Origin of the sequence: Geobacter benzoatilyticus (assembly GCF_017338855.1) — a bacterium.
Lineage (GTDB): Bacteria > Desulfobacterota > Desulfuromonadia > Geobacterales > Geobacteraceae > Geobacter > Geobacter benzoatilyticus.
Genome location: NZ_CP071382.1, coordinates 1,456,530 through 1,687,215, shown reverse-complemented (window position 1 = coordinate 1,687,215; position 230,686 = coordinate 1,456,530). Strand labels below are relative to the sequence as shown.

General features: G+C 59.3%; 213 protein-coding genes, 1 tRNA gene, 1 other RNA gene and 1 riboswitch (2 of these 216 only partly in view). Of the genes, 49 read left to right on the top strand and 166 right to left on the bottom strand.

The genetic code is table 11. From position 1 onward, the window contains the following. The 5 genes in view from uxaC to JZM60_RS07900 are tightly spaced (at most 46 nt apart) and all read left to right on the top strand, a layout consistent with a single transcriptional unit that may run on beyond the window. Positions 1 to 1,257 carry the 3' portion of a glucuronate isomerase gene (gene uxaC / locus JZM60_RS07920; RefSeq protein ID WP_207165174.1) on the top strand. Its footprint begins 165 nt before the window's first position, so the window shows 1,257 of its 1,422 coding nt (coding positions 166-1,422); its start codon lies off the left edge, out of view; the stop codon is at positions 1,255 to 1,257. Beyond that, a complete protein-coding gene (locus JZM60_RS07915; RefSeq protein WP_207165172.1) occupies positions 1,244 to 2,086 on the top strand; it encodes an SDR family NAD(P)-dependent oxidoreductase in 843 nt (280 codons plus the stop codon). The genes uxaC and JZM60_RS07915 overlap by 14 nt, the downstream gene beginning before the upstream one ends. A 46-nt stretch (positions 2,087 to 2,132) precedes the next feature. After that, the gene (locus JZM60_RS07910; protein ID WP_207165171.1) at positions 2,133 to 3,347 is read left to right on the top strand and encodes an ATP-grasp domain-containing protein; all 1,215 of its coding nucleotides are present in this window, start codon (positions 2,133 to 2,135) and stop codon (positions 3,345 to 3,347) included. Next, on the top strand, positions 3,347 to 5,335 hold the full coding sequence (locus tag JZM60_RS07905) for a glycoside hydrolase family 57 (RefSeq protein ID WP_207165169.1): 1,989 nt from the start codon (positions 3,347 to 3,349) through the stop codon (positions 5,333 to 5,335). Before JZM60_RS07910 ends, JZM60_RS07905 begins: the two co-directional genes overlap by 1 nt. 11 nt (positions 5,336 to 5,346) lie before the next feature. Next, positions 5,347 to 7,863: a 6-hydroxymethylpterin diphosphokinase MptE-like protein gene (locus JZM60_RS07900; RefSeq protein WP_207165167.1), complete on the top strand. Its 2,517-nt coding sequence runs from the start codon at positions 5,347 to 5,349 to the stop codon at positions 7,861 to 7,863. 80 nt (positions 7,864 to 7,943) lie between these two features. Here JZM60_RS07900 and JZM60_RS07895 read toward each other — a convergent pair whose 3' ends face one another. The 22 genes from JZM60_RS07895 to JZM60_RS07790 form a co-directional block, all read right to left on the bottom strand. Next, entirely contained in the window at positions 7,944 to 8,363 is a 420-nt protein-coding gene (locus tag JZM60_RS07895; protein ID WP_207165165.1) for a hypothetical protein, read from the bottom strand. 3 nt (positions 8,364 to 8,366) lie between these two features. After that, the gene (gene fliS / locus JZM60_RS07890; protein ID WP_207165163.1) at positions 8,367 to 8,795 is read right to left on the bottom strand and encodes a flagellar export chaperone FliS; all 429 of its coding nucleotides are present in this window, start codon (positions 8,793 to 8,795) and stop codon (positions 8,367 to 8,369) included. A gap of 45 nt (positions 8,796 to 8,840) precedes the next feature. Next, positions 8,841 to 10,262: a flagellar filament capping protein FliD gene (gene fliD / locus JZM60_RS07885; protein WP_207165161.1), complete on the bottom strand. Its 1,422-nt coding sequence runs from the start codon at positions 10,260 to 10,262 to the stop codon at positions 8,841 to 8,843. Between the two features lie 213 nt (positions 10,263 to 10,475). Further along, positions 10,476 to 11,297, bottom strand: a complete 822-nt coding sequence (locus JZM60_RS07880) for a flagellin N-terminal helical domain-containing protein (protein ID WP_207165160.1) — start codon at positions 11,295 to 11,297, stop codon at positions 10,476 to 10,478. A 288-nt stretch (positions 11,298 to 11,585) separates the two neighbouring features. Beyond that, positions 11,586 to 12,407: a flagellin N-terminal helical domain-containing protein gene (locus tag JZM60_RS07875; RefSeq protein ID WP_207165158.1), complete on the bottom strand. Its 822-nt coding sequence runs from the start codon at positions 12,405 to 12,407 to the stop codon at positions 11,586 to 11,588. 253 nt (positions 12,408 to 12,660) lie between these two features. Next, positions 12,661 to 13,122, bottom strand: coding sequence for a flagellar assembly protein FliW (locus tag JZM60_RS07870; protein WP_207165156.1), 462 nt, complete (start codon positions 13,120 to 13,122; stop codon positions 12,661 to 12,663). A 5-nt stretch (positions 13,123 to 13,127) separates the two neighbouring features. Further along, positions 13,128 to 13,364, bottom strand: coding sequence for a carbon storage regulator CsrA (csrA, locus tag JZM60_RS07865; protein ID WP_207165154.1), 237 nt, complete (start codon positions 13,362 to 13,364; stop codon positions 13,128 to 13,130). Positions 13,365 to 13,392: 28 nt separating this feature from the next. Further along, on the bottom strand, positions 13,393 to 14,289 hold the full coding sequence (flgL, locus tag JZM60_RS07860; protein WP_207165152.1) for a flagellar hook-associated protein FlgL: 897 nt from the start codon (positions 14,287 to 14,289) through the stop codon (positions 13,393 to 13,395). A 23-nt stretch (positions 14,290 to 14,312) separates the two neighbouring features. Then, entirely contained in the window at positions 14,313 to 15,746 is a 1,434-nt protein-coding gene (gene flgK, locus JZM60_RS07855) for a flagellar hook-associated protein FlgK (protein WP_207165150.1), read from the bottom strand. Between the two features lie 3 nt (positions 15,747 to 15,749). Then, positions 15,750 to 16,247: a flagellar protein FlgN gene (locus JZM60_RS07850; protein ID WP_207165148.1), complete on the bottom strand. Its 498-nt coding sequence runs from the start codon at positions 16,245 to 16,247 to the stop codon at positions 15,750 to 15,752. A gap of 17 nt (positions 16,248 to 16,264) precedes the next feature. Beyond that, positions 16,265 to 16,558 (bottom strand): flagellar biosynthesis anti-sigma factor FlgM, encoded by a 294-nt coding sequence (gene flgM, locus JZM60_RS07845; RefSeq protein WP_207165146.1) that lies wholly within the window; start codon positions 16,556 to 16,558, stop codon positions 16,265 to 16,267. After that, positions 16,555 to 16,920 carry a rod-binding protein gene (locus JZM60_RS07840; protein ID WP_207165144.1) on the bottom strand — a complete coding sequence of 122 codons (366 nt, stop codon included), beginning with the start codon at positions 16,918 to 16,920 and terminating at the stop codon, positions 16,555 to 16,557. Before JZM60_RS07840 ends, flgM begins: the two co-directional genes overlap by 4 nt. Before the next feature lie 91 nt (positions 16,921 to 17,011). After that, complete coding sequence (locus tag JZM60_RS07835) at positions 17,012 to 18,109, bottom strand: flagellar basal body P-ring protein FlgI (protein ID WP_207165142.1); 1,098 nt, start codon at positions 18,107 to 18,109, stop codon at positions 17,012 to 17,014. 154 nt (positions 18,110 to 18,263) lie between these two features. Then, positions 18,264 to 18,944 (bottom strand): flagellar basal body L-ring protein FlgH, encoded by a 681-nt coding sequence (locus JZM60_RS07830; RefSeq protein WP_207165140.1) that lies wholly within the window; start codon positions 18,942 to 18,944, stop codon positions 18,264 to 18,266. Between the two features lie 54 nt (positions 18,945 to 18,998). Continuing rightward, positions 18,999 to 19,709, bottom strand: coding sequence for a flagellar basal body P-ring formation chaperone FlgA (gene flgA, locus JZM60_RS07825; protein ID WP_207165138.1), 711 nt, complete (start codon positions 19,707 to 19,709; stop codon positions 18,999 to 19,001). A gap of 46 nt (positions 19,710 to 19,755) precedes the next feature. Beyond that, on the bottom strand, positions 19,756 to 20,544 hold the full coding sequence (flgG, locus tag JZM60_RS07820; RefSeq protein WP_207165136.1) for a flagellar basal-body rod protein FlgG: 789 nt from the start codon (positions 20,542 to 20,544) through the stop codon (positions 19,756 to 19,758). 87 nt (positions 20,545 to 20,631) lie between these two features. Then, positions 20,632 to 21,360 (bottom strand): flagellar basal-body rod protein FlgF, encoded by a 729-nt coding sequence (flgF, locus tag JZM60_RS07815; RefSeq protein ID WP_207165134.1) that lies wholly within the window; start codon positions 21,358 to 21,360, stop codon positions 20,632 to 20,634. An 89-nt stretch (positions 21,361 to 21,449) separates the two neighbouring features. After that, on the bottom strand, positions 21,450 to 22,202 hold the full coding sequence (locus JZM60_RS07810) for a FliA/WhiG family RNA polymerase sigma factor (RefSeq protein ID WP_207165132.1): 753 nt from the start codon (positions 22,200 to 22,202) through the stop codon (positions 21,450 to 21,452). Beyond that, on the bottom strand, positions 22,199 to 23,134 hold the full coding sequence (locus JZM60_RS07805; protein ID WP_207165130.1) for a MinD/ParA family protein: 936 nt from the start codon (positions 23,132 to 23,134) through the stop codon (positions 22,199 to 22,201). Before JZM60_RS07805 ends, JZM60_RS07810 begins: the two co-directional genes overlap by 4 nt. After that, complete coding sequence (flhF, locus tag JZM60_RS07800) at positions 23,131 to 24,483, bottom strand: flagellar biosynthesis GTPase FlhF (protein WP_207165128.1); 1,353 nt, start codon at positions 24,481 to 24,483, stop codon at positions 23,131 to 23,133. Before flhF ends, JZM60_RS07805 begins: the two co-directional genes overlap by 4 nt. After that, positions 24,473 to 26,560, bottom strand: coding sequence for a flagellar biosynthesis protein FlhA (gene flhA, locus JZM60_RS07795; RefSeq protein WP_207165126.1), 2,088 nt, complete (start codon positions 26,558 to 26,560; stop codon positions 24,473 to 24,475). The genes flhF and flhA overlap by 11 nt, the downstream gene beginning before the upstream one ends. 258 nt (positions 26,561 to 26,818) lie before the next feature. Beyond that, on the bottom strand, positions 26,819 to 26,962 hold the full coding sequence (locus tag JZM60_RS07790) for a hypothetical protein (protein WP_207165124.1): 144 nt from the start codon (positions 26,960 to 26,962) through the stop codon (positions 26,819 to 26,821). A gap of 51 nt (positions 26,963 to 27,013) precedes the next feature. Here JZM60_RS07790 and JZM60_RS07785 point away from each other — a divergent pair, with 51 nt between their 5' ends. Beyond that, positions 27,014 to 27,625 carry a TetR/AcrR family transcriptional regulator gene (locus JZM60_RS07785; RefSeq protein ID WP_207165122.1) on the top strand — a complete coding sequence of 204 codons (612 nt, stop codon included), beginning with the start codon at positions 27,014 to 27,016 and terminating at the stop codon, positions 27,623 to 27,625. 66 nt (positions 27,626 to 27,691) lie between these two features. Then, a complete protein-coding gene (gene shc, locus JZM60_RS07780; protein WP_207165120.1) occupies positions 27,692 to 29,911 on the top strand; it encodes a squalene--hopene cyclase in 2,220 nt (739 codons plus the stop codon). Here shc and JZM60_RS07775 read toward each other — a convergent pair. The 47 genes from JZM60_RS07775 to rho all read right to left on the bottom strand — a co-directional run bounded on the left by JZM60_RS07775 (position 29,889) and on the right by rho (position 74,455). Then, on the bottom strand, positions 29,889 to 31,562 hold the full coding sequence (locus JZM60_RS07775) for a radical SAM protein (protein ID WP_207165118.1): 1,674 nt from the start codon (positions 31,560 to 31,562) through the stop codon (positions 29,889 to 29,891). The two genes, shc and JZM60_RS07775, sit on opposite strands and share 23 nt — an antisense overlap. A 165-nt stretch (positions 31,563 to 31,727) precedes the next feature. Further along, positions 31,728 to 32,882 carry a cell division protein FtsZ gene (gene ftsZ / locus JZM60_RS07770; RefSeq protein ID WP_207165116.1) on the bottom strand — a complete coding sequence of 385 codons (1,155 nt, stop codon included), beginning with the start codon at positions 32,880 to 32,882 and terminating at the stop codon, positions 31,728 to 31,730. Positions 32,883 to 32,987: 105 nt separating this feature from the next. Then, positions 32,988 to 34,223, bottom strand: a complete 1,236-nt coding sequence (ftsA, locus tag JZM60_RS07765; RefSeq protein ID WP_207165114.1) for a cell division protein FtsA — start codon at positions 34,221 to 34,223, stop codon at positions 32,988 to 32,990. 21 nt (positions 34,224 to 34,244) lie between these two features. Beyond that, the gene (locus tag JZM60_RS07760; RefSeq protein ID WP_207165113.1) at positions 34,245 to 35,078 is read right to left on the bottom strand and encodes a cell division protein FtsQ/DivIB; all 834 of its coding nucleotides are present in this window, start codon (positions 35,076 to 35,078) and stop codon (positions 34,245 to 34,247) included. 75 nt (positions 35,079 to 35,153) lie between these two features. Further along, positions 35,154 to 36,128 (bottom strand): D-alanine--D-alanine ligase, encoded by a 975-nt coding sequence (locus JZM60_RS07755; RefSeq protein ID WP_207165112.1) that lies wholly within the window; start codon positions 36,126 to 36,128, stop codon positions 35,154 to 35,156. A 40-nt stretch (positions 36,129 to 36,168) separates the two neighbouring features. Then, positions 36,169 to 37,071, bottom strand: a complete 903-nt coding sequence (gene murB, locus JZM60_RS07750) for a UDP-N-acetylmuramate dehydrogenase (protein ID WP_207165110.1) — start codon at positions 37,069 to 37,071, stop codon at positions 36,169 to 36,171. 4 nt (positions 37,072 to 37,075) lie between these two features. Then, positions 37,076 to 38,461, bottom strand: a complete 1,386-nt coding sequence (gene murC / locus JZM60_RS07745; RefSeq protein WP_207165107.1) for a UDP-N-acetylmuramate--L-alanine ligase — start codon at positions 38,459 to 38,461, stop codon at positions 37,076 to 37,078. A gap of 1 nt (position 38,462) precedes the next feature. Continuing rightward, positions 38,463 to 39,557, bottom strand: coding sequence for an undecaprenyldiphospho-muramoylpentapeptide beta-N-acetylglucosaminyltransferase (murG, locus tag JZM60_RS07740; protein WP_207165105.1), 1,095 nt, complete (start codon positions 39,555 to 39,557; stop codon positions 38,463 to 38,465). Next, positions 39,554 to 40,675, bottom strand: coding sequence for a putative lipid II flippase FtsW (gene ftsW / locus JZM60_RS07735; RefSeq protein WP_207165103.1), 1,122 nt, complete (start codon positions 40,673 to 40,675; stop codon positions 39,554 to 39,556). The genes murG and ftsW overlap by 4 nt, the downstream gene beginning before the upstream one ends. Further along, positions 40,672 to 42,030: a UDP-N-acetylmuramoyl-L-alanine--D-glutamate ligase gene (gene murD, locus JZM60_RS07730; RefSeq protein WP_207165102.1), complete on the bottom strand. Its 1,359-nt coding sequence runs from the start codon at positions 42,028 to 42,030 to the stop codon at positions 40,672 to 40,674. The genes ftsW and murD overlap by 4 nt, the downstream gene beginning before the upstream one ends. A gap of 1 nt (position 42,031) precedes the next feature. After that, a complete protein-coding gene (gene mraY / locus JZM60_RS07725) occupies positions 42,032 to 43,108 on the bottom strand; it encodes a phospho-N-acetylmuramoyl-pentapeptide-transferase (RefSeq protein ID WP_207165100.1) in 1,077 nt (358 codons plus the stop codon). Next, on the bottom strand, positions 43,108 to 44,520 hold the full coding sequence (locus JZM60_RS07720; RefSeq protein WP_207165098.1) for a UDP-N-acetylmuramoyl-tripeptide--D-alanyl-D-alanine ligase: 1,413 nt from the start codon (positions 44,518 to 44,520) through the stop codon (positions 43,108 to 43,110). The genes mraY and JZM60_RS07720 overlap by 1 nt, the downstream gene beginning before the upstream one ends. Positions 44,521 to 44,523: 3 nt before the next feature. Next, positions 44,524 to 46,059, bottom strand: coding sequence for a UDP-N-acetylmuramoyl-L-alanyl-D-glutamate--2,6-diaminopimelate ligase (locus JZM60_RS07715; RefSeq protein ID WP_207165096.1), 1,536 nt, complete (start codon positions 46,057 to 46,059; stop codon positions 44,524 to 44,526). Positions 46,060 to 46,118: 59 nt separating this feature from the next. Continuing rightward, positions 46,119 to 48,092, bottom strand: a complete 1,974-nt coding sequence (locus JZM60_RS07710; protein ID WP_207165094.1) for a penicillin-binding protein — start codon at positions 48,090 to 48,092, stop codon at positions 46,119 to 46,121. Next, a complete protein-coding gene (gene ftsL, locus JZM60_RS07705) occupies positions 48,089 to 48,424 on the bottom strand; it encodes a cell division protein FtsL (protein WP_207165092.1) in 336 nt (111 codons plus the stop codon). The genes JZM60_RS07710 and ftsL overlap by 4 nt, the downstream gene beginning before the upstream one ends. A gap of 16 nt (positions 48,425 to 48,440) precedes the next feature. After that, the gene (gene rsmH / locus JZM60_RS07700) at positions 48,441 to 49,382 is read right to left on the bottom strand and encodes a 16S rRNA (cytosine(1402)-N(4))-methyltransferase RsmH (RefSeq protein WP_207165090.1); all 942 of its coding nucleotides are present in this window, start codon (positions 49,380 to 49,382) and stop codon (positions 48,441 to 48,443) included. Then, positions 49,382 to 49,858: a division/cell wall cluster transcriptional repressor MraZ gene (gene mraZ / locus JZM60_RS07695; protein ID WP_207165535.1), complete on the bottom strand. Its 477-nt coding sequence runs from the start codon at positions 49,856 to 49,858 to the stop codon at positions 49,382 to 49,384. Before mraZ ends, rsmH begins: the two co-directional genes overlap by 1 nt. A 317-nt stretch (positions 49,859 to 50,175) precedes the next feature. Beyond that, on the bottom strand, positions 50,176 to 50,538 hold the full coding sequence (locus JZM60_RS07690; RefSeq protein WP_207165088.1) for a hypothetical protein: 363 nt from the start codon (positions 50,536 to 50,538) through the stop codon (positions 50,176 to 50,178). A gap of 4 nt (positions 50,539 to 50,542) precedes the next feature. After that, positions 50,543 to 51,070, bottom strand: coding sequence for a hypothetical protein (locus JZM60_RS07685; protein ID WP_241426406.1), 528 nt, complete (start codon positions 51,068 to 51,070; stop codon positions 50,543 to 50,545). A gap of 14 nt (positions 51,071 to 51,084) precedes the next feature. Next, an RNA gene (gene rnpB / locus JZM60_RS07680) (RNase P RNA component class A) lies at positions 51,085 to 51,450 on the bottom strand. Between the two features lie 25 nt (positions 51,451 to 51,475). After that, a complete protein-coding gene (locus JZM60_RS07675) occupies positions 51,476 to 52,189 on the bottom strand; it encodes a zinc ribbon domain-containing protein (RefSeq protein WP_207165086.1) in 714 nt (237 codons plus the stop codon). Between the two features lie 51 nt (positions 52,190 to 52,240). Continuing rightward, complete coding sequence (locus JZM60_RS07670) at positions 52,241 to 53,359, bottom strand: Nif3-like dinuclear metal center hexameric protein (protein WP_207165084.1); 1,119 nt, start codon at positions 53,357 to 53,359, stop codon at positions 52,241 to 52,243. 120 nt (positions 53,360 to 53,479) lie between these two features. Beyond that, positions 53,480 to 53,556 (bottom strand) — tRNA-Ile (locus JZM60_RS07665). A gap of 119 nt (positions 53,557 to 53,675) precedes the next feature. Beyond that, positions 53,676 to 54,842, bottom strand: a complete 1,167-nt coding sequence (locus JZM60_RS07660; RefSeq protein ID WP_207165082.1) for a THUMP domain-containing class I SAM-dependent RNA methyltransferase — start codon at positions 54,840 to 54,842, stop codon at positions 53,676 to 53,678. Next, a complete protein-coding gene (locus tag JZM60_RS07655) occupies positions 54,839 to 55,681 on the bottom strand; it encodes an SIR2 family NAD-dependent protein deacylase (RefSeq protein ID WP_207165080.1) in 843 nt (280 codons plus the stop codon). The genes JZM60_RS07660 and JZM60_RS07655 overlap by 4 nt, the downstream gene beginning before the upstream one ends. A gap of 9 nt (positions 55,682 to 55,690) precedes the next feature. After that, positions 55,691 to 56,176, bottom strand: coding sequence for a Cys-tRNA(Pro) deacylase (gene ybaK / locus JZM60_RS07650; protein WP_207165078.1), 486 nt, complete (start codon positions 56,174 to 56,176; stop codon positions 55,691 to 55,693). Between the two features lie 72 nt (positions 56,177 to 56,248). Further along, a complete protein-coding gene (rpoD, locus tag JZM60_RS07645) occupies positions 56,249 to 57,988 on the bottom strand; it encodes an RNA polymerase sigma factor RpoD (RefSeq protein WP_207165076.1) in 1,740 nt (579 codons plus the stop codon). 28 nt (positions 57,989 to 58,016) lie between these two features. Further along, positions 58,017 to 59,783: a DNA primase gene (gene dnaG / locus JZM60_RS07640; RefSeq protein WP_207165073.1), complete on the bottom strand. Its 1,767-nt coding sequence runs from the start codon at positions 59,781 to 59,783 to the stop codon at positions 58,017 to 58,019. Next, complete coding sequence (locus tag JZM60_RS07635; RefSeq protein WP_207165071.1) at positions 59,761 to 60,297, bottom strand: CvpA family protein; 537 nt, start codon at positions 60,295 to 60,297, stop codon at positions 59,761 to 59,763. The genes dnaG and JZM60_RS07635 overlap by 23 nt, the downstream gene beginning before the upstream one ends. 102 nt (positions 60,298 to 60,399) lie before the next feature. Next, positions 60,400 to 60,840 (bottom strand): GatB/YqeY domain-containing protein, encoded by a 441-nt coding sequence (locus tag JZM60_RS07630; RefSeq protein WP_207165069.1) that lies wholly within the window; start codon positions 60,838 to 60,840, stop codon positions 60,400 to 60,402. Positions 60,841 to 60,852: 12 nt separating this feature from the next. Continuing rightward, positions 60,853 to 61,050: a 30S ribosomal protein S21 gene (gene rpsU / locus JZM60_RS07625; protein ID WP_004512363.1), complete on the bottom strand. Its 198-nt coding sequence runs from the start codon at positions 61,048 to 61,050 to the stop codon at positions 60,853 to 60,855. A 144-nt stretch (positions 61,051 to 61,194) separates the two neighbouring features. Continuing rightward, positions 61,195 to 61,524, bottom strand: a complete 330-nt coding sequence (locus JZM60_RS07620) for a phosphoribosyl-ATP diphosphatase (protein WP_207165067.1) — start codon at positions 61,522 to 61,524, stop codon at positions 61,195 to 61,197. Continuing rightward, positions 61,521 to 62,282 (bottom strand): imidazole glycerol phosphate synthase subunit HisF, encoded by a 762-nt coding sequence (gene hisF / locus JZM60_RS07615; RefSeq protein ID WP_207165065.1) that lies wholly within the window; start codon positions 62,280 to 62,282, stop codon positions 61,521 to 61,523. The genes JZM60_RS07620 and hisF overlap by 4 nt, the downstream gene beginning before the upstream one ends. 1 nt (position 62,283) lies before the next feature. Continuing rightward, positions 62,284 to 63,018, bottom strand: a complete 735-nt coding sequence (gene hisA, locus JZM60_RS07610; protein WP_207165063.1) for a 1-(5-phosphoribosyl)-5-[(5-phosphoribosylamino)methylideneamino]imidazole-4-carboxamide isomerase — start codon at positions 63,016 to 63,018, stop codon at positions 62,284 to 62,286. Between the two features lie 89 nt (positions 63,019 to 63,107). Then, a complete protein-coding gene (gene hisH / locus JZM60_RS07605; protein ID WP_207165061.1) occupies positions 63,108 to 63,740 on the bottom strand; it encodes an imidazole glycerol phosphate synthase subunit HisH in 633 nt (210 codons plus the stop codon). 1 nt (position 63,741) lies between these two features. Continuing rightward, entirely contained in the window at positions 63,742 to 64,329 is a 588-nt protein-coding gene (gene hisB / locus JZM60_RS07600) for an imidazoleglycerol-phosphate dehydratase HisB (RefSeq protein WP_207165059.1), read from the bottom strand. Between the two features lie 25 nt (positions 64,330 to 64,354). Continuing rightward, complete coding sequence (gene hisC / locus JZM60_RS07595; protein WP_207165057.1) at positions 64,355 to 65,407, bottom strand: histidinol-phosphate transaminase; 1,053 nt, start codon at positions 65,405 to 65,407, stop codon at positions 64,355 to 64,357. Positions 65,408 to 65,418: 11 nt separating this feature from the next. Next, positions 65,419 to 66,723 carry a histidinol dehydrogenase gene (gene hisD / locus JZM60_RS07590; protein WP_207165055.1) on the bottom strand — a complete coding sequence of 435 codons (1,305 nt, stop codon included), beginning with the start codon at positions 66,721 to 66,723 and terminating at the stop codon, positions 65,419 to 65,421. Positions 66,724 to 66,735: 12 nt separating this feature from the next. Further along, complete coding sequence (locus JZM60_RS07585; protein ID WP_207165053.1) at positions 66,736 to 67,062, bottom strand: hypothetical protein; 327 nt, start codon at positions 67,060 to 67,062, stop codon at positions 66,736 to 66,738. Positions 67,063 to 67,091: 29 nt separating this feature from the next. Next, the gene (gene hisG, locus JZM60_RS07580) at positions 67,092 to 67,730 is read right to left on the bottom strand and encodes an ATP phosphoribosyltransferase (RefSeq protein ID WP_207165051.1); all 639 of its coding nucleotides are present in this window, start codon (positions 67,728 to 67,730) and stop codon (positions 67,092 to 67,094) included. A 63-nt stretch (positions 67,731 to 67,793) separates the two neighbouring features. Further along, positions 67,794 to 69,047 (bottom strand): UDP-N-acetylglucosamine 1-carboxyvinyltransferase, encoded by a 1,254-nt coding sequence (gene murA / locus JZM60_RS07575; protein WP_207165049.1) that lies wholly within the window; start codon positions 69,045 to 69,047, stop codon positions 67,794 to 67,796. Between the two features lie 83 nt (positions 69,048 to 69,130). After that, positions 69,131 to 69,985, bottom strand: coding sequence for a peptide chain release factor N(5)-glutamine methyltransferase (gene prmC, locus JZM60_RS07570; protein WP_207165047.1), 855 nt, complete (start codon positions 69,983 to 69,985; stop codon positions 69,131 to 69,133). 25 nt (positions 69,986 to 70,010) lie between these two features. Beyond that, positions 70,011 to 71,078, bottom strand: coding sequence for a peptide chain release factor 1 (prfA, locus tag JZM60_RS07565; protein WP_207165045.1), 1,068 nt, complete (start codon positions 71,076 to 71,078; stop codon positions 70,011 to 70,013). A 41-nt stretch (positions 71,079 to 71,119) separates the two neighbouring features. Beyond that, a complete protein-coding gene (locus JZM60_RS07560; RefSeq protein WP_207165044.1) occupies positions 71,120 to 72,070 on the bottom strand; it encodes a DUF1385 domain-containing protein in 951 nt (316 codons plus the stop codon). Continuing rightward, the gene (thyX, locus tag JZM60_RS07555) at positions 72,067 to 72,762 is read right to left on the bottom strand and encodes an FAD-dependent thymidylate synthase (protein ID WP_207165042.1); all 696 of its coding nucleotides are present in this window, start codon (positions 72,760 to 72,762) and stop codon (positions 72,067 to 72,069) included. The genes JZM60_RS07560 and thyX overlap by 4 nt, the downstream gene beginning before the upstream one ends. Before the next feature lie 106 nt (positions 72,763 to 72,868). Continuing rightward, positions 72,869 to 73,069 (bottom strand): 50S ribosomal protein L31, encoded by a 201-nt coding sequence (gene rpmE / locus JZM60_RS07550; protein WP_207165040.1) that lies wholly within the window; start codon positions 73,067 to 73,069, stop codon positions 72,869 to 72,871. A gap of 138 nt (positions 73,070 to 73,207) precedes the next feature. Further along, on the bottom strand, positions 73,208 to 74,455 hold the full coding sequence (gene rho, locus JZM60_RS07545; protein ID WP_207165038.1) for a transcription termination factor Rho: 1,248 nt from the start codon (positions 74,453 to 74,455) through the stop codon (positions 73,208 to 73,210). A gap of 522 nt (positions 74,456 to 74,977) precedes the next feature. On the opposite strand from rho, the gene JZM60_RS07540 reads away from it, so the two are divergent. Genes JZM60_RS07540 through JZM60_RS07510 form a run of 7 tightly spaced genes read left to right on the top strand, consistent with a single transcriptional unit; the run spans position 74,978 to position 83,150 of the window. Beyond that, positions 74,978 to 76,987 (top strand): proton-conducting transporter transmembrane domain-containing protein, encoded by a 2,010-nt coding sequence (locus JZM60_RS07540; protein WP_207165036.1) that lies wholly within the window; start codon positions 74,978 to 74,980, stop codon positions 76,985 to 76,987. 13 nt (positions 76,988 to 77,000) lie between these two features. After that, positions 77,001 to 77,909: a respiratory chain complex I subunit 1 family protein gene (locus tag JZM60_RS07535; RefSeq protein ID WP_207165034.1), complete on the top strand. Its 909-nt coding sequence runs from the start codon at positions 77,001 to 77,003 to the stop codon at positions 77,907 to 77,909. Positions 77,910 to 77,912: 3 nt separating this feature from the next. Further along, positions 77,913 to 78,551 (top strand): hydrogenase, encoded by a 639-nt coding sequence (locus JZM60_RS07530; protein WP_207165032.1) that lies wholly within the window; start codon positions 77,913 to 77,915, stop codon positions 78,549 to 78,551. A 3-nt stretch (positions 78,552 to 78,554) separates the two neighbouring features. Continuing rightward, positions 78,555 to 79,988: a proton-conducting transporter transmembrane domain-containing protein gene (locus JZM60_RS07525; protein ID WP_207165030.1), complete on the top strand. Its 1,434-nt coding sequence runs from the start codon at positions 78,555 to 78,557 to the stop codon at positions 79,986 to 79,988. Beyond that, positions 79,985 to 81,493 carry a hydrogenase large subunit gene (locus JZM60_RS07520; protein WP_207165028.1) on the top strand — a complete coding sequence of 503 codons (1,509 nt, stop codon included), beginning with the start codon at positions 79,985 to 79,987 and terminating at the stop codon, positions 81,491 to 81,493. The genes JZM60_RS07525 and JZM60_RS07520 overlap by 4 nt, the downstream gene beginning before the upstream one ends. Before the next feature lie 47 nt (positions 81,494 to 81,540). After that, complete coding sequence (locus JZM60_RS07515) at positions 81,541 to 82,338, top strand: IclR family transcriptional regulator (protein WP_207165026.1); 798 nt, start codon at positions 81,541 to 81,543, stop codon at positions 82,336 to 82,338. 23 nt (positions 82,339 to 82,361) lie between these two features. Beyond that, on the top strand, positions 82,362 to 83,150 hold the full coding sequence (locus JZM60_RS07510; RefSeq protein ID WP_207165024.1) for an NADH-quinone oxidoreductase subunit B family protein: 789 nt from the start codon (positions 82,362 to 82,364) through the stop codon (positions 83,148 to 83,150). A gap of 86 nt (positions 83,151 to 83,236) precedes the next feature. Here the strand turns inward: JZM60_RS07510 and JZM60_RS07505 are convergent, their stop codons facing one another. The 6 genes from JZM60_RS07505 to JZM60_RS07480 form a co-directional block, all read right to left on the bottom strand. Further along, positions 83,237 to 83,545 (bottom strand): MATE family efflux transporter, encoded by a 309-nt coding sequence (locus JZM60_RS07505; protein WP_207165022.1) that lies wholly within the window; start codon positions 83,543 to 83,545, stop codon positions 83,237 to 83,239. A gap of 5 nt (positions 83,546 to 83,550) precedes the next feature. After that, positions 83,551 to 85,842, bottom strand: a complete 2,292-nt coding sequence (locus JZM60_RS07500) for a DNA translocase FtsK (RefSeq protein WP_207165020.1) — start codon at positions 85,840 to 85,842, stop codon at positions 83,551 to 83,553. Between the two features lie 65 nt (positions 85,843 to 85,907). After that, entirely contained in the window at positions 85,908 to 87,584 is a 1,677-nt protein-coding gene (locus JZM60_RS07495) for a ribonuclease J (RefSeq protein WP_207165018.1), read from the bottom strand. A gap of 6 nt (positions 87,585 to 87,590) precedes the next feature. Continuing rightward, complete coding sequence (locus JZM60_RS07490; RefSeq protein WP_207165016.1) at positions 87,591 to 88,007, bottom strand: tetratricopeptide repeat protein; 417 nt, start codon at positions 88,005 to 88,007, stop codon at positions 87,591 to 87,593. Positions 88,008 to 88,013: 6 nt separating this feature from the next. Next, a complete protein-coding gene (locus tag JZM60_RS07485) occupies positions 88,014 to 88,193 on the bottom strand; it encodes a hypothetical protein (RefSeq protein ID WP_207165014.1) in 180 nt (59 codons plus the stop codon). A gap of 1 nt (position 88,194) precedes the next feature. Continuing rightward, on the bottom strand, positions 88,195 to 88,899 hold the full coding sequence (locus tag JZM60_RS07480) for a lysophospholipid acyltransferase family protein (RefSeq protein ID WP_207165012.1): 705 nt from the start codon (positions 88,897 to 88,899) through the stop codon (positions 88,195 to 88,197). A gap of 142 nt (positions 88,900 to 89,041) precedes the next feature. On the opposite strand from JZM60_RS07480, the gene JZM60_RS07475 reads away from it, so the two are divergent. Beyond that, positions 89,042 to 89,485 (top strand): single-stranded DNA-binding protein, encoded by a 444-nt coding sequence (locus JZM60_RS07475; protein WP_207165010.1) that lies wholly within the window; start codon positions 89,042 to 89,044, stop codon positions 89,483 to 89,485. A 92-nt stretch (positions 89,486 to 89,577) separates the two neighbouring features. Here JZM60_RS07475 and JZM60_RS07470 read toward each other — a convergent pair whose 3' ends face one another. The 3 genes from JZM60_RS07470 to JZM60_RS07460 form a co-directional block, all read right to left on the bottom strand. Further along, the gene (locus JZM60_RS07470) at positions 89,578 to 90,309 is read right to left on the bottom strand and encodes an SDR family oxidoreductase (RefSeq protein WP_207165007.1); all 732 of its coding nucleotides are present in this window, start codon (positions 90,307 to 90,309) and stop codon (positions 89,578 to 89,580) included. Positions 90,310 to 90,441: 132 nt separating this feature from the next. Further along, positions 90,442 to 92,388 carry an FUSC family protein gene (locus JZM60_RS07465; RefSeq protein ID WP_207165005.1) on the bottom strand — a complete coding sequence of 649 codons (1,947 nt, stop codon included), beginning with the start codon at positions 92,386 to 92,388 and terminating at the stop codon, positions 90,442 to 90,444. Then, positions 92,388 to 92,852, bottom strand: a complete 465-nt coding sequence (locus JZM60_RS07460) for a MarR family winged helix-turn-helix transcriptional regulator (RefSeq protein ID WP_207165003.1) — start codon at positions 92,850 to 92,852, stop codon at positions 92,388 to 92,390. The genes JZM60_RS07465 and JZM60_RS07460 overlap by 1 nt, the downstream gene beginning before the upstream one ends. A gap of 186 nt (positions 92,853 to 93,038) precedes the next feature. On the opposite strand from JZM60_RS07460, the gene JZM60_RS16850 reads away from it, so the two are divergent. Next, positions 93,039 to 93,296 carry a GSU3128 family (seleno)protein gene (locus JZM60_RS16850; RefSeq protein WP_277603805.1) on the top strand — a complete coding sequence of 86 codons (258 nt, stop codon included), beginning with the start codon at positions 93,039 to 93,041 and terminating at the stop codon, positions 93,294 to 93,296. Positions 93,297 to 93,318: 22 nt separating this feature from the next. Then, positions 93,319 to 94,677, top strand: a complete 1,359-nt coding sequence (locus JZM60_RS07455; RefSeq protein ID WP_207165001.1) for an MATE family efflux transporter — start codon at positions 93,319 to 93,321, stop codon at positions 94,675 to 94,677. A gap of 185 nt (positions 94,678 to 94,862) precedes the next feature. On the opposite strand, the gene JZM60_RS07450 is transcribed toward JZM60_RS07455, so the two are convergent. From JZM60_RS07450 to JZM60_RS07435, 4 genes are all read right to left on the bottom strand, one after another. Beyond that, positions 94,863 to 95,507: a DUF1318 domain-containing protein gene (locus tag JZM60_RS07450; RefSeq protein ID WP_207164999.1), complete on the bottom strand. Its 645-nt coding sequence runs from the start codon at positions 95,505 to 95,507 to the stop codon at positions 94,863 to 94,865. Between the two features lie 72 nt (positions 95,508 to 95,579). Beyond that, entirely contained in the window at positions 95,580 to 99,029 is a 3,450-nt protein-coding gene (locus tag JZM60_RS07445) for a DUF748 domain-containing protein (protein WP_241426405.1), read from the bottom strand. A 294-nt stretch (positions 99,030 to 99,323) separates the two neighbouring features. Further along, entirely contained in the window at positions 99,324 to 99,608 is a 285-nt protein-coding gene (locus JZM60_RS07440) for an HU family DNA-binding protein (RefSeq protein ID WP_207164995.1), read from the bottom strand. Positions 99,609 to 99,730: 122 nt separating this feature from the next. After that, the gene (locus JZM60_RS07435; protein ID WP_207164992.1) at positions 99,731 to 102,259 is read right to left on the bottom strand and encodes a penicillin-binding protein 1A; all 2,529 of its coding nucleotides are present in this window, start codon (positions 102,257 to 102,259) and stop codon (positions 99,731 to 99,733) included. Between the two features lie 141 nt (positions 102,260 to 102,400). Here JZM60_RS07435 and JZM60_RS07430 point away from each other — a divergent pair, with 141 nt between their 5' ends. After that, positions 102,401 to 103,450: a DUF3187 family protein gene (locus JZM60_RS07430; protein WP_241426404.1), complete on the top strand. Its 1,050-nt coding sequence runs from the start codon at positions 102,401 to 102,403 to the stop codon at positions 103,448 to 103,450. 6 nt (positions 103,451 to 103,456) lie between these two features. Here JZM60_RS07430 and lspA read toward each other — a convergent pair whose 3' ends face one another. After that, the gene (gene lspA, locus JZM60_RS07425) at positions 103,457 to 103,945 is read right to left on the bottom strand and encodes a signal peptidase II (protein ID WP_207164990.1); all 489 of its coding nucleotides are present in this window, start codon (positions 103,943 to 103,945) and stop codon (positions 103,457 to 103,459) included. Between the two features lie 4 nt (positions 103,946 to 103,949). Next, the gene (ileS, locus tag JZM60_RS07420) at positions 103,950 to 106,721 is read right to left on the bottom strand and encodes an isoleucine--tRNA ligase (protein ID WP_207164988.1); all 2,772 of its coding nucleotides are present in this window, start codon (positions 106,719 to 106,721) and stop codon (positions 103,950 to 103,952) included. A 261-nt stretch (positions 106,722 to 106,982) separates the two neighbouring features. Here ileS and JZM60_RS07415 point away from each other — a divergent pair, with 261 nt between their 5' ends. After that, positions 106,983 to 108,431 (top strand): PAS domain-containing sensor histidine kinase, encoded by a 1,449-nt coding sequence (locus tag JZM60_RS07415; protein WP_207164986.1) that lies wholly within the window; start codon positions 106,983 to 106,985, stop codon positions 108,429 to 108,431. A 2-nt stretch (positions 108,432 to 108,433) separates the two neighbouring features. On the opposite strand, the gene JZM60_RS07410 is transcribed toward JZM60_RS07415, so the two are convergent. Both JZM60_RS07410 and aroF read right to left on the bottom strand, forming a co-directional pair. Beyond that, on the bottom strand, positions 108,434 to 108,592 hold the full coding sequence (locus tag JZM60_RS07410) for a hypothetical protein (RefSeq protein WP_207164984.1): 159 nt from the start codon (positions 108,590 to 108,592) through the stop codon (positions 108,434 to 108,436). 71 nt (positions 108,593 to 108,663) lie between these two features. Beyond that, positions 108,664 to 109,683, bottom strand: a complete 1,020-nt coding sequence (aroF, locus tag JZM60_RS07405; protein WP_207164981.1) for a 3-deoxy-7-phosphoheptulonate synthase — start codon at positions 109,681 to 109,683, stop codon at positions 108,664 to 108,666. A 341-nt stretch (positions 109,684 to 110,024) separates the two neighbouring features. Here aroF and JZM60_RS07400 point away from each other — a divergent pair, with 341 nt between their 5' ends. The 3 genes from JZM60_RS07400 to JZM60_RS07390 are packed head-to-tail and all read left to right on the top strand — an operon-like array spanning position 110,025 to position 112,047. Then, complete coding sequence (locus JZM60_RS07400) at positions 110,025 to 110,468, top strand: YqaA family protein (protein WP_207164979.1); 444 nt, start codon at positions 110,025 to 110,027, stop codon at positions 110,466 to 110,468. Further along, the gene (locus JZM60_RS07395; RefSeq protein WP_207164977.1) at positions 110,468 to 111,640 is read left to right on the top strand and encodes a vWA domain-containing protein; all 1,173 of its coding nucleotides are present in this window, start codon (positions 110,468 to 110,470) and stop codon (positions 111,638 to 111,640) included. Before JZM60_RS07400 ends, JZM60_RS07395 begins: the two co-directional genes overlap by 1 nt. 2 nt (positions 111,641 to 111,642) lie before the next feature. After that, positions 111,643 to 112,047 carry a hypothetical protein gene (locus tag JZM60_RS07390; RefSeq protein WP_207164975.1) on the top strand — a complete coding sequence of 135 codons (405 nt, stop codon included), beginning with the start codon at positions 111,643 to 111,645 and terminating at the stop codon, positions 112,045 to 112,047. A 98-nt stretch (positions 112,048 to 112,145) separates the two neighbouring features. Here the strand turns inward: JZM60_RS07390 and ltrA (JZM60_RS07385) are convergent, their stop codons facing one another. The 3 genes from ltrA (JZM60_RS07385) to JZM60_RS07375 form a co-directional block, all read right to left on the bottom strand. Then, the gene (ltrA, locus tag JZM60_RS07385; protein WP_241426403.1) at positions 112,146 to 113,402 is read right to left on the bottom strand and encodes a group II intron reverse transcriptase/maturase; all 1,257 of its coding nucleotides are present in this window, start codon (positions 113,400 to 113,402) and stop codon (positions 112,146 to 112,148) included. A 676-nt stretch (positions 113,403 to 114,078) separates the two neighbouring features. After that, positions 114,079 to 115,335 carry a group II intron reverse transcriptase/maturase gene (ltrA, locus tag JZM60_RS07380; protein ID WP_241426402.1) on the bottom strand — a complete coding sequence of 419 codons (1,257 nt, stop codon included), beginning with the start codon at positions 115,333 to 115,335 and terminating at the stop codon, positions 114,079 to 114,081. Between the two features lie 662 nt (positions 115,336 to 115,997). Beyond that, entirely contained in the window at positions 115,998 to 117,422 is a 1,425-nt protein-coding gene (locus JZM60_RS07375) for an OmpA family protein (protein WP_207164969.1), read from the bottom strand. A 508-nt stretch (positions 117,423 to 117,930) separates the two neighbouring features. Between JZM60_RS07375 and JZM60_RS07370 the strand changes: the two genes are divergently transcribed. Continuing rightward, positions 117,931 to 118,131: a hypothetical protein gene (locus tag JZM60_RS07370; protein WP_207164967.1), complete on the top strand. Its 201-nt coding sequence runs from the start codon at positions 117,931 to 117,933 to the stop codon at positions 118,129 to 118,131. A 97-nt stretch (positions 118,132 to 118,228) separates the two neighbouring features. On the opposite strand, the gene JZM60_RS07365 is transcribed toward JZM60_RS07370, so the two are convergent. Then, positions 118,229 to 118,429, bottom strand: coding sequence for a cold-shock protein (locus tag JZM60_RS07365; protein ID WP_207164965.1), 201 nt, complete (start codon positions 118,427 to 118,429; stop codon positions 118,229 to 118,231). Positions 118,430 to 118,670: 241 nt separating this feature from the next. Between JZM60_RS07365 and JZM60_RS07360 the strand changes: the two genes are divergently transcribed. Beyond that, positions 118,671 to 121,640, top strand: coding sequence for an NAD-glutamate dehydrogenase domain-containing protein (locus JZM60_RS07360; RefSeq protein WP_207165531.1), 2,970 nt, complete (start codon positions 118,671 to 118,673; stop codon positions 121,638 to 121,640). 52 nt (positions 121,641 to 121,692) lie between these two features. On the opposite strand, the gene JZM60_RS07355 is transcribed toward JZM60_RS07360, so the two are convergent. The 8 genes from JZM60_RS07355 to JZM60_RS07320 form a co-directional block, all read right to left on the bottom strand. Next, positions 121,693 to 123,312: an ArnT family glycosyltransferase gene (locus JZM60_RS07355; protein WP_241426401.1), complete on the bottom strand. Its 1,620-nt coding sequence runs from the start codon at positions 123,310 to 123,312 to the stop codon at positions 121,693 to 121,695. Positions 123,313 to 123,410: 98 nt separating this feature from the next. Further along, complete coding sequence (locus JZM60_RS07350; protein ID WP_207164963.1) at positions 123,411 to 123,842, bottom strand: MOSC domain-containing protein; 432 nt, start codon at positions 123,840 to 123,842, stop codon at positions 123,411 to 123,413. Between the two features lie 24 nt (positions 123,843 to 123,866). Then, a complete protein-coding gene (gene moaA / locus JZM60_RS07345) occupies positions 123,867 to 124,847 on the bottom strand; it encodes a GTP 3',8-cyclase MoaA (protein ID WP_207164961.1) in 981 nt (326 codons plus the stop codon). 19 nt (positions 124,848 to 124,866) lie between these two features. Beyond that, positions 124,867 to 125,907 carry a bifunctional molybdenum cofactor guanylyltransferase MobA/molybdopterin-guanine dinucleotide biosynthesis adaptor protein MobB gene (mobAB, locus tag JZM60_RS07340; protein ID WP_241426426.1) on the bottom strand — a complete coding sequence of 347 codons (1,041 nt, stop codon included), beginning with the start codon at positions 125,905 to 125,907 and terminating at the stop codon, positions 124,867 to 124,869. Between the two features lie 132 nt (positions 125,908 to 126,039). Then, entirely contained in the window at positions 126,040 to 126,534 is a 495-nt protein-coding gene (locus JZM60_RS07335) for an HPP family protein (protein WP_420907836.1), read from the bottom strand. Positions 126,535 to 126,721: 187 nt separating this feature from the next. Beyond that, the gene (locus JZM60_RS07330) at positions 126,722 to 127,171 is read right to left on the bottom strand and encodes a PAS domain-containing protein (RefSeq protein WP_207164956.1); all 450 of its coding nucleotides are present in this window, start codon (positions 127,169 to 127,171) and stop codon (positions 126,722 to 126,724) included. A gap of 85 nt (positions 127,172 to 127,256) precedes the next feature. Then, positions 127,257 to 128,264: a 4Fe-4S binding protein gene (locus tag JZM60_RS07325; RefSeq protein WP_207164954.1), complete on the bottom strand. Its 1,008-nt coding sequence runs from the start codon at positions 128,262 to 128,264 to the stop codon at positions 127,257 to 127,259. 66 nt (positions 128,265 to 128,330) lie between these two features. Beyond that, a complete protein-coding gene (locus JZM60_RS07320) occupies positions 128,331 to 129,797 on the bottom strand; it encodes an ammonia-forming cytochrome c nitrite reductase subunit c552 (protein WP_207164952.1) in 1,467 nt (488 codons plus the stop codon). 198 nt (positions 129,798 to 129,995) lie between these two features. Between JZM60_RS07320 and nrfH the strand changes: the two genes are divergently transcribed. From nrfH to JZM60_RS07290, 6 genes are all read left to right on the top strand, one after another. After that, on the top strand, positions 129,996 to 130,460 hold the full coding sequence (nrfH, locus tag JZM60_RS07315) for a cytochrome c nitrite reductase small subunit (protein ID WP_207164950.1): 465 nt from the start codon (positions 129,996 to 129,998) through the stop codon (positions 130,458 to 130,460). Positions 130,461 to 130,471: 11 nt separating this feature from the next. Beyond that, positions 130,472 to 131,938, top strand: coding sequence for an ammonia-forming cytochrome c nitrite reductase subunit c552 (locus JZM60_RS07310; protein ID WP_207164948.1), 1,467 nt, complete (start codon positions 130,472 to 130,474; stop codon positions 131,936 to 131,938). A 611-nt stretch (positions 131,939 to 132,549) separates the two neighbouring features. Further along, positions 132,550 to 136,203, top strand: coding sequence for a carboxypeptidase regulatory-like domain-containing protein (locus JZM60_RS07305; protein ID WP_207164946.1), 3,654 nt, complete (start codon positions 132,550 to 132,552; stop codon positions 136,201 to 136,203). 69 nt (positions 136,204 to 136,272) lie between these two features. Next, complete coding sequence (locus JZM60_RS07300; protein ID WP_207164944.1) at positions 136,273 to 137,232, top strand: hypothetical protein; 960 nt, start codon at positions 136,273 to 136,275, stop codon at positions 137,230 to 137,232. Positions 137,233 to 137,600: 368 nt separating this feature from the next. Further along, positions 137,601 to 139,220, top strand: a complete 1,620-nt coding sequence (locus tag JZM60_RS07295; protein WP_207164942.1) for a methyl-accepting chemotaxis protein — start codon at positions 137,601 to 137,603, stop codon at positions 139,218 to 139,220. A gap of 428 nt (positions 139,221 to 139,648) precedes the next feature. Next, entirely contained in the window at positions 139,649 to 140,575 is a 927-nt protein-coding gene (locus JZM60_RS07290; RefSeq protein WP_207164940.1) for a hypothetical protein, read from the top strand. Between the two features lie 129 nt (positions 140,576 to 140,704). Here JZM60_RS07290 and JZM60_RS07285 read toward each other — a convergent pair whose 3' ends face one another. From JZM60_RS07285 to JZM60_RS07245, 9 genes are all read right to left on the bottom strand, one after another. Then, on the bottom strand, positions 140,705 to 141,475 hold the full coding sequence (locus JZM60_RS07285; protein WP_207164938.1) for a hypothetical protein: 771 nt from the start codon (positions 141,473 to 141,475) through the stop codon (positions 140,705 to 140,707). Between the two features lie 249 nt (positions 141,476 to 141,724). Next, entirely contained in the window at positions 141,725 to 142,303 is a 579-nt protein-coding gene (locus JZM60_RS07280) for a hypothetical protein (RefSeq protein WP_207164936.1), read from the bottom strand. A 135-nt stretch (positions 142,304 to 142,438) separates the two neighbouring features. Next, the gene (locus tag JZM60_RS07275) at positions 142,439 to 142,792 is read right to left on the bottom strand and encodes a hypothetical protein (RefSeq protein ID WP_207164934.1); all 354 of its coding nucleotides are present in this window, start codon (positions 142,790 to 142,792) and stop codon (positions 142,439 to 142,441) included. A 44-nt stretch (positions 142,793 to 142,836) separates the two neighbouring features. Next, complete coding sequence (locus tag JZM60_RS07270; RefSeq protein WP_207164932.1) at positions 142,837 to 143,577, bottom strand: DUF1266 domain-containing protein; 741 nt, start codon at positions 143,575 to 143,577, stop codon at positions 142,837 to 142,839. Positions 143,578 to 143,878: 301 nt separating this feature from the next. Continuing rightward, entirely contained in the window at positions 143,879 to 145,207 is a 1,329-nt protein-coding gene (locus tag JZM60_RS07265) for an RHS repeat domain-containing protein (protein WP_207164930.1), read from the bottom strand. Between the two features lie 93 nt (positions 145,208 to 145,300). Beyond that, positions 145,301 to 145,675 carry a hypothetical protein gene (locus tag JZM60_RS07260; RefSeq protein ID WP_207164929.1) on the bottom strand — a complete coding sequence of 125 codons (375 nt, stop codon included), beginning with the start codon at positions 145,673 to 145,675 and terminating at the stop codon, positions 145,301 to 145,303. Position 145,676: 1 nt separating this feature from the next. Beyond that, complete coding sequence (locus JZM60_RS07255) at positions 145,677 to 150,056, bottom strand: RHS repeat-associated core domain-containing protein (RefSeq protein WP_207164928.1); 4,380 nt, start codon at positions 150,054 to 150,056, stop codon at positions 145,677 to 145,679. Beyond that, a complete protein-coding gene (locus tag JZM60_RS07250) occupies positions 150,053 to 150,487 on the bottom strand; it encodes a DUF1795 domain-containing protein (protein ID WP_207164926.1) in 435 nt (144 codons plus the stop codon). Before JZM60_RS07250 ends, JZM60_RS07255 begins: the two co-directional genes overlap by 4 nt. Before the next feature lie 30 nt (positions 150,488 to 150,517). Then, entirely contained in the window at positions 150,518 to 152,227 is a 1,710-nt protein-coding gene (locus JZM60_RS07245; RefSeq protein ID WP_241426425.1) for a type VI secretion system Vgr family protein, read from the bottom strand. Here JZM60_RS07245 and JZM60_RS16750 point away from each other — a divergent pair. Continuing rightward, entirely contained in the window at positions 152,196 to 152,360 is a 165-nt protein-coding gene (locus JZM60_RS16750; RefSeq protein ID WP_241426442.1) for a hypothetical protein, read from the top strand. The genes JZM60_RS07245 and JZM60_RS16750 overlap by 32 nt on opposite strands. 61 nt (positions 152,361 to 152,421) lie before the next feature. Here JZM60_RS16750 and JZM60_RS07240 read toward each other — a convergent pair whose 3' ends face one another. The 17 genes from JZM60_RS07240 to JZM60_RS07160 form a co-directional block, all read right to left on the bottom strand. Next, positions 152,422 to 153,297: a peptidoglycan-binding protein gene (locus JZM60_RS07240; RefSeq protein WP_207164924.1), complete on the bottom strand. Its 876-nt coding sequence runs from the start codon at positions 153,295 to 153,297 to the stop codon at positions 152,422 to 152,424. A gap of 25 nt (positions 153,298 to 153,322) precedes the next feature. Beyond that, positions 153,323 to 154,369: a hypothetical protein gene (locus JZM60_RS16745; protein WP_241426400.1), complete on the bottom strand. Its 1,047-nt coding sequence runs from the start codon at positions 154,367 to 154,369 to the stop codon at positions 153,323 to 153,325. Positions 154,370 to 154,444: 75 nt separating this feature from the next. Beyond that, positions 154,445 to 155,182, bottom strand: a complete 738-nt coding sequence (locus JZM60_RS07230) for a M48 family metalloprotease (RefSeq protein ID WP_207164922.1) — start codon at positions 155,180 to 155,182, stop codon at positions 154,445 to 154,447. 73 nt (positions 155,183 to 155,255) lie between these two features. Continuing rightward, a complete protein-coding gene (locus JZM60_RS07225; RefSeq protein ID WP_207164920.1) occupies positions 155,256 to 155,741 on the bottom strand; it encodes an Hcp family type VI secretion system effector in 486 nt (161 codons plus the stop codon). Positions 155,742 to 155,826: 85 nt separating this feature from the next. Then, complete coding sequence (gene tssC / locus JZM60_RS07220; RefSeq protein ID WP_207164918.1) at positions 155,827 to 157,311, bottom strand: type VI secretion system contractile sheath large subunit; 1,485 nt, start codon at positions 157,309 to 157,311, stop codon at positions 155,827 to 155,829. 12 nt (positions 157,312 to 157,323) lie between these two features. Further along, positions 157,324 to 157,812, bottom strand: coding sequence for a type VI secretion system contractile sheath small subunit (gene tssB, locus JZM60_RS07215; RefSeq protein ID WP_207164915.1), 489 nt, complete (start codon positions 157,810 to 157,812; stop codon positions 157,324 to 157,326). A gap of 84 nt (positions 157,813 to 157,896) precedes the next feature. After that, entirely contained in the window at positions 157,897 to 158,217 is a 321-nt protein-coding gene (locus JZM60_RS07210; RefSeq protein WP_241426399.1) for a hypothetical protein, read from the bottom strand. A 5-nt stretch (positions 158,218 to 158,222) separates the two neighbouring features. Beyond that, positions 158,223 to 158,867, bottom strand: a complete 645-nt coding sequence (locus tag JZM60_RS07205) for a hypothetical protein (RefSeq protein WP_207164911.1) — start codon at positions 158,865 to 158,867, stop codon at positions 158,223 to 158,225. A gap of 21 nt (positions 158,868 to 158,888) precedes the next feature. Further along, complete coding sequence (gene tssA, locus JZM60_RS07200) at positions 158,889 to 161,252, bottom strand: type VI secretion system protein TssA (RefSeq protein ID WP_207164909.1); 2,364 nt, start codon at positions 161,250 to 161,252, stop codon at positions 158,889 to 158,891. 82 nt (positions 161,253 to 161,334) lie between these two features. Then, positions 161,335 to 161,892: a hypothetical protein gene (locus JZM60_RS07195; protein WP_207164907.1), complete on the bottom strand. Its 558-nt coding sequence runs from the start codon at positions 161,890 to 161,892 to the stop codon at positions 161,335 to 161,337. A gap of 2 nt (positions 161,893 to 161,894) precedes the next feature. After that, a complete protein-coding gene (locus JZM60_RS07190; protein WP_207164905.1) occupies positions 161,895 to 162,239 on the bottom strand; it encodes a YcbK family protein in 345 nt (114 codons plus the stop codon). 39 nt (positions 162,240 to 162,278) lie between these two features. Further along, positions 162,279 to 165,740, bottom strand: a complete 3,462-nt coding sequence (locus JZM60_RS07185; RefSeq protein ID WP_207164903.1) for a type VI secretion protein IcmF/TssM N-terminal domain-containing protein — start codon at positions 165,738 to 165,740, stop codon at positions 162,279 to 162,281. Position 165,741: 1 nt separating this feature from the next. Then, positions 165,742 to 166,422 carry a DotU family type IV/VI secretion system protein gene (locus JZM60_RS07180; protein WP_207164901.1) on the bottom strand — a complete coding sequence of 227 codons (681 nt, stop codon included), beginning with the start codon at positions 166,420 to 166,422 and terminating at the stop codon, positions 165,742 to 165,744. A 335-nt stretch (positions 166,423 to 166,757) separates the two neighbouring features. Then, a complete protein-coding gene (locus tag JZM60_RS07175) occupies positions 166,758 to 167,057 on the bottom strand; it encodes a hypothetical protein (protein WP_241426398.1) in 300 nt (99 codons plus the stop codon). 85 nt (positions 167,058 to 167,142) lie between these two features. Next, positions 167,143 to 167,346: a hypothetical protein gene (locus JZM60_RS07170; protein ID WP_241426397.1), complete on the bottom strand. Its 204-nt coding sequence runs from the start codon at positions 167,344 to 167,346 to the stop codon at positions 167,143 to 167,145. Positions 167,347 to 167,437: 91 nt separating this feature from the next. After that, positions 167,438 to 168,457, bottom strand: a complete 1,020-nt coding sequence (gene ltaE, locus JZM60_RS07165; protein ID WP_207164897.1) for a low-specificity L-threonine aldolase — start codon at positions 168,455 to 168,457, stop codon at positions 167,438 to 167,440. Positions 168,458 to 168,473: 16 nt separating this feature from the next. After that, positions 168,474 to 168,959: a DUF3124 domain-containing protein gene (locus JZM60_RS07160; RefSeq protein WP_207164895.1), complete on the bottom strand. Its 486-nt coding sequence runs from the start codon at positions 168,957 to 168,959 to the stop codon at positions 168,474 to 168,476. A 212-nt stretch (positions 168,960 to 169,171) separates the two neighbouring features. Between JZM60_RS07160 and JZM60_RS07155 the strand changes: the two genes are divergently transcribed. Next, entirely contained in the window at positions 169,172 to 169,564 is a 393-nt protein-coding gene (locus JZM60_RS07155) for a PilZ domain-containing protein (protein WP_207164893.1), read from the top strand. Positions 169,565 to 169,567: 3 nt separating this feature from the next. On the opposite strand, the gene JZM60_RS07150 is transcribed toward JZM60_RS07155, so the two are convergent. After that, a complete protein-coding gene (locus JZM60_RS07150) occupies positions 169,568 to 170,266 on the bottom strand; it encodes an NUDIX hydrolase (protein WP_241426396.1) in 699 nt (232 codons plus the stop codon). Positions 170,267 to 170,314: 48 nt separating this feature from the next. Between JZM60_RS07150 and JZM60_RS07145 the strand changes: the two genes are divergently transcribed. Then, positions 170,315 to 171,241, top strand: a complete 927-nt coding sequence (locus JZM60_RS07145) for a PLP-dependent cysteine synthase family protein (RefSeq protein ID WP_207164891.1) — start codon at positions 170,315 to 170,317, stop codon at positions 171,239 to 171,241. A 6-nt stretch (positions 171,242 to 171,247) separates the two neighbouring features. On the opposite strand, the gene JZM60_RS07140 is transcribed toward JZM60_RS07145, so the two are convergent. Both JZM60_RS07140 and JZM60_RS07135 read right to left on the bottom strand, forming a co-directional pair. Continuing rightward, positions 171,248 to 172,048 carry an alpha/beta fold hydrolase gene (locus JZM60_RS07140; RefSeq protein WP_207164888.1) on the bottom strand — a complete coding sequence of 267 codons (801 nt, stop codon included), beginning with the start codon at positions 172,046 to 172,048 and terminating at the stop codon, positions 171,248 to 171,250. 36 nt (positions 172,049 to 172,084) lie between these two features. Next, positions 172,085 to 172,744 carry a YceH family protein gene (locus JZM60_RS07135; RefSeq protein ID WP_207164886.1) on the bottom strand — a complete coding sequence of 220 codons (660 nt, stop codon included), beginning with the start codon at positions 172,742 to 172,744 and terminating at the stop codon, positions 172,085 to 172,087. A 235-nt stretch (positions 172,745 to 172,979) separates the two neighbouring features. On the opposite strand from JZM60_RS07135, the gene JZM60_RS07130 reads away from it, so the two are divergent. The 4 genes from JZM60_RS07130 to JZM60_RS07115 all read left to right on the top strand — a co-directional run bounded on the left by JZM60_RS07130 (position 172,980) and on the right by JZM60_RS07115 (position 177,516). Then, positions 172,980 to 174,737, top strand: a complete 1,758-nt coding sequence (locus tag JZM60_RS07130) for a DUF4388 domain-containing protein (protein WP_207164884.1) — start codon at positions 172,980 to 172,982, stop codon at positions 174,735 to 174,737. A gap of 36 nt (positions 174,738 to 174,773) precedes the next feature. Continuing rightward, positions 174,774 to 175,844 (top strand): type IV pilus twitching motility protein PilT, encoded by a 1,071-nt coding sequence (locus JZM60_RS07125; RefSeq protein WP_207164882.1) that lies wholly within the window; start codon positions 174,774 to 174,776, stop codon positions 175,842 to 175,844. Between the two features lie 97 nt (positions 175,845 to 175,941). Then, entirely contained in the window at positions 175,942 to 176,439 is a 498-nt protein-coding gene (locus JZM60_RS07120) for an FKBP-type peptidyl-prolyl cis-trans isomerase (protein ID WP_207164880.1), read from the top strand. 81 nt (positions 176,440 to 176,520) lie between these two features. Further along, positions 176,521 to 177,516, top strand: a complete 996-nt coding sequence (locus tag JZM60_RS07115) for a tRNA dihydrouridine synthase (RefSeq protein ID WP_207164878.1) — start codon at positions 176,521 to 176,523, stop codon at positions 177,514 to 177,516. A gap of 351 nt (positions 177,517 to 177,867) precedes the next feature. Here the strand turns inward: JZM60_RS07115 and JZM60_RS07110 are convergent, their stop codons facing one another. Both JZM60_RS07110 and JZM60_RS07105 read right to left on the bottom strand, forming a co-directional pair. Next, the gene (locus tag JZM60_RS07110; RefSeq protein ID WP_207164876.1) at positions 177,868 to 179,106 is read right to left on the bottom strand and encodes an MFS transporter; all 1,239 of its coding nucleotides are present in this window, start codon (positions 179,104 to 179,106) and stop codon (positions 177,868 to 177,870) included. A gap of 27 nt (positions 179,107 to 179,133) precedes the next feature. Then, the gene (locus JZM60_RS07105; protein WP_207164874.1) at positions 179,134 to 180,783 is read right to left on the bottom strand and encodes a fatty acid--CoA ligase; all 1,650 of its coding nucleotides are present in this window, start codon (positions 180,781 to 180,783) and stop codon (positions 179,134 to 179,136) included. Between the two features lie 426 nt (positions 180,784 to 181,209). On the opposite strand from JZM60_RS07105, the gene JZM60_RS07100 reads away from it, so the two are divergent. The 3 genes from JZM60_RS07100 to JZM60_RS07090 all read left to right on the top strand — a co-directional run bounded on the left by JZM60_RS07100 (position 181,210) and on the right by JZM60_RS07090 (position 184,151). Then, positions 181,210 to 182,607, top strand: a complete 1,398-nt coding sequence (locus tag JZM60_RS07100; RefSeq protein ID WP_207164872.1) for a cytochrome c3 family protein — start codon at positions 181,210 to 181,212, stop codon at positions 182,605 to 182,607. Between the two features lie 12 nt (positions 182,608 to 182,619). Further along, positions 182,620 to 183,354: a cytochrome c3 family protein gene (locus JZM60_RS07095; protein ID WP_207164869.1), complete on the top strand. Its 735-nt coding sequence runs from the start codon at positions 182,620 to 182,622 to the stop codon at positions 183,352 to 183,354. Between the two features lie 185 nt (positions 183,355 to 183,539). Continuing rightward, positions 183,540 to 184,151, top strand: coding sequence for a trimeric intracellular cation channel family protein (locus JZM60_RS07090; protein ID WP_207164867.1), 612 nt, complete (start codon positions 183,540 to 183,542; stop codon positions 184,149 to 184,151). Between the two features lie 7 nt (positions 184,152 to 184,158). Here JZM60_RS07090 and JZM60_RS07085 read toward each other — a convergent pair whose 3' ends face one another. The 10 genes from JZM60_RS07085 to JZM60_RS07040 all read right to left on the bottom strand — a co-directional run bounded on the left by JZM60_RS07085 (position 184,159) and on the right by JZM60_RS07040 (position 193,972). Next, the gene (locus JZM60_RS07085) at positions 184,159 to 184,980 is read right to left on the bottom strand and encodes a protoheme IX farnesyltransferase (protein ID WP_207164865.1); all 822 of its coding nucleotides are present in this window, start codon (positions 184,978 to 184,980) and stop codon (positions 184,159 to 184,161) included. After that, positions 184,977 to 185,894 carry a cytochrome c oxidase subunit II gene (gene coxB / locus JZM60_RS07080; RefSeq protein ID WP_207164863.1) on the bottom strand — a complete coding sequence of 306 codons (918 nt, stop codon included), beginning with the start codon at positions 185,892 to 185,894 and terminating at the stop codon, positions 184,977 to 184,979. Before coxB ends, JZM60_RS07085 begins: the two co-directional genes overlap by 4 nt. Positions 185,895 to 185,903: 9 nt before the next feature. After that, on the bottom strand, positions 185,904 to 186,200 hold the full coding sequence (locus tag JZM60_RS07075; RefSeq protein WP_207164861.1) for a cytochrome C oxidase subunit IV family protein: 297 nt from the start codon (positions 186,198 to 186,200) through the stop codon (positions 185,904 to 185,906). A gap of 156 nt (positions 186,201 to 186,356) precedes the next feature. After that, positions 186,357 to 186,959, bottom strand: coding sequence for a cytochrome c oxidase subunit 3 (locus JZM60_RS07070; RefSeq protein ID WP_207164859.1), 603 nt, complete (start codon positions 186,957 to 186,959; stop codon positions 186,357 to 186,359). Next, complete coding sequence (gene ctaD, locus JZM60_RS07065; RefSeq protein ID WP_207164857.1) at positions 186,956 to 188,578, bottom strand: cytochrome c oxidase subunit I; 1,623 nt, start codon at positions 188,576 to 188,578, stop codon at positions 186,956 to 186,958. Before ctaD ends, JZM60_RS07070 begins: the two co-directional genes overlap by 4 nt. Next, positions 188,565 to 189,443 (bottom strand): SCO family protein, encoded by an 879-nt coding sequence (locus JZM60_RS07060; RefSeq protein ID WP_207164855.1) that lies wholly within the window; start codon positions 189,441 to 189,443, stop codon positions 188,565 to 188,567. Before JZM60_RS07060 ends, ctaD begins: the two co-directional genes overlap by 14 nt. Before the next feature lie 155 nt (positions 189,444 to 189,598). Continuing rightward, positions 189,599 to 190,471, bottom strand: a complete 873-nt coding sequence (locus JZM60_RS07055; protein WP_207165526.1) for a bifunctional 5,10-methylenetetrahydrofolate dehydrogenase/5,10-methenyltetrahydrofolate cyclohydrolase — start codon at positions 190,469 to 190,471, stop codon at positions 189,599 to 189,601. A gap of 144 nt (positions 190,472 to 190,615) precedes the next feature. Next, a complete protein-coding gene (locus JZM60_RS07050) occupies positions 190,616 to 191,602 on the bottom strand; it encodes a serine/threonine protein kinase (protein WP_207164853.1) in 987 nt (328 codons plus the stop codon). A gap of 48 nt (positions 191,603 to 191,650) precedes the next feature. Further along, positions 191,651 to 193,153: a B12-binding domain-containing radical SAM protein gene (locus tag JZM60_RS07045; RefSeq protein WP_207164850.1), complete on the bottom strand. Its 1,503-nt coding sequence runs from the start codon at positions 193,151 to 193,153 to the stop codon at positions 191,651 to 191,653. A 54-nt stretch (positions 193,154 to 193,207) separates the two neighbouring features. Beyond that, the gene (locus JZM60_RS07040; protein ID WP_207164848.1) at positions 193,208 to 193,972 is read right to left on the bottom strand and encodes a DUF4350 domain-containing protein; all 765 of its coding nucleotides are present in this window, start codon (positions 193,970 to 193,972) and stop codon (positions 193,208 to 193,210) included. Between the two features lie 175 nt (positions 193,973 to 194,147). Between JZM60_RS07040 and JZM60_RS07035 the strand changes: the two genes are divergently transcribed. From JZM60_RS07035 to JZM60_RS07025, 3 genes are all read left to right on the top strand, one after another. After that, a complete protein-coding gene (locus JZM60_RS07035) occupies positions 194,148 to 195,809 on the top strand; it encodes an ArnT family glycosyltransferase (RefSeq protein ID WP_207164846.1) in 1,662 nt (553 codons plus the stop codon). A gap of 19 nt (positions 195,810 to 195,828) precedes the next feature. Further along, positions 195,829 to 196,575, top strand: a complete 747-nt coding sequence (locus tag JZM60_RS07030; protein ID WP_207164844.1) for a dolichyl-phosphate beta-glucosyltransferase — start codon at positions 195,829 to 195,831, stop codon at positions 196,573 to 196,575. A 99-nt stretch (positions 196,576 to 196,674) separates the two neighbouring features. Next, positions 196,675 to 196,751: riboswitch (cyclic di-GMP riboswitch) on the top strand. Positions 196,752 to 196,821: 70 nt separating this feature from the next. Next, a complete protein-coding gene (locus JZM60_RS07025; protein WP_207164842.1) occupies positions 196,822 to 197,775 on the top strand; it encodes a DUF4382 domain-containing protein in 954 nt (317 codons plus the stop codon). A 74-nt stretch (positions 197,776 to 197,849) separates the two neighbouring features. Here the strand turns inward: JZM60_RS07025 and JZM60_RS07020 are convergent, their stop codons facing one another. The 5 genes from JZM60_RS07020 to JZM60_RS07000 all read right to left on the bottom strand — a co-directional run bounded on the left by JZM60_RS07020 (position 197,850) and on the right by JZM60_RS07000 (position 201,342). Next, complete coding sequence (locus JZM60_RS07020; RefSeq protein WP_207164840.1) at positions 197,850 to 198,554, bottom strand: hypothetical protein; 705 nt, start codon at positions 198,552 to 198,554, stop codon at positions 197,850 to 197,852. A 93-nt stretch (positions 198,555 to 198,647) separates the two neighbouring features. Then, positions 198,648 to 199,208, bottom strand: a complete 561-nt coding sequence (locus tag JZM60_RS07015; protein WP_207164838.1) for a nucleoside deaminase — start codon at positions 199,206 to 199,208, stop codon at positions 198,648 to 198,650. 129 nt (positions 199,209 to 199,337) lie between these two features. Next, positions 199,338 to 199,889: a glycine zipper family protein gene (locus tag JZM60_RS07010; protein WP_207164836.1), complete on the bottom strand. Its 552-nt coding sequence runs from the start codon at positions 199,887 to 199,889 to the stop codon at positions 199,338 to 199,340. Positions 199,890 to 199,893: 4 nt separating this feature from the next. After that, positions 199,894 to 200,268: a hypothetical protein gene (locus JZM60_RS07005; protein WP_207164834.1), complete on the bottom strand. Its 375-nt coding sequence runs from the start codon at positions 200,266 to 200,268 to the stop codon at positions 199,894 to 199,896. Positions 200,269 to 200,412: 144 nt separating this feature from the next. Then, positions 200,413 to 201,342, bottom strand: a complete 930-nt coding sequence (locus JZM60_RS07000; RefSeq protein WP_207164833.1) for a YeiH family protein — start codon at positions 201,340 to 201,342, stop codon at positions 200,413 to 200,415. Between the two features lie 105 nt (positions 201,343 to 201,447). Between JZM60_RS07000 and JZM60_RS06995 the strand changes: the two genes are divergently transcribed. Next, the gene (locus JZM60_RS06995; protein ID WP_207164831.1) at positions 201,448 to 202,338 is read left to right on the top strand and encodes a LysR substrate-binding domain-containing protein; all 891 of its coding nucleotides are present in this window, start codon (positions 201,448 to 201,450) and stop codon (positions 202,336 to 202,338) included. 108 nt (positions 202,339 to 202,446) lie between these two features. Continuing rightward, complete coding sequence (locus JZM60_RS06990; RefSeq protein WP_241426394.1) at positions 202,447 to 202,632, top strand: DUF6726 family protein; 186 nt, start codon at positions 202,447 to 202,449, stop codon at positions 202,630 to 202,632. Between the two features lie 53 nt (positions 202,633 to 202,685). Here the strand turns inward: JZM60_RS06990 and JZM60_RS06985 are convergent, their stop codons facing one another. From JZM60_RS06985 to JZM60_RS06945, 9 genes are all read right to left on the bottom strand, one after another. Then, complete coding sequence (locus JZM60_RS06985; protein WP_207164828.1) at positions 202,686 to 202,901, bottom strand: hypothetical protein; 216 nt, start codon at positions 202,899 to 202,901, stop codon at positions 202,686 to 202,688. A gap of 58 nt (positions 202,902 to 202,959) precedes the next feature. After that, positions 202,960 to 203,514, bottom strand: a complete 555-nt coding sequence (locus JZM60_RS06980) for a CheB methylesterase domain-containing protein (protein WP_241426393.1) — start codon at positions 203,512 to 203,514, stop codon at positions 202,960 to 202,962. Positions 203,515 to 203,527: 13 nt separating this feature from the next. Further along, the gene (locus JZM60_RS06975; protein WP_207164824.1) at positions 203,528 to 203,926 is read right to left on the bottom strand and encodes a response regulator; all 399 of its coding nucleotides are present in this window, start codon (positions 203,924 to 203,926) and stop codon (positions 203,528 to 203,530) included. Then, on the bottom strand, positions 203,884 to 205,149 hold the full coding sequence (locus tag JZM60_RS06970) for a PAS domain-containing sensor histidine kinase (protein WP_207164822.1): 1,266 nt from the start codon (positions 205,147 to 205,149) through the stop codon (positions 203,884 to 203,886). Before JZM60_RS06970 ends, JZM60_RS06975 begins: the two co-directional genes overlap by 43 nt. A 114-nt stretch (positions 205,150 to 205,263) precedes the next feature. Then, positions 205,264 to 205,845, bottom strand: coding sequence for a CHASE4 domain-containing protein (locus JZM60_RS06965; RefSeq protein WP_207164820.1), 582 nt, complete (start codon positions 205,843 to 205,845; stop codon positions 205,264 to 205,266). 163 nt (positions 205,846 to 206,008) lie between these two features. Next, positions 206,009 to 208,336, bottom strand: a complete 2,328-nt coding sequence (locus JZM60_RS06960; RefSeq protein ID WP_207164818.1) for a sensor histidine kinase — start codon at positions 208,334 to 208,336, stop codon at positions 206,009 to 206,011. A 198-nt stretch (positions 208,337 to 208,534) separates the two neighbouring features. After that, positions 208,535 to 209,059 (bottom strand): GNAT family N-acetyltransferase, encoded by a 525-nt coding sequence (locus JZM60_RS06955; RefSeq protein ID WP_207164816.1) that lies wholly within the window; start codon positions 209,057 to 209,059, stop codon positions 208,535 to 208,537. A 40-nt stretch (positions 209,060 to 209,099) separates the two neighbouring features. Beyond that, complete coding sequence (locus tag JZM60_RS06950; protein WP_207164814.1) at positions 209,100 to 211,442, bottom strand: CapA family protein; 2,343 nt, start codon at positions 211,440 to 211,442, stop codon at positions 209,100 to 209,102. Positions 211,443 to 211,644: 202 nt separating this feature from the next. Next, complete coding sequence (locus JZM60_RS06945) at positions 211,645 to 212,094, bottom strand: YaiI/YqxD family protein (protein WP_207165524.1); 450 nt, start codon at positions 212,092 to 212,094, stop codon at positions 211,645 to 211,647. A 416-nt stretch (positions 212,095 to 212,510) separates the two neighbouring features. Here JZM60_RS06945 and msrA point away from each other — a divergent pair, with 416 nt between their 5' ends. Continuing rightward, the gene (gene msrA / locus JZM60_RS06940; protein ID WP_207164812.1) at positions 212,511 to 213,095 is read left to right on the top strand and encodes a peptide-methionine (S)-S-oxide reductase MsrA; all 585 of its coding nucleotides are present in this window, start codon (positions 212,511 to 212,513) and stop codon (positions 213,093 to 213,095) included. A gap of 249 nt (positions 213,096 to 213,344) precedes the next feature. Continuing rightward, positions 213,345 to 214,664, top strand: a complete 1,320-nt coding sequence (locus JZM60_RS06935; protein ID WP_207164810.1) for a diaminopimelate decarboxylase — start codon at positions 213,345 to 213,347, stop codon at positions 214,662 to 214,664. 92 nt (positions 214,665 to 214,756) lie between these two features. On the opposite strand, the gene JZM60_RS06930 is transcribed toward JZM60_RS06935, so the two are convergent. Together JZM60_RS06930 and JZM60_RS06925 are read right to left on the bottom strand one after the other, a co-directional pair. After that, positions 214,757 to 216,115, bottom strand: a complete 1,359-nt coding sequence (locus tag JZM60_RS06930) for a WD40/YVTN/BNR-like repeat-containing protein (RefSeq protein ID WP_207164808.1) — start codon at positions 216,113 to 216,115, stop codon at positions 214,757 to 214,759. Positions 216,116 to 216,731: 616 nt separating this feature from the next. Next, on the bottom strand, positions 216,732 to 217,898 hold the full coding sequence (locus JZM60_RS06925) for a Fic family protein (RefSeq protein ID WP_207164805.1): 1,167 nt from the start codon (positions 217,896 to 217,898) through the stop codon (positions 216,732 to 216,734). A 394-nt stretch (positions 217,899 to 218,292) separates the two neighbouring features. On the opposite strand from JZM60_RS06925, the gene JZM60_RS06920 reads away from it, so the two are divergent. Continuing rightward, positions 218,293 to 218,967, top strand: coding sequence for a type 1 glutamine amidotransferase domain-containing protein (locus JZM60_RS06920; protein WP_207164803.1), 675 nt, complete (start codon positions 218,293 to 218,295; stop codon positions 218,965 to 218,967). Positions 218,968 to 219,056: 89 nt separating this feature from the next. Further along, positions 219,057 to 219,602 (top strand): DsbA family oxidoreductase, encoded by a 546-nt coding sequence (locus JZM60_RS06915; RefSeq protein ID WP_207164801.1) that lies wholly within the window; start codon positions 219,057 to 219,059, stop codon positions 219,600 to 219,602. A gap of 172 nt (positions 219,603 to 219,774) precedes the next feature. On the opposite strand, the gene JZM60_RS06910 is transcribed toward JZM60_RS06915, so the two are convergent. The 11 genes from JZM60_RS06910 to JZM60_RS06860 form a co-directional block, all read right to left on the bottom strand. Continuing rightward, positions 219,775 to 220,047 (bottom strand): nucleotidyltransferase family protein, encoded by a 273-nt coding sequence (locus JZM60_RS06910; protein ID WP_241426392.1) that lies wholly within the window; start codon positions 220,045 to 220,047, stop codon positions 219,775 to 219,777. A 124-nt stretch (positions 220,048 to 220,171) separates the two neighbouring features. After that, on the bottom strand, positions 220,172 to 221,404 hold the full coding sequence (locus tag JZM60_RS06905; RefSeq protein ID WP_207164796.1) for an LL-diaminopimelate aminotransferase: 1,233 nt from the start codon (positions 221,402 to 221,404) through the stop codon (positions 220,172 to 220,174). Between the two features lie 205 nt (positions 221,405 to 221,609). After that, complete coding sequence (dapB, locus tag JZM60_RS06900) at positions 221,610 to 222,410, bottom strand: 4-hydroxy-tetrahydrodipicolinate reductase (RefSeq protein ID WP_207164793.1); 801 nt, start codon at positions 222,408 to 222,410, stop codon at positions 221,610 to 221,612. A gap of 149 nt (positions 222,411 to 222,559) precedes the next feature. After that, positions 222,560 to 223,432 (bottom strand): 4-hydroxy-tetrahydrodipicolinate synthase, encoded by an 873-nt coding sequence (gene dapA / locus JZM60_RS06895; RefSeq protein ID WP_207164791.1) that lies wholly within the window; start codon positions 223,430 to 223,432, stop codon positions 222,560 to 222,562. 197 nt (positions 223,433 to 223,629) lie between these two features. Then, positions 223,630 to 224,406 (bottom strand): LPS translocon maturation chaperone LptM, encoded by a 777-nt coding sequence (gene lptM / locus JZM60_RS06890; RefSeq protein WP_241426391.1) that lies wholly within the window; start codon positions 224,404 to 224,406, stop codon positions 223,630 to 223,632. 34 nt (positions 224,407 to 224,440) lie between these two features. Then, positions 224,441 to 225,817 carry an argininosuccinate lyase gene (gene argH, locus JZM60_RS06885; RefSeq protein WP_207164789.1) on the bottom strand — a complete coding sequence of 459 codons (1,377 nt, stop codon included), beginning with the start codon at positions 225,815 to 225,817 and terminating at the stop codon, positions 224,441 to 224,443. A 163-nt stretch (positions 225,818 to 225,980) separates the two neighbouring features. Further along, on the bottom strand, positions 225,981 to 227,144 hold the full coding sequence (locus tag JZM60_RS06880) for a hypothetical protein (RefSeq protein ID WP_207164787.1): 1,164 nt from the start codon (positions 227,142 to 227,144) through the stop codon (positions 225,981 to 225,983). A gap of 10 nt (positions 227,145 to 227,154) precedes the next feature. Then, a complete protein-coding gene (locus JZM60_RS06875; protein ID WP_207164786.1) occupies positions 227,155 to 227,598 on the bottom strand; it encodes an NUDIX domain-containing protein in 444 nt (147 codons plus the stop codon). Positions 227,599 to 227,671: 73 nt separating this feature from the next. Next, a complete protein-coding gene (locus JZM60_RS06870) occupies positions 227,672 to 228,892 on the bottom strand; it encodes an argininosuccinate synthase (RefSeq protein WP_207164785.1) in 1,221 nt (406 codons plus the stop codon). A gap of 32 nt (positions 228,893 to 228,924) precedes the next feature. Beyond that, positions 228,925 to 229,836, bottom strand: a complete 912-nt coding sequence (argF, locus tag JZM60_RS06865; protein ID WP_207164783.1) for an ornithine carbamoyltransferase — start codon at positions 229,834 to 229,836, stop codon at positions 228,925 to 228,927. Then, positions 229,833 to 230,686, bottom strand: partial view of an acetylornithine transaminase gene (locus JZM60_RS06860; RefSeq protein WP_207164781.1) — the 3' portion only. 346 nt of this gene lie beyond the right edge of the window; 854 of the gene's 1,200 nt are visible here — the last part of the coding sequence; the start codon falls outside the window, past its right edge; it ends in the stop codon at positions 229,833 to 229,835. The genes argF and JZM60_RS06860 overlap by 4 nt, the downstream gene beginning before the upstream one ends.

Sequence of the window (230,686 nt, the reverse complement as noted above, 5' to 3'; positions counted from 1 at the left end):
GACCACTATAAATGGCGAGCAATGCGGATAGCCGGTGAACGCGAGGATTTGTGCACCGGCTCAGCATCGCCAAAAGAACGGTTTGATGCGTGGGCTCGTACCATCACGCGGATGGCCTCAAGCCCAATGCAGGCGTGGTGCCAGATTGAGCTCAAGCGGACTTTCGGCATAACAGCTCCGCTGACACCGTCTTCTGCAGAGTGCATCTGGGAAGAAGCGAACGCGATGCTCGCGACCGAGGACTTTCTGCCACGGAAGTTACTGGCAAGAGCTGGCGTCGAAGTCCTCTGCACCACTGACGATCCAGCCGACCAACTGGAAGCGCACCGCCAACTGGCAGAAGATCAGGGGGTCTCTTTTCGAGTTTTCCCGACCTTTCGGCCTGACTCTGCGCTTTGCCTCCACTCCAGCCAGAATTTTCACGATTGGCGCTCACGGCTCGAAGCATGTTCCGGCATCGCAGTAGAATCGTTGCCAACCTTCATGGAGGCTCTTCGGGTCCGATATGAATTCTTTCACAAACTCGGATGCCGGGTCTCTGACCATGGACTAGACCGGTGCTACGCAACTCCTTGCTCGGACGCCGAAGCCACCACCATCTTCAGCCGGTTGCTGTTAAATTCTTCCGATATCGGCGCTGCTGATCTCGAAAAATGGCGCAGTTGGTTCATGCGCCAGATCGCTGAATGGAATCACGAATCCGGCTGGACGATGATGTTGCACCTTGGGGCTCGCAGGAACAACAACACCCGAATTTTTTCATCATATGGTCTGGATGCCGGTTGCGACTCTATCGGAGATTTCCCACAGGGGGAAACTCTAGTTGCTTTCCTTGATCAACTGGACACCTCCGAGCGGTTGCCGAAAACTATTCTGTTCAATTCGAATCCTCGTGACACTTTAATGTTCGCGACCATTGCCGGAAGTTTTTGGGGAGAGGGAATTCGAGGGAAAGTTCAGCACGGTCCCCCTTGGTGGTTCCTCGATCAGCTTTACGGCATAGAGGAACACCTGAATGCTCAATGTGCTACCGGCGTCCTCGGGACTTTCGTCGGCATGGCATCAGACTCCCGCAGCTTCCTATCGACAGCGCGTCACGAATATTTCCGCAAGGCCTTGACTCTGAAACTAGCTGAAGATCTGGAGTCCGGTCTTTTCAACCCCGACCAGGTTGACATCGATGAGCTTTGCCGTGACCTTTTCTACGTTAATGCACAATCCTTCTTCGGATGGAAGGGAGCCCATGGGAATTCTTAGTGGAATGAACATCGTCGTTCTGGGAGCCAGCGGGGTCATGGGGCGGGCCTTCGCCCAGGCAGCAACGGCAGAAGGGGCGGCCTGCATCGTCGCGGGGCGAAAAGATCCCGGGCTCGGCCTTCCTCACCTGCTAGTGGACGTTACCGACCCGTCTTCGGTCAAAAACTTCTTCACAGCTTTGGAAAAACGCAACCTCCGCATCGATGTGGCCTTCAACTTTACCGGGACACACCATGCCGTGATGAAACTCGGGCAAGAAGATATTTCAGCGGTTCTAAACGACTGGTCGCGAGTCATAAACACAAACCTTACCGGCGCATTTCTTCTGACAGCCGGATTCGCACGTCTGTTTGTCAAGCAGCGCCACGGGCATCTCGTCCACTTGTGCTCCGACGCCTCCAGGGTTTCCCTAGAGGGTTCTCACGCTTATGTAGCATCCAAACATGGCCTGGAAGGTCTGGTCAAGAGTGCCGCAGCGCAACTTGCCCGTTTTGGGGTCCGTGTCAACGGGTTGGCCCCTGGGACCGTTGAAACACCGCTCAATCGGCACTTGTTGCGAGATGATGCCGGGCAACTGTCACGCCGAGCGGCGTCAATACTGGCGCATACTCCCACCAAACGGTTCGCCACGGTAGAAGGGGTCGTGGAATCGGCCATCGCCCTGTGTATCCCCCAACGGCACCTGACTGGCAACGTGATTTTCTGCGATGACGGGTACGTTGTAGAAGGGCACTCGTGGCCCGACGGGACATGGGCAGCATACCAGAACCCAGAAACGTTGACCGATCTTCTGCACTTCTATGACGACCCTGAATCGAACCTGGAATAAACGATTCCAACAGCCCAAGAATATCCATCAGGCAAGGAATTTCCACATGAACTCTGAAAAACGCCCCGCCATTCTCGTAGTCAGTGCCGGCATAATGCAGATACCCGCATTAGAGCGAGCTCGTGCCCTCGGATACTACGTCATCGCCAGTGACCGCAATCCCGAGGCCCCAGGGTTCCAACTGGCAGACGAGCACCTCGTACTGGATGTCAAAGATATCGAGGGGCATGTGGCATGGGCCAGGGAGCACGGGAAAAGGGTTGGACTGAAAGGGGCCTTTGCCGGAGCAGATGTGGCAATTACGGTTGCAGCGGTCTGCGAGGAACTCGGCTTGCCCGGGGTTCCATTTGAGGTGGCCAGACGGTCGAACAACAAGGCCCTTATGAAAGAACGCTGGCTGCGGGACAAAATTCCTACCCCATGGAGCGCCGAAGCATCGACGCTGGAGGAAGCCCAAAAGATTCTTGTTCATACAGGCTTTCCTGCCATCGTAAAAGCTGTGGATGGCGCTGCATCACGGGGAAGCATGCGCATTGACAGGCCTGACCAGCTTCCAATCGCCTTCAAAGCCGCCTGTGCCACCTCGCGGACCGGTACGGCAATCGTTGAGCAGTTCGTAGTGGGGAAAGAACAGAGCGTCGAAACCATCATCTGGAAGGGAAAGCATTATCACGTTAGTCTGGCCGACAGGCACTTCGGTTTCGCTCCCTACGCCATAGAAACAGCCCATGTGGACCCCTCTACCCTCGACAAGGACACACAAAAGCGCATCTGTGAGGTCGTAGATGCGGCTGCCGACTCGTTGGGCATCGATTTTGGCCCCGCTAAAGCCGACATGATCCTGACCGATCAGGGGCCGATGATACTCGAGATGCCGGCACGGCTGAGCGGTGGATTCCACTCCCAATACACGACACCTCTGAGTTCCGGGAAAGACCCAATCAAAGCCGTCATGAAGCTGGCCATGGGAGATAAACTGGACGAGAGCCTCCTCTCCTCTAAACATGATTGGACATCCATCTGTGCAGGTATTTTCCCCGAACCCGGTATAATCAGATCCATCAGGGGAGTAGAAGAAGCGCGCGCACTACCCGGAATCGAGCAGATACTGATTACGAAAGCCGTAGGTGATAGGGTTGAGCCAATGATAGACAACGGTAAACGGTGCTGCTGGGTGATCGCTGTTGGCGAGAATGAACAAGACGCGTGGTCACGCATTGATGCAGCTCGTCAGGTAATCCGCTTCGAGACGGTCCCTTAATGTCACTATCTCTATACACCATCTTCCACCTGAACCTGGCCTTCTCTTCCATTGAAGAGGAATTGCGCCCGGAAGTGGTCCGCCGCTGCTACTGGCCGCTGCTTCGGCTGGCCCGTGATCTGAAGCTACCATTCGGTATCGAGATAACCGGCTACACCCTGGAAACCGTCGCGGCCATCGACCCTGCCTGGGTAGAGGAACTCCGGGGACTCTGCCAGGGGCAATGCGAACTGGTGGGAAGCGGCTACTCCCAACTGATCGGCCCCCTGGTGCCGGCGGAAGTGAACCGGCAGAACCTGCGCATCGGTAACCAGACCTATGAGCGGCTTCTGGGACTGCGCCCACGTATCGTTCTGGTCAACGAGCAGGCTTACTCCTCCGGGCTCATCGGACACTACCGGGAGGCGGGCTTCGAGGCCCTGGTCATGGAGTGGGACAACCCCGCCTACCATCACCCCCAGTGGGATCCGGCGTGGCGCTATCTTCCCCAGATTGCCATGGGCCAGCATGGCGAAGAGCTGCAGGTCATCTGGAACAACTCCATCTTCTTTCAGAAGTTCCAGCGGTATGTCCATGGCGAACTGGAACTGGACGACTACCTTGCCCTTATCGGTCGCCACGATAACGGCACCACCCGCGCTATTCCCCTCTACGGTAATGATATTGAAATATTCGACTTCCGCCCCGGTCGCTTCACCACCGAAGCAGTCATGGAGCATGACGAGTGGGGACGGATCAGGGAGCTTTTCAAGCGGTTGATGGAGGATGGACGCTTCACTTTCATTCCTCCCTCAGGTCTCCTGTCCCTGCTTCATGAACCGGGAGCCGGAAACCGTCTGAGCCTCGAATCCCCAGAGGCACCTATCCCGGTAAAAAAGCAGGAAAAGTACAATATCACCAGATGGGCCGTCACAGGACGTGATGACATCGGCATTAACACCGCCTGTCAACGGATTCACGACGCGCTGCTGGCAAAGGGGAATGCTTCTGAGCAGGAATGGCGTGAACTTTGCTACCTCTGGAGCAGCGATTTCCGCACCCATATTACACCGCGACGCTGGAAACGCTACCGCAGCCGTCTCAACTCCTTTGGCCGCCATTGTGGTACAACGCATATAACGAGACTTTTCGAAGGGGGCGTGGAGGTCCTCCCCCCTGAAGTCTCCGCTCTTCGCGAAGGACAATACCTTACAATCGAAACACTAGGGGTGCGACTTAAACTGAACCTGCGCCGCGGATTGGCCTTTGACTCCCTCGTTTTCCCCCGAGTCCACGAACGCAGCCTCTGCGGCACCCTCTATCACGGCTATTTCGACGACATCACCGCCGGAGCCGACTTCTACACAGGTCACGTGGTATTCGAGACACACGGGAGACCAAAGATAACGGACCTGGTGCCAGCCGAACCGTTGGTTCGCTGGCATCCCGACCAGGACACGCTAACGGTGACAGCCACCTTCAAGACTCCCCTTGGCCCCCTGACTAAGCAGATAGGAATCGCTCCTGCAAGAGAAACGGTTTCCATCGACTACGAATTCGACTGGCCCTTGGTCCCTGTGGGCTCTCTGAGGCTAGGCAACATAACGATCAATCCCGAAGCCTTCGATGCGGAAAACCTCTTCTTCCGCACCCATAACGGCGGGAACGAACCGGAAACTTTCACCGTAACCGGAAAGAAATTTTCCCATGGAGAAGCAACATCATTCCTCGTCTCGGCAAAACAGGGTCTGGGCATTACTGAAGGGCTGATGGAGATAGGAGACTCACACTCCATTCTAAAAATAAAGGTACACCGATCTCTCTCAAGCCTCCTGGGCCTCGTGACGTTCAAACCGGTCGGATCCTCATACTTCTTTAGATACGGGCTCAGCGCTTCAGAAATGGATGAAACCAGCAAACCAAAACGTAGAAAAGAACCGCTCTTTTCACGTATCACTTTTTCCGCATCGACAACACCAGACTCCTCTTTTCGTATTGAGGCTCCGTAAAGGGCAAAAGAATGCCAAAAATCAGCACAACTCTTGGTCCATTTCTAACCAACCAGTTCGGCGACCGCTATCTCTACACAGTCAACCGCGACGCCTTTAACAAAGTCGGCTCCGATACCCTCTACCATACTTATTTTGGTGACAAGCTCTCGGCCGAGTACCATTTCAATATCATTATAGGCACAGATTCCGGCATGCTGGTCAGATACATCATCAAATCTGGAATACCTATAGGATCGCGCTTTCTTTTCATCGAGTTACCTGATGTCCTCAACGCCCTGCAAGAATCGGAACTGCTGGAGAACCTTCCCTCAGGAGTTTCCGTTACCACCCCCGAATTGTGGCGGGAACAGGCCGGCGACGATGAGATTACCGACTTCGTATTTCTGGATTCAATTTTCCTCCACGAATCTCTCGCCTCGGCCGATGCAAATCTCCCCGACTACCGGGATGTTTCCTGGGCTGTCAACCAACAGCTATTGAAAAATATCCACCGGTTACAGGTAGCCAGCAACAGTTCCCCGTTCATACTGAAACAGTTGGAAAACCTCCCGGAAAACCGGCTCGCCGTTTCCAATACCCTGCACAACATCTTCTCCGGCCGGACTGCAATCGTTCTGGCCGGTGGGCCATCGCTCAATGCAGCGTTCCCCTGGCTCAGGGAAAACCGCGATCGGCTCGTCGTAATTGCCGTTTCGCGTATCAGCCGGATACTTCTGGATGAAGGGATAATTCCCCACATAGTCGTATCGGTAGACCCCCAGAAGATCAGCTTTGAAGTAAGCAGAGAGATGCTCAATTTTGCCAATCTCCCCACGCCGCCCATTCTCGTCAACAGCTTCCATATATCCCCTCTTCTCCTCAGCCAATGGCAGGGGAAATCAGTATACAGCGGTCCCCTATTCCCCTGGGAAACCCACTTGAACGTCAACACCCTTTCCTTCAGCGGCCCCACCGTCAGCAACTATGCATTCTCCCTGGCGGTACACATGGGATGCACAACAATCGTTCTCGCAGGCGTCAACTTCTGCTACTCCGCGGAAGGGCAGACACACGCCTCCGGCAGTAACGAGAACAAGGTGGGACCGGACCTGGGGCGGATGGTTCCCCGTGTCGAAACCTATGGCGGAGCTCACGCGGACAGCAACGAAGGATATCTGGAAGCCCTTGAAGAAATGATTGTGCAGGCGGAATGGGCAACCGATCTCGGCTGCCGGATCTACAACTGTTCGCTCAATGCAGCAAAGATTCCACACGTGGAATACAAGCCCCTTGACGAACTGGAACTCCCCTCCACCGACTTGAGCACTAGCGACATACTGTCCTCATCCATTCCCGAAGCATCTCCCAGAGATCGAATCACCCACTACCGGGCCACCAGCAGGGAATTGAGGCGTGTCAGGGCCAAAATGCAGGAGATACTCAACTTGGCTAATGACGCTCTTCGGCACTGCGATGGGCTCTTCGGACGTGACGGCAGGAAACAGGATTTTCGGCACAAGATTCATATGGATAAGATCGAGCGCCGCCTTGACCGGAGTCTCGGCGACTACACGAAGCTGGTTAAGCAGTTCGGCCTCAAACGCTTCCTTGCCGGTCTCAAGGGGGCATCCAATGCAGAGGAAATGACCGATGAGCAACTCGAAACCGCTACCCGCCAGTACTATGAAACATACGTCGAGGGGACTGAAAACCTGATCAAACTTTTGGATGCTACGGCCGAAAGAATAGCCTCAAGACTGGAGGAAGAAAAGGATTCTCCCAATTTCAACGTTCTGACCACTCAATGGGAAAAGGATCAACAATTCGGGCGGGTTCATACCTGGAGCCATCGCAACCCTCGAGCTGCGGCGTCACTGACGTCCGCCGAAAAGGAAAAGGTGCGGGAACTCGAAACGGAATTCAACCGCATCATGACCGAGGAGGAAACAACGCAAATCAAATTGCTTGAAATGGGGCACGATGTCAGCCTTACCCGAAGCAAGGCGCTGCTCCTTTTCAGGCGGGGCGCACAGTCAGAACTCGAGGCCATGGTCCTTGGGCTCCAAAAGCACCCCGACCAGGAAAAGACACTCCCCTATCTCCATTTTGTCAACGGTCTCCTTGCGGAACTGCGGGATGCCCCCCAGGAAGCAGTTTCTCATTATGAAAACCTGTTCACCGACCCTCCCCATGCGCTGACGGAAGACACACTGCTGCAGTTCGCATCCCTTACAATGAAGCACCACGACCTGGACAACTCTCTCTTGGCCTTGGAGTGTCTCTCAAACATATCCCCCTCCTATCTCCCGCCCTATGGCGATCTGCTCAAGGCTGCGGGAAGATTCGAGGACGCTTTCGACGTTTACAACCGCTATCTGGGATTTGCGCCCGATGACGTTACTGCACTTCTCACCCTTGGCCTCTTCTGCAAAGAGGCGGGAATGAACGAACCTGCCATAGATCTCTTCCGGCGAGTACTCACCAAGGCCCCCGATAACAGCGCGGCACTCTCTCTACTTCAGGAGCTGGAATCTCTCCCGGACTGAACCCACTATTTCAACAAAAAATGCACGGGATATAACTTCCCGTGCATTTTCGTTTACGCTCAAAAGCAAGCTTTGCCGTATCAGGCTGAATCGTTCACAGTATGAGACCGCCCTGAAGGTCGTCCTTCGTAGGCGTAAAGAGCCCTTCGCCCCTGTGTCAAAGCTGCAAGATCACCCTTGATGACAGAAAGCTGTTCCCTGGCAAGGGCAATGACGAGTGAATCGGTTTCCTGAATTCTTCCGGCGAGAACAGCCCTCGACTCCCTGAGCGCTTTAAGCCTATTGAGTTCATCCCCTTTCGCCCGCTCCTCCAAAATGGCTATCCTGCCTTCGAGCTTGAGAAACCGCTCCAGAATCTCCTCGCGTCGGCGAATCGTTTCTTCAAGAGTTTCGGGAGAGGAAGTGTCAAAATTCCTAAGGAGGCCCAACGCCTCCTCAAGCAGTTTTCCCAAAAGCTCATCAGCTTCGGCAGTAAGTGTTGATACTTCCGAAAAATCCATAGGCTAAACCGCCGCCTGAGCCGGCAATCGCAACTCAGGAGCGCCCCCGGCAATACGTTCCTTACGCCAGATTTCAATGGCCTCGGCCCAGGTCTCCCGCAGGGCCGACAGAATTTTGAGGACATTGTCCAGAGACTTCACGGAATTGTTGATATTCGCAGCGGTATACTCATCAATGATATAGATATAGAGCTGCTCCAGCCGTTTCGACATCTCACCGCCCACGTCGTGGTTCAGCGTATTCATCAGTTCCGTGACAATGGCGAGGCCCTTACCTATGAATCTTGCCTTTTCCGCCACATCTCCCTGCTCCATCTTCTCACGGGCAATACGCGTAAAGTTTATGGCTCCATCATAAAGCATCAGTAGAATCTTCTCCGGGCTTGCCGTAGTCACCTGAGTATCCTGATATTGATTGAACGCTGTTACCATTCTTGTAAACCTCCTGGTTGACGCGCTTCTACTTTAAAACTGTCACTAACTGCTGACAGCGGCAGATGTTATAGCGTTGATCATACTGCTCCCCTGTGCGCTCAGGGTGCTGATCAGGGTTTCCATGGCAGTGAATTTTGCAGTAAGGACCTTTTCCCGCTGCTCCATGCGGAGTTCCATGGATTCTATCTGCTTGTCAATATCCTTTATACTATTGGTGAGCCCTGAAATCCTGGTTTCAATGAGGCCGTTCAGGTTCGACCCCTCGGTGTAGCTGTGGGTAAACCGGTCCAGAACAAGATTGAACTGCTGAGCGAGCCCATATTGATCATCCGCCAACCCCGCAGTGTCGCCGTTGTGCGTGAAAAGATCAACCACTCCCTCAAAATCATTCTTCAGGGCATCCGAAAGCTTGGTTGCATCGACGGACAGAGTTCCAGTTTTCGAGTCAGTGGTAATACCGATGGACGCCAGGGTTGAAAAACTGCTCACTCCGGAAACCGGGGTAGTAATCAAGCGCTGCAGTTGTGTCTGGACGGTACGCAGAGTGGCGTCGCCGGACAGGGCACTGCTTGTCTTGCCGGTGGAATCATAAACTGTCTGTTTATTGATAAGCGTCAGGGCATCGTTGAATTCCTTAACGAAGCTGTTGATCTTCTCCGTGACGTTATCGGCATCATTGGTGATCGCAACCGACGTGGCAGATCCCTCTTTGAGAAGGGACAATGTTACTCCCTCAAGAACATCAGTTACGGTATTGGAGGTTCGGGTAATGGAGACGCCGTCAACCTTGAAGCTCGCCGCAGTTCCTGCCTGATAGGTCGGATCGCCCGGCCCCAGCAGTGTCGGCGCAAGGGATCCGGTACCACCGGCCGGAGCTGTAGATAAGCCACTGAAATCAATGGTGTAGTTCTTGGTGTCTTTACCTGTCACGACCAAACGATATGGCGTGCCGGAACCGTCATTGATGATTGAAGCCGTGACGTTTGCATCTGAATCGTTGATCGCCGCAACAATTCCGTTAAGGGAGTTCTGCCCTTCGGCGATATTTATGGTTGTAACCGTTCCCGTCCCGTCGTCGATAGTGAATGACCCGGTATTGAAGGTGAGGGACGAAGCACTGGCATAACCGACTGAAACCTGCCGCTGGGAACGGGCAAGGGTAGTTACCTCAACGGTATGCACCCCCTCCATGGCCGTACTGGATGCCGATGCAGTCAGAACGGAACTGTCGCCAATCTCCGCCTTGACCCCTTTAAAGGTTGAGCTGGTCTTTATACTCTGAGCTGATGATTGGAACTCTGTCAACGCCGTTTTGATCTGTTTATACAGATCAATCTGACTCTGGAGCTTTGTCTGTTTAGTCTGAAGAAGCCGCTCAGGAGCACGCTCCAGATACATGAGCTGAGTGATGAGCGACTGGGTATCGATGCCGCTTGCCAACCCGCTGAAACTTATTGTTCCCATTATGTGCTCCTCCCTGCTGCAAACTCTGCAAATACGATACCAGACTCTGCCTACGGAGCATTAGCGCCCCTTCCCGAGAGAACCAACCGGGATCGCAACTCTTCTGTTTATAAATATCGGCCGGAACGTCAAAAACTTGAATGGTATTTAGCGCCATCATAAAAAAAGGGGAGGCCGAAGCCTCCCCCACTAACAATTAATGCTTTTGTACTATTAGCGCAGCAGAGACAATGCGTTCTGCGGCAGCTGGTTCGCCTGAGACAGGATGGCAGTGCCGGCCTGAACCAGGATCTGACCGCGGGTAAGAGCTGCGGACTCTTCGGCCACGTCTACGTCGCGGATACGGGATTCGGCAGCCGATGTGTTCTCCACTGAAACCTGGAGGTTGGCGATAACCGACTGAAACCGGTTCTGTGCGGCACCGAGGTTAGCGCGTTGTTTAGACACCGTTTGAATGGCGGAGTCAAGTTTAACGAGCATAGACTGAGCAGCGGTGGCAGTGGTAAACCCAGCGGTTACGCTGAGAGCAGTAGCATCCATTTTCGCAAAGGAGACGCCAATACGGTCGACAGCGGCAGCGTTCTTGATGCCAACCTGAATATTGATCGTTTTTGCGGCTGAAAGCAAACCAATGCCGTTGAACTTGGTCGCATTGGCAATACGGGTGATTTCAGAAGCAAGGCGACCAAATTCGTTATTGATGTAGGAGCGCTGAGCTGTTGCGAGGGTACCGGTGGATGCCTGGGTTGAGAGTTCGCGCATACGGCCCAGGATGTTGCTCACTTCGTTCAGGGCACCTTCAGCTACCTGAACCATGGAGACGCCGTCATTGGCATTGCGGACAGCCTGGTTCATGGAGCGGATGTCTGCCCGCATCCCCTCGGAGATGGCGAGGCCAGCGGCATCGTCGGCGGCGCTGTTGATCCGAAGGCCAGAAGAGAGGCGCTGCAGGGATTTGTTGAGTGCTACCTGGGTTAGGTTGAGGTTGCGCTGTGCATTCAGGGACGGTACGTTAGTGTTGACTGTGAGTGCCATGGTATAATTCCTCCGTGAGAATGTTTTGGGGTTTCCGTACCCCATTAGAGTGTGCGCTCGGTCGGCCTTGCCGTTTCCCGCCTGGGCACCATTGGTAGCCGGCTTGATCTCCCTTGCGCTTACTGCCTTTAGTTTAGGTATCGGTATCTACGAAAAAAACTTTAGGGAAATTTCAAATAAAAATTTTTTGCAAAATATCTGACAAATATACTGACAAATATATCTGACAAATCCATAAAAAAGAGGAGGCCGAAGCCTCCCCCAATATCAATTAATTCTTTTATACTATTACCGCAGCAGTGACAATGCGTTCTGCGGCAGTTGGTTCGCCTGGGACAGGATGGCCGTACCCGCCTGGACCAGAATCTGGCCGCGGGTAAGAGCTGCGGACTCTTCAGCCACGTCTACGTCGCGGATGCGGGATTCGGCGGCCGAGGTATTCTCCACGGAAACCTGGAGGTTGGCGATGACCGACTGGAACCGGTTCTGGGCAGCGCCAAGGCTTGCGCGCTGCTTGGATACCGTTTGAATGGCTGTATCAAGCTTGGTAAGCATGGCTTGGGCAGTTCCTGCTGAAGTAAAACCGGAAGCTATACCCAGTACCGAAGCAGTCATTCTTGTAAGTGCCACGCCGATCCGGTCAACAGCCGCGTTATTCTTGATACCAACCTGGATATTGATTGTTTTTGTGGAGGCAAGTAGATCAATACCGTTGAACTTGGTCGCATTGGCGATACGGGTGATCTCGGAAGCGAGACGGCCGAATTCGTTGTTGATGTAGGAGCGCTGAGCTGTTGCGAGGGTACCGGTGGATGCCTGGGTAGAGAGTTCGCGCATACGGCCCAGGATGTTGCTTACCTCGTTCATGGCGCCTTCAGCAACCTGAACCATGGAAACCCCGTCATTGGCGTTGCGAACGGCCTGGTTCATGGAGCGGATGTCTGCCCGCATCCCCTCGGAGATGGCGAGACCGGCGGCATCGTCGGCGGCACTGTTGATCCGCAGACCGGAAGATAGGCGCTGCAGTGACTTGTTGAGGGCTACCTGGGTAAGGTTGAGGTTGCGCTGGGCGTTCAGGGACGGTACGTTGGTGTTGACTGTGAGTGCCATGGTGTAATTCCTCCGTGAGATTGTGTTGGGGTTTCCATACCCCATTAGCGTGTGCGCTCGGTCAATCTCGCTGTTCTCCGCCTGTGCCCCATTGGTAACCGGCGGGATTTCCCTTGCGCTTGCTGCCTTTAGTTTAGGTATCGGTGGTAGCGAATTAAACTTTAGAAAAAATTTGCGTCACATCGTTTTTTTTCAAAAAAGCCTTCCGGTCATCACGGAAGGCTCTGATTACAGCACGTTGGTAACAGTGAAATTATCGCGAGCAACAGGCCCCTGAATTCTTATCGACTGTATCCGTACCAAAGAGAGGAAACTTGGTGGGGAACCGGTTTCCTTCAAGGACAATCTGCTTCGCAAGCATCCGGTTGGGATTTAGAACGACCGGTCCTTGCAGGTTCACAGTGATACTTCCTGATTCGCCGGCAAGCGTCACCACAAGGAGGATAACAACCTCCGTTTTCTCGTCGAGAGCCAGTCGCGTATATTCCTCCGACGTGAGGGAAACAGCGTAATCGGGGAGCACTTGTTGCGCGTCCACCACCACAAAAGCAAGGGCTGGATCGTCCACGGATTGGAGCCAACGGAAGGGAGTCGGTTTCTCCGGAGTAAGAAGGATGAAGCGGGTTCCGGTAAAACCCAGCATGCCGTCAGGCAAGGTAATTATCTTGTCATCTTCAATATCAATCTGACCAAAACGAGATGTTTCTATTTTCACGGCGATTACTCCTTCCCGGCACCGGCAAAACCGACGGCATTCTCAAGATCGTCAAGGCTCCAATTGGCAGCCATCTGGTTTTCCTTCTGGACCTTGAGGTAGATTTCCTCCCGGTAGATGCGCATATCGCCGGGGGCCTCGATGCCGAGCCGCACCTGGTTTCCCTTCATCTCCACCACCTTGATCCGGATCTGATCGCCGATGGTAATCGTTTCGCCCATTTTTCTCGTTAATACCAGCATGATATGTGCCCTCCTGGCGCTTTCTCTCTTACGTGAGATAGTCGAGAAGCGAAACCTGGGATACTTTAGCCGAGGCCGCAATGGCGGCCTGGTACGCCGTCTCCTGTTTGGACAGGTCACTGATGACCTGCATGATATCGATATCCTGCTTGTCGGACATGATTTTTGTGGTGCTGAACTTCATATCCTCGATGACGCTGTTGGCCGCATCGAGGCGATTCCTTCGGGCCCCGATATCAGTGCGGAATGCGAGAATCTGGGAAAGGCCGTTATCAAGCTCGGTAATCTGATTCTGCGCCGTGGTCATGTCATTGGAGCCAAGGGCGGTGATAAGGTTGTCGAAGGCGGCAACGATGTCGGTGCCGGAACTCCCCGGAGGAGTCCCCCCCCTCAGGAGATCGGCGCCGGAGTAGTTGATCTGGATCGGAGCGCCCCTATCCACCTCCACCATCATGGCATCATTGGTGCCGAGAAAGTTTCCCGTGGTGTCGAACGCCGGGGTGTCGTTCTTGAATCCGCCGAAGATGAACTTGCCATTGAGCTGGGTATTGCCCATCTGAAGGAACTGCTGCTTCAGCTGCGTCAGCTCGTTGATGCCGGCGGTGACTGCGTCAGGATTGTTGGTGCCGGTGACCATTTGGAGAGTGAGCTCCTTGGCCCGGGTAAGGACGTTCCCCATCTCGGACATGGCCGACTCACCCATGGTGAGCCAGGCGATTCCGTTGGAGATGTTCCTGCCGTACTGGTCTCCGGCGGCAATCCGTGCCTTGAGGTTGAGTATCTGCTGGGCAGTCACCGGGTCATCACTGGGCTTGCTCACTTTGAGCCCCGTGGAGGCCTGCTGCTCAAGCTCTTCCGTTCTTCTGCGAATCACCTGCAGGTTGTTCGCCACAAGATTTGCCGTCGTGTTCTGGGTTACGCGCATGTCGCTTCTCCGTTCATATGCCTCTAGCGGATGAGGCCGAGGATCGTGTCCAGCATCTCGGTGCCGACGTTAACCAGCTTCGCAGCCCCTTCGTAGGCCTTCTGATATTTAATCAGGTTGGCAAGTTCCTCGTCCAGGGAGACCCCGGACTGTGATTCCCGCAGGGTGTCGAGCTGCTTAATGATTCCCTCGCTCAGGTCCGAAGAGCGCTGGGCATCCTGCACGGCAACGCCAACCTTCCCCACCAGGGCATTGTAGAAGGCTTCCATGGTCATGTTACCGCCGGAGGTGGCCAGCACCTTGTCATAGACGCTGGCGATGGCCCGGGAGTTCAGGTTGTTGCCGGTACCACCAGTGACCGGATCAACGCTGGCAGCAGCGATGTCGGCGGTTTTCGAGATGGCGAGCTGTATACCCCCGATGCCGCTGTACCCGCTCGTGACTGTCGGGGCAGTAAAGAAATCGAGCCCCGTGGAGCTATTAAGGCCAAATCCTGCCGAGTGGAGACTGTTGACTTCCGTAGCCAGAGAAGAGGCCAGTTCATCCAGGTCGGAGAGGAAACCGTTGACCAGCGAATCGCGTACCTGGAGAGTCCCCCCCATGCGCCCCTGGCTGTTGTTTGGACCGCCGACGATGCTGCTGATGTCGACAGCCGTATTATCACCGGGAGAGGTGGCGAAGATCTTGTAGTATCCGTTGTTAGCGGCATCGGGCTCGAGGGACAGCTCCGCGGCCTTGTTGCCGAGCACCAGCGGCGGACCGAGACTGAGGCTGACATTGAGGGTCCCGTCGGTTTGTTCCAGATAGGTGATTCCCACCTTTTCCGAGAGCTGCCGCACCAGCAGGTCCCGCTGGTCGCGCAGTTCGTTGGCCCGTGCGCCCCGGATCTCAATCAGCTTAATCTGATCGTTGAGGGAAGCAATCCGGGTGAGGCTCTCATTAACATCGGAGGTAATCCCCTCCAGGGACTGGTTTGCTTCGCGCTTGATGTCGGTAAGGTAACCGTTGATCCGGTGAAACTGGTCCACAACCTGCTGGGCACGGGCCAGAACCGCCTGCCGCTCAGGCTGCCCCTGAGGGTTGGCGGTCAGGTCTTGCCAAGCGGCAAAAAATTCCTGCATCGACTTGCCGAGACCGTCGGCGGTGAACTCGTTGAAGAGCTGCTCGGCCCGCTTCATGGAGGCAAGAACCGTGCTGCTCCAGCCAGTAGTGGAGGCTTCGGTCTTTAGCTGGGTCTGGAGAAAGTCATCGTAGGCCCGCTGAATCTCCGCCACGTTCACCCCGGTCCCGAGGGGGAAGCCCCGCTCCTCGGTGACGAACGAGGTCTGGAAGATAGTAGTCTGCCGCGAATAGCCGGGAGTATTGACGTTGGTGATGTTCTCGCTGGTTACCTCAAGGGCGAGCCGTTGGGCGGTGATGCCGCTCTTGCCGATATCGAGAATGCTCTGGATGCTCATGGGTCAGATCTCCTTGCGGAGTAAACTTGAGTTGGCGCCACGCTCCACCATTTGTCCCGAACCTCCATAGGTTTCTGAAACGGTGAACCGGCTCTTGAAAAAGGCAAGGGAGCGATTGATGGTGGTGAGGGAGCTCCCCAGGAACCGCCGGTTTTCTTCCGTCATACGGCGGATCTCAGCGGCAAGGGTTGTGAGTATTTCCTGCAATTCCTCCAGCTCGGCCTTATCCCGAAGGGTGCTGCGGGCGATTATGGGGGAGAGAGTTGCGGTATCGGCCAAGCCAAGGCGCGCAGCTTCGAGGGCCATGAACTGACGGCAATTGCCATCGATTTCCTTCATGGAGGCAGCCACCTCGAGCTTTAAGGTAGTTGCTCCATGGAGCCGTTCGGTATCGCAGCTGATAATCGCCTCGCGCTCTTCCGCAAGCAGCCGGAGCATTTCCTCCATTGTCGCTTCGCGGGCGTGCAACGCTTCCATCAGGTTCGTCATTACATGTGCCATTCGCGTCCTCCGTCCTGCTACCGGAAAAGGGCCAGCATCTTGCCAGCGACAAGCCGGCTGTCAACCTGGTAGGTGCCGTCCGCCACCTGCTGTTTTATGGCCGCTACCCGGTCGGCACGCACGGTTTCTTCTGCCGGGGCGACCTGCTTCAGCCGCTCCACCTGCATCTTGCCAAGGGAAAGCTCGACCCGGTCGGAGGCTGAGACCGATGCGGCAGCGGTGGACGGCACAGCCGCGGCTTTCTTCTCCACATCAGGGGAGCGTAAGGCAGCAGTACTGGAAAGCGATACAATATCGTTGGTTATGGTCATTCTTTTTCTTTACCTTTCAAAACCGTAATAGAGGCCTTTTCAGTGCGGCGAACCGCATCCTCCATAAGCTGTTTTTCAATCATTGAGGCAAGCCCGATCCCCCCCTGGCTCGTGGCGATGGCGGTGGCATATTCCTGATCGAGCATCGACTGGAATATCTCTTCTCCCTTGCCTCCGCCGGTGAGTTCGTTTTTCCCCACGGTATCGCGCATCGACTTGATCATCATGCCGACGAACATGGCCTCAAACTCGCCCGCAACCTTGCGGGCAGCCTTGGCGCTGTTCTCCCGGGCGGCCAGCTGCCGGGCACGGGATGTGTCGGTTTCCTGGATCAGGGTCTCTGGAGCCATAGAGATCTGCATACTCTTCCTTTCGGCAAACACCGCGAAAACTTGAGCAAAAAATGCGAGACGTAATGCCTCGCATTTTTCACAGCATGTTGCATGCCAAGCACTAAATCACTTCCACCTCAGCCTGCATGGCGCCGGCGGCCTTGATGGCCTGAAGGATGCCGATCAGATCCCTCGGGGTTACGCCAAGGGCATTGAGCGCCCGGACCACCTCACCGATGCTGGCGCCCTCCTTAACCACGGCAAGCCCGCCGCCGCTTTCATTCACCTTGATCTCCGTACGGGGGACCACGGCCGTCTCTCCGGTCCTGCTGAAGGGAGCAGGCTGGGACACCTTGGGGGTTTCCTTGATGAAGAGGGTAAGGTTACCGTGGGACACCGCCACTGTCGAAATTCTGACATTGTCGCCAATGACGATGGTTCCGGTCCGTTCGTTGAGGACCACCTTGGCCATGGCATCGGGACGGACCTCAAGCCGCTCCATGTCGGAGACGAATTCCACAACCCGCCCCTTGTAGGATTCGGGAAGGGTCATCATGACCGCGCCGGGATCGGAAGCTGCTGCAACGCCCCCATTGAATCGCTCGTTCACGACTTTGGCAATGCGGGTGGCAGTGGTGAAATCGGGCTGGTGCAGGTTCAGGCGAAGCTGCCCCCGGTCTGCCAGCACGTTGGGGAGTTCAAGTTCCACCAGGCCGCCATTGGGGATGCGCCCCGCCGTGGGATGATTCTTCTGCGCCGACGCCGCCTGACCGCCATAGGAGAAGGAGTTCGTAAGCACCCCCCCCTGGGCCACGGCATAGACACGATTGTCGGCCCCCTTGAGCGGTGTCATGAGGAGGGTGCCGCCGGCGATGCTCTTGGCATCCCCCATGGACGAAACAAGGGCGTCTATGCGGGTCCCCTGCTTGGCAAAGGGGGGAAGATTGGCGGTCACCATGACAGCGGCAACGTTCTTCACGGTAATGTCGGCACGGTTGACCGTTACCCCCATCCGCTCAAGCACGTTCACCAGGGACTGGACCGGGAATTCGGTCTGGTCGCTGTCGCCGGTGCCGTTGAGTCCCACCACGAGGCCATAGCCGATGAGCTGGTTCTCCCGCACCCCGTCGAAGCTGGCGATGTCCTTGATCCGGACCGCCAGGGCCAGTTGGGGGAGGGCCAGAAGAAGTGCCACTATGCAGATAATTTTTTTAATCATGTTTTTTCCCAAATCACTGCCGGTTCCGGAAGTGTGATTTTTTCGCAAGGTCAAGGCGGCCAAGGAATTCCGCGGAGGCGTACCCATCGGTACGCCGCACAAGGAAATTCCGCAGGCCAACGCCGAGATTGCGGAAAAGGCGCACTTCTCTCCACTAGAAGGGCCAGATATAATCCAGAATATTCAACAACCACCCCGGCCGCTGCCGGTCGCTGATGACCCCCTCGCCGGTGTAGGTAATGCGGGCATCGGCAATGAGGCTGGAGTTGACGGTATTGTCGGGAGAGATATCCCGGGGGCGAACGGTCCCCTGAAGGACGATAATCTGATCTTCGTTGTTCACCTTGACGTTACGCCGCCCCTCGATGAGGAAATTGCCGGTGGGAAGGACGTCGATGATCTTGGCGCTCATGGTTGCAACGAGGTTTTCCTTCCTGGTGGTGGCTCCGCTCCCCCCAAAGTTGGAATTGCTGCTGGCCCCCAAAAGGTTGTTGAGGTCTGCGTTCCACACCTTGCCCAGGAGCAGTTTCTGCTTTTCCAGCCCCATCAGATAGGGAATGCTTGCCGAAATGCCGGCCGAGCGGTCCGTATCGGTTGTGGCCTCTTTACTGGCGCTGGCCTGCTCCACAATAACCACGGTGATGATGTCACCCTTGCCCCGGGCCTTATGGTCAGCGGTTAATCCCGCCGATGCCGCCTGCCAGATGGAACCGTTGGCGTAGGAGGGTTGGGGGGCCGGTAGCTGCTCGTCGAAAGAAGGAGATCTCACTTCAGCCTTCTCGATGGCACACCCGGCCAATGCGAGACAAAGTATTGACACTGCCAAACGTTTCACTGACTTACTCCTAGAGGCCGGGACCGGGTATCCGGGACCGGGGACCGGAAACACCTAGAAATCCACCTGCACTGTACCTGAATCTATAACCCTCGCCGGTACTTCTTTGAGGGAGCCCAGATTCTGGACTTTCACTATGTCCCCCTCGGCGCCGTTGCCCCGAGCCTTGCCGGTAGCGGTGAGACGCATGGCCTGATTCTCGATTACGATGGTTACCAGTTGACCGCTCTTCACCAGGGGCACCTTCTCAAGCTGCTCCCCTCGCAGCGGCATATTGGCTCTCACCGGCATTCGCGCCCGCTTCCCCACCACCTCTTCCGCGCTTTGATATACCCGGCCCGAGAGAGATGAGAGGTCACGCCGCTGAACAGTTACATCATCAGGGCCGATCACGTCGCCCCTCTCCAAAGCACGGAGCACCACCACCGTATCGGCAAAAGCCTCCACCTCGACCGGTATAGTAAGGTTTCTTTCGACCCGGCCGTTTACCCGTACAATGAGAGCCAGGTTAGCCTTGCCCCAGCCTTCCCAGCGGCTCGGCGCAGCCACTTCAAAGGATACTTCGCCCGGAGGAAGCTTCAGATCGCCCTGGAAGCCTATGCGGCGAAGGGTTGTATCAATGCCGAGCCCCTCGGTTTTCTGGCGGACGAATTCGGTGACTGCGTCCTTCACCTTAGAATTGGAAATGGTCTGGGTGGCCGGGGCGGCAAACGCCGCCGTCGCGACCGCCAGCACCAGCACTGTCATCAACGTAACCAATCTCATATCTGTCTTTCCCGGTCCCCGGTCCCTGGTCACCGATTCCAGCTTTTTACCGCTTCAGGCTGTTAGCCGTCTGAAGCATTTCATCAGCGGTCTGCACAGCTTTTGAGTTCACTTCATAGGCCCGCTGCCCCGTGATCATGTTCACCATCTCTTCCATGACGCTCACGTTGCTCATCTCAAGAAAGCCCTGGGCGGTGGTGCCGATGCCGTCCTGACCGGGAGTGCCGGTGGTGGCGTTGCCGGAGGCGTCAGATTCCTGAAAAAGGTTCTTGCCCATTGCCAGAAGCCCGGCAGGATTGGAAAAGGTGGCCAGTTGGATATTCCCCACGTTGGTGGGGCTCGTCTGCCCAGCCTGGGATACCGAGACGGTTCCGTCATTGCCGATATTGATGGCCGTGGCGTTATTGGGAATGACGATTTCCGGGCTCAGGGGATAGCCGTCGGAAGTAACCACGCGCCCCTCGCTGTCACGCTTGAAAGCGCCGGACCGGGTATAGGTGGTGGTGCCGTCGGGCATCTGGATCTGGAAGAACCCGTCCCCCTCAATGGCCATGTCCAGCTCGTTGCCGGTCTGGTTGATATTGCCGATGGTGAAGATCTTGGTAACAGCCGCAAGCTTGGCTCCAAGGCCTATCTGAATGCCGGTGGGCACTTCGGTTGAGTTGGTGGAAGGAGAACCGGTGGTCTTCATGTTCTGGTACATGAGATCCTGGAAATCGGCCCGGCTCTTCTTGAACCCCGCGGTGTTGACGTTGGCCAGGTTGTTCGCGACGACATCGATGTTCGTCTGCTGGGCCTGCATCCCTGAGGCCGCCGTCCACAGTGCTCTGATCATGTTTTTCTCCTTTTTTGTATCTGTACACCATGTAGGGGCGCGGTTTCCGCGCCCTGGGCGTGGGAACCGCGCCAATACCGAATCAAATTATATTTTTCCTATTTCATTTGCCGCCTTGCCGGTCAGGTCATCGTAGGCCTTGACCACCTTGGAGCACATTTCGAAGTAACGGTTTGTCTCGATGAGCTGGACCATCTCCTGAACGGTATTCACGTTTGACTCTTCCAGAGCACCCTGCATCACCTTCTCGCCGGTCACCGGCTGGGGCGTGGCCTGGGGGTCGGTCGGAACGAACAGGGCGCTGCCGATTTTCTGCATTGCATAGGGTTTGGGGAAGTCAACCACTTCCAGCCGCCCCACCTGGCTTCCATCCACGAAGACCTCGCCCCTGCCGTTGATGTCCACCTTTCCCCCAGCAATAACGATGCCGCCCCCCACCTGGGCACCGTCGGAGGTCACCAGGCGGCCGGCCGAATCCAGACGGAAGTTCCCCTGCCTCGTGTAGGCCCGCTGCCCATCGGCCGTGGTAACGGCAAAGAAACCATCGCCGTCGATGGCCAGGTCAAAGGTATTGCCGGTCTGTTTCACGGAGCCGGGGGAATAGTCGGTAAAAAAGACCGTTTCCGAATAGACCGGCGCATCGGTCCCGCCCCCTGCGCGGGGCTGTGCCCCAACCGCCTGGAGCATCCCCTCGAAGGTCATCCGGTCTTTTTTGAAACCGGGGGTGTTGACGTTAGCCAGGTTGTTGGACAGGACATCCAGCCGCTTCATTGCCGCGATGTTCCCCGTGAGTGCCGAATAGATGCCGCTGTTCATAGAATTATCCCCGTTCGGTTGACATTGTAGGGGCGCCGCTTGCCGCGCCCTTTGTTTGCATGCCAAGAAGGGCGCGGCAAGCAGCGCCCCTACCTCATGTTTTTCATCTTCGCCCGCAGCCGTACGATTGCCTGGCTGTGGAGCTGGGAGATGCGCGATTCCGATAGTTCCAGCACCGCGCCGATCTCTTTCAGGTTCAGCTCTTCGTAATAGTAGAGGGTGATCACAAGCCGCTCCTTCTCTGGGAGCCCCTCTATGGCCTCGGTCAGCACATCGAGCATCTGCCTGGCCATGAGCTGGCTCTGGGGATTCTCGACTCCTTTGTCCTCCAGGATGTCCAGAAGCCCGAAGGGGCTACCGTCCTCATCCTCCCAGGATTCGTCGAGGCTCACGAAGGAAAGGAGATGGATCTCCTCCAGCATGTGATGGTATTCCTCAACACTTATCTCCAGGGAAGTGGCCACCTCTTCGCTGGTGGGGTTGCGGCCGAAGCGGTGCTCGAGCATTGCAAACTCACGCTCCAGCTTCTTGAACTTGTCCCGCAGCGACCGGGTGAGCCAGTCCTGGGATCGAAGCTCGTCGAGAATGGTCCCCCTGATCCGCTGCTCCGCAAACGTCTTGAACTGAACCCCACGGGAAGGATCGAACCGCTCGGCGGCGGTAATGAGGCCGATTACGGCGGCGCTCATGAGGTCCTCCTGGTCCAGGTGGGGGGGTAGCTGGGAGGCAATTCGTCCCACCAGAAACTTGACCAGCGGCAAGTGGGATACGATCAACTCGTCGCGGGACTGGGCCGACGAACGCTGAGCCTCCTGCTCGTATGCCTTAACAAGACAGTTCATAGGTTCTCCGTTTCGGCCCCGGCGCCGAGGAATCTCCTGAAGAAGAACTGCACGTTACCTTTGATGCGCCTCTCGCCGCCGTTTTCCAGAATCCGCCGGGCAAGCGTAGTGAAGCACCCCGCCGCCGGAGAGTCCGGGCAAAGCTCAAGGACCGGCTTCTGACTCTTCACCGCCTCAAGAATGGCATCGTCCCGCAGTACGCACCCGAGATAATCGAGGGAGATGTCAAGAAACCGACTGGTCACATTGGAGAGTTTGGCGAAAACCTGGAGAGCGTCATCGGTGTCGCGGGCCATGTTGACCAGCACCTTGAAGTAGCGCTCCGAATGCCGCGTTGCCAGCAGCTTGATGAGGGCATAGACATCCGTAATGGAGGTGGGCTCCGGCGTCACCACCACCACGATTTCCTGGGAAGCGGTGTTGAAATAGGCAACGTTTTCGGAAATTCCCGCCTCGGTATCGACAATCAGGATATCGAAATCCTCCTCAAGGGCATCGAGCTCATCCATAATTTTGACACGCTCTTGCAGCCCAAGGGATGTGAAGTCGGGAAGCCCCGACCCGGCCGGGATGATTTTGATTCCTCCAGGGCCATCGGTGACAATCTCCTCAAGGCTTTTCTTGCCGGTAAAAACGTCATTCAGGGTAAAATCAGGGGTCAGCCCAAGGAGGACGTCAATGTTGCCGAGCCCCAGGTCCGCGTCAATAACCAGAACCTTCTTTCCCCCTTTGGCCAGCGCCAGGGCCAGGTTCACGACAACGTTGCTCTTGCCGACCCCCCCCTTGCCGCTGGTCACGGAGATGACCCTGATTGCCTTCTGGTTCAGCCCATCTTGGGCACGCGCCGCCGAAGCCTTGCGCTTTTTGCTTACGGAGGTGGCCAGTTGCCGTAAACTATCGGCCTGGTCTCCTGTCGCCGCCGTTAAGTTCATTCCTTGATCTCCCCAAGTACGAGCCCGGCAAGTTTCCCGGGAGTTGCAATTTCCAGGTCTTCAGGCACCCGTTGCCCTGTTGTGAAGTAAGAAAGCGGAAATTTGGTCCTCAGGTGTGCATTCACGATGCCGCCATAGCTTTCGCTCTCGTCCAGTTTCGTAAAAATGACTCGGGATATGGGCAAAACCCCAAACCGTTCCACCACTTCCTGCAGTTCCCGGTCGCGGGTTGTGGCCGCGAGGCAAAGATGGATCTCGATGGCAAACCGGGACTCCAGGAAACTCCTCAGCTCTTCGATTTTCTCGTTATCCTTGTGGCTTCTCCCCGCCGTATCGATGAGAATCAGATCCTTGTCGGAGTGGAGTTCGATTGCCGCCTCCAGTTCCGCCGGGGTGGTCGCAACCTCCACGGGAACGCCCATGATGCGCGAGTAGGTCTTGAGCTGCTCCACGGCGCCGACCCGGAAGTTATCGATGGTAATGAGGGCTGCCCTGTGGTTTTCCCGCAGGGCGTAGTTGGCCGCCAATTTCGCAATGGTGGTGGTCTTGCCCACCCCGGTGGGACCCACGAGCGCAATTATTCGCGGGCTGTTTTTCTTGAATGCGAGGGGACCTGCACATTTGATAACCTTCTTGAAAGCCTGGGGAAGGAACGAGCGTATCGCCTCCACGGTCCCCCCCTTTTTGGCCTCGGGCTCCACCTGCTCCATCACCGTGCGCACCGCACTCCGCTCGAGCCCCTTGCGGTGCAGCTCACCCATGACCACCCGGAGCGAACCTTTGAAACCGCCCTTGCCGCCTTCGGCCACGGCCGCCGGCTTCACCGGCTTCGCAGCCAGGACCTCGGCTTTCTCGGACTGGGTAACCCCTTCTCCGGCTTCCTTTGCCGCCAGGGTCTTGAAAAGGAGCTTCTTCATCTCCTCCAGATCCTGCTTCTGGATAGTCTTCGGAACCGAGTCGACGGGCACGGAGGGCACGACCTTTTCCGCCGCCGGCGCGGCCGGGGCCTCTGCCTGAGCCTTTGCAGCCGCCTCCTTGCGGGTGAGAACCTCAACCCGCTCGCGCAGGTCTTTCAGCTCCCTGGCCAAGGGGCCCAGCATGGAACTCTCCATCATTTCCTTAGTGGAAATATTCTGTTCCTGAGCCTCACGGTACGGATTCGGCGCCGGTTGGCGCGGTGTCATATCGATACCCGCCGTAACCTGCACCACCTCCTTCGAGAAAAATCCGAGGATCCCCCCCCGGCGCTCTTTTTTTGAGGAGATAATCATGGCATCCGGGCCAAGTTCCGCCTTGACCTTCCGGAGAGCCTCCGACATGTCTACCGCTTCGAATGTTTTAACCAGCATTGAGCGTCACCACCCCTAACGATTGGATTTTGACGTTGGACGGAATTTCGTTGTGCGACAGCACCGCCAGGTTCGGTACGAACCGTTCGGTGAGCTTCTTCACGTGCCGCCGGATTGACGGCGACGCCAGGAGCGCGGGATTGGTCCCCGACTGGTTGAACTTCTCTATCTCCTGCCGGATGCCGGAGAGAATTGCCTGGGCCGTGTTCGGCTCGATGGCCAGATAGCTCCCCTGCTCCGATGGCTGGATTCCCTCGGCCACGATTTCCTCCACCCGGCGGTCGAGGCTTATGATGCAGAGGGTCTCGTCGTCCCGCTTGTACTGGTCGATTATGTAGCGCCCAAGGGCCTGCCGGGTGAACTCCGTGAGCATCTCCGGATCCTTGGTGAGCCCCCCGTAGTCGGCCAGGGTCTCCAGAATCGTCCGCAGGTCCCGGATGGAGACTCCCTCTCGAAGGAGGTTCTTGATGACCCGCAGCACAGTTCCCAGGTTGAGGAGGTTCGGCACCAGTTCGTCCACCACCTTGGGGAAGCTCGACGAAAGGTTGTCCAGGAGCTGCTGAAGCTCCTGGCGCCCAACCATCTCATGGGCATGCTTCTTAATGATTTCGCTGATATGGGTAGCGATAATTGTCGTACTGTCCACCACGGTGTAGCCATAGAGCTGGGCCTGCTCCTTCACCTCGGGCCTGATCCAGATGGCGGGGAGTCCGAACACCGGCTCGGTGGTCCGCACCCCATCAACCTGGCCGGCAACCGCTCCGGAATCCATGGCCAGATACTGCCCCGCCAGCTCGCCTCCGCCCACCTTGGCTCCCTTGATGAGAACGTTGTACTCGTGGGGCTTCAGCTGGAGGTTGTCGTGGATATGGATCGGCGGCACCACGAATCCCATCTTCTGGGCGTATTGACGGCGAATCGAGCGGATCCGCTCAAGGAGTTCCCCTTCCTGGGCCGCATCCACCATGGGGACCAGACCGTAGCCCACCTCCAGTTCCAGCATGTCCAGGGGGCGGATAGACGCCTGTTCTCCCGCCTCTCCGGCCTCCGACGGCGCCGGGAGGGAGGCAAGCTCCTCCTCCATAACCTTGGGAGCCTCCTTGGCCATTCGCCCCCCCATGTACGCCAGTCCCGACAGGAGGAAGAAGGCGAAGTGGGGAAGCCCCGGAATGAGGCCGAAAGCGAACAGAACGCCGGATGAAACGTAGAACGCCTTGGGATAATTGAGGAACTGGCCGGTAATCTCATGGCCGAAGTTTTTCTCGTCGGCCGAGCGGGTCACGATGATGCCGGCGGCGGTGGAGATGATGAGGGCCGGTATCTGGGCCACGAGCCCTTCACCGATGGTCAGAAGCGTGTAGTTCGAAAGAGCTGTTTCCAGCGGCATCCCGTTCTGCCAGACGCCGATGATGAAACCGCCGATGATGTTCACCAGCATGATGAGGATGCCGGCGATGGCGTCTCCCCGCACGAACTTGCTGGCACCGTCCATGGAGCCGTAGAAATCGGCCTCCCGCGACACCCGCGAACGGCGGCGACGGGCTTCTTTCTCGTTGATGAGGCCAGAAGAAAGGTCGGCGTCGATGGCCATCTGCTTGCCGGGCATGGCGTCGAGGGTGAAGCGGGCCGCCACCTCGGCCACCCGGCCGGCGCCCTTGGTGATGACCGTAAAGTTGATAATTACGAGGATCAGGAAGATTACCGCCCCGACCACGAAGTTGCCGCCGACCACGAACTGGCCGAAGGCCTTGATAACGTGCCCCGCCGCATCGGTCCCTTCATCGCCATGGAGAAGAATGAGCCGCGTGCCGGCAACGTTCAGGGCAAGCCGGTAAAGGGTCGTGACCAGCAGCACCGAGGGGAAAACCGAGAAATCCAGCGGCTGCTCGGTATAAAGAGCCACCAGGAGAATGGCGAGGGCAACCGTAATATTGGCGGCAAGGAAAATATCAAGCAGCATTGCCGGCAGCGGAACGATCATCAGGGCCAGGACGCCGATGAGCGCCACAGCCATGTAGATGTCCGAGTTGCTTTTTGCTGGCTGAAGGTCTACTGCTTCGGCCGCCGGAAGTGCCATAAGGTAAAATCTCCTTGGAAATAGAGCCATTTGGTGGCGCGACCTTAAATCTGCAACCGTTGTGCCAGATGGCCCCACAGAGATATTATCGAATGGGCGAACAAGGGAATGTCGCTGGCTGGAGGGAAATTGCTAAAGAAATGCGGGAGCATGCCGATAAGACATATAGCTATTAGAATGTACGTCATTTTGAAATGCTTCCGTCAAGGTTTTGACTTGGCACCTGCTGCCAGGTAGATTCCCCGGTGTCAGCAATACTCATCCCCATACTCCGACACCTTCGTCCAGTCTCCTCACATTCTCTTCAAGACGTATAACTGCTTCAGCAACAGCGAGCCGCTCCCGGACTTCGGCCAGGGGCTTCCAGCCCGCTATTCGCGCCCAATCAAAGCTTGACAACATGCCCCCAATTCACTAACCTGTGAAAAATTTTGGTTAACACTGTTAAGTGCCATGACTCTGCGCGAACGAAGACAAAAACACAAGGTTCTGTTTCGGCAGGAGATCCTTGACGCCGCCCGGGAGCTTTTTTCCCAGATCGGCTACGAACGTTTCTCCATGCGAAAACTTGCGGCAAAAATCGAGCATTCCCCCACCACCATCTATCTTTATTTCCGCGACAAGGACGACCTCCTCTATTCCCTCTGCGAAGAGCTGTTCGCAAAGCTTTTCCAGAGCTACCAGCAGATATCCAAGGGGCATAGCGACCCGATGCAGGTATTGCGCCTTTGCCTCCTGAAGTATATCGAGTTCGGTCTGGCGAATCCCGGCCATTACAAGGTCGCCTTTTTCACCAGCCCTGTCGTCTATGGTTCGCCGACGGAATTTCTGCAAAAGGACAGCATGGGGCGGCGCACCTATTTTCATATTCTCCGGACTGTCGAAGAGGCTATGGCGGCTGACGCGCTCCGAGCCATGGACGCAGACCTTCTCGCACAGACATTATGGACTGCCGCCCATGGAGTTGTGGCATCACGGATTTACACAGCCGATTTCCCCATGGTGGACGCCACCCTCCAGGCTGAGACGCTGGTGGATGGTCTGCTCGCCGGCTTTTGCAAGTAAAAAAATTTTTCGCATCATTTACACTGTTAACTGAAGATACCACACGCTCAAGGAAAGGATGCACGAATGGCAAAGGAAATACTCAAAAAGTTTGCCGTGATAGCCGGCAACAAAAAAGCCGGGTCGCCGGCCGAAGATGAACATACCGCCGTCAATCCCATAAAAGAGATCTCGGGAAAGGCCGTCCACTGCCGCGAGGCTGTCAAAAAAGCGGAGGAGTATCTTCTGGCGCTCCAGAATCAGGATGGATTCTGGGTCTTCGAGTTGGAAGCGGACGTTACGATACCGTCGGAATACATCATGCTTCAACGGTTTCTCGGCAGGGAGATTTCAACGGAACTGGGAAAACGGCTGGAGAACTACCTACTGGACAGGCAATTGCCCGACGGCGGCTGGCCCCTCTACGCCGAGGACGGTTTTGCCAACATCAGCGCCACTATCAAGGCATACCTCGCCCTCAAAGTGCTGGGGCACTCACCCCAGACACCCCACATGATACGCGCTCGCCTTATGGTCCTCAGCCTCGGCGGAGCAGCCAAATGCAACGTGTTCACCCGTATCCTGCTGGCCCTGTTCGGCCAACTCCCCTGGCATACCCCGCCGGCAATGCCCGTGGAAATAGTGCTTCTCCCCCGGTGGTTTTTCTTCCACCTCAGCAAAGTATCCTACTGGTCGCGGACCGTCATCGTCCCACTGCTGCTGCTCTACGCCAGAAAGCCCGTGTGCCGGCTGCGGCCCGGAGAGGGGATTCCGGAGCTCTTCATTACCCCCCCCGACAAGCTGCGCAACCTGGATGGCTTCCAGCCGGGGGCCTGGCGAAAAAACGCCTTCATCATACTTGACCGCCTGCTGAAGCGTTGCAACCGTTTCATTCCTTCCGGCCTTCACCGGAGAGCCATTGCCGAAGCGGAAACATGGACAAGATCCCACATGCAGGGCAGCGGCGGGATCGGCGCCATTTTCCCGGCCATGGCCTACGCAGTCATGGCTCTCCGCGTTCTCGGCTGCGGGGAAGACGATCCCGACTATATCCGCGGATTACAGGCCGTGGACGACCTGCTCCAGCACCGGACCCCGCGGGAATCAAGCACCCCCGGCACGAGCGGCGCATGCGTAGACAGCGGGTCATCGGCGGCGCTCGCCATCGATCCCTCAGTCCACGCGGCAGCGGGCGGCATGGGAACCAGCAGCATCTGCCAGCCGTGCAATTCCCCGATCTGGGACACCTGCCTGAGCCTTTCGGCTCTCATGGAAGCGGGGCTGCCGCCGGACCACCCCGCAGTCAAACGGACTGTTGAATGGCTCTTGTCCCAGCAGATCCACTCCCCCGGAGATTGGTCGCTAAAGGTTCCCGACCTCGAAGGTGGAGGATGGGCTTTCCAATTCGAGAATTCTCTCTATCCAGACCTGGACGACACCTCCAAGGTCATCATGTCGCTCCTGCGGTGCGGAGCACTGGAAAATGAACTTTACCGCGACCGGATCGCCCGCGGCGTGAACTGGGTACTCGGGATGCAGAGCAGTGACGGGGGATGGGCCGCCTTCGACATCGACAACAACTACAACTACCTTAACGATATCCCGTTCGCCGACCATGGAGCGCTCCTGGACCCGAGCACATCGGACCTGACGGGACGTTGCATTGAACTGCTCTCCATGGCCGGTTTCGACAGGACGTTTCCGCCAATCGCACGGGGTATCAGTTTCCTCCGCTCGGAGCAGGAGGATACCGGTGCCTGGTTCGGCCGTTGGGGAGTAAACTATATCTACGGTACATGGTCGGTGCTGTCCGGCCTTGCTCAAGCCGGGGAAGACATGCAGCAACCCTATATCCGCAAGGCTGTGGGATGGTTGATGTCATGCCAGAACCACGATGGGGGGTGGGGAGAGACCTGCTATTCCTACGACGATCCTTCGCTGGCGGGTAATGGCGCGAGCACTCCGTCACAGACGGCCTGGAGCCTCCTGGGGCTCATGGCTGCGGGAGAAGTTCACAGCTTGCCCGTTCGGCGGGGGGTGCGCTACCTGCTCGACCACCAGAATCAATGGGGAACCTGGGAGGAGAAGCATTTCACCGGCACAGGCTTCCCGAGGGTCTTTTACCTGCGCTATGACGGATACCGCCACTTCTTCCCCCTGTGGGCGCTCGGAGTCTATTCCAGATTAAGCACAGGACAAAAGACCTGTCAGAATGAACGCCGCCATTCGACGCCCGGAGATCTCCACCTGCCTTGGCTGGAGCGAATCAAGGGATATAGTGGCCTTACTGCGGAGAAAACGCCTTAAGATACTCGCGCCGGAGCCGGTCGGCACCGGCGCTGGTAATGACACCCCACGGCAGCATCTCGTCTATGGGCATGCTCCGGTGGACGAGCAAATCAGTGTTGACGTCGAACTCCCGGGCTCCCCGTTTCCAGCTTCCCAGCTCTGCTGCGCGGAGCAGAAATTTTGACAGCCGCCGGTCCCCCCGCGAAAGAAGGGCCTGGAGGTAGGCATCCTTGGGGCTTTCGGCAATGAGCCGCACGTTGGAGAGCTTACCTATCGACTGCTGGAGGTACTTGAGTTTCTTCTCCAGGGATGGAACCTCCTCCATGCCGCACCACTGGAACGGTGTGAAGGGCTTGGGAACAAAGGGGTTCACAGACAGGATGATATCCCCGAGCCTCTTGTTTTTTTTCGCCGCGGCAATCACCCTCTCCCGGATTTTCCCCACGAGGAGGGCCATCTCCTCCAGATCGTCCATGGTTTCCGTGGGAAGACCGATTATGAAATAGAGCTTCAGGTTCAGGATGTCGTGGCCGATGAGGAGATCGCAGGCGGCAAGAATCTGCTCCTCGGTCAGGTTCTTGTTGATAAGGTCCCGTATCCGCTGGCTCCCCCCCTCCGGCGCCAGGGCCACGGTCTTGTGGCCGCTCGCCTTGAGCACCTCTATCATCCCCTCATCGAGACGATCGATGCGCAGCGACGACACCGACACCGCCCCCCCTTCAGCCAGGATGTGCCGGCAGAGGTCGCCAATCTCCCGGAAATCCGACACCGCTGCCCCCACGAGGCCGATCTTGCGCCGATACGTGAGCCCTTCGGCAACAGCGGCCTTCACTGCCTCGATGGACCGTTGCCGGTAGGGATGGTAGATGAAGCCGGCGGCGCAGAAGCGGCATCCCCGCCCGCACCCCCGGGAAACCTCAACGAGATACATGCCCGAGAACTCGGTGCCGGGGGTCAAAATCTCCGACACGGTGGCCCGGCCGTCCGGGTCGGCCATCCAGGACCGCGCCACCTGCTCCGGCGCCCCGCAAAGGGCCCGCCGCGACACCACCCGTGGGCCGTCGTACTCCATCTCATATAGTGAGGGAACGTAGATGCCGGGAAGCGCCGCAGCGCCCGCGAGGAACGAACCGCGGTCACCGGTCCCCTCCGAGCGGATGCGGTCCAGAAGCGGCGGCAAAATCGCCTCAGCCTCCCCGACACAGATAAAGTCCATGAAGTCGGCCACCGGTTCCGGGTTCAGGAAAAGGGCTGCTCCTCCCCCCATGACGAGGGGATGGGAGGCCGTCCTCTCCGCAGCAAGTGCAGGTATGGAGGCCAGATCGAAAATGACGGGAATATTCAGGTAATCGCTCTCGAAAGAGACCGAAAAGGCAACTATATCGAAGGATGAAAGGGGCTCCTGGGACTCCAGTGAAAGGAGGCTGGTGCCGCTGCGGCGATATTCCCGCAGATCGTCGGGGTCGGGGAGAAAGGCCCGCTCGCAGAGAATGTCGGGCTCGGCATTCAGCAGCGCATGGACCGCCTGGAAGCCGAGATTGCTCATGGCCACCGAGTACCGGTTCGGGTAGACGAGGCAGACCGTCAGCTTGCCGCCGCGGCGCTTGGGGGTGCTCCCTTCTTCCTGCTCCAGGAGGCGGCGGTATTTTTCAATGATTTTCCATGACATTGATTGAGGTTACCACGGGGGGGGACGATTCAGAAAGGGGAAAAAAGGCCCGGCACCCCCTGGAGGGGGTTAGTGGGGGTGCCGGGAAATGGCATGCAATGACGTTAATCCAAGGGTGCGGGGCGGCCGTGGGGAGGGTAAGGCCCCACGGCGCCCCTATTAAAACTAATCGACTGACTTTCTCAGAAAGGTCGGAATGTCGTACTGATCGTCCTCCTCGGTGAAGAACCCCTTCTGACGGTTGTAGGAAGGTTCGCGCTGCTGTTTTTCACGAATGAACGTGGGAATCTCACGGTTCACTTCCTGGCGGGGAGAGATGGGGTTGACGCTCTTGAGTTCCTGGCGCTGCTTCTCCACATCGAACCGGTCGCCAAAACCGGTTGCGATGGCGGTAACCTTCAGCTCATCGGCCAGCTCCTCATCAATGGTGACACCGATGATGATGTTGGCATCCTCGTGGACCTTCTCGTGAATGGTCCGGTTCACCGCCTCAAACTCATCCATGGTCATGGAAGATGACCCGGAGATGTTCACCAGAACCCCTTTGGCGCCGGAAATATCCACATCCTCCAGCAGCGGGCTGGAAATGGCTTTCAGCGCGGCCTCCACGGCGCGGTTCTCGCCGGCGGCGACGCCGATACCCATCATGGCCATGCCGCGCTCGCTCATGATGGCTTTCACGTCGGCGAAGTCCACGTTGATGAAACCGCTGGTGGTAATGAGGTCCGAGATCCCCTGAACCGCCTGGCGGAGCACATCGTCGGAAGGCTTGAAGGCATCGAGGATGGACATGGACTTGCCGGCAAGCCCGATAAGACGGTCATTGGGGATTACGATGAGGGAATCCACGTGCTTCTTGAGCTCCCGGATGCCGTCATCGGCCTTGGAAAGGCGCTGCTTCCCCTCGCGGGAAAACGGCTTGGTGACAACGCCCACCGTAAGGGCGCCGGCCTCTTTCGCAACTTCGGCGATAACCGGAGCGGCGCCGGTTCCGGTGCCGCCCCCCATGCCGGCTGCGATGAAAATCATGTCCGCGCCCTTAAGGATTTCGGCCAGTTGCTCCCGGTCCTCCAGGGCCGCCTCGCGCCCCCGTGTCGGATCAGCGCCTGCGCCGAGCCCCTTGGTGAGCTGACGGCCAATCTGAATCTTTATCGGAGCCTTGGAAATACGCAGGGCCTGCACGTCAGTGTTGGCCACGGCGAAGTCAACTCCCCCCACCTGGCTGGCGATCATTGTATTGACTGCGTTCCCCCCGCTGCCGCCGACGCCGATGACCTTGATCTTCGCACACTGATCGATGTTTTCGTCGAATTCGAACATACCCTACCCCCTTTTCCCTTTCTGTGTGTGTTTGGTTGTCATTGCAATTCAAAACAGAACATGAACGTATGAATAAAATATTTAAGGCATTTACTGCCGCCTGGCCTAGAAGAATTCCCCGAACCACTCCTTCATCCGCCGGGAAACCCGCCGGAAGAGGTTCTCGTCGGTCTGGGCCGTTGGGAATTCGCGGATTCCTACATTCTTGCTCCCATAGACCACGAGCCCTACGCCTGTTGCATAGACCGGCGAATTGACCACATCCACCAGGCCGCCGATCTGCTGGGGCATGCCGCGGCGCACGGGCAGGTTGAATACCTGCTCGGCCAACTCCGGCATCCCTTCCAGGATGGTGGTACCACCCGTGATAACCACGCCAGAGGCAATCATATCCTCAAAGCCGGATTTCAGTATCTCCCGGTTCACCAGGGTAAAGATTTCCTCCACCCGGGGTTCCAGTATTTCGGCCAGGAGCTGGCGGGAAAGGACCCGCGGCTTGCGGCCACCCACGCTCGGCACCTCGATGGTCTCTTCCTTGCCCACCAGCGACGCCATGCAGCAGCCGTACTTCTGCTTGATCTTCTCCGCCTCGGCCATGGGAGTCCGGAGCCCCACGGCAATGTCGTTGGTCAGATGGTTCCCCCCCAGCGACAGGACCGAGGTGTGCTTGATGGCGCCGTCAACGAAGATGGCGATATCGGTGGTGCCTCCACCGATGTCGACGAGGGCAACCCCAAGCTCCTTCTCGTCGGACGAGAGGACCGCCTCGGAGGAGGCCAACTGCTCGAGGACGATATCAGCTACGTCGAGCCCCGCGCGGTTGCACGCCTTCACGATATTTTGGGCGCTTGCAACAGCGCCGGTAACGATGTGAACCCTGGCTTCGAGCCTGACGCCGCTCATGCCTAGGGGCTCGCGGATGCCGTCCTGATCGTCAATGATGAATTCCTGGGGAAGGATATGGATAACTTCACGGTCCATGGGGATTGCTATTGCCTTGGCCGCATCAATAACCCGCTTCACGTCCTCCGAGGTGACTTCGCGGTTCTTGATGGCGATGACCCCCTGGGAGTTAAAACCCTTGATGTGCCCCCCGGCTATGCCGGCATAGACAGAGCGGATCTCGCAGCCGGCCATGAGCTCAGCCTCTGAGACCGCCTTCTTGATCGACTCAACGGTGCTCTCGATGTTTATCACTACACCCTTGCGCATTCCGCGCGACGGGCTGCTCCCGATTCCAACGATGTCGATACCGTCCTCGGTGACATTACCGACGATGGCACAGATTTTCGTTGTACCGATATCGAGTCCAACGATCAGGTTATCCCTTCGTGCCGACATAGTGTATCTCCCTTCCCCGCGTTATCCTTTTTTGACGATAATCTTGTCCTGGTAGTCGCAGTCGATGTACTCCACAGCTACCAGCTGTTCTTTCAGTTCCCCGTAAACCATGGCAAAACGGGCCAGCTTAGTATCGTAACCTTCTTTGCCGAGCCGCACCGGGACGCCGCCATCAGCAGTGAAGAGGGTCAGGCCGAATCCCTTGTCGATGTGAATCTCCGAAACATCGGCCAGGGTAAAATGCCGCCCTTTCTTCAAGATGTCCATGAGGGCCACGGCACCGGTCAAAAGTTCCTTCGTACCCTTGGGGTCCCGGGCCAGATCTTCTTCGGCAATACCGGTTATGACCGGGAAATTGAGGCTGTCACCCTGGGTGAGGGGCTTGAATACTTCGCCCTTCGCATCCATGTAGTAGAGGAACCCCATATTGACCACGGCCACCGGCTCCCGCTCCACCACAGCGACGCTGAGCGTGTGGGGGAAATAGCGGCGCACCTGCACAGTCTCGACCCAGGGATTCTTTGACAACTGCTCGCCGATACGGCTCAAACGCAGGCTGAGCATGGAATCGCCGGGTCTCACCCCGGTCAGCTCAACCACCTCGCCACGGGTCAGGTGCCTGAGTTTCGACACCTCGATGGCCTCCACCTGCAACACGGCCATCTCGTACTGTGAAGCAAACCTGTATCCCTCGTAGCCGCCAATCCCAACGACTGCAACAACCACCACACCGAACACGATGCGCATTCCCCAGGTGATGAACGGGCGCCAGTTGATGGGCTTTCGCTCCCTCTTCACCCGGTTGCGGCTTTTTTGTGGCGGCAGTATTCGAGTTTTTACGTGCAAGTCGCGCATGAATTCGGCCATCGGGGACCAGGGACCGGCAAAAGCAAACGACCAGTTCCACGTCCAGCGTTACCCCTGAAATTCCTATTCTGTTTTTGATCCCTGTGCCCGGTCTCCGGTCCCAGGTCCCTGAATTTTCAGTGAAGCTGAAATCAAAATCCGCTCCGCCAGCTCTTCGAAACCGATCCCCGCCTCCTTCTGGGCTATCTCCGGCAGGAGGCTCAAGGTTGTCATCCCCGGCAGGGTGTTCACTTCGAGAAGATAACACTCCCCCTCTTCGGTCACCAGGAAATCGACACGGCTGTAGCCGGCGCAACCCAGGGCGCGGTGGGCTTTTTCCCCTTCGGCAAGGAGCTTGCGGTACAGGTCGGCAGGGAGAACCGGCGGGCAGATATGTTCCGCCATGCCGTCGGTGTACTTGGCCTCGAAGTCGTAGAACTCCTTCTTCGGCACAATCTCGATGGCTCCCATGGCCCGGTCGTCAAGGATCCCCACCTGGATCTCCCGTCCCTTGACGAACTTCTCCACCAGCACCTCGTTGTCGTAGCGGAACGCGCTCTCCAGGGCGGCGGGGAGTTCTTCCGCCTTCTTCACGATGCTCACGCCAACCGACGATCCCTCCTGGGAAGGCTTCACCACCACGGGGAAGCCGAGGCCGGCAGCCATGGGATCGACGGTTTCGCCACGCACGAGCACCCGATGGGGGGTGATTGTCAGACCAGCGGCGGCAAAGGCCTGTTTGGCAAAGATTTTATTCATGGCCAGGGCGCTGGCAAGAACTCCCGATCCGGTATAGGGAATTCCCATCAACTCCAGGACTCCCTGGACCGCCCCGTCTTCACCGTAGCGGCCGTGGAGGCAGATGAAGGCAACGTCGATCCACTCACGGACCAGCGCCTGCGGCAAATCCCGGTCAACGTCAATGGCAATGGCGTCATATCCCCGGGCCAGAAGCGCCTTGTGTACCGCGGCCCCGCTGGATAGGGATACCTCCCGCTCTGCGGAAAGCCCACCCATAAGTACGCCGATCTTCTTGGTTTTCAGTTCATCGTTGGTCATCGTCTTCCCGCCTGCGCGCTCCTTGGAAGCATCTCCTTAATCACCCTTCACCAATAATCCTGACCTCTTCTTCAAGAGATATGCCGGTATTCCGCCTTACTTCATCCTTTATCAGCGCCGCCAGGGCAAGAAAATCGGCCGCCGTCGCATCTCCGCGATTTATCAGGAAATTGGCGTGTACCTCCGACACCTGCGCCCCCCCTATCCGAGTCCCTCGGAGCCCTGCCCCGTCGATTAACCGCCAGGCCGCCCCCCCCTCAGGGTTCTTGAAGAATGAGCCGGCGTTGGGATAGCCAACTTTTTGACTTTCAGCCCGGTGCGCCAGGTAACCGGCGATACGTTCACCGATTTTATCAGGATCGTCCGGTTCCAACCGGAAAGTCGCCCCGGCGATGATCTCTCCGGGTGCAAGCCGCACATGCCGGTAGCCATACTCAAGTTCGTCGCGCCGTACCTGCCGGAACGCCCCGTCCCGAACGGTAGTCAGCTCTTCCACATGATCGAGAATCGCTCCCCCCTGGGCGCCGGCGTTCATGGCAAGGGCTCCTCCGATCGTGCCCGGTATCCCGCAGAGGAATTCCAGGCCGCCAAGCCCCCGCTCCCTCAGATATCCCACGAGCATCTGGTTGGTTACCCCTGCCCCGGCCGAAACCTTCCCGCCGGGAAGGTGCGCCAACTCTCTGAAGCGTTCGAGGGAGACAACAACTCCCCGGACCCCCCCGTCACGGACCAGAAGATTGTACCCACCGCCAACCACAAAATGGGGGGTAGCGGTTTCAGCCAGAAGAGCAAGAAGTGTATCCAGGTCGCCCCGGTCAGCCGGGACAACGAAAAAATCGGCCGGCCCACCCACCTTCAGCGACGTATGGCGGGCCATCGGCTCGTCCCGGAGAATCGCCCCCTTCAATCGCTCGCTCAAAGCGCCATAAAGATCGTCATTCAAAGGACTAACCCTCGGATGCTCCCATTTTACGGAGCAGCGCCTCGCCGGTCTGCCAGATATTGCCCGCGCCAAGGGTAAGCACGATGTCGCCAGGCTGTACGACTTTAAGCAGGTGGCCCGGCAGCTCTTCCCTGTCGGCAACGTACGTCACATCCCGCTGGCCGTGCTTGCGGATCTCCTCGGCGAGCCGCTCCGCCGTCACCCCCTCGATGGGGGGCTCCCCGGCCGGGTAAATGTCGGTTAGCACAAGCACATCGGCATCGTAGAAGCAGGTAACGAATTCAGCGAACAGTTCTTTGGTCCGGCTGAACCGGTGGGGCTGGAAGGCCACCACGAGCCGCCGGTCGGGCCACCCCCCCTTGCCGGCCGCCAGGGTTGCCCGGATTTCGGCCGGATGATGCCCATAGTCGTCAACCACAGTGATGCCGTTCACCTCGCCTTTAACCTGGAAGCGCCGGCCAACGCCGCCGAACGTGGCAAACCCTTCCTGGATCTGGGTGAAGGGGACGTCCAGTTCCATGGCAACGGCGATGCACGCCAGGGCATTGAGCACGTTGTGGGCTCCGGGCATGGAAAAGGAAATCTCTCCCATCCGATATCCCTTGTAGTGGGCGACAAATGAAGTGGTTCCCCCTTCGAGGCGGACATGGGTAGCCCTGATGTCAGCCTGCGAGGAAAGGCCGTAGGTAACGAACCGCTTCTTCACCCGCGGCAGGATTTCGGCAACGTTTCGATCTTCAAGGCAAAGAACCGCAAGGCCGTAGAAGGGGATCTTGTTGATGAAATCGACGAAGGTGTCCTTTATCTGCTCGATTCCGCCGGTGTAGAAGTCCAGGTGATCGGCATCGATGTTGGTCACCACGGCAATGGTGGGTGAGAGCTTCAGGAACGAGCCGTCGGACTCGTCGGCCTCCGCCACCAGGAACTGCCCCTGGCCGAGCTTGGCGTTGGTGCCGAGGGTGTTGAGCTTGCCGCCGATGACGATTGTGGGGTCTATGCCGCCGTGGGTAAGGACCGTAGCCACCATGGAGGTGGTAGTGGTCTTCCCGTGGGTGCCGGCGATGGCAATGCCGTACTTCATCCGCATCAGCTCTGCCAGCATCTCGGCCCGTGGAATTACCGGAATCATCCGCCGCTTGGCCTCCACCACCTCGGGGTTGTCGTCATGGACCGCCGTTGAGGTAACCACCACGTCGACGGCGGTGATATTCTCGCGGGCGTGACCGAAGTATATCTCCCCGCCGAGAGACGCAAGGCGGTCAGTGGTGTCGGACTGCCTCAGGTCTGAGCCGGAAACCTTGTACCCCAGGTTCAGGAGCACCTCGGCAATACCGCTCATGCCGATGCCGCCGATGCCCACAAAGTGTATTCTCTCTATTTTCCCGTACATATTATTTCATTTCCCTCTTTATGGTTATCATTTCGTCAACTATCACCTGCGCCGCATCAAGCCGTGCAAGCCCCTGGGCAGCTTCGCCGACTGCTTTGAGCTGCGCAGGGTCGTTCATAAGCTCCCTGATGGCCTTCGCCAGCAACTCTGCCGAAAGCTCCTGCTCGGTCATGACGAAGCCGGCCCCGCATTTCAGCAGCGCCTCGGCATTACGCCGCTGGTGATCGTCAACGGCGTGGGGGTACGGGATGAAAATGCACGGCTTGCCACAGGCGGTCACTTCGGCGATGGTGGTGGCCCCTGCCCGGCAGACTACCAGATCGGCCCAGCGGTAGGCGTCCGCCATGGAATCGATAAAGGGGACCACATCGGCGCTGACCCCCTGCTCTTCGTAGACGGCGGTCACATCCTCCAGATCATTCTCACCGGTCTGGTGAGTCACTCTCAGGCGCCCTTTCATATCCTGCAAAAACTGGAGCGCTTCCCCCATGGTCACATTGATCCGGTGGGCGCCGGAACTGCCTCCGAACACCAGTAGATGAAAGGCGTCGTCGCTCCGCTCCTGTAGTGGAGCCAAGGCAACCTGCTCAAGTATCTGGCGGCGAAGCGGATTACCCGTGAGAAGGGTCCGCGCCTCGGGGAAAAAATCGCTCGATTCTTCAAGGGAGATAAAAACCCGTTCGGCCACCTTGGCCAGCATCTTGTTCGTGAATCCGGGAATAGCGTTCTGTTCGTGGATGAACCGCGGAATCTGCATCCCCCGGGCAGCCAGCAGCGCCGGCGCAGAAGCATACCCCCCTACCCCGAGAACCATGTCCGGCTTGAATTCTTTGAGAATTTTCCTGGACTGGGCATATCCGTAGAGAAATTTGGCAATCCCTTTGGCCCGGGCTACATTCCCCTTGCCGCGGATGCCGGCGGCGGTTATGCATTCGAGCCGGTAACCGAGCTTGGGAAGGACCCGCGCCTCTATTCCCTTCCAGGTCCCCACAAACAGGACCTCATTCCCTTTCTTGCGGGCAAGGAATTCCTCGGCCACCGCAATGCCGGGGAAAAGATGCCCGCCGGTCCCGCCTCCTGCAATCAGAAGTCTCATGGCGTCCCCTTCATCCGTGTCGACACGTTGAGGAGAATCCCCACCGCGAAAAGAGTTACTATAAGGGAACTACCGCCGTAGCTGATGAACGGAAGCGCCAGCCCTTTCGTGGGCAGGAGCCCCGTTACCACCCCCATGTTTACGAATGCCTGGATGCCGAGCAACGTCACAATCCCGAAGGCTAGAAAACGGCCGAAGGGGTCCTCGGACATGAGTGCCACCCGAACCCCACGAAGCACGAGCATCAGGAACATGGCCGCAATGACGATGACGCCGATGAGCCCAAGCTCCTCTCCCACCACCGAAAGGATAAAGTCGGTATGGGCCTCTGGGAGATAGAACATCTTCTGCTTCCCCTCGCCGAGCCCCTGGCCGATGACGCCGCCGTTACCGAAGGCAAGCCACGACTGGATAATCTGGAAGCCGGTATTGGTCGGATCCTCCCACGGGTTCAGATAGGCAAGGATGCGACGGCGCCGGTAATCCACGTTCATGACCAGAAAATAGAGAAACGGCAACGCCAGCACCACCATCCCGAGAATGTAACGGGGGCGTGTACCGGCGGCAAAAAGCATGATGATGGCCACGCCCCCCATGGTCAGGGCGGCGCCGAGGTCGTGCTGTTTGAGCAGAATCGCCAGGAGCACGGCCAGAAGCACCATGTAAGGAGCGAATCCGGTGGAGAAAAATTTCACCTTCTCCTGTTTTTTGTCGAGGGAATACGCCATGTACATTATCAGCGCTATCTTTGCCAGCTCCGACGGCTGAAAGTTGAAGCCCGGGAACCGGATCCAGCGGGACGCCCCCTTCGCTGCGCCGCCAATGCCCGGAATAAAGACCAGCAGCAGCAGCAACAGGCAGCCGAGGAGAATCGGGACCGCATACTCGCGCCACTGGCGGTAGTCGATCCGCATGGCGACAACCATGACCGCGAAACCCATCAGCGCGTAGATTCCCTGGCGCTTCAGGAAGTAGAACCCGTCATGGAACTTTTTGGTGGCCATGACAGACGAAGCCGAGTAGACCATTACCACACCGAAGCAGGTGAGGGCGACCGCCATGAGGAGGATGACCAAGTCATAGCGTTCGATTTTTTTCAGGTCGAAGTTCAGCTTCAAGGACGCTCTCCGGTGCCGAGGGCATTGACGGCGTCGCGAAAACGCCGGGCCCGTTCTTCGTAGTCACGGAACATATCGAAACTGGAGCAGGCCGGCGAAAAAAGGACCACGCCGCCGGGCTCCGTAAGCTGTGCTGCAAGCTCAACCGCTTCGTCCAGGGTTGTTGCCATACGTGTGTCGGTGAGGCTTCCCAGTTCCTGCGCCATCCGCTCCCTGGCTTCTCCGATAAGGATCATGTGGCGCACCCGTTCTTTCACCAGCGGGGCAAGTGGCGCGTAAGCCCCGCCCTTGTCCTTGCCGCCGGCAATGAGGGTGATGTCGGTGAAACTCGCCAGGGCCTTTTCGACGCTCCCCACATTGGTGGCCTTGCTGTCTTCGTAGTAGCGCACGCCGTCCAGCTCACGAACCAGCTCCATCCGGTGGGGTAGTCCGGCAAAGCCTTCAACGGCCGCCAGGGCCTGAGTGGCATCGCACCCGAGAAGCAGCGTCGAGGCAAGGGCGGCCATGATGTTTTCGATATTGTGCACGCCGGTAATCCGGAACCGTCCGGTTGGAAAACGCTCCTCACGCCCCTGGTGACGGAAGGTGATGACGCCGTCCCGGTGGAAGATTCCCTCGTCGAGTTCTTTACGCTGGCTCATGGGGAAGACGGCGGCGGCAAGCCCGGTCTGCAAGGACGCCACCAGAGGATCATCAACGTTAAGCACGGCATAATCCGTTGCGGACTGGTTCTCGAAAATCCGCACCTTGGCATCGATGTAGTCCTGGAACGTGGGATACCGGTCCAGATGGTCCTCGGTGATATTGAGCAGCACGGCAACCCGGGGGCGGAATGTGGTGATCCACTCCAGCTGGAAGGAGCTGATCTCCACGACAACCCTCTCCACCTCCTCGCCTTCTTCGACCAGTTCGACAAGGGGATTACCGATGTTGCCCCCCACGAAGGTCCGGTAGCCGCAGGCTTTGAAGATCTCACCGGTCAGGGTCGTAGTGGTCGTCTTGCCGTTGGTGCCGGTGATGGCCACCACCGGAGCGGCAATGAACCGCGACGCGAGCTCAATCTCGGTGATTACCTCCCGGCCCGCCTGCCGTGCAGCTTCAAGGTAGGGGCTCTCCTGGGGCACGCCGGGGCTGACCACCACCGTGTCGGCAGCGGCAAAGTCCGCCTCGTCATGGCGTCCCAGAACATAGCGCAAATCAAGCCCTGCCAGCTCTCCGAGGGGCCCGGAAAGGGCCGCTTCATCCCGAAGGTCCGTCACGGTCACCCGAGCCCCGTTTTTCGCCAGGAAGCGCGCTACTGCGACTCCCGTACGGGCAAGGCCTGCGACCAGTATGTTTTTCCCTGTAATTTCCATGCTATCTCAGTTTCAGAGTCGAAATCGCCACAAGCGCCAGAATTATGGTGATAATCCAGAACCGGACGATGATTTTCGGCTCCGCTACCCCTTTAAGTTCGAAGTGATGATGAATGGGTGCCATGCGGAAAATCCGCTTGCCCCGGTACTTGTAGGACCCCACCTGAAAGATTACCGACAAGGCCTCGACGACAAACACCCCGCCGACAATGACAAGAAGGATCTCCTGCTTGGTGATAACCGCAAGAATGCCGAGTCCGCCGCCAAGCGAAAGAGACCCCACATCCCCCATGAATACTTCAGCGGGATAGGAGTTGTACCAGAGGAAGCCGATTCCCGCGCCGGCCATTGCTCCGCAAAGTACCGCCAATTCGCCTGCGCCGGGCACGTAGGGGGTTTGTAAATAGCCGGATAGTTTAGCATTGCCGGCAATGTAAGTAAACAGCAGATAGGTGGCAGCGTTGATCGCCACCGGGCCTATTGCCAGACCATCGAGACCATCGGTGAGATTCACTGCATTGCTCGCACCGACAATGACAAGAATGGCAAAGGGGATATAGAAAAAGGAGAGGTCCGGATGAAGCCGCTTGAAGAACGGGAAAGATAGCTCCGTGGAGATATTCACCACAAAGACGAGGAAACAGACCGCCATGCCGGCAATCAGCAGTTGTCCGGCCATCTTCTGCCGTGGCGAGAGCCCCTTGGGGTTTTTCTCCACCACCTTCTTGTAATCGTCGGTAAAGCCGATCAGCCCGTAGCCGACGATTACGAACAGGGTCGTCCAGATATACCTGTTGGTCAGGTCCGCCCACAGCAGCGTCGGAATGACGATCGATGCCAGGATGAGTATCCCCCCCATGGTGGGAGTCCCGGATTTTTTCAGGTGCGATTCGGGGCCGTCGGTGCGAATCACCTGGCGGGCCTGGAGCGCTTCAAGCTTCCGTATCAGCCAGGGCCCCAGAATAAACGAAACAACAAGAGCCGTTATGACGGCATAGATGGTCCTGAACGTCAGATACTTGAAAACGTTGAAGATCCTGAAATCACTCGCCAACGGATAGAGGAGATGGTAGAGCATTAGGCTTTTGCCCCCTTCCCGACGGATACGGCAAAGACGTCCCTGATCTTTTCCGAAACCCGATCCATGGCTAGCCCCCGGGAACCTTTCACGAGAATGAAATCGCCCCCAAGGGCGTTCCTGCGCAAGTCCGCCACGATTGCATCGTGGTTCGTGGCGACAATCACATTATCTTCAGCCAGCCCCCCCTCCAGGGCTCCAGCAGCGACAATACCGGCCATGGACCCCATAACGTAAAGGCGGTCGATGCATGTGGCGGCAAGGAGACCCAACTGGCGGTGGGCTTCTTCGGTACCCTCGCCCAGTTCGAGCATGTCGCCAAGAACCGCCACGGCCCTGTGTCCCTCCCGAATCTCGCGCAGCGTGGTGAGTGCGGCGGCCATCGATGCCGGATTGGCATTGTAGCTGTCGTCGATGAGGACGACTTCTCCCACTTCCTCCAGATTGAACCGCCTGGCATAGGGGGAAAACTCACCCAATCCACTGGCGATTGTCTCCGGCGAAACTCCGAGGACATGGGCAACCGCGGCAGCGGCAAGGGCGTTGGCGATATTATGGCGGCCGAAGGCCCGCAGGGTAACCGGAATCGATGCCGTGGGGAGTCGGAGCATGAACCGCTGCCCCTTCCGGCCGAGATTCTCGACCGCCTCGGCAGTAACATCGGCACTGTGAAGCCCGAAGGAAACGCGGCGGACTCCTTCAGGGGAAGGACACCGGCCAATGAGGGGGTCGTCGGCATTGAACACCGCACAGCCACCCTCTTGCAGCCGCAGGAAAAGCTCTCCCTTGGCCTTTGCCACCCCCTCGACGCTCCCCAGGGTCTCCAGATGGGCCGGATAGGCATTGGTAATGAGTCCGACATCCGGCCGGGCAATTTCCGCAAGCCGGTCGATTTCGCCGAATGCGCTCATCCCGATCTCCAGAACAGCCCATCGATGAGTTTCATTGAAGCGGAAGAGCATCTGGGGAAGGCCCACAAGGTTGTTGAGGTTCCCCTCGGTCTTGAGTCCGGGGCCGGTCTGCTCCAGAATGGCAGCAAGCATCTCCTTGGTGGTGGTCTTCCCGTTACTCCCGGTCACAGCCACCACCGGGACGGCAAAACGCCGCCGGTGAAAAGATGCCAGGTCGCCCAGCGCCTTCAAGGTGTCGTCCACGGAGATGGCAGCAACCCAGGCGGGAAGTTTGTTCCCCTCCAGCCAGCGGCGATCTGCAAGAACGATCCTCACCCCACGGGCGCAGGCGGCTGCAAGATAATCGTGGCCATCGAACCGCTCGCCCCGCAACGGCACAAAAAGCTCATCGGCAGCGACCGTGCGGGAGTCGGTGGAAACTCCGTTCACGCCAGCCGCATCTCCGCCGCCGATCAGGGTGCCCCCCGTTGCCCCACGGATGTCTTCCAGAGCGAATAACACTGTCTACCCCTGCCCCTCTGATGAAATTTGTCCGAATGCTGCGGCCGCTTCTTCCCGATCGTCGAAGTGGTGCTTCACAGTCCCTATGATCTGGTAGTCTTCATGCCCCTTGCCTGCCAGGAGCACGATATCCCCCGGTCTCGCCACGCTGGCGGCCAGCCTGATGGCGTCACGCCTCGATTCCACGGCGACAAATCCTCTGGCATCGAAAGCGGCTGACAGTTCATCGGCAGCATACTCCCTAAGGCCGAGAGGACGGATACCGCCAAGGATTTCGTCAATGATCGCACCGGCATTTTCAGTCCGAGGATTGTCGGAGGTAACGATGGCGAGATTGCTGGAGCGTGCGGCAATCTCCCCCATGACCGGCCGTTTCCCGCGATCCCGGTCGCCGCCGCAACCGAATACGGTAATAATGCGCCCGGTGGCAATCTCAGCCACCGTCTTCAGGACATTTTCCAGAGCATCACCCGTATGGGCATAATCAACCAGTACCGTCACCCCGCGGTCATTATTTACCCGCTCAAGACGGCCCGGCACCCGGACATTGCCTTCTATTCCCTCAAGGATTGCCTTCAGCGGAAGCCCCAGGCCAACGCCTGCCGCCGCAGATGCCAGAATGTTGTACAGGTTAAAACGACCGAGAAGTTGCGAATGGAACGGCGCCGTACCGTTTGGCGTAACCAGGGTTCCGGAAATGCCGTTGACGGAAAAGCTGACATCCTCGGCCCGGACAATAGCTGCGGATGAAAGCCCGTAGCTCACAACAGGCGCCACGGCATCCCCCGCCAGGCGAGCGCCGTAAGGATCGTCGATATTGATTGCGGCAACGCGCCGGGGCTTGCTTGCGTCCGGAGCAAGCAACTCCGTGAACAGGCGCGCTTTGCTCGCGAAGTACGATTCCATGTCCTTGTGGTAGTCCAGATGATCGCGGGTCAGATTCGAGAACACCCCGACATCGAAACGGCATCCGTCAACCCGTCGTTGTTCAAGGGCATGGGAGGATACTTCCATCACCACCCCCCGGGCCCCACCGTCGACCAGTTCGCGGATGGTGCGCTGCAGGTCTACCGATTCGGGAGTTGTGTGGGGAGCAGGGATGATTTGGTCGCCGAAGCGGTAGCTGATGGTCCCGAACACCGCCGCCGGGATACCGGCCCCGGCCATTATTGCCTCAACAAGATACGTCGTGGTTGTTTTCCCGTTTGTTCCGGTAATGCCAACCACGGGAATGCCGTCGGTGGGATCACCGTAGAAGGCGGCTGCAGCGCGAGACATGGCAAGACGTGCGTCATCGGACTTAAGCCAGGTCATACCCTCCGGAGCCCGCGACGGATCATCGAGGACAACGGCAACCGCGCCGCGCTCACGGGCCGCGGCAATGAAGTCGTGGCCGTCGGTCGCCACCCCCCGTAAAGCGAAAAAGAGACCGCCGGGGCGTACCTGCCGCGAATCGCAGCAAAGCCCCTCGATCTCCAGTGCCAGACTGTTTCCGGTTTCTGAGGGATTAATGACCCGTATCAATTCTTCCAGTCGCATAACTCCCCGCTAACACCATTAAGGACAACCATCACCCGACCACCCCATTTATCTTATACTCACGCAGAAGGCGCGAATTTAACCCATACCTGATCGCTCGGCCTGATACGGTAGCCGGGAAGAGGGTTCTGTTCAATGGCACGCCCGCTGCCGTGGAGGCGGACATTGAGCCCCTGTTCTTCCATGATTTTAAGGGTCTGCCGCATGCTCTTGCCCCGGAAGTTCGGCATCACGATCCCCTCGCCTTCCTCTACGATGGCCCCTTCGGCTACCGTGCTCTCATCTTCCGCATCCGGGCTTGCCTCAGCCACAACCGCCTGCGGCTTGCTTCGCACGATCGTGTCGGGCGGCACCTTGAGGTAGCACAGGCTCTGGAGCGCAATGGCACTGAAGGCCGGAGCCGCCACAACGCCGCCATAGGGACTCGTCTTCGGCTCGTCAATCATCACAAGAATGGTTAGGCGGGGCTTGCGGGCCGGAACGAATCCAATGAAAGAAGCGGTACGCTTGCTGGCCGAGTACCCCTTGGTTATGGGGTCAACTTTCTGGGCCGTGCCGGTCTTGCCTGCTACCCGGTACCCCTCGACAGATGCGTTGGTACCGGTTCCGCCGTCAGCCGCCACCCCCTCCAGCATACTTGCCACAGACTTTGCAGTCTCGGGGGACACGACCCTGCGCCGCGCCTGGGGGCCGAAGGTAGTTACCACGTTGCCATCGCTGTCGGTAATCTTTTCAACAAGATAGGGCTTCATGAGAACGCCGCCATTGGCGATGGCCGAAAAGGCCGCGGTCAACTGTACGGAAGAAGCCGTCACCCCCTGGCCGAACGATATGGTGGCAAGATCTATCCCATACCACTGGCTCCACTGCCTCAAGGTTCCGCTTGTCTCGCCGGGAAGATCGATGCCGCTTTTTTCGCCGATGCCGAAGTTCTTCAGATAACTGTATAGCCTCGAAGCACCTAGCTTGCTTCCGATTTTAGCGACCCCGATATTGCTCGAATATTTGAGTATCTCGGCAACGCTTAACCGGCCATATTTGTGAGTGTCGTGAATTGTACGCCCGCCTATGGCGTAACTCCCACCCTCGCAGTTGATTCCGTCGCCCGGACGGACCAGCTTCTCTTCAAGGGCTGCGGCGATAAGAAACGTTTTGAAGGTGGAACCGGGTTCATAACTGTCGGCAACGGCGCGGTTGCGCCATACTGATGAAGCGTAGTCACCATGCGAGTTCAGATTGTATGTCGGGAAATTGGACATTGCCAGCACCCGCCCGGTATTGGGGTCCATAACAATCGCGGTTCCAGCCTTCGCGCCGCTGTTCGTCACGGCCTTAGCCAGTTCTTTCTCTGCAATGTACTGAATGTTCTTGTCGAGGGTCAGGGTAACGTTGTGCCCCATGGCGCCATTCTGGACAACCGTTCCCTTGAGTGCCACATTGCGTCCCAAGGCATCCCGCTCGGTCACCAGATATCCGGTCCCCCCAAGGATGGTCGAATCGTACCGCCGCTCGATCCCCTCAAGCCCCTCCGGATCAAGTCCGGTAAAACCGATTACGTGGGATGCCACCTCCGAATTGGGATAGTAGCGTTTTGTCTCCTTGACGAATCCAATTCCTTCAATATCCAGCTCATGAACCCGCTTTGCCACGTCAGGGGTAAGCCGTCGCTTGAGCCAGACGAAGTTCCTGTTCCCCTGAAGCCTTCTGAACACCGTCTCCTGTGGCATCTCCAGAACCGGCGCCAGACGGGCGGCAGCAGCTCTCAAATCCGCAATCGATTTTGGCTCCGCATAGCAGGAATCCATCTCCACCGACACCGCAAGAGCCGCACCGTTCGTGTCATAGATTGTCCCCCGTGCGGGAGTCAGGGGGATGACCTTCTGGTGCTGCCGGTCAGCAAGTTTCAGAAGGTAGTCTCTGTTGATTACCTGGAGATAAAAAGCACGACAAACCGTCAGCGCAAAGAGGATAACAAAGAACCCCCCAATGAAGCGAATTCGGAGAGTTATCCATTTCTCCGCGTCATACCTCATTTCACTACTACCACCTGCTGATCGGTCGGAAGCGCCATTCCGAGGTCACCCTTGGCCACAGACTCGATCCTGCCCGGCGTTCTGAGGGATGCCACCTCCAGCTGAAGCCGATGCTGCTCTTGCTGGGATTCCTTGAGGAGCTTGGTAGCTTCTGCAATCTCCAGGTTGAGATCAATGACCCGCACCCGTGACCAGACATGGAATACCGACACAAGAGTGAGCAGGACCATGACCCCCAGGATATAAGGGAACATCTCCCCCCTCTGGGCATACATCGCCTCAAGCTTCTTCGGTGCCGCCACCTTGGTAAAATCAGTTCTCGCCTGTGCCATACTCCCTCCACACCTCTTACAGCTTTTCCACTGCCCTTACTTTGGCGCTCCGCGCCCTGGGGTTTGCCGCAACCTCGTCATCCCCCGCCATCACCGGCTTTCCGGTGAGGATACGAACCCGCGGGGTGTTGCCGCACACGCATTGGGGAAGCATTTTCGGGCAGATACACCCTTGGGCGTATTGCCGGAAAACGGTCTTTACTATCCGGTCCTCAAGAGAATGGAATGAAATCACCACCCCCCTCCCTCCCGGTGCCAAAACCTCAATCCCGGCAGCAAGCCCTCTCTCCAGACTCCCAAGCTCGTCATTCACCGCGATGCGGAGAGCCTGGAACGTTCGCGTTGCCGGATGGATGCGCTCTTCCCACGCAGAGCGGGGAATCGCACCCTTTACACAATCCACCAGTTGCAGCGTACTCTCGATGGCCCCTTGCTGCTCCCGCGCCTTGACAATGAACGAGGCAATCCGCTTTGCCCAACGTTCTTCTCCATACTCCCGGATAATCCGGGCAAGCTCGTCAAGGGAAAGCTCGTTAACCAGATCGGCGGCCGTAGCGCCATTCTCCGGATCCATCCGCATATCAAGGGGCGCATCGACCTGGAAACTGAACCCCCGCTCCGCCGTATCAAGCTGATGGGAGGAGACGCCGATATCCAGGAGAAAACCGTCAATGGCATCAATTCCCAGGGCGGCAAGGGACTCGCCCATGGCTGCATAATTCGACCGCACGAACTTTACCCGATCGCCGTAAGGAGCCAGCCGCTCCCGAGCCGCAGCCAGCGCTGCGGGATCCCGGTCAAAACCGATCAGCATGCCATCGGGCGCCGAAGCCTCCAGGATCATCCGGGCGTGTCCGGCACCGCCGAGGGTCCCATCCACATAAATCCCGCCCGGTCGGGGTGCAAGCAGGGAAAGCACTTCCGCCGGAAGAACCGGCAGGTGGCAGAACCCGGCCACTAAAGCCCCAGCTCCGCAACAGCCTCGGAATCCGAGGGGAATGCCTTCATATCATGGGCGCGCACCTTCTCCCATTCAGCCTGGCTCCACACTTCCACCCTCTTCATGGCCCCCACGAACAATATCTCCCGCTCCAGCACCGCGTTCCGGCGCAGATGGGGAGGAACGAGCACCCGGCCGAGCTTGTCGGCGGAGCACTCGACCGCCGGTGCCACTATCGTGCGCATGATGCTGTTGCGCTGGGCGGAAGTGAGACCCTTGCCGTTCAGAAACGACTCCTCGAAAAGAAACCACTCTTTATGGGGGAAAATAAGAAGTCCGGAGCTGTACACCCCTCCCCCCAAGTCAACGGGCACTGAATTGGTGACGAAAAAACGCTCATCGCCAAAACTTTCCACAAGCACATCCCTGAACCTGGCAGGCAGGCTCGTTCGCCCTTTGGCGTCGATGGTTGTCTCGTAGATGCCCCTGAACATTTCCGTCTTCCCCTTGCCACAATTTACCACAATTTACCACTTCGTGGCACAAATCATACCGGCCACCCCATGGGTTGTCAAGGTAAAAGCTGTCAGCAAAGTGTGATTTTTTGTGCATATTTTTCAATATGTTATGAGGAACACACCGACAGCAGAAACTACCGGTTATCTCCCGGTCGATACCGTTACAAGAGGGGTAAAAATCGTGAGTAATTTGCGCCTGTTAAGCAAAACGAAACATCAGGGCAAAACAAAGGTGGGAAAGAGTGGCAAAAAACATGGGGGCTAAAAACACAACGGAGGGGGCAACCGCCCCCTCACTTCTCTTTCTTGCGATCCAGGAGGGAAACCACATTTCCCCCTTTGGCAGGCTCTTTCGTCTGCACCGCAGGGGCAGAGGCAGGGGCTTTCTGGCGGGGTTCGGCAGCGGCAGCATCCCGGAGAACCGGAGAGACCACCTTTTCCAGCCGTACAGGCGTCCCACCCATGGTAAATGGAGCCCCATTGATCTGGGCTTCCTCAAGTATCCAGGTGTATACTTCGAGCGGAACCGTGAGCACCAGGAGCTTGACCCCCCACCAGCCGGGCTTGACATCCGGAGAGACATCCTCGATCCTGGCATAGAAGCCGGGTTTTTCATCTATGTGGACCAGCACCAGGTCGTTGATAGTTGTCGCCATCGTATTACCTTTCCAAAAATCCCAGAACCGACACCCTCAGCGCCGATCCCGCGGAAATAGCGAAGGACTCCTGAAGCACTTCGTAAAGCTTACGGAGTTCCCTTTCACGGCCGTAAAACTCCTCAACCCTCTCCGGCTCCCACATTTTTTCAACCAGATCGCAATTGAAGGTTATGCAGGTAAAGGGGCGCAGAGACGGTTCAATCACACATCCGCAATCTCCGAGAAATGGACAGAGCCCGCTTTCAAAACGGGGCACAGCGATGGGCTCCCCCTCCGCAAGGAATACAAGAATGTCCGCGACGGTCGCATGATACTTCCCCCTCACGCAGCATTCACCACCACATGAAGCACATATGGCCGTGCATTGGCGGTCCTCGGCAAGGCTGTGGAGCTCTCTTCTGGCGTGACGGACGGCGTGCGCCGCGGCATCCACCTCAGCACGGAGCGCAGGAGACATAGCTGCATATCCGTCGGATATGGCAGCAACGGCACGGTCCCATCGCTCGCAGTCGCTCATTGTTCTGGTCATTGTAAAAAATAATTGGCCGAAGCAGGCCATAAGCCGGGTTCTGTTCCCGCATCGGGTTACCCCTCTGCGGACGATGACCATTCCTCTGGGACCGCCGTTACCGACGGCCTCAAGCAGCCAACCCGGAAGCACGGACGGGCCGTCCTTGACGCTTCCCTATTCGGCCTTGCTCCTGGTGGGGTTTACCTGGCATCCGACGTCGCCGCCGGACCCGGTGAGCTCTTACCTCACCCTTTCACCCTTACCCGCCGAAGCGGGCGGACTTCTCTCTGTGGCACTATCCCTGGGGTCACCCCCGCTGGACGTTATCCAGCACCATGCCCTGTGGAGCCCGGACTTTCCTCCCCCCGCACGCGGAGAGCGGCCATCTGTCCTGCTTCGACCAAAACTTGTGTCCCGTAGTAGCTACTGCACGTCCTGACGCAGAAGCAGCATCCGCTGGCAATGCGGGCAGAGTACCAGATTTTCGCTTCTGTAGAGGCTGTTGAAGAGTTGCGGAGGGAGATTCATATTGCAGCCGGAGCAGTTCCCTTCCCGCGCCTCCACGACGGCAATCCCCTGACGCTTTTCGCGCAGAGCCTGGTAACGCTTTACGAGATTTGCAGGAATAGCCTTGGTCGTAGTCTCTTTGCTGACCAGATCGGCGGCGAGTTCCCGGTCTATACGCCCGAGCCCCTCCTGGATCTCCCCCTTGCGGGTGCCCATGTTTTCCTCAAGTGAAGCAAGATCCGCTTCACGGGCAGTGATTTCGGCGGCCAACTCTTCAGCCTGACCGGTTTTCTGGAGAATCTGCTCCTCCAGTTCACCCTTGAGCTTGCGTGCGGCCGAAATCTCCTTAGCTACCGCCTGATACTCCTTCTGGGTCTTGATCTCCTTCTGACGGACCTCGGAACGGGCAATATTTTCCTCCTCAGTGGCCAGGCTCGCTTCAAGCCCCTGCTTCTCTTCTTCGAGAAGCGCCAGTTCACCACGCTTGGCATCCACTAAAAGCCGCGCCTCCTCCACCTGCCGATCAAGCTCCGCCATCTGATCAAGCAGCGACTGCCGCTCACCGTTGCAACCGTCGATTTTCAGGTCGAGCTGTTGCAACTCCTCAAGCAAAAACAAATTCTTACGCACCCAACAACCTCCCTTGAAACAAGTTTTGTACCTTCACGTCAAGCATGGCCATTACCTCCAGGTAAACGGCTCCCGCTCACCCCTGAAGGGAACAACCTCCACATCGAAGCTGCGCGAGGCGAGTTCCGCCTCCAACCTGGCAGCAACACTATCCACCATAATCACCTCGGTCCCGAAATGCCCCCCATCGATGACGGCAACTCCAAGGGCCTCGGCTTCACGGGCCTCGTGATATTTCACGTCACCCGTCACCAGGACATCGGCGCCCTGCCGTTGGGCATCGCGCAGCAGCGACATTCCGCTACCCCCGCAAAGCGCAACTTTTCTGACCACATGGCCGCCGTCGCCCACAAAGCGCACCCCCGCCAGACCGAGACGCTCCTTTACCTTCCCGGCAAAAGCACCAACCGTAGTCTCCTCATCGAGCACGCCTATCCTGCCCAACCCCTGCTCAACCCCTTTATTGACAAGAGGGAATAGGTCGAAGGCCGGTTCCTCATAGGGATGCGCCTTTATCAGAGCCGTCACGGCAGCCGGTATATGCCGCTTTTGCAAAAGCATTTCGATCCGCAACTCATCCACGAATTCCAGTTTACCCACCTGCCCGGCAAACGGTTGCGCCCCCGCAAGGGGTCTGAAGGTACCGGTTCCGGCACACTGAAAAGAACAGTCGCTATATGCACCGATGTTGGCGGTAAAACGCGAAAGAGCCTCCCGCACCTGAACCTCATGCCCCTTTGGAACAAAAACTGCGAGTTTGACGAGGTCCTCAACCGCCATTACGCGCAAGGGCCTGCACTTTCGCACTTCAAGCCGCTGCCCCAGAAGGTCGTTCATCCCGCCATCGGCGATATCGAAATTGGTATGTAAGGAGATTACTGCCAGGGAGTTGCGTGCGGCATCAAGAACAAGACGGCCGGTGGGATCTGAAGAAGAGATTCGCTTGAGGGGGCGAAAGATGAAGGGATGATGGGTCAGAAGAAGCTGGCACCGGCCGGCAATTGCCGCCTCAACCGTATCGGGAGTGCCGTCCAGGGCCACCATGATCCGGTTGACCTCAGAAGCGGGGTCTCCCAACATCAGCCCCACGTTGTCCCACTCTTCCGCAAGGGCCGGTGGCGCGATTTTATTAATTATTCCAACTATATCCGAGACTTTAGGCATAATCATTGGCGGCAAAAGAAAAAGAGTGCCACCCCTAGGGCCGCACTCTTTTTCAAAACAGTATGAATGGTCGCTTTTGACCGGTAATTTCGGGGCATCCCCTGCTTCATCCTGACTAATTTCGGGTGGTGGGCCCACCAGGACTCGAACCTGGGACCGACCGGTTATGAGCCGGTTGCTCTAGCCAACTGAGCTATAGGCCCGAAAATGAAGTTTTCATACTACGCAAAGGCGCAAGACGTGTCAAGGCTTTTTCGCCAGCGGCCGTCCCGGCAAAAGTGAAGGCAAACCGACAAATACAGCCCGCTGCGCCACGGAATTTTCAATATAAATCATACCTTAAAAGCCGGCACTCAAGGGGACCATTGTACAGGACAATCCTGCGGGACGCCTTAAGCCCCACTTCCTTGGCAAGCCCAATACTGCCGGTGAGCACCCACGCAGTGTAACCGGCACAACGTTGCTTAAATGCATCACCCACTTGCCGGTAGAAAGATTTCAGTTGCTCTTCATCACCGAGGCGGCGGCCATAGGGAGGATTCGTGATAATTATCCCCGGAGGTGGTGGCGGAACGAATTCGCGCACATCATGGGGCATGTAGGAGATAAACTGCTCGACACCGGCCCGGCGGCTGTTGCTGCGGGCGACATTCAACACATTTTCCAAACGGTCGCTGCCCCGGAGCGGTACCGCAAGGCTTGTCCGCTCCGATTGGCGGGCCTCATCCACAAGTCGGCGCCAGAGTGAGGCATCAAACGTGGGCCAGCGCTGGAATCCGAAGCCCCCTCGCAGAAGCCCCGGCGCACGGTTCAGCGCCATCAGGGCCGCCTCAACGAGAATCGTCCCGGAACCGCACAGGGGGTCAACCAGAGGGACTGTCCCATCCCAGCCGGCCAGGAGCACCAGGGCCGCCGCCAGGGTCTCCCGCAGCGGCGCCTCCCCAGCCTCTGTCCGGTATCCGCGCCGGTCAAGACTGGTGCCGGAGCTGTCGAGACTTATGGTGCAGCTGTTTCGGGCCAGATGGACGTGCACCAGGAGATCGGGATCCCTGGGATTTACGTTGGGACGCCGGCCGAAGCGATCACGGAGGGTATCAACAATGGCATCTTTGGTCTTCAGCGCCACGAAACCGGAATGGGTGAGGGCCGAGTCGCGGAGTACGCATTCCACGGCAAGGGTCGTGTCGGGAGTGAGGTAACGATCCCAGGCAATCGCCCTGACCCCGTCGTAAAGGCTCTGGGGAGAATCGCAGGGGAATTCGGCCAGAGGAATCAGTATCCGGCTGGCGGTCCTGAGCCAGAGATTGGCCCGATAGCATGCCGACAAGTTGCCCCTGAAGCGGACTCCCCCTTTTTCGACAACAACCCCTTCAAGGCCGATATTGGTCATCTCGCGGGCGAGAACCTCTTCCACTCCCTTGGCGGCAGTGGCAAAGAAGGACTGTTCGCCGGAAAAGGGGCCTTGCACCGCTTTTCTCCTTATGATCATAAAAAAGCATCCTCAGCCAGAACGGCATCAATTGCGGCGACCCCATCCAGGGCGCCACAGGAAATAGAGAGATTAGGAGCCCGGATCTGGGACTCCCGCGGATTGATCCGCACGGCCATCGCTCCGCGACGGGATCCGAGGTCTTCGGTAAGGTAGCGGATGGTCGGGATGGCGGTGCCGGCCCCCATCTCCACCACTACCAGACGGCGCCCCCCGATATCGGAGAGAAACTCGTCGAAATTGCGCTGCTGGCCGGCCGTGCGGTCGCTTATCCAGCCATAGTCGCCGAACATGAGAATGTTGGGGCGGGATACGTCACCGCAATGGATGCAGCGGGGGACGTGCCCGGCCCGCATGGTCGCCTCGTCCACCGGAATGGTCTCCCGGTTCTCCCATATGGCCATGGTGCAAGGCCTAGTACACTGAAGGTGATGAATGGAACCATGCACTTCCATTATCCGGTCTCCGGCGAATCCGGCCTTCTGGAACTGGCCGTCCACGTTGGAGGTGATAACGAAATAATCGAGCCGGAACCGTTCGACCCACCCCTTGAGGATGCCGAAACCGGCATGGGGAACCGTTTCACGGTAAAGGTTTGTCCGGTGGCCGTAAAATCCCCACGCAAAGGCCGGGTCGCGCTCGAAGTGCTCCGGGTTCGCGGCTCCAACGAAGGTTATACCGAGCTTCCAGTAGGGGGGATATGCCTCCCAGAACCCGGTGTCGCCGCGGAAGTCGGGAAGTCCGGAATCGACCCCCATGCCGGCTCCGGCCGTAATCACCATGGCATCGGCATGCTTCACCGCCTCGGCGGCGGCACGGAATCTTTCCTGCAAATCCATGGCAACTCCTCAGATGGCAACCCGCACAAGGGTGGGGTCGAGAAGCTTCACCGCGTCGCGGGGGTCCATCTCCACGAGATACCCCCGTTTACCGCCATTGATGTAGATGCGCGGCAGGTCAAGAATCGTCTCCTCCAGACAGACCGGCATCCGGCGGCGGGTCCCGAAGGGAGAAGTCCCCCCCACGAGGTACCCCGTGTGCCTCTGGGCCGTTTCCGGAGTGCAGGGGGAGATGGCCTTCACGCCGAGCACACGGGCCAGTTCCTTGGTGGAAACCTGGCGGTCGCCATGCATCAGGACGATCAGCGGGTTCTTCGCCTCGTCCTCCATAATGAGGGTTTTCACCACGGCGTGCTCATCCACCCCCAACTCCCGGGAGGAAACGGCGGTACCCCCCTTTTCCTCATAGGCATAGAGGCGGTCGGCGAACGGAACCTGCGCGGCCCGCAGAGCCCGTACCGCCGCCGTAACCGGCGCCTTGCTCTCCTTTGCCATAAATCCTCACAGGAAAATATGAAAAGCCGCGCCGGATGCCGACGCGGCTTTCATTATTGCGATTCGAGAATCCTATTCAACAAAGCTTTTCAGCTTCTTTGCCCGGCTCGGATGCCGAAGCTTGCGCAGTGCCTTGGCCTCGATCTGACGAATCCGTTCCCGGGTAACCTCGAAATCCTGCCCCACTTCCTCAAGGGTGTGATCGCTCTTTTCTCCAATGCCGAAGCGCATCCGCAGCACCTTTTCCTCACGGGGGGTCAGGGTGGAAAGAACGCGGGATGTCTGCTCCGACAGATTGGCCTTGATGACCGCCTCCAGGGGAGAAACAACCCCCTTGTCCTCGATGAAATCGCCCAGATGCGAATCTTCTTCTTCACCGATGGGAGTTTCGAGTGAGATGGGCTCCTTTGCAATCTTGAGGACCTTGCGCACCTTGTCCAGGGGGAGACTCATCCTTTCGGCAATCTCCTCGGGCGACGGCTCGCGGCCGATCTCCTGCACCAGCTGGCGGCTGGTCCGGATCAGCTTGTTGATGGTCTCGATCATGTGAACCGGAATCCGGATGGTCCGTGCCTGGTCTGCAATGGCCCTGGTTATGGCCTGGCGAATCCACCACGTTGCGTAGGTGGAAAACTTGTAACCCCGCTGGTATTCGAACTTGTCCACGGCCTTCATGAGACCGATGTTCCCCTCTTGGATGAGATCCAGGAACTGGAGGCCACGGTTGGTGTACTTCTTGGCGATGGAAACGACCAGCCGCAGGTTGGCCTCCACAAGCTCCGACTTGGCCAGCTTCGCCTTGGCCTCGCCACGGTCGATGGCATGGAGCGCCTCGGAAAGCTCCTGGGCCTTGAAGCCCGACTCATGCTCCAGCTTTTTGAGCTTCTTCTCGGCGGCACGAATCTTCTTCTCGAGCTTCTGTGCCTCCTCAATGCTCACCTTGAGCCCCTTGACCTTTTCATCACCCTTGGCAACCATATCCTTGAGACGCTCAGCATTGATGCCGGCTTCGGCCTCAACTCCGGCAATCTCAGCCAGAATGGCCTCAACCTTGCCGGAAAGCTCCTTGAGCCGCTGGGCAATCTTGGTTATATGGCGATCTTTCAGCCGGAGGGATTTCACAAGCTCGGCAAGATTATCCCTGATTTCTTTCTGCTCTGCGAGGAGCTCTTTTTGCCGTTTTGCAGCAACGCCCTCGGCATCAAGCTCCTCGGTAATGGCCTCCACCCTGACGTCAAGCTCGTGTATACCGTCTATGATGGCCAGCACCCGGGTCGTCTGGACGTCTTCCTCGTCCTCCTCAAGCTCCTCTTCCTCAACTTCCTTGCTGATTTCAGCCGCGCTTACCTGAAATTTGCGGAGCTTTTCACCAAGAGCAATGATCTCCTTTACAGTGATGGGTGTCGTGAGTATGACGCGGGCTATATCGCGCTCGCCCTCTTCAATCCGCTTGGCAATCTCTACTTCGCCTTCCCTGGTAAGAAGGGAAACGGAGCCCATCTCCCGCAGGTACATCCGGACAGGGTCGCTCGTGCGGCCCAAAACACCCGGCTCGTACTCATGCTCCTCCTGCTCCCCCTCCATTTCCTCTTCCTCTTCCAGGTCGAGCTTCATCTTGGGGATCTTGACTTTTTGGGACGAATCGACGAGATCGATATCCATCTCGCCAAACATGCTCATAACATCATCAATCTGTTCCGTTGAGAAGTCGGGAGGCAGCACGTCGTTGACCTCGTCATAGGTAAGGAACCCCTTCTCCTTGCCGATGTCCACCAGCTGCTGTTTGACTTCGTCCGAACTTTTCTTGGCCATCAAATTCACCTCATTGCATGTTGTTCTATTAAGATAACTGTGATTTCCTGTTTCGCAAGGCATCAATCTCTGCCAAAAGCTCCCGGTACCGCGGCACATCGGGGTCGGTCGCCGCCAATTCCCGGGCCAGCTCCTTCACCCGTCCGAGCGAATTGCGCTCAAGAGCGGCGCAACACTGCTCAAAGGCCTTGTGAACATCAACGTCGACCAAGTGCTCGTCGTTGACAAGAAACGCAGCGAGGCGTCCCCGCTCCTCCGGCCCATCGACCAGTTCGAGGATCTCCCCCCACTCAACCTGCTTCCCGGCTCCGGCAAACTCCAGAATTGCTCCGGCCGCGGGGAGCAGCCGTTCGCTGAAAATGCGCCCCAACCCATGATTCTTGACCATCACGGCTACTTCGGGATAACGGCCCATGAGCGAAAGAAGCATCTCCTCGGGGTCCGCTCCGCGCTGTCGCCTGACCTGCGCGGCGCCACGGTGAGTTGCGGGAGCTACGGAGCTCCCGGAGCCGCCAATCCTGCGCACGAGCGAACGGGGGTCAACGCCGAGGACACGGGACATCTCCCGGACGTAAAGCTCCCGTTCTATGTCATTGCCAACCTTTGCGAGCCGCGGGGCAAGCTCATCGACAATCTTCACCTTCCCCTCGACGGTGGCCGTCCCTTCATCCCGCACCAGTTGCCGGAAGAAATAGTCAAGTCCCGACCGGGCCCTGGCAAGGCGGGAAGAGAACGCTTCACTCCCTTCCTTCCGGATGAAGCTGTCCGGGTCCTCCCCGGCGGTCAGCTCAACAACATGAACGGGAAAACCGGCATCAAGGCAAAGGTCCATGGCTCGGAGCGTCGCCTTGTTCCCGGCTCCGTCTGCATCGAAGAGGGTATAGACTTTCCCCGCATAGCGTTTCAGAAGCTTGATATGACCTTCGGTCATGGCTGTGCCACAGGTGGCGACAACATTCCTGACCCCGGCCTGATAGAGGGCCAGGTGGTCAAAATAGCCTTCGACAACAATGGCGGTCCCCATCTCCCTCATGGCGCCCTTCGCAAGAGAAACGCCGAAAAGGACTTCACTCTTGCGGTAAATGGGAGATTCGGGGGAATTGATATATTTCGGCAGCGAGTCGTCGAGCACCCTGCCGCCGAACCCGATGGCCCGGCCGTGGATGTCGGCAATCGTAAAGAGGAGCCGGTTGCGGAACGTGTCGTAAAATCCCCCCCCATCCCGGCGCCTAACGAGCCCGAGCTTTTCCGCCAAATCCAGCGAGACGGAACGGTGCTGCAGGTGCCGGGTAAGGTAGTCCCAACGATCGGGAGCAAAACCGAGACGATACGCCTCTGCCATAGCGCCGTCCACACCTCGCCCTTCCAGATAGCGTCGCGCCGCCCCCCCCTCTTCGCTTCGCTCAAGGGCCTCGCGATAGAGTCCGACCGCCAGCTCCATGACACCGTAAAGCTCTTCCCGCTCGTCCTGACGCCGCTTCTCCGCCGGAGACACGGGGCGATCCTCTATCTCGATTCCCACCCGCTTGGCAAGAAACTTTACCGCTTCAGGAAAAGAAAGCCCCTCCATCTTGGCAATGAAGGTGACCACATTCCCCCCAACGCCGCAACCGAAGCAATGAAAGATTCCCCGCGCCGGATTCACGTTGAAGGAAGGGGTCTTTTCACCGTGAAAGGGACAAAGTCCCTGGTAGTTGGCCCCGGACTTGCGCAGGCTCACGTAGTCGGAAACCACGTCCAGAATCGACGCCCGTTCGCGAACCTCTCTGATCTTATCGTCGGGGATCAATGACATCTTTAACCCGAATATTTCCAGCCGCTCTTTTCCTCGCGGCTTGTTCCCGCCAACCTACCACGATATCCTTGCCGCAATTGCCAAGCACCCGGGCTGTGCCGGAAGCGGGTATCATGCTCCTTATCCCCTGGGGAACCGGAGGGAACGTCGCCAGATAGAGAACGATCCCGAGAAAAAGAGCTCCTTGCAGGAGTCCAAAGACGACTCCGCCGGCACGGTTTACCCCCCCGAGGAGGGCAATTTTCAGAACTACGGTAAGAAAGTGGCCGATGAGGGTGAAGAGGAGGCCGATCGCCAGGAGGATGCAGAGAAACGCCGCAACCGACACCACCCGGGGAGGAAGATGGATCAGATCCCCCAGGACAGCACCTGCGGACAGATAATAGGTAAAGGCTGCCCATCCCCCCAGGACCAATCCCAGGAGAGAACAGACTTCGCGTACAAAACCCTTCATGAACCCCTTTGCCGCAAAACCCAGCAAAACGATCCAGAGCAGTATGTCGAGAAGGCTCATGCCGAACTCGTAGTCCCGTCAGGGCAAAAGAAGAAGGGGCAATTCAGAGAATCGCCCCTATAACTCATCAATTGTATTGTGCGGGCAGGGTAAAAACAAACTCTAAGCAAGCTTTTCCTTAACAACGGCACTAACGATAGAACCGTCTGCCCTGCCTGCCACATGGGGCATGATGGCCTTCATGACCTTCCCCATGTCCTTGGGCCCCTGGGCGCCGCAGTCAGCGACAACCTTTGCGACCAGCGACTCAACTTCTTCACGGGTAAGCTGTTGCGGGAGAAAGGTGAGGAGCACTGCAAGCTCCTTCTCTTCCTTCTCGACGAGGTCGGTCCGGCCGGCTTCTCCGAACATCCGGATTGACTCGCGACGTTGCTTGACGAGCGTAGAGATAACTTCGATTATCTCCCCATCGGCAAGTTCGTGACGAGATTCAATCTCACGGTTTTTAACTGAAGAACGAATAAGGCGAATAACGGATAGCCGTATATCGTCACGGGCCTTCATGGCCCCTTTCATCTCTTCGGTCAACCTGTCCCGCAGCATAGATACCCCTGCTTAATCCATCATCTTGCGCTGCTTTTTCATGGCACGCTTGCGCGCGGCAATGGCCTTTTTCTTCTTCTTGATGCTCGGCTTCTCGTAGTGCTCGCGCTTACGGACTTCGGAGAGTATCCCCGCCTTCTCGCACTGTTTCTTGAATTTCTTCAGTGCAAGCTCAAAAGGCTCAGCTTCTTTTACCTTGACACCCGGCATTCATATTCCCCTCCCTCCTCTATGTAAAGTGGCCACTGGGGCTTTATAGAAGAATTTATCGTGGGCCGGATATTTTTTTACAGACCATGCATAATAACACCAGTCCTGCCTATGTCAACTTTTTTCGGTGTTTTACCCTATTTTTCATTCCCTGGGCCGGGACGCCTTCTCCGCAATCCCTGAAGTGCCGAAGCGACGGCGCAACTCCGCATAGATATCTTCCGGATCTATATCGTAGTAACCGAGCAGCACAAGGGCATGAAAGAAGAGATCCGCGGTCTCGTAGACTATCTCTTCCCGCTTCCCTCCTTTGCCGGCAATGACCACCTCGGTGGCTTCCTCGCCAAGCTTCTTGAGTATCTTGTCGATACCTTTCTGAAGGAGTGATGCCGTGTAGGAAGTATCAGCAGAAGCGCCCTTGCGCTCCTGAATCACCTGGTAGACGGCCTGCAGAATATCGTCGCGTTCTCTCATAACCGGACCGGAACCCCCCTGTGGCGAAGATACTCCTTCGCCTCGCCGATGGTGTACTCCTTGTAGTGGAAGATGGATGCTGCGAGACAGGCGCCGGCCCCCGCCTTGACGAAGCCGTCGTGGAGGTGCTCCAGATTCCCCACTCCGCCGGAGGCGATGACCGGAATGGAAACCGCGTCCACGATGGACCGGGTAAGGGGAATGTCGTAGCCATCCTTGGTCCCGTCCCGGTCCATGCTTGTTAGAAGTATCTCGCCGGCACCGTACCCTTCCATCCTCTGCGCCCATTCCACCGCGTCGATGCCGGTTGGGTTGCGGCCGCCGTGGGTATAAACCTCCCAGCGGTTCTCGCCGGGAACCTGCCGGGCGTCGATGGCCACCACGGTGCACTGGGAACCGAAGCGCTCCGCCGCCTCCCGCACGAACTCGGGGCGGTGGACCGCAGCGGTGTTGATGGAGACCTTGTCGGCCCCGGCGTTCAGCAGATTGCGGATATCGTCCACGGTCCGGACCCCGCCCCCCACAGTTAGGGGCATGAAAACCCGCTCGGCGGTGCGGCGCACCACGTCGATGATGATGCTCCGCTCGTCGGATGAGGCGGTGATGTCGAGAAAGGTGAGCTCGTCGGCCCCCTGGCGGTCGTAGGCCTCCGCGATCTCAACCGGGTCGCCGGCGTCCCGCAGCTCCAGGAACTGGACCCCCTTGACGACCCGCCCCCCCTTCACGTCCAGGCAGGGGATGATCCGTTTGGTCAGCATATCACTGTCCTCCCCGCTTCGTGAGTGCCACCGCCTCGGCCAGGTTGATGGCGCCGGTGTAGACCGCCTTGCCGGTGATTGCCCCGGCGATGCCGCTGGCCTCGATGGCCATGAGGTTCTCGATATCCCTCAGGGACGAAACGCCGCCGGAGGCAATGACCGGGATCGAGATCGCCTCGGCCAGAGCCTTGGTCGCCCCGATGTTGGGCCCCTGCATCATCCCGTCCCGGGCGATGTCAGTGTAAATGATGGCAGCAACGCCGTACCCCTCGAACCGTTTCGCCAGATCAACCGCCGTGACTCCGGTCACCTCGGCCCACCCCTGGACCGCCACCATGCCGTTCTTGGCGTCGATGCCAACTACGATCCGCCCCGGGAAGAGGCGGCAGGCCTCCTCCACCAGCTCAGGGTTCCGCTGGGCCGCGGTGCCGAGAATCACCCGGCCGATGCCAAGCGACAGGTACGCCTCGATGGTTGAGATGTCGCGGATGCCGCCCCCCAGCTGGGTCGGGATGGCGATGGCCTTCACGATGGCCTCGATGGAAGCGCGGTTCTTGGGCTCGCCGGCAAAGGCGCCGTCCAAGTCCACGATATGGAGAAGCTCCGCCCCCTGGCGCTCCCACTCCCGGGCCTGGTCGGCCGGACTGTCGCAGAAGACGGTATCCTTCTCCATGAGCCCCTGCTCGAGGCGGACGCACTTTCCTTCCTTGAGGTCGATGGCAGGTATGACGAGCATTCAAAAAACCTTTCACCACGGAGGCACAGAGACACAGAGAAAATCAGACCGGAGAATCTCTCCGCGCCTCCGTGTCCCTGTGGTGGATTTTATGCTTTTGTTTGAGCGAAATTTTTCAAGATGCTGAGCCCCACCGACTGGGACTTCTCGGGGTGGAACTGGGTAGCGACGATATTGTCCTTCCAGACGGCGGCGCAAAAATCAACGCCGTAACTGCTCGTAGCGGCGACGACACCCTCGTCATCGGGCTTTGCGTAGAACGAGTGAACGAAGTAGACGTTGGCCCCGTCCTCCACTTCGGCGAAGGCCGGCGGACGGCGCTTGATGGAGAGCTGATTCCACCCCATGTGGGGGACCTTGAGTTCCTCGCCCCCTTCGCGCATCCCCTCGGGGAAACGGAGTACATGACCGGGGATGACGTTCAGCCCCTGGTAGAGGCCGAACTCCACGCTGTCGGTGAACAGGAGCTGCATCCCGACGCAGATGCCGAGGAAGGGGCGCCCGTCCCGAATCACCTTCAGGATCGGCTCCACGAACCCGCCCTGCTCCAGATTGCGCATGCAGTCCCGAAATGCCCCGACACCGGGAAGGACGACCTTCTCCGCCTCCAGGGCCACCTTCGGGTCGGCGGTCACCACCGCCTCGAACCCCACCTTTTCGAATCCCTTCTGGACCGAGCGGAGGTTCCCCATGCCGTAGTCGATGATTGCTATTTTTGCCATATCAGAGCTTGCCCTTCGTGGACATGACACCTTCGATCCGGGGGTCCACCTGGGTCGCCAGGTCCATGGCCCGGGCAAAGGCCTTGAAGCAGGCCTCGACCATGTGATGGACGTTGTCGCCGTACATGACATTCACATGGACATTGGCACCCAGGTTGTTGACCACCGCCTGGAAGAACTCCCGCACCAGTTCCACGTCGAACTCGCCGATCTTCACCTTGGGAAGGGCAACATGGTAGACGAGGTAGGGACGCCCCGAGATATCCACCGCCACGCTGGCCAGGGTCTCATCCATGGGGACGGAGGCCTGGCCGTAGCGCCGGATTCCCTTCTTGTCGCCCAGGGCCTCCTTCAGCGCCTGGCCGAGGACGATGCCGATATCCTCCACCGTGTGGTGGAAATCGATATCGATATCCCCCCTGGCATCCACCTGGAGGTTGAAAAATCCGTGGCGGGCGAAGAGGTCGAGCATGTGATCGAGGAACGGCACCGAGGTGCAGATCTTCGTCTCGCCCGTGCCGTCGATCTCCAGGGAGAGCTTGATCTGGGTTTCTTTGGTGACGCGTTCGATGGTAGCTTTCCGGGACATGGAACCCTCCTCGTGGGAATAGAAGTTAGCCAATCTCTTTCAGCGCAGCGAGGGTCTTTTCCATCTCCTCCCGGGTGCCGATGGTGATCCTCATCCCATGGGCCAGGAGCGGGTCGGAGAAGTGGCGGACCAGAATCTTGCGGGCGTAAAGCCCGTCGTAGACCCTCTTGCCGTTGCGGTCCGGCGGGGAGGCGAAGACGAAGTTCCCATAGGAGGGGATCACCCCGTAGCCGAGCGTCCGGATCTCCGCGGAGAACCAGTCGCGGGTCTCGCAGATCTTCCGGGTACATTCGCCGAAATACGCCTGGTCCCGCATGGAGGCCACGCAGGCCGCCTGGGCGATGCGGTCCAGGTTGTAGTGGTCGCGGATCTTGTCCAGGGCCGCGATCACTTCCGGACGGCCGATGGCGAAACCGAGCCGCATCCCGGCCAGAGAGTAGCTCTTGGAGAGGGTCCGGGTCACCACCACGTTCTCGTGCTTTTTCACCAGCTCCAGGGCATTGCCGTCGGCAAAGTCGGCGTAGGCCTCGTCCACCACCAGGACCCCGGCGCAGCGGGTCGCCAGCTCCTCGATGTACGAAAGCGGGAAGGCAAAGCCCAGGGGCGAATTGGGAGTGGTCAGGAAGAAAAGCTTTCCCTCGTAGCGGTCTGGGAAATCAGCGATCCTGAAGTCATCGGTCAGGCCGAAAGTCCGCACGCTGGCGCCCTGGATCTCGGCCAAGGTGGCGTAGTAGGAGTAGGAGGGGTGGATGTAGCCGATCTCCTCCCCTTCGCCGGCAAAGGCCCGGATCAGGTTATTGAGGACCTCGTCGGAGCCGTTGGCCATGATGACCCAGGAGGGGTCGAAGCCGTAGAGCTCTCCCACGGTCTCGCGCAGGGTCTGGCTCGACGCGATCGGGTAGGTGCGCAGGAGCGCGCCGTCACCGTCCAGTTCGGCCAGGATCGCCTTCACAACCTCGGGCGACGGCGGATAGGGGTTCTCGTTGGTGTTCAGCTTGATCCACGACGCCACGTCGGGGGGCTGGTAGCCGGGGACGTAGCCTGCCATGGCGGCGATGTTGGAACGAAAGGGAAGCATAGCAAACCTTTTTATTGTTTTTCCGTCTGATTAAGCCTGATGCTCACCGACTTGCCGTGGGCCTCCAGCCCCTCCAGTTCGGCAATCCGGACGATGTCACGGCCAAGGCGGTTCAGCCCCCCCTCGCTAAAGTAGACGATAGAAGACTTCTTCACGAAATCGTCCACCGACAGGGGGGAGAAGAAGCGGGCCGTCCCTCCGGTGGGAAGGGTATGGTTCGGTCCGGCCAGGTAATCGCCGGCCGCCTCGGGGGTGAAGTGGCCCAGGAAGATGGCACCGGCATTCCTGATCTTCGGCAGGATGTCGAAGGGGTTCGCCACGGCCAGCTCCAGGTGCTCCGGGGCAATGCGGTTCGAAAAGGCGATAACCTCGTCGAGGCTTCCGGCCACGATAACGGCGCCGTAGGTCTCCCACGACTTGCGGGCGATGGTCTCCCGGGAGAGCTCCGCCAGCTGGCGCTCCACCTCCGCCGCCACCCGCTCGCCGAAGCTGCGGTCGGTGGTGATGAGGATGGAAGAGGCCAGTTCGTCATGCTCCGCCTGGGAGAGGAGGTCGGCGGCGATATGGGCCGGGGTTCCGCTCCCGTCGTTGATGACGAGGATTTCCGACGGCCCGGCGATCATATCGATCCCCACCTGGCCGAAAACCAGCTTCTTGGCGGTGGCCACGTAGATGTTCCCCGGGCCGGTGATCTTCTCAACACGCGGCACCGTCGCGGTCCCATAGGCCAGGGCCGCCACCGCCTGGGCGCCGCCGAGCCTGAAAATCTTATCCACGCCGGAAAGCCGAGCCGCCACCAGCACGTGGGGATTGATCTCGCCGCCGGGGGTGGGGGCAACCATGATGATCTCGCCCACTCCCGCAACCCGTGCCGGAACGGCGTTCATGATGACGCTGGACGGATAGCTGGCCTTGCCGCCGGGAACGTAGATTCCGACCCGCTCCAGGGGGGTCACCATCTGCCCCAGGAGGATGTCGGGCTCATTGGTGGAGAGCCAGGTTTCCTGCTTCTGCTTCTCGTGGAAACGGGCCACCCGCTCCACCGCCAGCTTGAGCGCCTCAATCTCCTCGTCCTTCACCTTGGCAAAGGCATACTCGATCTCGTCCTCGGTCACCTGCAGCGCGGCGACGGAATCGGCCTCCAGCCGGTCGAAGCGCCGGGTGTACTCCAGGAGCGCCTCGTCACCCCGCGCCCGCACATCGGCAATAATACCGAGGACCACCTGCTCCACCTCGCGGCCGGTCTCCTCCCCCCGGGCGAGGATGGCGGAGAATTTCTGATCGAAATCACTCTCTCTGATATCCAGAAATTGCACTCAGCCCTCCCCTCAAGCTCTCGCAAGCTGTCGCTCAACCGACTCGAGCCTGGTTTGCAACTGCGAAAACTGCTCCTTGATTTCTTTCAGACGCTTGTCCAGATCTGAACGTTTGACGATCTTACCCTCCAACGAGTCTTCGATCCTTTTCAGCCCATGGACGAGCATGAGGTACTCGTCCTCCAAACGGCCAACCTGCTTGTAAAGGGAATCAAAATGATCGAGCACCTCCAAGAACTTCTCGTCATGCTCAGCCTGTTTTTCCCTGATGGCTGCAAACTCGGGCTGAAGATAGTCCCTATAGAAGTCTATCAGCAATTCCGCAGTAGATTTTTCCATGTTCTCCTCCGAGAAACGACACAATCCGGCTAGACGTGCTTCTCCAGCCCTTCAATTATCTCGGTTATCCGGGGATGCTTGGTTTTCAGGCTCGCCCGGTTAACGATGAGGCGGGTCGTAATTTCGGCAATGGTCTCCACCTCCACAAGGCCGTTCTGACGGAGAGTTTCGCCGGTGGAAACCAGGTCCACGATCCGTTCGGAGAGCCCCACGAGCGGCGCCAGCTCAATGGAGCCGTAGAGCTTCACGATCTCCACCTGCACCCCCTTCTTGGCGAAGTACTTCTCGGTCACGTTGGGATACTTGGTGGCGATCCGGATATTGCTCCAGCTGGAGGGGTCGTCGTCCCGGGCGAGGCCGGCCGGCTCCGCCACCATCATCCGACAGTAGCCGAACTTCAGGTCCAGGGGCTCATAGAGATCCTTCTCCTGCTCCATCAGGGTGTCCTTGCCGACGATGCCGAGATCGGCGCAGCCGTACTCCACGTAGGTGGGGACATCGGTGGCCCGGACGATCATGGAGCGGATTCTGTCCTTCTTGTTTTCGAAGATGAGCTTGCGGGAGTCCCCGAGGAGTTCGTCGAGGTCGATGCCGATTTTCTTGAACAGGGCCACGGATTCTTCGAGAATCCGTCCCTTGGGAATGGCTATGGTGAGGAAATCGCTCATAAAAAAACAGGGACCGGGGACCAGGGACCGGGGACCAAAAACTGCACCCGTCCCGCTGCCGGCTCACTCCTTTACACGTTGAATATCGGCGCCAAGGCCGGCCAGTTTTTTCTCGATGGAATCATACCCCCGGTCCAGGTGATAGATGCGGGAGATCTCGGTGGTGTTGTCGGCAGCGAGCCCGGCAAGGATCAGAGATGCCGATGCCCGAAGATCGGTAGCCATGACCGGGGCGCCGGAAAGCTTTTTAATCCCCTTCACCGTGGCGGTGTTCCCCTCCACCGTAATGTCCGCGCCGAAGCGAAGCAGCTCCGAAACATGCATGAAGCGGTTCTCGAAGATGTTCTCGCTGATGACGCTCGCCCCGTCGGCCACGCACATGAGGGCCATGAACTGTGCCTGCATGTCGGTGGGGAAACCTGGATAGGGCCGGGTCTTGATGTTGACGGCCTTGATGCGCCGGGGCCCCTTCACCCGCACCACGTTGTCGCGGTTGATTATCTCCACGCCGGCGTCCTGAAGCTTGAATACCAGGGCGTCCAGATGCTCAAGCTTCATATTGTGTATCTTTACGTCGCCGCCGGTGATGGCCGCCGCCACCATGAACGTGCCGGCCTCGATCCGGTCGGGCATCACGTCATGGACGACCGGCGCCAGTTCCTTCACCCCGGTGATCCGGATGGTGTCGGTGCCGGCCCCCTCGACTTTCGCCCCCATTTTATTGAGGATATCGGCCAGGTCGATGATCTCCGGCTCCCGGGCGGCGTTCTCCAGAATCGTCTCACCCTTGGCCAGGACGGCCGCCATCATGAGCTGCTCGGTGCCGCCGACAGTGGCAATGTCGAAGTTGACCCGCGCCCCCTTCAGCTTTTTCGCCTTTGCCTCCACGTAGCCGTGCTCCAGCTTGATGTCGGCCCCCAGGGCGGCAAGCCCCTTGAGATGGAGGTTGATGGGGCGCGCGCCGATGGCGCAGCCGCCGGGAAGCGACACACGTGCCCGCCCGTGCCGCGCCAGGAGGGGTCCCAACACGAGTACCGACGCCCGCATGGTCTTGACCAGGTCGTAGGTGGCCTCCACGTTATTCACGCCGGCCGTGTCGATACGGACGATGTTGCCGTTCCCTTCGACCACTGCGCCCAGGGATTCCAGGACCTTTATGGTGGTGTTTATGTCGCGCAGGAAGGGAACATTGCGGATTTCGTTGAGCCCGGGGGCAAGGATGGTGGAAATGAAGATGGGAAGGGCGGCGTTCTTGGAACCGCTGACCGATACGTCACCGGCCAGTTTTTTGCCCCCTTTGATGATCAGTTTGTCCAATGTAGTGCCTCTGTCGGTAATTTAGGGGTAATTCTTGGATCACCCTGTATGTGCCCAATGTCGGGCGATCACAAGGATCGCCCCTACGGTATCCTTCCGCCGACCACCCGGTCGATGCCATTGGGATCCTTTGCCGTAAAACAGTCGCCGAAACCGGCCTTCTCGAACATCCCGAGCACCGCCTCGGCCTGACCGATCCCCAGCTCGACCATGAGCCAGCCGCCTGGGTTCAGGTGCTCCGTAGCGGCCGGGACGATAATCCGATAGAAATCCAGGCCGTCTGCGCCGCCGTCCAGGGCCGCCCGGGGCTCGTACTCCCGCACCTCCGGCTGCAGCGTCTCCAGGTCGGCAGTGGGAATATAGGGGGGGTTGGACACTATCAGGTCGAACCGCTGGTCCGCAAACGGTTCAAAAAGCGACCCCTCAAAGAGGGTCACCGGAACACCGTGGCGTTCCACGTTCTGCTGGGCCAACGCGATAGCCTCGGGTGACTGCTCCACACCCCACACCTGGGAGTTGGGCAGATTTTTTGCCATGGCAACGGCTATACAGCCGCTTCCGACACCGATATCGAGGATGGTGGTGGCGCCGGGCACCCGACGGAGCGCCTCCTCGACAATCACTTCGGTATCATGCCGAGGGATGAGCACCGCAGGGGTCACGGCGAAATCGAGGCCACAGAACTCCTGGGTACCGAGGATGTACTGGAGCGGCTCCCGCTTTGCCCGGCGACCCACAAGCCCCCGGCAAGCGGCCAGCTCTTCCTGGTTCAGGGGTTTGTCAAAGTTGACGTAAAGCCCCACTCGGTCGAGCCCCAGAGCAGCAGACAGAAGCCACTCCGTTTCCAGCCGGGCGTTTTCCACGCCCTTCTCCGCAAGGTATCCCTTCGTCCAATCCAGCACCCGGCGAACAGTCCATGTTTCAGGCTTTTCCGTCATGTGACGCCTCCGCCATGCGCACGGATCAGGCCGCTTCGGCCTGGGCCTTGAGGGCCTCCATCTGGTAGTGGGCACGGAGTGAATCCACCACCTCAGCGATGTCACCCTCCATGAGGGCTTCGAGCCGATACAGGGTGAGGCCAATGCGGTGGTCGGTCATCCGCCCCTGGGGGAAGTTGTAGGTGCGAATCCGCTCGCTCCGGTCGCCACTTCCCACCTGCTGCTTGCGATCGGCGGCGATGCGGGCGTTCTGCTCCTGATGAAGTCCGTCCAGAATCCTGGACTTGAGGACCTTCATGGCCTTGGACCGGTTCTTTATCTGGCTCCGCTCATCCTGACACTCCACCACGATGCCGGTGGGAAGGTGGGTAATCCTGACCGCCGACTCTGTCTTGTTGACGTGCTGGCCGCCGGCGCCGGAAGCCCGGTAGACGTCGATCTTGAGATCCACCGGATTGATGTCCACCTCGATATCTTCAGCTTCGGGGAGAACCGCCACGGTGCAGGCACTGGTGTGTATCCGCCCCTGGGCCTCGGTCTCCGGTACCCGCTGGACCCGGTGGGTGCCCGACTCGTACTTGAGCTTGGCAAATACCCCCTGCCCTTCGATGAGGGCCACTAGCTCCTTGAAGCCGCCACGCTCCGATTCGGACGCGGACATCACCTCCACCTTCCAGCGGTTGCGCTCGGCAAAGCGGGAATACATCCGGAAGAGATCACCGGCAAAGAGGGCCGACTCGTCACCACCGGTTCCGGCGCGGATCTCAAGAATAACGTTGCGGTCGTCATTGGGGTCTTTGGGAAGCAGGAGCAGCTTGATCTCGCCCTCCAGCTCTTCCTTCCGCCGTTCCAGATCTTCCAGCTCCGCCTGGGCCATCTCCTTCATCTCGGGATCGGCCAGAAGCTCCCTGTTCCCTTCGATTTCAGACAACACCTTTTTATAGCTGCGGTAGGCCGTCACAAGGCCGGACAGGTCGCTATGCTCCCGTGACAGCTTGCGGAACTCAGGCTGGTTTGAAATCACCGCAGGATCGGACAGCAGCGACTCCAGTTCCTGGTAGCGAATTTCCAGTTCTTCTATCTTGTCAAACATCTACATAATCCTCAAAAACTAAAATCAAGACCGGCGGGGCATCACACCACCAGCTGGTCGTCCTTGTAGCCGCCGTTCTCCTCAAGGGCTTCCTGCACGGAACGTATCGCAACCTCCACCTGACTGTCGTCCGGCTCACGGGTAGTGAGGCGCTGGAGCGCCAGACCGGGGGCTATGATCATCCTTACCAGCGGATGCCGGTCGTTTTTGGCACTCCACTTCAGAAACTCGTAAGAAACCCCGGCGATTACCGGCAGGAGCACCACCCGGGCCCCCGCCTTCATCCAGAAGGGCCAGAGCTTGGGAATGAGCGAAAAGATGACGATACTCACAAGCATGACGATAAGGAGAAAGCTCGTGCCGCACCGGGGATGGAGGCGGCTGTACTTCTGAACCGCGGCCGCCGTCAGCTCTTCCCCCGCCTCGAAGGCGAAAATGGTCTTGTGTTCGGCGCCGTGATACTGAAAAACCCTCTGAATATCGCTCATGCGGGAAATGGAGACGATGTAGAGGAGAAAAACCGCCACGCGTATGATGCCGTCCACCAGGTTGAAGACGATGTTGGACTGGCCGATTACCGGGACCAGGAGCTTGGTGAGGTAGAGGGGAAGAATGAAAAAGAGGAGGATGCCGAAGCCGAGGGCGACAGCCATGGTCCCCCCCATGGCCCAGGAGGAAAGCTCCTCCTTCTCTTCCTCTTCCGCCAGAGCTTCGTTGGCGGAAAAATTGAGTGCCTTGAGCCCCATGATGAGGGAAGTGAACAGGGCAACCGCCCCACGCAGTATCGGCAGCTTGACGATGGGGAAACGCTCTGAGAGCGGTGGGACCTCTTCACGCTTGACCGATATCTCCCCCGAGGGACGCCGAACCGCAATGGCCATGGCCCGGGGGGCACGCATCATGACCCCTTCAAGGACAGCCTGGCCGCCGACGTTGATCCGCTCGGCGACAAGGAGCACCTGCAGCAATATCGACCGAAACCGTTTCATCATGCCGGCATCTCCTTGAATCTCTTCCGGACCTCGACGATTTTACCGCAGGTCATGGTCCCTTCCGGACAGGGGCCGGCAACGCAACCGGGACCGGCATCGCGGAAAATAATGGGGGCAATTCCCTTCGCAAGACGCAGCATCTCCACTGCCATGGCCCGGATTTCCCACTGGGCCCGCTCGCAGCAGCGCAGGCCGAAAAAGTGGAGGAGTTCGCGGGCATTCATGGTCATGATGACCTTTGTCTCCGCGGCATTGGGGAGGATATAGCGGGCGTCCTCCGCCGGGATCCCGGCCTCCACAAGGGCGGCATAGGTCTCATGGAGCGCCGCGAGCTGTTCCTCAAAGCGGGCAGCGAGTTCAGGCCGCTCCGCAATGGTAGGCGGAGTGACGGCGGAGAACCGTGTCGTATGGGTCACGTAGCGCTGGGACTGCTGGGAGTATGATGCAATCCGGTGACGGACGAGCTGGTGGCTTGTGGCCCGGGAAATCCCCTCGATGCCGAAGGTGAAGGAGGCATGCTCCAGCACCGACTGATGCCCCAGCGACATGATCTTGTCGAGAAACGCTGAAACATCGGAGCGCGACAGCCGCTCCTTCAGTTCATCGATACCGATGGGTGAGTAGCAGAGCCGTGCGGCAAGGGCCACGGCCAATTCGGGATCAGGGGTGTGCTGTAACAGGGTAACCTTCATGAAGTCCCTTCACGAGGCGAATGATACAATGTCTTAAGAAACAGATAAGGGGATTTCGCCATGGACAAAATCCCCTTCCACTCAAATCCACAAGGCCGGGGGCCTGTTACTGCATGCCGTACTTCTTGCGGAAGCGCTCGACGCGGCCGGCAGTGTCCACAAGCTTCTGCTTGCCGGTGAAGAACGGATGGCAGGCGGAGCAGATTTCGGTGGAGATGTCGTTTCTTGTTGAACGGGTCTGGAAGCTGTTGCCGCAGGCACACTTCACCGTTACTTCGTTGTACTTGGGATGAATCCCTTCTTTCATATCGTCCTCCTTGGGGGTTAGTCGCCCCGCATCCTGTTATCTGTCGGAAAGTTAAAACGTTAACAAACGGTACTTTTTTTTTCAAGACTTTTTTCTACCTACCCTGCAATGGGCAGGAAAGGCAGGGCAAGCGGCACCCTACTTGCTCATGGAATCCAGGAACTCCTGGTTGCTCTTGGTCTCGGAAAGTTTTTCCAGAAGGAACTCCATGCTGTCCACCACATTCATGGGGTGAAGGACCTTGCGCAGAATCCAGGTGCGGTTAAGGGAGCCCTTTTCCACCAGGAGCTCTTCCTTGCGGGTCCCCGACTTATTGATGTCGATGGCCGGGAAAGTCCGCTTCTCCACCAGCTTGCGGTCCAGGTGGACTTCCATGTTGCCGGTCCCCTTGAACTCCTCGAAGATGACCTCGTCCATCTTGCTCCCGGTATCCACCAGGGCCGAGGCGATAATGGTGAGGGAGCCCCCCTCCTCGATGTTGCGGGCGGCCCCGAAAAACCGCTTCGGCTTCTGGAGGGCGTTGGCGTCCACACCACCGGTGAGTATCTTGCCGGACGGCGGAAGCACGGTGTTGTACGCCCGGGCAAGGCGGGTGATGGAGTCCAGCAGGATAACCACGTCACGCTTGTGCTCCACGAGGCGCTTCGCCTTCTCGATGACCATCTCGGCCACCTGCACGTGGCGGGTTGCGGGCTCGTCGAAGGTGGAGGAAACCACCTCGCCGCGAACCGAGCGCTGCATGTCGGTAACCTCCTCGGGACGCTCGTCGATGAGGAGGACGATCAGGTACACCTCGGGATGGTTTTCGGCGATGGAGTTGGCGATGTTCTGGATGAGCATCGTCTTGCCGGTGCGCGGCGGCGCCACGATGAGACCCCGCTGCCCCTTACCGATGGGAGAAACAAGCTCCAGAACCCGCATCGACATATTGTCCGGCGCGGTCTCCAGCTTCAGCTTCTCGTCGGGATAGAGGGGAGTGAGGTTGTCGAAGAGGATCTTGTCACGGGCCACCTCGGGGGGCTCGAAGTTGACCGTCTCCACTTTGAGGAGGGCGAAATAGCGCTCCCCTTCTTTTGGCGGACGGATCTGGCCGGAAACGGTGTCGCCCGTATGGAGGTTGAAGCGCCGGATCTGGGAGGGGGAGACATATATGTCGTCCGGCCCCGGCAGATAGTTGTAGTCTGGCGCCCGGAGAAAACCGAACCCGTCGGGAAGACACTCCAGGACCCCCTCGCCGAAGATCATGCCGTTCTTCTCGGTCTGGGCGTTGAGGATGGCAAAAATCAGGTCCTGCTTGCGCAGGCTCGAAGCCCCCTCGATGTTTAGGCCCTTGGCGATTGCCGCAAGCTCGTTGATTTTCTTGCCTTTAAGCTCCTGAAGGTTCATCGGTTCTCCTGTGGACGCGCGCAACGGAACCGTTGCTGGTGATGCCTGGTGATTAGCGAATTTCGCCTGGGTGACTGAATATGAAGAAAACGGGGAGGCGCACCTATTTGGATACGTGGATATGGTTTATATAAGGGCTCTTGCGTGATTTTGTCGTTATTATGATTAAATCGTGTTCAGCGCGTTGATTTTAACGTTGGGCTGGGTGCCTGCTCATTTTGTGTACAGAGGATTTAAATTTGCCGGGGAATTTTCCGTTGGGATCTGTGCGAGGTCGTATGTATCCATAACTAAACCGATTCACCCACCTTTGTCAACAGGATTTATTCAAGGAAAGTTCGCGGCTGAAAAATCGCTCCAGTATTCGGTCCATGACCGCAACCTTTGTTAAATGCTCGGGCCACTTGGCTCTTGACGCGCCCTCTTCAAGAACTTATAGTCCAGGGCGACGCGATTCATCTGATTCAGCCAATCAGGCGACGTGGAGCGCAGTCATCCAGATGCGCTTCCGGAGGCCAGCGTATGGGAGCATTATCGGCAGGGCTCGACAATCCTGCCAGCCTCGTCATAGCCGGCGCCTTGCTTATGGGGGCGTCAGGCATTCCGGGCCTGTTCATGCCCAAAAGAACAGACTGGTGGCAGAAATGCGCCTCTCTCACCGTCGTTCTCGGAGCCCTCACAGGACTGGCCGGCGCCCTGGCATCCCTTCTCACCGAAAAAACCGCCAGTTACACATTTGTAAGCCATCTCCCCTTCGGCCCACTTGAAGCCGGCATCGACCCCCTCTCCGCACTTTTCCTCATCCCGGTATTCATCGTATCCGCCTGCTGCGCCGTGTACAGCATCGGATACTGGCCTGCACTCCAGTTTCCCCGAACGACACCGCAGCTCACTTTTTTCTTCGGGATTCTCGCCGCCTCCCTGGCATGCATCCCCCTGGCCCGCAACGGTGTCCTTTTCCTTATTTTCTGGGAGATCATGGCCCTGTCAGCCTACTTCGCCCTTGCCACCGACGACCTTGAACAGGAGGTCCGCGACGCCGCCCTGGTCTACCTTGTCGCAACCCATGCCGGCACCCTCACCCTCTTCGCCTGCTTCTCGTTATTGAAGGTAGCTGCCGGTTCCTTCGCTTTCCCTGCAGCAGCGGCCCTGGACGGCACGGGCACCATCGGGACGGCTGTTTTCGTGACCGCCCTCCTGGGTTTTGGCCTTAAGGCCGGGGTGATACCGCTCCACGTCTGGCTTCCGGGAGCGCACGCCAGCGCGCCGAGCCACGTGTCGGCACTCATGTCGGGTGTTCTCATCAAAATGGGGATTTACGGGATGGTCCGCATTTTCTCCTTCTTCGGGGTAGTACCGGCGTGGTGGGGGATGGTTCTCCTGGCAGCAGGAATCGTCTCGGGACTCCTGGGTGTCGCCTTCGCCGTGGGGCAGCACGACCTGAAGCGCCTCCTGGCCTATCACAGCATCGAAAACATCGGCATTATTGTCATGGGCCTCGGCGTGGCACTCATCGGCAGGGCAACGGACCTGCCGGCGCTGGTCGTTCTCGGACTTGGAGGGGCGCTCCTCCATGTACTGAACCACGCACTGTTCAAATCTCTCCTCTTCCTCGGCGCCGGCGCGGTCATCCATGAAGCCGGGACCAGAGAGATCGACCGACTGGGGGGACTTGCGCGCCGGATGCCCTGGACAGCAGCCCTCTTTCTCACCGGCGCTGTGGCCATCTGCGGACTCCCGCCCCTGAACGGCTTCGTAAGCGAACTCCTCGTCTATCTCGGATTATTCTCGGGGCTAGTGCAGGGGAAAGGGGCTGCCGTCCCCCTTATGGGACTGGCGGCCCCGGCACTTGCCATGGTGGGGGGGATGGCGGTCCTCTGCTTCGTGAAGGTCTTCGGCACGGTCTTTCTTGGGATGCCCCGGTCTGAGGAAGCCGCTGGGTGCCACGAACCGGATTGGACCATGCGGGGCCCCATGGTGCTCCTGGCCATGCTCTGCGCAGTCATAGGGCTGCTCCCCTTGGTGCTCCCCCGCCTGCTGGAACCGGCCATCTTCGCCTGGAGCCCGCAACTCCCCTTCACCGGAGTTCGCCTGGCGGATGCAGCCCCTCTCGGCTGGATCACGCTGCTGGGGCTGATTCTCCTGCTGACGTTTATCGGGGCCGGAGCATGGCTCTGGAAACGGGTAACATCCGGGCCACAAGGCGCGGCCGGCACGTGGGACTGCGGCTATGCCCGCCCCGTTGCCCGGATCCAGTACACCGCATCCTCCTTTGCCGAGATGTTCGTGAAGCTTTTCGCTGCCGTGCTCCGTCCACGGTTTCATCCGCCGCAGGTTCAAGGCCTCTTCCCCGGAAAGAACTCCTTTTCGAGCCATGTTCCCGAAGCGGTGCTGGAACTGCTCATTGCACCGCTGCTGGCCGCAACGGACCGGCGTCTCTCCCTGGCCCGAAAGCTCCAGAACGGCCGGCTGCATTTCTACATTCTTTACATCTTCGTGACGCTGGCACTGCTGCTGGCGTGGGCCTACTAGGGGCGGCCGCGCCATGATCGACACCGTCATCCACATTCTCCTCACACTGTTGTTTCCGCCGCTGCTGCTGGGGGTGATCAACCGGACCAAGGCCCTCTTTGCCGGCCGCACCGGACAGCCGCTCCTTCAGGCTTACTACGATCTGGCAAAGCTTGCGCGCAAGGGTACCGTCTTCAGCAGCACCACCAGCTGGGTCTTCCGGGCCGCGCCGGTGGCGGCCCTGGCGGCAACCGTCACAGCCTCGCTCCTGATCCCCCTGGGGGAACATCGCCCTCCCCTCTCCTTTAACGGCGACATGATCCTCTTTGCCTACCTCTTCGGACTGGCCCGCTTCTGCACCACGGCGGCAGCCCTGGACACCGGTTCCAGCTTTGAGGGGATGGGCGCGGCCCGGGAAGCCACCTTCGCCTGCCTGGCCGAGCCTGCTCTCTTTTTCTCCCTGGCGGTACTTGCGCGCCTCTCCGGCTCCCTCTCCCTGACCCCCATGCTAACCGGGACCGCAGCCACCTCATGGCTGTCGGCAGGCGCGTCGCTGCTGCTCCTGGTGGGAAGCCTTTTCATCGTCCTCCTGACGGAAAACTGCCGGGTCCCCTTCGACGACCCGACAACCCACCTGGAGCTGACCATGGTCCACGAAGTGATGGTGCTCGACCACAGCGGCCCCCTGTTCGGCGCCATCCTTTACGGAGCAGCCCTGAAGCTTTTCGTGCTGGGAGCCCTGTTCACCGACATCGCGCTCCCCTACTTCACCGGCATCCCCCTGGTTGACTGGGTGCTCTTCATTATCGCCATGCTGATGCTGGCAGTCGGAATCGGCATTGTGGAATCAATCATGGCGCGGCTCCAGCTTGCCAAGATTCCCCAGATGCTGGCAGCGTCCTGCATCCTGGCAGCATTCTCGCTGCTTCTCGTGTTGAGGTAGGCAATGAATTCCGTGGTGGATCAGTTGATAGTCCTTGTGATGCTCATAAACTTCGCCGCCCTGGGTTCAGGAAGGCTGACCGTCGCAATCCGCGCCGTGGCTTTTCAGGGGGTAATCCTCGGCATCCTCCCGATCCTCATCCACTCTTTCTCCTGGCACCTTGTTGCGATCACCGGCGGCCTCATTCTGGCAAAGGGGATCGTTATCCCGTGGCTTCTTAACGGGGCCATTGTCAAAGCGCGGATATCCAGGGAAATGGAACCCTATCTGGGATATGTGCCGACGCTCCTCATCGGAGCCATCATGACCGGACTATCCTTCGTATTTGCCGCGCGCCTTCCCCTGGCACCGGAGCATCAGGGGCTCCTCTTCGTGCCGGCAGCCATTGCCACGCTCCTTATCGGCTTCATCATGCTGGTGACCCGGCGCAAGGCCATTTCCCAGGTAATCGGCTACCTTATGCTGGAGAACGGCATCTTCCTCTTCGGCCTCCTGCTTACCGAAGCGATGCCGGTCATGGTGGAGGCCGGGGTACTGCTGGATCTTATCGTCGGCATCTTTGTCATGGGGATCATCATCAACCAGATCAGCCGCGAGTTTTCGTCCATTGACACGTCGCGCCTCACCACGCTCAGGGACTAGGAAATGATTGCCGGACTGCTGCTAATACCACTTTTGGGAGCCATCACCGCATGGTTCATCCCCTCCGACAGGGGGCGCCCGTGGGCACTCCCCATTACGGGGATACTGCATCTGGTCATGACGGTTGAGACGATACTCTCTCCCCCTGTGCCCACCCCGGGCCAGTGGCTCTATCTTGACGCCATAGGAAAGATCGTCCTCCTCTCCGTAAGCCTTCTCTTCCTTGCCAGCGCCCTCTATTCAGTGGGATACCTTGCCTACCGCCGGGAGCGGCCCAACCGGCTCCTCTGCACCATGCTGCTGGTCTGCCTTTCCGCCATGTCGCTGGTAGCCATCGCCCATCACCTGGGGCTCCTCTGGGTGGCCATCGAAACGACCACCCTCACCATGACCCCGCTGCTCTACTACAATCGCAACGCCCGCTCCATCGAGGCCACCTGGAAGTACATGCTCATCTGTTCCGTGGGGATCGCTCTGGCGCTCCTGGGGCTATTCTTCCTGGCCTACTGCACCGTAGTGGCCCGGATAGAGCCGACTCTCCTCCTGGAGCCGCTGGTTGCCAACGCCACGCTCCTCTCCCCCGCCTGGCTCAAGGCCGCCTTCGTGTTCATGCTGGTTGGATACGGAACCAAGATGGGGCTCGCGCCGCTCCACACTTGGAAGCCCGACGCCTACGGCGAGGCTCCGGGGCTAGTTGGCGGGCTCCTTGCCGGCGGGCTCGTGACCTGCTCGTTCGTGGGGCTCCTGCGAGCCTACCAGGTCTGCGCGGCGGCGGGGGGAATGACCTTCCACCGGGATTCCCTCGTCCTCATGGGGCTTTTGTCCATGGCCACGGCTGCCGTCTTCATGGCTCGCCAGGCAGACTTCAAGCGGATGCTCGCCTACTCCAGCGTGGAGCATGTGGGAATTCTGGCCGTGGCCCTGGGGCTCGGCAAGGGGGCGTTGGCCGGGGCGCTGCTCCACCTGGTGAACAACAGCCTCACCAAGGGGGTGCTCTTCCTTTCCGCCGGCAATATCCACCGCTCATACAACAGCAAGCGCTGCGAACAGGTACGGGGCGCGCTGCGGCGCCTTCCCTGGTCGGGATGGCTCTTCCTTGCCGGCTTCTTCGCCGTCACCGGCTCTCCCCCCTTCGGCCTCTTCGTAAGCGAATTTTCCATTGTCTCCAACGCCATGGCCCAGGGGGGAGAACTGGTCGGGGGGCTGATGCTCCTCTTTCTGGCGGCCATCTTCCTCGGCATGGCGCGAACGGTTCTGCCGGTGGTGATGGGCGAATCGAGCCGCATCGAGCATACCGATTACCGGGACACCTTCCTCACCGTCATGCCGCCGCTGGTGCTCATGGGTATCGTGCTCATGCTCGGGCTCTGGCTCCCTGAGCCCCTCAGGCTCCTCATCGCGGAAGGAACAGCCCTTCTGGGGGGAAATACGCCATGACCCGCACATTCTCCCTCACCTGTCTGCGCAACGGCGAGGCGGTACCCATAGCCTCGGTGCCGCTCCTCCCCATTGACCGGTTCCTCCAGGACATCATCGATGCCACCGACAGAGGCTGGCGGGTTTCCTCCCTTTTCGGAGTCCCCACCGACAGGGGCGCAACCCTCTGGTGTCTCATGACTGCGCCGGGCGACGCCCTTCTCGGGCTCATGCGGACCGAAGCCGAGAGAGCCTTCCCTTCCATCTGCCGCCTGGTCCCCCAGATCCACCTTTTCGAGCGGGAGATCGCGGAACAGTGCGGCATCACCCCGGAAGACCACCCCTGGCTGAAGCCGGTTCGCTTTCACCATCCCTTCATGCCGTCAAGGAGGGGAGACCGGGAGCCAGTTGCGGGCGACACGGAATTTTTCCGGGTGGAGGGGGAAGAAATTCACGAAGTTGCGGTGGGACCGGTCCACGCCGGCATCATCGAACCGGGGCACTTCCGCTTCCAATGCCACGGCGAAGAGGTCTTCAGCCTGGAAATCTCCCTCGGCTACCAGCACCGGGGAGTAGAACAAGGACTCATCGGAGGGCCGTACCCGAAAACCATCTTCCAGATGGAGACCATCGCGGGAGACACCACCATCGGCCACTCCCTTGCCTACGCCATGGTTATGGAAGCCCTCGGCAATACGGTCCCGTCGGCCAGAGCCGAGGCAATCCGCGCCATCGCCCTGGAACTGGAACGGCTCGCCAACCACGCCGGCGACCTGGGGGCATTGGCCGGAGACGTGGCATACCTTCCCACATCCTCCTTCTGCGGCCGGATCCGTGGGGATTTCCTCAACATGACGGCCCACATCTGCGGAAGCCGTTTCGGCAGGGGGCTTATCCGCCCCGGAGGCGTCGGTTTCGATCCGGGAGCGCAACAGGCCGGCGAACTCCTCCACCGGATCGCCATTGGCGGCGATGAGCTGGAGAACGCCATAGGCCTGCTCTGGGAAACCCAATCGGTCATGGCCCGCTTCGAGGGGACAGGGCGCGTGACCCGCGAGACGGCAAAGGAGATCGGGCTCGTGGGGCCGGCGGCACGGGCATGCGGCATAGAGCGCGACATACGGAAAGATCACCCCTTCGGCATCTACGGAGTAAGCCCCATAAGCGTGATTACAGAGGAAAGCGGCGACGTTTTTGCCCGGGCCCATGTCCGGTGGCGCGAAGCGCAGGAGTCGCTCAACTTCGTCACCGAACAGCTCCGGCAGCTTCCTGACGGAACGCCTTGCGCAGATCCGCCCCCCCCTGCGCCGGACAGCGTGGCGGTGGCCCTGACCGAGGGATGGCGTGGGGAGATATGCCACGTGGCCATTACCGGCGCCACCGGCCGGTTTGTCCGCTACAAGGTGGTCGATCCGTCTTTTCACAACTGGACCGGCCTCGCCATGGCCCTGCGCAACCAGCAGATCTCCGACTTTCCCCTCTGCAACAAAAGCTTTAATCTCTCCTATTGCGGATTCGATCTGTGATATAAAAGAAAGGTTTGTTCTTTCAATCCATCCAACAGAGGCAACCAGTGCAGAAAAAAGACAAGTCCGACTACATGATCCTCGCCGTCTCCCACGCCCTTGACCTCCTGGAACAGTTCCACGGTGAGGGGACCCCCGAACTCGGCGTAACGGAGCTCGCAAAGCGGCTCAAACTTCACAAGAACAATGTATTCCGGCTCCTGGCCACCCTGGAGGCCAGGGGGTATGTGGAGCAGAACCGTATTACCGGCAACTACCGGCTCGGGCTCAAGACCCTGGAAATCCGCCAGACCATGATCCGCCAGATGGCGCTCCTCCCCTACGCGAAACCGGTTCTGGAAGAACTGGTCCGGGAATGCGACGAAACCGCCTACGTATGCGTTCTGAAGGAAAACCTGAGCACCTATCTCTATGGCGTCGAGAGCCGCGCCACGGTCCGGGTCGTCTCACGGCTCGGCTCCCGGCTTCCCGCCTATTGCACCTCCGCCGGGAAGGTGCTGCTGGCATCCCTTCCCGAGGCGGAGCTGGGGCGATATCTGAAGCGTACGGAGCTTGTCCCCTTCACTCCCAACACCATCACTGACGGGAACCGGCTCCGGGAGCACCTGAAGGAAATAGCCGCCGCCGGCTACGCCATTGACAACGAAGAGCTGGAGCTTGGCGTCCGGGGAGTGGCTGCTCCGGTCCTTGATTACCGGGCCGTGGCCGTAGGATCCGTCATCATATCAGGGCCGGCCATGCGGCTCTCGGACGAGCGGATCTCGGCCGAACTGATCCCCATGGCGCAAAAGGCCGCCGAGACCGTCTCGGTAAAACTGGGATACGCCGGAGCACCGATCGACTAACTGCTCCGCCGTGGAGGCGCTTCATGTTCAAAGCACTCTTCGCCAGATACCGCCAGGGATACAGGACCATCTCCTACCCCGAGGGGCCGGCCCGCCTGCCGGAACTCTTCCGGGGGGCTCCGCTCCTTGCCCCGGAAAAGTGCCCGGAGGAGTGCAGCAGTTGCGCCAAGGCCTGTCCCCACGGCGCCATAACAACCGGGACCGGGGACCAGGGACCGGGGACCGAAAAAACCCTCTCACTCGACATGGGGAAGTGCCTCTTCTGCGCGGAATGCAGCGCCGCCTGCCCCAACGGAGCGATTTCATTCACCAGCGACCATCGCTTGGCGGTGAACCGGCGGGAGGATTTGATTGTCCGGGCAGGGGAGGTCCGCAGACTTGCCGCCCCCCTGGACGAGAAGAGGCGCGTGCTCTTCGCCCGCTCCCTCAAGCTCCGGGAGGTATCCGCCGGGGGGTGCAACGCCTGCGAGGCCGACACCAACGTCCTTTCCACCATCGGCTTCGACCTGGGGCGTTTCGGCATCCAGTTCGTGGCCTCACCCCGCCACGCTGACGGCATTTTCATCACCGGCCCGGTGACCGAAAACATGCGGTTCGCCCTCATCAAAACCTGGGAGGCGATCCCCGAACCGAAGATCGCCATCGCCGCCGGCGCCTGCGCCATCAACGGCGGCCCCTTCATGGACTCTCCCGCAATCCACAACGGCTGTGACAGCCTCATTCCCATCGACCTCTGCATCCCCGGCTGCCCCCCGCATCCCCTCACCATCCTTGACGGTCTCCTGCGGCTTCTCGGAAGGCTGGAGGAGTAAACGTCCTCCAGCCTTCCGGCATAAAAAAACGCGGCGGGATTTCCCGTCGCGTCCGTGTTGTCATCTGCCGCCGTACTTGCTCTGTCCTACTCCTCCATCCCCTTCCCCATTTTCAACCGGACCACCAGTTGGGCCACCATGTCAAGGACCACGAAGGCTGTCACCACCGCGAGCATGACGCCGTTCTGCCGGAAGTAGCCGTAACAGTTGAAGAACATGTAGAGCGCAACCACCCCCCCGAGCATGGTCCGCATGCTGCGCACCGACAGCTCCGCAGTTTCCGAGTCCGGGGTAAAGCGGCGCATGAGCGCCGGCGCCACATGGTAGCCGATGGCGGCATCAACAAGGGTGAGGATGAGGTTGATAATGAAGAGTGGTAAAAGGTAGTCGTTCATGGCTATTAGATTTTATTTATAAACACTTCACGGGGCTTGCTGGTGCCGTCGCTCGGACCCACGATACCTTCCTGCTCCATCCGCTCGATGATGCGGGCGGCGCGGTTGTAGCCGATCCGCAGGCGGCGCTGGACCATGGATATGGATGCCTGGCGCGTCTCGGCCACCAGGGCAACGGCATCGTCGTACCGCTCGTCGATCAGGTCCTCGTCCCCTCCGGAGCCGGAACCGCTCTCCTCTTTCATCTCCAGTATCGATTTGTCGTAGACCGGTTTCCCCTGTTTCTTGAGGAAGTCCACCACCCGCTGCACCTCGGCGTCGGAGACGAAGGCCCCGTGAACCCGCTGCATCTTGGCGGTTCCCGGCGGGAGGAAGAGCATGTCGCCGGCTCCCAGGAGCGACTCGGCGCCGTTGGTGTCGAGGATGGTCCGGGAGTCGATCTTGGAGGAGACCTGGAAGGATATCCGGGCCGGGAAGTTGGCCTTGATGAGGCCGGTGATGACATCCACCGACGGCCGCTGGGTGGCGAGGATGAGATGGATGCCGGCGGCCCGGGCCATCTGGGCCAGGCGCGCGATGGACTCTTCGATCTCCCGGCCAGCCACCATCATGAGATCAGCCAGCTCGTCCACGATGACGACGATGAACGGCAGGTGCCCGTGTTCCAACTCCTCCTGCTTGTCCAGGAACTGCTGGATCGCCTCTTCCTCGTCGGGAGTCTCCTCCACAACGTCGTCCAGCACCACCGTCCCCTGGGCCTTTAGATCCTCGGCCTCCTTCTCCTCCTTTTCCAGGAACTGGTTATAGGAGCTGATGTTCCGCACCCCCTTGTCGGCCATGAGACGGTAGCGGCGCCCCATCTCCTCCACGGCCCACTTGAGGGCCAGGGAGGCCTTCTTGGGATTGGTTACCACGGGGAGGAGCAGGTGCGGAATCCCCTCGTAGATGGAGAGTTCCAGCATCTTCGGGTCCACCATGATCACCCGCACGTCCTTGGGGGTTGCGGTATAGAGGAGCGACAGGATCATGGTGTTGATGGAAACGGACTTGCCGCTACCGGTGGCACCGGCCACGAGCAAATGGGGCATCTTGGCGAGATCGGCCACCACCGGGGCTCCGGCGATGTCCTTCCCCAGGGCCAGGGGAAGCTTCATCTTGCTGCCATGGAAGTCGTCGCCGTTGAAGATCTCCTTGAGGAATACCATCTCCCGTTCACGGTTCGGAATCTCGATGCCGACCACCCCTTTACCGGGAATGGGGGCCACTATCCGGATCGACATGGACTGGAGCGCCATGGATAGATCGTCGGAGAGGGACGCTATCCGGCTCACCTTGATGCCGGGACCGGGCGCGAACTCGTACATGGTGATGACGGGACCGGGGCAGATTTCCACCACCTCGCCGTCGATGCCGAAATCCTTGAATTTCTTCTCCAGGAGCCGGGCATTCATGGTGAGGATATCGCGGTCGAGGCGCTTCTCGGTGGCGGGAGGGGTGTCGAGGAGCGACAAGGGCGGCGTCCGGTGATCCCCCTCGCTCTTGATGAAGTCGAAGGCCTCCTGGAGCGGGGCGGCCTTGGCCTCTTCCTTTTTCTTTTCCTTCTTCTGAACCGGTGGCGAAGGGGGAACCGCCACATGAACCGGCTTGATCTCCGGAGCCTTCTTCTTCTCGGGCTTCGCCCCGGCATCCAGGAGCTGGCGGTTCAGCTCCCGGCGCTCCCGGCTGCGGGCCCAGCGCTCCTTCAGGTTTGCAAACCACCAGTCGGCGAAAAGAACGAAGGAGAACCGGGAAAGCACCATGGCCGAAGCGGCCAGGAGCGGGAGAATAATGAGAATGGCTCCGGTGGTGCCGAAGTAGGTCTTGAGGAAGGAGGCCGTTTTGTAGCCGACGGCACCGCCGGTAAGAACCGGCTGCCCCAGGAATACGGTTTTCTCCAGGTTGAAGGCGAACAGCGCCGACAGGGAGATTAGGAGCGCCGCAAATGCAAGCCCCTTGTAGGACTTCCACCGCAGTTCCTTGAAGCGCAGAAGTTTGTAGGAGAGGAAGAGGAGCCCGAATGGTATGGCATAGGAAGCCAGCCCGAAGACCTGGAGAAGCAAATCCGAGAGATCGGCGCCGAGACGGCCGCTGAAGTTGCGGAGTTCCCCCTCTGACGAATAGGTATTGAAGGACTGGTCGCCGGCATTGAACGACAACAGCGCGATGAGGATGAAAAGCCCCAGCGCACCCAGGGCCATCCCCTGGATTTCCTTCTTCAGTTTTTCTTTTTTGTCGATCTGCTTGTCTGTTTCCGTCATAGATATTTCGCATGAGCGATGCTTATGATCGCCCGCCTGCCGTAATCAGGGCAAATGCTCCGCCCCTACATCTCCAGTATCAGCGGCAGAATCACCGGCCGCCGCTCGATGGTCTTATTGAAAAAGCGCCGCAGAACGCGCCGCACTTCCTGCTTCACTTCGCCCCAGTCGTTAAGGACCTCGGGGGCCATCCCGGCCAGCAGGTCCAGGACGATTTTCTTCGTCTCGTCCAGGTACTCCTGACTCTCATCCTCAAAGACAAACCCGCGGGAAACGATGTCGGGGCCGTAGATGACCTCCCCCGTCTGCTGGTTGATGGCGATGATGACCACCACCATCCCATCCTCCGAGAGGTGTTTGCGGTCCTTCAGAACCACCTCCCCCACATCGCCGATCCCCTTGCCGTCAATGAATACCCGGCCGTTTTCCACGGAGCCGGCCACCTCCGCTTCTCCGCCGGCAAAGCGGATGACCGCGCCATTCTCAACGACCATGCAGTTCTCTTCGGGGACCCCGACCCGCTGGGCCAGCCGTGCATGTTTCACCAGGTGGCGGTATTCGCCGTGGACCGGTACGAAAAATTTGGGGCGCACCAGGTTGAGCATCAGTTTCAGCTCTTCCTGGGAGGCATGCCCCGACACGTGGACCTCGGATACCTTTTCGTGGTAGACCTCGGCCCCCCGGCGGTAGAGGTGGTTGATGAGGTCGGAGATAGTCTTCTCGTTTCCGGGGATGAAGCGGGAGGAGAGGATTACCGTGTCCCCCGCTTCAAGCTTTATCTGCTTGTGGTCGTCCATGGCAATCCGGGTCAGGGCGCTCATGGGCTCTCCCTGGGAGCCGGTGGTGATCATGCAGACCTGTTCGGGGGGAAGGTGGGGCATCTCCCGGACATCGGTGAGGATTTCGTCGGGAATCCGCAGGTAACCCAACTGGCGGGCGATGGCCACGTTGGCCACCATGGAGCGGCCGTTCAGGAGGACCTTCCGGCCGCAGCGGGCCGCGGCGTCCACCGCCTGCTGCACCCGGTGGACGTTGCTGGAGAAGGCGGCCACGATGACCCGCCCCGGACACCGTGGGAATATCTCGTCGAAAGCCTCCCCCACAAGCCGCTCCGACAGGGTGTACCCCTCCCGCTCCACGTTGGTGGAGTCGGAAAAAAGCGCCAGCACGCCTCCGGCGCCATAGCGGGCGAAGGAAACAAGGTCCGTTAGCTCCCCGTCCACCGGAGTCTGGTCAACCTTGAAATCGCCGGTATGGATCACCACCCCCTCGGGGGTCCTGATCGCCAGGGCGCAACCATCGACGATGGAATGGGAGACCCGGATGAATTCCACCTTGAAGGGGCCGACCGTCACCGATTCCCGCGGTTTCACCACGTTCAGGTCCACGGCGCTGTCCAGGTCGAACTCCTTCAGCTTTTCGCGAACGAAGCCGAGGGTGAGGGCCGTGCCGTAAAGGGGTACGGGGAGCTCCGGAAGAACATAGGGGAGCGCGCCGATGTGGTCCTCGTGGCCGTGGGTGAGGAAGATGCCCCGGACACGGTCGGCCCGGTCCCGCAGATAGGTGATGTCGGGGATGACGATATCGATGCCCAGCATGCTCGGTTCGGGGAACATGAGGCCACAGTCGACCACGATGATATCGTCGCCATGCTCATAGACCATCATATTGAGGCCTATCTCCCCCACCCCCCCCAAGGGGATGACGCGCAGGCCGTCTGAGTGGTTCAGTTCTGTATCCATGGTCCCTTACTTCGGCACGGCCGGGGCATATCCCTGCCGTGAGAGAATCTCGGCTATCTTGCGGTCGCATTCAGCGATCCACGTTTTGCCCGGCTGTACGAGCCACCGGGCGGCGTAAAAGGAACTCCGCAACGAGCGATAGGCAATGAGAGCTCGATCCATGTCACCGGCCTGCTCGAAGCCTTCCCCCATCTCCCAGAGGCGTCGGGCCGAGCTTTCCACAAGGGAGCTCCCCGGAGTGTACATGTGGATGGCGGCCTCATATCCGGCAATTGCCGCCATGTAATCCCGTGCCGCAAGAGCCGCCTCGCCCCGGTAAAACTGGGTGCGCTGCCGCCACCAGGTATTCCCCCCGATAAGCAGAAGGGAAATGACGGCGATCACTGTGACGTTGGCAACGATGTTATTTGTTCGTTCGCTCACTGGTCCCTATCCGAAAAAACCCGGCACAACGGCAAGAAGAGCACCCAGCAGGAGGGCAACAAGGCCGCAAAGCACGGCAAAGGCCGCAAGGATGTCCCATGGCCTTGCCAGCCGGTGGGCCGCAGGTAATCCCCAGGCCACGGCCATGAATCCTATCGCGATAAGTGCCAGGGCAAGCAATTGCATCCTAAAGCTCCAGCCCGGCCTGGATTGCGGCCCGGACCCGATCCATGAGCGGTTGTCCCTTGAGTGCCCCATTGCCGGATGTGGGGATCGGCGCACCGAACCGGACTGATATTTCCGCACCCCACACAAGGCTCAAGGTGTTACGGGGGTTCACCCGCATGCTGCCATTGATGGTAAAGGGAATGATGGGCACCCCCGCCCGCTCCGCCAGGATGAAGCCCCCTTTTTTGAAGGGGAGGAGGGAACCATCGGCGGTCCGGGTCCCTTCGGGAAAGACGATGACACTGGCCCCGGCCCGGATCCTCTGTGCCGCAGCATCGAGGCTCCGCAAGGCCTTGCGGCCGTCGCTGCGGTTCACCGGAATGTAGCCGGCCCGAAGCATTGCAGTGCCGAAAAGGGGGATACGAAAAAGCTCTTCCTTGGCCAGCCAGGAGAACCGGCGCGGGATGACCCGGGAAAGGACCAGGATATCGAAGTTCCCCTGGTGGTTCCCCATGAAGATGACCGGCTCCCCCGCCGGCACCTGTTCCGTACCGGTCACCCGCAGGCGGACACCGGCCATCATGAGGCCGGCGCGGCTCCAGGCAAGGGCGCACCGGTGAGCTGAACCGCCCCGGGAATCAATGAGACCGCCAAGCATGGCAAGCAGGCTGAAAAAGCCGGTTACCGGCACAAAAAAAAGCAGATAAATCAAACCGTTAAGCATGAGTGGCTCCGGACGTAAATCCGTTTAACCTTACTGTTTTTTCCCCGGTTCGTCAAACCAAATATAGCTTGCCAGAGCCCCCCCTATTCCTATACACTGCAACGGTTTCCGGCACAAATCAACGCCCCGAAGGAGGGCTCCCATGGCGAGTCTCAACAAGGTAATGCTCATCGGCAATCTCGGGAAGGACCCCGAGGTCCGCTACACTACGGGCGGCACGGCAGTGGCCAGCTTCTCCATCGCCACCAGCGAGAAATTCAAGAACAGGAACGGCGAGTTCGAAGAGAGGACCGAGTGGCACAACGTGGTCCTCTGGGGCCGCCAGGCGGAAATCGCCGGCGAATACCTGGCAAAAGGGCGGACCGTATACATTGAAGGACGGCTCCAGACCCGCAAGTGGCAGGACAAGGACGGACGCGACCGCTGGTCCACCGAAGTGGTGGGTGAGCGGATGCAGATGCTCGGCGGCAAGGGCGAGGGAGGCGGCGGGCGCTCCGGCGGCCGCGGCGGTCAGGAAGGCGGTTTCGGCGGCGGCCCGGCCTACGACGAGCCGGCCTTCAACCCCGATGACGATATCCCGTTCTAGAACACATATTTCCAGCCCCCTCTGAACACAGAAAGCCGCCGTTCTCGATAACGGCGGCTTTCGTGCGTTCAGCCTTAATTCCGGGACTCTTTTCAGACCATTGTCCCAAACTCCTTCTCAACCTGGCGGGAATCTTTCTCAAGCATGGCGTGGACATGCTGCGACATGGGGTCGGGGAAAATGTACTCGTCCCCCTTCTCCACGCCGGCAAGGATAGCAGCGGCAACCTGCTCCGGCGTGGTCTTGGGCATCTCCTGCCCCGCCGTCATCTTCGTGTCCACCGGGCCGGGGTAGACGCCGATCACCCGGATGCCACGGGGCGCCAGTTCTGCGCGGAGCCCCTGCAACAGGGAGTGCCCCGCTGCCTTCGATGCGCAATAGGTTCCGTTGACGGGAAGATTGACCAGTCCGATGATGGAGCAGACATTCACGATGGCCCCGCCGCCCCGGGAGGCCAGTATCGGCGCGAAAGCCCGACACATGGCCAGGGTGCCAAAGTAGTTGACCTCCATCTCCACCCTGGCTTGCTCTATGGCGTCGGACACCATGAAACCCACACACCGGTTGACTCCGGCGTTATTGATGACCATGTCCACGTCCCGGCACAGCTCCGCAACCCCTGCCACACTGGAGGAATCAGTCACATCCAGCCGGACTGCAACAACCCTCGGGTCGCCGCTGTGGGCCAATTCCGTCACGGCGTCGGCGCTTCGGGCAGCGGCATAGACCTTTGCCACCCCCTTGTCAAGCAACGCCCCCACCAGCGCTCCGCCGATACCGCCGTTGGCGCCGGTTACCAATACGATTTTCCCTTTGATATCCATGCTAGTTTCCTTTCTTGCCCTGCACCGAACACGTTGCGAAGACAGAGCAGCACCCCAAAGATGGGCAGTTTACATCAAGACATCCGGCTAATGTTTTTGAGCGGAACCCCTTCGCAGTAAATCCCTTGAATCTCAGACAGGGCATTGGGCACCCCGATCTTCCCAATACCCCTGGCAATCCGCGTCTCCACTCCGGCCGTCGGCATGGGCGTCTGCGGCCACCCCCTGTCCAAGAGCGGCGTAGAATACAGTGGAAACATCCGCCAGGGCCGTCGCGATGGGCTCCTTCCGCCGAACGGCGTCGGCCAGACTGCGCAGGGCCTCGCCGATGCCGTTCGGCGGCTGCTGGAGTTGCACGATGCATTTCCCCATGGCCAGGGCGGCAAGCCCCCCTTCCACCGCTGCCAGGTGGTCGGCGTCATAGCGCGTTGCCATGGAAACCATGCGAATCACCCGGTGATGCATCCGCGCCTGCAACCGTTCCTTCGCCGCGGGAGAATCGGCCGCGGCCAGGCGTTCAAGGTCGCCCACGATGGCTGCCAGCAGGGAGCGGAGGCGAATCGCCGGATTGATGGGAACCAGGTACCGGTAGGCGATCCAGGCGCTCCCGACCCCCATCACCATGGCCACTGCGCCAAGGGCCAGATCGACTGGAAGTACGGAGATGGGGACTCCCGGCTGGGCTACGAAGATGAAAAAGAGCGTGGCATCGGTGGCGCCGATGGCTGTTCGCCGGTACGACATGGCAAGGACGCCGAGGAAAATGAACGGAGCTATGGTGGCGGCCATGGCCAGAGGCTCGGTCGTCCCTGAAAGGAACGAGATCCGGCAGAGAACGGCGGCAGCCGACCCGATTGCCGCGCCGCAGAAAATCTGACCCACGAAATTGGCGGGATGCTCCTTGGTGGAAAAGATGCTGATCATGATGGATATGGCCATCAGCATCAGGGGTCCCTTTGTCCATCCGGTGAGGGACCAGATGACCCCCACCGCACCGATGGTCCCGAAGGCGCGAAGGGCGGCCCTGCGGGCCTCCCGCCAATCCCGGTGATGTATGAACTGAGCAGATGGGCGCGGATCAGTTGCATCGGCCAGGGTACCGTAACCGGACAGAACCGGCCGGAGCGAGGCTACTATTTCGCTCAGAGATTCCCCCATCATGGGAAAGCGCGTCCGCGCCTCGGCCGCTGCCGCCGTCATTTCAGCGGTGCAGTTCACCACCACTGCACTTTCCAACTTGCAGGCGACCTCTTCCAGGTGCCGGGCAAGGCGGTCCCGCCAGTAGCTTTGGCCTTGCTCCCCGGCATCGCGCCGGACAAGCCCCTCGCTCGCCATCCGCCCCACGGCCAGAAGCGAAAGGAGCGACGCCACAAGATTCTGCGCATGGCGCCTGCGCTTTTTCAGCCGCAGCGACCCCGCCCCCACCACATCCAGCAACCCCTCGATCTCCGCAATCTCCATAAGGATATCCTGCTCATGCCGAACAAGGGTTCTCCCCGGTCCCTGACGCAGCAGCAGCGCCAGCCATGCGACACTGTCCGCCGCAACCCGGCGTAGGCGGTCTTCAAACTCGTCTCCCGAGTGGCGGGGGATAAAGAGGGCGGTCACCGCCGTTGAAACGATGATGCCGACAACGATGCAGGCTATCCTCCCGAAGGCAATGCCGACGAGGTGCGGGGGGTTCTGATAGCCGCTCATGGCCACCACCACGCAGGTGCATGCCGCCATCAGGAAGGCATAGGAGCGAAGCCCGTACAGGAGATTGCCTACGCCCACGCACGCTGCAACCCAGAGGGAGAGAGCAATGGTAAGCACCATGGGGGAACTGGTAGAGAGGAGGAGCAGAAGCCCCGCCGCGGCGCCGACAACCGTGCCGACCAGGCGATAGTAGCTTTTCTCGAGCAGAAGCCCCCTGGTGGGCTGGATCACGATTAAAGCCGTCATTGCCGCCCAGTATGGGTTTTCCAGCTTCAGAAAGATGGCGACCCCCAAAGCCGCGAGGGCTGCTGCCATGCCCCTGACGGCAAAGACCAGGTGCGACCGGTGCCGGCCGACAAAGCGGGTAATGGCGGCCGACATCAACGTTTTCCCCTCCGCCGGGCGACGTCCACCGCGGACTCCAGGCGCCCGATAAATTCCGCAAGCTGGACTATGTCACCATCGCTGAAAGGACTCAGCAACTCCCCCTCAAGGACCGTAACCGTTTCCCGGATCCGCTCCACGATCTCCCGTCCCTCGGACGTCAGGCGAAGGAGCTTCGCCCTGCGGTCCGTGGCATCCTCCGACCGCTCAATGAGCCCCTTGGCGACAAGGGTGTCTAGGAGCCGCACGAGGGAGGGACCCTCGATGCCGACGGAGGCCGCCAAATCTTTCTGGCGGGTGCCATCCCCGAGGAAAGCGAGGTGCAGGAGGGGGCGCCACGTGGCGTCAGTCAGCCCTGCGGACTGGAAATCGGCGTCCAGAACCTGGCGCCAATGACGGGCCATGAGCCCGAGCCGATACATGAGGTTGCCGCGATCGATTGCCTGCGTAAATATGTTCATATGGAATTAATAGCATGCTACTTATTTGCCTACAATCAATTTTTCAACTATACTGGAAACGCCTGTAATCGCAGGCCCATATATTCGCAACAATTCGTTCAGCGCCCAAAAAGCGCTTGCAAATCATCGGGGGGAACATCATAGTTCCCGAATAGAATCACGATCTTCATGAAAAGGAGTCCGGCCATGAAAATCCGCAAAAAGATTCTCGATTTCGAGTATGAAGAAGTTCTCGACACCAGGACAAGGGAGCTGATCCGTGTGGGGTGCGCCGTGGCGGTGGGGTGCCCCACCTGACTGAAGAAGCACTTCGCGGTCGCGAAGGAAGCAGGCGCCACGGATGAGGAACTGAAGGAAGCCATGGCCTACGGCATCATCGCACCGTCGGGACGGGCGAAAAATTTCGTGATGAATCTGGCCGGGGAACTGGAACTCGGCGACTGATTGGAAGGTTCAGGAAAAAGGGATGACGGGAAGAGGATTTACTGCACGAAACTTCAGGGAGCGGAAAAAACGGGTCTCCATCCGCCGCAATGTCATGAACCTGTCGCTCCCGGTCCTGCTTTCATCGCTCTTCCAGAGGCTCGTGGCCATTGTCGACATCTTCCTCGTGGGGGGACTGGGGGCTGCGGCCATTGCGGCTACAGGGCTTGGACAGCTCCTGGTTTTCGTCACCATGACGGTGTTTTGGGGGCTCGCCACCGGCACCACCGTGGTGATTGCCCACCTGTGGGGGGCCGGACAGCGGAAGAGCGCGCGAAGGGCGGCCTTTGCCGCCTGCGTTGCCTGCGCAGTCATGACCGCGGCGGCATCAATCCTCGGCGGCGCCTTCAGCCATGATCTTGCCGTATTTCTCGGGGCCAGGGACGATGTGCTCCAACTGGCCGCCCACTATACCCGGCTCGTCTTTCTCTACCTGGCGTTCACCACTGGCCTGAACATCCTCTCGGCCATCATGCACGGCATCGGCGACACCCGAACCCCCATGACGGCCATCATCCTCGTGAACGTCCTCCACGTGCTCATTGCCTGGCCCCTTATCTACGGGAAACTGGGGTTCCCCCCCCTTGGGGTGGCCGGTGCGGCCATCGCCATCAACGTTTCCGAAGCAGTCGGTTTCCTCTATCTGCTGATCCAGGCCCTCAGGCTCCGCTACATCCGGATAGGGCGTCCCGATACCGGCCTCTTCGGCCGTATCTGGCGGGTGGGCTGGCCAGTGGCCCTGGAACGGATTGCCCAGCAGAGCGGCCAGCTTTTCTACTCAAAGTTCATCATAAGCTATGGCACCGCCGCCTACGCCGCGCACCAGATCGGGCTATCCATCGAATCTCTCTCGTTCATGCCGGGCGCCGGAATGGGGATCGCCGCCGCCACGCTCATGGGGCAGTCCCTCGGGGCAAAAAAATACCGCCGGGCGCGCATCAGCCATCGTGAGGCGCTGCGCCTGGCGGTTCTCGTCATGGGGACCATGGCATTCATCTTTCTGGCGTTGCCGGGGCCACTCATTGGGCTTTTCACCCATGACGCGGAGGTCATTGAAAAGGGGATCGTTTTCCTGCGGCTCGTGGCCTTCGCCCAGATCCCCCTTGCCATCTCCTTCGTCTATGCCGGGAGCCTGAGGGGGACCGGCGACACCTTCTACGTTTTCCTTGCCACCCTCGGCATCATGTGGGGAGTGCGGGTCTTCCTCTCATGGGTAGCGGCAGACTGGCTTCACCTCTCCCTCTATGCCGTATGGGGCGTGTTCGTCATCGACTGGTACGCGCGGGCCATCGCCTTCTGGTGGCGCTACCGCCAGCGTGACCTCCACGCTGTCATTATCTAACCCAAAAACAACCCGGGAAAAGCCATTTGAAACACTGAGACACAGAGAACACAGAGTTTTTCAACACGTTGCCAAGACAATCAACCACCCTTGTCGTTGTAAAGCCTTGTTTTTTCTCTGTGTCCCTGTGTCTCTGTGTTGAGCTGCCGTTTTCAGTCTCAAATACTTTCCTGGCTTACCTTACTCTACTTCTGGACCCAGCGGCCGTTGGCCAACTGCATCCACCACCCCGGCTTGGCCGCCTCCCGCTTGGCATCGGCATAGGTGGCCGCTGCCTTGGGAAGCACCTGGGCAAAGGCCTCCTTGGACTCGGGCTGTTTGTTGAGCTTCAGGATCGCCCTTGCCATGGCGGTTATGACCAGCTTCCGGTTGCCATTCTCCGCCTTGACCAGAACCTCGTCCTGCCCGCCGGCCTTCTCCTTGTCGCGGATCGTGACCAGCCCCTGGTTTGTCTCGCCCACGACGCCCCGGTCCCGCAAGGCATCCAGTTGCGGAAGCCTGGCCTTCATTTCGTCGTACGCATTAAGCACGTCGGGCATGCTGGAAATTTCCACGGCCAACTGATCCGCATAGCTCTCGGCGGCAAAGGCTTCGCCAACCAGGGAGAAGGACGGGAACCCCTTGGGGAGTCTGCTCTGTGGCCCCGGAGCAGGAGCCGCTTTATCCTGGGCCGGGCTCTCTTCTCCCTGTTTCAGAAGCATTTCGTCAAGGGATTTGTAGGCCTCTTTCACCGCTTTTTCCGGAAAATAGACATTAACGGTGATGATGGCACAGGCGGCAAGCATGCCGCACAATCCCACGGACAATGCTTTCATGATCGTACGTTTCATGGGTTCCTCCTCGGTTCGCAAAGTTCTTCAGGCACTATACCACATCGTGCCGGGTATTAAAGCCCGGAGCGCTCAATCGCGCCACTGGAAATCGGTCTGAACGGGAGTTTCCTCCGCCGGGGCCTCTTCACCCCGGGACACCGCCTTGCCCCGGGTTGCGGCCTCTTTCACTGCACTGAACAGGTGATCCAGGGCGATCCGGTTCTGGACCGGCGCGACTGAAACGCTCAGATCCCGTATGCCCAGGATATTGGTGTGGGATATATCAAGGGTGGTGAAGGTGAGATAGCCGTTCTCGAGATAGGCGCTCACCTCGCCGCGATCAAAGGGGCGGTCGTCGCGGAAAAAGAAGCCCCGCAGCTTCTTGCCGGCAATCCTCTGGAGAAATTCCTTGGAAAGGAGCATCTTTTCTCCTTTCGTATCCCTTACCCAAAATTCAGTCAGACCGTCAAGCCCCACCAACCCCTTGCCCGAGCCGTAGAGACTGACTATCCCGTCCAGGCGGCCGGTGACATACCCCTTGATCTGCGGAATCGTATCGCAAAAGCGCCGCAGGCTCAGGTCGTACACAAGGATATCACCGCCATAGGAAAGCCCCCCGTTCACGGCGAGGAATCCCCTCCCGAGCACCTCCCCCCCCGAAAGGCCCGACCTCAGTGCCGTCAGCTGCATTATTCCATTGCCTCCCCGAAGGAACGCCGTTGTCTCTCCCAACTCCAAAGGACCGAACCTTACCTTGCCGATGGTCAGTATCCGGTCGCCCGCCGGTGGCAGCCGCAGGCGCTCCAGGAGCCGGGGGAAATTCGCCTTCGTGAAGCGCCGCTCCTCACTTGGCCGCGGGATCGCGCCGGCCAAAGTGTTGAAGGAAATGGGGACGTTGCCGCTCATCGCCGCCACCAGGAACTTCTGGGATGGCACGTCGATGCTTACCCCGTCAAGGGTAAGGGTACCATCAACGCCGCCATCCTTCCCCTGCAGAACGGCGGTCCCCTCAACAGCCACGTTCCCCGCCACCACAGCCTCCTGGATGAACCGGGGGAGAGCATTCGCCACGGGGTCAACAAGACGGTCGAGGGGAGTGGTGGGAAGGGAGAACGTAAACTCCCCGGTCCGCTGGGGCGAATACGCCCGCTCCAGCTCACCCTTGAACCGGAGTGCGGCAGCTTCGCCAAGGGTTGCTACCCCCTCGTGCAGCACGATTCGGTCCCCCGCAACCCGGCCGGCAATCCGTGCCCCCCCGCCGGTGAGCAGGCGCTTGCCCCCCTGTCCCGCCAGGGCGACGCCGTCGGCACGCAGGCCAACGTCTGCCAGAATCCCGTCTTTGCGGGAGAAAGATCCGGTTGCGGTGCCCGCAAACTTCCCTTCCGCCGGGGTAACCGGCAACTTCCCGGAAAATAGTCCAGACACCGTCGCCAACTTCCCTTCGGAAAGTTTCAGGGAAAAAACCGCGCCCGCAGCGGGGGCCGCCGGATTGAACGTGATGCCACCCATCAATGATCCGTCGAAGAGCTCAGCGTCCACGTTCGCCTTACCTTCAAACCGCGAAAGGGACAAGCCGATCGACGGCCCGGCGGCGGAGATGCCGCCAATGGAAAGCCCAGCAGCGCTAACGGTCCCTCCCCCCTCAAACCAGCGCCCCCCGGCATCGCTGCGGAAATCGCCATAAATTGAAGCGGAAAGCTTGGAGGCAAAGGCATTTCCATGGTGCGCCGCCCCCCCGGACACTTCCAGGGACAGGGGTACGGACCCCTTGGACGCCGTCGGCAACCCGCCGGGGAATCGAAGGATTACATGATCGGCGGAGGCCACTGTAGCTGCCAGGCTCCCGCGAAGGCCATCAAGGGTGAGGGCTCGCCCCGAGAAACCGAAGGAGGTGCGCAGCGCTCCCCTTTTCCCGTCAAATTCAGCATTGTCGAAGCGAACAGAGCCCGTAGCTGTAAGGCTCCCCCCATCCCTTGCGAAACGGGAACGAACCACCCCTTCTCCGAGGGTGGACGAGCGCCCCTTCGCATCAGCCGCAAGAGAATTCCCCCTGAGTACGGCTTCGCCGTCAAAGGACTGCGGTCCCTTTCCCTGAAGATTGAGCAAGAGCGACGCGGTGCCGCCGGCCGGCCTGACGCGGTAGCGGTCCAGGTATGGCGCGAGCGTCACGAAGGGAACGGTTGGAACCCGGAGGGACGCCACGAGCGGGCGCGCTGCGTTCGGCCTGAAACTGATGCGTCCTGTTACCGGCATCCCCATGACGCGGGCGGTTAAAGCCGGCACCTCCACCTGCCGAGGGAGGAAACGGCTTGAAAGGTAAATGCTGAAGGGGAGATCGAGCCTCTCGATGAAGTCTGCAGCAGAATTCCCGGTCGAGATGAGCTTCCCGTCGGCATGGAATCCGCCACCATCGGAAGCAACGGCGACCGTACCATCGACCCCTTTGATGATTTCTCGGCCGCCATAGGCGACCGATACGCCAAGGGCGGAAATATCCCCCTCTATGCCGGTCACCCCCCGGATGCCGTCGCCGGTGATGCGCACGCCCCGGCTGCCGACACTTCCTGCGAGCACTACGGGGCGGGCCGTCACGGACGAAACAATGCTCGACAGACGCCGCAGATCCAGATCGTCAACACTGACATCGGCGACAAAGGCCCGCTCAGTCCGTACCCGGCTCACCGTGGCGGCACACCGGCCGGTGGCAATATCGGCAAGGGAAACGGTGAGATTCTGCACTTGCGCTTCGTCCCGCTGGAGATCATACCATCCGCCGAAAGTTACGCGACCGGCAAGGGGGATCGTCGCCTTCCCGCGCTTCACCTCGACATTGCGAAAAACCACGCTCCCGCCGGTCTGCAATCTCTCCCCGGCAAACGCAGCCTCGATCCGCACCCCAGCACTCCCCTTCCCCGACGAAATACCCCGGTGCCGGAACATCGTGTCCAGCGGCGCCAAGGTGAGGGATGGGGCGGTCAGCACGAGATCAAAGGAAGCTTTCGACCCTGGGCGGACTTTTCCTTCGACCCGGTAGCGGTTTCCCGCGCCATCGGCAAACGTGAGTGCCAGGGGAGCATCGCTTGCGCCCCCAGTTGAAAGATTCTCAAGGCGCAGCTCTATCCCGGAGATCCGTCTTCCGTCAACCGTCACCATGCCGCGACTGATTGCCAACTCGCCGATCATCGTCTGCGGAGCAGGCGCGCCTTTCTTCGCGAACCGCCGTTGGAGTTCCGCCACATTCCAGGCACCAGTAGAATTTTTCTCCAGGGTGATCCGCGCGCCCTGAAGCTCGATGCGGCGGAAGCTGCGAACGCCGCGCAGCAACTCGAGCCAGCGGGGAGTAACTGCAAGGGCATCAACCGCTGCAAGGGGAATGGAGGAAAAACCCGACTGGTTGGCAACCGACAAACCACGGACAATGACCGTTCCACTGCGGATTTCCAGGCCGGAGACGGAAACGGGAGCATGAAGATAGCTGGTCAGAATGCGGGACAGGTGGCGTGGGGCAAGGGGCGAAACAAGATAGAACTTAATAAGCACTGGGACTGCAAGGATCAGGAGAGCGACAGCCACCAAAATGAGTGCGATGGGCCGTGCCCGAACTGGCCTAGGCGTCTGTGCCGACTCATTGTTTTGGGTCATGGTGGTGGCTTCCCCCTGAAAGGAAACTATAACCGGACAGACAACCTTTGGCGAGAAGCCCGTAGTGACGGAGTCACCGGACAAAACGAATAAACTTGAGAGATGTAAATAAAAAAGCCCCGCTCAGGCGAGGCTTTTTATAGCATTTTCGATCAATAAGCTACGCCGTCCCCCTGGGAAAGCGCCCGAAAATTATTTTTTCTTTGCAGCAACGGCATCCTTGAGAGCCTTGCCGGGCCGGAACTTGGGAACCTTGGCGGCGGCAATCTTGATTTCTTTGCCTGTTTGCGGATTGCGGCCGGTGCGGGCCTTGCGGGTGGACACCTCGAAGCTTCCGAATCCAACCAAAGTCACTTTGTCACCCTTTTTGAGGGCATCGCTTACAGCGCAGATAACGGCCCCTACAGCCTTGTCGGCGGCAGCTTTTGTGAGATTGGCAGATTTCGCTACGGCATCCACGAGTTCAGCTTTGGTCATGATAAACCCTCCTTGTTAAGGTAATTCTGGCGAATACTATAGACAGAAATTTCCACTTTGCAAGGGATTATTTGGAATAAAATATTTTTTTTATTGGCCGTAAACCGTTGTCCCTGAAGGGCTTAGCGGTTATCTGACCGTTCCGGCAGCCGCCCGGCCCGCACCCAATCCGGTAACCCTCCTGAATCACTATTGTTTTCATCGGAAGCGGGCGTTTCCAGCTCCCCATCGTAGAGCGTAGGCTCGGTGCCGGCCGTAAAGCACTCCTGGATCGCTCCGGGGCTCCCCTCCTTGGCCAAAAGGCCGGTACGGGGGTTTATTGTGGCAAAAGTAATATCAGCCGGCTGGGGGAAGCTCTTGGCCGGCATTCCCGCCACGGCACGCTGCATGAACTCGGTCCAGATTGGCGCTGCTGCCTGCCCGCCAGAGCCCCCGGCACCGAGGGACTTCTCCTGGTCGTACCCCACCCATACCCCGGCAACCAATTGCGGCACATAGCCCACAAACCAGGCGTCTTTCATGTCGTTTGTCGTCCCGGTTTTCCCGGCCACCGGACGGCCCAGCGCGCGGGCCCTGCGGCCGGTGCCGCTCGTGACGACGCTCTCCATGAGGTTCGTGATGATGAAAGCCGTTTCCGGAGCAATGACCGGCACCACTGCCGGCCCTGCCGAAACGTTTCCGGCTCCGACAGTCAAATCGTCATTCGTAAGGGTGACCGTGCTCTGGTTGCTGAAGACCGGGATAACTGGCGGCGCCGCTTCCTCCAGGATACTGCCGTCGGAGTCCTCGACTTTCGTTATGACATAGGGAGTTGTGCGATACCCCCCCGAGGCGAAGACGCCGTAGGCGGAGGTCAGCTCAAGGGGAGTTACGCTGGACGAGCCGAGGGCCAGGGTGAGGTTCGCGGCCAGGGGCGATGTGATGCCGAGCTTCTTGGCATACTCGATGGCGGCGTCCACGCCGATCTGCTCCAGAATCCTGACGCTAACCACGTTGATGGAGTCGGTGAGAGCTTCGCGCATGGTAACCATGCCCCGGTAGATATTATCGTAGTTTTTAGGCTTCCAGGCCTTTTCACCGCCGCTCTCGTATTCGACGGGAGAGTCATCGAAAGTGGTCGCAGCCGTAAGCCCCTTGTCAAGAGCGGCCGCATAGATAATCGGCTTGAAGGCGGAGCCGGGATTCCGTTTTGCCTGGACCGCCCGGTTGAACTGGCTGCGGCGGAAATCATACCCCCCAACCATGGCCTTCACGGCGCCGGTACGGGGATCGAGGGCAACCACCGCCGCCTGGGCCTGGGGTTCCTGGTCCAGGGCCAGGACCGCACCCTGCTTGTTGATGTCGGGCGTGAGCACTGAGACGAAGACAACGCTTCCGAGCGATAGCGACTTGCCTTTACCCTCAGGCGTGCTCCAGCTGTTCACAAGCTGGACCTTGCCGGCCCAGGACATATTTTTCTGGGTGATTGTGCCGGTCCGGTCCCCTACCCGGATGGCGATTTCGCCTTTTGCAGAGTTGACGGCGGTAACAACCCCCTGGTAGCTGCTCCCCTGCTTGAGGGATGCGGTATCCACCCCATCTTCTATTTTGCGGCAGAAACCGTCAACTTCGGTCTCCGCCAGGTGCTTGACCTCTCCCCTGAACCCCTGGCGCTTGTCCACATTCTTCAGGCCGTTCACGACCGCGTCATAGGCGCCCTTCTGCATTTCGGCACTCATGGTGGTATAGACCTTGAGCCCCTCCTTGTAGAGGCGGTCCATCCCGTAGGTTTCCTCGAGTTTTATCCTGATGTGCTCCAGGAAGTAAGCCGACTGCTCGCTGTTCACCTTTTTCATGGAGCTGATGACGATGGGGGTGGCCAGGGCGTGGTCGGCCTCGGCCTGGGTCACGTACCCTTCCCGCACCATCCGTTCGAGAACGTAAGCCTGCCGTTCTTTAGCCCTGTCCAGATGCTTTATGGGGGAATAGGAATTGGGGGCCTTGGGGAGCCCCGCCAGCATGGCCATCTCGGCCAGGTTCAGCTGCTCCACGTTCTTTCCGAAATAGGTCTCAGCTGCAACCTGGACCCCGTATGATCCTCCGCCGAGATAAATCTGGTTCAGGTAAATATAGAGAATGTCGTCCTTGGAGAGCATCTTCTCCATGCGGGTGGCGAGAATCGCCTCCTTGAACTTGCGGGAGAAGCTCTTTTCGGGGGTAAGGAGCATCGATTTGGCCACCTGCTGGGTAATGGTGGATGCCCCCTCCTTCTTCCGCAAAGAGATAAGGTTCTTCATCGCGGCCCGTGCGATACCCAGGTAGTCTAGGCCCTTATGCTGGTAGAAATTCGAATCTTCAGCCGCCACGAAAGCCTGGATCAGTTTTCGAGGGATTTTATCCACCGGCACAACGATGCGCCGCTCCAGGTAGAACTCGCCCACCAGGCTGCCATCATCGCCGAAGACCTGGGTCACGATGGGAGGTTTGTAGTCGGCGAGCCGGTCAACCAGAGGAAGGGAGGCATAGAGATAGAATAGGTAACCGGATACGGCGAGGAGGCCGGCAAAACCAAGAGAAGCAACCGTTATGGCCACAATTTTCCATGGACTTTTGCCTCTCCTCCGGTTTACGTTCCGGGGATCGAGGTTCTGCCTGCCGCTGGAGAGCGTCATAGGTGTCTCCGAATATGGTATGCTGTTGCGGGTTGATAGTGATAACGTTACACCTTAGCTCAGATGTACAGTGCAGTTCAAGTGAGTTATTTTAACGGTGGGCGCGGGTAAAATGCTGCGCCACAGAAGGGAGGCATTGTCATGGCACCGGGGAGAAGACCGAAAAACCGCCTGAGCGGATTGCACGTAATGGGGATATGGGCTGTCACGGCGGGGCTGGGGGTTCTGCTCCCGTGGGGGCCGGTCGATGCCATGGAAATAACGCCTCTCAGGACGGGAAACATGGCCCCACTGCTACATATTCACGGACTTCCGGTGCCTGACGGCGCCCGAATATTGTCACAGCAGGAAGGGGAAGCATCCCTGGCCGTAGACCTGGCCAACAACTACGCTCTCAGCGCAAAGGGGGATGAAAGCGTCACCTTCGATGGTGAGACCTATCGTGTCGCCCTGGAAATGCGCTACGGCATTGCGCCGGGAGTGGAAGCCGGGATTGAGGTCCCCCTAGTGCTCCATTCAGGAGGATTTCTCGACGGGTTCATCGAGGGATTCCACGATACTTTCAACTTCTCCAACGACAGCAGGGATGACGTGAACCGGGACCAGCTCCTCTACCGGTACGACAAGGGCGGCTCCAGCCGTTTCAGGCTCGATGACAGCAATGGCGGCATTGGCGACATCCGCCTTACGGGTGGCATCCAGCTCTACGATGACCGGTCGGCGAATCCCCGCCGCCTTGCCATGAGAGGGGCCTTGAAGCTTCCCACCGGCGACAGCGGCCACCTGCGGGGGAGCGGAAGCGTCGACTTTGCTCTCTGGCTTTCGGCAAGCGACGATTACAGCCTCGGCGAATGGGGTCATCTGACCGCTTTCGCCAACGCCGGCGGCACCGTCATGGGAGACGGGGATGTGCTGGGAGAGCAGCAGAGAACTCTGGCTGCTACAGGGAACGCCGGTTTTGGGTGGAGTCCCATTGACCGGCTTGCCCTTAAGGTGCAGGCCACCTGGAATTCTTCTCTCTACAAGGGGAGCGCGCTGAGGGAGATTGACAACGACTCGCTGGTCATAACTGGAGGGGGAACGATTGCCTTAACGGAGAGGACGTCCCTGGATCTCGCCATTTCAGAGGACTTGAGCGTGGAAACCGCTCCGGACGTGGCCTTTCACCTGGCACTGCGGCAGCGTTTCTGACAAAGGTCAGGGAGTGTGGGACTGACGCCGCTCTTCACGGAACATATCGAGGGCAAGTAACGCCACGCCTACGCAGATGGCTGAATCGGCCACATTGAAAGCAGGCCAGTGGTGGGTCTTCCAGAAGACGTCGAGAAAATCTATCACTTCCCCGAGCCGCACCCGGTCGATAAGGTTGCCGACGGCACCGGAAAAAATCAGGGAGAGGGAAAACGCGGCAAGACGCTGGTCATCCCTAAGCTTTCGGAACGTAACAACAATAACCGCGATGGCCACAAGGGTGATCGCAATGAAAAAGGGGCGGCGGTAGTCGAAATCCGCCAGGAAGCTGAACGCCGCCCCCCTGTTCCGCATATACGTGATGCTGAAGAATCCGTCGATCACCGGAATCGACTGATAAAGCGCCATGGTCCGGTCCACCAGGACCTTGGTCGCCTGGTCGATCACGAGGGAAGCGGCTGTTACGGCCGCAAATATGCGATAATTCGGTTTCATTTTCCTATTTAACCGCCGCCACGCATTTCGGACAAAGGGTCGGATGCTCGGTATCCCCGCCGATCTGTTCGTCATAATGCCAGCAGCGCTCGCACTTCTCGCCCGGCGCAGCACTCACGGCTATCTTCAGCCCCTTCACCCCTTCAGCCTCATAGCAATCGCCGGCAATCCCCTCCGCCAGCTCAACCTTGGATACAATGAAGACCGTAGCCAGTTCCCCTGCGTACTCTTTCAGGAAGGCCAGCAGCTCAGGCTCCGCCGCCAGGGTCACCGCCGCATCCAGGGAGTGGCCGATGGTCTTCTGCACGCGGGCCTGTTCCAGCGCCTTTGAAACGTCAGAGCGTACCGCCATTATTCTGGCCCACCGCTCAACGAGAGCATCATCCTTCCATTCGGGGTGGAATTCGGGGAAGGATGCCAGATGAACACTATCCTCCGCCCGTTTCGGCATATACCCCCAGAGCTCTTCGGCAGTGAAGGAAAGGACCGGCGCCATGAGCCTAACAAGGGATTCCAGCACAAGATACATGACGGTCTGGGCGCTGCGGCGCTCGGGGGAGTCTTTGCGGCTCGTGTAGCGCTCCTTGATGATATCCAGGTAGAAGGCGCTCATCTCCACGGTGCAGAAGCCGTTCACGACGTGATAGAGGATATGGAATTCATACTCGTTGTAGGCGGTCAGCACCTTTTCCTTCAGCTCTTCCAGCTGATGCAATGCCCAGCGGTCCAGTTCCGTCATTTGGCCGAACGACACCATGTCAGTTGCCGGTTCGAAGTCGGAAAGGTTCCCCAGCAGATAACGGCAGGTGTTGCGAATCCGGCGGTATGCCTCGGCCAGGCGGGTCAGGATCTCTTGGGAGATGCGGACATCGTCCCGGTAGTCCTGGGCCGCAACCCAGAGGCGGAGGATCTCGGCGCCATACTTCTTGATTACCTCCTCAGGAGCCACAACGTTTCCCACCGACTTGCTCATCTTCCGGCCGGAGCCGTCCACCACGAAACCGTGGGTAAGCACTTCCGTGTAGGGAGCAGTGCCGCGGGTGCCCACGGAGGCCAAAAGCGACGAATGGAACCAGCCGCGATGCTGGTCGCTCCCCTCCAGGTACAGATTGGCCGGAGACCCCAGTTCGGGGCGATTCTCGAGAACTGCGGCGTGGGATACCCCCGAATCGAACCAGACGTCAAGGATGTCCATCTCCTTCTCGAAGGCCTGCTTGCCGCATTTAGGGCAGACAGTCCCCGGCGGCAGAAGCTCGGCCGCCTCTTTCTCGTACCAGATGTCGGACCCCGCTTCCATGAAGAGATCCGCCACATGGTGCATGGTCTTGCCGTCGGCCAGTATCTCGCCGCACTCGGTGCAGTAGAAGGCCGTAATCGGCACGCCCCAGGAGCGCTGGCGGGAGATGCACCAGTCAGGGCGGTTCTCGATCATGCCGTGGATACGCTCACGCCCCCATTTCGGCACCCAGGAGACCCGGTCGATTTCCTCCATGGCCTTCTTCCGCAGGCCGTTTTTTTCCATGGAGATAAACCACTGCTCCGTGGCCCGAAAGATAATCGGCTTTTTGCAGCGCCAGCAATGGGGATAGGAGTGCTCCACGGTTCCAAGTCCCAGCAGCGCGCCCACTTCCTGGAGTTTCTCCACGACGGCGGTATTGGCATCGAACACGAACATTCCGCCGAAGAACTCCAGGCTCTGGATGTAGCGTCCGCGGTTGTCCACCGGATTGTAGATGTCGAGCCCTTCCGCCAGCCCCAGCTCGTAGTCCTCCTGGCCATGGCCGGGGGCAGTGTGAACACAGCCGGTACCGGCGTCCAGGGTCACATGCTCGCCCAGGAGGATTATGGAATCGCGGTCGTAGAAAGGATGCTTGCACCGCTTTTTATAGAGAATATCCGCCCGGAAGGTGGCAATTACGCTCCCCTGCAGGCCAGTGGCGGCCATGAAGGCATCCTTGAGTCCGTCAGCCACCACAAGCACTTCTCCGCCGGCTTCGAGGGCCACGTAGTCAAGCTCCGGATGGAGGGCAACAGCCAGGTTGGCGGGAATGGTCCAGGGAGTGGTGGTCCAGATTACCAGCGACACCTTCTTCCCGGCCAGGGACGGGACTGCGGCGCTGATATCGTCCTGGAGGAGGAATTTCACGTAGATGGAGGGGGAAGTTTTGTCGGCGTATTCCACCTCGGCCTCGGCCAGGGCGGTGACGCAGGAAGAGCACCAGTGGACCGGCTTTTTCCCCTTGTAGAGACCGCCGTTTTCGGCGAAGCGGGCCAGTTCCCGCGCCGTTATCCCCTCGTAGTCAGGGGTCAGGGTGAGATAGGGGCGATCCCAGTCGCCGATGACGCCGAGCCGCTCAAATTCGTCCCGCTGAATTTTTACGAATTTCTCCGCGTATTCCCGGCACTGTTTTCGCATTTGAAGCTTCGTGGTCTCATGCTTCTTCGAGCCGAGATTCTTCTCCACCTGGAGCTCGATGGGGAGGCCATGGCAGTCCCATCCCGGCACGTACGGGGCAGCGAACCCCTGCATCCGCTTGCTTTTGAGGATGATATCCTTGAGAATCTTGTTCAGGGCATGGCCGATATGGATATGGCCATTGGCGTAGGGGGGGCCGTCATGGAGAACATAGCGGGGTTTCCCCTGCCCGGCGGCGGCGAGTTTGCCGTAGAGGTCGTTTTTCTGCCAGCCTGCGAGGATATCCGGCTCCCGCTGGGGAAGATTGCCCTTCATGGGGAAATCGGTAACCGGCAAATTGAGGGTATTCTTATAATCCATGGATGTCCTCCACAAAGGGGTATCGGCCGAAAAAACAACGCGCCACACGGGCCGGAAAAACACTTTACGTTATCGGCATACCGTTGAAAAGTCAAGGTTAAAGGGGCAAAACAAGAAGTTGACACACCCATTGATCGTAGTCATGGGGCAGGTTAAAATTCATCTTTGAACGGTTGCCCGAAACGGCATACCAGACTCGCGGCACAAGCATCGCTCCATCATCTCTACCACCCGGGCACCCTGCCGGGAACAGGACCCCTAATGGACCATCAGCTGCGGATGCTTATACTTGAAGACTCTGAAGACGACCTGCTCCTCCTGCTGCGGGAAGTGCGCCGCGGCGGAGTTGATCCCATCTACGAGCGAACCGAAACCGCCGAAGGGATGCGCGCCCTTCTCGACTCCCGGGAATGGGATGTGGTTATCGCCGACTACAACATGCCCCGGTTCGGAGCCATGGCCGCCCTGGAAATCGTGAAGGAACGGGAACTCGACATCCCTTTCATCATCGTTTCCGGCAAGATCGGCGAAGACCTGGCAGTGGCCGCCATGAAAGCCGGCGCCCACGACTATCTCATGAAGGGGAACCTCTCGCGGCTCGTGCCGGCCATCGAGCGTGAGGTGCGCGAAGCCGACGAACGCCGCCGCCGGCGTCAGGCGGAAGAGACAATCCGGACTCAATTCAACCAGATCAGCACCATCTTCGACTCCCTCAACGCCCTGGTCTACGTAATGGATATCGACACCTGCCAGCTTCTCTACCTTAACAAATACGGCACCCAGCTTTTCGGCGAAGACTGGGAGGGACGTCGCTACGACGAGCTTATCCAGGGGGCCAACCCGCTCCCCTGCGACTTGTGCACCAACGACAAACTCCTGGAGGACGGCAAGGCGCTCCCCCCTTATATCTGGGAGTACCAGCACGTCACAAGCGGCCAGTGGTACCAGTGCATAGACAAGGCTATCCGCTGGACCGACGGCCGCCTCGTCCGGATGGAAATCGCCATCGACATCACCGAGCGCAAAGAGATGGAGCGGATGAAGGACGAGATGATTTCCGCCGTAAGCCACGAAATGCACACCCCCCTCACTGCCATGATGGGGTTTGCCGAATTCCTGATGGAAAACGACGTGGCCCGCGAACAGCAGATAAACTGCCTGCAAACCATCCACAAGGAAACCGAGCGCCTCAGTGAACTGATCAACAACTTCCTCCAACTCCAGAGGCTCAAGGCAAGCATGGTCAAGTTCAAGATCATGCCGGTGTCACTGGGGCTTCTGCTGGCCGACGCGGCCTCTCTCTATTCCGCGGCATCAAAAAAGCACCGCATCGTGGTGGAGTGCCCCACGGACCTGCCGCAGGTGCGCGGCAACGAGGAGCAGCTCTACCAGGTGGCCACCAATCTCATCTCCAACGCCATCAAGTACTCACCGGAAGAGGGGTCCGTCACCCTTGGCGGAAAGGCAGATGGCGACAAGGTGGTTATATGGGTAAGGGACGAGGGGATTGGCATCGCGCCGGAGTTGCAGGAAAAGATCTTCGAACGATTCTTCCGGGTCGACAACACCGACCGGCGCAAGGTGGGAGGGGCGGGCCTGGGGCTCACCCTCGTGCGGGAAATTGTGGCGGCCCACGGAGGAAGGGTCTGGGTGGAAAGCGCCCTCGGAGCGGGAAGCACCTTTTATGTGGCGCTCCCCGCGATACCATAACATCACCAGATTAAGACCTGCCTGGCCTCGGCAGCCGTCTGCAGATCTGCAATCCACACCGCTCCGGCAAGTACCGATCCGGCAGCGGCAAGCATAACAGGCGCCACCGCTGCCATTAATCGAACAAAGTACCAGGCCCCCTCCCTAAGCTTCGCCGCCATGCAACTGGTGATAATTACTCATCGCAACGCAGCATCGGGAAGGGTGCAAGGGTTTCTGTGAAGCCTTCCCGTCAGACCGTGCGATCCACCGACTCTGCCACTAGTTTCAGCTTCGCCATGAGGGCATCGAACTTCTTGGGCTTGAGGGACTGGGGACCGTCGGAGGAAGCGCGCTCCGGGTCCGGATGCACCTCGATTATGAGACCATCGGCCCCGGCGGCAACGGCAGCCAGCGCCATGGGGGCAACATAGTGGTAGTTGCCGGTTCCGTGCGAAGGATCGGCGATCACCGGAAGATGGGTGACCCCCTTGAGAACCGGGATGGCGGACAGGTCAAGGGTATTGCGGGTGGCGGTCTCGAAGGTGCGGATTCCTCGCTCGCAGAGGATCACCGACTGGTTACCCTCGCTCATGACGTATTCGGCGCTCATGAGGAATTCCTGGATGGTCATGGACATGCCGCGCTTCAGGAGCACCGGCCGTTTCAACTGCCCCACCTTTTTCAGCAGGGCAAAGTTCTGGGCATTGCGGGCGCCGATCTGGAGGATATCCGCATATTCGGCCACGAGATCCGCCGTCTCGGGATTCACCACCTCGGTAACAATGGGAAGCCCGGTAATATCCCTGGCCTTGGCCAGGAGCTTCAACCCCTCCTCCTCCAGCCCCTGGAAGGAATAGGGCGACGTCCGGGGTTTGAATGCCCCGCCGCGCAGCACGTGAGCGCCGGCCGCCTTCACCGCTTTGGCCGTCTCGATGATCTGCTCTTCCCCCTCGACCGAGCAGGGGCCGGCCATGACAATAATCTCCTTGCCGCCGATGCTCACCGTATCGCTGATCCTGATGACGCTCGGCTCCACCTTAACCTCTTTAGAGGCAAGCTTGTAGGGCTTGAGGATCGGCACGACGCTTTCCACGCCATGCATCGACTCGATGCTCTGGAGCACCAGCTTCCCCCGCTCATCCCCCACGGCCCCAATGACAGCCCTAGTCGTGCCGTGAATCACATGGGGCTTGTATCCCAGCTCCTTGATCCTCTTGATTGCCTCGTCCCGATCCTTTTTTGTCGCTCCCGCTTTCATCACGATAATCATCACTTCCTCCCTGTGGTCCCGGAAAGACGAAAGGCCGGAGGATCCCCCCCCGGCCTTGTCGCGTAACGCTTGAAAAACTAAAAAGCCGGGGGTGGTCTCTCTGTCCACCCTCGGCTTCCGGTTTATGTGTAGTTTTTAGCAGCTTTCCCTACAGCAAACCTCTACCCTGGGCAGACGGCCTAAAATAAAAGCCGTACCAAAAGTAAAAGCTAAAGTAGGAGGAGAAGCCGTAATTGAACATGGGTCATATACTCGCCCAACCGATTAAAATATGTCAAGCATTAATTCTGTCGTTTTCAAACTCTTTGACATTTTCCGTCCGCATCCGCTACGGTTAGGAAATGGAGCAGCTACTGGCAACCCACGGCCTGCCGGCCCTTTTCTGCATGAGCTTTCTCGCCGCCACCCTGGTACCAATCGGCTCGGAATGGCTTCTGGTGACGCTCCTCCTCAAGCACCACGACCCGACGCTGGCGGTGGGCGTGGCGACAGCCGGCAACTTCCTCGGGGCATGCACCACTTACGCCGTCGGAATGTGGGGAGGCCCCTTTCTGGTGCGGAAGGTCCTGAGAATCGACGCAGCAACAGAACGCCGGGCCGAAGGTCTCTACGCCCGTTACGGTTCATGGTCGTTACTCTTTTCCTGGCTGCCGGTCATCGGCGATCCCCTTTGCCTCATGGGGGGGATCCTGCGGACCGGCTTCGGCAGGTTCTCGCTCCTGGTGGCAAGCGGAAAGCTGGCCCGTTACGCCTTCATCGCCTGGGCGACCGTAGAGGGGATGTGATGTCCTATCAGGATATCGAAAACGCCATCGTAAGAATGTTGAAGCGCAAGCCGTTCTACGGCAGTTTTCTCCTGGGGCTGCGCCGGGTAGCGGGGAACGGCGGATATCCCCTCGGGGTGACCGTAAGGGACGGGGTGCCGACCATGGCGGTAAACGCGCCCCTGTTCGGAGCCGAGCCCCCACTTGTGCAGGAAGCGCTCCTGGAACACGGGATCAAACATCTGATTCACCTTCACATGTTCCGCCGCAAGGAACGAAACAACCACGACTGGGATATCGCGTGCGACCTGGCCATAAACCCTTCCATTGAGAACCTTCCCGCCGACGCTCTCCTTCCGGGGGCGTTCAAGATGGAAGAAGGACTCGCCGCCGAAGAGTACTACGCGCTCCTTGTCGACCCTTTCGATACGGGCAGCATGAAGGGATACGGCACGGGAAAAGCCTCCCGCGACAGCGGCGGAAAAACCGACGCAGGCGAAGAAGTGGACCAATCGGCGCCGACGGCTGACGACCACTCCCTGTGGGAAGATGCCGATGCCACGCCTATGCGCCTTGCCGAAGAGGTTATAAAGGGGATGGTGCGCGATGCATTCCGGGCCTGCGATGGCGAAGTGCCGGGCGACATCCGGCAGGTGGTGGAAGGTATGCTTGCCCCTTCGCCCATCCCCTGGCACCAGGTGCTGCGGCAATTCGTAGCAGCGGCGGGTAGAACCGGACGGCAAACGACCTGGATGAAGGAGCATCGCCGCTTTGCCCACATGACTCCCGGCATCCGGAAAAAGCGGCGCTTGAACCTTCTGGTGGGAATCGACGTGAGCGACTCAACCAATATCATAGAGTTGCGGGAAGCCTTCGCCCGGGAACTCGTCCGGATATCCCGGGGGCGGGAAGCACGTATCACAGTTCTCTATGCCAATAGCCGCATCCAGCGGATCGACAGCTTCAGGGGGTCGCTACAGGTAGCCGAAATTTATGAAGGTGGAGGCTTCACCGACCTGCGGCCGGTCTTCGAGTATGCGCGGACCATGCATCCGCTTCCTGCGGCGATAATCTACCTTACCGACGGCGTCGGTCCGGCGCCCGAACGAATGGAATTTCCCACCCTATGGGTGCTGACGCAGGAAGGAGAGCAACCTGTGCCCTGGGGGGTGGAGGTCAGACTGGAGGTATGACAATGGACGAAATTACGCCGATGACGGCCGAATCGGTGCAGAAAATCCTGGAGGACGCCGGTGCGCACGTAATGGCACGGGGAGGGCGCACCGAAAGCTACGGGGCACCTAGGGACTTCTCCTTCGAAGTCAAGGCCCTCTTCCCCAACGGCATGGGGCTCCACATCGTAGCACGCCAGTTCAACTACCGGGACCCCTGGGAGGCCTCCGGGCGGATAAACGAGATGGTTGATGTGTCGCTCCTGCGGGACGGAGCCTATTCACCCCTCCCCAAGGGGTACCCCTGGTTCCAGGGAATCGACCAGGAAGAAGGAGTAGACGAGGAAATGCTGCGGGAGATTGTTGCCTGCGTGCAGGGACTGAACCCGAAGGTATATGTTCTCCAGGAACTGACGGGGGATATCTAGCTCCCCATCCGCACCGCAAAGGGGCAGATCGGGTAGGAGGCGGGGTCACCCCCGCCGTCCTCCCACACCACCGTGCGTACGGTTCCGTACACGGCGGTTCATGAAGCGTGTTGAAGTCGGTGAAACTGGTCCATGAGGGATACCAGCCCCAGTTTGTCGAAGTAGGTTTTCGGAGTTGCCAGACGCATGTGCACGGCCCCTGCATTCCACCAGGGGCCGCGGCCGTTTGTGGCAGACTGCCAGGCGTTTCTCTCCGATAGCCCTCGCCGCATCAGGTTCTTTGCTCTGGTATAAGACCGCTTCCACTGTTTCCAGAGAATCCGTCGCAGTTTCCGCCTGAGCCATCCGTCAAGTTCTTCGAAGATGCCTTTTACCTCGGAATACCTGAAGTAGTTCAGCCAACCCCTTACTTTGGGGTTCGTTTCCTCGATGGTGGTTTGGATGTTCTTACCCTTTCCCTGTCTGAGGACTTTCCTGAGTCCTGCCTTGAACCTCGTAACAGCTTTCTTCGCTACGGTTAACCGTGGCTTGTAGTGCCGGGTCATGCTATAGCTCAGAAACACCCTGTTCCAGGGGCGGTCCACCGCACTTTTGCTCCGGTTGACCGCGAGCTTGAGCCGCTCGGACAGGTAGTTGGTGATGGAGGCCATTACCCGCTCACCGCTTGTTCGCGTGGCAACGTAGATATTCGCGTCGTCCGCGTAGCGGCAGAACTTATGACCTCTTGTTTCCAACTCCTTATCCAGTTCGTCGAGGAGGATATTGGACAGAAGCGGCGACAGCGGCCCCCCTTGCGGGGTGCCCTCCGAACGCGCCGTCGTCAATCCTCTTTCGAGTATCCCGGCCTTGAGGTATCTGTCGATCAGCAACAGCACCACACGGTCCCTTGCTTTGCGTTTTACCAGCGACATCAGTGTGTCGTGGTGAACACGGTCGAAGAACTTCTCCAAGTCAATATCGACCACCCATCTGAGGCCGCTCTCTACATGCTTCTGAGCTGCCTTTACTGCTTGTTGGGCGCTCCTGCCCGGACGGAACCCGTAGGAGTGTTCGGAGAAATCGGGATCGAACAGCGGACTCAGTACCTGATGCATTGCCTGCTGGATGAGGCGGTCAAGGACGGTGGGTATGCCCAGCATCCTTGTGCCACCTCCCGGTTTGGGAATTTCTACCTTCCGTACCGGTTGCGGGTGATACTTGCCCGCCAGCAGTTCTTCTCTGATGCGCGGCCACTCCGTTTGCAGGTAACCTTTCAGGGCCGTTACCGGCATCTCATCGACACCGGGGGCTCCCTTGTTGCGCATTACCCGTGAGTAGGCCACCATCATGTTGCCGCGACTGACGATTCTCGCCATCAGACCCGTTGCCGCTTCCGGACTGGGAGTTGCTTTCCTTCCCGTGACGTTTGCCGCACCTCTCCCGGCCACTCGCGGTTTCCGACCGCTACCCTCCGAGGTGGCGCCGGGCGTCTCAGCCCGACCTTCTGCTGCTCCTGTCGTCATCGAAATTCAAGGCTCCTGTCTACTTACTTCATGTTCCGCCCTTCGTCGGTTGGTCAGTCCGACTACTATGGCTTCTGCTGACTTCTGCCAACCCATCCCGACGCCTCTCGACGCCGGTAGCACAAGGCAGGTTGACAGACCTCCCAGGGTAATGCGCGTGACCTTCATCCCATATACCCGCCGCATCTACAGCCACACCCTCCCGGATGGTTATCGGGCTTTGAAGATATTGGCCTTCTCGCCCGGATGTGACTGCCTCATATGCGATTCCTGTTCGTCGGGCCGGGATTTTGCCTGCGGCTTCCTTCAGATTCCGCCTCGCGACGGACACCCTTGCCGTCCGGCTATCGGTTCCCACCATCAGGGTCCGAAGAGGACTTGCACCTCCAAGTCACCAACCAGCCACCATAACCGATTGCATGACGCTCACGCGCCACGCGCCATGCCTGGCGCACCAAATCGGGTAGGAGGCGGGGTCACCCCCGCCGTCCTCCCACACCACCGTGCGTACGGTTCCGTACACGGCGGTTCATGAAGCGTGTTGAAGTCGGTGAAACTGGTCCATGAGGGATACCAGCCCCAGTTTGTCGAAGTAGGATTTCGGAGTTGCCAGACGCATGTGCACGGCCCCTGCATTCCACCAGGGGCCGCGGCCGTTTGTGGCAGACTGCCAGGCGTTTCTCTCCGATAGCCCTCGCCGCATCAGGTTCTTTGCTCTGGTATAAGACCGCTTCCACTGTTTCCAGAGAATCCGTCGCAGTTTCCGCCTGAGCCATCCGTCAAGTTCTTCGAAGATGCCTTTTACCTCGGAATACCTGAAGTAGTTCAGCCAACCCCTTACTTTGGGGTTCGTTTCCTCGATGGTGGTTTGGATGTTCTTACCCTTTCCCTGTCTGAGGACTTTCCTGAGTCCTGCCTTGAACCTCGTAACAGCTTTCTTCGCTACGGTTAACCGTGGCTTGTAGTGCCGGGTCATGCTATAGCTCAGAAACACCCTGTTCCAGGGGCGGTCCACCGCACTTTTGCTCCGGTTGACCGCGAGCTTGAGCCGCTCGGACAGGTAGTTGGTGATGGAGGCCATTACCCGCTCACCGCTTGTTCGCGTGGCAACGTAGATATTCGCGTCGTCCGCGTAGCGGCAGAACTTATGACCTCTTGTTTCCAACTCCTTATCCAGTTCGTCGAGGAGGATATTGGACAGAAGCGGCGACAGCGGCCCCCCTTGCGGGGTGCCCTCCGAACGCGCCGTCGTCAATCCTCTTTCGAGTATCCCGGCCTTGAGGTATCTGTCGATCAGCAACAGCACCACACGGTCCCTTGCTTTGCGTTTTACCAGCGACATCAGTGTGTCGTGGTGAACACGGTCGAAGAACTTCTCCAAGTCAATATCGACCACCCATCTGAGGCCGCTCTCTACATGCTTCTGAGCTGCCTTTACTGCTTGTTGGGCGCTCCTGCCCGGACGGAACCCGTAGGAGTGTTCGGAGAAATCGGGATCGAACAGCGGACTCAGTACCTGATGCATTGCCTGCTGGATGAGGCGGTCAAGGACGGTGGGTATGCCCAGCATCCTTGTGCCACCTCCCGGTTTGGGAATTTCTACCTTCCGTACCGGTTGCGGGTGATACTTGCCCGCCAGCAGTTCTTCTCTGATGCGCGGCCACTCCGTTTGCAGGTAACCTTTCAGGGCCGTTACCGGCATCTCATCGACACCGGGGGCTCCCTTGTTGCGCATTACCCGTGAGTAGGCCACCATCATGTTGCCGCGACTGACGATTCTCGCCATCAGACCCGTTGCCGCTTCCGGACTGGGAGTTGCTTTCCTTCCCGTGACGTTTGCCGCACCTCTCCCGGCCACTCGCGGTTTCCGACCGCTACCCTCCGAGGTGGCGCCGGGCGTCTCAGCCCGACCTTCTGCTGCTCCTGTCGTCATCGAAATTCAAGGCTCCTGTCTACTTACTTCATGTTCCGCCCTTCGTCGGTTGGTCAGTCCGACTACTATGGCTTCTGCTGACTTCTGCCAACCCATCCCGACGCCTCTCGACGCCGGTAGCACAAGGCAGGTTGACAGACCTCCCAGGGTAATGCGCGTGACCTTCATCCCATATACCCGCCGCATCTACAGCCACACCCTCCCGGATGGTTATCGGGCTTTGAAGATATTGGCCTTCTCGCCCGGATGTGACTGCCTCATATGCGATTCCTGTTCGTCGGGCCGGGATTTTGCCTGCGGCTTCCTTCAGATTCCGCCTCGCGACGGACACCCTTGCCGTCCGGCTATCGGTTCCCACCATCAGGGTCCGAAGAGGACTTGCACCTCCAAGTCACCAACCAGCCACCATAACCGATTGCATGACGCTCACGCGCCACGCGCCATGCCTGGCGCACCAAAAAAAAGCGCACTGCGTCGGAGCAGTGCGCTTTTTTTCTTAAGAACGTGCGTATTGGCTACTTGCGCTTCTTCAGGCCGCAGTCGATGTTGGCAACAACGCGGCGGTTCTTCTGACGCCCTTCGTCAGTGGCGTTGTCGGCGATCGGCTTGGTCTCGCCATACCCTTTAGCGGAGAGACGCTTGGCAGCAATCCCGAACTCGTCCACCAGGTTCTTCATGACGGCATTGGCACGACGCTCGGAAAGTTTCTGGTTGTACTTGATTTTGCCTTTGCTGTCAGTATGACCTTCGATAACGGCAGTGGCATCGGGATAATCTTTCAGGAAATCAGCAACCCGCTTGATTTCACTATGGAACTCAGGCTTGATGTCGGCTTTGTCGAAGTCGAATTCCACATTAAGGGTGATGCAAACCTTCTCAGGGCAGCCGTTCTTGTCGACCGCTGCATCCTGCGGAGTGTCGGGGCACTTGTCGAGATAGTCGTACACGCCGTCCCCGTCGGTATCCAGCGGGCAACCGACACTGTTAACCTTTACTCCAGCCGGGGTGCCGGGGCACTTGTCAAGGTAATCCGCCACGCCGTCGCCATCCGTATCCAGCGGGCAACCAACGCTGTCAACCTTCACACCGGCAGGGGTGCCGGGGCACTTGTCAAGGTAATCCGCCACGCCGTCGCCATCCGTATCCAGCGGGCAACCAACGCTGTCAACCTTCACACCGGCAGGGGTGCCGGGGCACTTGTCAAGGTAATCGGCAACACCGTCACCATCCGTGTCCACCGGGCAGCCATTCTGATCAACCGTCACCCCCTTCGGGGTATCGGGGCAATCATCTTTCGCATCGATTACGCCGTCGCCGTCACTGTCAAGAGGTGCCGCAGCAACCACTTTCTTGGGTTCCGGCTGGGGCTCGGCTTTAACCGGTGCGGGAGCAGCCTTGCCGCCGCCGAACTGGAAATCCAGGCCGCCGGTTACTTCCTGGTGGTTCAGGGTATCATCAAAAGAGAAGATATTGCGGCCATCGGCACGCAACGCAACGCGGTCCGTCAGGAAAAGCTTCAAGCCGGCGCCGGCGGTGAGGATTTCATCGGTACGGTCAGCATCTCTTACGCCTTCGCGGCCTTCGTAGGTGATCCCGCCGAGACCGGCGGCCACAAACGGCACAAGCCGCGACTCGGGGATGAAATGATAGAGAAGCTCTGCGCCGTAACGGTAAACATTGGTGCTTCCGTTGCCGTTATCGTACTTGGTGTCGGTGTAAGCCCCCGAGCCTTCGACAGCCACATGCTCGGTGATGTTGTAGCCAAGCCGGAGACCACCGGTGGGCTTGCTCTTCAGATCGGCGTCGCCATCAAAGAATGTGTACCCGCCGAACGGGCTCACTGATACCGCACCTTCCTTAATGTTGCTTTCACTGTGAGCGGTAGTCGAAAACGCCATACATACCGCTGCGACCGCAAGAGTTGCTGCCTGTTTCTTCATCACATACCTCCTTGATTTTACGTTCGGGCTCCAACGACTGTTCTCCGCTTGCATGGCAATCAGACGACAGCGTTCCACGAAAAATGTATTACGCGAAATAATATAAACTTTTATCCGATTGTCAATTTTGAATAAGCTTCCATGAAGGCGTTTTATCGACAAAAGTCTGCATTTGTATACACTTAGAGCAGGAATTTGTTTTCATAATTTTAGCGCTGTTTACCAGTTCTGAGGACACAGCATGTCAATTTATCGTCAGTACCGAAGAAGTGATGCTTCTGCGAATGTTCACATTTCAGCCCGGAAAACAGAAAACGGCCCCCCCGATTGAATGTCTTGGGAGGCCGCTGCGTCTCGTTAAAGGTGGTTCCTTCCCTGGAACCGATGCACAGTTAAAATAAAAATTAATGGGCTATTTCTATCTAAATCAACAGCAAATGTCAAGGGTTCGTGCCCGACATCGCCAAGGGGCTATCCAGAAGACCGGCACACGTTTAGAGGTGTACCCGTGATAACTCTTTGCAATGGCCCGAGCGTGGTGGCTTTATTTATGCCAAGGTCTGAGGAAGAAATAGATAATCAGCAGAAATGGCGCAGCGGAAAAAGCAGCTTCAAAGTTGCCGACAAAGAGTTGCCAGGTCCCGAAGATTACCAACGCCAGGACAAAGACAATCAAAAGTATGGACACAAATTTGTTCATGGAAGTTGAACTCGCTGAAAAAGGCAACAACTGCCGGCCATTGCAACACAAAAAAAGCCCCGGATTGCTCCGGGGCTTTTTCCACGAATCAGGATTATAAATTCGCTTAAACCCTGCTTACATTGGCCGCTTGCAGACCTTTCGGGCCCTTGACGACGTCGAACGTTACCCTATCACCTTCAGTAAGGGATTTGAAACCGTCGCCATTGATGGCCGAGAAGTGGACGAATACGTCCTCACCGTTCTCCTGCTCCAGAAAACCAAACCCCTTGCTGTCGTTGAACCACTTTACTGTACCGTTTGCCATGTTCTTTCTTTCTCCTGCTACTGTGTGTTAGTTCGTCCGGGTATATCCACGAACAGGTGTAACAGTACCAGCTTTCACATCGAAATGTCCACGAATAAATTTTACAGTCCTAAAAAAATTTTCTCCTTCTGGGGCGAATAAAGGGAAGTCTATGGGGGACAAGCACGAACGACACGGCAAGAAGGTGACGAATCGTGTATACTGCCGGGTAAACGACGACATGCGAAAGGATCTCAGAACCATGGCCGCGGCACTATCAGCGAAAAAATCACCGGGCGCGGAGCGGGCGGAAAACCTCCGCTGGCTCCAGGAGCAGATGAACCCCTACTTCTTTATCGCCATGAAGGACGAACCCGAGGCCCTGGCCATCCTGGCGAGGGAACTGGGAATGCTGAGGCACAACCGGCGCATGATTCTGGCTGACCGGGACAAAGCCCTCATCATGGCAGTGGTCAACCAGCCAGGCACCCTCTACGATACCCTGCGCCGTATCCCGGAGAGGGAAATTTCCTACGCGATGATTGCCCACTCGGATGACCCGATCCCCGGAATCGCCCAGCAACTGGAGATCCAGCGCTTCGAATTCGACCGCAAATGCAATGAGGATATTATCGCCGGCCGGAACATAACCGTCCCGTCAGCCATAAAAAGTTCCGTATCAACGGCAGTACGCAAATTCTACCCCGATTTCGACATGGCCGATTTCGGCCGGCTTCTCCAGATACTATGGTTGAACAATGAAAACTATGTCCGCATCTCTCCTCCTCGCCGGGTAGCCCAGGCTCTCCGCCTGTTACAGGAGGGAAACCGGCACGGCGGCATCTACCTGGATGTGGAAGAGATGGAGCAGGGAGAAGCGGAAAACGAATCGCGGGTATTTTTTGCCGTGGGAAACCCGCCACAGAAAGACTTCCTCCTTCAGACAATGGAAGTTTTCCAACGGCTCAAAGTCGGCATAAACCGCGCCTACTGCCTCACCATCAGCAACGGGGTTCATCCTTACTTCCTCGGCACATTTTACGTAAGGAACCTCAACGGAGGAACCCTGGCCCGCAATTCGGAACTGTTCTGCCGCCTGGAGCGGGAACTTTCCGCCACACAGCTTCTGGCAACCACTTCCCGCACCTATCGGGAGTTTGTATCGACAGGGCTCATGAGCGGCGACGACGCTACCCTCGCCAACGCATTCATCGCCTTTTGCCACTCGAACCTGGGCCACAATCAACCAGACCGTTTCGGGCTCGACGACGTGCGTAACGCCTTTCTGTCCCACCCGGAAATCACTCTCCAGTTGACCCAGCTTTTTCGCGCCCGTTTCGACCCGGCCGTGGAAGACCGGTCCGCGGCTTACGCAAAAGCTCTCGCCGAAACAGAGAGGGAAGTAACCGGGTACAACACCGGGCACCGCTACCTGGATGAAGTGCGCCGGACCATATTCCGCTGCTGCCTTGCCTTCATCACCCACTCCCTGAAGACAAACTTCTTCGTCCTTGAGAAGCAGGCCCTGGCCTTCCGGCTCGATCCGACTTACCTGACCGAGCTTGGCCCCGACTTCACGGCGGACCTCCCCGCCGCCGTACCGTTTCGGGTCACCTTCTTCTTCAGCCGCTACGGTTTCGGCTATCACATCGGCTTCTCCGATATAGCGCGTGGCGGCTGGCGCACGGTCATCTGCCGCACCCTCGACGATCTGGTTACCAATGCCGATACGCTCCTGCGGGAGAACTTCGTCCTGGCCCACACCCAGCATCTGAAGAACAAGGACATCTACGAAGGGGGATCAAAACTTGTCACGCTCCTGGACGTCTCGGACCTGAAGGAGCATGAGCGGGAGATGGAAACCTGGCGTCTCTACAAGCTCCAGTACGGGATAACCGGTGCTTTCCTCGACATCTTCACCACCGATAATGGCATTGCGCGACACTCGGCCGTGGTGGACTACTATCGGGAAGACGAGCCGATCGAACTGGGCCCCGACGAGAACATGCACGACTCCATGATCGAGACCATCGCCGGCATGTCGAAGCAGCGCGGCTACATGCTCGGCATCGGCATCATGTCCAGCAAGCGCGTGGGTATCAACCACAAGGAATACGGTGTGACCTCCACCGGCGTGATGAAGTTCGCTGAAATAACCATGGCCGAGCTGGGGATTGACATCCGCCGCGACCCGTTCACCATCAAACTCACCGGTGGCCCCAACGGCGACGTGGCCGGCAACGCCCTGCGGCTGCTCATGGACCGCTCGCCCCAGGCCGCCATCGTCCTGATCCTTGACGGCACGGCGGCCCTCTGCGATCCGGCGGGCGCCGACCATGGGGAACTGCGGCGCATCCTCCTGAAACACGACCTGGACGCCTTCGATCCGGCGGCGCTCCACGCGGGCGGCTTCATTCTCTTCCGGACCGGGAGCCGCCGCGAAGGACTGCGGGAGCTTTTCCGCCGGATAACAAAAACCGATGAAGGACTCGTCGAAGAGTGGATATCCCTGGACGAATTCTCCAAGGAGTACGGCGAACTGGTTTTCACCGTACAGGCGGATCTCTTCATACCGGCGGGAGGCCGCCCCGAAACAATCGACAAGGAAAACTGGGCGCACTTCTTCCTTCCTGATGGAACCCCCTCGGCCCGAGCCATCGTGGAAGGGGCCAACTCCTTCATCACCCCGGCCGCCCGGACAGAGCTGCAAAAGCGGGGGATAATCGTCATGCGCGATGCCTCGGCAAACAAGTGCGGCGTCATCTCCTCATCCTATGAGATCATCGCCAATCTACTGCTGTCGGAGAGGGAATTCCTGGAAAACAAGGGGCGCTATGTGGCCGACGTACTCGACATTCTCGAAAAGCGTGCCGGCGACGAGGCCCGCCTGATTCTCAAGCGCCGCCGCGAACAGCCGTCGCTCCTCTGCACCGAAATTTCCGACTCCATCAGCATGGAGATCAACACCAACTACGCCCGGCTCTTCGCCTTTTTCCAAGGCCGCCCCGAGCTTGTCCGTCACCCCCTCTACCGCCGGGCAGTTCTGGCCCACCTGCCACGGATCATCGCAGAGCAACCTCAATTCCGCCGCAGACTCGCTCGGCTCCCCCAGAAATACCTCTCCGCAATCCTTGCCGCCGAGATCGGCTCATCCATGGTCTACAAGGGAGACCGGGAAGCGGAGTTCGAAGATCTGATCCGGCTCCACCTGGCGCGAAACTTCCCGGCATAATTAGACCGCGCAAAAAGTGTTTTCCCCCGCAATAGGCCAAGGCCTGTTCGTTTTACCGGGACAGCAAGGGGGCAGAGGCCTTGCGGCAGAAGTAGGCTGAGTGTTTTGACTGGACGAAGACAGGCGTGGCAAAGCAGTGATGATTCCGCTTGAACGTCTCCATATGAGCAGGAGAAGTGACCACGAAAATTTCTCCCCTTTCGGCAAGGAACCGCTCAACATCAGCCTCTGATGAAAGGTAGACATTCTGAAGATCTTCATTTTCTTCAAACCTGAGGTCGCGGTCGCCCACAAGGGAGATGGCTACCAGCCGGTTCCGGTAAAACGAGAGGGAGGGAAGAAACGCCCTGTACATGAGAACATCATGTTTTTCCCCTGATTCGAACCGGTTGATGGCGGTAACCATTTCCCGATATCCCTTCTGATAGGGGCCCAGGTACGTAATGGCACTGTAGACTGCAAGTGAGAAGCAGAGGGCAAAAATGGCTGTGTTTCGCACAAAATTGGAAGATATGCAGCTTTTCCGGAGGAATACGCATAGGACCAGGAGTGCCGCACTGTAAAGCACCAGTTGTCCCCGGAAGGACGCTGCCGGCTGGTAGACAAAGCCGGCCACCCCGACCGCCACGGCAGCCATGGTGAGCAGGACAGTGGTGACGGCACGCAGCCGTGCCATATCAACGCGCGCCAGGGCATATGCCGTAAAAATCGAAGCAGTGCCGTAGAAAGGAAGGATGTAAGCCGAGAGTTTGCTCTTGGCAAGGGTAAAGACCGTCAGCGGGACTACGATATAGACAAAGAGGATCCGAATACGGCGGCCAAGCTCATTCCACCCCATCACCCCTCTTACGAAGAATAGGGTATAGGGAAGAAAAGTAGTGGCGAAGATGAAGAAAAAGTACCAGAACGGCTTGTTCCGGCCGAAACGGTTGGTGGCCACCCGGTCTACGGTCTGGACCCTGACGAAGTAATCCAGGAGCTGCGGGTTTTTTGCGCAGACGATCACGTACCATGGCAGCCCCACCGCCATGAACGCGCCGGTGGCTATGGCTGTTTCTCGCCAGCTGAACACCCTGCGGTGTTCGCGGTCAAAGGTCTTTGCCACCAGAAACGGGAGAAGGGTGAACAAAAAGATTATGGGACCCTTGACCATGAATCCGAGCCCCAGAAACACCCCGTAGAGGGGAGCGTTCCACGGGCTCCGCACCCCATGGAGCTGGCGGAAAAGCATCAACTGGGCCAGGGATGTGAAACATGCCAGGTATATGTCGGTGGAAACCAGCCGCGACGAGGAGAGAAAAAGGAGCGATGTGGCACAGATGAGTGAGGCGTTGACGGCATCTTCATCATCGAGAAACAGGCGCGCCGTACCGTAAAGGGCCACCAGAGCCGCCACCGCAGCCACGATACCAAAGAAGCGGACGCCGAATCCGTTGATGCCGAAAAGCTCCATCCCTGCGGCCATCCCCCACATGGCCAGGGGCGGCTTGTGGAAATGCTTGATGCCGTTCAGGTGCGGCTCGACCCAGTTCCCGGTGACAACCATCTCCCGGGCAATCTCCCCATAGCGGGCTTCGGTCGTCTCCCGCAGGTGGAGGGCGCTGCCGGGGAACAGAAGGAGGAGGAAGTAAACGACTGAAAATAAAACCACCCTGCTCCGCACATCCATCATTCCTGTCCTCTCTCCCTGATTCAGGAATCAGATGTTTACGGCATCGCCAATGAACCGCCGGCAGCCGCCCAATGGCAACGGCACCGTCAGCATTGAAGCTACTGAAGCTCGATGGCGTCCCCCGGCCGCACCACCCCCCCGGTGATCACGCGGACGAAAATCCCTTCCTTCGGCATGACGCAATCGCCGGCCTGGTGGTAGATGGCGCAGCGGGTGTGGCACTCCTTGCCGATCTGGGTAACCTCCAGAAGCGTTTCCCCCATCGTCAACCGGGTCCCGATGGGGAGTCCGGGTAGGTCTATCCCCTCGGTGGTTATGTTTTCGGCAAAGTCGCCGCTGTCCACGTCAAGCCCCAGCTTCCTCATCTTGTCGATGCTCTCCTTGGCCAGAAGGCTCACCTGCCGGTGCCACTCACCCGCATGGGCGTCTCCGACAATGCCGTGGTTCTCCCGAAGCTCAACGCTCTCCACCGGCGTCTTGCGCTCACCCTTGTTCTTGCTGATGCATACGGCTATCACCTTCGCTGACATACTGACCTCTCTTTTCTGCAATTTCTATCCGCCCACCTTCGCCATGGAGAACGCCGAATGCTCGACCCTCCCCCCGTCTATCCCGTGCCGTTCAGGCTTGCAACCCACCAGCCGCCGCAGTGCCTCCGTCAGCGGCGCCGAATCGTCCGTACCGAGGTACGGCCGCAAATCGAGCGTCTCGTCGGAGAAAAGGCAGCTTTTGGCCATGCCGGCAGCGGTAACCCGGACACGGTTGCATTCGCCGCAAAAGTGCCCCGATACTGCTGAGATGACTCCTATGGTCCCGGCAGCTCCCCGTATCCGGAAATCCTGAGACGGGCCGGCCATCTCCCCCTTCTCCACCGGCTCCAGTTCGTAGGCAGAGGCAAGCCGGTCAAGAATCTCCCTGGCTGGAATGCAGAGCCGTTGCCAGTTTTCTTCGCGGGTTGCCGGCATGTACTCGATGTAGCGGACCGTGTAGGGATGATCGAGGGTAAGACGGGCGAAATCCGCCACCTCGCCGTCGTTCACTCCGCGCATCACCACCATGTTGATTTTCGGCGGAGGAAACCCGGCCGCAACAGCAGCGTCGATGCCGGCGAGAACCTGCCCGACGTCGCCGCTTCTGGTAATGGCCCGGAAGGTGCCCGGCTTCAGGGAATCAAGGCTGATATTGAGCCGCTGGACCCCTGCGCGGCGAAGTTCAACCGCCATCTCGGGAAGAAGCATGCCGTTGGTGGTGAGGACAAGCTGGCGCAATGCCGGGATTGCCGCCAGACGGGCCAGGAAAGGAACTATTCCCTTCCTTACCAGGGGCTCGCCCCCCGTCACCCGGATTTTTTCGACCCCGATAGCCACGGCGGCACTGGCGATGCGGAAAAGCTCCTCGTAGGAAAGAATAGCCGCATGGGCCAGCTTGTCTACCCCATCGGCCGGCATGCAGTAGCGGCAGCGGAGATTGCAGCGGTCGGTGACTGAGAGGCGGAGATAATTGATCCGGCGGCCGAAGTTATCAATGAGTTCCATAGTGTACCGTAATAATCCCTTACTTGAGGAATGCCCGTTCCACGAAGTCGGCCACCTGCGCCGGGCTGTTCAGGTCAAGGACCGGCACGTCCAGCTCCAACGGCTCGTCGCTTGCCACGGCCAACAGGGTCGGGTCGTGCGCCTCGCCCCGGCAGAGGAGCGTTGCGCTCCGCTCCTTGCGGTGGACCTCGATCTTGGGCAGGCCGCTCTTTTTGAACCCCTCCGTGAGGACGATGTCCACATCGCCAAAGTAGGTGGCTATCAGCTCGTCGATGGGGGGCGAGGCATCGTGTTTCTTCACGACGGCCAGCTTTTCGGGCGAGGAGATGAGCATGGTGTCGGCGCCGGCAGCGGTTAGACGATGGCTGTCCTTGCCCGGATGGTCGATTTCGAAGCGGTGGGCGTCGTGCTTGATGACGCCGAGGCGATACCCCCTCCCCTTCAGTTCCACAATCACCTTTTCGAGAAGGGTAGTCTTCCCGGTCCCCGATTTTGCCACGAACGATACCGCCTTGACCGACATCCCTTCCTCCTTGTTTCGAATCGTTTCAAACTCCCGGGGGGTATTGATGTTAACGAAGGTTCTCCCCGGCACCACAAGACCGGCCAACTCTCCCTGCTCCACGTAGCGTGTCCTCACCTCGGGGTAGAAATCGTAGATCCGGAAGTTCCCCTCCCGGAGCATCCGCTCCATGGCCGGCAGGCAGCCGGTACCGTAAACTGCGAAAAGCGGTTCGAGCCCGTGGGGCATTCGCGGCACCACCACGTCGTATCCATCCCTCATCGAGCAGAGGCGCGCGATCAGCCGCGGATCCGGCCATGGCAGGTCACAGGCTGAAACGAATAAGTACGGCGTCCCTGCCCGCACAAGGGCGGTGTGGAGCCCACCCAGGGCGCTTCCGGTCACGATATCGGGATAGACCGGCAGGCCATGGGATGCAAAGCGCTCCTCCCGGTCGCCCACAAGGATGATATGCGAGAAGAGGGGGCGGAAAGCATCGATGACCCGCTCCACGAGAGGCTTCCCACCGAGGGGAAGAAGCGACTTGTCGCACCCCATGCGGCGGCTCTTTCCCCCCACAAGGATTGCGCCGGAAACATCTGCCGGGCACCGGATATCCATGGTTGAATTGTAAAGGTGGGAGATGGAAGTAGTCAAAGAGTATTTTGACTCCCCCTTGGAGCGTCGGCACTACAGCCAGTGCTCAGGATAGTGCCGATGATGGACGATATTGTTGGTGAAAAGCGCCACTCCCAGGAGAATCAACGTGCCGACAAGGACTGGGTCCACGAGGAAAGAGAGCCCCACTTGCCCCTGTACTCCGATCAGGGCGGTGGCGCCGCCGGGGGGGTGGACGGTGCGGGTGACGTACATGAGGAAGGTCGCCAGCCCGACAGCAAGGGCGATGGCCACCGGGCCGGTACCGATGCAGGCCACCACTGCCACGGCTGTGGCGGCGGAAATCAGGTGCCCCCCCACCACATTGCGGGGCTGGGCCAGGGGGGACTCGGCAGCGCCGAAAAGAAGTACCGCCGAAGCGCCGAACGAACCGATAAGAAGAGGATGGCCCGCGACGCGGGTCACGGCCAGAATGGCGAGGATCCCGGCAGTACCGCTCAGAAATCCCCAGACCGCATATTTGAGGGAAAGGGGTGGAGGCGTCCTCCTTAACCCGCGCCCTTTCATCTTGCGGGGTAATTGTCTTAACCGGCGTTTCAAACTTGTGCCCCCCCTGTCTCCGTTTCAGACGGCCCTTTAATGGCCGCGCCATGGGACGGCAATGCCGCGATCGGCCTCATTCCGGCTTCCTGATCAGTGCGACCGCCGCGATTACCCCCCAGCAGAGGGCATGTCCTGCGATAAAATACTCCACCTACCTGCTCCTTTCCGATTCGCGCCGCTCCAGTTCCGCCAGCCGTTCCTTCAGGGATTTCTCCTTCTGCCAGCGTTCGGTCACATCGCGGATAACGGCGCCGCTCCCCGCCATGGCTCCACTGTCATCACGCACGAGAGCCATGGAGAACTCGGTGGAAATGCGGTCGCCGCCGCTGTGCAGTGCCGGTGCCGAGAGAAGTTTCGTCCCGTAACGGGTCTCCCCCGTTGCCATGACCCGGCGGTACCCTTCCCAGTGCCGTGCCCGAAGGTTCTCCGGGATGATGAGGTCCAGGGACTGTCCCAGGGCCTCGGCGGCGGGAAAGCCGAACATCCGCTCGGCACCGGGACTCCAGAACCGTATGACCCCCTCCAGGTCGGCAAAGATGACGGCGTCGGGAATCCCTTCAACGATGAGGCGGCACAGTTTGTCGTTCGTATCGTCTGCCATGGCAGAACCTCCTGTTCGGTTATCGTACCGGCGGTAACGGTACCGTATTTTTGCGCAGGGGCAACGCTCTCGCTTCAGACGCAGTTCAATGGCTCAAGTAAGGCACCATCGGGATGAGCCGGCGATAGTCGTCATAGGTGAGCGAGCTCTGCCAGTTGCCGGTTGCCATGCCGGCGCCGATGCCGGCGGCGAAGAGAATCACCACCAGTGCCGGGAACGCCCAGGCGGGAAGCGGCCGCTGCCAGAGAGGCGGCGCCATCCGGAGCACCTCCCGTTCGGGGCAATTGGCCACGCAGGTCAGGCAACCGGTGCACTCGGGGGAGCGGACGGTCTCCTTCTCATGAACAGTAAGCCCCGACGGGCAGGCGCGGCTGCATTTGCGGCAACCGGTGCAACCGGCCGCGTCGCGCCGGATCTTGAAGGGGCTCAGAAAGCTCGCCACTCCCAGAAGCGCGCCGTAGGGGCAGAGATACCGGCACCACGCATTTTTGTAGAGGAGCGACAGGCAGGTGAGAATGGCAATGATTGTCACCGTCGTAGCCGACATCCGGGTGAAGAAGTGGAGCATCTTGACGTCGCTCACGGCCCAGTAGGGGGCGTCGAGAAAGGCGGCCAGGGCGAAGGAGGGCATGTCGATCAGGATAATCTTCACGAAGAAGAGGAGGAGCAGGTACTTGACCCCCCTGAGTACCCAGTCCAGCCATCCCCATACCCGGAAATTGCGCCCGAAGAGCCGCGCGCCCAGTTTCCAGGCGGCCTCGGAAAGGGTCCCCACCGGGCAGAGCCAGGAGCAAAAGGATTTTTTGGCCAGGAGACTCATGGCGACGATGGTTATGAAAATGACCAGCGAAGCCGGGTGGACCGGGTTGATGTCGCCCGTGGCAAGCCAGAGTTTCGTACCCGCAAGGGCACCGATGGGAAGGAACCCCTCCACCCCCGGCGGCCTGGAAACCAAGGGGGTGGCTCCGGCCGTCTCGAAGTGGCGGACAAAGATGCCGAAACGGATGCCTATGAAAAGCACCCAGGCGAAAAAACCCCACTGGATGACGGCGCGCCAGGTGGGGATGCGCGCATGCAACTGCTGTTCGTTCATTGTTGTGCCTCGTCAGGAGCGGAATCGGCAGGCGTTCGCCCGCCTCGCCTGCCGATTCCTTATTTTTCAATACTTCTCAGCAGGAAGCGGATCTTTAATCTCATGCTCAGGTTTGAACATCAGCTTTTTGGCTCCGCGGTTGTTAACATACTTCGCAAGCTCCAGGTCCACCGTGGCCGGCACATTTACCCCGGCCCCGGCCAGAGCCTGGCGCAACAACCCATCTGCCTTGCCGGCGTGGCCGGCGGCATCGGCAAGGATACGCAGCGCCTCGGCCGGGTTGTGGAAACCGGTGGAGTTTTCTGCACTGATGAACACTACCCGGTAGAAGGCCTCTTCGTAGTGGTCCCTGGCCTTGGCATAAAGATTCTGGTCAATCTGTCTGCCGGCGGCCTGGGCCTTGTTGGCCATTTCGAAAAGCTTGGCCACGGTGGCGGTGGCATAACCGGTACGGATGAACCGGGACATGGTTTTGTCCTGGATGGAATAAACCTTTTCGCGGAGTTGCTCCGGGCTCTCGGAGTGGCACTGGCGGCAAGCCCCGAGATCATTTTTAAGCGGGCTCATGATACGGTGATCGGTGACCTGCTGGTTCCCTGCCGTGGTTGAGGGCATATGGCAGTCAGCGCAGGATACCCCCGCCTGCCAATGCACGCTGTTGTTGGAGAAGAACTCGAATTCGGGGTGGCGTATGAACGCCATCTTGAAGCCGGTAACGCTTTGGGTCCACTCTCCGCTGGGGGGATTGTTCCGGAGTTGCTTGATGATGTTCTCAATGGTAATCCCGCCCCACTTGCTCCCCTGCCAGGGGAAGAAAACGCCGGTGGATTTCATATCGGCATCCTTGGGGATGCTGTAGGTAACGTGACACTGGGCACAGACCAGGGACCGCATGTCCTGCTGGGACAGCTTGGACTGGTCGACGCCGAGTTGGTCAAGCGCCTTGCCCAGGGTAAAGCCGCGGGAATATTTCAGCGACATATCGCGGTTGTTGTGGCAGTCGATACAGGCAACGCCGAGGGTCTGGTGCTCTTTGGGAATCTGGGCCAGCACCTCCTTGTACGGCTTGGAGAAATAGTCCTTGCCCATCCGTTGCTGCAAAACCGGCGCATAGGGAGTCTTGCAGGTGAGGCAGGTACCGCCGGCCTTATACCGGCTTGGATCGATCTCAAGCTGATCCTCGATCATGTGCAGGTGCCCCCTGGGCTCGGTATATTCAACTCCCATGCCCCAGCCGTTATAGAGGAGCGCCAGGAACGGGTACTCATCCAGCTTGTCGATGCGCTCCCCATCATTTCCCTTTTTGTACTTGCTGAGACCGGCCGGGGTGGACTCTCCGGTCTTTTTCCAAAGCCCGTACTGGAGCGGATAGTCCTTACCCCACTCAGCCGGATCGATGGTGCCGTCAACAGCAGCGGTTTCCCCCCCCTGTTCGATTTTCTTCGGGGTACACCCTACGGCAAGCACCATTGCCGCCACCGCTGCGGCCAGGGCCGTGGCGATGCTCCAGCGTTTCACGCTCCTCTTCTTCATAACGTTCTCCTCTCCTTGTGAAAATCAATGCAAATTACAGCCTGCGTGCCAACCAATGCCAATAATACTACAAGCTCTTCATCGAACCAGTTTGACATAAGTCAAAACCGTGGAATTCTCCCCTGAATTGCTCTTAAAAGAATACAGGATATACTCTCATTACTGAGCCCACACTTATGCGAAAGGGAGGTGAATATCATGGGATCGACCGGGACAGGAAACCGGGGCATCTACCTGGTAGCCGGCGCGATGATCATGCTGGTTGTCGCGTTTTTCGTTCTCTTCGGCCCGCCGAAACTGCTGGCCAAGTCGAGCACGCCCGATTTCTGCGTCGGGTGCCACACCATGGAAAACGAGTACGAGGCATGGATTCACACAGGAGCCCACCGGCGGATCAAGTGCGTCGACTGTCACCTCCCCAACCATAACGCTGCGATGCACTATATCTGGAAGTCCATCGACGGCATGAAGGACGCTATCTTCTTCTATTCGGGGCACGTGCCGGAAATCATCAGGCTATCCAGCCATGGCGAGAAGGTACTGCAAGCCAACTGCATCCGCTGCCACGAGACAACAGTTTCCCACATAGATACCGAACGACATTGCTGGAACTGCCACCGCCGCGTCTCCCACACCCGGAGCGGCGCGATGGAAACTCTCTAGGAGGCTAAACGATGAGACGACTGAATCCTGTTGCATCCATGATTGCCATGGCCGCCGCGGCAACCCTTCTTGCCGTGGGGGGATGCGCCCCCCAGAAGGCCGAGCCGGTAAAGACAGTCCAGATTCCCGACGGCGAAATCGACCCTGCGGTCTGGGGTAAAGCCTATCCCACCCACTATGAGCTCTGGAAGAAGACCGAAGAGCCCACCGAAGCCGGCAAGAGCAAGTACAAGAGAGGCTTCGACGCCGACAAGATCACCTACGACAAGCTCTCCGAGTTCCCCTACATGGCGCTCCTTTTCAATGGCTGGGGTTTCGGCATCGAGTACAATGAGCCCAGGGGACACGCCTACATGGTGCGCGACCAGCTGGAAATTGACGCATCGCGGGTCAAGGCGGGAGGGGTCTGCCTGACCTGCAAGTCGCCCTACGTTCCCAAGCTTCAGAAAGAACTGGGAGCTGACTACTTCAAGAAGCCCTTCAAGGAGGTCCTCGGCCACATTCCCGAAAAAGACCGCAACCTGGGGGTAGCCTGCATCGACTGCCATGACAACCGGGACATGAGCCTCAAGCTTTCCCGCAGCTTCACTCTGGGCGAAGCACTCAAAACCATGGGGGTCGATCAGGCGAAACTTACCCGCCAGGAGCTGCGGAGCGTCGTCTGCGCCCAATGCCACGTCACCTACAACATCCCCAAGGATGCCGAGATGAAATCGGTTGGGGTCTACTTCCCCTGGCAGGGGAGCAAAATGGGTAACATCTCCATCGAAAACATCATCAAGCAGATTCGCAGCGATGCCAGCGTGGGCGAATGGAAGCAATCCGTCACCGGCTTCAAGCTGGGCTTCATACGGCACCCCGAATTCGAGCTGTTCTCCAACAACAGCGTCCACTGGAAGGCCGGAGCCGCCTGCGCCGATTGCCACATGCCCTACACCCGGGTTGGGGCATTCAAGGTATCCGACCACCGCGTCATGAGCCCCCTGAAGAGCGACATGAAAGCCTGCATGCAGTGCCACTCCGAGAAACCCGAATGGCTCAGGGAACAGGTCATCGCCATCCAGGACCGGACAGTCTCCCTCATGCTTCGCTCCGGCTACGCCACCGCCACCGTTGCCAAGCTTTTCGAGAAGGCCCATGCCGCCCAGGCGGAAGGAAAGCAGATCGACAAAGCGCTCTATGACAAGGCGAAGGACCTCTACGAAGAGGCCTTCTACCGTTGCGTATTCATCGGCGCCGAGAACTCCGTCGGCTTCCACAACCCCACCGAAGCCATGCGGGTGCTGGGGGATGCCACCGCCTTCGCCACCAAGGCCGAGGCACTGCTGCGCCAGGCACTGACCAAGGCTGGCGTCGATGTCCCCCTTACCGTCAATCTGGAACTTAACAAGTATTTGGATCAGCGGGGGGAGAAGAAACTCAGATTCGACCCGAAGGTGGAGATCAAGGATCCATACGGAGTGCAGGTAAGGTTCTGATCTCGCCCTGATCCCATCAAGCCGTTAGACATGAAAGCCCCGGAGACTTCTTCTCTCCGGGGCTTTTCGTTTCCAAAAGATCAACCGATCACCCACCAAAACATTAAAGCCATTTCACGTAGCACCCCGCGAAATAACCAAACCCATCGAGAGCAAAACCACCGCGAACAGCAAAAGAATCGACGGCCGCAGTCATTTTTTTCCACCACAACACCCTAAAATCACAAGGACACCAATAAAATTAAAACTACTTAAATAAATGTTGCACATTATCGTGGGTACATACAGTGCAACTACCCTCACACGAAACTACCGCGCTCATACCACCTCCATAACTGCAAGCCTTACCCCGGGATCCCCAAAATGGTTCCTTTTCAGGAGTCGCGGCAGATCCCGGTTTTACATCGGAATCATTCCAGCGGAAACAGGCTCTGCCGACGATGCTTGGATTGTGGCGGCAAAGCCGCGCACAGGTATGCCGCATGGACGCGGCCGCATCTGTCGGCCGGCCCGCATGCAACCGGCAACGCCCGGGAAAGGAGGTTATTCACCAAGCTGTTCCGACGACCAGCACTGCGAACATGTGAAATCAAGGAGATGAAGGAGAAGCTATGAAGAACAAGAATATCTCGGGTTGGATTGCCCTGTTCTTGTGTCTCGTCTGTTCCCTGTTCCTCATGAACGGGAGCGGTTACGCGGCCGTGAGCAAGACCGATGGCACTCTTACCGGCAAGGTCACCATTTCGGGAACCAGAACGGCAATCCCGGGGGCCACCATCACAGCGGTGGGCACCACCGGCACCTTTACAGCCGTAACCGGCACAACCGGCAGTTACACCATGTCGCTGCCACCCGCCACATATACCGTAACCTGCAACGCCGAAGGCTATGTCTCAAAGACGGCATCAGCGACCCTCAAGGCCGGGGTCAAGACAGTCCTCAACTTTGCCCTACTCAAAGCGACAGTCACCACCGGCACCCTGACCGGTGCCGTCACCAACAGCGCCACCGGCACAGGGGTCTCCGGAGCAACCGTGGCAACCGCCACCGGCGGTTACAGCGCCACCACCGACAGCACCGGCAAGTACACCATCGCCAACATCACCGCCGGCACCTATAACGTCAACTGCACAGCCGACGGCTTCGCCATCCAGACTAAATCGGCCACAATCGCTTCCGGCGCCACGACCCCCCTCAATTTCGCCCTGATTTCATCGTCGGCCACCATCGGAAGCCTGACCGCAACCCCGTCAACATTCACCGAACTGGCAATCCCCACCATCAGCCTTACGGCATCGGTGGACGGCACCGCCTCCAGCTATGAATGGAGCCAGGTATCCGGCCCCAAAGTCCCCCTGTCCGGCAGCAGCGCCACAACCGCCACTGCCGACGTGAGCACCCTGAACGTCGCCGCGGAGGCCACCCTGGTCTTCCGGCTGACCGTAACCGGGTCCGACGGAGTTTCCGCAAGCCGTGACGTGACCGTTGCGGTTCAACCGACGGACATGGTTCCGTTCCTGGGCACCAATGTGCAACTGGGAGGCTCCACCACCGCCGTGGCCAAATTCACCTACGGCGGCGCCACCTGGAGCGCCTTCAACGTGGGCAACATCTTCAAGACGACCCCGGTCGGCATGACCAAGGGGGCAGTCTACTCCGTGGTGCTGCCCGGCTTCATCTTCGACCTCGACGTGGTTTCCCACAACGGCAAGGTCTACGCCCTGGCCTCCTGCGGCAGCGCCGGAATCGCCCTCGTCGACATCTCCAACCCGACGCTTCCGGCCCTGGTGCGGACCATGCCGGTCAACTACTACCAGGACGGCATCACCTTCACAGACGGCGGCGGCACCATCTGGACCGGCAATGTCATCGAGAGCGCCTCGGCATCCATCACCTCGGTGGAGACAGACGGCACCACCCTCTGGATCGGAGACTTCGACTACGGCATCCACAAGACGGCCCTGGCCAACCTGATGAACGGCGTGGCCGAAGCCGACGGCACCATCCTCGTGGACCAGGAGATCTACACCCTCCAGTACGCCGGGGAGAACCCCTGGGGGGGCCCCGTTTCGCTGAAGCTTTACAACGGCAGGATATTCGCCAGCCTCGGACCTCTCGGGCTCAACATCTATGACGCCGCCACCCTCGGCTGGATCGGCCGCTACAACCTCTACACCGACACGGCCCGCACCGAAGACTACTTCGGCGCCTTGAACGTGGCAACCGCGGTGGGTAGCGACGCCGCCACCGGCGACCTCTTCCTGGACGACTTCACCGGCATGCCCGACTACCGCCAGGTCCAGTACGAAATCCTCGTGGTCATGAAGGGAACCGGCGCAGGAGCCACCCCCTGGGCGGATTTCGAGCGCAACGGCAAGTGGTACTACAAGGCCCAGGACGTGGATATCGCCGTCCAGGGGACCCGCACCATCGCCTACGTGGCCTACTCCCTCGGCGGCGTGGTGGCAATCGACATAACCAACCCGGCAGCCCCGGCCTACCTGGGTTACTTCCCCGCCGTGCCGGTCAACGGGCCCTATGAAACCAATTCCCTCCCCTCAAGCATCCTCCCCTATGAAGGGGCCGGAATGCTTAAGGAATCAGGCGTCACCGGCGTGCGGGTTTCCGGCGACCGGGTCTACCTCACCGACCACTTCGCCGGCCTGGTGATCCTCGACAAGGCATCCCAGCCGGATCTCTACTGGCACGGCTCCAATCCGCCCTACAGCAACAATACCAACGGCGTCGCCGACGACAATGTCCCCGACTACGAAGACGTAACCATCTACGACATGAGCCCCTGGGATCCCCTCGACAACGAGTCGCTCCCCTGGGCCTTCTACCAGGCCCCCTGCCTGCTGGCCACCAAGGAGTTGAACGGCCACGGCTACACCCTGCTCCTCAACGAGCCGGTAGACCCCACCAGCGCAGGCACCGTGGACGTGCTGGAGGCCTCCAGCGCCGGCGGTTTCGTCTTCGTTGACGTAACGAACCTCACCGCCGCCAGCATGTACGACCGCTTCACCATCGCCGCCTACTTCCCCACCACCGACGAGATCGGCGCCGCCGCCGACGGAACCGCCACCCAGACCATCGCCCTGGGGCACTCCTCGGGCATCGAGGCGTCCGCCGGCTACCTCTACGTTTCCGACGGCCCCCACGGCGTCATCGCCTTCAACCTGAACGACGCCCAGGGCTATCCCACCGACTCGGTCCACGTGGTGGCCAACACCCTCCAGGACGAGTATCCGCAGCTGGTGGGGACCGAGTGGATCTACCCGGCCTCCCACACCGTCCGCAACGTGTTCGATTTCGCCCGCGGCATCACCTGGGCCCAGTGCGTCGGCAACGGCATGCGGAGCGTTTCCGTGGCCGGCGTGGAAGCGGGTCTCGGGCAGGTGGGCGCCCCCTACCTGATGAAGCTGCAGCGTGACGACCTCTTCGAGCACAACTCCGACTTCACCGTCAAGGCCCTTCCCTTCCAGGACAAGGCCTACGACGTGGAGTTCCGGGGCAACTACGCCTACGTGGCCGACGGCCCCAACGGCATCACCATCTACGACGTTACCAAAGACCCCTCAAGGGCCAACAGCGGTTTCTACGTCAACAACGTCGGTTCCAACCTGGGCGAACCCCTGCTGGGGACCGCTTCGGGCATCGAGCTGTGGCAGAACCCGGCCAACGCCAGGCTCTACGCCATTATTGCCTCCGGCCCCTACGGCGTGGGCGTGGTGGACATCACCGATCCCATGGCCATGAAAATCTTAAAGGTCTTCGAGCCGATCAAGATCGAGGACGGCGACATCGGCGTGGCTGACGGCCAGGCCATCGACGTGGAAGTCATCGGCGACAAGGCCTACTTCAGCTACGACAGTTTCGGCGTGGTCTGCTACAGCATGGCCGACCTGATCGCGCCGGTGCCGGTGGGGGTCGACCCGACCGAGATATTCCTCAAGAACACCTCCGGCACGGTGATCTACGACTACCGGCCGGCAGCCCTGGGCCAGTTCAAGCTCCAGTACGTCCCCGGCTACGAAGACGTTGCCGGCGGCGCCGTCCGGATGGACTACACCCAGCAGAACGGCAAGCTTTACATCTATGCGGCATTCGGCGAGGCCGGGCTCCTGAAGATCGACTATACCAACCCAGTGGCTCCCCTCCTGGTTGAACGCAAAGACACCTCAGCGGAGGCGTCCGACGTGGTCATCGCCAACGGCCGCATCTATGTGGCCGACGGTAGCGGCGGGCTCGTTTTCTTCAAGTAGCCCGGCTTTCAAAACACAAGTGCCCCGGAATGGCCCGGGGCACTAAATCAAAACAAAGGAAACAAACACATGAAAAAATTTATAACCGTAGCAGCCCTCACATTGCTTGCAGCCGGCGGAACCTCAACCATGGCGGAAGCAGCAAAGAAAGTGCCGGTCCCCACAGTAACCTATACCAACAACCTCTCCAACCCGGTCATCTTTGCCGAAGGAACCGGCCTGACCGGTTTCCCCACCGCGGAGGCCACCGGGCTGCGCGGACCGGTTGAATCCCTTACCGAGGTCTACCCCTACAATGGCATCAACTACTATCTGCAACAGACCGTAAACACCTGGCAGGCCGACTGGCGAAACGGCCAACCGGGCGGCGAAACAGTTGAAGTGGACTGGTCCGACAACATTGTCCGGACCACCTGGTCCTCAGCATCGGTCATCCGGGTGGAAGTGGTGATGGGCAAGGAACTGACCACCCCCATGAACGGCTATGACATGACCTACCTCTTCGGCGAGGGAATCGCCGAGGTCTGGGGCACCACCGGCACGAAAATCCCGGCCGGCTTCCCCACGGTCTACTCCATCTGCGCCCGGCTCACCATCCAGAAGCTTGACGGCCCCAACGGCAACGTGGTCGGCACCCTCTATGACAGCGCCATCTACGACCGCTTCGGCGTTGACGGCCCGACCAGTGCCTACGCGGCCGAAGTCAACGTCCCCGGCAAGGTCATCTACGGATACAACTGGGACCTCGCCAAATTCGACATGGCCAGCATAGGTCTCCCCACCGAGCCGAAATCCGGCTGGTACCGCCTCAGCTTCAGCCTTGATCCGGTGGCGGCCTACAGCGTCACCGACGCCAGCGGCGTTGTTCGCAACTACGCGGTGCCCCGCAACACCGTGCTCGGCAGCCTGAACGCCCTCGACGTTCCGGGCACCAGCGTTCCCGAGGTCGTGCTCTACCCCCCCAAACTTTCATCGGGAGAGGTCTCGACTCTGGAAATCTACGTAAAACCCGCCACCGGCAAGAAATAGCTCTCCGACACTTCAATAATCTGCCAATGATTTTTGATGGGACTACGGTCCCATCTTTTTTCCAACATCAATCATTATAAGCATATATTTGGCATCTACGTTTTTTGACTGCTTATAATCTGCTGTAAGTCGATGAACTGTTGGTAACCCCACCGCCCTCCCCCTGCCGTTTATTGGAAAAAACTCTAAAGTCTGGAACTAACCGTCCGATAACTATAGGTAATGGCTATCTTTTTTATTAAGCAAAATGTAAGAATATTCATATGTTTGCATTTCACTCCAGCGTATTTCCGGTTTTCCTGTCGACGGCCGGTGAGTATTGCTGAAATTAATTTTTTTACAATCGGGAGGGAAAAGGGGTGTTTCAGATGGAAGTGAGTATTGGCAGGCGGCTGACCTTGAACATGGTCTGGGGAGTTTTGGTTGTTCTGGTGCTGGTGGCCGGCAACTGGATCGGCATGGGGCGCCTGGAGCACTTGCAGGTGGTGAGCCACGACGCCATGGCACGCAGCAGGTCCGCCCAGGAAACCAAGGTAATCGGAGAGAAATTGTATCGCTTCATTCTGGAGGCAATAGCCAACCCGGAGATGGCCAGCAGCTCATCCAAGGGGTGGCAGGACCGAAAGGCCGAAGGGATAGCCAAGCTGCAGCAGTTGTCCGAACAGGCGAAAGGCGATGCAGCCCTGAGCACTATGGTTTCCGCCGCCGACAAGGCATTTCACGGAACGATTACCCTCTTCGAGAACAAGTTGATCCCGGCCATCGAACGCAGTGCAAGCTCAGATGAGCTCATGGACATTGATGACGAGATCGCCATGGAGGCCGACAATCTGAGCATCAATCTGATGAAAGTTGCCGACACCCTCGATAAACGCGCCGTTGCCGCGAGCAGCCAGTACGATTCTTTCAGCCATAAAATCAAGTTATTCTCCCTGGCCCTGGGGATTATCGGCATCACGCTGCTGGTGGTTTTTTCCTTCTGGCTCGGCCGCTCGATCATGAAGCCGCTCAGGCAGGTTATTGCCATGATGAAGGATGTGGCGGAAGGAGAGGGAGACCTCACCAAGCGCCTCGACCACCATAGCAACGACGAACTGGGCACGCTCTGCACGGAGTTCAACACGTTTGTCGGCAAGGTTCACGACACCATTTCACGGACCTCCTCCGTAGCCGGAAACGTGACCGGGTCGGTGGCTGAGATCAGCCGGACAGCCGAGCAGCTTGCCGGCGGAGCGGAAGAGGTCGCCTCCCAGGCGGTGATGGTTGCAACGGCCAGCGAGGAGATGGCCGCCACCTCCTGCGAGATCGCGGGCAATTGCCAGGCAGCGGCACAGGCATCGAGCCACGCGAAGGAAACGGCTTCACGGGGATTTGCCATGGTGGAAAGCACCATAGCGGTCATGAACCAGATCGCTCAGCGGGTGAAATTATCGGCCGATTCGGTCCAGGGACTTGGGGCCCGTTCCGACCAGATCGGCGAGATTGTCATGACAATTCACGACATTGCAGACCAGACCAACCTGCTGGCCCTGAACGCGGCAATCGAAGCGGCCCGTGCCGGCGAGCAGGGGCGCGGTTTCGCCGTCGTCGCCGATGAGGTTAGGGCGCTTGCAGAGCGGACCTCCAAGGCCACCCGCGAAATCGGGGATATGATCAAGGGAATTCAGGGGGAGACCAAAAACGCAGTCATCGCCATGGAAGAGGGTGTCAAGGAAGTCGAATCGGGAACCAGGGAGGCAACGAAATCGGGCGACGCACTCCATGAAATAATGCAGGAAATCGAACAGCTCAACGGCCAGGTAGGTCAGATTGCCTGTGCCGCAGAACAGCAGACCGCCACGACCATGGAAATCAGCGGCAGCATCCAGCGCATCAAGGATGTTGCCCAGGAAACCGCAGGGGGCGCCCATGCCAGCGCCCACACCTCGGCACAGCTCAATGACCTCTCCCGCGAACTGGACCAACTGGTAGGCCAGTTCAAGGTATAAGGATTTCCCCGCACCGCCCGGGCAGCCTCACCTGCCCCCGCAACCGCACATGAGAAGGCGGGAGGAACCATCTCCTCCCGCCATTGCTTAAGCGCACTCCTTGCAGGTGCCCCCCTTCCAACACGATCCGCAACCAATACTTCGAAATAAAAGCAGCACGGACTGGTTCGGAGTCAACCTCCGTCAGCGGCCATTCGTTAATGGTGAGTAGTTACACGACGCCAGGCACCGGTTGGAGATAATGGCGGGGCAGTATCGACACGCACCTCCGGAGGCTCTCTTTGACAGGCCGGCTGCATACGATACACTTGTTGCACCCAAAACATCAGATAACCGCCTGCATTGCCGTAACTTTTCCACCGGAAGATACCGGCGTGCCATTCGGCATGCGCCGCCAACAACCCTGCGTAGCATAAACGGAGGACAATATGCGGAAATTACATTATGGAATTGTCGTGCTGACGATGCTGATCTTCTGCTCGGTGAGGCCTGTTTCGGCCCAGATCAGCATCGGCATCGGACTGCCCCACGTCAGCATCGGGATTAACCTGCCCCTCTACCCAGAACTTGTGCCGGTGCCGGGGTATCCCGTCTATTACGCACCACAAGTAGCGGCAAACTATTTCTTCTACGACGGCCTCTACTGGGTTTTCTGGCACGAGGACTGGTATGCCAGCGAATGGTACAACGGCCCATGGTGGCTTGTGGAACCGGAAATCGTGCCTCTGTACATCTTGCGGGTGCCGGTACGCTACTACCGGTATCCTCCCCCCTATTTCAGAGGATGGCGGCACAATGCGCCTCCCCGCTGGGGCCAGTATTGGGGGCGCGAGTGGGAGCATCACCGGAAAGGATGGAACAAATGGGATCGCCGGCACGTCCCGGCGCGGGCTCCGCTGCCCGTCTACCAGCGCAATTACACGGGAGACCGCTATCCCCGGCAAATGGAAGAGCAACGGACGTTACGCCATGAACACTATCGTTACCAGCCGCGCACCAGGGCGATCCGGCAGCACTTTCAGCAACCCGGCGACAGAGGCGTAACGGCGCCGGTCCAACGGCAGAGGCAGGACACCCCCGGAATGAGGGCTCCACGGCAACAGATGGAACAAAGGGTGCCGGCACCCATACAGCGGCAACAGAGGGAAGAGCGCCGGATAAGAACCCCGGCGCAGATCCCCCCAACACAGCAGAGAAGTCCGCAGTTCAAGGGACAGGGACCACAGCAGGGAACCATCCAGCAGACGCCGCGGCCGCAGCGGCAGGAGCAACGGTACCAATACAGGGAAAAGACCCAGGAGCCCAGTCGCGGACGAGAGCAACGGCAGGAGAGAGAAGAACGCCGGGGGAGGTAAAACAACATCCCGCATTCCGGAGGTAATACTTTCGGATGTCCGTTACCCTCTGCACAAAGCAAAGGCGGCCAAAAGGCCGCCTTTTGCATTTCGATATTTATCTCCCCCGGCAGTCCGGAAATCCCATCATCACCTGGCCGAAAGGTCGTGGGGAACGGTCACCGTACGGCTCAAGGAAGCCCCGGTCCCGGCTTCGTTCCTTACAAAGACCGTGACCGAGTAATGGCGGCCGTCCTTGTCCTGGCCATGGCGCATGGCCTCAACCGGGAGCGCCGCGCTGAAGCTCCCGCCCGGTCCAAGCTGCACGGTTCCGACCCCCGACATGACTCCGTACTCATCCTCGATGGAGTAACCGGCTTCGGCCGTCATGCACCCTTCGGGCATCCGGACTGTTCCGCTCAGCACCACCTGGGTCATGCCGTGATCCGGCGGCCAGACCACTTCCGGCTGGAGCGAGTCCAGCGTGACGACCGGAATGCCGCTGCACTGGGAGGGGACCGTCACAGCGATGCGGATGCCGTTGCCTGCCAAGGCGGTGTCGTGGGAAGCCATCGCCCGCGACAGCATCTTCCCGGAGTAAACACCACTGGCCGTCCCCTCCGGGACGCGGATTCTCAGCAGGATCGAAGCACTGGAACCGCCAGAGGCAAATGTCATGGACGGCGACAATGACAGCCAGCCAGCGGGAAGGTTGCCATCGACAAGCTTGTTCAGGAAGAGCAGATAGAAGGTTGAGGGGTTATCGCCTGCAACGGTCACCTTCACCAGCGACTGCCCCTCGCCTCCAGCCGGAATGGTCATGGATATGCTCTCCGGCTGATACTCTATGGAGGACGCCGAAACACTCTCTGCACACCAGGCCAGCCACAGGGCAACAAAAACGGCGAGACATTTTCTCACGGCGCACCTCCAACCGGAATTTATCGCTATATTCTAGCCACTTGCAGCCAGCAAGGTCAATATTTTTGATGAGGCCAAGACCGTGGCACCGCCGCCGCAGAACAGGGCTCCACCACCCTCACCGGAAACACGGGAAATATCTGGCACAGCGGACAGGCTGGATGCTTTGAGTAAAGGAGAAAGACAAAGGCCGCCCGGAGATTCAGGCGGCCTTTGGGTTGCTTTATGGCAGGCGCGGGGCCTCTGAGGTCACTCCGCCGGCTCACTCGCCGCGTCCATGGAGGAGAGCAGTTGCTCCGCGAGCCCCTCGATGTTGGCAGTCAGCAGGGCACGCCACCCCTCGGGCGTACGCCGCAGCGTCATCACGTCGGTACTGGAAACCGTGAGCTTGTCAACGGCGGTATTCGACCGGAAAACCACGTGCATCAGCTCCTTTCCCTCCGGCACCTGACCGATCACCGTCATCTCCAGGTTGCGCACCGCCTCGCCGAATCCCGGCACGCTCTCCTCCAGACCCGACATGAGCCGCACAAAGACCTCCCGGTCCTGCAGTTTCCGGAACTCCTCGGCCCCTTTGACGCCGAAGAGCGCCGAAAACACCTCCTCTGCATCCGGCAACTCCGCAAGCGGGGCGAACATATTTTTCAGCCGGCTCAATGCATCCGGATGCATCAGGCGGGAATAGGCCTCCCAGTCCCCCTTTTTCAGCGTCGCCGACAGCCGCGCCGTCACGGCTGCGGGGCTCTCCTCCACGCCTTCGGCCGCCATGGCGGGAACTGTGATCAACGTCGCAAAAAGGAGGGTTAAAACGACCATCAGCTTTTTCATAATGGCTCCTTTGGAGTGTTTTGGGTTTCAAGTCCTCACCCACCGTCAGTTCGATCCCGCATACGATGACGTGTTGCAGCGGGCCTGGCATGTCGAAACGAGGTTGTCGTGGCATAAAAAAAGACATCAAATATCTCATCGGTGGGGTGCCTCTGTTGTTCCAGGGAGGGCGCCGGTTGTACGTTCAACAATACCATGAACTTGAGACCGCAGCGCCGCGCCGTCCTTCATCTTGAGTATGAGATAAAGCCCGAAAGGCAGACAACAAAGGGTCGCAAGAGCCGCATACATGGGCATGGCGTTATGCACAACGATCTTGTCGGACCGCAAATGGATCTCCGTGACGATTCCGAGAGATTTGACCACTCGCAGGCAGTTGCGGTTAAGTGGTGGGATTTTTATTTTGTAACCATCCGGCAACTGCCTGGCTAATTCTTCCCTAAGGGAATCTACATCCTTGGCAATTTCAGGAATGATCGCGTTGCCCATGAATATATCTCTCTGGATTACTCCAGGCCTCCCCCATAGCGGTCTCAGGACTGGTCTTTGCCCGTTTCCTCCAGCGGCTGATTCCACGCCAATTTGACCCAAGGGCTCTTCTGGTCTGAGAGAAGAAATTTGCTCGCAACGAGCACTGTCGGCTCACTGCTGCCCGCCCAGAATTCACGCCCCAGCAGGTAGTTATTGCCCATTTCTTCCCATGATGTAAATGTTGCCTGAATCACTTTGGCGGCTGCCATGATTTCCTGCCAGGCTTCATCCTCAGTAAGATACCCAGCTCTGCCGGCACATTCGGCCACATAAACCAGCCGGCAATAGTCCCACGCGATAATGCTTTTTTTGCCTACGGTATCTTTGTGCTTGTACACCAATTGGAGTTGTTTCTGTATCTCGGGCTGGTTTGCATAGCTGCTTACCAGTTGGTTGAATTCATTCTGATTGCTCTGTGAAATCTCCTTCAGCACGAGATTGAATTCCTCGCGATGGCCTTGCTCCCTGAGGAATTTGATCGCATCGAGAGCAGTCTTATGGTCTTGAATCTCCCAATCACTCCTCAGCATCTCCTGAAGGTCTTTTACATCAGCGGCGCCTCCTGGAACATCCAGCTTCATATCGTTGGCTTTCTTGGGAATAGCAGAGGTTGCGAGCGCCCATTTTTGCGACTCGGTCAATGAGCTTTCCTTTGAAGATGAGTTCTTACACCCTCCCATTACCATCATTGTCATGACCATCACCAGACAAATAACAATACTTGCAATTCTTCCTGAATTCACTTGTTATGCCTCCTTGAATTTGAGCCAGACCCCATGGTATCTAGACATTACATTTGACTTACCGCTTAAAATACTGCTTTGTACCGATCGATTAATCCAACTAGTTTTAATGATGGATGCCAATCTTTTTTGCGACGTAGTTCATCTAGAACTGCAAAAGACGCTCGTAGCAAGTCTCTATTTGTTAAATCTTCAAATTTATCATAACTATCTGCATATTGCGGTGGCAACTCATGCTTAAGAACACTCTTTATCTCGTCTATCAATATATCTATGTGATCCATAATTATCCTTACAATAGTTACAGTTTAGTTATTGTTCCTGGGTCAACAGGTATTGGGCCATCTACAATGACTTGTGTTGCCTTGCCCGGGCCATATATCTTGTAATCTTTTGTCAACGGTTCCGGATAATCTGCAGTACCCCATTTGCCGTTTGGAATCTTCATTTTATCTATGATGTCCAATGAATTGCCTGAAACTCGATAATCAGGGCGATATGGGATTTGCAATTTATCACTTGCGACAATGCCATCATCAATTTTGTCAAAAGATACGTATGTACCACCACGTTTAGCTGGCAAAGTCCCTGCCCGAGCATCTTGCATTGGTGCAAACTTGGAATTAGCATATCTATGAAATTGGGCAGGTACTGCTTGACCATTAGGGGTTACATAAAAATCTATTTTCCCGTTTGCCTTACGATATCGATGGTCAGATGCCTTCCCACCACACCCCGCCAACCCCAGCGGATCAACCCACTGCATCGGGTCATGCACATAACCATGGGTCCTTAATCCCCCCTCCAGCCGGATCGGGTCCTGACTCAGGTACTGGCTGCTTTCGGGATCATAGTACCGGTTCAGGTTGTAGTAAAGGCCGCTCTCTTCGTCCTCCCACTGGTTCTGGAACCGGAGTTCGCAGTCGACTTCGGCAAAGATCGTCTCTTCGCCGTTGACGACTTTTCTCCTCTGTCTGGTGATGGTTGCCGCACCCCACAGGGCATGGTCGGCCTGCCAGACGCACTCCCCTTCGGCGTCGAAGAGCTCCTTCGGGGTGCCGAGGTGGTCGGTGACGATGGGGTAGATGCTGCTTGCCCCCTGTTCGACGATTTCCTTGGCAATGGGGATGAAGGTGCCCGGCTCGAAGTGCCAGCGGTGGATGACGGTTTCTGTGCCGGTGGTTCGGTGCTCTTCGGCAAGGGTGGCCCCCTGCCAGAGGTAGGTGACGCTCTTCTCTTTGCCGAGGCACTCTTTTTTCACCCGCCGGCCGAAGGCGTCGTAGGTGTAGCGCCAGGTTTCGCCTTCGGGGGTGGTTACTTCCCGCAGCCGGTCCAGTTCGTCCCACCGGTAGCGCCAGGTTTTGGGGCGGAAGCCGTGGCGGGCGTGGGTTTTCTCGACGACCCGGCCGCGGCTGTCGTGGCGGTAGGAGGTGAGGCCGATGCGGGTGACGACATCCCCCTCGTAGTGGTGCTGCCGGTGGGGGGTGTAGGTGAGGTTTTTTATGGCGTCGTACTGGTAGCGCTCGGTGGTGGCAGGGGCAAGCCCCTTGCGACGCTGGACGCCGGTCACCTGGTCGCGGGGGTCGTAGGTGTAGCGGGCGCTGCCGCGAATGGTGTCGTCGACCCCCACCAGCCGGGAGGATTTGTCCCAGCGGTATTCTCTTCAGATTTCCCCAATAGCGAAATATGTGGAATATCTCTAATTTACTGCTCACTATTTTCGTTAAGATTTATCAAAAACATGATTTAGCGCATCATTTTCTGTCCTATACAACTCAGCCCACGCAATACCTTGAAGGGATGAAGCGTCTATCAGTTCCTCTCTTGTTACATCTGAGTCTGTTGGAATAGCTACGTGAACAAAGCATGGAAAAAAGGTAATTGGGAAAAGACCATAAGACTCATGTCGGTGCGTTAAAACCACTAACTTAACATCACCTGGCCTGCCATATTTCTGCCCAACCAGCGGAGGATCAATTTCAACCATGGCAGCTTCCTTGCCGGTGCTAAGAAAAACTTTATTCAGAAATACACACTTTCGTGGTTTTTCAAATTCGTAACTGTCCATTGATGATAAATAATATGTTGGCAAATTCATTTCAAAACTCCGGATTTACTCCACTAACTCTAACGATCTCAATAGCACCACTGTCAAAAGGATCAGGTATAATGTATTCATCAAGACCACCGTCCATTCCATCCAATGGCAGTGCTTTGCGTTTAAGAACTACTTTATTGGGATCCTTGACTTTGGCCTCTATGACAAATCTACCTGTATTATTTGCTCCACTTTCTCCTCCGGATGGCAAGCCAGCAGAGTTCCTAAAATTAGGAACCTTAGCAGGATTCGTCCTTGTCCAAGAGGCACCATTAGGCTTAGCGTCCCCCCCATAAACTCGGTAAACTTTATCACCTTTCCTAAGGTTGCGGATTTTGCTACCCGTCTTTCCTCCACACCCCGCCAACCCCAGCGGATCCACCCACTGCATGGGATCATGCACATAACCGTGGGTTCTTAATCCCCCCTCCAGCCGGATCGGGTCCTGGCTCAGGTACTGGCCGCTTTCGGGATCATAGTATCGGTTGAGGTTGTAGTAAAGCCCGCTCTCTTCATCCTCCCACTGATTCTGGAATCTGAGTGCGCAATCAACTTCGGCAAAGACCGTCTCTTCACCGTTGACGACTTTTCTCCTCTGTATGGTGATGGTTGCCGCGCCCCACAGGGCGTGGTCGGCCTGCCAGACGCACTCCCCTTCGGCGTCAAAGAGTTCCTTGGGGGTGCCGAGGTGATCGGTGACGATGGGGTAGATGCTGCTTGCGCCCTGTTCGACGACTTCCTTGGCGATGGGGACGAAGGTGCCCGGCTCGAAGTGCCAGCGGTGGATGACGGTTTCCGTGCCGGTGGTCCGGTGCTCTTCGGCAAGGGTGGCCCCCTGCCAGAGATAGGTGACGCTCTTTTCTTTGCCGAGACACTCTTTTTTCACCCGCCGGCCGAAGGCGTCGTAGGTGTAGCGCCAGGTTTCGCCTTGGGGGGTGGTGACTTCCCTCAGCCGGTCGAGATCGTCCCACCGGTAGCGCCAGGTTTGGGGGCGAAAGCCGTGACGGGCGTGGATCTTTTCGACGACCCGGCCCCGGCTGTCGTGGCGGTAGGAGGTGAGGCCGATGCGGGTGACGACGTCCCCCTCGTAGTGGTGCTGCCGGTGGGGGGTGTAGGTAAGGTTTTTTATGGCGTCATAGTGGTAGCGCTCGGTGGTGGCCGGGTTGAGCCCCTTGCGGCGCTGGACGCCGGTCACCTGGTCGCGAGGGTCGTAGGTGTAGCGGGCGCTGCCGCGAATGGTGTCGTCGACCCCCACCAGCCGGGAGGATTTGTCCCAGCGGTAGCGGCGGGAGAGCTCCGCGCTGCCGAAGGGCTGGGTGAGGTTCCGCAATCGCCCGGCCACCTGCTCCCGGAGCCGGCCGCAGGGGTCGTGGCTTTGGGCCAGGGCGAAGCGCTCGCGCTCATCGTCGCCCCGAAGCGACCGCTCGGTTTCGAGGCCGAGAAGGTTGCGCCGGAAGCTCACGGCGTGGCCATTGGTGGCATATTCGGCGAGAAGCCCGGCGGGGTCGAAGGTGAGTTCGGTGGCGCCGCTTGGCGTCGTGCGGCCGGTGCAGCGGCCGGCCTCGTCCCGGGTGTAGTCGATGGCGACGCCGTTCTGGGTCTCGGCTACGAGGCGGCCCCGGTCGTCGTAGGTGAAGGTGAGATCGGTTTCCGGCGTGTCGCTGCCGATTGCCCAGGTGGCGGCGCGGATGAGCCGGTCGCTTGCGTCGTACTCGTAGCCGATGCGGCTGTCGGCGGTTTCGATGGCGGCAACGCGGTCGTGGCCGTCCCAGGTGATGCGATGTTCGAAACCGTCGGGGAGGCGCTTGGCCGTTACCCTGCCGAGGGGGTCGCGGGTGTAGGCGGTCTGGCGTCCGGCCCAGTCGGTTTCGTGCCGCAGCCGCCCGGCGGCGTCATAGCCGTAGCTCCAGTGCCGGCCTTTGGCGTTGGTGACCCGTACGAGGCGAGCGGCGCCGTCGTAGTCGAGGGAAGTGCCGTGGCCGGCGGGGTCGGTGATGCTGCGCAGGAGGTCGAAGGCGCCGTGGCGGTACTTGGTCGTCTGCCCTTCGGCGCCGGTGTGGAGGGCGATCTGCCCTTCGGCGTCATAGGCGTAGCGCTCGGTGCCGCCGTCGGGGTGGATGACGGCGCTCAAGTCCTCGCGGAGGTTGTCGGGGCCGGGCTCGTAGAGGTAGCGGGTGGGGTGCCCCGCCGCGTCAGTGGTTCTGAGGATGCGGCCCCACCGGTCCTGCTCGATTGTCGTGCGGTGGCCCAGGGGGTCAATGAGGCCGGTGAGTCGCCCGCGGCGGTCGTACGCCCATTTTGTCTCCGCGCCGTCGGGGGCGGTTTCGGAGACGAGCCGCCCCTTTTCATCGTAGGCGTAACGATGGATGACGCGGTCGGGGCCCATGGCGAGGGTGACGTTGCCGCGGCTGTCGTACTCCCACACGGACATGCTGCCGTCCGGATGCTGAATGCCCGTAAGGAGCCCGTAACGGTCATAGCTGCAGCGGGTGGTTCGGCCGGTGCTGTCGGTTTCGGCGACCATCTGCCCCAGGGTGTCGTAGTCGTAGGTGGTGACGCGGCCCAGGGGGTCGGTGGTGGAGAGCCTCCGTTCAATCCCGTCGAAGGTCTGCTCGGTGACGTTGCCTAGGGGGTCCTCCTCGCGGATGAGAAGGTCGTTTTCGTTGAAATAGTAAACGCTGCGGGCGCCGGTGGCATCGATGTACTCGGTTTTCCACTCATCGGGGGAGTAGATGAACCGGTCGTTGTATAGCCCTTCAGGGGTCCGGGTGGCAATTACCCGACCCGCCGCGTCGTATTCGAACTCGACCCGGGTGGGGCCGCTGTCCCGCCACTGTTTCAGCCATCCTTCGCCAGTGTAGGTGTAGTGGAACTCCCCGGTGAATCGGCCATGGACATCGGCGAGCCTCCCGCCGTCATCGTAGCGGTAATGGACTACGGGAATCGGATCCCCCTCCATGGCAACCGATTCGATGAGGCCTTCGGGGGTGGTCCTGACGCTGAAGGCAACGCCGTCAGAGTGGATGACGCGACGCAGATGTCCCTTGTCGTAGCGGAAGTCGATACGGTTGCCGTTCCGGTCTTCGATAGCGGTGAGGATGCCGGTGGCGGAGTCTTCCGACATGGTGAAAACAAGGGTCTGCTGGGTGCGGATGTCGAAGAGCCGGGCCGATTCGATGGTCCCCGAAAGCCGGTAGTGGGGGGCCTTCAGGTGGCGGGCGGTGAATTTCTCCCCCATGCCGAGGGAAAAGGTGAGACCGTCGCCGTCACCATCGATGAGGTCGGCGGTGCGCTTGGCACGGTCGAACACGAGTTGCGGCGACCAGTTGCAGATCCAGCGGCTGCCCAGGAGCCCCTCGACCGGCTCCTTGCCGGAATAGGTGCGGGTGAGCCGCAATGGAAGGACGCTCGGGTACTCGAAATCGGTGCGGGTGTCTACGTAGTCGCCGGTCGAAGGGTCGATGGGCTCGCCGAGGGTCTTTTTGCCGAGTTTGGAACTTCTGAACCGGATGGCGCCGAGGGCGAGCCCCACCTCGGCCATGGAGAGGATCGACTGCTCCAGCACCGACATGTCCGCATCCGGCTCACCGTACTGACCGGTTGTGTCGTCGGCGAAGATGGTGGTGCACCCCTCCTGAACTACGGCGGAACAGGATATCTTGTGGCCGATCCGTGCCAGGGGGAGGCCGTTGACGAATATTTTCGTGCTTCCTTCAATGATGGCGCCGGGCGCGGACTCCTTGCTACAGGAGACCTTGTCGCTCACCCGCGCCACCGGCTTTCCCTCGAAGAATACATTGGGGGAGCCGCTGAGAATGGCCCCGGTCACATTGGCCATCTTGGCGCCGGCACCGGCAATCATGGCGCCGACGAAGCCGCCGGAAAGACCGGCCGCCGCACCAATGGCAATGGGGGCAAGAAGTCCTCCCGACGCCACGGTGGCCGCCACTGCGAACCCAACGGCGGCCCCCACCGCAACCCCTGCCAGCAGTCCGGCCAGGGCGCCGGCAAAGGCGCGACTGTGGGCGACCTTGTGCCCGATCACCGCCGGCTGCGGTCCTCGGCCGGCCCGCCGGGGCTGCCCCAGCAGATCGACGAGGCGATCGGCCGCACCCAGTTTCTCGGCAAGGGCGGCCCCGGCCATGACGCCGATCATTCCCGCCGCCAGCGGTGCCACGAAACAGGCGGCGGCAGAAGAGCCGCCGGCGCTGAAGGCCCCTACCGCACCCTTGGCGATCAGGGCGCCGCCGATAGCGGTGCTGGCCACATGCCCGCCGGTCTCGATGGCCCGGACGGTTCCGGCATTGCTCTTTCTGCCGGCCAGCTCCGCCAGCTTCTGGTCCGCCGATGCCTCGGGCTGTTGCGCTGCCGCCTCGCTCACGGGGCAGTCCCGGCGGTTTCGGCAAAGGTGAAGCTCCGCATTGCCGCGAGCATCACTTGGCGCACCGTGTCGTCTATCCCCCCCGGAGCCGTGGCGGTCATGCTCAGGACCTGCTCCTTATCCTGAATGACCACCATCAGCTGATGCACGAGGCTCCCCTGATTGTCCCACTCGAATTCCAGCAGGGACCCGTGGCGCCCGTCAATCTCGGCTGGCTCATCGGCACGGAACCGGAAAGCGGCAAGCTCATCCTGAAACACCTTCTTCTGCTGTCGGAGATAGTCCGAAAGCCCCATCCCCGGCGGCAGCACATCACGGGATACCACGAGATTCATCCCCTGCGACATCCCCTGCGGCACCAGCACATTCACGCTCTTATCCTGCCACTCCCCGTCAAGGGTGAGGGTTCCCTCCTGCATCCGATACAGCATATCTAAGCTCCTGGTAGTTCGATTGAATTGTCAATTCATGTTGATGGTCGCACCCTTGATCGTTACGCCCGAAGGCTCCACGACGATGGTGCTCCCACCGCAAACGAGGGTGATTTTAGACTGAGCCGTGAGGGTGATCTCACGGGCCGTCTCTGACAGGGCGCCGGTCACGGACACCGTGCTGTCGCCTCCCACCGTCTCGTTCTGGCTCCCCCCGATACTCTTGGAGCGGCTGCTCTTCACCGTCAGCGTCTCGTTGTTGCCGACGGTCTGCCCCTTGTTGTTCTTGACGAGGATATTCCAGTCCTTCTCGCTCTGAAGATAGATCTCCTCGCTCCCTTTCTTGTCCTCGAAACGGAGTTCGTGGTAGTTGTCGCGGCCGCCGTTGGGGTAGCTGCGGGTGCGGATGCCGCTCTGGGTCTTGTTGGCGGGGAGGGGGTAGAGGGCGGGTGATTCGGCATTGTTGACGCTGCCGACGATTATGGGCCGGTCGGGGTCCCCATCGATGAAGTCGACGAGCACCTCGTCTCCGATCCGCGGAATTGCAATCATTCCCCAGCCGTTTCCACTCCAGGTCTGGCCAATGCGTAACCAGCATGAACTTTTGTCGTCACGTTTGCCTTCGCGGTCCCAGTGGAATTGGACCTTTACCCGGCCATACTCGTCAGTATGGATTTCCTCTCCCTTGGGACCAACCACAAGAGCAGTCTGAAGTCCTTTGACCACCGGCTTCTGTCGGGTAAGGGCAGGACGAAATGGCGTTGTTGCCGGGATAACCGTGAACATATTTCCGTAGGAGAATGAGCCCTGAGAAGTTTCTTCAAGAGATTGCGGCTGAACACCCGAATGGGAAACATCTACAATCAGATATTCCGCATTCAGGCTCATGGACTCGTGGCCGGACAGGGTAAAATTGTAGCCAGGTGTCAGCCGGCATGAAGAACTCTGACCATGCCCCTGCCTTTGCATCGACTTAAGCCCTTCCATTCGGGCTCTGGCGAGCGCACTTCCCCGCTCTTCTGTCACATGGAGGGCAGGGTATTCGTAAATTTCTGACTTCGCCTCTTCTGCTCCGGTTTTCTTCGCTGTCAGGTCAACGGAGGGATTTTTGAAGTTAAAGTTCTTATGGGTAAAGGCTTCCGGAGTCAGTCGCTGGGAAAAGGTAAAGCCGTTAATACTTTCGGTTTCTGCAACCATTCCGCCATGAGAATTGAACGTGATGGCCGGGTTGCCACCTATGGGGACATGGACAACGCTGCTATCGCCGAAGACAAGGACATGCTTATCTTCGTAATGTTCGAAAAAGTAAAAAATTCCCTCTTCTTCAAGGAGGCGGGTTATGAACTCGAGATCCGTCTCCCGGTACTGCACACAGAATTTGCGCATCCGTTCTTTGTCTTGGAGGGCAAAGCGATAACGATCAGAGGTAATACCGGCTTCCTCCAGGAGTTGTTTTACGATGTCATGGGTGTTCATGTTCTGGAAGATTCGGGAATTCTTGCGAAGAGCGAGCTTAAAAATGGCGGGAACAACCTCAGTCTCGTAAAGGTAATAATTATCACCACTCATACCAGTGTGCTCAAATCTCCTGACGAGTCCATGGAAGTAGCGATCTTCTCCTCCAGCCAACAAGTCATTATTAATGACTGTCAGCAGGGCTTCGCTACCGATCAAATCGTCGAATGATTCGATTTCATATGGAACGGCAATGGAAACGGAAAACGAATACGGCAAGGACATCCACTCATTGGCGGAAAAACTAACTACCGACATCTCTGATGTCGAGCCAACAACTTCAAATAAAAACGTTGCCTTGGAAGAATTGTTAAAAAAATTGAGTAAATCCACCGGATGCTCCTCCGATTTAAAATGAGAAAGGGCCATAACAATCACTGATCTTTAAATCAATGTGTCTCTGGAATGACGAGAACACACTAGAAAAACAAGAGATACGCGGCTGTCTTTGGACCAACGATTCCATTAGCTGGGAGTCCGCATTGGCGTTGATATTTTATGAGAGCAGCTTCCGTTTTCCCGCCAAAATTTCCGTCTGATTTCAAATTGTGACCATGGGACTTCAAGGCCTCTTGCAGGCGAACAACCTTAGGGCCTTTATCGCCTCTCTGCAGCCAATCAAACATGGAGCGGTGATGTGATGATGAGCTCGTGCTTGTCGGTCTCGTTGATTCGGGGATTTTCGCCTCCGGTCGACGCGTTGAAACCGGGCCCAATAAGCCGGCATTGTGCCATTCCAGCAGTTTTTCCTTGCTGACTTCGAAGTGCATGGCATCTTCGTTAGTCCAATATACACCTGATCCCTTCTCCGTTTCCTGATCGCGGAACGCACCACCCCAATACCATCCGTGGTCGTGAAAAATTGGAGCCATTAATGCTAATCCATAAAATGACATCTCATTCCACTTTACATCCTCTATGCCATCAATGGTTATATCTATAGCAATGCCCCAGGAGTGTAGGCTTTTTGATTTTTTACCTGCAATATTTTTTGGAACATGCATGCCATTGTGAGCGAGCCGGCCATAGAGATCAGGATACTTTGTTTTAACAACCGACATAATTTGTTTCAAGCTTTCAAGCGCCTGAATATGTCCATTGACTTTAAATGGCCCCACATTAACATATTTGATCGATGGCAAAATATTACTTTGATTCCCTAGCAATTGTTCTACAAATGTTCCAGGAGCACTATGCAACCCATTATTTATATCTTTGTCGATATTAACAAGCTTAGTGTATTCTGATTTAGGTGGTTTTTGTGTGTCATGTTTTCTGCTTATTCTTTTTCCCATAAATGACCTCAACAAAAGAAATTGATTATTTGAAATCAAGTTCTTTATTCAACAACTCAGTACAGTTTAGGTTTGAATTTGTAATCTTAATTGCTTCTTCGTTTGTAGTAGCAAAACCACAAAAATAAGGTTTATTTTCTTCCAAACTAATTATATATAAGCGGCTCAGCCACTTATCTGCGTTTTCTGGGTCTGCAGCCGCGACACGAAAAATCAGTGTCTTTGCTAAATCGCCATTTGACATTCTCCATTCGACGCGTGGAGAACTATCAATATTAGGGAAATATCCAAAAAAGTATTTTGGATTTATTCTTACTTGTTCTGCTGTTGACCATACGGACTGTTTATTGGCAATATTAAACCATGAACGCTCTGAATCCCGATCATATACTTTAAACAATCGCCATCCCTTTGGCGCAGGACATTCCAATGCCGATTCCGCACCTGTAAAATTCATTAACAACTTCATGTCTACTTTAGAACAGTTCTTGTCAAGAATTGATGTATATTTAGTTGAAAATATATCCCTGTTAGCAATATTTGCTTTTTGGTTATCGATTGTTGTGTAATTTTGTTTGCAACTTGTTGTATTGATTTTGGAAAACAGCATCTCTTCCCGAATTATTCTTAGCTTTCTGCCCTCCAAAGCCAGATCAAGCACTTTATCGCCCTTATCTTTATAAGTGCCTGATTCCCACGTCTGCTCAAACTTTATAGATGCTGCCGTTCCTGAAATCTTAATTTCCGGGCTATTCGCTGTAACTAGCATTTTCTTCTTGAACATATTTTTTCTATCTTTAAACCACGCATTATAGTCTAACTTACGCGTGCTTTTTCCTGACCGCTTAATGCCTACAAAGCTCTTCGAATACATGGCTGCATAGTCAGAATATGAACCCTTGTTCTGAGCGGACAACCAGTCGTTCAAGAATATCTTCGCGTCGGATTCGCTGATCTCAGCGGCAAATGACGTTGTTGTCAAAAACAAAATACTGATAAAAGTTAATAGCTTACCCATAAATCTCATGCCATCCCCCGGAGTATTGAGCTTAAAAGCAAATACTCTGTCCATCCTCTTAACCTACTCATACAAAGTTTTTGAACCACCCTCCCCGTCACCGGGGAGGTCCGCACATCAATCATCCCGCTACAGCATCTTCTCCAACGCATCGGCCCGGTCGCCGGGGGCGGGGTGGCTGGAAAAGAGGCTCTTGTCGTTGCCGAACATCTTTTCCAGTTTCCGCAGCGCCGTTACCGAGGCCTTGGTGTCGTATTTGTTCGCCTTCATCAGGTTCAGGGCGTACTGGTCGGCGTCCCGCTCCTGGGATTGGGAGAACTGGGCGTTGACGAGGCTTTCGGCCAGGTCGCCCAGGGCCGATTCGGACAGGGCGGCCGCGGCGCTGCCGCTGGCGGCTCCCACCTTGCGGGCGGCGGAGGCGGCGTAGGCGGTCTGCAGTGCTTTCTTGCTGTGGCCGAGGCTCACGTGGCCGATTTCATGCCCTATGACGTAGCGCACTTCGTCGTCGGTCATGGCGTCCATGAGGCCGCTGTAGACCCGGATGGTGCCGTCGGCCATGGCGAAGGCGTTGATATCCTTGGTCAGGTAGACTTTGTAGTTGGGCTTGACGCCCCCTTCCATCTTGATCCCATTGGTGAGCTTTGTCAGGCGCTTGGCGTAGGCGCTGGAAGCAGGTGCCACCTTGTTGGAACCGTCGTACTGGCTGCTGGCGTTGGCGGCGACGGCCTTAACGTCGGCATCGGAGAGGACGGCGGCCTTGGCCAGGTCCTGTCCCGCATCGAGAAGCCCGCTCAGGCTGAACCCGGCATGGGCGGGCTGGCCGAGGGCCAGGGTAATGGCTGCGGTTACGGCGAGTTTCCGGTACATCTATCGTTCTCCTTGGTCGGTAATCTAAGTAACCCTCCCCGTCGCCGGGGAGGGCGGATCTTCAGACAACTAACTACTTGGGCACGCTCCAGGAATCCTCGGCTTCGATGCCGTTGGGCTCCCAGGTCCACTTGATCTTGCGGTAGGTGTAGGCCACTTCTTCCATGTGGCGGTAGGGCTCGTTCTCGGCCAAAAGCGTTACGGGCATGTACGGCTTGATGCTGACCACGATGGCGTCTTCGAGCATGATGGTGTAGTAGTGCTCCTCGGTCCCCTGCTTGGTGATGCGGTAGAACTTGAGGGTGACGTCTTTGAGGTGCTCGCCGGTGCAGAGAGCCTGGTACATCTTGGGGGAGCTGGCGTCGAACTCCTTTACGATGCTCAGGGGGCCGTGAACCCGCTTGCCGGTGGGAAGCCCGGAGTGGGGATCTTTCGGCATGTGGATATCGTGATTCATGGAATAGACGAGGATGGTTTTCTCACGCCCCTGCAGTTCGCAGGAACCGTCGATTTTCCCCTGTTTTTCACCGGTGAGGGTGAGGTGTGCGGGCATTGCCATTGATTACTTCCTCCTTGTGATGTGGGATACGCGGCCCGGGATGGGCCGCATTGCAAAATAATTATGGGATGTTCCCGGTCCCGGCTTACTCTTTGTCCAGCTTGCCGACAAGAGATAAAGTAAAGTACGCCCCCATGTACTTGAAGTGGGGGGTGACCTTGAGACCGACCCGGTACCAGCCCGGCTCGCCGGGGACTTCCTCAACGGTGACTTCTGCCTGGCGCAGGGGCCTTCTGCTCCTGACACCCGGCATGGGGTTGTCCATCTCGGAGACGTACTGGCGGATCCAGAGGTTCAGCTCGTTTTCCAGATCCCCCCGCTCCTTCCAGGTGCCGATGTGCTCCCGCTGGATGACTTTCAGGTAGTGGGCGAGGCGGCTCACGATGAACATGTACGGCAGCTGCAAGCCCAGTTTGTAGTTGAGCTCGGCCTCTTTCCCCTCTTTGCTGGTGCCGAAGTATTTCGGCTTCTGCACCGAGTTGGCGGAGAAAAAGGCGGCGTTGTCACTCCCTTTGCGCATGGTGAGGGCGATGAACCCTTCCTCGGCCAGCTCGAATTCGCGCCGCTCGCTGACGAGCACTTCGGTGGGAATTTTGGTCTGGATGGCACCCATGGCCTCGTACTGGTGGAGCGGCAGATCGTGGACGGCGCCCCCCCCCTGGGGTCCGATGATGTTGGCGCACCAACGGAAATTGGCGAAGCTGTCGGTGAGCCGGGTGGCGAAGGAGAAAGCGGCGTTCCCCCAGCAGTAGCGGTCGTGACTGTCGGAGACGCTCTCCTCGTAGTTGAAGCTCTTCACCGGCTTGGTGGCCTCGCCGTAGGGGAGCCGCAGCAGGAACCGGGGGAGCGCCAGCCCCACGTAGCGGGCGTCCTCGCTCTCCCGGAACGACTGCCACTTGGTGTACTGGGGCCCCTCCAGGATCGACTTGATGTCTTTGAGGTTCGGCAGGGCCGTGAAGTCGTCGCAACCGAAGAACTGGGGGGATGCGGCTGCGATGAAGGGGGCGTGGGCCATGCCGGAGACGGCGGCCAGGCTCTGGAGGAGCTTGATGTCCTGGGGGCCGGGGCCGAAGTCGTAGTTGCCGATGATGGCGCCGTAGGGCTTGCCGCCGAACTGACCGTACTCGGCGGAATAGACGGTCTTGTAGAGGCCGGATTTCGCCACTTCGGGGGCGTCCTCGAAGTCGTCCAGGAGCTCTTCTTTGGCGGCGTTCATGATCTCGATCCGGTTGTTCTCCCGGAAGTCGGTCCGGTCCACGAGGAAGTGGAGGGAACGCCAAGAGGACTCCAGTTTCTGGAAATCTCCGTGGTGCAGAATCTCATCCATCTGGAGGGAGAGCTTTTTGTCAATCTCGGCGATCATGTCGTCAAGGACCGCCTTGGAGACCTTCGGGGTCTCGGTCCCCGGCTCCAGGAGCTGGGCAATGAGGGCCTCGACCCCTTTTTTGGTGATGGAGTATGCCTCGTCTGCCGGCTGAAGCCTCGTGGCCTGGACGATCTCTTCGAGAAGCGACACTTCCGCGCCGGACTGATCCTGAAGGGGTGCTGCACTGTTCATTTCGGTACTCATGGCTCTTCCTCCTTACCCTTCCTCGATGCCGATTTCGGCCAGGAGCTTGGCCCGGGCCGCATCGTCGGTGATCAGTTCCTGAATCTTCTTGCGGAAGTCGGGGACGTTGGAAAGCGGCCCCTTGAGGGCTCGCAGGGCCTCCCGCAGCTCCAGGAGCCGCTTCATCTCCGGCACCTGCTCGACGACCGCCTCGGGGCCGAAGTCACTGAGGGACTCCACCTTCAGGCTGACCGGCAATTCGTCACCCTCGGTGCCGGCGAGCCGGTTGGGGACGGCGATGTTCAGGGAGATCCCCTGGGCCTTCATGACGTCGTTGAAGGTGTCTTTGTCAATGGCGATGGGGTCCCGCTTCTCGATGGGGCGATCGTCGGGAGCGCCGGTAAAGTCCCCCATGACGAGCATTTTCAGCGGCAGTTCCACCTCTTCCGATGCTCCGTCCGTGGCCGGACGGTAGACGATGTTGACCCGTTCCTTCGGTGCTACGGATGCTTCTTTCGACATGTCGTTCTCCTTTCGTACGATCGTAACGGTGACTGTTTATCCATCCGTGGATGACGCAATCAGCGTAAGGGTTATGCAAATTCATCAAAGACCTTGAGCAACCCTGGCAGCTTCAGTCTTCCAATTGGTTGCCCCCATGAGCATGCAGACCCAGTAGGAACTCCCCCTCTCTTTGACTCTCCGTGCCATCTTGCGCAATTCACGCTGAACATCTTTGGGATTGAGGTAAACGCCAGGACGAGGGACAAAGTCCATGGCCTGCGAACAGCTTCTAACTTCCGAAATCATTTTTGATATGACTGCAACAAGCTCTTCATTCATTTCCCAATTGGCAGTCTCATGCTTTCCCCAGAAGGCTTCCGCGATAACCCTCAGATCATGTTCTTCTGTATTGGTCAATGCCATGAATGTCATTTCTCCTTTACGGAAATCGTTGACAAAACTTCGATGAACTTCTTGATTTCACAATTGCTCTCCAGACGCATAAGGTAATTTTGGTAATGCGCATGAGAGACTAAGGCCACATTTCGGTACGGGCCTGGACCTTCCGTTATCTGGTAAATCGTGAGCGGACCCTTGCGGTACACAGCCAGCCGGGGAATTGTGTGGAATAATCCACGTTTCATCGACAGCATCAGTCTCCAGCTCTTGCGATCATCCTTTCCGGAAGGCTCTGGATCTTTAGGCGTTTTTGTAAAGAGAACGTCGGCTGCCTCGATTACCGACAGTCCGCGCTTAGGAAGATTAAGGGCACTGAATGTTTCACTGCTGAGCAGCAAAGGCTCCCCGCTTTTGAACCTGAAGACGCACAGGTTATCCCCTATCCCCACAGAATCCACATCGGATGGTACCCGGAAAGAGAGTTTCCTGAACAGAACCGTAATGCTTTCATCCGGTGATGACGCTTCCGGCCAGGGTGTATCGACCGCAACAGCCTCGCAACCGGGACCGCTGCATATCGAAAGATTCCCCTCAGCCTTGCGGGAAGCCTCGCAGGGCTTGGCAAGAAGTGGCAAAAGAATGATGGTCAATCCTACCAGCCAGATGAATTTCACTTGTCATCCTCCAAGATATTCTTACCCCTTGGCGAGCCGCACCATCTCCACCGGGTCGAGGCGGGCGATGCGGTGGAGGGCCTCGGCGGCTTTATCCTTGAAGCGGGGCTCGGCCTGGGAGTCGAATCCTGCCCAGGCCAGCTTGAGCCCCCGCAGGGCCAGGGCCGGGTCGTACTCTTCGAGGCCGAAGGCTCCGATGTCGGCCACGACCTGTTCCAGGTGTGGAAGGGCCAGCCGCGCCCGGTTGGTGTTCACCAGGAGTTGGGCCAGGGCCAGGCGCCAATGGAGCTTCTCCTGGCGGGAGGCGCCGTTGCCCAGGTGCTTCTGGAACCGCTCCACCGCCTCCAGAAGCTTGCCGCTGCGGATGAGGGCCTGTCCCTCGTCCACCTCCCGGGCTATGGCCTCGGCCCGGCCGTCGCTCTCCGCTGCGGCGGAGAAATCGGCGGCGGATGCCTCCCGCTGCATGAGGCCCGCGAGCCACTGGCGGGTCTCAGCGTCGGCGAAGGGGGTGCCGTCGGCGAAGGCCAGCTCCTCAAGACCGGGGAGCCGCCGGAGGAGCGCGGAGGTCTCCCGGCAGACCGCTTCACGGGCTCCGGCGAAGCGGTCGCCGAGGCGGGAGAGGGCCTCTGCGGAGAGGCGGTTCAGGTCGAGCCAGAAGATGAACTGGGGGAGCCGCGCTTCGGCGGCCTTGAGGAGGGCCTCGCCGTCGCCGTGGCTGGCCAGCTCCTGGAGGAGGGTCAGCACCTGCCGCTCCGGCGGGGGGATGCGGGTGCGGCCGTTCACGGCCGGCGGGAGCTCCGTCACCTGGCCCCAGGCGGCAAGCCGCGAAAGGCGGTAGGGAACCGGACCAGCGGGATCCTGCTGGAGAAGCGCGCCGGCCGCCTCCCCCACCTGCCGCAACCCGGCTTCGAGGGCCTGGAGGGGTGAGCCGGGTGGGGTTGTCTGCCGGGAAACCTCCACGGGAGGCGAAGCTGCCTGGCTCGGAGGCGTGAAGAGGTCGGCAACCGGCGCCTCTGCCTGAACCGGCGGTGAGGCAACGGCTTCGGTAACCGCTTCCGGCGCCATGTCCACGACCAGCTCCCGCAATTTGGTAAGGGACGGAGCATCCTCCAAGTGCTCCCCGAGGAAGCGGTCTATGGCGCCGAGGGTTTCCAGCACGATGCCGTGCTGCTCCGCCGGAAGGGTCCGGTCCCGCTGCTGGCCAAGGGCGATTCCGGTCCGGTCCAGCCACCATTCCACGCTCCGCTGCCGGCCCCGCATCCGGGAGGGGTAGAGGTCGCTCCAGAACCGCTCCAGGAGGTCATGCCAGACTTTAAGCCCCAGGGCCAGGCCGTCCCCCCCCCGGGTCTGGACGAGCCCCACGGCCAGGTAGCCGGCCACCAGGAGATCCTTGGAGCGGGTGGCGAGGATGTCGGCGGAAAGCCGCACCACCTTCTCCCAGTCCACGGTACCTGCGACAGCCGGGGAGGTGAGCTTGTCCACCTCCGCCTGGAGGGTGTCGAAGAGGGGGTCGTAGCGGACGTCCTCCCCCACCGGCTGGTCGGGGCGAACCGGTTCTTTTCCCAGGGTTGCTATATCCATGGCGTACTCCGTTCCGATGCTTGTGTGCCACCCCCCGGCGTCCGAAACGGACCAGAGGTGGAGAAAATCCCCCGGCGCCAGGGCCCTGCGGTAGGAGGCAAGGAAGGAGCGCTCCAGGGTCCCCCCCATGAAGAGGGCGTTGGGGACCCCTTTCGCGGCCCCCTTGGCCAAAAGGTGCCAGAGGCTCACGAGGGTGATTTTGTCGTTGACGGGACCCCGGTCGAGCCGCACCGAGAATTCGTCCTTCCCGGCCCGCTCGGCGGCCACCGTTTCCAGGCGGGGCATATCGAGGAACGAGGCATAGGGGTCCAGGGATGAGCCGAGGCGGTTCAGCCCCCGGCGCCGTTCGGCCAGCTCCTCCCAGTCGGCGGCAGGCGGGCGCAGCCCCTGGAGCCCCTCCTCCAGCTTCCTCAAATCGCCGAAGGTGTTGGTCGCCAGGAATTCGATCTGGCACCAGCTCTTCTCACCGGCAAAGGGAAGGAGATCCCACCGTCCCTCCCACTCCTCCAGGGGACCGCTCCCCATGATGAGAAGGGGATAGGGGCGGCCGAGGCTGTCGCTTGAGACCCGCACCACGCCGAGCACCAGGGATTCCCGGCCGAACCCCCGGGCCCAGAAGCGCCAGGAGCAGAAGGGGGGAGACATGTCGCTTTGCTCCGCCAGGAGCCGGTAGCCGCTCTCCACCCATTTCGTGAGGCCGTCCACGAAGGGGGAGGAGTGGCCGAGGCGGAAGTAGTCGGCCGCCGCCGGGTGCTTGCCGAAGGCGGACCAGCGCCAGCCGGCGTTGTCACTTATGGTAAGCATGTTTCACCTGCTCCTATGGTAGTTTTGCAGGATCTGTGAACACGCACCGGATCCCGTCCATGGCTTCTCGGTTCAATTCAAACTACTCTCGCCACTCTTCGTCTCCTGTCAGCGATGCGATCTGATCGATGAGGCTGCGGAGAGCTTCTTCTCGCTGCTTAACCAAAGGGGCAGCGTCTTTCCGTTTTGCCAGCTTCAACAGCATGACCTGATACTTGAGGCTACGGGCCTCCTCCAGGAGAAGATGCCCTCGAATGCTCTTTATCCAGTTCGGAAAGCCGATGTTACGGTATGTCCATTCCGATCCCTGGTATTGCGATAGTTCGTTCTTGCCGATGCAGGCATATATGCCGCCTTCGATATCATCAGCGAGTTTTGCATAGCCTTGGCTCAATGAAGAACTGATCTGATTCAATTGCTCGACAGGATTACCGAATCGATATGAAACGTCCTCACGAACAGCCGCGTCGAAATCCATAAGAATCAAATCATCCAGCTCGTTACGCTGTGCCATCTCGACTATGGCGATATCCAGGTTATCGACAGAGCGATTTGCTGTGTTGCCAGCACAGCCGCTCAAGGCCAATGAAACAAGGCCAACAGCTCCACACACAAAAAGCAAAACCACGTAATTTTTCATAGTTACGCCCCGGCCCATTTTCTGTGGCTACCTATATCGACATGGCAGAAAGTGGAGTACTTGCCAAAACCACCAATTGCCAGTTCCTGCCACTTCGTCTCACAAACCTTTGTCAATTTGGAAATGCTGGCGCAGGTAATGTCGACTGCCTTTCCCTTCGTATGCTCCGAGTTCGGTTTTCCGCCCACCGCCCTATTATGGGTCCCACAACGATAGCCACTGTTGATTGTCAATGGCATCCCGACGGATTGTTCAATTTGTTTGCATAATTCCACGACCTTGTCGTCGATATTGTTCTTGCCGCAGCACTTACAGGCAAAATTGTCCCGTGAAAATGGCATTTTCATTCCCCCTTTAATAAATGGCCCAAATTAAACCGATCTGCTTTACCAGCACCGGGCGATCACCCGGGGGGCCGTGGCGCCGGCCATGGCGCTCCCCTGCTTCACCACCTGGGCGCCGCCGATGATCTGATAGTTGACGCGGATCTGCCTGATCCCCATCCTGGCCAGGGCATCCTTCTCGCCGGGGAACTCCCGGATTGGGAAGGTGCGGGAGCCGCCGGCAAACTCCTTCAGGAAGTCCGGGAAAGCCTGGGAGCCACCGTAACGCCTGGTGAGAACCAGGTCGCCCACCTCGATCTGGAAGATGACGTCACCACAGGTTTCCGGTGACCAGTAGAAGGTTTTCCCCACAGGGAAGTTCTGGTTCACAAGGGTCTGGGGGGCGCCGGCGCACTGAAGCTCCAGCCGGGTGGCATGGGGCCTGATCCTGGCATCGCTGTTGGCGTCGGTGGGAAGACCCTTGACGGCCACGGTGTAGTTGGGCTGGCGCCCGGCGGCAGAAGCCTGTACCTGGGCTCCTTTGGAGAGGAAGGCGAAGAGGGAGCCTTCGAGGGGAAGCGCCCCGCCGAGGGCCTGCCGGGGTGCATAACCGGCGGCGGTACCCCGTATGAAGGGGGCTGCCGGACCCTTGACGAAACGCCAGGCAAGACCGTCGGGGCCCAGGAGCATGGGGCCAGCCTGCTGGGGGGACATGCCGAGGGTGGCGGCAATCACCTGCTCCTCCCACAGGGTCTGGAGCTGGCAGCCGGCCTCGCGCCGGACATAGCTCCAGAGGTAGTCGAGGGGGCCGGTCACCAGGCGCCAGAAGGCGTCATCGGCACCGCTGCCGGCGACACCGGACCGGAGCCGGCCCGCCGCACCCCAGGCGGCCACAAAGGGGGTTTTCCCCGTAACGGGATCGTCAGTGAACGCCTGGGTAGCAAGCTGGAAGGCCTGCTGCCGCGACGATGCTGCCGGGGCAATGGCCGCCAGGGCCGCCTGGTACTCCTGCCACGCCCTGGGGGCCGCAAGGGGGGTATCGATTCCCTTGGCAACCGCGTCGGGATGCAGTTTTCCCCCCAGGGAATTGAAGAAGCGCTTGCCGCTCTCGGCAGCCTTGCCTACGGCGCCGGGAACGGCTCCCCCGGCCCTGGCCACCTGGAATGCGTAGAGCTGGGAGACGAAGGGGGGTGTTCCCTCCTTCCCCACCAAGGCTTCAAGCTCCGATGACATGCGGTTTATGAAGGCGAAATAGGGTCCCTGCTCCGTGGCCATCTTGACGGCCACCTGCTGCCAGTCGCGAATGGTGCGGAGCCGGTCCGCCCCCGAGGGGAAGGCGGCGGCAAGGCGCTGCCACGCCGCCAGGCAGCTTCCCCGGTACCAGGTGCCGAGCCCCCCTTTGCCCGAGGCCACGGAACGCGCGTCCCCCAGGGCCGTCTCCAGCTCGGCCACAAGGCTCTCCAGTTCCGCCTTTCCCTTGCGGGTGAAGGATGCGGGAACCGCCGGCTCTCCCGGAAGCGGCACGCCGCCCCCCCAGAACTCGGCCAGGGTAACCGCCGGAAGGCCCGACTGGCGGTCGATCCACGGGGCAAGCCACGTGAGGCTCCCCCCCTTGAGACCGATGATCTGGCGAAGCCACCCCTGAAGCTGGGCCGTTTCCCTGGCAAGGTCAGGGGAATCCCCCCGCCAGGCCAGGTAGTGGAGGTAGAGGGTGCCGAACCGCTTGCGGGCATCGGCCCCGGCCGCTGTTTCGCCGGTCAGGAACGAAACCGACGCGGGCTGGGGCATGGCGGAGAGCTCCGGCAGCTGTTTACCGTTCATGCCGGCATTGAGGATATTGATCCGCCGGGTCAGGTGGATGGCGTACTGGGCAAAGAGCTCGTCGGGGGTGCCGGCGGATAGTCCCGCGACCCCGGCGGCCAGCTGCCGGTCATAGGAGGTGAGAAAACCGTCCCGGAACTGGCGGCAGAACTTCTCCTTCAGTGCCCGCTCCACGGTAACGCTTTCAGTGAGCCCCAAGCGGGGAATCCACCAAGAGCGGTTGCGCTCTTCCACCTTGAGGATACCCTGGCGGAAGGAATCGAGAACCAGAAGGTCATTGGTGGGATTGCCGGAAAACCGGGGCGTCCGCTCGAACTGCCGCGCCACCTGCCGGATGGTGGTCATGTTTCTCACGAAGGAGAAGGAGAGTATCCCGCAGAGGGCCACGCCGAGGAGCATCCAGGAAACGAGCCCCAGGTTGCCGGTGAGGGCACGCCACTCCACGGCCCGCCGGGTCGGCGACAGGAGCGCCCGGTCGGCTGGGAGTATCCTGGCGAAGAAGTCGTGGAGGAAGAGTCCTTTGCTGGTGCCGGGAAGGGTCTCCCTCTCGCCGGCGAGACCCAGGGCCTCGGAGAAACGGGAATGGGGACTCCCCTCCTGGCGGCCACTGGAGAAGAAAAGCCCCCGCAGGACCGGGGTCTCCTGGTAGGGGTTCTCCCGGAAGGCCCCCTCCATGAAGGCGGCGAGGGAATCCCGCAGGGCCGCGAACTCCTCGGGGAAGAGGACGAGCCCCAGCTCCGCGTTTCTGGCCTCGGGCTGGTGCAGGAGGAGGAGCCGCAGGGTCCGGAGCCGCTCCACCACGGCGGAAACGGCCTTGCCGGTGAATGAGGCCACATCCGTGCTCAGTTCCTGGTTCACCATCCCCATGGGCTGCTTGAGGGCCGCTTCCGGCAAAAGCCCGGCGAAGCGGTTCATCCCCTCCACGAGATCGCATTTGGTGACGAGGACGTAGACCGGGAACCGGACCCCCAAAGCCCGCATCAGCTCGTCGATGCGGCTGCGCATGGTGCGCCCCTCTTCCGCGTTCTCCTCGCGCCCCGCCGCCAGCAGGCGGTCTGCCGCCACGGTGACGATGAGACCGTTCAGGGGCTCCTTCTTCCGGTACCTGACGAGGAGGGAGAGAAACTTCTGCCACTCGTCCCGGTCCTTTTCCCCATCCACGGGAACCGCGTAGCGGCCGGCCGTGTCGATGACGATGGATTCCTCGAAGAACCACCAGTCGCAGTTGCGGGTGCCGGAAACGCCTGAGGTGCTGCAGACGTCGATGAAGGGGGAGGAGAGGCGGGCGCTGTTGAGGGAGGTGGTTTTCCCCGAGCCGCTCTCGCCGATCACGAGATACCAGGGGAGGACGTAGAGGGGGTTGCCATGCTTTTTGAGGTGGGAGTTCTTCAGGGTGCCGACGGCGTCCTTCCAGCGCTCCTGGAGCTGGGCCAGGTGTTCTCGCTCTTTGCCGGAAAGGGATTTCAGGAGCCCCTTGTCCTGGGCGATCACCTCCTGGACGAAGTTCTGCTCCCGCTTGCGGAGCCACAAGTTCCGCAGGAGCGCGATGCCTGCCCCGCCCCCCGCCAGGAGGAGCATGATGCAGAGGGCCACCCACCAGGGCCAGTTAAGGGCAAGCACAATACCAAAGATGAGGAGGATGACCACCACCGTCCCCCCTGCCAGTAGAAACCACTTGAGAAATGTCGCAAGTTTAGTTTTCATCTCAGTAAGGCACCGTCCTTAGAAAATTCTCCCCCACCCCCGAGAGGGTGAAGCGGTAAACGAAGAAGAGGATGACAAAGAGCACCAACGGCCCGGCAACACAAGCGGCAGCCAGAGGGGAGAAGCCCTTTCCTCGCCGCGCCGTGGCCAGGGCCGGCGTCTCCCCCGGATAGGCCTCGGGAAAGAGTTCGCTCCGCTCCAGGGAGGGGAGTCCCACGGAGCTCCCCACCAGGAGTTTCAGCTGGGCCGTCTTAACCTGCTCCAGCTGGTACTCGTCGCCGGGCTTGCAGAATTTGCCAGTGAAGCCAAGGGCGAGGCAGAGATAGTAAACCTCCCGCACCTCCCGCTGGTGGAGCCCCAGGGCATTCAATCTCGTGAAGAATTCCTCGCCCGCCTCGGTGGTGTTGTAGTGGAGGCGCTGGAGCTGCTCCCGGAGCCAGAGGCTCTTCTCGTTCCAGGCCGACGAAAGGATCGCCTCGTCGATCCAGGCACAGATGGCAAAGCGGGCCAGATCAAAGTCGTCACGGGGAAATCCCTCCCGCTTGACCCACGACCCCCCCGCGGCAAGGAGACGGTCGATTTCGCCACGAACTTCCTGATAGGGGGGCTGACGCACGGCAGCCGTGCGGAGGACATGGGTGACATAGGCCACCAGCTCCATGAAGCAGTCGGTCAAGTGCATGAAAAACCTCGTAAAATGCAGGCTCCGGCACACCGCCCGTCCAGAGGAAACGGAAAGCATCGCGCCTACGAGCCGGCACCTGGGCTTGATGGTTTTACACGTAGCCAGAGTGATTGTGTTGCAGGATGGGGGGGATTTGTCCTGTAGATGATTCCCTAAGGAATCAGAAGGGGTCCGTAGAACTTCGCGGATAATCAGGTACCGTCGCCTCCTGCGATCAGCGCGCAAGAGTAAACAACATTACATTAAAAGTCAATAACTGCTAAACCTCTAATTGATAGAGATTAACTATTTTCCGGACTAACGCCTTAATATCATTCAAACGTAAATTTTTTCTACTCGCTATTACCGAACATTAATCGCTCATACATTAATTCGTACTCACCAAGTTTGCCTTCAAGAGTGCGGAGCTCCGAAGGGGTATACACCGCTTCCCCCTTGGACAGTTCCAGCCGCAGCGCTTCTATCAGTTCAACTATGGTCATTTTACGATTGGGGCAGTCCTCTGACTCAAGGAGGCAGAGATTTTTCCCGGCAACAGGAGGCACATCCCCCTTAGGCCGTTCCGCGGCCCAGGGTGCGGCAACGCCAATGCCGAGCATGATGGCAAGGGTTGCACACGGTATTATTTTCACGAATCGGCTCATAATTGTATCCACCTTGCAGTTGCCGGCCGCCGCATACGCCAGTGCAGCCGGGCATGATTGTTTACCTCAGCGCCTAAGGGGCCTCTCCCCCGGCAGGATCGGCATCCGGAGCAGGCTTCTGTTCATTTTCCTGCCCCAGGTACTTCTCGTCCAAAGTCTGGAAGGCTTTTTTGACTTCTTTCTCGGGAAAGTAGACATTGACGGTGATGAACGCGCACGATGCGAGGCATCCAGCGACTGCGGCCAACAGCCAACCAGCAATCTTCTTCATAGACATGATCGATCTCCGGACAGCGTAGTGAAGAAGCACTTTCAAGTAAAGCACAGGGAAGGTTTTTTTCAATTAAGCGGTCCGGCCGCGGGAGAAATTACAATGTCCGGGAAAAGTCCCCGAAGGCGGCCACTACCCGGTCGATGTCCTCAGCGGTCACATCCCGGTGGGTGACGAGGCGGATGCTCTCCCTTCCGGCCACAAGAATCCCTTTCTCCCGGAGGAAACTTGCCAGCGGCCTTTCCAGGCCGGAGTGAATGCAGAGAAAGACCATGTTGGTCCGGGCACCGGGGGGCAAGACGGCAACCCCTTTGATGGCGGATAGCCCATCGGCAAGGCGCCGGGCGTTGGCGTGATCCTCGGCGAGACGCGCCACATTCCCGCCAAGAGCGACAATCCCAGCAGCAGCAAGGACCCCCGCCTGGCGCATGCCGCCCCCCAACATTTTTCGCCACCGCCGGGCCTCGGCCACAAACTCGCCACCTCCGCAAAGGAGGGAGCCCACCGGCGCGCCAAGCCCCTTGGAGAGGCATACCGAAACAGAATCAAAATGGCCGGCAATCAGCCACGGTTCCACGCCAAGGGCGACGGCGGCATTGAAAAGCCGCGCCCCGTCCAGATGAAATGCCAAGCCCTTTTCCCGGGCAAGGGCCCGGGCCCGGCCCAGATAGTCGAGGGGGAGCGCCCTCCCCGCCTGGGTGTTTTCCAGGCAGAGGAGCCGCGTGCGAGCGAAGTGGGGATCCACGGGTTTGATGGCGGCGCACACTTTCTCCAGATCAAGGGTGCCGTCGGCCTCCACATCAATGGGCTGGGGCTGGACGCCGCCGAGGACCGCGGCCCCGCCCCCCTCGAAGCGGTAGCAGTGGGCCGTCTGGCCGGCGATATATTCGTCCCCCCTCCCGCAGTGGGTCATTATGGCCAGAAGATTCGACTGCGTGCCGCTCGTCACGAAGAGAGCCGCTTCAGTGCCGAGCATCTCCGCCGCCACCGACTCAAGGCGTCTGACGGTGGGGTCCTCTCCGTAGACGTCGTCACCCACCTCGGCTGCCGCCATGGCGGCGCGCATGGCAGGACAGGGACTGGTGACGGTATCGCTCCGCAAGTCAATGATTTTCATTGTTCCCACCTACTCCTCACCGGCCGGCCGGAGTTCCGATCTCCCTGCCCGGACTCACGAAGGAGATTCCCTGGCCAGACCGGGCGCCAATCATGACGCTCTCCACAATCGGCTCGTTAATCTCCCGGGGAGCCTCCCACTCGACGATAAAATGGGCACCGAAGCCACCGCTCGTATCCCGCTCCTTCAGGTAAAAACTGGTGGATCCCTGGGGAGGAAGCGTCAGGGGACCGGACAGAAAACGTTTCACTAGCCTCCCCTTGGAATCATGGTAGGTCACCCGGGTGACGGTGATCGGATTCGTCAAATCGATATTGCGAATTCCCATGGTGGCCGCCAGATTGAAGGGAAGCGCCCTGTCTCCGGTATAGACATGGGAGTAGACCGGCACGTAGAGAATCTGCCCCTTCGAGAGGCGCGCCTCCGCCCCGGCACCGGCCGGATTGCAAATCGCCGTTACCACCCACAAAACTATCCCCGCAATAAAACCTCTTGCTGCCATGGATCGCTCCTTTCCATTCACCAATTGCAGTTTCCTCGCCCCCCTGCACAAACACGGTTAAAAGGGTAACACAGAAGTGCCGGGATGTCGCGACAACTGCGGCCTCACAAGAATGCGGACTCAAAAAACTCAACAAACTCTAATTTTGAGCTATAATTCCCAGTGAAAGTTCGGCATAATACGACACAATCGATGTACGCATGGAGGACGCCATGGGACAATTCGAACGGCGGCATTTCCCCCGGGTTCCGTTTTCAGCCCCGGCATTTTTACAAAAAGATTCAATCATTACCTTCGGAGAGGTTCGGGACATAAGCCTTCATGGTCTATACCTGTCCGTGCGGGGAGACCATAAGCCCGACGAGGACGCTCTCGTTTCCATTTACTTCCTGAACGGCACCTCCACCCTCACCATTACCATGCCGGGCCGCATTGTCCGCACCGGCACGGACGGCATCGGCTTCGCCTCGCCCCACCTGGATCCGCTCCAGCTCCTCAGCTACGAATCGGTCTTATCCTTCGGGTACGAATCTCCCCAACTTATGGAGGAATTCCTCTCCCACGCGGGAACCCTTGCCCCCGGCAAGGAAGGGATCGTCACGTAACCCCTACAGCTCCCCGTCTAACTCCCCTCGCCCCCTTAAGGCCTGCGGGCAGTCATCTCCCGTCGCGACCTCAAGAAACTGCATGGTCAGCCGGTAGGTAATGCCCCACAACACCGGTTTTCCTTCCACGGGAAGAACGATAGCCGGACGCTGGAAGGATTTGCCGTCAAAGCTGACCATGGCATCCACATGACGCTGCGAATCGCAAAGATCGGCCAGTGAAACCCAGAAGGCGTCCCGAACCTCGCCACTCAGCGTGAGGGACTGATCCCCGGCCAGGCCGTAGACAAAACAGGATACCCGAACCGGCAGATTGGCACCGGCAATGTCATCCAGCCTCCCCAGGTAAAAAGCCTCGCCAAGATCCAGGGCGAGCTCCTCCAGGGTTTCCCGCTCCGCCGCTTCCCGCGGCCCGGCATCCCCCGGCTCGATTTTCCCTCCGGGGAATCCCAGGTCTCCGGACCACGGATCGCCGTCATGGGAAGCACGCTCGATAAAAAGAATCTCGCTCCCATCGTCCCCCTCCCTTATTATGAGCGCCACGGCAGCATGAAAAAGCGCCGTCGAGGGAATCTCAACGGGGGAGCGCTCCGCGAGCCTGGCGGCAAGACCACGGAACGTGGGGGATGGAGCATGAATTGTCATGGCTTTTGGCTCATTGGGGAGATAGATCATTCGCGACTGTTGTATTTTCCCACGCATTCCTATAGCATAAACCCTTATTAACCAACCAAGCAGAGGGCATCATCCATGGAATACCCCCCCTTTTCCCTGTCCAAGAGCATCGGCTCCACCCCCCTTGTGGAGATCAGGCACCTGAACCCCAATCCGAGGGTAAGAATCCTCGCCAAGCTCGAAGGAAACAACGTCGGCGGCTCGGTGAAGGATCGTCCCGCCCTCTATATGCTCGCCAAGGCCGAGGCCGACGGGGAATTGACCGCCGCAAAGACAATCCTGGAGCCCACCTCGGGGAACACCGGCATCGCCATTGCCATGCTCGGGACGGCAAAGGGATACCGGGTGAAACTCGTCATGCCTGCCTGTGTGAGTCTGGAGCGGCGGGCGGTGTTGGAGGCCTACGGCGCCGAACTGGTCCTCTCCCCGGCCCAGGAGGCCACCGACGGGGCCATCAGGCTGGCGCACCGGATTCTGGATGAAGAGCCCGAGCACTACTATATGCCGAACCAGTATGCCAATCCCAACAATCCCCTGGCCCATTACGAAACCACCGGGCCGGAAATCTTCCGGGACACCGACGGCACCGTGGACTTTTTCGTGGCAGGGATGGGGACCGGCGGCACCCTCATGGGGGTGAGCCGCTATCTCCGGGAGGCAAAGCCCGGGGTAACCATAGTCGGGGTCGAACCCCGCCTGGGGCACAAGGTGCAGGGTCTCAAGAACATGCAGGAGGCCATTGTGCCGCCGATATACAACCCCGACGCCCTCGACCTGAAGCTCACCGTCCACGATGAACCCGCCTTCGATACAGCGCGGGACCTGGCGATCCGAGAAGGGCTCTTCGTGGGGATGTCCAGCGGCGCGGCGGTGGCCGGCGCCGTCCAGATGGCAAAGGACGCCCCGGCGGGGAGCACCATCGTCGTCCTCCTCCCCGACCGCGGGGACCGTTATCTCAGCACGGTGCTCTTCCGGTCCGTCTGCGGCAAGTGCCCGCCGTAACGGTCATCACCACATCCCCAACTCCTTCAGAAACCCCACCAGCGCATCGTTAAAGGCCCCCGGGTGCTCCAGATTGGCCATGTGCCCGGCGTCCGTGACAATCGCAAGCCGGCAGCCGGGGATTCCGGCAGCGATGGCCCGCGACGTCTCCGGCGGTGCGGCCCGGTCGCCTTCTGCGCCGATGGCAATGGACGGCATCCCGAAATTGCCCATAATTCCGCTGTAGTCCTTGCGCTCCCGCATGGCGAGAAGCCCGCCCGCGAGCCCCCGCGAATCGGTCCCGACGATCCACCCGCCAACCTCCTCCACAAGCCTCGGCCGCTCGGACAGGGATGCCTCGGCAAAGAGAATCGGCACGAAGGCGTCGGCAATGACCTGGGGGCCGAATTTCATCATATCCTGAGCCTGGCGGAGACGGCGGGCCTTCCCAGCCTCATCGTCGGCCGTGGCACGGGTGGCGATGAACGCGGCGCCGGCAAGGCGGCCGGCATGGCGCTCCGCAAGGTTGAAGAGGACATACCCCCCCATGGACATCCCGCCGACAACCGCCCGCTCGATCCCGAGATGGTCCATGAGACCCACGACATCGTCGGAAAAGATATCCATGGAATAGGGACTGTCAGGAACGTCGCTCTCGCCGAATCCCCGCAGGTCGATGGTCACGAGTCGAAACCCCGCCGCCGTCACCGCTTTGACCTGCGGATACCACATCCGGCGGCACAGGGGAAATCCGTGAATGAGAACCACCGCCGGTCCGCTGCCATGGTCGTCGTAAGCGAGGTTGATGCCGTTGATGATCGCGTTCATAAAGAGCCTCCCTGGCTGGCGTGGCAGAGCCCGCCGCTACTCGAACTGCAACCGGAATTCCTCCATGGCCCGGCGCAACTCATCGACTTCGGTGCGCAGCGCGGCCACTTCCTCCTCCAAGCGCGCCACCCGCTCTTCCTCCGCCCTCACCTGGAGCCGCGCCCCCTCCATTGGAGGGGCGCATTCATCTCCATCCGCCTCGGGCACTCCGGCAAAGAGGTGGGCATGACGATGCTCCTTGCGCCCGGGCTGGCGGGGAAGCCGGACGACGAGGGGCTCTTCCCGCTCCATGAGCAGCCGCAGGACCTCTTCCACCGCCGCCAGATCGGCGAAGGGGCGCATCCGCTCCGCCCTGGTCCTCAGCTCTCCCACGGTCTGGGGGCCCCGCACGAGGAGTTCGGCCAGAACAGCCAGCTCCGGCGGCTCCAGCAGGAACTTCTCGGCCAGGCAGTGGCAGTACTTCATGGCCCGCACCCCTTCGGCCGACTGCCGGGCAAGCCCCTTCACGCGGAGCGAATCGAGGGCGCGCACCACATCGGCTTCATCCAGGGAAATCACCGGATCCCGGTTCGATTTCTGATTGCAGGCAGCCGTCAGGGCGTTCAGGGTCAGAGGGTAATACTCGGGGGTCGCAAGCTCCTTCTCGACCAGGCAGCCGAGTACTCGGACTTCAAATGGATTCAGGACTATTTCCAATGGGCAGCTCCTTTCAGGCGGGACACCTCCGGCAATCTCTGCAAACCATACAGGGTACCGCCGCCGCAGGTCAAGGGTGTCGTTCATTCATTAATGACCTTGGCAAAAATATGCAGCACTTTGGGCAAGCACCGCGATTTCCGCTGGTTAGTGCTTGAATGCTGCCGCTTTTTCGAGTTAAATAGTGCTTTCGGGGAAGCCCCGGCACCTGCCCAGAGAGGAGCATTGCAAAAGGATGTCATTCACTGGAGACCTGGAACACCTGTCCATCGTCGATGTCATTCAACTCCTTCACGCGACGCGAAAATCGGGCACTCTCACGGTCAAGGGGCGCAAAGGGGAGAGCCAGCTCGTCTTCAACGACGGCTATATAATCAGCGCGAACCACTACGACAACAGCCTCCGGATAGGCAATATCCTGGTGGAAGCGGGGGTCATCGCCGCCGAAACACTCTCCGCAGCCCTCGACGAGCAGCGGAACGCGGGCAGCAACCGCCGCCCCTTGATCGCCACCCTCATCGAGGGGGGGAAGGTGGGGAAAGACGATGCCTACCGGGGACTTGAAGCTCTCATCGAACTGACGGTGGTCGAAATCCTCACCTGGAAGAGGGGGTCCTTCAACCTGGACGTAACCAACGTTACCGTGTCCGATGAATACCGATATTTCCCGGAAAAACTCCACGAAGAGATCACCCTGCACACCGAAAACGTCCTGATGGACGCCCTCAGGATCTACGATGAAAAGAAGCACGGCGGGCTGCTGCTGGAGGATGAGCTGGAAGACGAGGATATCCCGGCTCACGACGCTGCCGCCGAGGCGGCCGGGATGATAATTTCCGCCGACGACCTGGGGCTGGCCGATGTTGACAGCCTGGAAAAGGCCATCCCCCAGGTGTTTTCCGGCCTGGAGGACCGCACCCCGCAGCTGAAGATTCAGGAACTGGGCGCCGATCTCTCGGAAAAGGAGCAGGAAGAACTCCTTGACTTTCTGGGGAGTTATGCCGGCACCCCAAAAGAGGGAAATGAGCGGGCGGAAGCAATCCCGTCACTGGTATTCTTCAGCGCCGACGAACTCATGGCCTACTGCGTCACCACCGTCTGCCGGCAGGAAGGGATCTTTGTCTTCGCCACCACCGAAGAGCAGGACCTGGACCCCATCATCGAGCAGCTCCTGGCAAAAAATTCCCAGCCGGTTCTCATCCTAGACGCTCCCGACAGCATAGGTGTCAGATTTTCGCCCCAAAAGCTCGAAGGACTGCGCCAGCAGAAGAAGAAGGCCTACCCCCGGATTGCCACGCTTCAGCTCGTCCCCCCCAGCGATTACGTTTTCGCCCTCGACTCGCTCAGGGATGGGGTCAGGGCGGTTCTTCCGCGCCCCGTTCGCGAAGGGCGGGAAGGGACGTTCCTTGAAGACACTCTCCGCTTCCTGGGAACCCTCCCCTCCTATCTGAGGGCCATGGGGCGCGAGCAGGGCAGAACGCCGACCGCCCGGATAGCCCATGGGCTTACAGCGTTGAGGCGGCTCGAACGGCCCCAGGATGTGGCCCTGTCCCTTTTGCAATCGGTAGCCGAAGTTTTTGACCGGTCACTCACCCTCATTGTCCAGGAAAAGGGGCTGATTGCCGAACGGTCAATCGGCATTCGAGGCGGCCGCGAAGAAGGTGCCACCCCCCCGCTGCGCTTCGCAATCCCCCTGGAGCGAGCATCTCTTTTTAGTGAGGTTATTGAAAAAACAGGTGCATTTTTCGGAAGAACGGACGATGAGATAGTAGTACGGCATCTTTTCACCGCCATCGGCGCCCCGCTTCGGCCAACAGTATTCCTTCTCCCCCTGAGGGGTTTCGGCAAGACCATCTCCCTCATTTACGGAGACTTCGGCCAGCGGGAGCCCTCCCCCGTCCAGGTGGACATGCTGGAGATTCTGGCCGGGGAAGCGGGTCTCGTACTGGAAAATGCCCTCTACCACAGAAAGCGCGAAAAGCCGACTCCCTAGCCGGCACAGGGATGAGGTGCAAACGAGGTATCTTTCATGGACATGAACCTTCTGAACCAGATATTGGGAATCGCCTTCGAGAAGCGGGTATCCGACCTCCACTTCGAGGTGGACAATCCCCCCTTTTTCCGGGCCAAGGGGCAGCTTCTCCGCTCCAAGCTCCCCCGCCTGACCGCCCAGGACACGGAGTTCATCGCCCAGACCGTCATGGAGCAGAACCGGCGCACCCTGCCCGACAACCTGCGCGAACTTGACGCCTCCTACTCCCTCCCCAACGGCGGCCGGTTCCGGGTCAGCATTTTCCGGCAAAGGGGGGCCATCGGCATCGTCATGCGGGTAATCCCCCCCCACGTGGGAACATTCCAGGAGCTGAACCTCCCGCCGGTGCTGTCCGAAATCGCCAAGGCCCCCAACGGCCTCATTCTCGTCACCGGCCCCACCGGCAACGGCAAATCAACGACCCTGGCGTCGATCATCCGCCATCTGAACGAAACCTGCACCTTCAACATCATCACCATTGAAGATCCGGTAGAATTCCTCTTCACCTCCCGGAAAAGCTGCATCATCCAGCGGGAGGTGGGGATCGACACGGAGAACTTCACCGCCGCGCTCCGTTCGTCGCTCCGCATGGACCCCGACGTCATCATGGTGGGCGAGATGCGTGACCAGGAGACCATCGACTCCTGCATCAAAGCGGCCGAAACGGGGCACCTGGTCTTTTCCACGCTCCATACCCAGAGTGCCGCCTCCACCATCAACCGCCTCCTGGGCCACTTTCCGCCCGACTGCCAGGAGGTGATCCGCCAGCGGCTGGCCGACATCCTGGTGGCAACCATCTCCCTGAGGCTCATCAAGGACAAGAGCGGCGAAAACATCCTTCCGGTGGTGGAGATCATGCGGGCGACCACGACCATCCAGGCCTGCATCCGTGAGGGGCGCCTCGACGAGATCGAAAAGCACATCGAGAACGGCCGCTCCCTCTACCAGATGCAGACCCTGGACCAGCACCTGCTGGAGCTCTGCGAGAAGGAAATCATCACCTTCGACCAGGCGAAACACATCACCCGCTCCATGGATCTTGAGCGCAAGTTGGCCTTTACTGAATGATGGAATAATTTTCACTGGACTGCCGGGCACGAGTTTGCGTACGATGCAATGGACCGGTCACTGCCGGATATATTCAGAGCACGGAAGGATGAACCAAATGAAACAGGCACAGAAGGGCGACCGGGTAAAAATAGACTTCACCGGCAAGCTTGAAGATGGAACCGTTTTCGACAGCACCCTCGAAACGGAGGGATGCGACTCCCATGAGTGCGAATCCGATTCATGCTGCGACGATGACGATTGCGGCTGCGAGGCGGGCCCCATGGAGCTCACCATCGGCGGCGGCGACTTTTTCGAGCAGATAGAGGAGGCCCTGGTAGGCATGGCCCCCGGCGAGAAGAAAACCGTAACGATACCGGCCGAGGACGCCTTCGGCGAGTACGACGAGGAAAAGGTCTTCACGGTCCCCAAGAGCGATCTCCCCGAAGACATGATCCCCGAAGTCGGCCAGGAACTGGTACTTGCCAACGATGACGAGGAAGAGATCGGCGTCGCCGTGGTCGAAGTGACCGAAGACAGCGTCACCTTCGACGCCAATCACCCCCTGGCAGGCGAGGACCTCACCTACGAGTTCCAACTGGTGGAAATCCTCTAGAATCACCCACAAAAATCACCACTGCGGAAACAGCAAAGGCGGCCCCCGGCCGCCTTTGTCTTCTTTCCCTCCTGAACATCCATGCACGTTACTACACAATCACCAGCAACATCTGCGCACACCCCCCTCCCCTGGCCCACCGGCCACGTCCCACTGATGCTGGCCCCCATGCAGGGACTGACCAACCGGGCGCTGCGCTCCCTGTTCATCGACTGGGTCCGCCCCGATGCAGTTTTCACCGAGTTTGTCAGGGTCAATCCTGCCGGAGCGCGACAACCGATCAGGGAGGGTGATTTGCTGGAAGTGGCTGCCGCAGAAGATGGTGTACCGCTGGTGGTACAACTCATCGGGCACGACCATGAAGCCCTGGTGACCGCCGCCAAGGCGGCCCAGGAAGCAGGGGCCGTCCACATCAACCTGAATCTCGGCTGCCCCTACGGGCGGATGACATCCGGCCTCACCGGCGGCGGCATGCTGCGGCGCCCCGAGGCGCTGGGCGAACTGCTCCCCGCTCTGCGCACGGCCGTCAAGGGGACATTCTCCGTCAAGGTGCGGGCCGGCTACGACGACCCCGCCCAGATCACCACAATCCTCCCCCTGTTCGAAGCCGCCGGAATCGACTTTCTGGTGCTCCATCCACGAACCGTTGTGCAGGAATACGAGGGCAGAGCCGACCATGCCGTTACCGCCGCAGTGGTGAGCAAGACGCGGCTGCCGGTAATTGCCAATGGCGATATCCGCACCGCAGCCGACGGCCTGAGGGTTCTACGGGAAACCGGTGCTGCCGGTCTCATGATGGGGAGAGGGGCCATCGCCGACCCCCTGCTTTTTGAGCGGCTGAGGGGAAAAGCGCCGGCCGAACCGACCGACGAAGAACGGAAGGAAATGCTCCGGAAGTACATGGGGGAACTGCTGGCAGGCTACTGCAAATTGTTCTGCGGCGAAACGCAGGTATTGGGCAAGATCAAGGGAGTCCTTGCCACCATGGATGACCCATCCCTGGCAAGGAGCCTCAAACAGCTCAAAAAAGCCAGGACCATCCGGGCTTTCAGCGCCATCCTGGACGAGCTCCCATAAAAAAGGCAGCGGGTTCCCGCTGCCTTTGACACAATATGCCATTATACATGGAAAAATTTTTTATAACAGCCTTTGCAGGGAATTTTTACAACGCTATAGTATAGACAGGTAGCGCTACCGGAAACAGATCGTCAGCACAAGGAGGGCACCGTTATAGGGGAAGCTACTCCCGAACACAATCTGACGCAGTACCCGGCCGGCGGTTTCAAAACGCCGGAATAACCCTGAAATGGGGAGAACGGAAGTAGAAATAAAGAGGCCCGCCGAATCGTTTGGCGGGCCTTTTCACGTTTAAGGGATGGGAGCGTGCGCCCCGTGGAGCGAATGTACCGGAGCGTCAGCCTGCCTTCTTCACCCCTTTTCCGAATAATCCCGCGCGAAAAAGAACGCAACAATGGCAGCGGCCAGCCCCGCCACGGGAAAGAGAAATGCAGCATGGTAGGCGGCCGCAGCACCGCGCCCACAGGAGCCGACAATCACCCCCATAACCTGCTGGGTCACCGCCGCTCCCATGAGGACGAAGAAGTTGAGGGAGGTGAGGGCCGTACCAACGATCCGCACGGAGAACATGGAGCGGATGATGGGGTAGATCATCACCCCGCTGGAGACGGCCAGCCCCACGGCAAAGAATACGGCGGCCAGAAGCGGACGGGGAAAGGTTTCAACCACCCCCAGAAAGCCGGACATGAGCAGCAGAAGCACGAACTGCCCCGCAAGTAGGGTCTTTTTGTAGGAACGGAATATCCGCCGGGCGACCACATCGATCACCGTGCTTCCGGCAATGAACCCAAGGGAGGTAAACATGAGCATTTGGCCGGTGGCGGCCCGGGAGAGGCCCATCACCTCCATCAGGTAGGGTCCGCCCCACAAGCCCTGGAGGGCCAGATAGTTTCCGTACCAGAAAAAGGAGATCAGCCCCAGGAGCAGAAAGTGCGGATTGCCGAAGATTTCCCCCCATGCGCTCAGCATGCCGGTGGGCTTGGAAGCATCTGCCGTGTCGCATTCCTCAGTCACCGGGGGGCGGTCCCTGACCATGCCGAAAACCAGCACCGTAGCCACCGCCTGGAGCAGCCCTATGGCCAGGAATGAAGAGCGCCAGCCAACCGCAGCCACCGCCAGGGCCAGGGGAGCCGTGGCCGAAAGGTTCCCCAGGTTGCCGATGGCCACCATGAAGCCGGATACCCGGCCGAATTCCTGTTTGGAAAACCAGCGGCTGAAGATGGTGAAGGTGGCCATGAGCACCGACGCCGTGCCGATACCGATGAACACCCTGGCCGCCATGGCCATGGCGAGGCTGTCGGCCCGGGAGAAGAGAATGCCACCGATGGTGGTCAGAACGCCGCAGCCGCTGATTACCAGCCTGCTCCCCAAGCGGTCGATCATGGGGCCGAGCGGCAGTTGGGCCAAGGCGTAGACGTAGAAGAGGATACCCGACAGGGAGCCCAGCTGCTGCGGGGTCAGATTCAGCTCGCGGGAAATGTCCCCTGCCACGACAGCCAGGGAAACCCGGTAGAAATAGACGAGTATATACATGAGCGCCAGCACCGAAAAGATCACCCAGCGCTGGCGGCGGATACGGCTGTTGATCATTTGCTCTCCATCCCGCAGCCGGAAAGACTACAGATACTTCTCCCGCAGAGCGACCTTGTTGATTTTGCCGACACTCGTCTTGTCAATCGAATCCACCAGCCGCACCCTGGCAAGGACCACCTGCTTGCTGACCATTCCCTTTTCGGCATATTCCCGCACGTAGTGGGCCAGCTCCTTTTCCGTCACCCGCCCGGCCTCGCCCGGCTTAGGCACCACCAGCGCCAGGGGGCGCTCCCCCCACTTCTCGTCGGGCTGCCCGATGACCGCAACCTCGGACACAGCCGGGTGATGGGCGATGATATCCTCCAGCTCCAGGGAAGAAACCCACTCCCCGGCCACTTTGATCACATCCTTGGTCCGGTCGGTTATCCGTACATATCCCAACTCGTCGCGTACGGCCACGTCGCCGGTATGGAGGAATCCCCCCTCCCAGAGCCTCTCCGATGCCTTGTGGTCTTTCAGGTACCCCTGGGTCAGCCAGGGGGCCCGGACAACGATCTCCCCGGCACTCGCGCCGTCGCGCGGAAGCTCGCGCATATCCGCCCCCACCACGCGCAAATCGACGAGGGGAATGGCCACTCCGGTCTTGCAGCGGATGGCTGCCTGCTCCTCCGGCGTGCACTCCAGCATCTCCGGGGTCAGGTGGGACATGGACAGGATCGGGCAGGTTTCGGACATGCCATAGCCGGTGAAGACGTCGATGCCGCGCCGCATCGCCTCGATGCAGAGGGCACGGGACATGGCTGCTCCCCCGATGATGATCTTCCACCCCGAAAGATCGATACGCTCGGCATGGGGGTGCTTCAGCAGCATGTGCAGGATGGTGGGGACACAGTGGGAAAAGGTCACCTTCTCCCTCTCGATCATCTCCAGGAGCTGTTCCGGTACATAACGGCCCGGATAGACCTGTTTAACCCCGAGCATGGTGGCAATGTAGGGAATTCCCCACGCATGGACATGGAACATGGGGGTAATCGGCATGTAGACATCGGTGCGGCGGAACGTGCCGTGCCCCACGGCAGTCGAGAGCACCGTCATGACGCCGAAGGTGTGGAGCACCAGCTGGCGGTGGCTGAAGTAGACCCCCTTGGGCATGCCGGTGGTGCCGGTGCTGTAAAAGGTGGTGGCGCGGGTATTCTCATCGAAATCGGGGAAGTCGAACTCCGGGGAGGCGTCCGCAAGCAGCGCTTCATATTCTCCGCGGAAAGGAATGGCGCTCTCCCCAACCTCTGCCGGATCATCCGTGAGAAGGAGATACCCCTTGACCGTATCGAGCCGTCCCCTGATCTGCTCTAGGATCGGGAGAAATTCGCTGTTGACCAGCAGGAGATCGTCCTCGGCATGGTCGATGGTGTAGAGGATCTGCTCGGGGGAAAGCCGGACATTGATGGTATGGAGCACCGCGCCGATCATCGGCACGGCGAAGAAGAGCTCCAGATAGCGGTGACTGTCCCAGTCCATGACCGCCACCGTGTCCCCGGGCTTTACGCCCAGGCCGGTCAGAACGTTGGCCAGCCGCCGGACCCGCTCCCGCAGAGTGCGGTAGGTGCCGCGATAGAGGTTACGGTAGATGATCTCCTGATCCGGGTTGTCCACCACGGGGCAAAAGAGGAGATTCTTTATGAGTAGGGGATAGTCATAGGCAGAAGCAGTACGGGGAATCAGGGTGTCAGTCATGGGTGCTCCTCCGGCTGGATGGTACTCCTCAGATAGATAACAACTTGCCGGGTTATATCATGATTTTAAGAATGATGGACGGTTTTTTCGGCAGCGGCGACGCCAATGAAGGAGGACGAATCCGGCTGCCGGTTATGTCCGGCAAAAGACGTATCGGTGGTCATATGACGTGGCTTGTCGGGCAGAAACTCCCCCCCGCCCCCAAGACAACAAGAGCAGAAATATCTCCACCTCATATTACATTTAATAATCTCCAGCCGTTACGGACGATTTTCTTTATTTATCGCTTATTTAAGTTATTTCCAAAAGAGACTGGCTTGTGGTTTGTTTATTGTAATGCATGTTTTCTAATCCACCACTGCATTAGATGATTGTGCGCCACTGAGCAGGTCCGGCGTCGTAAATCCTCCATGAAAGGAGCATCGGATGAGAAAGGGAAAATTTGTATCAGCTGCAGCAAGTCTGACCGGCACCTTACTTCTGGCGCTGCTGACCATTGCGTCGGCAAATGTGCCGCCCCCCCCGGCCAACCAGTTTCTGGGAATCTACGATACGGTTTTTGGAAGCTTGACCCGAATCAAATGCCTTGAGTGCCACGGAGACGATTCCCTCCTGGTACAGCGCCACCATGCGCTCCTCAACAACGCATCGCCGGCTAAAACCTATGAATGCCTCACCTGCCACACCCTTATTCCGGACGGCACCGGCGGCTTCACGTTTGCGGACTTCAGGACCTGCGAAAACTGCCATACCACGTCGCCCCATCACATCACCCCTGCCGCCCAGGAACGGCACTGCAACGTCTGCCACGGCAGCTTTGTGGACAATTATGATGACGGGCACTACATACCAACCTATCCAAAATCCTCAGTCACTCCAGACACCTACGGAACCCCATATATCGATCCCGGCACCGGCCAGCAGAAAATTACCGGCGGATGCGCCGCATGCCACCAGAGCGCCGACGGGGCGATAGACCCGGCAACGGGGACCGTGAGGCCCATTTTCACCAACGCCCAGACTCACCACGCCATTAACATTGCCTGCGCCACGTGCCATGGGGTCCATGGCGCCATCAAGGACATCAGGTACTGCGAAACCTGCCACGGAATCAAATCCCTCCACAACATCCAAAAAGATACGCCTTCCCCGGCAAGCGTGGGCGCCGTTATCCCCGGCGAGGAAGACGCCGGATGGGGCCATGTCGGCAACAATTACGATTGCAACGGGTGCCACCTCAAGGCCGTCAACGCCATGTCAATGGTACCGGCCGGCGCGACGGTGCCTGCCGTGACAGGGATCAGCAGCCGGACCGTCACGCAGGGGACCCAGGCCAGCCTCACCATCCAGGGGTCCGGCCTCACCAATCAATCGAACGGAATAACCTTCATGCCGACGGTTGTCCTGAGCAACGAGCTCGGTTCCATTGAGCTTTCGCCCACCGCCTACACCGAGGGGGAAGTGCAAGTCCTGCTGCCTCCCCTGGCTTTGGGCAACTACGATCTCCGCATCCGGAAAGAGGACAAAAAGAGCAACCGGATGCGCATAACCGTGGTTCCCTATCTGTCGGTCAGGACAGCAACACTGGGCACCAGGAGCAACTTGACCATAGTGGGGAGCGGTTTTGGTCCTCCTCCGTCCGTAGAGTACTCATCGGGGCTCGGGGCGTACGTGGAAGGCGCTGCTGCCGAGGTGCGTTCCTGGTCGGACACCAAAATCACCGTTGTTTTCAAGGGGGTAAAGACCGGCGACAGCATTGAGATCCGGACGGTAAACGGTGCGGTCAACACCGTGGCTGTGCAACCCGTCAAGAAGACACGCTAGGGGAGGCAAGCCATGGAACGTAAAATAAACCAATCGATAGTACAGCGTATAACCATAATTGCCGCGACAGTTCTCATGTCCACCCAGCTTGCGTGGGGAGCGGCCATTACGGTCACAAAGCACAACATGGCCTCCAACTCCATCAACGACTACAGGGCGGTAAGCGGCGGAACGACAATGGTATGCGTCTTCTGTCACACCCCGCATTCTCCAATCGGCATTCCCTTGTGGAACCGGTACCCTGGGATCGTGCCCCTTGCGTCGTACCGCCTCTACTCCACCTCTCCCACCATGAAAAACATCGCCAACAGCAGCGGCATATCCGAGCAAAGCGTCTCGTCGCTCTGCATCAACTGCCACGATGGGAGCCCCCTTGGGGGAGCGAGCCTTCGGATCCAGCCCGTCGACGGGCTTTCGACCGTCATGGGCCCGAACGGGGAAATGGGGATCGCGCCGGAAAGAAAGACTCACAAAGGTCCCGACCTCAGAAATCACCATCCGGTGAACTTCAACGTGACCGTTGGCGGAGCCGCCAATGGGCTGGGAGAAATCATCGAGACATACCCCGGCTACTTTGCCATCAAGACGAGCCGTGTCCAGCAGAGCATGCCGCTGTTCACCTCCCCCCGCGGCAATAGGACCCTGGAGTGCGGTTCCTGCCATACGGTCCACGATGATGATTCCAAGCCGTTTCTGAGGACCACCATGGCAGGCAACGTTCTCTGCCTTGCATGCCACGTTCAGTAGTTGACCAGAGCAGCACTCCGCAACGATAGCAACTCCATGGGGGGCGGGAAGGGTGAAAGCGCCTTTCCGCCCCCCCTCCGGCAAACGCCCTCCCCCCGGCCTCTCATAGTACCGGCAGCAAACACAATCTTCGCATTGCATTCCCTGAGTCGAGAAGGTAATCTCTCGCCGAAAGGAGAACGCCAATGAACCTGCTTTACGCCCTCGACCTTCTCGGCACCGCCGCCTTCGCCGCTTCCGGCGCCTGGGCCGGCATCCGCCGCGACATGGACCTCTTCGGCGTGCTGATGCTCGGCCTGGTTACCGCCACGGGAGGCGGCACCCTGCGCGACCTGTTTCTGGGGGACACACCCCCCTTCATTTTCAAGGACGAAACCTATCTCTACATCTCCATCGCCGTTTCCCTGTCGATTTTCCTCTTTCACCGGCGGCTGGAATTCCTGCACCACCCGCTCCTCTACTTCGATGCCATAGGGCTCGGCACTTTCGTGGTCATCGGCACCGGGAAGGCCCTGGCCTTCAAGATGGGGTTCGTCGGCTCGGTAATGATGGGTGTCATGACCGCCGTCGCCGGGGGAATGATCCGCGACGTTCTCTCCACCCAGGTCCCCCTGGTGCTGCAAAAAGAGGTCTACGCCTCGGCCTGCCTTGTGGGGGCGGCACTTCTCTACCTGCTGAACAGGCTCTCCTTCCCCCACACATGGTCGCTTCTCGCCGCGGCGCTGGCGGTAATCGGCCTGCGCCTTCTAGCCATCCGCTACAACTGGTCCCTCCCCCGGGCTGAAGGAGGCAAGTAACGACGGCTCAACGCTGTATGGAAAGGGCCAGAAGGATCAACAGGGGAAAGAGGTTAAGGCTTGAGAACAGTGCCCCGTCGGCACGGAAGAAAGCAGCCATAAGCAGGAAAAGGGAAAATGCCGATAACCCCGCCGCCGCCACCCCACCGACGATTCCGAAAACCGGGAGCAGCAGCGCCCCGGACACGAGCGCCCCGAGCCAGACCGCGAAGATGGGAGAACGGGCACCATCCTTAACGCCTTCCACAAAGAGGGGGATGCCGGCCCGCCGGTAATCCTCCGCGTGGCGGCGCTGGAGAAGCCAGAAGTGGGGAATCTGCCAGAGGTAGAGAATGCCCGCAAGGAGCACAATCCGGTAGTCGGCGGGGTTTCCCCCGGCGAGGGTCCAGCCGACGAGGGGCGGAGCCGCCCCGCTCACCGCCCCTGCCAGGAGGGCGAGGGACGTGCGGCGCTTGAGGGGGGTATAAACGGCCAGGTACCACCCAAGCGCTCCCCCCCCGATGAACGGCGGCAGAAGTCCCCCCATGGCGCCAAGGGCCAGAAGGCCGGCGGCGATGCATGCCGCCCCCACGAGGGCCGCTGCCGCCGGAGAGATATCCCCGCGAGGGAGGGGCCGCTGGCGGGTTCTCTCCATGAGGCCGTCCAGATCCCGCTCCAGCACCTGGTTGAGGGCCGACCCCCCCGCGGCAAGAAGCGCCACCCCCGCCCATGCCACCCAAGGGAGCATCCCCCACCCCCCTTCCGCGGCAAGGAGACACCCGCCGGCCGCCGCTGCCCCGTTCAGCAGGGCCAGGCGGGGGCGAAGCAACCTTGAGACTCCCCTGCTCACCGGACCTCCTTCAAAAACTCACCGATCTCTTCGATTTCGTCATCGGACAGGTTCGGATAAGGAGGCATTACCGGCGGATAACCCTTCACCACGTCGGCCGCCGGCTCGCGGAGAGAGCGCTTCAGATATGCCCCATCCATGGTGACGCTCCGCTCGGCGTCGCCAGTCACCACCGTAACCGCCCTACCCCAAACTCCCTTGAAACTTGGCCCAGCCTTGCGGGAACCGTCCAGGGAATGGCAACCGACGCAGCCGTTCTTCTCCAGGAGCTCCCGTCCACGGGACCCCTCACCTTTCACCCCGTCATCCTCCCGACGTTCCAGCCACGCATCGAACTCCTTCTCCGGGACCGCCTCCACCGCGGCAACCATGGAGGAATGCCCCAGGCCGCAGTAGACGGAGCAGAAAAGTTCATGGGAGCCGGGCCTTTCCGCCACGAACCAGACATGGTTCTTCATTCCCGGCACCACATCGCGCTTTATCCGGAACGCAGGAATTGAGAACCCGTGCAGCACATCCATGGAAACGAGGTGCACCAGCACCGGCTTACCGACTGGGATGTAGAGCTTCGGGCTGGTCTTCCCGTTGGCGTAGGTGAAGCTCCACGACCACATGCGGGCCGTCGCCGTCACCTCCATGGCGTTCTTCGGCACGTTCCGGAGCGTCAGATAACCTGCCCAGCCGTAGTAGAACATTGCCAGGACTATGATGGTTGGAAGGACCGTCCAGACGATCTCCAGCCAGACATTGCCGTCCGCCCGGGAGGTGGGCTCCGGCGCACGGGAGCGGCGGTAGCGGATGACGAACCCCACCATGGTCGCCGTAATCCCCAGAAGGAGCACAATGCTCACCCCGAAGATGAATATGAAAACCGGATCTACTGCGCTGGTTGTGGTTATGAAGTTCGGGTCCACGACAGATCCTTACCGGTAGAGAACGTCGAAAAAAGTCAGCCCGATGAAAAGCGCCAGGGTAACCAGGGCCACGAACAGCAGCCAGCGGAGCAGCCTCCCCTCGTAGCGCATGTGCATGAAGAAGGCTATCACCAGCCCCCCCTTGACGGAAGCGATGGCCAGAGAACCCCAGACATGGCCGAAGCCCGTGGCATGGCGGGCGGCCCATACCGTGAGGGCGGTGAGCAACAGGAGGACGCCCCAAACCGCCGTCAGGGTTCCGTACCCGATGATATGCGTGGTGTTGCCATGAGTATCTTTCCCCATTGCTTCTCCTAAAATCCGGCCCCGTTTGCCTATCCGAGGCTGCGGATTTTGCGCCAGATCGTCGCACCCGGAGGAGAGACTGCGGAGGCGTAGCAGCGCTACGCCGCACAAAGGAGCGACGAGGACGGCGGCGAGATGGCGTAAAAGTCGCAGCCCCTACAGGATTAGGTAATAGAGCGGAAAGATGAAGATCCAGACCAGATCCACCAGATGCCAGTAGAGAGCACTGTTCTCCAGCCAGGCAAAATCCCCGGCATGGATCGTCCCCCGCCATGCCCATACCGCCACCACCGCCAACAGTACGCTGCCGATCAGCACATGGAGGCCATGGAGGCCGGCGGTCACATAGTAGAGGCTGTAGAAGACCGACTCTCCGGGAGGCGCAGCAGCCAGCCGGGACGAGCCGGGATAGATGCCGCGACTGAACTCGTGGCTCCACTCCAGGTACTTGTTGATAAGGAACACGGCTCCGCAGATGACCGCCCCCCCCAGCAGCCAGACGGCCAACCGCCGGCCCCCCCGCTGGATGGCGGTGACCGCCATGGCCGCCATCAGGCTGCTGGTGATGAGAATGACCGTGTTGACCGTGCCGAACCAGAGTTGCATCTCCCGCCCCGCGGCGGCAAACTCCCGGGGATAGCGGACGAGATAGGCCCCGTAAAGGAGAAACATCCCCCCAAACAGGAATAATTCGGTTAAGAGGAAAAGCCACATCCCGAGCTTTGCCCCGGCATGGTCTCTGTGTTGCGGCCGGCTCATGGGACCCCCGTCCCCCTGAAATCATAGGGGCCATGGGTGACCACCGGCTCATCCGCAAAATTCTCCGTGGGTGGCGGCGTCGGGATGCTCCATTCCAGGGTTGCCCCTCCCCACGGATTGCTCCCGGCCCGCGCCCCGCTCCGCAACCCCATGAACAGGTTCACCAGAAGAATCATGAGCCCTGTGGCCAGGATCCAACTCCCGATTGTGGATACCAGGTTAAGGGGAGCGAACTCGGGGAGGTAATCGTAGTAACGCCGCGGCATCCCTTCCAGCCCCAGCACGATCATGGAGAAATAGAGGATGTTGAAGCCGGTGAACATGAGCGCCCAGGCGATAATGGCCGGCTTTTCGGCGTAGCGGCGGCCGTAGAACTTGGGGAGCCAGTAGTGCATGGCGGCGAAGAAGGCGAATCCCGAGCCGCCGAATATGACGTAATGAAAATGCCCCACCACGAACTGGGTGTCGTGGACATGGATGTCCGTGGCCGCCGCCCCCTGCACCAGCCCGGTCAGCCCGCCGATGGAGAAGAGGAAGATGAAGGAAAGTGAGAAGAGCATGGGGGCTTCCAGGGAAATGGACCCCCGGTAAAGGGTTGATATCCAGTTGAAGACCTTGATGGCAGAGGGGATAGCTACGATGAAGGTGAGGAAGGAGAATACCAGAATCGCCATATCGCTCATGCCGCTGGTGAACATGTGGTGCCCCCAGACGAGGGAACCCGCCGCGGCGATGGCGATGCTGGAAAAGGCGATCATCCTGTAGCCGAAGATGGGCTTTCGGGCAAATACCGGAATGATCTCCGAGATCACCCCCATGGCCGGCAGAATCATGATATAGACCGCCGGATGGGAGTAAATCCAGAACAGGTGCTGGTACATGAGGGGATCCCCCCCCTGCCCCGGCTCGAAGAGGCCGGTCCCCAGGAGCCGTTCGGCGATTATCAGCACCAGGGTGATGCCGAGGATGGGGGTCGCCAGGATCTGCACCCACGCCGTGGCGTAGAGGGACCAGACAAAGAGCGGCAGCCTACCCCAGGTCATCCCTTCGGCCCGCAACCGGTGGATCGTGGTGATGAAATTTACCCCGGTAACGATGGAGGAGAACCCCACGACAAATACGCCGAACACCGCCAGTGAGACGTTGGTCCCGGTCCGGCCGCTGAAGGGGAGGTAGAAGGTCCAGCCGGTGTCGGGGGGGCCGCCCCCCGTGAAGAGCGAGGTAAGGATAATGGCCGCGCCGGCCATATAGAGCCACCACGAAAGGAGGTTCAGGCGGGGGAAAGCCACGTCCCTGGCACCGATCTGGATCGGCATGACGAGATTGCCGAAGGAGCCCTGAAATCCGGGGATGATGAACAGGAACACCATCACCACCCCATGCACGGTAAAGAGGGCATTGTACGCCTGGGGCCCCATGATGGTCCGTCCCGGCGCCATTAGCTCGATACGGAGCAGGAGGCCGAGCGCCACCGCAACCAGGAAAAAACCGAACACCGAATAGAAATAGAGCAGGCCGATCCGCTTGTGGTCGGTGGAGAATATCCAGGAAGCGATGCCGCTCCTGCCGGTATCGCTCCAGAAGCCGGCGGCGGTCGTGGTCGGCTCAGTCGGTTCCATGTTTTCCCCCGGGAGGCGTCGGGCGTTTTTTCCCGGTCAGGAACAGGAAGGCAAGGAAGGCACCCGTGCAGATAATGACGATGGTTGCGCTCACCCGCAGCAGATTGAAGACGTAGGTCTTCGCCTTCGGGTCGTAGGTGAAGCAGTATCCCACCACCTTGCGGACCGTGGTCCCCACGGTTCCGCTCCGGGCCTCAAGCAGGGCCAGGGCGAGATCCTTGGGGAGAAAGGTCGTGCCATAGAGGTAGCGGACGATGGTGCCGTCGCCGGTAACTATGATGCTCGCCACCGGGTGGATGAAATCCCTCCCCTGGCGCTCGAACCGGAACCCGGCAGCATCGGTCAGGCGGCGGATGTTTTTCACGTCGCCGGTCAGGAACCGCCACCCCTCCTCGGGGAATGGGGCACCGATGGCGTCCAGGTAGGTTCTCTTGTACTTGGCGGCCAGCTCCGGCGTTTCGGTTTCGTCGAAGCTCACCGAAATGACCCGGTACTGCTCTCCCGGCGTAAGGCGGATATCTTTCAGGACTCCGGCCAGCCCCCCCTGGAGAAAATTGCAGACATTGGTGCAACGGTAGTAGACGGGAAGGATTATGGTGGGGGCGGTTACCAGGTCTCCCAGGCGGACCGGCGCGCCGGTTTCGTCCGCGAAGGTGGCGTCGAGGGGAATTTTCTCCCCCAGGCGTTCGGTGAGGCCGAAACGTGCCCCATCGCCAGTTGCGGCGTCGATGCCGGGACGGCCATGCTCATGGAGCGGCTCTTCCGCCGCGGCCGTGGCCCGGGCGGACGCGAGCATGGCCGCCAGCAGCAGCAAAGAGCAGAGGAAAGACACCCCGGACCATCGTACACCATGCAACCGTTCCATTGGTCACCACCCCGAGCGTGAGTGCAGCGTCCCTATACCTTACCGCCCTCCACGCCATTCGCAACCGCCGGGGCGGAAGCCGGGCACAAAAAAACGACGGCCAGGGGGCCGCCGTTCACGGGAGTTGCCTTGCGGCGGAAGACCGCCGGGCTGTGTCAGTCCAGGTTGAAATTATTCTGGTAGGCCATGAGGGTATTGAGCATGAGGGCCGCCACCGTCATCCGGCCGACTCCGCCGGGAACCGGGGTGATCCAGGAGCATTTCCCCTTCACGTTCTCGAAGTCCACGTCCCCGACGATTTTGCCGTCATCCAGCCGGTTGATCCCCACGTCGATAACGACCGCCCCCTCCTTCACCATATCGTCGGTGACAAAGCCGGGAATGCCGACGGCCACGATGATGATGTCGGCCCGCCGCGTCTCGTCCAGCAGAAGCTCCCGGGGGGTTTCGATATGGGTGAGGGTGACGGTGGCGTTGCCGATGTCGAAATCGTTGGCAAGCATGATGGAAATGGGCTTACCCACGATGTTGGAGCGGCCGATGACCACGCAGTGCTTCCCCCAGACCGGGATCTCGTAGAACTGGAGGAGCTTGCAGATGCCGTAGGCGGTGGCCGGCCGGAACGCCTTCTGCCCCAGGGTCATCTTCCCGAAGTTCGTGGGGTGGAATCCGTCGATGTCCTTGTCGGGATCAATGGCGTTTATTATTTTCTGGGGATTTATGTGTGGGGGGAGCGGCAACTGGACGATGAGACCGTCGGTGGCCGGATTGGCGTTGATCTCCCGGATTTTCGCCAGGAGCTCCTCTTCGGTCACGGTTTCCGGAAACCGCAGGAGCGCCCCCTCGAACCCCGCCTTCTCGCAGGATTTGATTTTCGACTTCACGTAGGATTCGCTCGGAGCGTGCTCACCCACGAGGATTACCGTCATGTGCGGCTTTCTCAGCCCCGATTCCACATATCCCGCCACCTTCCTGGCTATGTCGGCAACCAGGCTGTCGGCGCACTTTTTCCCGTCCAGTAGATTCATGGCACCAAGTTTCCTCTTCTCGATAAATTCCATGGGGTCTGTACATTCCCCAGTTTTCGCATGCTAATCGGCACGGTCAATATCCACGTCTTTTGTAACATACAAAAAGCGATGCCACAACAGCCGACACCGCCAACCATCCGGTCAGGGGAGCTCCAGCGGCGGCTCCGCCAGGGCGGCTACCTGCTCCCGCAGCTCGATTATCTGGTCGTTCCAGTAGCGGGGAGTATTGAACCAGGGGAAGGTGGCAGGGAAGATTGGGTCTTCCCAGCGGCGGGCGAGCCAGGCGCTGTAGTGGAGAACCCGCAGGGCCCGCAGGGGCTCCACGAGCCGCAGCTCCCGGGGATCGAACTCATTGAACTCCGTGTACCCCTCCAGTAGCGCATCCAGCTGGGCCAGCTTCCGGGGGCGGTCGCCGGAGAGCATCATCCAGAGGTCCTGCACCGCCGGGGCCATGCGGGCATCGTCGAAGTCCACGAAGTGGGGGGCATCGTCCCGCCAGAGGATGTTCCCCGCATGGCAGTCGCCGTGGGTCCGCAGGTACCGGACCGCCCCCGTCTCCGCCATGATGGCGTCGACAGCTTCCAGGAGCATGGCGGTCACCGCCGTGTAGCTCTCCCGCAACTCGGGGGGGATGAAGCGGTCGCGGATCAGCTCCACGGAATCGTAGCCGAAGCTCCGGCTGTCGAGAACGGGACGATGAACGAAAGGCGCCACGGCGCCGATCCGGTGCATTCGCCCCAGAAACCGCCCCAGGATCAGGAGGTTGTCCAGATTGTCGAATTCCGGCGCCCGCCCCCCCTGGCGTGGATAGAGGGCGAAGCGGAAGCCGTCGTGGCAAAAGAGGCTCTGCCCCTCGGCGTTGCGCCAGGGGGCCACCACGGGGAGCTCGTGGGTCGCCAGTTCGGCGCAGAAATCGTGCTCCTCCGCGATCTGCCCGTCGCTCCAGCGGCCGGGGCGGTAGAACTTGGCCACCAGGGGCTCCCCCTCCTCGATCCCCACCTGGTAGACCCGGTTCTCGTAACTGTTCAGGGCCAGGGTGCGGCAATCGCAGACAAAGCCCTGGCTCTCCACGGCGTCCATGATGAAGGCGGGGGTCAGAGTGCTGAATGGGTGCGGGTTTTCGGTCATGGCTTGCACAATACCATCATTCACCGCCGGAACCAAGGAGTTCACCGCTCAGCAAAAAAAAGGGGCATGATTGGAGGTAAAGATGAGCGGATCGCGGCGCAATATCGGCGCCACTGCGGAGTGCCGGGTGAACTCCCGGTCGAGGAAACGGCGCACCTCCCGGCGGCCCCACCCACCTGGGTGGCGGAAGGAGGTGTAGAGGGAGAGGTCCCCCTCGTAAAATGATTCGGTCTCCATTCCCGCGGCCTCGTCGCTGAAAGCGGGCATGTTGAAAACCGCCAGGTTCAGGAAGGTGATGGCCTCCCGGTGGCGAACCACAAATTCCAGCGTCCTTCGGGCATCTTCCTCGGACTCGGCCGGGGTGCCGAAGAGGAGGTAGCCATAGACCGCGATTCCCGCATGACGGAGATTTTCCAGCACCCGCTCCGCCATGGCGAGGTCGATACCCTTGTGGAGCCGGTCCAGAACCCCCTGGTCCCCCGATTCCAGCCCCAGTTTCAGCATGACGCACCCCGAGCGCTTCAAGGCCCGGCAGAAACCCGGGTCGTCCAGGTTATCGCCGATCCGGGCAAAGCTGTACCACGGGGCACCCGGAGGGGTCTCGGCCAGGGCATTCAGAAGCGTCGGGCTTATGGCATTGTCCAGAATGTGAATAAGGGACGGCCCATACTTGGCGGTCAGCCCCCGGAGATCTGCCAGGGCCCCGGACGTCGGCCGGGGGCGATAGGCGTTACCTTCGGCCCGCTCGGGGCAGAAGGAGCAGCGGTTCCACCAGCAGCCGCCGGCGGCGCTGTAGGGGAGGACAAGGCCGGGGGAAAAATAGTCCGGAAGCGGCAGAAGATCATAGGTCGGCGCTCCGGACGCCCGGTTTCCCGGCGGGACTCCGGCGAGATCCAGGAGGGGCCCTTCCCCCGGCCCCGCAATCATGTGGTCCACGAGGCCGCCGAAGGGGTTCTGCCAGCCGGGACGCCGCAGCCACGACGTCACCAGCCCGCCGCCAAGGACTATCTTCAGGGATGGGAACCGCCGGCGGATAAACCCCATCAGCGCAAAGGCGCTGACCGCCTGGCTCAGGTAGTTGAGGGAGATCCCCACAAACCCGATGCCGTCCACAACCTCGGGCAGCCGTTCGCTGAAGTAGCCGTAGAAGGGGTTGCGCTCCGGCTCTTCCGCCGCCCGCAGCAGATCGGCACTGGAAACCGGCGAAAAATGCTCCTGCTGGTAGTCCGCGAGTCCCACCGTAGCCCCGCTCCCCCGGCCGGACACGGAGAGGAGCCGGTTCAGGTCGCTGACGGCGCGGACGTAACGGTCCGGGGAACTGTAGGTCGAGGGGTCCCGCAGGGCGGACAGGTGTCGGGCCCGGTTCTTCACCGCCCGGCGGGTCCAGGTCTCCTCACCGGGTTCCGGTTGCTCCATGAGCCAGAGGAGCCCCTCAAGGTTTGCGTCCAGGAGACGGCATGGGACGCCATTGGCCAGGAGCGCCCCCGCGAGGAGGGTGATGCCGGCCGGCGGCTCGGACGGTTTGGCTACGGGTGGATGAATGAGGAGCATGGCGCCTATTATGGGGGAAACGGCGCCGGGAGGCAAGGCGGCCGGTGAGGGCCGCTACCCCCCCGCCAGCCAGTGGGCCAGGTTGCGGGCAAGGCGGGTATTGCCGTCGTCCAGGTAACGGTTCTGGAAGATGGCGTCATCGCCGAAGATGAGGATGCGGCCGGCGCCGATGTTCCCTTCGGCCACCACGGCAAAGCGGTCCACAGCATCCCGTGCCGACAGCTTCCGGTTTCCGTCCAGGTCAACCCACGCCTCGGCGCTGGTCCGGGCAAGGGGAGTCAGGCCATTCAAGGCCCAGCCTCCATAAAGGCCGAACTGTTCCATGCCGCCGAAGAGGGGATGGGTTGCCAGATCCCGCACCCGGAAGGTGATGTCGTTATCGGCAATGACGTTCTGGCGCTCATGGAGGACGCTATTGGAAAAGTCGGCCCCCACCCGGTGGATGAGCCCGGCAAGGGGCTGGCCGATGTGGAGCATGAGCGCCACTCTCCCACCCCGCTCCAGGAAGCGGACCACCGCCTCCACCTCCTCCGGCGCCAGGGGTGCGAAGGGACCGGAAATCACCAGGGCCGCCACCTTATGGAGGGAGTCGTCGGTGAGCCGCTCCCGGCCCGTGGCCACCTGGAGCCCCTCCTCCTTGAGGATTGCGGCGAGACCGGACAGGTGCAGCTCACCCTCCTGCTCCACCACGAAACGCTGGCCGTGCCCCTGGTCCACCAGCACCAGAGGTGCGGCCCCCCAGGAAACCATCGCCGAAGAAATAATCATGCAGACTGCAATCCCGAACAACGTGACAACTCTTTTTACGGACGCATTCATTGGCACCCTCCACAAAAAAGACTTTATAGGTCTTTTTTATACTATTCCAGACTCCTTAAATGCAAGCATTTTTTACCGGGCGCCCCTTGCGTAATCCCTTTTTCTTTCGTCCTGCCTGTGATAAAGGATTCAAGGAAACAGATGATGTTTAATGAAAGGCAACGGACATGAAACGATGACAGTGGGTGATCGGATTTTTCAGATACCCGGCATCGGCAGGATAAAGCCGGTGGATGCGGCACTTGCGATACTGCTGATAGCACTTGCGGCCGCATATGGCATTTACGGCTTGCGGCAGTACGACGTCATCTCGGCCGACGGGGCCGGATATGCCGTCTCGGGAAAGATTTTCTTCGAAACCGGTGATCCCCGGAACTTCGGAACGGTGTTCCCGCCGCTGTACCCCTTTCTCGTGGGCCTGTTCAACGTGGCGCTCAACGATCTTGAGACCTCGGCCAGAATGGTCTCCGTATTCTTCAACGCCCTAACCATCCTCCCCCTCCATGCCCTTACCCTGGGGCTCTGGGGGCGGCGCGCCGCCCTATGCGCGTCCATCCTGTTCATCACCCTACCCTTTCTGCACGGCATGTCCGGCATCGACATCACCGAACCCACTTACACCTTCTTTGCCCTTGCCGCTGCATGGGTTTTCAGAAGCTGTCTCGCCCGCCGCGGCAAAGGTACCGCTTTCGCAACCGGAGCCCTTCTGGGCATCGCCTACCTGGCGCGCCCCGAAGGTTTCATCGTTGCCGCAGCGTTTTCCGGCATCCTGTTCCTGTTGCTGCTCCTCAACACCCCCCGGGGGGGAAGACTTCGGACCACTCTCCTGCTGGCGATTTTCTGGTGCGGATTCCTGGTGCCGGCAGTACCGTACATGAATTACCTCCACAACGTGACCGGCGCCTGGCAGTTGAGCGGCAAAACAGGGCTGAACTCCAGCATCATCCGCGAATACCGGGGCGAAACCCCACCCGACCAGCACATGCGGCTCAATGAGCAGGGGCAGGCCGTAGGGGGGGGGAATGCAACGCTGCTGGATCTGATGAAGGAATCCCCGGATATTTTCTGGGGCAACATCCGCGACAATCTCCACGCCCTCCCCCTGGAGCTTGTCGGCGCCTTTCCGTGGTTCCTGTTCGCGCTGGCAGGCATCGGGTACCTGTGGCTCCCCCGCTGTGCTCCGGGGGACGGAGAAGAGTGCGCGGCGCCTGCCCGCCAGGGGCTCATGGACCGCCTGCTCCTTGCATCCGTCTGTTCCCCCCTGGCTCTGTATGTGGTTTATTTTGTGCAGCCCAGGGGATTCTATGCCTATGTGCCGGTCTTTCTCATGGCGGCAGGCGGCGGCTTCGCCCGCATCGATTCATGGGCAAACCGATACATCCCACGGAAAACCTGGATTGCCGTCCCCCTCGCTGCACTCCTCGGGCTCTGGTACATCTACAGCAGCATCCCGGCTCCCAAGCCCCCCTACCACTATACCCAGGACGGCGCCCGGTATGACGACAAGCAGATAGGGCTTCGACTGAGGGAAATCATCCCCCGTGGGGCGATAATCATAACCCGTTCCGGCAGGATCGGCTTCTACTCCCGGCACACATACCTGATGCCTCCCCAGGGAAGCCTTGCCGAACTTATCGCCTTTGCCGGCAAGAACAATGCGGAGTATCTCATTGCGACCATTCAGCTCCTCTCCATGCGCCCCCAGCTGGAGATACTCTATCAGCCCCTTTTCGGAGCGAACGGGAACGCCCCCCCACTTCCCGGCATTGAGCCGGTCTACATCGGCCAGGAACCGGGGGGACTCCCCTATATTGTCTACCGGTTTGTCCGGCAGTGACGTTTCGGGTGGTGACCCAGTGGAAACTCCCTTTTTGTCTTTCATCATTCCTGCCTACAACGAAGAGCAGCGCCTTCCACCCTATCTGGAACGGGTAATCGGCTTTCTTGCCGGAGAGCCATACTCCTTCGAGGTGATTGTCGTGGATGACGGCAGCTCCGACGGGACGGCGGCGATGGTGAAAGCGCTCATGGCGCGCCATTCCTGCCTGCGGCTGGAGGCGCTCCCCCGGAACAGGGGGAAGGGATTTGCGGTTAAAACCGGGATGATCGCCGCAAAGGGTCAACTCCGCGTTTTTGCCGATGCCGATGGGGCAACGCCCGTTGAGGAGATTCGGCGGCTGCTGGAAGCCAACGGGAACGGCGCCGACATCGCAATCGGATCCCGGGCCATGAAGTCCGGCCACTGCGTTGTGAAGGGGCGTTTGCACCGCAAAATCATGGGAACCGTTTTCAACGGGCTGATAAGGGCACTGGCGGTACGGGGCATCCACGATACCCAGTGCGGTTTCAAGCTGTTCACGGCCTCTGCCGCCGAAGGCATTTTCCCCCGGCAGAGGATATCCGGTTTCGGGTTTGACGTGGAACTCCTCTTCCTGGCCCGGCGTTTCGGATACCGGATCATCGAAGTGCCGGTGAACTGGGCTGATGTTGGGGGGACAAAGGTTCGCCTGGTGCGGGATTCGTTCAGGATGCTCAGCGAAGTGCTGCGGATACGGTTCACAAATCTTACCGGAGGTTATGAAACTCCCCCCAGGAGGCCATAGCCAATTATTTCAGAGCCTTACTCTCTTCCCCGCTCCAACGCGGCCTCAGCTTGACTTCGCCCGCGTCGCCAGTATACTTTTCTCCATAATCGACGTGATAGACGACAATACTAAACCATCCGCGAGGATGGGGCGGAAAGCCCACAGGGTCTCACCGAGACAGCCGGGTTGCCGAAATGTCACCATATTTTCGGCACCCCGGCTTTTTTGTGCCCAGACACAACGGCCGGGGAAAGGAGGAAAGAGATGATACGAAAGATGATGTCAACCCTCAAAGTGGTGCTGGCCCTGTCAGCAGCCGTTTTCGGCCTGGCCCTGCTCCAGGGGTGCAGCGGCGGGGGGAGCGACAGCGACAGCTCAGCAACTGCGGGCACCTTGAAAGTGGCCTTGACCGACAAACTGAGTGACGACTTTGCCGAAGTGAGAATTAAAATCAAGGCGGTCAAGATCATACCGGTCGAATACGACCAGGATGCAGAGGACGACGATCAGCTGCTGATCACTGTTCCCCTTGATGTACCATCACCCAGCTTCAATGTCCTCGATCTTGCCTATGTCCAGGAACTGCTCGGCACGGTGACCCTGCCGGCAGGAACCTACAGCCAGGTCCGGCTGATCCTGGAACCTAACCCCAATGTAGGGGAGCCGGTCAATTACGTAACCCTCAAAACCGACCCGGCCACAAAAATCCCCCTCAAGACCCCCAGCGGGCAGCAATCGGGGCTCAAGGTGCTCGGCAGGTTCGTGGTTGAGCCGGGCGTAATCAATGCCATCGCCATCGACTTCGATCCGAACACCGCCATTGTCGAACGCGGCAACACCCCGCAAAACGAGAAGTATATCCTTAAGCCCACGGGAATACGGATAATCCAGATGGATGAACTGTTGCCGAGCTACGGTTCAATTTCCGGCATGGTCGTTTCTCCGTTGTCAAACTGGTCGAGCGCCACGGTATCGGTGAAACGCCGCGGTTCCGCAGATGACATCACCCCCATCGCCGCCGGCACAATTTTCAGCAATTACACCAGCGGCGTGTGGCAGGCCCCCTTTGCGGCATTCGTGCCCCCCAACACCCTGCCTGTCACCTACAAGGCATTCGTCGCCGCCAACGGCTTCCAGACCTATTCGTCCGCCGCCGTTTCCGTCGTAACCGGGGCAACCACCGATCTCGGCACCATCTCATTGCTGCCATCGCCCTGAAGTCACCAATAAAGCAAGGGGGCAGGCCTGAACGGCCTGCCCCCCTGATCTTCTTCATCCGGCAAATTATCCAGCTACTTTTTAAGCACTCTTTCCGCCTCAATCTGCCGGAAAATATCGTGGAGCGACTCCGAGTAGATCTCCTCCCGCTTCCCCTCCAGCGGATGGAAGGGATAGGCGAAGATCAGCACGGCCTGGGTCCAGTTTTTGAGGGTCGCCTTGCGCTGGTAGGTCCGCAGCGTTTTCCCGGACCTGTCGGAAAGTGTCGCGGTTATGGTGTAATCCCACGTATAGGGCATCGGGACAAGGGTCAGGGACAGGAGGCTGACGGTGCCGCTCAGGCACTGCTCCGCAAAGGAAGACTCCTCGAAAAAATCGATGTCTAGGGTATAGTCGTGGGTACGCCGGAACCCGTCGAGTTCCTCGCGGCGCTTGGGGTTGTTGACGTCGGCGGGGGATTCGGTGAAGGTGACATAGGGGGAAACGTTGCTGATCTCGCCGAGAGCATCACGGAAAAGATTGTCGAAGTCCTTGACCCCTTGGGCCTTCAGCTTCGGAATTGAGTCGAACCCATGCTGCTGCTCCAGGTGCCGGAACAGGAAAAAGGCACTCACCTTCTCCGCACCGACGTTCTTTTCCGCGGGGCGGTCGAACTTGCCAGTCACCGCCGATCGCGAGGCAGCGCAACCGGCCAGCATCCCCCCAACAAGCAGGAGCATCACGAGGGCAATCCGCCTCGACCATACCATCGAACTCGTCATCCCATGAACCTGTCCCATTGGGCACCTCCCGAATTTGCCGGATGCGGCATCGCACGTGTCACGCGTTAATATTTAAGCAAGTATACAGTGAAAACAGCCCCACGGAAATGGCTACCGGCGGTTGTAGAGAACACCCCCCCGTTTTCGGTAAAGCTCCAGCACCTCCCGTCCCTCATCCCGCATATAGCCTCTGACGATCTCTATCCCCCGCTCTTCCAGATAGCGGTACGACTCAGGGTACACCGGCCCCTCATCGAAGCCGATTGCCCGTGCGTCTTCGGCAGCCGCGGCACACACCAGCCGGTCAACCCCGCTCCAGAGTATCCCCCCGAGGCACATGGCGCAGGGCTCGCAGGAAGTGAACAGCTCAAAACTCCCACCGGACGCCAGGGTAAAGCTCCCTATCTTCGCCTCGGCCTGCATGATGGCCACCATTTCGGCATGGAGCACGGAGTTGTTGGCGGCAACGACAAGATTCATCCCTATGCTGACCAACTCTCCGCTTCCCCTCTTGAATATGGCCGCACCGAACGGCCCGCCGGTCCCCTGTTCCACATTCCGGCGGGCAAGGCCGATGGCAAGGGACATCTTCCCGGCATCGCCGGCAAATATGCGGGCCTCATCCAGACATGAAGCAGCCCATTCTGGCAACGTCAACGGCAGCTGAATCATCAGATCTCCTCCCTTTCAACGCACATCGTTCTATACAAGCATTTTAACGGCTCTTTGCGCGAAGGCAAAAAAAGGCGGCCGAGCGGCCGCCTTGTGCTATTTCAATTTCATGATTCCCCCCGGCCGGAGTTACCGGTATGGCGGGTAGGATGGACCATAGTCGGGGGGTACGGGGTACCCGTAAGAGGGTGGCGGCGGAGGATACGAAGGGGTTGCGCGCCGGAGCCGGTACCGGTGCACCTGGCCGGGAACCTGGTGCCCCTTGGCATACATGCACTGGACATACGCATAGTCATATTTCTGCTGTGCATCGTAGCCGTAAGACTCCCCGGCACCGGCACCGGTGGCCGTCCCCAGGAGCAGCCCGCTCCCGGCGCCAATGGCCGCGCCGGTCCCCGGATGACCGGATGCCGCACCGAGGAGCGCGCCGGCCCCGGCGCCTATTGCCGTTCCGACGGCCGCACTCGTGGCGGTATTCTGATTGATGGTATCCTGGGCAGTCATGCCGATCTGCTGGCCGGCCCACTGCCGGCAGGCAAAATCTTCAGACTGGAACTGCTCGAAGGATTTCCCCTGGGAAGGGAGCACCAGCACGCTCGGCCCCGTCGGAACCACCGCGCATCCGGTGAGCCCCAGCAATCCCGCCGCCAGCACATAGCTTCTCATCCGTTGGGCGATCATGGCCTCACTCCTCTTCTTCCAGCTCCTCCGGCGGCTCATCCGGAGGAACGACCTTCATCCACCCCTTCGGGCACTTTTTCACATAGGGATAGTACCCCTCAGGGTTCTGGCAATAATACCAATAGTTGGGCTCTTCCGCCCGGGGAGCGGGAGCCGGCTGGACATATATCTCCTGGGGAGGGCTCACGATTACCGGCGGCCTGTAATAATAGGGATAATAAGGGTATGGGTCCCACCACCCCGGCCCGAGATACAACCCGAACCCGACATGCCCTCCGCCATGGCCGTGATAGCCGCCCCGGCCCCGCGCCTCGGCTGTGAGATAACTTGCCATGATTGCAACCGTCAGCACCAGGACAATTCGCACGATTTTGTTCATATGATCCCCCTTCCTGCTCCAGCCTCCCCTCTCGGGGAGCGCCGGCGGGACGTCTCGAAAAAATCCATCTGCCATCTGTGCATTTAAACGTTACCACATCCAAAGCGTTGACAGGAAATATGATAATGTCTTTGTGGCCCGTTCTCAAGCCATCCCGAAGGAGAGCAGGGCAGCCAGGGTCAGGCAGCTTACCAGCAGCCACAGGGTAACCCCCTGCAGCAAGGGGCGCAAGCCGACGATTTTCAGGGCATCCCTGCTCAAACCCGCACCGACCAGGAATAACGACACCACCAGACACTGTTTGGCCACAGCCGTCAGCCCCCCCCATAAAACCGCAAACTGCGGCAATATCGTATGAAGGGTGGCCGCCAGGGCAAAGCCGATGATAAACAGCGGCACACCGGCCTTTTGCTCCGATTTCATGAACAGTGCCGTCCCCATGGCCACCGGCGCAATCCAGATGGCCCGGGTAAGCTTTACCGTCGTCCCCACGGTCAGCGCCTGGGCGCCATAGACAGAGGCCGCGCCGACCACGCTGCTCGTGTCGTGGATGGCAAGCCCTGCCCACGCTCCGAAAACGGTTTGATCCAGATTCAGCAGATGCCCCATGGCGGGGAACAACAGCAGGGCAACGGAATTCAGGGTAAAAACAGTTGCCAGCGCCACGGCGGTCTCGTCATCCTTCGCCTTCAGAACCGGAGCCATGGCGGCAATGGCGCTCCCCCCGCAGATGGCGGTCCCGAACGAGATGAGCGCCGAAGTATTCCGGTCCGTCTTGAACAGTTTCCCCAGCAGGCTGCCCGCAATCAGCGTACAGCCGATTCCGGCAACGGTATAGATAATCGAATCACTACCGGTGCGAAGGACTTCGCCAAGACTGAGTCCGAACCCTAGCCCCACCACCGAGAGCTGGAGAATCACCTTGCTGTAGTGCGCGGACTGTTGAGGCCATGGGTTGCCGAGCGTGAAACTGAAAAGCACCCCCATGACCAAAGCCGTTGCGGTCCCGATCCAGGGAGTTGCGCACGTCAGCACGCATGCGATGAAAAGTACCCTGCGTTTCCCGTTGTCCATTACCGCCTCCTCCACATCAATAATGGCGGCATTATATGACCTTGCGAATATAAATAAAAATGAGTAATATTCAAACAAAACATCAACAATAATTATGAGACAGCAATGGCCATTACCTTGCGGCAGATGGAGATTTTCGAAAAAGTAGCCAGGTGCGGGCATGTTACCCAAGCAGGCAGAGAGCTCCTGCTGACCCAATCGGCCGTCAGCATGGCGATCGCCGAACTGGAGCGGCTTGCGGGCGCCCCCCTGTTCGAACGTCGGGGGAGGCGGCTCCTTCTCAACGACCGGGGACGCCGGATGCTTCCGGAAGTAAGCGAGCTGCTCTCAAGGGCCCACCGGCTGGAGCAGTTTCTCCAGGAATCCGTTGCGGAGCCGAAGGGCACCCTGCAAGTGGGGGCGAGCACCACCATCGGGAACTACATCCTGCCGTCAGTGGTGGGGGAATTCTCGCGGCTCTACCCGCAAGCGCGGGCATTGCTCCAGGTGGGCAACGCCCAGCAGATCGAAAGTGCCGTGGAAACCGGCGATCTGGACCTGGGGCTCATCGAGGGGCTTCCCCACATCGGCTCTCTGGACGCAAGGCCGTGGCGGCACGACGAACTGGTTGTCATTGCGGGGAAAGGGCACGCCTGGGCACACTCACGGAAAGCATCCCCCGACATGTTGCGGGACGCCCCCTGGATCATGCGCGAAAAAGGTTCCGGCACGAGGGAGATATTCGAAGCAGCAATGGGCAAAATGGGAATAAGTTTCTCGATTGCCCTGGAACTTGGGCACACCGAGGCCATAAAAAAAGCGGCGGAGGCCGGGCTGGGCGTGGGGTGCCTGTCGAGAATGGCCGTCCAGAGAGAATTGGACCATGGCTGGCTTGTGGAAATCGACACCCCCCTGGAACTGGGGAGAACCTTGATAGTGCTCACCCGGCACAGCGAGCACCGGACCACGCTTCTGAAAGTGTTTCTGGAACTGCTGAAGCAGAGCAGGGACCTGTAGGCTTTTCATTGCACGAAAAAGGACTACACTGTAGAAACGTAAGGAGCAGCCGTCTAATTGACTACGTTCTCGGCGCTAAAGCTAAGGACAGACCAGGGGGATAACGCGATGATACTAAGAATGATGCTGCTTTTGGGAATGCTTCTCATGCTGCAGGGGTGTGTGCTGACAAAACTGGTGTCGGTCCCCATGAGGGTGACCGGGGCGGTGGTCTCAATCGTTCCCGGCGTCGGCAACTCAATCCACGATGGTATCGACAGTGCCGCCGAAGTGGTTGATGACGTACCCATCTGATTTTTCAAGCCATTTACCGGAACGGCGACCGACGGCCGCCGTTCCGGACTCCCTTAACGGTTCGTCTTATCCAGTAGCGGTCTCAGGAATTTCTCGAAAGTCGCCCGTTGTTTTGCCGTCAGCAGATCGAGATCCCCTTCGTTATCCAGCAGAAAAGTCCCGACTCCGATAACCGTCTTTGCCAGATAGCCGGTGCCGGCAACGCTCTCTTCAATTTCGTCGGTCCGCTTGCTGAGCAAGTTGCGGAGCACGCGCAAGTTCACTTCCATAGCCTCATCTCCTTCTTTCATCAAATATGCATGGGCGCCCCAAGGTTGCTCAATGACTTTAATTTGCCCCTTCATTCATCAACTCGACTATTTTCCAGCAAATCTTGTCCGGTGAAAAGACAAAATCAACGGCACCTGTTTGTAAAGCAGAATTCGGCATGCTGTAGATGGCCGATGTTTTCCGGTCCTGGGCAATGGTGGTGCCGCCGATCTCCTTGATGTGATAAATTCCAGCCGCGCCGTCATTGCCCATTCCGGTAAGCACCACGCCGACAATCTTTCCCATGAATGGCCGCCCCAGGGATTTCATCGCCACATCGGCAGCAGGTTGGACGAAATTGACCCGTGGGCCTTCATGGAGCATAATCCGCCGGTTCCCCTCCAGGGTAAGGTGGCAACCGCCTGGGGCCAGGTAAATACGTCCCCGCTCCAGAAACTCACCATGTTCGGCCACGGAGACCGGCATGGATGCGACGGCGGCAAGCCCCTTCGCCACAAGCCGGTCCATTCCCGGCTGAATGTGCAGAATGATGACGACGGCGGCATTCAGGGGCGGCATATCGGCAAATAATTTTTTGAGGGTTATGGGACCGCCGGTTGAGACCGCGATCATGACAATCCGGTTATTAAACATGGTTGGGATATCCGGAGCCGAGAAGCTTTGAGTAATACAAAACCGAGTCGAGAAGCGCCTGCGGGTCGAACGGCTTGGTCATGTAGTCGATAATGTATTCCTGCAGCCCCTCCATGCGCTCGTCGGGCTCGTCCAAAGCCGTGAGCATGACGATGGCGTTTCCCGGGTGCAACCCTCTCTCCACCATTTCGCGAATGGTTCGCCAACCGTCCATGCGGGGCATCATGACGTCCATGAGGATCACTCCCCGAAACCCATCCTCCAGCAGACTGAGACATTCCTCCCCCCCGGGGACGGTGAGTATCCGGAATCCCTTTGCCTGAAAATAGAACGAAACCGCATCGCGAATCAATTCTTCGTCATCGACGAGCATGACCTGGATGTCAGACATGTGCTTGCTCCCTCTGGGACTATGTTCATTACGTTCTCTGCATGGGGCAATCGTATCCGGATGGTTGTTCCCTTGCCCCTGCCGGGGCTTTCAGCCCATATGCTGCCCCCGTGATTGAATACTATCTGCCGGCAGATGGTGAGGCCGAGGCCGGGGCGCCCCAGTTCGTGACGGGCCTCATCCTCTTTGTAAAACTCTTCGAAAATATTTTCGAGTTGGTCAGGTTCCAGCCCCGCCCCCTCATCGCGGACGGAAGCCATGACACCCTGGGCATCCTCCCCCGCAGTTATGCGAATGACGCTTCCCTTTGGCGAGAAGTGCACGGCATTTGAAATAAGGTTGGCAAAAAGCTCCTCGATCTGGGTGGAGACAGCATGAACGCCAATGGCCGGGGAGATTTCATTTTTGCAGACGATGCTCTCCCGGGCCATTAATCCGGCATAGCGATTGATGGCGCCATCCACCACCGCCGCAAGGGGGACCCTCTCCAGGTCAGCCGATGCAAGGGGAGATGAAAAACGGACCAGCTTCAGCGTTTTTGCCGTGATCCGCTCGATATGGCTTGCGCTGGTGCGGCAGATATCCAGCATCCGGGCCGCCTCGGCATCGGCACACCGCTCCCGGACAAGGGGAAGGAGTGCCATGAGAGGGGTAAGGGGCGATTTCAGGTCATGCCCCAGGCGGACTATGAATGCATCCTTCTGGCGGATAAGGGTAGACAGCTTGCTCTCCATAAGGGACTGCTCGGTAATGTCCTGGGTGCTCCCCACCACACAGGTGTTGCCACCCTCCACAAGGCAGGCTTCTCCCTTGGATCGCATGGTCCTGACGGCGCCGTCGGGACGGACAAGCCGGAACTCGATCTCGTAACCGCTTTTTTCCCGCACCGAACGTTCAATGGTCTCCCGGACACGGGAGAGGTCTTCTGGATGGACAAGGGAATAGAAGGTTTCCAGGCCGGGAACGGTCCCTTTAATCGGAAGGCCCAGAACCCGGTAGAGGTTGTCCGACCAGGAGCAGATGCCGCGCTCCACCTCCCGCTGCCAGCTCCCGAGCTGTGCCGTCCGCTGGGCGGCGTCGAGATTACTATTGGCATTTCTCAACCGCTGCCGCGAAACGAGGACAAAAACCACCAGGACGGCGAGGACCGCAACAAGGGCGGTGCCAATGAGCGCGTTGTTGCCCATTTCCCTGGCGAGCTGCTGGATGTCGGGGGTTTCCATCCTGACCACCAGGGTTTTTACCGGTTTACCGTCAATCCCGGCCAGGGCCCGAGTGAAACTAATCTCTCCGCTGCGGGGATCCCATTCCCCATCGGCACCGGCCTGCTCCGGGCTCTACAGCATGACAACGCCCCGTGTCAGATAGGAAAGCTCGCCAATATGCGCACGGCCCCAGAGCATGCCTGACAGGAAAAACCCCGCCGGCTCTCCACGTCGTTCTACATTTCCGGGAGAATAGATGCCGGCCCCGAAAACCTCCATTACCCCTTGTCCCGTAGCCACGAAGAAGTGGGTAAATTTCTCCTTTGCCGCGAAGAGCAGCCCCATATCCCCGGTCGGCAGGGGAAAGGGCGCCCCGTGTTCGAGCCCCTTTCCTGCGCGGTTGACGGAATAGACCAGTTCCCCGTTGGGGCGGAAAATCCATAGGGCGTCATGCTGATAGGATGCAAAGTTGGAATCGATGTTCCCTTGGGCCCAGCGCGGATCGGGTCTGGCAACGAACTTCACCATGTCGTCCCAGAAGCTGTAGTCCAGTACCAGCCGGCGGAGCGGATCGGACTTCATCGCCACCATCTGGTCGAAAAAGATCTGCTTTTCCACGACCCGCTCTCTCTGCACGCCGCTCAGATGATTGAAATCGTCGTAGAGAACAAAGAACAGGCCGGCAACCAGAGCCGTCGCCAGCAGTGCAATCATCTTGTTCGTTCTGTGAGTTGTGCGCATCGTACCGCCACGGAAATCGAAAAAAATCTTGGTGCGTAAGGTACATATCGGCACGAACGAAATTTTACTTGAGGAGCTAAGGTGTTAAAAACAATAAACTAGAAAGAGTTCTAAAAGGTACGGGGCAAAGGGGGGCTTACGGGGGAAGCATGAAGAAAACGGTGGCCCCCTTGCCGATATCTCCGGTTGCCCAGACCCTCCCCCCATGGCGGGCGATGATCCTGTGGACGATGGCAAGACCGATGCCGGTTCCTTCAAACTCGTCGGTGCGGTGCAGCCGCTGGAACGGCTGGAACAGTTTCCCGACATAGGCCATGTCGAATCCCACGCCATTGTCGGACACAAAGCAGGCCGGCCCTTCGGGAGTCATCTCTACGCCAAAGGCTATCCGGGCGGGCGCGGCATGGGTCGTGTATTTCCAGGCATTGCCGAGAAGATTTTCGAGGACAAGGCGCAGCAGAAGGGAATCTCCTTTCACCTCCACCCCATCGGCAATAGTCAGGGACACTTGCCGCAGGGAATCCCTCTGATGCAGCTCCGCAGACACCTCCCGGGCAATGGCGCTCAGATTGACGGGAACGGGGGACATCTCCTGCCGTGCCACCCGCGACAGGTTGAGGAGGTCGTCAATCAGCTCCGCCATCCGACCGGCCGACTGGCTGATTCTCTCCAGGACCGACCGCGCCTGGTCCGGCAAGGCCGAAGCATAGTCTTCCTGCAGAATGCGGCTGAAACCGTCGATATGCCGCAACGGCGCCCGCAGGTCATGGGAGACCGAATAACAGAACGCCTCCAGCTCCCGGTTCGACGCCTCGTAGGCGGCGGTTCTTTCCCGAACCCGCTGCTCCAGGCGATCATTCAGCGCCTTTATCTCCCGCTCCGCCTCCACCTGGAAGGTCACGTCAATGCCGACACTGAGTATCTCGATGGGCATTCCCTGCTCATCACGGACCGCCACATTGCTCCAGTTGATCCAGACCCTCCGCCCATCCTTCGTCACGTTCTCGTTCCGGTTGCTGACATACGCCTGCGGGTCGGCACAGATCCCCTCGATCATCCCGACCAGATCTTTTCCGGAGCTGTCAATTTCCGCAACGATGGTGCCGATCACATGTTTCCCGGCCAACTCTTCGGGACGGTAGCCGAAGAATTCCGCTCCGGGCTCATTAATAAAGGTAATGGCTCCCGTTGTGTCCCAGCGCAGGATGATGCACCCGGCACTCTGTACCAGAGTACGGTAGTGTTCTTCACTGAGGCGGAGGGCCGCAGCCTTTTGACGGATCGTATCCACCATGGCGTTGACGCTCACAGCCAGGGACTCCACCTCGCTTGCCCCCTTGAGCGGCAAGGGGAGCATGGGAGTGTCTAAATTGAACTCGCGGGCATAGGAGGCAATCCGGCGCATCGGCATGAGATAGCGACCCAGGAAATACGCCGCCAGGACGGAAAGAGAGAGCACAAACAAGGCAATGTTGCGGTAGAAAGCGGCCAGAAATTCTGCCATGAAGGCATTGCGGGGAAGCGTCATGACCGTCAGGACGGTTTTGCCGTCCCCCAGGGAAAACGGCGCCACCTTGGCAAAATACCGCCTACCCCCATAACCGAGATCGAACTGGTCCTGGCCGGATGTTCTGAAGCGATCCAAAATCGACTTCTGGAGCCCGTACCCGGCATCGCTTACCCGGGGCAGCGTAGCGGCATGCCCGGCCGGCCGCTTCTCAAAATCGGCGTACCTCGATGAAGCTATAATAAAGCCCTGCCCGTCGAATACATCGATACCAATCTGCTCATGGACGGCAATCTTTGCCAGAAACCGGGAAAAGTCCTTGAGCTTGATGTCAACGCCGACAACTTCGCCGGCCTTTCCAGGCCGGGGAGATAAGGCAATTGAAGCGGTGATGCCGAGGTCTCCAGTGGTTCTGAAGATGTAAGGCTCGCCCCAGCGGACCCCTTTTCCCTTGGCGGCCTCCCGATACCAGGGGCGGCTGCGGGGATCGTAGTCGTCTGATTGCGTATTCCGGGCGGTTTCACGTCCCTGCGGGTCAAGCTCGATCCACGTCACCTTCCCGGCTTCTCCGGCAAGCTTCAACCGGTTGCGGAATCCGGTGGCCGTTTGCAGTACAAGATAGCCATCCCCCGAAGCATTGCCGTAATTCACCGAGGTCAGCGATGCATCGTTCTTGAGAAAGGGAACTGTTATCCGGTTTACCGTCACGGGGGTGATAAAATCAAGCGCCGCTTCCTGGTTGCCCCGGTCAATTACGGCGAAGAGTTGCTGCACGGCATAGGAAATGCGCCGGAGTTCGGCATGGACGGTATGGCTCGACTGGTCGAGGACGCGCGCGCTGGATTTCCTGGCAACGGCAAAGGTGCGGTTGTAGTCCAGCGCCGTATGGAGCAGGAAAAGGGCTGTAACGAAAATGATGAATGAACCCAGAAGGCCCGGAACTGGAATTTTTCTCATTTCGTGCTATATGCCCTCTGGTCTGGCGGGAAACCTGATGCACGATTCAGTGACTGACAAATTGAAACGGAGCCTGCCCGGCCGCTTCCAGTATATCAGTTATTTCAGATTCTTCTTTATTCTTTATACTTTACCCACTCTAATACATCAATCTCCGAACAAGGTAAATATCACCGGAGGACTGTGCCTTCCTGACGCTCATCGCCGTCCGCGCTTCCTGCTTTTGGATGAGCCGGCAGGTGCGGCAGCGGTGGTAAACTCCGGCTCATAACCCACCACAAAACTGCCGGAAGCCGTGTTGCGCATGCTAAGGAAATGCGCATTGTTCTTGTCAAAGGGACATATGGGCATGCTGCACGGCTCGAAGCCGAACCGGCCGTAATAGGCGGGCTCGCCCAGGACAAAGAGGGGCTGGCTGCTGACAGCCTCCTGCCGCAGCGCGAACCGGAGCAGCTCCGCTCCCACCCCCCGCTTCTGGAAATCGGGGGCCACGGCCATGGGGGCCAGGTGCAGCCCGCAGATTTCTTTGCCGTGGTAAGCGTTGGAGAAGGCGATGTAGGCGATGACCTTGCCGGTATGGATGCAGACCCATTCGTGGACGGCTCTGCCATTCTCGTGGAGCTTCTGCACCAGCGCGGCTTCGTAACCGCTGCCGGGAAATGCGCTGCGCAAAAGCGCGTAGACTTTGGGGCGGGTTTCTGCGGTCGGTTTCTGAATTTTCATCCTTATTCCTTATTCGGCAAGAGTAATACCCCCAGCATCCTCACCGTTCAATCGGCATTCCGTCGAACTGGAGCGACACCGAGGCATTCCCGGTATTTTTCACCCGCGAAAACGCACCGAACCGTGCCGGCATTTCCGATGCGGAGCGCCATTCAATCAGTTCAAGCTCGTCTATGTCCAGCATCGCCTTTCCCAGCGTCGGAGGAAACAGTTGAATATAAAAAAGTATCTGGTTGGCGGTGATGCCACCGGTTGCAAGCAGTGCCGGCGGGATGGCGATTTCCACCGGCTGCCAAGTTCCGCCGGAAGCAATCTGGATAGCGACCGTTTGCTGGGCAAGAACGGTTGAGGTCGGATCGGCCGTAGGATCGGTATCGTCGAACCGGAAACTCTGGAAATTCACCTTGGCTTCCGCCGGAGCCGAGATGCGGGCCATGAACCGCAAGGTGTAGGTTGCCGGAGGATCAGCGGGAACTATTTCCCCATTTATCGAACGGTACAACCGGTGCTGCTGAAGGGGCACCCTCGCGACCGGTCGGACAAGTACCAGAGTACCGCTGGTGGAATACCTCGTCAGCCTCAGGAATCCCCGGCCCTGCGCCGCATCTCCGAAAACTACCTCCTTGCGGGTTCCGTCGGTCGTCCAGTGGGTGGAACCGTCGGCGGAGGCATCGGCCGTTTCGTCTTCGAATCTCCCCCATCCGAACAGGTCGCGTCCGATGAGGAGCCCGGCAGCACTTCCCGGAGTTAGACCCAGACGCGAATCGATGAGCCCATCGAACGTCACGGATGCGGATGCACCGGGCGAAAGAACCATATCTACCGGGACCCTCGGCGGCACCTGGGAGGTTATCAGGTAAGAGGAACCGTCCCGTATCACGTGGGCCGCCACGGTGTCGGCATCCTGGTCAATTTCGATGGTTTTCGTGACATCATCCGCCGGGTCACGACGGAATTCGGCCCCCAGCAGGCACTTCTCCCAAACGCCCAGAGCAGTCCTCAAGGAAGCCGCACCGGATGTCGGGACCGGCCGGTAGGCGCTCAGTTCCGTCGGGACGAGCCGCGCTTCCACAAGCGTGGAGCCATCCCAGACCGTCCTCAGGAAAAATCCGGAGAAGGTGGCGAGAAAATCCTGGTCGAATACGAAGTTTCCCAGGCTGTAAGCGATCAGGTGCCCCTTGTACCACTCGAATCCCTGCGTCACGTGGGGGTGATGACAGATGACGATATCGGCTCCGGCGTCTATTGCTGCATGTGCATTTGCACGGAGGGTATCGGACGGGACCGCGGCATACTGATAACCAGAATGGAGCTGAACGACAGCCAGGTCTGCCTGCTGCTTGAGAGCAGCGATTGCGGCAGGCGATTGCGAATCGCGCCACATGGCGCCGCCGCCGTGCCCCCGGCGCGCCACCCAATCCTGCAGCTCGGGGTAAACTGCGCTGAGCGAGGCCCATGCCGCGGCTCTTTCCGGCTCCGTCAGGGATGCTTCCCCATCACGGAACAGTCGCCAGGCCGAACCTATCCGGCGTGATGCAACCGGCACGCTCAAGCCGGCGTATCCCCAGCTGCGGGGCTGATACTGCCACGCCTCGTCTGCCGGCAAGTTCGCCGGCACCGGGTCGCCATCAACGGGATAGCTGTCATTCACGACCGTACCGGTGACGGAGGTCCAGGAAAGCAGCCCCACTCGCACCCCCTTGACGGAAACTACCAGCGGTTCATAGGCAGCGGCTTCCACGTCGGAAGCCCCCTGATACTTCACCCCTTGAACATCGAGGGCCGTTTTTGTCCGGCGCAGCCCCTCCTCGCCATAGTCGCGAGTGTGGTTATTGGCGAGAAAGGCAACGTCGACTCCAAGCTCTTTCAAGGCGGACATGGCCGCAGAGGGCGAATTGAGCACAAACCGCTTACCCGGATACGCAGCGGAAGACGGCAGGTCGCTGACGGCCGTCTCCAGGTTCACCGTGCCCAGGTCGCCAAGGGCAAAGGCTTGGGCCACATCTTTCACAACGTTGCGCGCCCCTTCGGCGGCATTATCGAGCGGAATCAGCGGGGTACCTTCCACAGGGGTCTGATACCGCCTCCCCAGCATCATGTCTCCGCCGGAATGCATCACCCACCGCCCCTCTTTGGCGGAGAGCAGGCGAATGGTCAGCACCTTTCCTTTATCCTCCCAGCCGGCAACGACAGGTTCTGCCAGATGACCGGGTGCGGAGGCGGTTGCATGCAGCGGCCCGGACAACCTGGTGATCTGCACTGCACCCTGCGCATCAGCCGGCAATGTCACCCCTTTTGCCGCCACGGTTGCCCCCGGAACGGGATCGCCATTCTCTCCCACTATCTTGAGCGATACCGAAAAGGTAGGGATTTCAACTGACACCGAATCCCCCCCCGGGAGAACCACCGGGCGAACATCCTGCAAGGAACAGGAAAATGCAAAAAATTCTGACGAGAGAGAACATGGGGGTTTCCTTCGTACCTTCAGGAATGGAGCTGTTTTAGTCGTATAAAATCCAGGTTATGACCATCGGAGGTCATCATGAAAGGCATTAGGGCCATGCCGAACGGCCCGGAGCTTTCCCCTATTTCTTACTATGCAGAAGCCTGTCCAGGGCCGACGCAAAGCGGTTGCGGTCGCTCATGCTGAATGGCGCCGGGCCGCCCCCCTGGATCATGCCGGTGTCGCGCAATTCGCTCAACAGATCGCGCATGGCCAGCCGGTCGCCGATGGACTCCTCTGAGTACAGCTCGCCCCGCGGGTTGAGCGCCAGCCCCCCCTTGGCCACGATCCGGGCGGCCAGGGGCACATCGGCGGTGACCACCAGGTCAGTCGGCGCTGAGTGTTCGGCTATGTAGTCATCCGCCACGTCGAAGCCATCGGCCACCACCACGCACTCCACCAGCGGGCCGGCATGCTTGGCGAGGCTCTTGTTGGCCACCAGACAGAGGGGCACCTGCAACCGGGCCGAAGCCCGGAAGAGTATTTCTTTCACCGCCCGCGGGCAGGCATCGGCATCAATCCAGATCTTCATACTGCTCCCAACGATTTTCAGCCACGATGGCTGTAAAGCTTCCCCCTGCCGGCGTCTCCCCCACACTTCATCAACCGCCACAAGACCGAGCTGCCACTCGCCCAGGATGAAAGCCGGCAGCCAGGCGAAAGTGGCACTGTAGTTGATTCTCCCATGACCGTCAAGAAGCGGCCCGGCGTTCGACCGGGGAGTTGCCCCACCCATTGGTCACCGTCTTGCGGTCGGCACCTCAAGAAAGAGTTGGTGCCTCGAAGCTGGGATATGCCCGGAGAATTGCCTATAATATATAACATCGGGGAGGAAAGATGAAAACTCGGACAATTACGATTCTGATATTTGCGGTTACCTGCCTTGTATTGGCAGTTATTGCCGGGCTCTCCCGTTGCGGCGGCCGGACAACAGGAAAGGAGACGACGATGGCAGCGAAAAAATATTCCGACGATGAGCTGAAGCAGCGCCTCACGCCGCTGCAGTACCGCGTGACAAGGGAGTCGGGGACCGAGCCCCCCTTAGGCCGGGAGGCGGCGGCACGCCAGGTGACAACCCTGGCCGGCGGCTGCTTCTGGGGGATGCAGGACCTGCTGCGCAAGCAGCCGGGGGTGATCGCCACGGAGGTGGGCTACACCGGCGGCAACGTCCCCAACGCCACCTACGAAAACCACGCGGGGCACGCCGAAGCGGTGCGGATCGAATTCGACCCGACGAAGACCAGCTACGAAGCCCTGTTGCGGTTCTTCTTCCGGATGCACGATCCGACCACCCTGAACCGCCAGGGGAATGACATCGGCAGCAGCTACCGGAGCGCCATCTTCTACCATGACGCCGAGCAGAAGCGGATCGCGGAAAAGGTCAAGGCCGAAGTGGACGCCAGCGGCAAGTGGAAACGGCCCGTCGTCACCGAGATCGTCCCGGCCGGCCCCTGGTGGCGGGCCGAAGAGTATCATCAGGATTATCTGGTGAAGAACCCGGGAGGGTACACCTGCCACTGGGTACGGGAGTAGCAGGGAGGTTCAACGTTCCTCCGGATACGGCAGAGGCGCAGTTTGGCCACCTCTTGAACTGTTCGATATAGATGTCCTCCGGAGTTTTCCGGAATCCGTTCACATGGCCCATGGCATTTCCTGAACCACAGCGAAAGAGCTGTTGCGCCGCAACCATGGAAAATGCTAAAAAAGTAAATTAATATTTTCACGCTGCCGTGACGGCATCCTGGAACTAAACATCACCATCACATCCATGAGGTTGATCGAATGACAATAACTTCCTTTGGTCCGACCGGACTCGACGCAACAATTATCCCGAAGATCGCCGGGGAGTGGGGAACCCCCATTTACCTCCACGACCAGCAGTACATCGAGAACAGCTGCGACCAGCTGCTTGCCATGCCCAATGCCTACGGCCTGCACGTACGCTACGCCATCAAGGCCAACTCGGACCGAACCGTTCTGCGCATCGTCACCGGCAAGGGGCTGGATCTGGACTGCTCTTCCCTGGACGAGGCGGCCCGGGCCCATGCCGCCGGCATCCCCTACAGCCGCATGATGCTCACCACCCAGGAGGTCCCCACCGACGAGGAGCGGACCGAGCTTGAGGCCATGATCAAGGACGGTCTCAGGTACAACGTCTGCTCCATGCTGCAGTACCAGCTGATTGCCGACTTTGCCGCCCAGAACAAGATCGACCTTTCCATGAGAGTCCATCCGGGTGCGGCCGGCGGCGGCGAAAGCGCCACCCGCGACACCGGCAGCGAGTACTCCTGCTTCGGCGTCCACCTGCGCGACGTACCGACCGTGAAGGCCCTGGCCGACGAGAAAGGGCTCCGCTTTACCCAGGTCCATGTCCACATCGGCTCGGGCGGCGCCCCGGAGAAGTGGCAGGAGAACATCGACCGGGAGCTCGGCTTCGTCAAGACCTACTTCCCGGATGCCACGACCGTCAGCTTCGGCGGCGGCCTCAAGGTGGCCCGCATGCCGGGCGAGAAGCAGGCCGACATCACCTCCCTGGGGGCCTATGCAAAACAGCGGATCGAGGAGTTCAAGGCCGCCACCGGCCGCGAACTGGTGATGGAGATCGAGCCGGGGACCTTTGTGGTGGCCAACTCGGGACACATCGTCACCCGCATCATCGACAAGAAGTTCACCAACGAGATGAACTTCCTCATCGTCGACGGCGGCATGGAGCTGCTGACCCGGCCGCTCCTGTACGGCTCCGAGCACCCCATCGCCATCGTCAGCCAGGACGGAACGCTCCTCTCCAGCGAGTACGACCAGACCCCCACGGCGGGGCTGAAGCCCTTCGGCATCGTCGGCCGCTGCTGCGAAAGCGGCGACTCGGTCCGCTTGGACAAGGAGGGTAACATCGTGCCGGTCATGATTGTGGAGCCGGAGATCGGCGACTACGTCGTCATCGGCGGCACCGGTGCCTACTCCGAGAGCATGTCGCCGGAAAACTACAACTCCCACCGCAAGCCGGGAGCCGTCATGAGGACCAAAACCGGCGACCTGGTGCTGATCCGGAAGAAGCAGGTACGGGAGCAGCTTACCCAGAACGAACTGGACGTGACGCTGTAGTCCATCATCTCATATGCTTTAGAAACAGCAAAAGGCGGCCATTTGGCCGCCTTTTTTATTAGTTTTTTTCTCTACCGGGTCACTCGGGAAGCCTACTTGATTTGCCGGTCAAACAGCACCCGTCCCCTATAGCTGATCAGGTCATACTGGCCGTTGCCGGCGTACTGCAGGACGGCATCGTTGCCCCGGTTCTCCCCGTAGAGAAATCCAGCCGTGCCCGTCAGTGAAGTGGACAGGTCATGGGAGACGAAAACCGGACCGCCAAAATCGACTGCGGCCGAAGAGGAGCCATCCGCCGCAGTGGCCACTGAATACCAGGCTTTTTTCGCCCCCCGCCGCTGCCAGGTCTGGCCGTAATCGGTTGAGACATAAAGCAAATCGTAATAGGGTGCCGCCAGCAGTACCCGCCCGTCAGCAGAGGAAGCAACCCCGCTCCAATAACCGCTCACCCCGGCCTTGTACCAGGTGTAGCCGTAATCCGAAGAGAGATAGAGATCATCCCAGCTGGAACCGGCAATCCACCGCTTACCATCGGCCGAGCAGGCCACGGACTGCCAATACTGGAGATAATAAGAATACGTCGGTTTGCCTTGCACGTTGAACAGCATGTAGTCCCACGTTGCCCCCGAATCTGTCGAGCGGTAGCTGGTGTAATCCCCGAGCGCGATGAGTCGGGTTCCGTCGGCCGAGGAGGCCACGGCCCGCCATGGCTTGTTCAACCCGCGTTGGGTCCAGGTAACCCCTGAATCGGTGGAGACATAGATATAATCATTTTCCGCCACCGCAGCCAGCTTGGTGCCATCTGCCGAGGAGGTCACACTCGCCCAGGTCCGGCTCGGTCCCCGTTGCGTCCACGTCTCTCCGTAATCGGCAGAAGTATAGATGTAATCACCCCTTGCTACCGCCACCAGCTTGCTGCCATCGGCGGACGATGCAACCGAATACCAGGTTTTCTCCGGCCCCCGCCCGATCCAGGTCGCGCCGGCATCCCGCGAAAGCTGAATCTGACCTTGGGGGCGGGCGGCAACCAGCCTGGTTCCATCGGCGGAGGAAGCAACGTCAAAGCAGGGCCCGGCGGAACTTTGGAACCAGACAGTGCCGTACTCAAAAATGCCATCGGCAACAATGGTCTGGTCCGGATTCTGTGCAATCCTCCAACCACCGTCGGCGCTGCCGGTCACGGCGACGATATCGCCGACCTCCGCTTCAACGGGCAGGGTGATCACAGCCGATTCAACCGCGTTGAAGGCGATATAACCGGTGTTGGGATCAGCCTGCTGGGCAGCCCCGTCCACAACTACCCACCGTACGTTGATTGGGCTGGCGCCCAGCAGCGGCGGCTCGGTTTCGATCTGGGGATCATTATCGTTATCCGACCCGCAGCCGGACAACAGCAAGGTAACCATCACGGCGCCAATTCCCACCATTCGCAATAGCAGTCGCATCAACATGGCCTCTCTCCCTTTGTGGTTCTGGTAAACCGGTAGTGCCTGGCTATGATAACCAGGATTCTTGGGGAACATAATCGACTTAAGATCTGCTAATTCAATGCAAGAACCGGCCCAATCCTGTATACAAATCTACAGAACTAACTGCTTGCAGGATACCGTTCATCGAGGTGAGCTGACTTACCGTTCAAAGTATTCGTCCCAGATTCTCGGGAAACAGCAAAGGGCGGCCATTTGGCCGCCCTTTTTATTAAGTATGCCCGGAATTGCCTATGTATTTCCCGGCAGAGGAAATGGTAGTTGAAGGATAAAAGAAAAGCATAAAAGAAGGATAAAAGGGGACAGAAGGATAAAAGGGAAGGATAAAAGGGGACAGGCTACTTTTTGGATAAGTAGCCTGGAAGGATAAAAGGGGACAGGCTACTTTTTGGATAAGTAGCCTGTCCCCTTTTATCCTCTCAATTAAATAAGGTGTCCCCGGAATTCCCGGAATTCCACGGCACGCAAAAAATAACAGTCAATATTCGACCGTCGTCACATTATGACTCGGGGGGGCATCGTCCCCCCTTTTTGTAGTTTAGCGCGACATCTTAGCATTATGCCCTCTGGATTTCCTCATTTACCGGTACAACTCAGTCCCTTCCCTGATGATGGCTAGATAGTACTCGTGCAGGAACACCCGATCCCGTTTTTTGCCGCTTACCTCGGTCAGGATGCCGAGTGTGACCAGATTGTTCACCGCTTTACCTGCCGCCGGGGAACTGATGTCGAGTTCCCGCGCCACGTACGGTATGGTGACGTATGGCCGGCGATAGAGCAGCTCCAGGAGTGCCAGCGCCGTCGGCGCCGCTTTCCCAAGTCCTGCCACCTTCTGCCGGTCAGCGGCAATCAGGTCCATGATGGCTTTAGCGGCATCTGTCGCCTGCTTCGATATCTCGTAGACCCCCTGCAGGTAGTACTTGATCCACCCCTCCCAGTCGCCGTCGCGCCGCACCGCGTTGAGTCGCTCGTAGTATTCCTGGCGGTGCTTTTTAAAGAAGAGGCTCAGATAAAGCAGAGGTTTTTCCAGTACCTGATCGTGGCAGAGAATGAAGGCGATCAACAGCCGCCCCATTCTGCCGTTGCCGTCAAGAAACGGGTGGATGGTCTCGAACTGGGCATGGGCCAGACCGGCCTTGAGCAACGACGGGATGGCTTCGTCGTGGAGAAATTTTTCCAGCTCCCCCAGGCAGGGAAGCACCTCATTGGCCGGCGGCGGCACGAATACGGCATTGCCCGGCCTGGTACCGCCGATCCAGTTCTGGGATGCGCGGAACTCGCCGGGACCCTTGTGCCCCCCCCTGATGCCGGCCATCAACCGGGCATGAATCTCCTTGATCAGCCGCAGGCTCAAGGGCAGCTCTTGCAGCCGCTCCAGGCCGTAATTCATGGCATCCACGTAATTGGACACCTCGTTGATGTCTTCCGGTGAGCTCTTCCCCTCAATTTCTCCTTCGTACTCCAGGAGATCGTCCAACGAGGCCTGCGTCCCCTCGATCTGTGAACTGAGCACCGCCTCCTTGCGGACGTACATGTAGAGGAACAGGTCAGGGTTGGGAAGGGTATAGGTGCAGCCGTCCAGCCGCCCCAGCGCCCGGTTGGCCCGCTCCATCAGCCGGCTCATTTCGTCGTCGATCTGCAGCGGCGGATTGGGCGGCAGCGGATTCGGCACAAAGGCGCTGTAACCGTCCGCCCCTTTCTGCTGTACCACCAGTCTGCCGCCGCGCGGCGATACCTCGGTAAACATGGGGACACCTCGTAATGTTTGGAGGGTTTTCGTTTCTTAGGCGCTGTTGTAATGTAACGATAGTTTCATAGCTCGACTCGCTAATAAACTTTAAGGCCTTATTATTTATTAGTCAAGAGGCCTATGTAACGGAAAGTGATTTCCGTTTATTAGTGATGTGGGCGAATTTGCGTACGAGAAGTGAAGAACGGCCTGCAGTTATGGGTTGAGAAGACAGGAAAAGGTTGCAGATTGGCGGTCTTGTGAATCACGGTCCTGAACTTTCAGATTAAATTATTCGCCGGAGAGCGGTACAATTGACCGGTAGAGATAAATCGGTGTGACCCGGTATTCTATATCTACTGGGGGCGGGAACAAGCGCCGCCGGTGACAGCACACACAAGGAGGTACGGTCATGAAGATACTGATGGTTCTTACATCGCACGATGAACTCGGCACCACCGGCCACAAGACCGGATTCTGGCTGGAGGAGTTTGCCGCCCCCTATTACGTCTTCAAGGATGCCGGGGCGGAAATCACCCTGGCTTCGCCCAAAGGGGGACAACCGCCGCTGGACCCGAAGAGCGCGGAGAAGGATTTCCAGACCCCGGCCACCGAACGGTTCAACAACGATGCGGAGGCACAGGCCGCATTGGCCCATACCGCAGCACTGAATACGGTTTCAGCCGCAGACTTTGACGCACTCTTCTATCCCGGCGGCCATGGCCCGTTGTGGGACCTGGCCGAAGACAAGGACTCCATCGCCCTGATCGAGGCCATGCATGCCCAAGGGAAGCCGGTTGCCGCGGTATGCCACGCCCCCGGGGTACTGCGCCACGCCCGTGCCGGCGACGGCTCGCCCCTGGTACGGGGCAAAGCCGTCACCGGATTTTCCAACAGCGAGGAAGCCGCCGTCGGCCTGGTCGAGGTTGTGCCGTTCCTGGTGGAGGATGAACTGAGCAAGGCTGGTGGCACCTATTCCAAAGCGGCCGACTGGCAGCCCCACGTGGTCAGGGATGGCAACCTGATCACCGGCCAGAACCCCGCCTCGTCGGAACCGGCGGCCCGGGAGCTCTTAAAACTGCTGTGACCGTCCACAGCAAGGGGGATACCATGAACAGTGCACCCGTACTGGAGGTCTTTTTCGATTACGTCTGACCCTGGTGCTACCTCGGTACCGTGCGTACCGACCGCCTCGTGAAAGAATACGGGATCCAGATTCGCTGGAGCTGCTTCCCGCTTCACCCCGAAACCCCGCTGGAAGGGAGAGAGCTTGCCGAGCTCTTTGCCGGTCGGGAGGCGATGATCCGGGATATGCAGGCCCGGCTACAACAGGTTGCCGCAGCAGAAGGCCTGCCCCTGACCACGCGAAGCCGCACCTACAACAGCCGTCTCGCCCAGGAACTGGGGAAATGGGCCGAAGATCAGGGACGCGGAGAGCAGTTCCATCATGCCGTCTACCGGGCCTATTTTGTGGACGGGGTCAACATCGCCCAGCGTGACGAGTTGGTGCGGATCGCCGTCACTGCCGGCCTGGCGGCGGATGAGGCGCAGGCGGTGCTGGCGGAGCGAAGCTATGCAGCAGCGGTGGATGCCGATTGGCAGCGGTCCAGGGATTTGCGCATCACCGCAGTACCGGCCCATCTCTTCGAAGGGAAACGTCTGATCGGTTTTACCGGCTATGAGGATTTCGTGAAGCTGATCGGGAACCCTGCTGCACCATAGGGATTTTTCACGCGATCATCCGGAGGTGTAGTATTTTGCAACAGCAAAGGCGGCCGTTTGGCCGCCTTATGAATCAAGTAGAGATTTTGTGAAATGTGTAGACGCGACCCCTTTGCCGTTCGTAGCTCCACCTGATTCGAGGATATCCCGACAATAGAGCAACTGTGAACGTTTAGACATGGATTATTTCCTTGGCAACCAGTTCCCGAACCAGCGGCTTCAAAGTGCTTTCTATCCCCAAGTCTACCGTCTTGCCGAACTGTTCTTCGAGGTACCGCCGGATACCGAGAAAATTGCTCAGGGATTTCTTGTCGGGGGTCAGTTCGATGGCGATGTCGATATCTGAATCTTCGCGTGCCTCACCACGGGCGTAACTGCCGAAGAGACCGACACTCACAACGCCGAAACGCTGCGCAAGTTCATCCTTGTGCTTTTGCAAGAACATGATTATATCGTTTTTGTTCCTGACCATAGCGCCACCCCTTGAAGTCTTCTAACCGGAGTATACTTCCGCGATTCCCGAAACGCAAGAAGGGCAGCCCATCGGCTGCCCTTCACAATCGCTCATCCTACTTCAGATTCTTCTTTATCCTCTCCACCGCCTCAATCACATTCTCGCGGTGGCCGAAGGCCGAGAGCCGGAAGAACCCTTCGCCGCTGGGGCCGAAGCCGCTTCCCGGCGTCCCCACTACGTTGCACTCGGTGAGGAGCTTGTCGAAGAAGTCCCAGCTGCTCATGCCGCCCGGCGTTTTCAGCCAGATGTAGGGGGCGTTCACCCCGCCGTAGACGGTGAGGCCGGCAGCGGCCAGCCCTTCGCGGATTATCCGGGCGTTCTCCATGTAATAGTCGATGATCTCTTTGTTCTGCTTCCACCCCTCGTCGGAGTAAACGGCAGCGGCAGCCTTCTGGACCGGGTAGGAGGCGCCGTTGAACTTGGTGGTGGTGCGGCGGAGCCAGAGCTTGTTGAAGCTGTACTTCTCGCCAGTCGGCGTGGTCCCCATGACCTCTTCCGGCACGACCACGAGGCCGCAGCGGACGCCGGTGAAGCCGGCGGTCTTGGAGAAGGAGCGGAACTCGATGGCGCACTTCTTGGCCCCTTCGATCTCGTAGATGGAGTGGGGGATTGCGGGATCGGTGATGAAGGCCTCGTAGGCGGCGTCGAAGAATATGACCGCGTCGTTGGAGTTGGCGTAGTCCACCCACTTCTTCAGCTCGGCCTTGGTGGCAACGGTACCGGTGGGGTTATTGGGGAAGCAGAGGTAGATGATGTCCACCTTCTCAGTGGGGAGCGACGGGATGAAGCCGTTCTCCTCGGTGCAGGGCATGTAGACGATACCTTTGTAGTACCCCTTCTCGTCGGCATCGCCGGTGCGGCCGATCATGACGTTGGTGTCGTTGTAGACCGGGTAGACCGGGTCGCCGATGGCAACGACGTTGTCCAGGGCGAAGATGTCGAGGATGTTGGCGCAGTCGCACTTGGAGCCGTCGGAGATGAACATCTCCTCGGTCTTGAGGTCAACGCCCAGGGGCTTGTAGGATTTCTCGATGATGGCGTTGATGAGCCAGTCATACCCCTGCTCCGGGCCGTAGCCGGCGAAGTTGTCGATGGTGGCCAGATCGTCCACGGCGTCATGGAACGCCTTGATGATGGCCGGGGCCAGGGGACGGGTGACGTCGCCGATGCCGAGGCGGATCACCTTGGCATCGGGGTTGGCGGCGGAGAACTCCCGCACGCGGCGGCCGATCTCGGGAAAGAGGTAGCCCGCCTTGAGTTTCAGGTAGTTGTCGTTGATTTTTGCCATCTTCGGTAATTCCTCCAGATTCGTTTTTATAAAGGAAATGCCGCATGGAGCGGCAAATCGGTTTCAAGGTTTTCGGTTTGACCTACGGGATGTCGATTTTTCGCCAAGGTCAAGGCGTCAAGGAAGAGCACAGAGACGTAGCAGCGCTACGTCGCACACGCGATGACGCAGACAACGCCGAGATTGGCAAAAAGCGGCATTCCTCCTATCTAAGCCCCAGGACATCCTGCATGTCGTACAGCCCCGGCGCCTTCCCCACCACCCACTGGGCGGCGCGAACGGAGCCGCGGGAGAACATGTCCCTTGTCATGGCCCGGTGGCTGATCTCGATCCGCTCCCCCATGCCGATGAAGTAGACGGTGTGCTCGCCGACTATGTCGCCGCCCCGCACGGTCTGCATGCCGATCTCTTCCTTGGTCCGCTCGCCGCAGATTCCCTCGCGGTGGTAGTTGGCCACCTTGTTGTAGTCGCGGCCCAGAGCCTCGGCCACCACTTCGCCCATGCGGACGGCGGTGCCTGAAGGGGCGTCCTTCTTCTTGTTGTGGTGCAGTTCCACGATCTCCACGTCGAAGTCGTCTCCCAGGGTCTTGGCCACGTCTTTCAGTATCTTGAAGCAGACGTTGACCCCGACGCTCATGTTGGGGGCGAGCACCGCGGGGATATCCTTCGCCAGTTCGGCGGCCAGGGCACGCTCCTCGGGGGTGAAACCGGTGGAGCCGATGACGATGGCCTTTTTCTTGAGGGCGCAGGCCTCCAGGTTCTTGAGGGAGACCTTGGGGGTGGTGAAGTCGATGAGAACGTCGCACCCTTCCACCACGGCGTTGAGATCGTCGGAAATGGCGACCCCCAGGGAGCCGCAACCGGCGATGAGGCCGGCATCCTGCCCCACCAGCTCGTGACCCGGCCGCTCCAGGGCGCCGGAGACGGTGCACCCCGCCTCTTTGGCGGCAACGATAATCCTCTGGCCCATGCGCCCGGCGGCGCCGCAGACAGCTACTTTAATCATGGGAAAACCTCTTTTTCACCACAGAGACACAGAGGCACAGAGATTTAAAGAGAAATACAAAATCAAATTTTGTGCTTGAACAGAAAAACCAATTTTTACTCACTATTGCTTTTCTCTGTGCCTCTGTGTCTCCGTGGTAGGCTTTGAATTTAAATAAGTTTGTACTCTTTCATGATGGCAGCCAACTTCGCCTTGTTGGCCTCGCCCATGGGGCAGAGGGGGAGCCGCACCTCGTCGGAGCACTTGCCCATGAGGCCGAGGGCGGTCTTCACCGGAATCGGGTTCGACTCGATGAACATGGCGTTGCCGATCTTGAGGGTTTGCAGGTGAAGCTGACGGGCCTTCTCCATGTCCCCGGCGTAGAAGGCGTCGGTCAGTTCGGCCACGGTCTTCGGCATGATGTTGGCCAGCACCGAGATGACCCCCTTGGCGCCGCAGGCCATCATGGGGAAGGTGATGAAGTCATCACCGGAGAGGACGTCGATCTGGTCGCCGCACAGAGCAAGGATCTCCGAAGCCTGCTGGAGTGAGCCGGTGGCTTCCTTGATGGCGACGATGTTCTTGTGGGGAGCCAGCCGCGCCACGGTCTCGGGGAGCATGTTGACGCCGGTGCGCCCCGGCACGTTGTAAAGTATCTGGGGAATGGCCACGGCATCGGCGATGGCGGTGTAGTGGCGGACTAGCCCCTCCTGGGTCGGCTTGTTGTAGTAGGGGGTCACCAGCAGCACGCCGTCGGCCCCGACCTCCTTGGCCTTCTGGGAGAGCTCGATGGCCTCGGCGGTGGAGTTGGAGCCGGTGCCGGCAATGACCGGAACCCGCTTGTTGACCTGCTCGATGACGGTCTTCACCACATCCATGTGCTCGTCGTAGTCCAGGGTCGAGGCCTCGCCGGTGGTGCCGCAGGGGACGATGGCATCGGTACCGTTAGAGATCTGGAATTCGACCAGTTCCCGCAGTTTCTCAAAATCCACCTGACCGTTATTGAACGGGGTGACGATGGCGACAATGCTTCCCTTGAACATATGAAACCTCCTATGTAGGAGCGATCTTTGTGATCGCCCGTTTTGCAAAGATCTGTCCTGTAATCCCTAGCTTACTCGATGTATAAAAAGGTGTTTCATTGCCACGTCGTAAACAAAAGTGGATATTTTTACCATGGGAGCCATTAAAAAGTCAAAAGATTAGAGGCTTACCGGCCATGACAGCTACCCCTTTCCCATCACTCCGGCTCAGCCAGCATTCCCCTGGCTTCATTGGAAACAGCGCTCTCAATCGTCATACCGTCGATATCAACGACCGCACGCACCGTGTAAACATAGGTGACGCCCCGCTCCAGCCTAAGGTCTTCATACTGACGTTCTACGACCGGCGTTGGCGTTAGGAGGACCAGGGTGGAAACATCATCGCCGCGGCGGCGATAGACATAGGCTCCGGCGGGTTTGCCGACAGTACCGGCGGGGGTTTCCCATTGCAGCACCACACTGGTGGGGCCGGCAGCCCCAGAGAGGTGCGGGGCGGGTGGTGCCGCAACCTTGGCGCGGCGCGCCCGGTTGGAAGCAGCGCTCTCGGAGCCGTCCTTGCGGAAGGAAACCACCTTGTACTGGTAAGTCACGCCGTTCGTCACGTTGCGGTCGGCAAAGACGTAACGGTTGTTATAGAACCGCACATCCTGCGGGTATTCGAGATCGACGGTCTTCACGAGGGTGTAGGCCGTGGGGCACTCCTCGCAATCCTGGTCGGGGGGGAGTACCGGACGGCGAAAGACCCTGAAGCCGGCCAGCTCCTTCAGCGGCCGCCCCGCCTCATCCTTGGAGGGGGCGGGCCAGGAAACATAGAACGCATCCTCCTTCTGCTCCACCGACAGGGCGCTCACCGGCGCCGGCGCAAAGCTTTCGGGGGGGACCAGCGGCCCCTTCTTGCCGCATGCGGCAAGAAGGAAAAAACCTACTATCACAAGATATCTGGCTATCATCTGTCCGTCCGTGGGGCGTGGCATTCCCCCGCCCGCCCGTTGATGGTTATCCCAAAGGCTATCTGCCCGCCTTGACCCGCGCTATCTCCGCCTTCACCCGCTCCAGGGCGGTGCCGCCGGTGGCGGACCGGGCGTTTACCGACGCCTCGAGGGTGATGCAGTCGAAGATATCCTCACCGATTTTGTCCGAGAACCCCTGCCACTCCCCAAGGGTCAGGTCGGGGAGGTCCTTGCCGTTGGAGAGGCAATAGGCAACCGTCTTGCCCACCACCTCATGGGCATCGCGGAACGGCATCCCCTTGCGGACGAGGTAATCGGCCACGTCGGTGGCGGTGGAGAACCCCTTGGCCGCCGCACTGCGCATGTTCCCGGTGTTGATCCGCATCTCGCCCACCATGTCGGCAAAGATCTTGAGGCTCCCCTTCACGGTGTCGATGGTGTCGAAGAGGGGCTCCTTGTCCTCCTGCATGTCCTTGTTGTAGGCCAGGGGCAGGGCCTTCATGACCGTGAGGAGCGCCATGAGGTTGCCGTAGACCCGACCGGTCTTGCCGCGGACCAGTTCGGGCACGTCCGGGTTTTTCTTCTGGGGCATGATGGAGGAGCCGGTGCAGAAGGAGTCGGAGAGATCCACGAACTTAAACTCGCTGGTGGACCAGAGGATCAGCTCCTCGGAGAAGCGGGAGAGGTGCATCATCAGTATCGACGAGGCCGCCATGAACTCCAGGGCGAAATCCCGGTCCGACACCGAGTCGAGGGAGTTGCGGGTCACCTCGGGGAAATCCAGTATCTCGGCCACGTGTTCCCGGTCGATGGGGAAGGTGGTCCCGGCCAGAGCCCCTGCCCCCAGGGGAAGGACGTTCATCCGCCGCAGGCAGTCCTCCATCCGCCCCTTGTCCCGGCTGAACATCTCCACGTAGGCCATCATGTGGTGGGAGAAGAGAATCGGCTGGGCGGTCTGGAGGTGGGTATACCCCGGCATGATGACCCCCAGGTTCTTTTCGGCCTGGGAAATGAGGGAATCCACCAGCAGATCGAGGTAGGCCGACACCTCCACGATCTCGTCACGCAGATAGAGGCGGATGTCGAGGGCCACCTGGTCGTTGCGGGAGCGGCCGGTGTGGAGGCGCTTCCCTGCCTCGCCGATTTTTTCGGAAAGGCGGGCCTCGATGTTCATGTGGATATCTTCCAGGGCCACCGAGAACTTGAACTGGCCCGCCTGGATCTGGCGAAGGACCTCCTGGAGGCCGGCCGTGATCTTCTCGACGTCGTCCATGGGGATTATCCCCTGCTTGCCCAGCATCCGGGCGTGGGCGATGGAGCCGCGGATATCCTGGTGGTAGAGCCGCTTGTCGAAATCGATGGAAGCGGTGAACTCCTCGACGAATTTGTCGGTGGGCTCGGAAAAGCGGCCGCCCCATAGTTTTTCGTGTGTCATGGTGTGTCTCCTTACAATATCAGAGCGATTTTGCTGGTATTTTCAGGAACGAGATTTTTTCGTCCTGGCAAGGCTGTCGAGGGATTGCGCGGAGGCGTAGCAGCGCTACGCCGCACAAGCTATCCCGAAGACTTACGCAGCCACGGCGGAAAAGGCTCGTTCCTCATCCTTCCTGCCCGATCTCGAACCCGGCCACCATCTCATCCCCACTCACCCGCACCCAGCCGCTGTCCGGTGACGGACGCATGATGGTGTGCACCTTGAGGGGAACCCGCGTGGTGCGGGGATCAAGTTCGTGATGGAGCGGCAGGTTGAAGTAGTAAAGGCGCGTCCCCGTGCCGAACCGGAGCCGGCAGACCGGCGCGCCGCCGAAGTCGTCGGTGGAGAACTCCGACAGCTGCACCGAAGCCAACCGGTGTGTCCTGTTGATGATTACGGAGGAATTACCGAATCCCCGATCTCCAGGGGCATCCTCGATTCGCGTCTCGTCGGAGGTGTTGCCGAAAACGGTCACCGTCTCCCGCACCCCTGGCGTATCCTCCAGATACTCGCCGTAGAACCCCGACAGGACGTCCCGGTACGCCCGGTGCTCGGGCTTGGGATTGCACTGGACCACGAAGATGGTATCCAGTGTCTGGCGGGTAGAGAAGTAGAGCTGGTTCGCATGGTCAATGATCTGCCGGATGTTGGAGCTGTAGAGATCCCGGTAGAGGTAGTCGAGGCAGATCAGGACCATGAAATTGAAACAGGCGGGACGGCTCCGGAAGAGGTAGAAGTGACGCCCGCGGTAGAGGTCGTGGAACTTGTCCAGAAACTCCTCCCCGTGGAAGGGGTGGCTCTTGGCCTCCAGAAAGACCCGCAGTTTTCCCGTAGTCTCCTTCACCGCCACACAGCACCAGTTCACCGGCATTTCCAGCACGTCGCCCGAGTCGATGTCCCGGTCAACCAACTCGATGGCCTCGGAGTTGTCCTCCCGGAACCGCTCCAGCAGCTCCCGGTAGGTCTTGAGGCTCACGTGCTCCACCCCGAACATGGTGACGGTATTGGGGCGGAAGGTGCCGTCGATGATCCCAAGCATCTCGTCGAAACGGGCAACGGGAACATGGGTTTCGGGAAGCATGAGGAAGTGGAGCTTCTTCAGGTTCCCCTCCCCCGCCGCCACCAGTTCCAGGATCGACCGGACCGTTTCCCACTGGCGGTCGGGCTCCATGACGGAAAACCCCTTCTCCGCCCGGCGGATCCGGTTCGGCACCTGGGCGATCATGCAGTGGAGGTGGTGCCCCAGCGCGTATTCGAGATTCACCTTTTTGTCGATGATCTGGACCATGGAGACCTCGTCACGTCTCGCAGCTGCAGAGCTCCGGGAAAATTTTCCCAAGGATGAATCTGGCTCCCTGGGGCATCTTGTAGTTCATCAATTCCCCGCGGGGAACCCAGCGGGCCTCCTCCACCTCGTCCAGGTTGTGGTTGATGTCACAGTAGAGGGGATGGCAGAGATAGTAAAGGATGATGAAATGGTAGTTGTCCTCACCGGGCGTCACATGCTCGAAGACGTCGACCAGGTCCTCCACCTCAACCTGGAGCCCCACCTCCTCCATAACCTCCCGCTGGAGGGCCGCGATAATCGGCTCGCCCAGATCGATCTTCCCCCCCGGCATGACCCATTCGCCCTTGAAGGGGCTCACGTTCCGCTTGGTGAGGAGCACCTGCCCGTCATCGTCCACGATGACCGCAACGACGGAGGTAACAATGTGGTCTTTCTTGAAAGTCTTGTTGGTCATGGGATAGACGAAGGGACACGGCGAACCGTGTCCCTGATGTCATGATTCAGAGATTGCGGAAAAGGCGCGTTTTCTACTTCTTCCCCTGCATGAGCGCCCTGATCCGCAGCCGCAGGGAGTTGATCTTGATGAAGCCGGTGGCATCGGCCTGGTTGAAGACCTGATCCTTCTCGAAGGTGGCGAAATCCAGGTTAAAGAGGGAGTTGGTCTCGGACTTGCGGCCAACGGTGCGGCAATGCCCCTTGTAGAGCTTCACCCGGGCTACGCCGTTCACGCACTTCTGTGAGTCGTCGATGAGGGTCTGGAGCATTTCCCGCTCCGGGGAGAACCAGTAGCCGGAGTAGACCTGGCGGGCGTACTCGGGAATGAGGGAGTCCCGAATCCGCATGACTTCGCGGTCCATGGTAATCTGCTCCACCGCCGAGTGGGCCTCGCGCAGGATGGTGCCGCCGGGGGTCTCGTACACGCCCCTGGACTTCATCCCCACGGAACGGTTCTCCAGGAGGTCCACACGGCCGATGCCGTGCTCGCCGCCGATGAAGTTCAGGTGGGCCAGGAGTTGGGCCGGGCTCATCTTCTCGCCGTCAACGGCCACGGCGTTGCCGTTCTTGAACTCGATCTCCACGAACTGGGGCTTGTTGGGGGCCTTCTCCGGCGCCTTGGTGAGCACGTACATGTTCTCGGGAGGCTCGGCCCAGGTATCCTCCAGGATGCCCCCTTCGAAGGAAATGTGGAGCATGTTGCGGTCCGAGGACCAGGGACGCTTCTTGGTGACCGGGATCGGAATCCCGTTCTTCTTGGCGTAGTTCACCAGGGCCTGGCGGCTGTTCAGCTTCCACTCCCGCCACGGAACCACAACAGTGATGGCCGGGTCGAAGTGGTAGTAGGCCAGCTCGAAGCGGACCTGGTCATTCCCCTTGCCGGTGGCACCGTGGGAAACGGAGTCGGCCCCCTCGATCTTCGCGATCTCCATCTGGCGCTTGGCGATGAGGGGCCGGGCGATGGAGGTGCCCAGGAGATAGTGCCCTTCGTAAATGGCATTGGCGCGGAACATGGGGAATACGAAATCCCGGACGAACTCTTCCTTCAGGTCGTCGATGTAAACCTTGTCGGCACCGGTGGCGAAGGCCTTGTCCCGGATCGGCGCCAGCTCGTCGCCCTGGCCCAGGTCGGCGGAGAAGGCGATGACCTCACAGCCGTACTCGTTCTTGAGCCACTTGAGGATGATGGAGGTGTCGAGCCCGCCCGAATAGGCGAGGACGATCTTTTTCACGTCTTTGTGCACTTTGGCCATGTGAGTCTCCTTTTGGATCGGAATGGAATCAGTTACTTCAACAACGAAGCCATGATGGCTTTCTGTACGTGGAGCCGGTTCTCGGCCTCGTCCCAGACGGCGGAACGGGGTCCTTCGATGACGCTGTCGGTGATTTCCTCACCCCGGTGGGCCGGGAGGCAATGGAGAACCATGCAGTCGGGCTTGGCAAGGGAAACCAGGGCGTCGTCGAGACAGTACCCCTTGAACGCCGCCTCGCGCACCTTCTGCTCCTGCTCCTGCCCCATGCTGGCCCAGACATCGGTATTGACGACATCGGCATCGCGCACGGCCTCTTTCGGGTCCTGGGTAAGAATGATGGACGAAGTGGCCTTCTTCTGAGCCCAGTCCCAGACAGTGCGGTCGGGCTCATACCCTGCCGGGCAGGCCAGAGCCAGGTCGAAGCCGAGGATGGCGGCGGCCTCGATCCAGGTATTGGCCATGTTGTTGCCGTCGCCGACCCAGGCAAATTTCAGCCCGTCGTATTTCCCCTTGTGCTCCATGACCGTAAAGAGGTCAGCCATTATCTGGCAGGGGTGGAACAGGTCGGTGAGGCCATTTATGACCGGCACCGATGAGTAGCGGGCAAACTCCTCCACGATCTCCTGGCCGTAAGTGCGGATCATGACGCCGTCGCAGTAGCGGGCCATGACGCGGGCGGTGTCCCTGACGGGCTCGCCCCGCCCCATCTGGGACGTGGCCGAGGAGATGAAGAGGGGATGGGCGCCCAGCTGGTGAACCCCCACCTCGAAGGAAACACGGGTCCGGGTGGACGACTTGTCGAAAATGAGGGCGACGCTTTTCCCCTCCAGGATCCGGTGGGGAATTCCCTTTTTCTGCTCTTCCTTCAGCTCCCGCGTCAGGGCGAAGAGGGCGTCAAGGGCCTCTTTGGTATACTGGTTGAGGGCAAGAAAATGCCGGGTCATTGCTTAATCTCCTCCAGGATGCCGTCAAGTACGGCGATCATTTCATTCACTTCCTGCTTGGTCACGATGAGCGGCGGCACAAACCGGAGAACCCGATCCTGGGCTACGTTGAGGAGAACGCCCCGCTCAAGCCCCTTGAGCACGATTTCGCCCCCCGGCACCGAGAGTTCCATGCCGATCATGAGCCCGATCCCCCGAACGTCGGTGATGAACGAATACTTCTCCTTGAGCCGCTCCAGCTCGCCCACAAGGTATTCCCCCATCTCCTCGGCCCGGTTCAGGAGCCCTTCCTCAAGCACCGCCCGGATGGCGGCCACGCCGGCGGCGGTGACCAGGGGATTCCCCCCGAAGGTGGAGCCGTGGGTGCCGGGGGAGAAGGAGGCGGCCACTTCGTCTTTCGCCAGCATGGCGCCAATGGGGGCGCCGCCGGCCAGGGCCTTGGCCAGGGTCATGATGTCGGGGGTCACGTCGAAATGTTCGTGGGCAAAGAGCTTGCCGGTCCGCCCTATCCCCACCTGAACCTCGTCGAAGATGAGAAGGAGCCCGTGGCGATCGCAGATTTCCCGCACCTTCCGGAAGTAGTCGGCCGAGGGGATGACTACGCCCCCCTCACCCTGGATCGGCTCCAGCATCACCGCGCAGGTTTTCGGCGTAACGGCAGCCTCCAGAGCCTCGGCGTCATTAAAGGGGACGTAGGAGAATCCGTGCAGGAGCGGATCGAAGAATTTTTGCACCTTCTCCTGCCCGGTGGCGGAGATGGTGGCCATGGTCCGGCCGTGGAACGAAGCAATGGCCGTAATGATCTCGTAGCGCTCGACATTGCCGGTCTTTTCCCTGGCGTACTTGCGGG

Coding starts and splice junctions, on each gene's coding strand:
- JZM60_RS07310 (WP_207164948.1), top strand. CDS start 130,472: ATGAGACGACTGAATCCTGTTGCATCCATGATTGCCATGGCCGCCGCG.
- JZM60_RS06930 (WP_207164808.1), bottom strand. CDS start 216,115: ATGTTGATGCGACTGCTATTGCGAATGGTGGGAATTGGCGCCGTGATG.
- JZM60_RS07020 (WP_207164840.1), bottom strand. CDS start 198,554: ATGGGACAGGTTCATGGGATGACGAGTTCGATGGTATGGTCGAGGCGG.
- flgK (WP_207165150.1), bottom strand. CDS start 15,746: ATGAGCATCCAGAGCATTCTCGATATCGGCAAGAGCGGCATCACCGCC.
- JZM60_RS07015 (WP_207164838.1), bottom strand. CDS start 199,208: ATGATTCAGCTGCCGTTGACGTTGCCAGAATGGGCTGCTTCATGTCTG.
- JZM60_RS07810 (WP_207165132.1), bottom strand. CDS start 22,202: ATGAACTGTCTTGTTAAGGCATACGAGCAGGAGGCTCAGCGTTCGTCG.
- JZM60_RS07090 (WP_207164867.1), top strand. CDS start 183,540: ATGAACCTGCTTTACGCCCTCGACCTTCTCGGCACCGCCGCCTTCGCC.
- JZM60_RS07325 (WP_207164954.1), bottom strand. CDS start 128,264: ATGAACGAACAGCAGTTGCATGCGCGCATCCCCACCTGGCGCGCCGTC.
- JZM60_RS07560 (WP_207165044.1), bottom strand. CDS start 72,070: ATGATGAAACGGTTTCGGTCGATATTGCTGCAGGTGCTCCTTGTCGCC.
- hisH (WP_207165061.1), bottom strand. CDS start 63,740: ATGGCAAAAATAGCAATCATCGACTACGGCATGGGGAACCTCCGCTCG.
- JZM60_RS07245 (WP_241426425.1), bottom strand. CDS start 152,227: ATGTCCTTGCCGTATTCGTTTTCCGTTTCCATTGCCGTTCCATATGAA.
- JZM60_RS07760 (WP_207165113.1), bottom strand. CDS start 35,078: ATGCGCGACTTGCACGTAAAAACTCGAATACTGCCGCCACAAAAAAGC.
- JZM60_RS06920 (WP_207164803.1), top strand. CDS start 218,293: ATGAAGATACTGATGGTTCTTACATCGCACGATGAACTCGGCACCACC.
- JZM60_RS07155 (WP_207164893.1), top strand. CDS start 169,172: ATGGGACAATTCGAACGGCGGCATTTCCCCCGGGTTCCGTTTTCAGCC.
- JZM60_RS07110 (WP_207164876.1), bottom strand. CDS start 179,106: ATGATCAACAGCCGTATCCGCCGCCAGCGCTGGGTGATCTTTTCGGTG.
- thyX (WP_207165042.1), bottom strand. CDS start 72,762: ATGAAGGTTACCCTGTTACAGCACACCCCTGATCCCGAATTGGCCGTG.
- JZM60_RS06880 (WP_207164787.1), bottom strand. CDS start 227,144: ATGGTCCAGATCATCGACAAAAAGGTGAATCTCGAATACGCGCTGGGG.
- JZM60_RS07355 (WP_241426401.1), bottom strand. CDS start 123,312: ATGATGGATGTGCGGAGCAGGGTGGTTTTATTTTCAGTCGTTTACTTC.
- JZM60_RS06975 (WP_207164824.1), bottom strand. CDS start 203,926: ATGTCTGACATCCAGGTCATGCTCGTCGATGACGAAGAATTGATTCGC.
- JZM60_RS07840 (WP_207165144.1), bottom strand. CDS start 16,920: ATGCAGATCTCTATGGCTCCAGAGACCCTGATCCAGGAAACCGACACA.
- JZM60_RS07415 (WP_207164986.1), top strand. CDS start 106,983: ATGGACCATCAGCTGCGGATGCTTATACTTGAAGACTCTGAAGACGAC.
- JZM60_RS07480 (WP_207165012.1), bottom strand. CDS start 88,899: ATGCTTAACGGTTTGATTTATCTGCTTTTTTTTGTGCCGGTAACCGGC.
- JZM60_RS07635 (WP_207165071.1), bottom strand. CDS start 60,297: ATGAGCCTTCTCGACATACTGCTCTGGATCGTTTTGCTGGGTTTTGCG.
- JZM60_RS06905 (WP_207164796.1), bottom strand. CDS start 221,404: ATGGCAAAAATCAACGACAACTACCTGAAACTCAAGGCGGGCTACCTC.
- JZM60_RS07850 (WP_207165148.1), bottom strand. CDS start 16,247: ATGGCACATGTAATGACGAACCTGATGGAAGCGTTGCACGCCCGCGAA.
- JZM60_RS07880 (WP_207165160.1), bottom strand. CDS start 11,297: ATGGCACTCACAGTCAACACTAACGTACCGTCCCTGAATGCACAGCGC.
- JZM60_RS07785 (WP_207165122.1), top strand. CDS start 27,014: ATGACTCTGCGCGAACGAAGACAAAAACACAAGGTTCTGTTTCGGCAG.
- JZM60_RS07140 (WP_207164888.1), bottom strand. CDS start 172,048: ATGAACGCGATCATCAACGGCATCAACCTCGCTTACGACGACCATGGC.
- JZM60_RS07115 (WP_207164878.1), top strand. CDS start 176,521: ATGCACGTTACTACACAATCACCAGCAACATCTGCGCACACCCCCCTC.
- JZM60_RS07260 (WP_207164929.1), bottom strand. CDS start 145,675: ATGAATTTGCCAACATATTATTTATCATCAATGGACAGTTACGAATTT.
- rpoD (WP_207165076.1), bottom strand. CDS start 57,988: ATGGCCAAGAAAAGTTCGGACGAAGTCAAACAGCAGCTGGTGGACATC.
- JZM60_RS07895 (WP_207165165.1), bottom strand. CDS start 8,363: ATGGATTTTTCGGAAGTATCAACACTTACTGCCGAAGCTGATGAGCTT.
- JZM60_RS07230 (WP_207164922.1), bottom strand. CDS start 155,182: ATGTACCGGAAACTCGCCGTAACCGCAGCCATTACCCTGGCCCTCGGC.
- JZM60_RS07450 (WP_207164999.1), bottom strand. CDS start 95,507: ATGAAACGTACGATCATGAAAGCATTGTCCGTGGGATTGTGCGGCATG.
- JZM60_RS16750 (WP_241426442.1), top strand. CDS start 152,196: ATGGAAACGGAAAACGAATACGGCAAGGACATCCACTCATTGGCGGAA.
- JZM60_RS07805 (WP_207165130.1), bottom strand. CDS start 23,134: ATGAACTTAACGGCGGCGACAGGAGACCAGGCCGATAGTTTACGGCAA.
- msrA (WP_207164812.1), top strand. CDS start 212,511: ATGGCAGCGAAAAAATATTCCGACGATGAGCTGAAGCAGCGCCTCACG.
- JZM60_RS07620 (WP_207165067.1), bottom strand. CDS start 61,524: ATGAGAGAACGCGACGATATTCTGCAGGCCGTCTACCAGGTGATTCAG.
- JZM60_RS07660 (WP_207165082.1), bottom strand. CDS start 54,842: ATGATCATAAGGAGAAAAGCGGTGCAAGGCCCCTTTTCCGGCGAACAG.
- JZM60_RS07400 (WP_207164979.1), top strand. CDS start 110,025: ATGGAGCAGCTACTGGCAACCCACGGCCTGCCGGCCCTTTTCTGCATG.
- JZM60_RS06955 (WP_207164816.1), bottom strand. CDS start 209,059: ATGAAAATTCAGAAACCGACCGCAGAAACCCGCCCCAAAGTCTACGCG.
- hisC (WP_207165057.1), bottom strand. CDS start 65,407: ATGCTTCCCTTTCGTTCCAACATCGCCGCCATGGCAGGCTACGTCCCC.
- tssC (WP_207164918.1), bottom strand. CDS start 157,311: ATGAGTACCGAAATGAACAGTGCAGCACCCCTTCAGGATCAGTCCGGC.
- lptM (WP_241426391.1), bottom strand. CDS start 224,406: ATGCCACGCCCCACGGACGGACAGATGATAGCCAGATATCTTGTGATA.
- JZM60_RS07060 (WP_207164855.1), bottom strand. CDS start 189,443: ATGGAACGGTTGCATGGTGTACGATGGTCCGGGGTGTCTTTCCTCTGC.
- JZM60_RS07435 (WP_207164992.1), bottom strand. CDS start 102,259: ATGACGCTCTCCAGCGGCAGGCAGAACCTCGATCCCCGGAACGTAAAC.
- JZM60_RS07275 (WP_207164934.1), bottom strand. CDS start 142,792: ATGGGCAACGCGATCATTCCTGAAATTGCCAAGGATGTAGATTCCCTT.
- JZM60_RS07360 (WP_207165531.1), top strand. CDS start 118,671: ATGGCCGCGGCACTATCAGCGAAAAAATCACCGGGCGCGGAGCGGGCG.
- JZM60_RS07320 (WP_207164952.1), bottom strand. CDS start 129,797: ATGAAGAAGAGGAGCGTGAAACGCTGGAGCATCGCCACGGCCCTGGCC.
- JZM60_RS07045 (WP_207164850.1), bottom strand. CDS start 193,153: ATGCTCCTCATTCATCCACCCGTAGCCAAACCGTCCGAGCCGCCGGCC.
- JZM60_RS07775 (WP_207165118.1), bottom strand. CDS start 31,562: ATGTCATGGAAAATCATTGAAAAATACCGCCGCCTCCTGGAGCAGGAA.
- JZM60_RS07410 (WP_207164984.1), bottom strand. CDS start 108,592: ATGGCGGCGAAGCTTAGGGAGGGGGCCTGGTACTTTGTTCGATTAATG.
- JZM60_RS07160 (WP_207164895.1), bottom strand. CDS start 168,959: ATGGCAGCAAGAGGTTTTATTGCGGGGATAGTTTTGTGGGTGGTAACG.
- JZM60_RS07330 (WP_207164956.1), bottom strand. CDS start 127,171: ATGGCAGACGATACGAACGACAAACTGTGCCGCCTCATCGTTGAAGGG.
- JZM60_RS07280 (WP_207164936.1), bottom strand. CDS start 142,303: ATGAAAAAGCTGATGGTCGTTTTAACCCTCCTTTTTGCGACGTTGATC.
- JZM60_RS07395 (WP_207164977.1), top strand. CDS start 110,468: ATGTCCTATCAGGATATCGAAAACGCCATCGTAAGAATGTTGAAGCGC.
- JZM60_RS07630 (WP_207165069.1), bottom strand. CDS start 60,840: ATGCTGCGGGACAGGTTGACCGAAGAGATGAAAGGGGCCATGAAGGCC.
- JZM60_RS07295 (WP_207164942.1), top strand. CDS start 137,601: ATGGAAGTGAGTATTGGCAGGCGGCTGACCTTGAACATGGTCTGGGGA.
- JZM60_RS07190 (WP_207164905.1), bottom strand. CDS start 162,239: ATGAAAATGCCATTTTCACGGGACAATTTTGCCTGTAAGTGCTGCGGC.
- rpmE (WP_207165040.1), bottom strand. CDS start 73,069: ATGAAAGAAGGGATTCATCCCAAGTACAACGAAGTAACGGTGAAGTGT.
- ltrA (WP_241426402.1), bottom strand. CDS start 115,335: ATGGCGAGAATCGTCAGTCGCGGCAACATGATGGTGGCCTACTCACGG.
- JZM60_RS07335 (WP_420907836.1), bottom strand. CDS start 126,534: ATGAAAGGGCGCGGGTTAAGGAGGACGCCTCCACCCCTTTCCCTCAAA.
- JZM60_RS07105 (WP_207164874.1), bottom strand. CDS start 180,783: ATGACTGACACCCTGATTCCCCGTACTGCTTCTGCCTATGACTATCCC.
- JZM60_RS07095 (WP_207164869.1), top strand. CDS start 182,620: ATGGAACGTAAAATAAACCAATCGATAGTACAGCGTATAACCATAATT.
- JZM60_RS07350 (WP_207164963.1), bottom strand. CDS start 123,842: ATGTCAGCGAAGGTGATAGCCGTATGCATCAGCAAGAACAAGGGTGAG.
- murC (WP_207165107.1), bottom strand. CDS start 38,461: ATGTACGGGAAAATAGAGAGAATACACTTTGTGGGCATCGGCGGCATC.
- JZM60_RS07510 (WP_207165024.1), top strand. CDS start 82,362: ATGTTCAAAGCACTCTTCGCCAGATACCGCCAGGGATACAGGACCATC.
- JZM60_RS06935 (WP_207164810.1), top strand. CDS start 213,345: ATGACAATAACTTCCTTTGGTCCGACCGGACTCGACGCAACAATTATC.
- JZM60_RS07225 (WP_207164920.1), bottom strand. CDS start 155,741: ATGGCAATGCCCGCACACCTCACCCTCACCGGTGAAAAACAGGGGAAA.
- ileS (WP_207164988.1), bottom strand. CDS start 106,721: ATGGATTATAAGAATACCCTCAATTTGCCGGTTACCGATTTCCCCATG.
- argF (WP_207164783.1), bottom strand. CDS start 229,836: ATGACCCGGCATTTTCTTGCCCTCAACCAGTATACCAAAGAGGCCCTT.
- JZM60_RS07390 (WP_207164975.1), top strand. CDS start 111,643: ATGGACGAAATTACGCCGATGACGGCCGAATCGGTGCAGAAAATCCTG.
- JZM60_RS07010 (WP_207164836.1), bottom strand. CDS start 199,889: ATGATCGCCCAACGGATGAGAAGCTATGTGCTGGCGGCGGGATTGCTG.
- JZM60_RS07520 (WP_207165028.1), top strand. CDS start 79,985: ATGACCCGCACATTCTCCCTCACCTGTCTGCGCAACGGCGAGGCGGTA.
- JZM60_RS06995 (WP_207164831.1), top strand. CDS start 201,448: ATGGCCATTACCTTGCGGCAGATGGAGATTTTCGAAAAAGTAGCCAGG.
- moaA (WP_207164961.1), bottom strand. CDS start 124,847: ATGGAACTCATTGATAACTTCGGCCGCCGGATCAATTATCTCCGCCTC.
- JZM60_RS07710 (WP_207165094.1), bottom strand. CDS start 48,092: ATGAGGTATGACGCGGAGAAATGGATAACTCTCCGAATTCGCTTCATT.
- JZM60_RS07655 (WP_207165080.1), bottom strand. CDS start 55,681: ATGGATTTGCAGGAAAGATTCCGTGCCGCCGCCGAGGCGGTGAAGCAT.
- JZM60_RS07300 (WP_207164944.1), top strand. CDS start 136,273: ATGAAAAAATTTATAACCGTAGCAGCCCTCACATTGCTTGCAGCCGGC.
- flgF (WP_207165134.1), bottom strand. CDS start 21,360: ATGAACAGCGGCATCTATTCGGCACTCACGGGGAACATCGCGGCAATG.
- JZM60_RS07875 (WP_207165158.1), bottom strand. CDS start 12,407: ATGGCACTCACAGTCAACACCAACGTACCGTCCCTGAACGCCCAGCGC.
- flgL (WP_207165152.1), bottom strand. CDS start 14,289: ATGCGCGTAACCCAGAACACGACGGCAAATCTTGTGGCGAACAACCTG.
- aroF (WP_207164981.1), bottom strand. CDS start 109,683: ATGATTATCGTGATGAAAGCGGGAGCGACAAAAAAGGATCGGGACGAG.
- flgM (WP_207165146.1), bottom strand. CDS start 16,558: ATGACCATAACCAACGATATTGTATCGCTTTCCAGTACTGCTGCCTTA.
- JZM60_RS07535 (WP_207165034.1), top strand. CDS start 77,001: ATGATCGACACCGTCATCCACATTCTCCTCACACTGTTGTTTCCGCCG.
- flhF (WP_207165128.1), bottom strand. CDS start 24,483: ATGCTGGTTAAAACATTCGAAGCGGTAGACATGTCGGAGGCTCTCCGG.
- JZM60_RS06910 (WP_241426392.1), bottom strand. CDS start 220,047: ATGTTCTTGCAAAAGCACAAGGATGAACTTGCGCAGCGTTTCGGCGTT.
- murG (WP_207165105.1), bottom strand. CDS start 39,557: ATGAGACTTCTGATTGCAGGAGGCGGGACCGGCGGGCATCTTTTCCCC.
- JZM60_RS07835 (WP_207165142.1), bottom strand. CDS start 18,109: ATGATTAAAAAAATTATCTGCATAGTGGCACTTCTTCTGGCCCTCCCC.
- mobAB (WP_241426426.1), bottom strand. CDS start 125,907: ATGGGGTGCGACAAGTCGCTTCTTCCCCTCGGTGGGAAGCCTCTCGTG.
- hisF (WP_207165065.1), bottom strand. CDS start 62,282: ATGCTGACCAAACGGATCATCCCCTGCCTGGACGTGAAGGGGGGGCGG.
- JZM60_RS07050 (WP_207164853.1), bottom strand. CDS start 191,602: ATGACCGAAAACCCGCACCCATTCAGCACTCTGACCCCCGCCTTCATC.
- ftsA (WP_207165114.1), bottom strand. CDS start 34,223: ATGTCGGCACGAAGGGATAACCTGATCGTTGGACTCGATATCGGTACA.
- JZM60_RS07130 (WP_207164884.1), top strand. CDS start 172,980: ATGTCATTCACTGGAGACCTGGAACACCTGTCCATCGTCGATGTCATT.
- hisA (WP_207165063.1), bottom strand. CDS start 63,018: ATGCTCGTCATACCTGCCATCGACCTCAAGGAAGGAAAGTGCGTCCGC.
- JZM60_RS07070 (WP_207164859.1), bottom strand. CDS start 186,959: ATGAGCCGGCCGCAACACAGAGACCATGCCGGGGCAAAGCTCGGGATG.
- JZM60_RS07250 (WP_207164926.1), bottom strand. CDS start 150,487: ATGCTGTATCGGATGCAGGAGGGAACCCTCACCCTTGACGGGGAGTGG.
- tssB (WP_207164915.1), bottom strand. CDS start 157,812: ATGTCGAAAGAAGCATCCGTAGCACCGAAGGAACGGGTCAACATCGTC.
- JZM60_RS07430 (WP_241426404.1), top strand. CDS start 102,401: ATGGCACCGGGGAGAAGACCGAAAAACCGCCTGAGCGGATTGCACGTA.
- prmC (WP_207165047.1), bottom strand. CDS start 69,985: ATGACGGAAAAGCCTGAAACATGGACTGTTCGCCGGGTGCTGGATTGG.
- ftsZ (WP_207165116.1), bottom strand. CDS start 32,882: ATGTTCGAATTCGACGAAAACATCGATCAGTGTGCGAAGATCAAGGTC.
- JZM60_RS07455 (WP_207165001.1), top strand. CDS start 93,319: ATGACGGGAAGAGGATTTACTGCACGAAACTTCAGGGAGCGGAAAAAA.
- JZM60_RS06980 (WP_241426393.1), bottom strand. CDS start 203,514: ATGATCGCGGTCTCAACCGGCGGTCCCATAACCCTCAAAAAATTATTT.
- JZM60_RS07910 (WP_207165171.1), top strand. CDS start 2,133: ATGAACTCTGAAAAACGCCCCGCCATTCTCGTAGTCAGTGCCGGCATA.
- ftsL (WP_207165092.1), bottom strand. CDS start 48,424: ATGGCACAGGCGAGAACTGATTTTACCAAGGTGGCGGCACCGAAGAAG.
- JZM60_RS07685 (WP_241426406.1), bottom strand. CDS start 51,070: ATGACCAGAACAATGAGCGACTGCGAGCGATGGGACCGTGCCGTTGCT.
- JZM60_RS07505 (WP_207165022.1), bottom strand. CDS start 83,545: ATGAACGACTACCTTTTACCACTCTTCATTATCAACCTCATCCTCACC.
- JZM60_RS07240 (WP_207164924.1), bottom strand. CDS start 153,297: ATGGGAAAAAGAATAAGCAGAAAACATGACACACAAAAACCACCTAAA.
- ltaE (WP_207164897.1), bottom strand. CDS start 168,457: ATGAAAATCATTGACTTGCGGAGCGATACCGTCACCAGTCCCTGTCCT.
- JZM60_RS07530 (WP_207165032.1), top strand. CDS start 77,913: ATGAATTCCGTGGTGGATCAGTTGATAGTCCTTGTGATGCTCATAAAC.
- JZM60_RS07525 (WP_207165030.1), top strand. CDS start 78,555: ATGATTGCCGGACTGCTGCTAATACCACTTTTGGGAGCCATCACCGCA.
- JZM60_RS06970 (WP_207164822.1), bottom strand. CDS start 205,149: ATGGAAACCCCCGACATCCAGCAGCTCGCCAGGGAAATGGGCAACAAC.
- JZM60_RS07500 (WP_207165020.1), bottom strand. CDS start 85,842: ATGACGGAAACAGACAAGCAGATCGACAAAAAAGAAAAACTGAAGAAG.
- JZM60_RS07465 (WP_207165005.1), bottom strand. CDS start 92,388: ATGTCGGCCGCCATTACCCGCTTTGTCGGCCGGCACCGGTCGCACCTG.
- JZM60_RS06965 (WP_207164820.1), bottom strand. CDS start 205,845: ATGATTGCACTGCTGGCGACGGCTCTGGTTGCCGGCCTGTTCTTTGTT.
- JZM60_RS07195 (WP_207164907.1), bottom strand. CDS start 161,892: ATGAAAAATTACGTGGTTTTGCTTTTTGTGTGTGGAGCTGTTGGCCTT.
- JZM60_RS07000 (WP_207164833.1), bottom strand. CDS start 201,342: ATGGACAACGGGAAACGCAGGGTACTTTTCATCGCATGCGTGCTGACG.
- JZM60_RS07290 (WP_207164940.1), top strand. CDS start 139,649: ATGCGGAAATTACATTATGGAATTGTCGTGCTGACGATGCTGATCTTC.
- hisG (WP_207165051.1), bottom strand. CDS start 67,730: ATGAGCGATTTCCTCACCATAGCCATTCCCAAGGGACGGATTCTCGAA.
- JZM60_RS07375 (WP_207164969.1), bottom strand. CDS start 117,422: ATGAAGAAACAGGCAGCAACTCTTGCGGTCGCAGCGGTATGTATGGCG.
- rpsU (WP_004512363.1), bottom strand. CDS start 61,050: ATGCCGGGTGTCAAGGTAAAAGAAGCTGAGCCTTTTGAGCTTGCACTG.
- murD (WP_207165102.1), bottom strand. CDS start 42,030: ATGGAAATTACAGGGAAAAACATACTGGTCGCAGGCCTTGCCCGTACG.
- JZM60_RS16745 (WP_241426400.1), bottom strand. CDS start 154,369: ATGGACAGAGTATTTGCTTTTAAGCTCAATACTCCGGGGGATGGCATG.
- JZM60_RS07365 (WP_207164965.1), bottom strand. CDS start 118,429: ATGGCAAACGGTACAGTAAAGTGGTTCAACGACAGCAAGGGGTTTGGT.
- JZM60_RS07120 (WP_207164880.1), top strand. CDS start 175,942: ATGAAACAGGCACAGAAGGGCGACCGGGTAAAAATAGACTTCACCGGC.
- prfA (WP_207165045.1), bottom strand. CDS start 71,078: ATGTTTGACAAGATAGAAGAACTGGAAATTCGCTACCAGGAACTGGAG.
- JZM60_RS07540 (WP_207165036.1), top strand. CDS start 74,978: ATGGGAGCATTATCGGCAGGGCTCGACAATCCTGCCAGCCTCGTCATA.
- shc (WP_207165120.1), top strand. CDS start 27,692: ATGGCAAAGGAAATACTCAAAAAGTTTGCCGTGATAGCCGGCAACAAA.
- JZM60_RS07460 (WP_207165003.1), bottom strand. CDS start 92,852: ATGAACATATTTACGCAGGCAATCGATCGCGGCAACCTCATGTATCGG.
- dapA (WP_207164791.1), bottom strand. CDS start 223,432: ATGTTCAAGGGAAGCATTGTCGCCATCGTCACCCCGTTCAATAACGGT.
- JZM60_RS07690 (WP_207165088.1), bottom strand. CDS start 50,538: ATGGCGACAACTATCAACGACCTGGTGCTGGTCCACATAGATGAAAAA.
- JZM60_RS07150 (WP_241426396.1), bottom strand. CDS start 170,266: ATGCGTGGGAAAATACAACAGTCGCGAATGATCTATCTCCCCAATGAG.
- JZM60_RS07145 (WP_207164891.1), top strand. CDS start 170,315: ATGGAATACCCCCCCTTTTCCCTGTCCAAGAGCATCGGCTCCACCCCC.
- tssA (WP_207164909.1), bottom strand. CDS start 161,252: ATGCTTACCATAAGTGACAACGCCGGCTGGCGCTGGTCCGCCTTCGGC.
- JZM60_RS07715 (WP_207165096.1), bottom strand. CDS start 46,059: ATGCGACTGGAAGAATTGATACGGGTCATTAATCCCTCAGAAACCGGA.
- JZM60_RS07100 (WP_207164872.1), top strand. CDS start 181,210: ATGAGAAAGGGAAAATTTGTATCAGCTGCAGCAAGTCTGACCGGCACC.
- fliD (WP_207165161.1), bottom strand. CDS start 10,262: ATGGGAACAATAAGTTTCAGCGGGTTGGCAAGCGGCATCGATACCCAG.
- JZM60_RS07035 (WP_207164846.1), top strand. CDS start 194,148: ATGACAGTGGGTGATCGGATTTTTCAGATACCCGGCATCGGCAGGATA.
- JZM60_RS07170 (WP_241426397.1), bottom strand. CDS start 167,346: ATGTCTATGAAGAAGATTGCTGGTTGGCTGTTGGCCGCAGTCGCTGGA.
- JZM60_RS06985 (WP_207164828.1), bottom strand. CDS start 202,901: ATGGAAGTGAACTTGCGCGTGCTCCGCAACTTGCTCAGCAAGCGGACC.
- JZM60_RS07185 (WP_207164903.1), bottom strand. CDS start 165,740: ATGAAAACTAAACTTGCGACATTTCTCAAGTGGTTTCTACTGGCAGGG.
- ctaD (WP_207164857.1), bottom strand. CDS start 188,578: ATGGAACCGACTGAGCCGACCACGACCGCCGCCGGCTTCTGGAGCGAT.
- argH (WP_207164789.1), bottom strand. CDS start 225,817: ATGACACACGAAAAACTATGGGGCGGCCGCTTTTCCGAGCCCACCGAC.
- dapB (WP_207164793.1), bottom strand. CDS start 222,410: ATGATTAAAGTAGCTGTCTGCGGCGCCGCCGGGCGCATGGGCCAGAGG.
- JZM60_RS06925 (WP_207164805.1), bottom strand. CDS start 217,898: ATGTTTACCGAGGTATCGCCGCGCGGCGGCAGACTGGTGGTACAGCAG.
- flgA (WP_207165138.1), bottom strand. CDS start 19,709: ATGAGATTGGTTACGTTGATGACAGTGCTGGTGCTGGCGGTCGCGACG.
- JZM60_RS07470 (WP_207165007.1), bottom strand. CDS start 90,309: ATGGATATCAAAGGGAAAATCGTATTGGTAACCGGCGCCAACGGCGGT.
- rho (WP_207165038.1), bottom strand. CDS start 74,455: ATGAACCTTCAGGAGCTTAAAGGCAAGAAAATCAACGAGCTTGCGGCA.
- JZM60_RS07495 (WP_207165018.1), bottom strand. CDS start 87,584: ATGGATACAGAACTGAACCACTCAGACGGCCTGCGCGTCATCCCCTTG.
- JZM60_RS07905 (WP_207165169.1), top strand. CDS start 3,347: ATGTCACTATCTCTATACACCATCTTCCACCTGAACCTGGCCTTCTCT.
- JZM60_RS07440 (WP_207164995.1), bottom strand. CDS start 99,608: ATGACCAAAGCTGAACTCGTGGATGCCGTAGCGAAATCTGCCAATCTC.
- flgG (WP_207165136.1), bottom strand. CDS start 20,544: ATGATCAGAGCACTGTGGACGGCGGCCTCAGGGATGCAGGCCCAGCAG.
- JZM60_RS07040 (WP_207164848.1), bottom strand. CDS start 193,972: ATGAATGCGTCCGTAAAAAGAGTTGTCACGTTGTTCGGGATTGCAGTC.
- csrA (WP_207165154.1), bottom strand. CDS start 13,364: ATGCTGGTATTAACGAGAAAAATGGGCGAAACGATTACCATCGGCGAT.
- JZM60_RS07670 (WP_207165084.1), bottom strand. CDS start 53,359: ATGATTATGCCTAAAGTCTCGGATATAGTTGGAATAATTAATAAAATC.
- dnaG (WP_207165073.1), bottom strand. CDS start 59,783: ATGTCATTGATCCCCGACGATAAGATCAGAGAGGTTCGCGAACGGGCG.
- JZM60_RS07585 (WP_207165053.1), bottom strand. CDS start 67,062: ATGGAAAAATCTACTGCGGAATTGCTGATAGACTTCTATAGGGACTAT.
- JZM60_RS07755 (WP_207165112.1), bottom strand. CDS start 36,128: ATGACCAACGATGAACTGAAAACCAAGAAGATCGGCGTACTTATGGGT.
- nrfH (WP_207164950.1), top strand. CDS start 129,996: ATGGGATCGACCGGGACAGGAAACCGGGGCATCTACCTGGTAGCCGGC.
- JZM60_RS06870 (WP_207164785.1), bottom strand. CDS start 228,892: ATGGCCAAAGTGCACAAAGACGTGAAAAAGATCGTCCTCGCCTATTCG.
- JZM60_RS07005 (WP_207164834.1), bottom strand. CDS start 200,268: ATGAACAAAATCGTGCGAATTGTCCTGGTGCTGACGGTTGCAATCATG.
- mraZ (WP_207165535.1), bottom strand. CDS start 49,858: ATGTTCAGGGGCATCTACGAGACAACCATCGACGCCAAAGGGCGAACG.
- JZM60_RS07075 (WP_207164861.1), bottom strand. CDS start 186,200: ATGGGGAAAGATACTCATGGCAACACCACGCATATCATCGGGTACGGA.
- JZM60_RS06990 (WP_241426394.1), top strand. CDS start 202,447: ATGATACTAAGAATGATGCTGCTTTTGGGAATGCTTCTCATGCTGCAG.
- lspA (WP_207164990.1), bottom strand. CDS start 103,945: ATGAAACCGAATTATCGCATATTTGCGGCCGTAACAGCCGCTTCCCTC.
- JZM60_RS07025 (WP_207164842.1), top strand. CDS start 196,822: ATGATACGAAAGATGATGTCAACCCTCAAAGTGGTGCTGGCCCTGTCA.
- JZM60_RS07475 (WP_207165010.1), top strand. CDS start 89,042: ATGGCGAGTCTCAACAAGGTAATGCTCATCGGCAATCTCGGGAAGGAC.
- JZM60_RS07915 (WP_207165172.1), top strand. CDS start 1,244: ATGGGAATTCTTAGTGGAATGAACATCGTCGTTCTGGGAGCCAGCGGG.
- JZM60_RS07210 (WP_241426399.1), bottom strand. CDS start 158,217: ATGGCATTGACCAATACAGAAGAACATGATCTGAGGGTTATCGCGGAA.
- JZM60_RS07305 (WP_207164946.1), top strand. CDS start 132,550: ATGAAGAACAAGAATATCTCGGGTTGGATTGCCCTGTTCTTGTGTCTC.
- JZM60_RS06945 (WP_207165524.1), bottom strand. CDS start 212,094: ATGAAGATCTGGATTGATGCCGATGCCTGCCCGCGGGCGGTGAAAGAA.
- ltrA (WP_241426403.1), bottom strand. CDS start 113,402: ATGGCGAGAATCGTCAGTCGCGGCAACATGATGGTGGCCTACTCACGG.
- hisB (WP_207165059.1), bottom strand. CDS start 64,329: ATGTCCCGGAAAGCTACCATCGAACGCGTCACCAAAGAAACCCAGATC.
- JZM60_RS06960 (WP_207164818.1), bottom strand. CDS start 208,336: ATGAGAAAAATTCCAGTTCCGGGCCTTCTGGGTTCATTCATCATTTTC.
- JZM60_RS06875 (WP_207164786.1), bottom strand. CDS start 227,598: ATGACCAACAAGACTTTCAAGAAAGACCACATTGTTACCTCCGTCGTT.
- JZM60_RS07485 (WP_207165014.1), bottom strand. CDS start 88,193: ATGCAATTGCTTGCCCTGGCACTTATCGCGATAGGATTCATGGCCGTG.
- flhA (WP_207165126.1), bottom strand. CDS start 26,560: ATGGCACTTCCGGCGGCCGAAGCAGTAGACCTTCAGCCAGCAAAAAGC.
- JZM60_RS07180 (WP_207164901.1), bottom strand. CDS start 166,422: ATGCACTTGACCGACTGCTTCATGGAGCTGGTGGCCTATGTCACCCAT.
- JZM60_RS07055 (WP_207165526.1), bottom strand. CDS start 190,471: ATGAATCTACTGGACGGGAAAAAGTGCGCCGACAGCCTGGTTGCCGAC.
- ybaK (WP_207165078.1), bottom strand. CDS start 56,176: ATGGCAAAGGAGAGCAAGGCGCCGGTTACGGCGGCGGTACGGGCTCTG.
- fliS (WP_207165163.1), bottom strand. CDS start 8,795: ATGGTAACAGCGTTCAATCAATATCAGGATACTCAGGTGACTACGGCA.
- mraY (WP_207165100.1), bottom strand. CDS start 43,108: ATGCTCTACCATCTCCTCTATCCGTTGGCGAGTGATTTCAGGATCTTC.
- JZM60_RS07900 (WP_207165167.1), top strand. CDS start 5,347: ATGCCAAAAATCAGCACAACTCTTGGTCCATTTCTAACCAACCAGTTC.
- JZM60_RS07125 (WP_207164882.1), top strand. CDS start 174,774: ATGGACATGAACCTTCTGAACCAGATATTGGGAATCGCCTTCGAGAAG.
- JZM60_RS07790 (WP_207165124.1), bottom strand. CDS start 26,962: ATGTTGTCAAGCTTTGATTGGGCGCGAATAGCGGGCTGGAAGCCCCTG.